Genomic DNA, 225,320 nt, shown 5'->3' with positions numbered 1-225,320 from the left:
AAGAACTCGGCGGTGTTGGGCAGCTGGACGACGACGCGGTCGCCCTTGCCGATGCCGCGGGCGAGGAAGCCGGCGGCCATCCGGTCGGCGCGCACGTCGAGCTCCCCGTACGTCCAGCGCCTCCCCTCCCCCGCGGGGTCCACGATCGCGACGCGGTCCGGGTGCGCCCGGGCGCGCTCGCGCAGCATCCGGCCGAACGTTTCTCCGCGCCAGTGGCCCGCCGCGCGGTAGCGCTCGGCGAACTCGGCGGGGTAGCCCGGGGCGTCGGGCGTCTCGTCCGGGGGCACGGTCGCGGCCGCGGTCCCGGTCACTGGTCGGCCCCCGCGGCCTGCAGGAACGTGCGGAACTTGGCGCCGGTCTCGGCCGTCTCGGCCTCCGGCGAGGACTGCGCGACGACGCCCGCCCCGGCGTAGAGCCGCAGGGTGCGCTCGTTCGCCTCGGCGCAGCGGATGGTGACGACCCATTCGCCGTCGCCGCTCGCGTCGCCCCAGCCGACCATGCCGGTGAAGAAGCCCCGGTCGAAGGGTTCCAGCTCGCCGATGACGCCGCGCGCGGTGGCGGACGGGGTGCCGCAGACGGCGGGCGTGGGGTGCAGCGCGGAGGCGAGCTCCAGTGCGGAGACGGCGGGGTCGGCCGGTTCGCCGGTCACGGTGGTCGACAGGTGCCACATGGCGGCGGTCCGGACGAGCGTGGGCCGCTCGGGCACGTGCAGGCTGCGGCAGTACGGGGCGAGTGCCTCGCGGACGGCGTCCACGACGACGGCGTGCTCGTGGAGGTCCTTCTCCGACTGCAGGAGGGCGGCGGCGCGCCGGACGTCCTCGGCGAGGTCGGAGCTGCGCGGCGTGGAGCCGGCCAGCGGGTTGGCGACGAGCGTGCCGCCGCGCCGGGAGACCAGCAGCTCGGGGCTCGCGCCGAGCAGGGTGCGGCCGTGGCCGGCGGGCAGGGCGAAGGTGTAGCCGGCGGGGTCGCGGCGGGCCAGGCGCTGCAGCAGGGCGGGCAGGTCCAGGTCGCGGTCGCAGGTGAGCTCCAGGGTGCGGGCGAGGACGACCTTGCCGAAGTCCCCGCGGCGCATGCGGCGGACGGCCTCGGCGACCGCGGCGCCGTAGCCTGCGGGCGCGGGCACGGGGCGGACCTCCCAGCGGGCGGCGCCCGGGGCGGCGGCGGGCAGGGCCACCAGTGGGTCCTGGGCGAGCGGCGGCGCCCAGCGGACGGCCTCGGGCACGGCCAGCGCGGCGGGCGCGGCGGAGTCGAAGGGGATCGCACCGACGACGACCGGTGCCGCGTCACCGGCCCGCAGACGGGCCCGGAGGGTCTCGGCGACGCGCTGCGCCACGGGGGCGGTGCCGTGCGGCACTTCGGCGCGGGTGCCGTGGGCGAGGAGGGTGCGGGTGGGCGAGGCGAAGAAGCGGGTGCGGCCCGGTTCGTAGGCGTCGAGGAGCGCGGTGGCGGCACCGACGGTGCCGGCGGGGGCGGTGCCGCACCCGGGGACGTCCGGTCTGCTCGTCCGGTCGGCGACTTGGTGAGCCGTGGTCACCTGCTGCTCCTTTTCGTTCCGGTGGGTCGCACCGGCTGGGTTTTGCGTGCTCGTGGTGTCCTCGGGCGCCCGGACGGGCTCAAAATCTTTTGAGCCCGTCCGGCGATTGAGGACCGGGGTCCGGGGCGGAGCCCCCGGGGGGGGAGAGACGGTGCGCTCAGGCGCGCAGGGTGGCCCCGCCGTCGACGTACAGGTCGTGCATCGTGATGTGCCGGGCCCTGTCCGAGACGAGGAAGGCGACGGCATCGGCGATGTCCGAGGGCTCGGCGATGCGGCCGAGGGGGATGCCGACGCGGTACGACTCCGGGTCGCCCTCGACGACGCGCCGCGGGGTCTGTTCGTCGGCCCACAGCCCGCGCTGCATGGCGGTGTCGGTGGAGCCGGGCGACACGACGTTGCAGCGGATGCCGCTGCGGGCCAGCTCCAGGCCGAGGCACTTGGTGAACATGGTGGCGGCGGCCTTGGAGGCGGCGTAGGCGGCCATGCTGGTGCGCGGCACGCCCGCGGCGTTGGAGCCGACGGTGACGATGCAGCCGGAGCGGCGCCCGGTCATCCGGCGGGCGACGGCGCGCGAGGTGTTGAAGACGCCGGTGGAGTTCACGGCGAAGGTGCGGTGCCAGACGTCGTCGGTGATGTCGACGACGGGCGAAGTGCGCAGCACACCGGCGACATTGACGAGGATGCCGATGGGGCCGAGGGTGTTTTCGACCTCCTCGACGACGGCCTCGACGGCGGTGCTGTCGGCGACGTCGGCGGTGTGGGCGGTGACCGGCCGGTCGCCGTCCCCGGCGAACTCGGCCTCCAGGGCCTTGATGCCGTCCGGGGTCCAGTCGAGGGCCGCGACGCGCGCTCCACGGGCGACGAGGGCGCGGGTCACGGCCTCGCCTATGCCCTGACCGGCGCCGGTGACCAGCGCGATACGGCCGGAGAGTTCTGACTGCTGCTCTGACTGCTGCACGGCATTTCCCCCGATTCCGACTCGAAGTAAGGTAAGGCTTACCTTACACAACTTGATCGACCGGAACGCCCGGCCGCCAAGGGACGCACGGCAGGACTTAGGTTAGGCTAACCTCAGCATCTTGCCCATAGGGCGGACGGCCCCGGCCGCCCGCCCCACGGCAGAACCCGAGTGCGCGTCAGGTCGCGAGCTCCAGGACCGGCACGCCCGGCACGGTGACCCCGAAGGCCCGGGCGTACAGCGCCAGTTCGGCCTCCAGGGCCCGGACCTTGGTGGCGGCACGGCGGAAGCCGTGGCCCTCGCCCTCGAAGGCGAGGTACGTGTGCGGCACCCCGCGGCCGGCCATCGCCGCCAGCAGCCGCTCGCTCTGCGCGGGCGGGCAGACGGGGTCGGCCGTCCCCTGCAGCAGCAGGAAGGGCGCGGAGATCCGGTCCGCCCGGTGCAGCGGCGAGCGCTCGGTGTACAGCTCCGGCACCTCGTCCCGCGGGCCGATCAGCCAGTCCAGGTAGCGCGACTCGAAGTCGTGCGTGCCGCCCTCCGCCGTCCAGCCCTCCAGGTCCAGCACCGGGTAGAGGACCGTGCCGCACGCGTACAGCGACGTGGCCGCCAGGGAGGCCACGGCCGTCCAGCCGCCCGCGCTGCCGCCGCGGATCGCGATCCGGGCCGGGTCGGCGAGGCCCTCGGCGGCGAGCGCCGTGGCCACCGCCGCGCAGTCCTCCACGTCCACCAGGCCCCACTGCCCCCGCAGCCGCTCGCGGTAGGCGCGCCCGTACCCCGTCGAACCGCCGTAGTTCACCTCGGCGACGCCGATGCCCCGCGAGGTGAAGAAGACCGTCACCAGGTCGAGCACGAGCGGCGAACGGGCGGTCGGGCCACCGTGCGCCCACACCACGTACGGCGGCAGCTCGCCGTCCGGTGCGGTGTGGCCGGGGTTGCGCGGCGGGTAGAGGTGGGCGTGCACCTCGCGCCCGTCCGGCCCGGCGAACGTGCGCACCACCGGCTCGGGGTAGTAGGCCGGGTCCACGCGGTCGGCGTGCCGGGCGCCGACGGACCGGGCCCGGCCGGTGCAGACGTCGAGCTCCACGACCTCGTACGCGCTGTACGGGCTCGCGGCGATCCCCACCGCGCGGGTGCCGCTCACCGCCAGGGTCGGCGCCCACTCGGTCCACGGCCCGGCGACGTCGGCGATCTCCCCGCTCGCCGGGTCGAGGATGCCGAGGACCGCGGCGCCCCGGCCGTGCACGGTGGCGATCAGCCCGCCGGGCAGGGGCGCGAACCAGCGCTGCCCCACGCGCCACAGCGGGCCCGCGAACTCCTCCTCGCGGCGGCACAGCGCCGTGCACTCCCCCGTCCCGGGATCCACGCGGTACAGGTTCCACCAGCCGGTGCGGTCGCTCGCCGCCACCAGCGAGCCGTCCCCGGCCCACTCGGCCTGGGCGACGGACTCCGCCGGCCCGCCCAGCACGGTCCGGGCGTCCGTGAGCCGCCCCTCCGCGGAGACCCGGGCCACCTTCAGCTCCGTGCCCTCCCAGGGCATCCGGGGATGGTCCCAGGCGATCCAGGCCGCCAGCCGGCCGCCGGGCGAGAGCCGCGGCCCGGTGACGAAGCGGTTCCGGCCGTCCGTCAGCTCCCGGACCGCGCCCCGGTCCCGCGCCGCGGAGCCGTCCAGCGGCACGGCCGCCAGGAGCCGGCGCACGTCGCAGGGGCCCTCGCCCGTGAACTCCTCCAGGACGCACCACACTTCGCCGCGATCCGGCAGCAGCACGGGATCGGCCCAGCGCAGCCCCCCGCCCACGGACGACACGGGCGTCAGCGGCCGCGGCACGCTCCCCTGGGCGCCCGCGGGGGCATCGGGCTCGAACGCGTACAGCCGCTGGTCGGCGAAGTGCGTGAAGACCACGAGCGGGCCCCCGGAGGGCCGGGCCACCGCCGCCCACGGCAGGCCGCCGTACTCCACGACCCGGTTGCGCACGTTCCACGGAGCGGGCAGCACCGTCTCCTCCACGCCGCCGGGCCGCCGCCGCACCAGGGTGAAGCGGCCCTCCTCCTCCGGGCGCGGGGCGACCCACCACAGCTCCTCACCGACCGTGCCCACGAAGTCGGGGCCACCTCCGCGCGACGCGACGAGCTCCGCGCCGACCGGGGACTGCCAGGCTCCGTAGGGCACCGTGGACACCATGATCTGCTACGCCTCCTCGAAACGATCCTCACGAACCGTCAAACGGTGTACCGCAAACCTGCGTTCAGCAAGCCCTGCCCGCCGGGCCGCGTCATCAAGAATCCGCGCTCATCAAGAAGCCGCGCCCGTCAAAAAGCCGCGCCCATCAGGAAGTGGTCGAGCACCCGGACCCCGAAGTGCAGCGCCTCGACGGGGACCCGTTCGTCGACGCCGTGGAACAGCGCCTGGTAGTCGAAGCCCTCGGGCAGCTTCAGGGGGGCGAATCCGTAGCAGTCGATGCCCAGGCGCGAGAACTGGTTGGCGTCGGTGCCGCCGGACATGCAGAACGGCACCACGTGCCCCCCGGGGTCGAAGCGCTCCAGCGCCTCCCGCATCCGGGCGAACACCTCGGTGCCCAGCGGCGCCTGCAGCGCGGTTCCCCGCTGGTAGTACTCCCACTCGACGTGCGGCCCCGTGAGCCGGTCCATGGTCTCGCGGAACTCCTCCTCGCCGCCCGGCACGACGCGCCCGTCCACGTGCCCCACGGCGGTCCCGGGGATCACGTTGACCTTGTAACCGGCGTCCAGCATCGTCGGGTTGGAGCTGTTGCGGATCGTCGAGGCGAGCAGCCGGGACGCGGAGCCCAGCTCCGCCAGCAGCGCGTCGGCGTCGAAGCCCGGCGCGCCGGGGTCGGCCTCGATGCCGTGGAGGGCGGCGATCTCCACGAGGGCGGCGCGCACGGTCGGTGACATCCGCACCGGCCAGCGGTGCTTGCCGATCCGGGCGAGGGCCTCGGCCAGCCGGGTGACGGCGTTGGCCTGATTGGGCTTGGAGCCGTGGCCCGCCCGGCCGCGCGCGGTGAGCCGCAGCCAGGCCGTGCCCCGCTCACCCGCCGCCACGGGGTAGAGCCGCAGCCCGCCGTCGGCGTGGAAGGTGTACGCGCCGGACTCGCCGATGGCGTACCGGCAGCCCTCGAACAGCTCCGCGTGCTCCCCGGCGAGGAAGCCGGCGCCCACCTGGGCGCGGTCCTCCTCGTCGGCGGTGAAGGCCAGCACGACGTCCCGCGGGGGCCGGGCGCCCGTGCGTGCCCAGGCCCGGACGACCGCCAGGACCATCGCGTCGGTGTTCTTCATGTCGACCGCGCCGCGGCCCCACACCACCCCGTCGCGCACCTCGCCCGACAGCGGGTGGACGCTCCACTCCGCGGGGTCGGCGGGGACCACGTCGAGGTGGCCGTGGACCAGCAGCGCGGGGGCGCCCGGATCGGTGCCGGGGATGCGGGCGACCACGTTCGTCCGGCCGCGCTCCTTCTCCAGCACCACCGGCTCGATGCCGGCCTCGCTCAGGGCCTCGGCGACGTACTCGGCGGCGGGCCGCTCCCGGCAGTCGCCCCCGCCCCGGTTGGCCGTGTCGAACCGGATCAGGTCCGAGGTGAAGCGCACCGCCTCGTCGAGCGCGCGCTCGTCCACCCGGACGCCGGCACCCTCCGTCTCCTCCGTCATGGTTTCAGCCATATTGCTCCTCCACAGCAGCCGACACGACGGTCGTGACCGCCTTGAAGCAGCGGATGCCGTCGTACATGGTGGCCGTGGTGTACGAGACGCGGCGCTCGCCGCTCGGCACCACGCCCGGGACCACCGTCGCCGCCCCGGCGAGGTGGTCGGCGTCGAACTCGATGTCGACGGTGAAGGGGCCCGCGCCCGTGGCGGGCTCGTGGCGCACGGCGAGGGCCGCCGCCTCGCAGGCGGCGGCGCGGATGTCCGCCGCCGTGCGCGCGGGCGTGCGGCAGACGGCCGCGTACCGCGAGACGCAGTCCTTGACGGCCACCGAACGGGCCGACGGGGCATAGCCCTTGGCGTCCTCACAGGTCATGTCGTCGCCCGTCACCAGCACCACCGGGACCCCGTATTCGGCGACGACGAGGGAGTTGAGCAGGCCCTCGCTGGCCCGCGCGCCGCGCACCCACACGCCCGTGATGGTGTTGGCGAGGTAGGTGTGGGCAAGGACGCCCCGGGTGCCCGCCCCCGTGTGATAGCCCACGAAGGCGACGCCGTCGACATCGCCGTGCTGCACCCCTTCGACCATGCTCAGGCTCTTGTGTTTGCCCGTGAGCATCTGCGCTCGTTCGTCCAGCTTCTCCAGCAGCAGATTGCGCATGCTCCAGTGCGCCTCATTGACGAGGACCTCGTCGGCGCCCCCGTCGAAGAACCCGGCGATCGCCGCGTTCACGTCGGAGGTGAACAGGTGGCGGCATCTCTCCCACTGCGAGGCGCCGGGCAGCACATCGGCCGGGCAGGTGACGCCGGTGACGCCCTCCATGTCCGCGGAGATCAGGATCTTCACCATGCATCAGTCCTACCGCAGGTGAGGGGCGACCGCACGGGTCCCCGCAGCAGTCGCCCCAACGGGTCCGCGGCCGGCCGGGGCGGGGAGCGGCCGTTCGGCGTACGGGGGAGACCGCCGGTCAGGCGTTCGGCGTACACGGCGGAAACGGCGGGAGCATTCCCGGGGACCCCTGCGGATGCCGCCCGGCGGTGCCGGAAGGCACCGGAGCGATAGGGGAGCGATATGGAGGTAAACCGCCATCGCCGGCTGGGGGAATTACATATTCCAAACGTTGCCGCATTTTACCACGGCCACCGGATGGTTGAGTCAACTATGTCAAATAAAAAGGCAGTTGACGCCGCCATTGACGTCGGCAATTATCGGTTTCCGGCGCCGGACGGCACACGCCGCCACCGGATTTTCCGTCAACCGGCCTTCACACCAAGGACTCCGCATGCCCACCATCGCGCTATCCCGAGGGCCTGTCGAATACACCGTCCTCGAAGGCGGCCCCGGGGCCGCCGCACTCGCCCCGCTCGTCCTCCTCCACGAAGGCCTCGGCTGCATCGCGATGTGGCGGCGCTTCCCGGCCCGCCTGGCGGCCGCCACCGGACGCCGCACCCTGGTCTTCTCCCGGCACGGCTACGGGAGTTCGGGCCCGGCGCCCGTGGAGCGCACCCCGCGCGCCCTGCACGAGGAGGCCCACGAGGTCCTCCCCGAGCTGCTCGGCCGGCTCGGCGTCCACCGCCCGGTGCTCGTCGGCCACAGCGAAGGCGCCTCGATCGCCCTGCTGCACGCGGCGGCCCACCCCGTCGACGCCGTCGTCGCCATGGCCCCGCACCTCTTCGCCGAGGACCGGACCCTGCAGGGCGTGGCCGCCGCCCGCGCCGCGTACGCGACCGGGCCGCTCGCCAAGGAGCTGGCCTTCTACCACCAGGATCCGGAGGCCGTGTTCCGGCGCTGGAGCGGCTTATGGCTCTCGGAGGCGTTCCGCGGCTGGGACATCGAGGGCGACCTGGCCGGCGCCACGGCCCCCGTGCTCCTCGTCCAGGGCGACAGCGACCCGTACGGCACGACGGCCCACCTCGACGCCGCCGAGCGCGGCCTCGGCGGGCCCGTGCAGCGCCTGGAGCTGGCCGGCTGCGGCCACACCCCGCACCTCGAACGGCCCGACGACGTCATCGACGCCGTCCGCACCTTCCTCCTCTCCGTCACCACCGGCACATCCCGCACCTCCGGCCCCGTAGCGCAGACGCACCGCCTGGAGAGCCACTCATGAGCGACATCGACGACGTCCGCCTGGACGGCCTGCTCGCCGCCTCCGCCCGCCGGCACCCCGGCCGGCCCGCCCTCACCGCCCAGGGCCGCACCTGGACCTACGCCGAACTCGACCGCGCCGTCGACGGGCTCGCCGAGCAGCTCTGCGCGGCCGGCCTGGAGCCCGGCGACCGGGTCGGCGTCCACGCGCCCAAGGGCCCCGAAGCGGTCCTCGGCATCTACGCCGCCCTGCGCGCCGGGGCGGTCGTGGCCCCGCTCGACGTGGCGGACCCGCCCGTCCGCACGGCCCACATGGTGCGCGGGGCGGGCATCTCCCTGCTGCTGGCCTCCGACCGCTCGCTCGCCGGCTGCCGGCGGGCCGCCGAGGAGGCGGGCGCGGGCCCCGCCCCGGCCGAGGACGTCCTGGAGCACGGCCTGAACTGGGTCCGCACGCTCCCCGCCGCGGACAAGCCCGCCCCGCTGCCCGCGCCCACCGACCGCGGCGGCTACGTCCTCTTCACCTCCGGCTCCACCGGCCGCCCCAAGGGGGTCCTCCTCTCCCACGCCAACGTCGCCCACTTCGCCCTGTGGGCCGCCGCCGAGCTGGGCCTCACCGAGGCGGACCGCGTGGGCTCGCAGGCCGCCCTCACCTTCGACCTGACGACGTTCGACCTGTTCAGCACGGCCGCGGCGGGCGCCTGCGCCGTCCTCATGCCCGACGTCCTGCGGTCCTTCCCCCGGGACGTCGTCGGCTGGCTCCACGAGCAGCGGATCACCGCCTTCTACGCGGTGCCCTCCCTCTACCAGGGCATGCTCGAACGGGGCGGCATCGCGGAGCACTTCCCGGCCTCCCTGCGGGTGGCGGCGTTCGCGGGCGAGCCCTTCGCCCCGCGCCCCCTGGAGCGCTACCTGCAGCTCCTGGGCGACGTGCCCTTCTACAACCTCTACGGGCCGACGGAGACGAACGTCTGCACGTACAGCCGGGTGCCCGCCGGCTGGACCGCCGACCAGGAGACGACGATCGGCAAGGCCGTCGAGGGCGACGTCGTCGACGTCCTGGACGAGGACGGGACGCCCACCGACGGCACCGGCGAGATCCACGTCGCGGGCGCCACCGTCTTCCAGGGCTACCTGCAGGACGGGGCCCTGACCGACCCCACCCGCACGGTGCGCTTCCGCGACGGCGTCAGCCGCCGCGCCTACGCCACCGGCGACATCGGCCGCATCGCCGCCGACGGCCGCGTCTTCCTGCGCGGCCGCGGCGACACCCAGGTCAAGCGGCGCGGCCACCGCATCGACCTGCTCGACGTCGAGAGCGCCGTGCTGTCGCTGCCGCACGTCACGGCCGCCGCGGTCGTCGCCAAGGACGGCGCGCACCACGGCGAGATCTGGGCGTACGTCCAGAGCGGCGGCGGCGAGGGCGACGCGGCCGGGGGCGGCTCCGAGGAGACCCTCGCCGGCCTGCGCGGGCTGCTGCCCCTGCGCATGCTGCCCGACCGGGTGGTGCCCACCGCCGCCCTGCCCGTCAACGCCCGCGGCAAGGTCGACCGCCGCGCGCTCGCCGCCCGCCCCGACTGACCGCCCACCGCACGACCCGTCCCGCGACCCGGCGTACGCCCCGGTCGCACCACCCGGTGCACCACCCCGTGATGCACCACCCAACGGAGGGAACCGCCGTGAACACCGTAGAGGAACTCTGCACCCTGATCAGCAGCAAGATCACCTGGGGCCGCGGCGAGGAGCCGCAGCAGCTGAGCCCCACCACCCCGCTGCTCGAACAGGGCCTCCTGGACTCGCTGGCCATCATGCAGATCGTCGCCGCGCTCGACGCCGAGGCCGGCATCGTGCTGCCGGACACCGAGATCGTCGCGGCCAACTTCCGCAGCCCGCAGGCCCTGTGGGACGTGCTGGAGAACATCCGGGCGGGGGCGGCGCTGTGAGCCCTGCCGATCACCTCTTGCGGTCCGGCCCGGCCGGGACGGAGGCCGTGGTGAGCGAGTACCGCGACCGGGCCCTGCCCGTGGTGGAGCAGCTGGCGGGCAAGGGCTTCCGCGACCAGTGGGAGGCCCTGGCCGGGCTCGGGGTGCTCCGCCTGGACCCCCCGGAGCCGGGGACGGAGCCGGAGCCCGGTGCGTCCGCCGCGGCCGGCGGCGCCCCGGGGCCCGTCACCCGTTCGCTGGCCATGATCGAGGGCATCGGCCTGGCCGGCGCCGACCCGGGTGTCGTCTACGCCGTGGCCTCCCAGGTGTTCGGCATGGAGTACCCGCTGCGCGCGGCGCTCCCCGCCGCGGCGTGGCGGTCCGTCGCCCGCATCCAGGAGGGGCGGGAGCTGCTGTGTCACGCGCTCACCGAGCGCAAGGGCGGCAGCGATCCGCTGTCGATGGACACCCGGGCCCGGCGCGACGGGGACGGCTATGTGCTGGAGGGCGCCAAGACCTTCATCACCGCCGCGCCGGTGGCCGATCTCGCGCTGGTCTTCGCGCGGACCGACGAGGGCCGTTCACCGTTCGCGCTGTCCGCCTTCCTGTTCCCCGTCGCCACCCCGGGCGTGACGCGCGCCGACGCCTTCGCCAAGACCGCGCTGCCCGGCGTGCCGATGGGCGAGCTGGCCTTCGACGGCGTGCGGCTGCCGGCCGGCAGCCTCGTCGGCGGCGAGGGGTCCGGGCTGGCGATCCTGTCCTCCACCACCACGTGGGAACGGGCCCTGCTGCTGGGCTACGCCCTCGGCCCGATGCGCCGCACGCTGCGGCGCCTGACGGACTGGGCCTCCGAGCGCGGCCACTTCGGCCGCCGCATGGGGTCCAGCCATCAGGTGGCCGCGCGCATCAGCGACATGGCGCTCGTCCTGCACCGCTCCCGCACGCTGCTGTACGGCATGGCGGCGCGGCTGGACGCGGGAACGCCCACCCGCCGGCTGTCGGCGGAGGCCGCCCTCACCAAGATCTCGGTCTCCGAGGACTACGTACGGCTGACGGAGCACGCCACCGCGCTGTCCGGCGTACGGGCCTTCATCGCCGATTCCGAACTCCCCGCCGATCTGCACAGCCCGATGGCGGCCCTCACTTATGCGGGCCCCAACGATCTGCTGCGCATCGGCGTCGCCCGTGAATTCGGGCTCCCCGTCGAAAACTGATTCCGGCGCCCGGAGCCCGTTCCGGGCACCGGGAACCCGATTTCCGAAAGGCCTCTCCCATGGCCCTGTCCTCGCCCACCACCGGGCTGCTGCCCGCCGAATTCGACGAAATCCTCGCGCTGGCCGAGGACACGGGGGCGGCCCTGGCCCCGTGCGCGGCCGATGTCGACGCGGGCCGCTCCACCGGTCACGAGACGTACGGCGTCCTGCGCGACGCGGGCCTGCTCGGCCTGCTCGTGCCGCGCGAGGCGGGCGGCGCGGGGCTCGGCTTCGCCGCCTACTCCCGCGTGCTGGCCGTGCTGGGTGCCCACAACGGCGCCGCCGCCCTCGGCTTCAACATGCACAACGTCGCGATCGGCTCGCTGTGCGAGTCCGCCGGCACGCCGCTGCCGCCCGCGGCGGAGGCCTTCCGGTCCTGGCTCTTCGACGAGGTCGTGCACGGGCGGAAGCTGTTCGCCTCCGCGACCTCCGAGGCGGGCAGCGGCGCCAAGCTCCGCGGCGTGCGCACCTCCTACCGCCGCTCCGCCGGCGGCGACTACGTGATCAGCGGCGAGAAGTCGTTCGTCTCGCTGGCGGGGGTGGCCGACTACTACGTGGTCGCGGCGCGCGCCGAGGGCACCGAGGGCAGCGGCGAGGTCTCGCACTTCGTGGTCGCCGCGGACGATCCCGGCGTGAGCTTCGGGGAGGTGCACAGCCTCTCCGCGATGTACGGCACGAGCACGGCGGGCATGGTCCTGGACGCGGTGACGGTGCCGCGCTCCCGGCTCTTCCTCGGCGTCGAGGGCATGTCGCTGTACAAGCTGGTGCGCGAGCCGCACTGGATGATCGCCGGGTACACGGGCGCGTACCTGGGCATCGCCGAGGCGATCCTCCGCTTCACGACCGAGCACGTGGCCGCCTCGCCCCGGCGGGCCGGCTCGCCGGTGCTGCAGCGCGAGCTCGGCCGGATGTCGGCCCGGCTGGCCGCGGCCCGGGCCCTCGTCGCCGAGGCCGGGGCGCGCGTCGACGCGGCCCGCGGAAGCACCGAGGCCAACGCCGCGGTCCACGCCGCGAAGTACGTCGTCGGCGAGACCGGGCCCGCGCTCGCCCAGGACGCCGTCCGGATCTGCGGCTCGGCGGCCGTGAGCCGGACCCTGCCGCTGGAGCGGCTGCTGCGCGAGGCGTCGTTCGCCTCGGTGATGCCCGCCAAGCCGGAGGAGTGCCTGGAGTACCTCGGCAAGGCCGCGCTCGGTGTCAACCTGTACGACGCGACCGCCTTCGACTGGTGAGGGCCCACACGCAGCGGCGCACCGGACAGCGCCGCCCCGGGACGGCGGGGGCCCCGGTCCCCGCCGTGCCGGGCATCCCGCGCGCCGCCGTCCCCGCCGTGACCTACGTGCTGTTCGCGGTGATGACCGGCGGCACCGTCCCCACGCCCGTCTACGCCCTGTACGCCCAGCGGCTGCACCTGTCCCCGCCGGTCGTCGCCCTGGTCTTCGCCGCCTACGCGGTGGGCATCCTGGCCGCCCTGCTGCTGTTCGGCGGCCTGTCGGACAAGACCGGGCGGCGGGCGACGCTCGTCCCGGCGCTGGTCGTGGGCGCGGCGAGCAGCGTCGTCTTCATCGCCTTCCCGACGCTGCCGGGGCTGTTCGCCGGGCGGCTGCTCTCCGGGATCTCGGTGGGGCTGACGACCGGCGCGGCCACCGCCTACCTGAGAGAGCTCCATCCCTCGCCGCCGCGCGCCGCCCTGATCGCCTCGGTGACCAACATGGCGGGGCTCGGCAGCGGGGCGCTGCTCTCGGGCGTGCTCGTGGAGTACGCGCCCTCGCCGACCGTCCTGCCGTACGCCGTCCTCATCGTGCTGCTGCTGCCGGGCCTCGCCGTGTGGGCGCTGCCCGAGCGGGCCGTCGCGCGCGGGGGCGGGATCCGTCCGCAGCGGATCGGCGTGCCGCCGGACGTGCGGCGCCCGTTCGCCGCCGCGGCGGTCGCGGTCTTCGCGTCGTTCGCCCTGCTGGGGCTGCTGGCCGCGCTGGCCGGCAACTTCCTCGTGCAGGGGCTGCACAACCACAGTCACCTGGCCGTGGGGCTGGTGGCGTTCAGCGCCTTCGGCTCGGCGGGCGCGGCCCAGCTGCTCGCGGTACGGCTCGCTCCGCGCACCGGTCTGGTGGTCGGCATGACGGCCGTCCCGCTCGGGCTCGCCCTCATCGTCACGGGCCTGTCCGCCGCCTCCCTGCCCGTCTTCCTGTGCGGTTCGCTGCTGGGCGGGGCGGGCGCGGGCACGTCCTTCAAGTCCGGCCTGGCGCTGGTGACGGCCCAGGCGTCGCCCGACCGCGTCTCGGAGCTGGTCTCCGGCTTCTTCGTGGCCGCCTATCTGGGCCTGACCGTGCCGGTCGTCGGCGTGGCCGTGCTGCTGGCGCAGGGCACGCTGATGACGGCGGCCGGCGTCTTCGCCGGGGTGATCACGGTGCTGTGCCTGGCCAGCATCGGCGTCACCACGGCCCTCGGCAACCGCACCCCGAACTGATGAGGACCCGCACCATGACCACCGCGCTCTCCCCCGTCGGCCCCGACAGCTACCGTGCCCTGATGGCCTCCCAGCCCGGCGGGGTGGCCGTGGTGACGACGGACGACGGCCTCGGCACCCCCTACGGCTTCGCGTGCACCGCGTGGTGCGGCGTGTCCCTCGATCCACCGCTGCTGCTGGTGTGCGCCTCGAACACGGGCAGCACCCTGCCGGTACTGGCGGAGCGCGGCTGGTTCGCCGTCAACCTCCTGCACGGGGCGGGGCGCCGCGCCGCCGAGGCCTTCGCCCACCGCGACGCGGGCCGCTTCTCGGCCGTGCCGTGGCGGCCGGCGCCGGACACGGGGCTGCCGCTGCTGCCGGAGGACGCGCACGCGGTGGCGGAGTGCCGGGTGGTGCGGCTGGAGCCGGCGGGTGATCACACGATCGTCCTGGGCGAGATCACCCGGACCGAAACCACCCCGTCCCCCCACCCGGCCCCCCTCCTCTACGGCCTCCGCACGTACGCCACCTGGCCGACCCCCTGACCCGGTCGCGGGGCCGCGCGGACCGCCCCCCGCCCGGTTCCGCCGGCCCCTCCCACCGTGGCGAGCCACGCCCCGGCGGGGGGTAGGTCGTGGGCGAGGGCCCGGTGGCACCACCAGGCTCCGACGCCATCACCACCCCGGCCCAGCCGGACGAGGGCCTCCGGCACGAGCCACAAACCACCCCCGCCGCCACGGCGAACCACCCCCGCCCCGCGGGCCCGGCGGCATCACCAAGCACCGGCACCACCACCGCCCCCGACCCAGCCGGACGGCTAATCACGGCCCGCGCCAACGAGCCGGGCGACGGCCCTTGGCACAAGCCGCACACCACCCCCGCGGCGCGGGCCCGGCGGCATCGCCAGGGACCCGCGCCACCGCCGCCTCCGACCCAGCCGGACGGCTAATCCGCATGGCCGAGCTGCAGGTCCCGTTCCGTCCGGCCTCCCCCCGCCACCTGGAGCACCGTGGCCACCGGCGGGTAGCCCGCGGCGATGACCGTGTACTCGCCTGCCGACAGGTCGACGAAGCGGAACGCCCCGTCGGGGCCGGTCGTCGCCGTGTCGACGACGTTGCCCGCGGCGTCCAGCAGGGTGACGCGGGCGTCCTCGACCAGCCGCCCGCCGCTCCCGCGGACCACGCCGCGCAGGACCGCGCCGCCGGCCAGTTCGATGTCCTGGCGGGTCTCGCGGCAGGACTGGACGGTCACCGGCAGCGCGGCGGGCCGGAAGACGGGGGCGCTGCCGGCGAGCGTGTACTCGCCGGCGACGAGTTCGGTGATGTCGTAGCTGCCGTCGCGCCCCGTACGGGTGGAGGCGACGACCTCGCCGTGCACGTTGGTGAGGGTGACGAGGGCGTCGCGCACGGGCGAGCCGTCGGCGGTGAGCACGGTGCCGGCGAGGCGGCCCGCGCCGCCGAGGACCACGTCGAGCTCGACGGGCCGTTCGCCGACCGTGACCGTGACGGCCTGGGGCTGGTGCCCGCCCGCCGCCGCGATGAGGACGTACGAGCCGGTGCCGGGCGTGCTGAGCGCGTACCGCCCGTCCTCACCGGTCGCACCGCGCCCGACCTGCCGGCCGCCGCTGTCGATCAGGGTGAGGGCGGCCCGGGGGACGGTGGTGCCGTCGTGGTGCTGGACGACCCCGGTGACGGGGATGCCGGCGACGTAGGGGGGTTCCTCCTCCGGCGGAGCGGTCCGCGCCGAGGGGATGACGGGGGCTTCTGCGAGGTTTTGGGACACCAGCGGTTTCTCCTTCAGCAGGAAGGCGAGTAAAAGGCCCAGGACGAGGACGGGTACGAGATACGGGAAGACCGGCGGCAGGGCGTGCGCGTACGCCCGCGCGTAGCCGCTGTGGAGTTCGGCGGGCAGGCTGCGGAGCAGCCGCGGGGTGAGGGGGTGGACGACCCCGCCGTCGGCGAGGCGGCGGGCGAACAGGCTGCCGAGGGCGCCCGCGCCGAGCGCGCCGCCGAGCTGCCGGAAGTATGCGGCGGCCCCGGTGGCGGCGGCGCGGTCCGCGGCGGGGACGGAGCGCTGCAGGGCGCGGGCGGCGGCCGGCAGGGCGAGCCCGGCGCCGGTGCCGAGGAGCGCCGTCCAGAGGGCGTAGGCGGGCCACGTGGTGCCCGTGCCGAGGCGGGAGAGCAGCCAGGCGCCGGCGGCGGCCGCGGCGCACCCGGTGGCGGCGAGGGCCCGGGCACGGCCGGGGCGGCGGGCGAGCCGCCCGCCGGCCAGGGAGCCGAGGGCGGCGCCGGCCGTCAGGGGCAGCACCAGCAGCCCCGAACGGACGGCGCCCGCGCCGTCGGCCATCTGCAGGAAGGTGGGCAGACAGCCGGCGGCGCCGAACAGGGCCGCGCCCGTGGCCGCGCCGAGGAGGGCGCAGGCGGCGAAGACCGGGTCGCGGAGCAGGCGGGGCGGGACGAGCGGTTCGGCCGCGAGGTTCTCCGCGACGACGAAGAGCAGCGCGGTGCCGAGCGCGGCCGCGGCGAGCCCGGCGGTGACGCGGGAGTTCAGGGGGTGGGCGGCTCCGGCGCGGGCGGCCAGCAGCACCAGGCTGGCCGAGAACGCCACGAGCAGCAGCGCGCCGGGGGCGTCGAAGCGCGCCCGGCGGGCGGGCTTCGGCAGCCGCAGCCCGAAGGCGACGGCGAGGAGGGCGAGCACGCCGAGGGGGACGTTGAGGTCGAAGCACCAGCGCCAGGAGGCGTGGTCGGTGAGGAGGCCGCCGAGCGGCGGGCCGGCGACGGAGGCGAGCCCGAACACGACGACGGCCGCGCCGAGACGGCCGGCCCGTTCGCGGGCGGGGACCAGGCCGGCGATGATCGCGTGGACGCCGGCCAGCACCCCGCCGCCGCCGATCCCCTGCAGCACGCGGAAGCCGACGAGCTGGTCCATGGTGTGCGCGCGGGCCGCGAGGGCGGAGGCGGCGACGAGGAGGGCGAGGGCGAAGGCGAACACGCCCTTGCGGCCCGCCGTCTCGCCCAGCCTGCCGTGCACGGGCAGGGCGACGGCGGAGCCGAGCAGATAGGCCGTGATCACCCAGGGCGTCCGGCCGAGGCCGTGCAGGTCGCCGGCGATGGCCGGCAGGGCGGTGACGACGACGGTCTGGTCGAGCGCGGCGAGGAGCAGCGCGAGCAGCAGACCGGCGAGGGCGACGCGCAACCTCCCCCGGTCGGCGGGTGGTTCGGGCGGCGCCCCGGGGACGTGGCCGGCGCCGGGCGCGTGCTCGGGTGCGGGCAGGACGGGCGCCGGCCCGTCGCTCTGTACCAAGGTGGTCCCGCCCACGTACCGCTCCCCTCGTAGCGCCTGCTATCGCTGCCCTTTTTTCGCATTTCGCGATAACGAGGGGCAACCGAGGGGAATGACCCGAGAGACCGTCCGTGGGGCTTTTGCGCCGGTCGGAGGCATACGGCGGCCCGGCGCGGCAACGGGGAAACCACTCGAAACGGTGAAGCCCGGACCGTGGCCGGTCCGGGCTTCACCACGCCTGCGCCGCCGCTGCGCGCGCGGGCCGCTCAGCGGCCTACTTCTCGACCTCCGCGGCCAGCTTGGCGAGCACCGCGTCGTAGATCCGGCCGAGGCCCTTGGGGGCGAAGGCCCGCTCGAAGAAGCCGCCGATGCCGCCGGCGCCGTTCCACACGGTGCTGACGACGGCCTTGGCCCTGCCCTCGCCGGCCGGGGTGACGGTCCAGGTGGTCACCATGGAGGAGTTGCGGTCCTTCTCGACCAGCTGCCCGGTGGTCGGCTCGGTGACCTCCAGCAGGCAGTCGCGGACGCGCTTGCTCGTGGCCTGGAGCTTCCAGTGCACCAGGGTGCCCTCGCCGTCGCCGCCCTCGCGCACCTCGTACTCGCTGAAGTGCTCGGGCAGCAGCTTGGCCCGCGTGCCGGCGTAGTCCGCCAGCGCGTCGAACACCTCCTCGGGGTCCGCCGCGATGATCCGCTCCGTGGTGGCCTCGACCTGGCCCATGGCTTGTCCTCCGGACGTCGTACCGAACTGCTACGTGCTTCGGCGCACAGCCAACCACCAACGCCACACCCGCCCAAATCCGGATCCCCCCACCCGGCACGCACACGCGTTCCCACCTCGAAAGGGAGGGGTGGTCGAACGCGGGAACGGTGCGAAAGAGGCGAGAAGGAGAGCGCCACGCGCCGGCCGGCCGCCGTCACGCGAGGCGCGCCAGCGCCTCGTGCGCCGCGGCCCGCAGCCGGTCGTGCTCGCGGGCCGCGACCAGGGCGTCCTCGGCGCGGCGGTCGCCCAGGGCGCCCAGGCCCTCCACGCAGGCGCGGGCGATCGGCCAGCAGTGGTCGCGGGCGGCCAGCAGCCGTTCGAGGGTGGCCAGCAGGGCGGGGACGGACTCGGGGGCGCGCAGCTCGGTCAGCAGGCGGACGGGGTGGAGGGCGTAGGCGGTGCGCAGCGGGTTGGTGGCGAGGGCCGCGGCCGCGCGGGCGGTGCGGGGGTCGCCGAGGCGGGCGAGGACGAAGGCGGCGGTGGCGCAGCGGACCGGTTCGCGGTAGTTGAGCAGGAGTATGAGCGTCTCGAAGGCCCGGCGGTCGCCCTCGGCCCCCAGGACGAAGGCGGCGATCTCCCGGGCCCACAGCGGCTGTTCGGGGGCGACCAGGATCTCGGCGAGCTCGTCCCGGCGGGCGCGCCGGGCGGGCGGGCCGCCGTCGCGGGACCGGACGAGCGCGAGCAGCCGCTCGAAGCCGGCGAACTCGGCCGGCGTGACCAGTTCGGCCCGCACCCGCTTCACCAGCGCACGGAATTCCTCTTCTGCCCTCTCGGCTCCTGTCACTGCCCGCTTCTCCTCCCCGAGTGGCCTGGGCCACATGGTAAGTCGCCCGCCCGACCCCTGGCGCTCTTGGTTACCCGTGAGTTAATCTCCCGGCAAGAGCGGCACCCCCGCTCGGGCGGCCTGGTGACGCAGCCGCCCGCTGCTTCTGCTTCGACGCCGGTTCGTCGGTTCGGCCCGTCGAGTACGGCACGGCCCCGGGACAGGGCCTGCCGGTCGCACAACTCCCTTTCCGCGGTCGCTCCTTACCCGTACCCGGAAATCCCGCACCCGGAAAATCCCCGCAGCCGCCGCGGCCCGTCCGGGCCGCCCGCCTGCACCCCGGCAACCGACCGACGCATCCCCGCCCGCACGGGGAACACCTTCTGGAGTCTCGCGATGGACCGTACGTCCAGCCCTGAGCCGTCCCTCCTCCCCGCCCCCTCCCCCTTGCGGACCGTCGCCGTCGTGGGCCTCGGCACCATGGGCGCCGGCATCGCCGAAGTCCTGGTCCGGGCCGGCCGCGAGGTCGTCGGCATCGACGTCTCGGAGGCCGCGGCCGAGCACGCGGTGCGTGCGCTGGAGGCCGCCACCGCCCGCGCGGTGCGCCGCGAGCGCATCACCGAGGACGAGCGGCGGGCCGCGCTGGCCCGCTTCCGCACCGCCACGGACCTGCGGGCGGCGGCCGACGCCGACCTGGTGATCGAAGTCGTCCCGGAGGACTACGCCGTCAAGCACGAGGTGTTCACCGCGCTGGACGCGGTCGTGCGCCCCGGGACGATCCTCGCGACGGGCACCAACGCGCTGTCCGTGACCCGGCTCGCCGCCGACTCGGCCCGCCCCGAGCGCGTCCTGGGGCTGCACTTCTTCAACCCGGCGCCGGCGATGAAGCTGGTCGAGGTCGTCTCGTCGGTGCTCACCGCGCCCGCCGCCGTCGCGGCCGTCACCGCGCTCGCCCGCGAGCTGGGCAAGGAGCCGGTCGCCGTCGGGGACAGGCCCGGGTTCGTCGCCGACGGGCTGCTGTTCGGCTATCTCAACCAGGCGGCCGCCATGTACGAGTCGCGCTACGCGACCCGTGAGGACATCGACGCGGCGATGCGGCTGGGCTGCGGCCTGCCGATGGGCCCGCTCGCCCTGCTGGACCTGATCGGCATCGACACCGCGCGCACGGTCCTTGAGGCCATGTACGCGGCCTCTCACGACCGGCTGCACGCGCCCGCGCCCGTCCTCGGCCAGCTCGCGGAGGCGGGCCTGACCGGCCGCAAGGCGGGCCGCGGCTTCTACACCTACGAGGCGCCGGACTCCGCCGTGGTCGTGGCGGACGCGGAAACCCCCGGCGCCGGCGGGACCGCGGGCCGGGCCCCGGTGCGCGAGGTGCGCGCGGTCGGCGTGGCCGGGTCGGGGACGATGGCGAGCGGCATCGCCGAGGTCTTCGCCAAGGCCGGCTACCGCGTGGTGCTCGCGGCGCGCTCGCAGGAGAAGGCCGAGGCCGCCAAGGCGCGGGTGGCGAAGTCCCTCGCGCGCTCGGTGGACAAGGGCCGCCTCACCGCGCAGGAGCGGGAGGCCGCGCTCGCGGCCATCTCCCCGGAGGGGTCGCTGGACGCCTTCGCGGACGTGGACCTGGCCGTGGAGGCCGTGGCCGAGGACCTGGCGGTCAAGCAGCAGCTGTTCGGCACGCTCGACAAGATCTGCAAGCCGGGCGCGGTGCTGGCCACGACCACGTCCTCGCTGCCCGTCGTCGCCTGCGCCCGCGCCACTTCGCGCCCGCAGGACGTCATCGGGATGCACTTCTTCAACCCGGCGCCGGCGATGAAGCTGGTGGAGGTGGTCCGTACGGTCCTCACCGCGGACGACGTGCACGCCACCGTCCGCGCGGTCTGCGCGAAGGTGCGCAAGCACGCCGTGGACTGCGGCGACCGGGCCGGGTTCATCGTCAACGCCCTGCTGTTCCCGTACCTGAACAACGCGGTGAAGATGGTGCAGGAGCACTACGCGAGCCCGGACGACATCGACGCGGCGATGAAGCTCGGCGGCGGCTACCCGATGGGCCCGTTCGAACTGCTCGACGTCGTGGGGCTCGACGTGTCCCTGGCCATCGAGAAGGTCCTGCACCGCGAGTTCCGCGACCCGGGCCTCGCCCCGGCGCCCCTCCTGGAACACCTCGTGGCGGCGGGCTGCCTGGGCCGCAAGACGGGCCGCGGCTTCCGCGAGTATGCGAAGGCCTGACGGGGCGGCGCGCGAGCGCGACGCGGGCTGGGGCGGACTGCTCGAACCGGGGGACGGTCCGTCCCGGCGCGCCCGTACGGACGCGTGTTACGTTCCCCACATGCCCCAGCCCGCCAAGGCCGTCCGCGCTCCGCGCTCGGCCGACGAAACACCCCGTGATACCCGAGACCCGCAATCCGGCCCCGAGAGCGCCGGCAGCCGCCGGGCCGCCGCCCAGCGGCTGACCATGCGCCGCAAACTCGCCGCGGCCGCGATGGAGTTGTTCGCGACCAAGGGCTACGAGGCGACGACCGTCGACGAGATCGCGGCCGCGGCCGGCGTCGCCCGCCGCACCTTCTTCCGCCACTTCCGCTCCAAGGAAGAGGCCATCTTCCCCGACCACGACGACACCCTCGTCCGGGCCGCGGGAGTGCTCGACGCGGCCCCGCCGCACGAGAACCCCCTCGACACCGTCTGCCGGGGCATCAAGGAGGTCATGCGGATGTACGCGGCCTCCCCGGCCGTGTCCGTCGAGCGCTACCGCCTGACCCGCGAGGTGCCGGCCCTGCGCGAGCGCGAGATCGCCTCCGTGGCCCGCTACGAGCGGCTGTTCACCCGCTACCTCCTCGGCCACTTCGACGAGGGCGCGCACCACGTCGGCGACGACGACCCGCTGCTCGCCGAGGTGGCCGCCTCGGCCGTCGTCACCGCGCACAACCACGTGCTGCGGCGCTGGCTGCGCGGCGGCGGCCAGGGCGACGTGGAGGCCCAGCTCGACCACGCGTTCGCGATCGTGCGGGAGACCTTCGGCACGGGCATCGGGGCCGGCCGGGACCGGCAGGAGGAGGCCCCGGGCGCGACGGCGCGGGCCGAGGGCGAGGTGCTGGTCACGGTGGCCCGGACGGACGCGCCGCTGGACGAGGTCATGCGAGCGATCGAGAAGGCGCTCAAGAAGAAGTAGGACATCACCCGATATTTGCTGACGAAGGCCGCCCCTGAGGGGCGGCCTTTGTTGCTCATGCGTGCCCTCCGGATGACATCTGAGAGAAATTGTTGGCACCGAGTGTCTTGTCGTGTGGCACGCCGTGCCATTACGTTGTGCTTGTCCGGGCGGCCGGCGCGCAGACACAACCGTCGTGCGCCGGCTGTCCCCACAAGCACCTTGTGCGCCCGGACGCCTGCGTCACAGGCACTCCCACCGCGCCCACCGGCGCCGGGTCGAAGCTGCACCGAGCACCGCCCCGCACCACCCCGCCGAACCGACGGCACCGCCTCTGCTCCACCCTCTGCACCACCCCCGACGTTCCCTCAAGCCGTTCCCCAACGTGCTTCGCCGGAGGCAATACCGTGAACCAGATACTCGACGCCATCCTCGCGCCGGACGCCACGCCCGAGGACTTCGCGGCCCTGACCGTCCCCGACTCCTACCGCGCGGTCACCGTGCACAAGGACGAGGCCGGCATGTTCGAGGGCCTCCCCACCCGGGAGAAGGACCCGCGCAAGTCGCTGCACGTCGAGGAGGTGCCGGTGCCCGAACTCGGGCCCGGCGAGGCGCTCGTGGCCGTCATGGCCAGTTCGGTGAACTACAACTCCGTCTGGACCTCGATCTTCGAGCCGCTGTCCACCTTCGGCTTCCTGGAGCGCTACGGCAAGACCTCCCCGCTGGCCAAGCGGCACGACCTGCCGTACCACGTCATCGGCTCCGACCTGGCGGGCGTCGTCCTGCGCACCGGCCCCGGCGTCAACGCCTGGAAGCCCGGCGACGAGGTCGTCGCCCACTGCCTGTCCGTCGAGCTGGAGTCCGCCGACGGCCACAACGACACGATGCTCGACCCCGAGCAGCGCATCTGGGGCTTCGAGACCAACTTCGGCGGCCTCGCCGAGCTCGCGCTGGTGAAGTCCAACCAGCTCATGCCCAAGCCCCGCCACCTCAGCTGGGAGGAGGCGGCCGCGCCCGGCCTGGTCAACTCCACCGCCTACCGCCAGCTCGTCTCCCGCAACGGCGCCGGCATGAAGCAGGGCGACAACGTCCTCATCTGGGGCGCGAGCGGCGGACTCGGCTCGTACGCCACCCAGTTCGCCCTCGCCGGCGGCGCCAACCCGATCTGCGTGGTGTCCAGCGACAAGAAGGCGGAGATCTGCCGGCGGATGGGCGCCGAGGCGATCATCGACCGCTCCGCCGAGGACTACAGGTTCTGGAAGGACGAGCACGAGCAGGACCCGCGCGAGTGGAAGCGCTTCGGCAAGCGCATCCGCGAACTGACCGGCGGCGAGGACATCGACATCGTCTTCGAGCACCCCGGCCGCGAGACCTTCGGCGCGAGCGTCTACGTCACCCGCAAGGGCGGCACGATCACCACCTGCGCCTCGACGTCGGGCTACATGCACCAGTACGACAACCGCTACCTGTGGATGTCGCTGAAGCGGATCATCGGCTCGCACTTCGCCAACTACCGCGAGGCGTGGGAGGCCAACCGCCTGATCGCCAAGGGCAAGATCCACCCCACCCTGTCCAAGACGTACCGCCTGGAGGACACCGGCCAGGCCGCGTACGACGTGCACCGCAACCTCCACCAGGGCAAGGTCGGCGTGCTCGCGCTGGCCCCCGAGGAGGGCATGGGGGTCCGCGACGAGGAGATGCGGGCACGGCACATCGACGCCATCAACCGCTTCCGGAACGAGTGAGCGAGTCAGCTGCGATGACGGAACGTCAAAAAGACCGGCCCTGGCTCATGCGGACCTACGCCGGGCACTCCACCGCCGAGGCGTCCAACGAGCTCTACCGGCGCAACCTCGCCAAGGGCCAGACCGGTCTCTCGGTCGCCTTCGACCTGCCGACGCAGACCGGCTACGACTCCGACCACATCCTCGCCCGCGGCGAGGTCGGCCGGGTCGGCGTGCCGGTCGCGCACCTCGGCGACATGCGGCGGCTGTTCCAGGACATCCCCCTGGAGCAGATGAACACCTCCATGACCATCAACGCCACCGCCATGTGGCTGCTGGCCATGTACCAGGTGGTCGCGGAGGAGCAGGGCGCCGACGTCACCAAGCTGCAGGGGACGACGCAGAACGACATCGTCAAGGAGTACCTCTCGCGCGGGACGCACGTCTTCCCGCCGGGCCCGTCGCTGCGGCTGACCACCGACATGATCACGTACACGGTCAACCACATCCCGAAGTGGAACCCGATCAACATCTGCAGCTACCACCTGCAGGAGGCGGGGGCCACTCCGGTCCAGGAGATCTCGTACGCGCTGTCCACCGCGATCGCCGTGCTCGACGCGGTGTTCGCCTCCGGGCAGGTCCCCGAGGACCGCAAGGGCGATGTCGTCGCCCGCATCTCGTTCTTCGTGAACGCGGGCGTCCGGTTCATCGAGGAGATGTGCAAGATGCGGGCCTTCGCCCGCCTCTGGGACCGGATCACCCGGGAGCGCTACGGCATCGAGAACCCCAAGCAGCGCCGCTTCCGCTACGGCGTCCAGGTCAACTCCCTCGGCCTGACCGAGGCCCAGCCGGAGAACAACGTCCAGCGCATCGTCCTGGAGATGCTGGCCGTGACCCTCTCCAAGGACGCCCGGGCCCGCGCCGTGCAGCTCCCCGCCTGGAACGAGGCGCTGGGCCTGCCCCGGCCCTGGGACCAGCAGTGGAGCCTGCGGATCCAGCAGGTCCTCGCGCACGAGAGCGACCTGCTGGAGTACGACGACATCTTCGCCGGCTCGCACGTCGTCGAGGCGAAGGTCGCCGCGCTGGCCGAGGAGTGCCTGGAGGAGATGGACCGGATCCAGGAGATGGGCGGCGCGATGGCGGCCGTCGAGTCCGGCTACCTGAAGTCCCGGCTGGTCTCCTCGCACGCCGAGCGCCGGGCCCGGATCGAGGCCGGCGAGGAGAAGATCGTCGGCGTCAACTGCTACGAGTCGACCGAGCCCAACCCGCTCACCGCCGACCTCGACACCGCGATCATGACCGTGGACCCGGCCAACGAGGCCCGCGTCGTCGCCTCCCTGCACGCCTGGCGCGACAACCGCGACGAGGCCCGCGCCCAGGAGTCGCTCTCCGCCCTGAAGAAGGCGGCCGCTGGCCCGGACAACCTCATGGCGGCCACCCTGGAGTGCGTCCGCGCCGGGGTCACGACCGGCGAGTGGTCCTGGGCCCTGCGCGACGTCTTCGGGGAGTTCCGGGCACCCACGGGCGTCAGCAGCGCCCCCGTCGCGGTCACCGCGGAGGCCGGCACCCCGCTGGCAGCCGTGCGCACCAAGGCCGCCCGTACGGCCGAGGAGCTGGGCAGCGGCAAGCTGCGCCTGCTCGTCGGCAAGCCCGGCCTGGACGGCCACTCCAACGGCGCCGAGCAGATCGCCGTCCGGGCCCGCGACGCGGGCTTCGAGGTGGTCTACCAGGGCATCCGGCTCACCCCGGAGCAGATCGTCTCGGCGGCCGTCGCCGAGGACGTGCACTGCGTCGGCCTGTCGATCCTCTCCGGGTCGCACGCCGAGCTCGTCCCCGACGTGCTGGAGCGGATGCGCGCCGCGGGGGCCGGCGAGGTCCCCGTCATCGTCGGAGGCATCATCCCGTCCGCGGACGCCACCGCCCTGCGGGCGGCCGGCGTCGCCGCGGTGTTCACCCCCAAGGATTTCGGCATCACGGAGATCATCGGACGTATCGTCGACGAGATCCGGAAAGCGAACCACCTCGACCCGCTGGAGGTCCCCGCATGACCGCCCACCCGTCTCCCGCCACCACCCCGGGTGGAAGCCGCTCCGCGGCTGCCTCTTCTCATGCGAAGCCGCTGCGCCCGCGCCGTTCGTGCCTCGCGGTGCCCGGCAGCAATCCGCGCTTCCTGGAGAAGGCGCAGGGCCTCCCCGCCGACCAGGTCTTCCTCGACCTCGAGGACGCCTGCGCCCCGCTGGCCAAGGAGGGCGCCCGCCACTCGATCGTCGACGCGCTCAACAACGGCGACTGGACGGGCAAGACCCGGGTCGTCCGCGTCAACGACTGGACGACGCACTGGACGTACCGCGACGTGATCACCGTCGTGGAGGGCGCCGGCCCCAACCTCGACTGCATCATGCTGCCGAAGGTGCAGGACGCCCAGCAGGTCGTCGCCCTGGACCTGCTGCTGACGCAGATCGAGAAGACCATGGGCTTCGAAGCCGGCCGCATCGGCATCGAGGCGCAGATCGAGAACGCCAGGGGTCTCGTGAACGTGGACGAGATCGCCGCGGCGTCGCCGCGCCTGGAGACGATCATCTTCGGCCCGGCGGACTTCATGGCCTCCATCAACATGAAGTCCCTCGTGGTCGGCGAGCAGCCGCCGGGCTACCCGGCGGACGCCTACCACTACATCCTGATGCGCATCCTGATGGCGGCCCGCGCGAACGACCTGCAGGCCATCGACGGCCCGTACCTGCAGATCAAGAACGTGGACGGCTACAAGGAGGTCGCGGGGCGCGCGGCGGCGCTGGGCTTCGACGGCAAGTGGGTGCTGCACCCCGGCCAGGTGGACGCGGCCAACGAGGTGTTCTCCCCCTCGCAGGAGGACTACGACCACGCCGAGCTGATCCTGGACGCGTACGACTGGTGCACGTCGGAGGCGGGCGGCAAGAAGGGCTCGGCGATGCTCGGCGACGAGATGATCGACGAGGCCAGCCGGAAGATGGCCCTGGTCATCGCCGGCAAGGGCCGGGCGGCGGGGATGACCCGTACGTCGAAGTTCGAGATCCCGGAGGCCTGAGCACCATGCAGTTCGGCCGGACCTACGAAGAGTTCACCGTCGGCGACGTCTACAAGCACTGGCCCGGGAAGACCGTCACCGAGTACGACGACCATTTGTTCTGTCTGCTGACCATGAACCACCATCCGCTGCACATGGACAGCAACTATGCGGAGAAGACGACCGATTTCGGCAAGAACGTCGTGGTCGGGAACTACGTCTACTCCCTCCTCCTGGGCATGTCCGTCCCGGACGTCTCCGGCAAGGCCATCGCCAACCTGGAGGTCGAGTCGCTGAAGCACGTCGCGCCGACCTTCCACGGCGACACGATCTACGGCGAGACGCGGGTGCTGGACAAGACGCCGTCGAAGTCGAAGAGCGACCGCGGGATCGTGCACGTGGAGACCATCGGCTACAAGCAGGACGGCACCGTGGTCTGCACCTTCCGGCGCAAGGTGATGGTGCCCACCGCCACGTACATCAAGGAGCGCGGCGGGGAGCAGCCCGGCCGTCCCGAGCCGATCATCCGGGAGAAGTGAGATGGGCCGCCTGGCGCAGACCGACGGGCTGACGGACGTCCAGCAGGAGATCCTGTCGACCGTCCGCGACTTCGTCGACAAGGAGATCATTCCGGTCGCCACCGAGCTGGAGCACCGGGACGAGTACCCCACGCGGATAGTGGAGGGCCTCAAGGAGCTCGGGGTCTTCGGGCTGATGATCCCGGAGGAGTACGGCGGGCTCGGTGAGTCCCTTCTCACATACGCCCTGTGCGTGGAGGAGATCGCCCGGGGCTGGATGAGCGTGTCGGGGATCATCAACACGCACTTCATCGTGGCCTACATGCTCAAGCAGCACGGCACTCAGGAACAGAAGGACTATTTCCTGCCAAAGATGGCGGCGGGGGAGATCCGGGGCGCGTTCTCGATGTCGGAGCCGGGCCTGGGCTCGGATGTGTCGGCCATCACGTCGAAGGGCGTGCGCGACGGCGACGCGTACGTGCTGAACGGTCAGAAGATGTGGCTGACGAACGGCGGCACGTCCACGCTGGTGGCGGTGTTGTGCCGGACGGACGAGGGCCACCCCGAGGGGACCGCCCCGCACAAGTCGATGACCACCTTCCTGATCGAGAAGGAGCCGGGGTTCGGCGAGGTCAAGCCGGGGCTGACCATCCCCGGAAAGATCGACAAAATGGGATACAAGGGGGTCGACACCACCGAGCTGATCATGGACGGCCTGCGGGTTCCGGCCGACCGGGTGCTCGGCGGGGTCACGGGCCGGGGCTTCTACCAGATGATGGACGGGGTCGAGGTCGGCCGGGTCAACGTCGCGGCGCGTGGCTGCGGCGTCGCACAGCGTGCGTTCGAACTGGGTGTCTCCTACGCGCAGCAGCGGCAGACCTTCGGAAAACCGATTGCCCAGCACCAGGCGATCCAGTTCAAACTTGCCGAAATGGGGACAAAGGTCGAAGCCGCCCATGCGATGATGGTGAATGCGGCCCGGAAGAAGGACTCGGGCCGCCGCAACGATCTCGAGGCCGGCATGGCCAAGTACCTGGCCTCCGAGTACTGCAAGGAGGTGGTCGAGGACGCGTTCCGCATCCATGGCGGATACGGGTTCTCCAAGGAGTACGAGATCGAGCGCCTCTACCGAGAGGCTCCTATGCTGCTCATCGGTGAGGGAACGGCAGAGATCCAGAAAATGATCATCGGCCGCCGGCTACTCGAGGAGTACCGGATCCAGGGATAATTATTCCGATTAGGGTGGTTTGACCGAGAAGAAGATCACACCCAGTCATCGGAGTTCGGCCATCGACTGGCCCTGGCGCTTAGCCAGTTGCCGGTCGCAACCGATAGCATCCCCGGAAAGCCGCCGTCCCCCAATCGTTTCGCGGCACCCTCCGCTACGAAGGTCACCCATGCCCCACAGCTCTTCCTCTGCACACCGCGACAGCCTCGCCGGCGTACGCCTCGCGCGCGGAGCATCGCCGTGGCTCCTCCCGACCGTCGCCACGGCGGCGGTCAGCCTCTCCCGCGCCCGGCGCTCCGGGCGCTGGGCCGCGCTGGCCGTGCCCACCACCGCGCTCGCGGCGGGCATGCTGTGGTTCTTCCGCGATCCCGAGCGCGAGATCGCCAAGGGCCGGGTCATCTCCCCGGCCGACGGCGTGGTGCAGAGCATCATGCCGTGGAAGGACGGCCGCACCCGTGTCGCGATCTTCATGAGCCCGCTGAACGTCCACGTCAACCGGGCGCCGCTGGCCGGCACCGTGACGTCCGTCGAGCACATCCCCGGCGGCTTCGTTCCGGCGTTCAACAAGGAGAGCGAGAACAACGAGCGCGTCGTCTGGCACTTCGACACCGAGCTCGGTGACATCGAGATGGTGCAGATCGCCGGCGCCGTCGCCCGTCGCATCGTGCCGTACCTCACCGCGGACACCAAGGTGGAGCAGGGTGAGCGGATCGGTCTGATCCGTTTCGGTTCGCGCGTCGACGTCTACCTCCCGGAGGGCGTCGAGGTCGCGGTCGAGGTCGGTCAGAAGACCACCGCGGGGGTGACACGCCTTGACCGTGATTGATCAGGACGCACAGGCTTCCTGGGTGCCCGAGGCGGAAGAGGACGCGGAGGACATCCCGCTGTCCACCCGGCTCTCAATAGCGGACACGCTCACGCTCGGTAACGCGATCTGCGGGTTCATGGCGGTGTACTTCACCACCACCGGCGTCCTCATCCCCCACCTCACGGGGAACGAGGACGGCGGCATGGCCCGCCACAGCGCGGCCACCGCGGTGATACTGATGCTGCTCGCGTCGGTCTTCGACCTCTTCGACGGGCTCGTGGCGCGCAAGCTGCGCAGCTCGGCGATGGGTGCGGAGCTGGACAACCTCTCCGACCTGATCAGCTTCGGGCTCGCCCCGGCGTACTTCGTGGTCGTGTGGGGCATGGTCGCGGACGACGCGCACCAGCGGGTGTCGGCCGTGGCCGCGGTCGTGGTGCTGCTGGCGGTCGTGCTGAGGCTGGCGCGCTTCTCGTGCGTCCAGCTGCGGGACGGCATCTTCCAGGGCATGCCGAGTCCCTTCGGGGCGCTCACGGTCGTCTCGATCGTGCTGCTGGAGCTCCCCTTCGTCCCGACGCTGCTGGCGATCGTGGGCGTGGCGTGGCTGATGGTGAGCCGGGTCGAGTACCCCAAGCCGCGGGGTCGCCTCGCGGTGGCGATGCTCAGCTGGATCGTGCTCAGCATGGGCCTGCTGGCGGCCTGGGCGTTCGACGCGCCGGGCGGCGAGCTGCTGCTGCAGACGGGCTGTGCGCTCCAGGTGGTCCTGGGCGCGGTGATCCCGCTGTTCGCGACGGCGCGCCGGGTGAACACGTTCCGCGACAACCGCCGCGAGGCGAGGGCGACGCAGCTTCCGTAGCGACTGCCGTCGCGGGTGACCACGCGTGGGGCGCCCCGGACCTTCGGGTCCGGGGCGCCCCACGCGGCGTTTACGGGCGTACGCCCCGGGGGCGCCGAACCGCCGTGAGGGACCAGGCCTCACCCCCGCCGCAACGCCGCGCACCCTCACTGGAGGTGCCGGGCTACGGGAGGCAGTCCGCGGCGATGCGTTCTCCGAGCCGTTCCAGCAGGGGCCCGGCGAGGGCCATGCAGCGGTCCGGATCCGGCTCCAGGTCCGTCAGGGCGTACGCGCGGTCGATGCCGGCGCCCCGGAGGGCGGAGCTCTCCAGGGCCAGGCGGCCGCAGACCGCCACCACCCGGACGCCCCGCGCCCTGGCCGCCGCGGCCACCCCCGCCGGCGCCTTGCCCCGCAGGGTCTGCGCGTCGAGGGAGCCCTCGCCCGTGATCACGAGGTCGGCGCCGGCCAGGGCCTCGTCGAAGCCGAGGACGTCGAGCATGACCTCGATGCCGGGCCGGAAGGCGGCGCCGAGGCCGGCCAGCGCCCCGTAGCCGAGCCCGCCCGCGGCGCCCGCCCCGGGCGCGTCCGCGAGGGCGCCGCCGTCGAGCACGGCGGCGTAGTGCGCGAGGGCGGCGTCCAGCAGGGCCACGTCATCCGGGCGGGCGCCCTTCTGCGGGCCGTAGACGGCCGCGGCCCCGGCCGGCCCGGTCAGCGGGTTGTCGACGTCGCTCGCGAGGACGAGGTCAGCGGTCCGCAGCCGGGCATCGAGCCCGGACAGGTCGGCCGTGGCGAGCCCGGCCAGGGCCGCGCCCCCGGGCCCGAGCGGCGCACCGGACGCGTCGAGGAACCGCGCGCCGAGCGCACTCAGCATCCCGGCCCCGCCGTCCGTCGTCGCGCTGCCGCCGATGCCGAGGACCAGCGAGCGCGCCCCCGCGTCGAGCGCGGCCCGCACGAGCTCACCGGTCCCGTAGGTCGTGGCGGTGAGCGGCGCGGGCGTTCCGCCGGGCAGCCGCCGCAGGCCGGACGCCTCGGCCATCTCCACGACCGCGGTCGCGCCGCGCAGCGCGTAGGCGGCGGTGACCGGCGTGCCCACCGGCCCGGTCACCCGGACGTCGCGGCGCTCGAAGCCGGCGGCGACCGCCGCGGCGACCGTGCCGTCCCCGCCGTCCGCGACGGGCAGCGCCTCGGCGCCGAGCCGGACGCCGGCGGCGTCCGCGCCCCGCCGCAGCCCGGCGGCGACGTGCCGGGCGACCTCGGCGGCCGTCAGGGAGCCCTTGAACTTGTCCGCGGCGATCAGCACCCGTACCGCGTCCGTCATTGCGCGCCACCCCTCGCGTCGAGTCGCATCGAGCCCGGCCGTGCCGCCTGGACCCTACCCGGGCGGATCCGCCGTTGCCCATGCCCCTGCGCGGCGTGCCAGTCCGCCCAATTCACCACTCTTCCGGCCATAGTGGGGCGTCATGAGCACCGACGCACACGAGCCGGCCGACCCGCACTCCCCCGCCGCGATGGCCGGCCGGGAGGAGCCCCCGGACGCGGCGCTGGTCGCGATCGGCGGCGCGGCCGTGCTCGCGGTGGTCGCGTGGGCGGCGCTGGGCAAGCATTCGTTCGACCGGCTGACGAAGTCGGCGCTGAACTGGGTGCTGTCCAACTTCGCCTGGCTGTTCGTGATCGCCGCCGACGTCTTCCTCGTCCTGTGCGTCGTCATCGCCTTCAGCCGCTTCGGCCGGATCCGGCTCGGCCGGGACGACGACCAGCCGGAGTTCAGCAACCTCGCGTGGATCGCGATGATGTTCAGCGCGGGCATGGGCATCGGCTTGATGTTCTACGGCGTCGGCGAACCGCTCCTGCACTTCGTCTCGCCGCCGCCCGGCAGCGGCGTCACCGCGGACACTCCGGGGGCGGCCCGCACCGCGCTGGAGTACTCGTTCTTCCACTGGACCCTGCACCCGTGGGCGATCTACGGCATGGCGGGGCTCGCCCTCGCCTACGCGGGTTTCCGCAAGGGCCGGGGCAACCGGCTGAGCTCGGCCTTCGTCCCGCTGATCGGCGAGGAGCGGGCGGCCGGCTGGCCGGGCCGGGGCATCGACCTGCTCGCGGTCTTCGCCACCGTCTTCGGCACGGCGACGAGCCTCGGCCTGGGCGCCCTGCAGGTGTCGAAGGGGCTCAACATCACGACCGGAGTCAAGGACACCACGACGCTGGAGCTGATCATCATCGCCGCGCTGTCGGCGGCGTTCGTGCTGTCGGCGTTCTCGGGCCTGCACAAGGGCGTGAAGTGGCTCAGCACGCTCAACATCGTGCTCGCCGCCTGCCTCATGCTCTTCGTCTTCCTCCTCGGCCCCACGGTCTTCGTCCTCAACACCATCCCCGCGGCCGCCGGCGGCTATCTGCACGACCTGGTGACCCTCGCGACCCGCACGGGCGCGTTCACCGACTCCAAGTGGCTCGGCGCGTGGACGATCTTCTACTGGGCGTGGTGGCTGTCCTGGGCCCCCTTCGTCGGCACGTTCATCGCCCGCATCTCGCGCGGCAGGACGATCCGCGAGTTCCTCATCGGCGTCCTGCTGGTGCCCAGCGGTGCGACGGTGGTGTGGTTCTGCGTGATGGGCGGCAGCGCCCTGCGGCTGGACATGACGGGCGCGGCCGACATGGCCGGGACCGTCAAGGACGGCGCGGAGGCCTCCCTGTTCGCGCTCCTGGACACGCTGCCCCTGGAGACGCTCACGTCGTGGATCGCGATGGCGCTGGTCATGACGTACTTCATCACCAGCGCGGACTCCGCGTCCCTGGTGATGGGCTCGCTCTCCAGCCGCGGCGCACTGCACCCGCGCACGTGGCTGGTGGTGACGTGGGGCGTGCTGATGGCGGCGGTGGCCGCGGTCCTGCTGGTGGCCGGCGGGCTGCAGTCGCTGCAGTCGGCGACGATCCTGGTCGCCCTGCCGTTCGTCCTGGTGATGCTGGCGCTGTGCTGGTCACTGGTGTCCGAGCTGCGCGAGGACCCGGGGGCGGGCCCGGCCCGGCACCACGCGATGCACGGCCTGCGGGACGCGCTGCGGACCATGGTCGGCGACGCGCTCGAGGAGCGGGCCCCGGTGCGCCACCCGCGGCTGCGCCGGGTCGCGGAAAGCGCCCGCGACCGCGACGACGGGCCGCGGGACTGAGCGCCGGGCCGCTACGGGCCTGCGGGCGGCGCCCACCACCGGTCCCGGACGGTCTTCGCCGGGCCCGGATGGTCTTCGCCGGTCTCAGACGGTTTTTACGGTGCCGCCGTCGATGACGTGGTCCGCGCCGGTGATGTTGGCCGCCACGCCGGAGAGCAGGAAGGTGATGAGGGCCGCGACCTCGCCGGGCTCGGTGATGCGCGGGCTGGCCATGCCGAAGCGCTCGGGGAGCCGCGCCAGGAGCTCGTCGTGGCCGACGCCGGCCGCGGCGGCCACCTTGCCGCCGAAGCCCTCGGGGTCCTCCCAGATCGCCGTGCGGACCACGCCCGGCGAAACGGTGTTGACGCGCACGCCCCGCGGCCCGAACTCCTCGGACAGCGACTTGCCGAAGGCCGTGAGCGCCGCCTTGGCCACGCTGTAGGCGACGGGGCCGGCCGCGGGGAGCCGGGCGTTGATGGAGGAGACGTTGACGACGGACCCGCGCCGCTCGATCAGGGACGGCAGGGCGGCGCGGCTGACGCGGACGGCGGCGAGGAAGTTGAGGTCCAGGTTCGCCCGGAACTGGGCGTCGTCCGCGTCGAGGAACCCGCCGAGCACGATGTCGTCGCCGCCGCCGGCGTTGTTGACCAGCAGGTCGAGCCCGTCACCGAGCCCGGCGAGGGTCTGCTCGACGAGCGTGCGCGCGCCGTCCGGGTCGGTCAGGTCCACGGAGACGGTGACTGCGGCGGCCTCCTTCAGCTCGGGCGTGATCGTACGGGCGGCGCCGACGACCCGTACGCCCTCGGCGGCGAGGGAGCGGACGGTCGCGAGGCCGATGCCGCGACTGGCGCCGGTGACGAGGGCGGTCTTCCCGGTGAGACGAAGGTCCATGACACGCTTCTTTCTTTACCTGTAGGTACAAAATATGGATACGGCTGAATGGGACACCACTGAGCAGTGCAGACACGGTCCGGCCGATGACCTGGCGGCCGTGGCACCTCCGGTGACTCAGAGGACGGCGAGCGCCGCGTCCGCGATGCGGCCGAGCCGTTCCCTGCCGCCCTGGGCGCGGGCGATGACGCGCATGCCGACGAGCGTGGCGAGCAGCAGGCTCGCGACCTCGGCAGGGTCCCGGTCCGGGGCGAACTCGCCCGTGCGCTGCCCGCGCTCGACGACCGCCTCGAAGGCGCCCTCCGTGCGCTCGAACATGCGGCGTACGAGTGCGGTGGGGGCGTCGTCCCGGCCGCCCAGTTCGGTGGCGGTGTTCACGGCGAAGCACCCGCGGCGGCCGGCCTCACCGAGGTCGGTCTCGATCAGCAGCTCCAGCGCGGAGCGCAGGAGCGGCCGGACGGGGCCCGGCTGGTCGAGCAGCTCCACCAGCGCCGCCGACTGGGTGTCGCGGTAACGCTCCAGGGCGCGCTCGAACAGGGCGTGCTTGCTGCCGAAGGCGTGATAGAGACTGCCCTTGCCGATGCCGAGCTCGTCGACGAGGTCCTGGGGCGTCGTGGCTGCGTAGCCCTTGCGCCAGAAGACGTCCATGGCCTTGTCGACGGCTGCGTCCGGATCGAACTGCTTCGGCCTTCCCATGGGAGAGACCGTACGACTTCTTGACCTGTAGGTCAATTACCTGGAGGCAGGGTGCGCGGATGGCCCGCCGCGGGGTGGGGGCGGGCCACCGGCACTCCGCCGGCACCCTCAGGCCGGCGTCGGTTTCCCCACGGGCGCGGGCTTGGCGGGCGGCGTGACGGGGGCGGGCAGGATGACGGGCGCGCTCGGCTCGGGCTTGGCGGGCGGAGTCGGCTTGGCCACGGGCGGCTTGGCTGCGGGCGGTTTCATGACGGGCGCCGGCTTCGTCACCGGCGGCTTCGCCACGGGCGGCTTGGCGCCGGGCGTCGGCTTGGCGCCGGGGGCCGGCTTCGCGCCGGCCCCGGGCTGACAGATGGCGAAGACGCGCAGGTCGATGGCGGTGGGACTCGTGTTGTTCACACCCACCACGTAGACGTTCTCGGTGACGCTGGGATAGGCGTCGAGCTTCTCCAGGCCGCCGATCCGGCTGCCCGGCTGGAAGTAGCCGCCTCCGATGATCCTGGTGCCGGGGGGACACGCGGGGCTGCGCAGGTGCTGGTCGAGGGACAGGGGCGGGACGGAGTGGTCCTGCACGACGGTCACCGGCGAGCCCGCCGCGGGGACGCCTTGCGGAGCGGAGGGGCGTGGCCCGCCCTTCGAACCCTTCGAGCCCTTCGCACCTCCCGGGCGCCCGTGACCGCTGCCCTGCTGCCCCCCGGGCCCGCTGATCCGGCACGGCGGCACTTGTCCGTTCGGGCGCACGTAGTGGGCGCTCATCCAGCCGCGCCCGTCGGCCAGCCGGTACCAGAGGGCGTCCCCCGCCACCCGTTCCCCGGCGGCCTTGCAGGCGATGAGCACCTGCTGCCCCGGCCCGTATCCGCCGACGACCGGCGCGGACGTCGCGGGCGCCTTTCGTACCTTCTGGCCGAGCTGCGAGATCACCTCGCCCGGCACTCCCCCGGGCACGGGCCCGGGGGCGGGCACGGGCCCCGACGAGGAGGCGACCGGGGATGCCCCGGCCCCTCCCGCCGATGCGCAGAACACGACCAGCACACCCAGTGCGACGGCACCTCGCCCGGCCACCAAGGCCCCGGCCCGTCTCCCAATTAGCGACATATCGCTCCCTTCACTCCAGAACACCCGGAGTGGCACAGGAACACACCCGCAGACACGCGCTCGCGAGACGAGCCCGGTCTTTGGCCCGGATGCCGCTGCCGCATTCACCCCCACGAACGAATGCCTTTCACATAAAACGACTCCATCGGAATGAAGTCCCGAAAAGTCGATAAAGCATCACTGCACCCACCCCTCCCACAGGCCCCGGAAAGCACTCGAAATATCGACAGGTCTATACGGCAGGAGATCCGCGGGATACGGCGGGAGACGGGGAGAAAAACCCCGTCGCCGACCTCCCGCCCGCTCCGTACGCTCGCGCCATGAACAACGGCAGCACGAAGCATCCTCTGGTGGCGATCCTCAGCGGCGCCGGCATCTCCACGGATTCGGGGATCCCCGATTACCGCGGCCCGAACGGCCTGTGGCGCCGTGACCCCGAGGCCGAGAAGCTCGTCACGTACGCGTACTACATGGCGGACCCGGAGATCCGGCGCCGCTCGTGGCTGATGCGGCGTGACGGCCCGGCCCTGCGCGCCCGGCCGAACGCCGCGCACCGGGCCGTGGTGCAGCTGGAGAAGGCGGGCGTCCCGGTGCGTGTGATCACGCAGAACGTGGACGGGCTGCACCAGATGGCGGGGATGCCGGAGCGGAAGGTCCTCGAACTGCACGGCACGGCGCGGGCGGTGCAGTGCACCCGCTGCAAGGTGCGCTCCGGCATGGAGGCGGCGCTGGAGCGCGTGGCGGCGGGCGACCCGGACCCGGCCTGCGAGGCGTGCGGCGGGATCCTCAAGTCGGCGACGGTGATGTTCGGCGAGGGCCTGGACCCGGTGGTGCTCGGCGAGGCCGTGGCCGTGACCAAGGCGTGCGACATCTTCATCGCGGTGGGCACGAGCCTCCAGGTGCATCCCGCCGCGTCGCTCGCGGGACTGGCGGCCGACCACGGCGCGCGGCTCGTCATCGTCAACGCGGAACCGACGCCGTACGACGACCGGGCCGACGAGCTGGTGCGCGAGCCGATCGGGACGGCGCTGCCGGCGCTGCTGGAACGGATCACGTCAAGGGAAAGTTGACAACGGCCACGGCGTCAAGGGAATCTTGACACCATGATCACACCGAAGCGGCCGCCGGCCGCCCCTGAGCCCGCTCCAGCCGGGTCCGCCCGAGCTCGGTCCGCCCATGCCCGGCCCTCCCAAGCCCAGTCCACCCAGGCCGGAATCCTGCTGGCGTTCGTGAGCTGCGCCATCGCCCTGATCACGCTCGGACTGTCGCTCGCCGAGGATCTCGGCCCCGCACCGTTCGCCGCCCTGATCGCCGCCGAAGTCGTCCTCATCGCGGGCATGGGCGCGCTCTTCGGCATGATGCACGCGGCCGGGACAGCCCCGGCAGCGGCCGGGGACGCGGCACGGCTCCGCCGCGACGAGGAGACCCTGGACGCACTGGAGCCGCTGCGCCCCGAAGAGCACGGCAGCGGGCAGCGATGAGCGGCGAGGCGGCACCGCTCACCCCGGAAGAAGAGGCCCGCATCCGCGAGGGCATCGCGAGCGCCGTCCTCGGCGCCCCCGAAGGGCTCGCCGAATCCCTGGACCACGACCCGGAGGGCTACCTGCGCCTCGTGGCCGCCACCAGGACCGGCGCCGAGGAGACGAGCCGGCTGCTGCGCGAGGCCGTGCAGGGTGCCCGGGCCGCGGGGCACAGCTGGGACACCATCGGCCGCCTGCTGGGCGTGAGCCGGCAGGCCGCGCAGCAGCGCTTCTCGGCCAAGGGCGCCGCCGTCCCCGAAGGCTCCCCCGAGCGCCGGATCCTGACCCCGCTGACCGCGTTCAACGAGATGCCCGCCCTCGCCGAGGCCGGCCTGGACGGCTGGGAGCTGGTCGAGTTCGGCCCGCTGTACCACGCGGTGGAGGCGTCCGACCGGCGGTGGGAGTACCGCCGCGTCCCGCTCGCGGTCGCCGGGCGCCGCCGGCACATGGAGGAGGACGGCTGGACCCAGGTCGGCACGGGCTCCTTCCCCTGGAGCTACTACAAGCGCCCGCTGAAGGAGGACCCGCCCGTCAACAAGGGTTGACACCTCCCGGCTGTCATCCTACGTTGACAGCATGGCCGGAACGGATGCGAAGGACGCGGTCGGCACCACCGAGGCCGCCATGGACAGCGATCCCCGCGTGGGACTGCACGCCGTCGCCGCACTGCGGCGGCTCGTCGAGCGCCTGGAGGCGCTCCAGGTCGACAGCGCACGCCGGCAGGGCTGGTCCTGGGAGGAGATCGGGGCCGCGCTCGGGGTCAGCAGGCAGGCAGTCCACAAGAAGCACGCCAGGAGGTAGGCATGTTCGAACGGTTCACCCAGGACGCACGCATCGCCGTCGTACTGGCGCAGGAAGAGGCCCGCGAGCTGGGCCACACGTGGATCGGCAGCGAGCACCTGCTGCTCGGCGTGCTCGGCCGGCCCGGCGCCCCCGTGGTCGCGACGCTGGCCGGGTTCGGGATCACGCCGGAGGCGTGCCGGAGCGCCCTGGCACCGACCGGCCCGCTCGGTGCGAGCGACGCGGAGGCGCTGCGCGCGTTCGGCATCGATCTGGAGGCCGTACGGGCCCGGGCGGAGGACACGTTCGGCCCGGGAGCCCTCGACCGGCCCGGTCCCCCTGAGGAGCGGCGGCGGATCCTGCCCTTCGGCCGCCGCCGGGACGAACCCGCCCGGAAGGGCCACATCCCCTTCGCGCGCCGCGCGAAGAAGGCCCTGGAGCGCTCGCTGCGCGAGGCCCTCGCCCGCAAGGACCGCCACATCGGTCCGGAACACGTCGTCCTGGGCATCCTCGACCCGGACGACAAGGTGACCGACGGCCTGCTGCGGAAGCTGGGCACGGACACCGCCACCGTACGGAACGGAATCCTCCGGCAGCTGCCCCGCGCGGCGTGAACCGCCCGGTCCGCCGGCTCCTGCGCTCCTGCTTCTTCCTTCTACCGCTGCGTTCCGCTGCTTCTCCCGCTACTTCTTCCGCAGCCTCCGCCACACCGCCTTCGCCGCGTGGTGCCCGCACATGCCGTGCACGCCGGGCCCGGGCGGGGTGGCCGAGGAGCAGAGGAAGACCGCGGGGTGCGAGGTCGCGTACGGGACGCGGGCGAGCTTGGGGCGGATGATCAGGCGCAGGCCCGCCACCGACCCGATGGCGAAGTCGCCGCCCACGTAGTTGGCGTTGCGGGCGGCCAGCTGTGGGGGGCCTGCCGTGGCGCGGGCCAGGACCAGGTCGCGGAAGCCGGGCGCGAACCGCTCGATCTGCCGCTCGATCACCTCGGTGGCGTCACCCTCCCAGCCACTGGGCACGTGTCCGTACACCCAGAAGGTGTGCTTGCCCTCGGGCGCGCGCGTGGGGTCGACGAGGCTGGGCTGGGCGGTGATGAGGAAGGGCACCGAGGGGTCCCGGCCGTGGAGCGCGGCGTCGAGGGCCGCGTCGATCTCTCCGTACGTCGGCCCGACGTGGACCGTGCCAGCCCGGCGGGCGGCCTCCGACCGCCACGGCACGGGCCCCGACAGCGCATAGTCGATCTTGAAGACGCTGGGGCCGTACGGGTAGCCGCGGTAGGCGTTGCCGAGGCCCGCGATCCGGGCGAGGGCGGTGGGCGAGGTGTCGAACACATAGGCCCGGGCGGGCGGCAGGTCGTCCAGCCGCTTGACCTCGTAGCCGGTGTGCACGGCGCCGCCGCACGCGCGCAGGTAGGAGGCGAGGGCGTCGGCGATGGCCTGCGAGCCGCCGCGCGGCACCGGCCAGCCGCCCGCGTGCGCGGCCAGTGCGAAGACCAGGGCCATGCCGCCCGTGCCGATGCCGGTGAGGGGAGAGATGCCGTGCGCGGCCAGGCCGGCGAAGAGGGCCTGCGCCTTCTCTTCCCGGAACCGGCGGGTCAGCAGGGCCGCGGGCTGGGCGCCCACGAGGCCGAAACGCGCGTAGAGCAGCGGGTCGCTCGGCAGCCCGTCCCACTGGGTGCGCAGGAAGTCGGCGGCGACCGTGCTCCACTTGCCGCGGAACGGCGCGACGAGCCGGCGGTAGGCCCCGGCGTCGCGCGGGCCGAGCGAGTGCGCCGTCTCCCCCACGCTGTGGGAGAGGACCGCGGCCGTGCCGTCCGGGAAGGGGTGGGCCATGGGCAGCTCGGGGTGGACCCACTCCAGGCCGTGCCGGTCGAGCGGCATCGCGGCGAAGGCCGGGGAGCCCGCGCCGAGCGGGTGCACGGCGGAGCACGGGTCGTGCCGGAAGCCGGGGAGCGTGAGCTCCTCGGTCCGCGCGCCGCCGCCGATGGCACCGGCGGCCTCGAAGACCTCCACCGACAGGCCGCGGCGGGCCAGCTCCACGGCGGCGGTCAGCCCGTTGGGCCCGGCACCTACGACGACAGCGTCGAGCATGGTCGGCACCGGACGCCACTCCCCTCGTGTTCGGAACGTCCCGGATCCGGATGCCCCGGGAGCCGTCCCGGGCTTCCAGGCTTCCGGAATCCGTCCCGGTGGTCAGCCGGCGGACACCAGCAGGTCCAGGATATGACGGAGCGTCGGCTCGTCCCGCGCGGCGGCGAAGGGGAGCGCGTTGCCGCCGGCTATGCGGAACGACTCGCCCGCGAGCGTCCCGCTCGCGCCGCCCGCCTCCGCGACGAGGAGCAGGCCGGCGGCGTGGTCCCAGGGGTTCTCCCAGGAGAAGGCGAGGCCGTCGATGCTGCCCCGGGCCACATTCAGGTATTCGAGGCCGGCCGAGCCGCAGGGGCGGGGCGCGAGCCCCTCGGTGCTGAGCGCCGCGAGGACGCGCTTCTGCTCGTCGTCGGTGAAGTCGTAGTGCGAGATGGCCACTTCCAGGACCTTGCCGGGGGCCGGCGAGCCGGCGTGCAGCGGCTCGCCGTTGAGCGTGGCGCCGCCGCCGCGGCGGGCGACGGCCATCAGGTCGAGCGCGGGCGCGTACGTCCAGGAGGCGAGGAGCTCGCCGCGGTGGGCGAGGCAGACCAGCGTCGCGAAGCCGGGCTCGCCGTGCACGAACTGGCGGGTGCCGTCGACGGGGTCGACGATCCACACGGGCGCGTCGCCGCCGAGGGCGCCGAGGAGGCCCGGGTCCGCGTGCACGGCCTCCTCGCCGACGACGACCGAACCGGGCAGCAGGGCGGTGAGCGAGGCCGTGAGGTGCTCCTCCGCGCGCCGGTCGGCGACGGTGACGAGGTCGTGCGGGCCGTTCTTCTCGACGATCTCGTCCGCGGCGAGCTGCCGGAAGCGGGGCGTGATCTCGGCGGCGGCCGCCTTGCGGACCGCCTCCTCGACGTCGGTCAGGTCACCTGCGAGAAAGTCTTCGAGCATGCGTCCATCGAACCACGCCCCACCGACAACCGGTGGCGGCCGGGTCTCCCCCGGATGTCCCACCGGTGAACGCGTGCCCCGCGCCGCGTCAGCGGCCCACCGCGTACCCCTGCATGCCGCGCGGGTTGGCGGCCGCCGACAGCACGCCCGTCCGCGGGTCACGGGCCACCGCGCACAGCCGCCCCTCCGACCACGGCTCCCCCACCGTCACCCGGTGGCCCCGCCGCCGCAGCTCCCCGATCGCCCGCTCGCCGAGGCGCCGTTCCACGACGACCGCGCCGGGCGCCATGGTGCGCGGGTGGAAGGAGCCGGGGAAGGACTCGTGGTGCCAGTTGGGCGCGTCGATCGCGCCCTGCAGGTCGAGGCCGCCGCGCACGGGCGGGCGCAGGGCGGCGGCGAGGAAGAAGTGCAGCTGCCACTGGTCCTGCTGGTCGCCGCCGGGCGTGCCGAAGGCGAGGACGGGCTCGCCGTCGCGCAGGGCCAGCGACGGGGTCAGGGTGGTGCGGGGCCGCCGCCCGGGGGTGAGGGAGTTGGGGAGCCCGGGTTCCAGCCAGGCCATCTGCAGCCGGGTGCCGAGGGGGAAGCCGAGCTCCGGCACGACGGGGTTGGACTGCAGCCAGCCGCCGCTGGGCGTCGCGGAGATCATGTTGCCCCAGCGGTCGGCGACGTCGAGGTGGCAGGTGTCGCCGCGGGTCGCGCCGCTGACCGCCACGGTCGGCTCGCCCGCGCCCGGCACCGCCGGAGCAGTGCGTTCCGCAGCGGCGACGGCGTGGCGGGCCAGCCGCGGGCTGCGGCCCCCGGGGCTGCCGGGGCGCAGTTCGTACGAGGCGAGGTCGCCGACGAGCGCGCGGCGGGCGGTGTTGTAGCCGTCGGAGAGCAGGTCCTCCAGCGGGACGTCGGCGGCGTCCCCGTACCAGGCCTCGCGGTCGGCCAGGGCGAGCTTGCTGCCCTCGATGAGGGTGTGGACGTACTCGGGGGTCCCGTACTCCGGCGGCGCGCCGAGCAGGGCGAGCTGCTGGAGCAGGACCGGGCCCTGCGACCAGGGGCCCGGCTTGCAGACGGTCCAGCCGTTCCAGTCGTAGCGCGCCGGTTCCTCGTAGCCGGCCCGGAAGGCGGCGAGGTCGTCGCCGGTGAGGGGCGCGGTGTGGCGTTCGCCGGAGGTGTCGAGGGTGGGCCGGCCCGCGGCCGCGACGAGGGCCTCGGCGACGAAGCCCTCGCGCCACACGCGGCGGGCCGCGTCGATGCGCTGCTCGCGGCTGCCCCCGGCGGCTTCGGCCTCGGCGATCAGACGGCGCCAGGTGGCGGCGAGCGCGGGGTTGCGCAGGAGCGCGCCGGGCGCCGGCGGGCGGCCGCCGGGCAGGTAGACCTCGGCCGAGGACGTCCACTCCGTCTCGAACACCCTCCGGACGGTGGCCACGGTCCGACCGATGGCCTCGACGGGGGCGTGGCCGTGCTCTGCATAGCCGATGGCGTACGCCAGCACGTCGGCGAGCGGCTTGGTGCCGTGGTCGCGCAGGAGCAGCATCCAGGCGTCGAACGCCCCCGGGACGGCGGCCGCGAGGGGGCCGGTGCCGGGGACCAGGTCGAGGCCGAGCGAGGTGTAGTGCTCGATGGTGGCGCCCCGGGGCGCCGGTCCCTGGCCGCAGAGCACCTGCACCCGGCCGCCCGCCGGGGCGAGGACGGCGGGCACCTCGCCGGCCGGGCCGTTCATGTGCGGCTCGACGACGTGCAGGACGAACCCGCCCGCGACGGCGGCGTCGAAGGCGTTCCCGCCGCTCTCCAGCACGGCCATCGCGGACTGCGACGCCAGCCAGTGGGTGGACGACACCATGCCGAAGGTGCCCTGCAGGGTGGGCCGGGTGGTGAACATGACGTCCAGCAAGGCAGATCTTCCCCCCGGCGCGCAATACCACCGCGGACCACCTGCGGGGTGCCCTCCTGCCCCGGGCCGCCGGGCGCACGGTACGGCCCGTCGCGGCGTTACGGTTGTTTCCGTTGCCGGTCGCTGGGCCGGCCGGGGAAACCAAGCTGGAGGATGCGCCGTGCACGGTGAATTCAAGGTGCCGGGCGGCAAGCTCGTCGTCGTGGACCTGGACGTGGTGGACGGAGCGCTCCGTGACGTCCGGGTGGCGGGGGACTTCTTCCTCGAACCCGACGAGGCGCTGTTCGACATCAACCGGGCTCTGGAGGGCGCGCCCGCCGAGCTGACCGCTCCGGAGCTCGCCGCCCGCATCGATGCCGCGCTGCCCGAGGGCACGGTGATGTTCGGCCTCACTTCCGAGGCCGTGGGCATCGCCGTCCGCCGCGCCCTGGCCAACGCCACCGACTGGCACCACTACGACTGGCAGCTCGTCCACGACGGCCCCCAGTCCCCCGCCCTGCACATGGCGCTGGACGAGGTGCTGGCCGCCGAGGTGGCGGCCGGGCGGCGGCCGCCGACGCTGCGCGTGTGGGAGTGGGCCTCCCCGGCGGTCGTCATCGGCAGCTTCCAGTCCCTGCGCAACGAGGTGGACCCGGAGGGCGCCGAGCGCCACGGGATGACGGTGGTGCGCCGGATCAGCGGCGGCGGGGCCATGTTCATCGAGCCCGGCAACACCATCACCTACTCGCTGTGCGTCCCGGACGCCCTCGTCCAGGGTCTGTCCTTCGCCGACAGCTACGCCTATCTGGACGACTGGGTGCTGGGCGCGCTGGAGGGCATGGGCGTCAAGGCCTGGTACCAGCCGCTCAACGACATCGCCACCGACTCCGGGAAGATCGCGGGCGCGGCGCAGAAGCGGCTGGTGGGCGCCGAGGGCGCGGTGCTGCACCACGTGACGATGGCCTACGACATCGACGCCGGCAAGATGCTGGACGTGCTGCGCATCGGCCGGGAGAAGCTGTCGGACAAGGGCACGAAGAGCGCGAAGAAGCGGGTCGATCCCCTGCGCCGCCAGACCGGCCTGTCGCGCGCCGCCGTCATCGAGAAGATGATCGACTCCTTCCGCGGCCGGTACGGCCTCACGGAGGGATCGGTCACCCCCGAGGAGATGGCGCGGGCGGAGGAGCTGGCGGCGGCGAAGTTCTCCTCTCCGGAGTGGACGGCCCGCGTTCCGTAGGCCCGCGCGGTGGCGCCGTGGAGCCGTACGGCTCGTCTCAGGCGAATGCCGGAATGATGTCCTGCCCGTACGCGTCGATCGTGGCCTCCTTCGCGTCGTGCATGGCGTAGACCGCGAACTGGTCCACGCCCAGGCTCCGCAGGTGTTCCAGTCGCTCGCGGTGGGACTCGGCGGGGCCCAGGAGGCAGAAGCGGTCCACGATCTCGTCGGGGACGAAGTCCGTGGACGGGTTCCCGGCCCGGCCGTGGTGGCTGTAGTCGTAGCCGTGGCGCTGCTTGATGTAGGCGGTGAGGGCGTCGGGGACGAGGCCGGAGTGCTCGCCGTAGCGTTCGACCAGGTCGGCCACGTGATTGCCGACCATGCCGCCGAACCAGCGGCACTGCTCGCGGGCGTGGGCGAGGTCGTCGCCGACGTAGGCGGGGGCGGCCACGCAGATGGTGACCGAGGACGGGTCGCGGCCGGCCCCGGCTGCCGCGTCCCGTACGTGCTTGATCATCCATTCGGTGAGGAACGGGTCGGCGAGCTGGAGGATGAACCCGTCGGCCTCCTGGCCCGCCAGGGCGAGCGCCTTGGGCCCGTAGGCGGCCATCCACACGGGCAGCTTGCCGTCCCGGACCCAGGGGATCTTCAGGGGGGTGCCGCCGACGTCGGTCTCGCGGCCCTCGGCGAGGTCGCGGATGACGCGGATGGACTCCCGGAGGGAGGCCAGGGTGTTGGGCTTGCGGCCGGCCACGCGCATCGCGGAGTCGCCGCGGCCGATGCCGCACACGGTGCGGTTGCCGTACATGTCGTTGAGGGTGGCGAAGGTGGAGGCCGTGACCTCGGGGGTGCGGGTGGAGGGGTTGGTGACCATCGGCCCCACGACGAGCCGCTCGGTGTGCTCCAGGATGCGGCTGTAGATGACGAACGGCTCCTGCCACAGGACGGCGGAGTCGAAGGTCCAGCCGTAGCGGAAGCCGGAGCGCTCGGCACGGCGCATCAGGTCCACGACGGCGGTGGCGGGCGGGTCGGTCTGCAGGACGAGGCCGAAGTCCACGACGGTGCTCCTTATGTCAGGTACTGGCAGGTGGTGCGGGGGACGTAGCGGCCGTGGCCGGCGCGCCCGGTGAACTTCCGCCGGTCGATGACGGTTTCGCCGCGGGAGAGGACGGTCTCGACCTGCCCGGTGACGCGCTTTCCCTCGTAGGCGGAGTAGTCGACGTTCATGTGGTGGGTGGCGGCCGAGAGGGTCTGCTCGGCGTGCGGGTCGTAGATGACGATGTCGGCGTCGCCGCCGGGGACGATGGTGCCCTTGTGCGGGGCGAGGCCGAACATCCGGGCGGGGGCGGCGCAGGCGAGCTCGATCCAGCGGCGGCGGGTGAGGTGACCGTCGACCACGGCCTGGTGGAGGAGGTCCATCCGGTTCTCCACGCCGGGCAGGCCGTTGGGGATCTTCGAGAAGTCGCCGCGGCCGAGCTCCTTCTGTCCGGAGAAGCAGAAGGGGCAGTGGTCGGTGGAGACGACCTGGAGGTCGTCGGTGCGCAGGCCGCGCCAGAGGGCGGCCTGGTGCTCGCGGGGCCGCAGCGGGGTGGAGCAGACGTACTTCGCGCCCTCGAAGTCCGGCTCGGCGAGGTTGTCGGTGGACAGGAAGAGGTACTGCGGGCAGGTCTCGCCGAAGACGGGGAGGCCCTTGTCGCGGGCGTGCGCGAGCTCGGCCACGGCCTCCTCGGCGGAGACGTGCACCACGTAGAGCGGGCTGCCGGCGACGCGGGCGAGCTGGATCGCGCGGTGGGTGGCCTCGGCCTCCAGCAGGACCTTGCGGACCTCGCCGTGATGGCGGGGGTCGGTGCGGCCCGCGGCGAGGGCCTGTTCGACGAGGACGTCGATGGCGATGCCGTTCTCGGCGTGCATCATGATCAGCCCGCCGTTGCCCGCGGCGCGCTGCATGGCGCGCAGGATCTGCCCGTCGTCGCTGTAGAAGACGCCGGGGTAGGCCATGAAGAGCTTGAAGGAGGTGACGCCTTCGGAGACGAGGAGGTCCATCTCCTTCAGCGATCCCTCGTTCACGTCGGAGAGGATCATGTGGAAGGCGTAGTCGACGGCGCAGCGGCCGGCGGCCTTGGCGTGCCAGCGGTCGAGCCCTTCGCGCAGGGCCTGCCCGCGGGTCTGGACGGCGAAGTCGACGACGGTGGTGGTGCCGCCCCAGGCGGCGGCCCGGGTGCCGGTCTCGAAGTCGTCGGAGGAGGCGGTGCCGCCGAAGGGGAGGTCGAAGTGGGTGTGGGCGTCGACGCCGCCGGGGATGACGTACTTCCCCGTGGCGTCCAGGGTGCGGTCGGCCCGCCAGCCCTGGGCGAAGGCGCTGCCGGGTGCGGCGAGGGCCGCGACCTTGCCGTCCTCGACGAGGACGTCGGCGAGGGTCTCCTCGGCGGCGGTGATGACGAGGCCGCCGCGGATGGCCGTGGTGGTCATGGCCGCTCCTTTCCGGCGATGGTGAACTGCACCTGACGCAGGACCGATTCGAGGGCACCGGCGCCCTCCTCGGCCTCGGCGACGGTGAGGGAGAGCGGCGGGGCGATGCGCAGGACGTTGGCGTCGCGACCGCCCTTGCCGATCAGCAGGCCTTCTTCCCGGGCCAGTTCGAGGGCGAGGGAGGCTCCTTCCGGGGAGGGGGATCCGTCGTGCTCGACCAGCTCGATGCCGATCATCAGGCCGCGGCCGCGCACCTCGCGGACGGCGGGGAAGCCGGCGGTGATGGCGCGGAGCCGCTCGATGAGCAGGCCGCCGACCCGGCGGGCGTTGCCCTGGAGGTCGTGTTCGAGGAGGTGGGTGAGGTTGGCGAGGCCGGCGGCCATGGTGACGGGGCTGCCGCCGAAGGTGGAGATGGAGTTGGCGTCGAGGCAGTTCATGACCTCGGCCCGGCCGACGACGCCGCCGATCGACATGCCGTTGCCGATGCCTTTGGCGAAGGTGAGGAGGTCGGGCGGGCCGTTTTCGGCGTGGGCCTGCCAGCCCCAGAAGTGGTCGCCGGTGCGGCCCCAGCCGGTCTGCACCTCGTCGGTGATCCAGAGGATGCCGCGCTCGGCGAGGACCTCGCGGAAGGCGGCGTAGAGCCCGTCGGGCGGGGCGGTGAACCCGCCGACGCCCTGGATCGGTTCGGCGATGAGGGCCGCCACCCGGCCGTGGGCCTGGCCGAGCATGTCCTCGAGGTCGGCGACGCACGCGGAGATGAAGCGGGAGTCGGTCAGGTGGGCGTAGGGGCCGGAGCTGCGGACGCCGCCGTGGACGTAGAGCGTCTGGAGCGGGGAGAGGCTGGTGGGCGACCAGGAGGAGTTGCCGGTGATGCCGACGGCGGAGAAGGAGCGGCCGTGGTAGCTGTTGCGCATGGCCAGGATCTGGTTGGAGCCGCGGTACGAGGTGGCCAGCAGGAGGGCCGCGTCATTGGCCTCGGTGCCGGAGGTGGTGAAGAAGACGCGGGCGTCGGGGATGCCGGAGAGGGCGGCGATGCGCTCGGCGAGCTCGACCATGTGCCGGTCGAGGTAGAGGGTGGAGGTGTGCAGGATGCGGCCGGCCTGCTCGGCGACGGCCTTGGTGACCTCGGGCAGGGCGTGGGCGGTCATGGTGGTGAGGATGCCGCCGAAGAAGTCGAGGTAGCGCCGGCCCTGGGCGTCCCAGACGTGGCGGCCCTCGCCGTGGGTGAGCTCCAGGGGCCTGCGGTAGTAGAGGCTGAGCCAGTCGGGCATCACGGCGCGGTGCCGGGCGTGCAGATGGGCGGCCGGAGAGCTCCCGGGCCCGGTCGGGGAGGTCATGGCCGGACCAGCCCGTCGTAGGCGTCGGGCCTGCGGTCGCGGTAGAAGGCCCACTGCTGTCGCACTTCGTCGATGAGGCCGAAGTCCAGGTCGCGCACGAGCAGTTCCTCCTTGGAGTCGCTCGCCACGTCACCGACGAACTGGCCGCGGGGGTCGACGAAGTAGGAGGTGCCGTAGAAGTCGTTGTCGCCGTACTCCTCCTGGCCGACGCGGTTGATGGCCGCGACGAAGTACGCGTTGGCGACGGCGGCGGCCGGCTGCTCCAGCTTCCACAGGTGGGCCGAGAGGCCGCGGGAGGTGGCCGAGGGGTTGTAGACGAGGTGGGCGCCGTTGAGGCCGAGCTGGCGCCAGCCCTCCGGGAAGTGGCGGTCGTAGCAGATGTAGACGCCGACCTTGCCGACGGCCGTGTCGAAGACGGGCCAGCCGAGGTTGCCCGGCGCGAAGTAGTACTTCTCCCAGAAGCCCTTGACCTGGGGGATGTGGTGCTTGCGGTACTTGCCCAGATAGCTGCCGTCGGCGTCGATGACGGCCGCGGTGTTGTAGTAGAAACCGGGGCCCTCGGTCTCGAAGACCGGCACCACGATCACCATGCCCGTCTCGCGGGCCAGCTCCTGCATCCGGCGGACCGTGGGCCCGCCGGGAACGGGCTCGGCCCAGCGGTAGTGCTCGCTCTCCTGGACCTGGCAGAAGTAGGGGGCGTTGAACACCTCCTGGAAACCGATCACCTGCGCGCCCCGGGCAGCGGCTGCGCGGGCGTGCTCCTCGTGCTTGACGAGCATGGATTCCGTATCACCGGTCCAGGTGGCCTGGACCAGAGCGGCGCGGACGACATTGGCCATGAGCTGCTCCTTCACGGGGGCGTCAGTCAGGCCGACCGGCCAGGCTGACACGCGTAGATCCACGTGTGGTTGCGACCGTAGGACGCGCCACGCCGCGCGGCAAGACCATCGATCGCCCTGTGGATAACCCGACAGGCAAACTTGCAAGTTTGCCTGTTGGTATTTACGGTGGGGCCATGCCCGACAAGGATCCCGACATGGATCAGGAACGCGCCGCGGCCGATCTGGCCGCGACGGTCTCCCAGCTCATGCGCCGCCTGCGCGAGGCCTCGCCGCAGGGCGCCCTCACCCCCTCCCAGCGCACCGTCCTCGGCCGCCTGGCCAACGGCGGCCCGGCCACCACCGCCGACCTGGCCCGCGCCGAGCTCGTCCGCCCGCAGTCGATGCGCGCCATCGTCGGCAGGCTGGAGGAGCTGGGCCTGGTCGCCCGCTCCCCGCACCCGACGGACGGCAGACAGGTCCTGTTCTCCCTCACCGGCCTGGGCACCGAGGCCGTCTCCTCCGTACGGCACTCCAAGCACGCCTGGCTCGCCGACGCCATCGCGCACCGGCTCACCGGGGAAGAGCGGCAGACCCTCGCCGACGCCACCCGCCTGCTCAAGCGCCTGGCGGACGGGTGAAAGCCTTAAGGGCGCCGGACCCCGCCCCGCACACCGCTCCGCACGCCGCCGGCCCCGGCGGAGGATTCGGCGCCCGCCTGATGACGCCGCTGCTCCTCGGGGCCGTCCTCAACCCCCTCAACACCACGATGATCGCCACCGGCCTGGTGGCGATCGGCCACGACTTCGGCGCCGGGCCCTCCGGCACCGCCTGGCTGCTGTCGTCCCTCTACCTCGCCAGCGCCGCCGGCCAGCCCGTCATGGGCCGCCTCGCCGACTCCTTCGGCCCCCGCCGCGTCTTCCTCGCGGGCCTGGTCCTCGTCTGCGCCGCCGGCCTGCTCGGCGCGCTCGCGCCCGGCTTCGGGTGGCTGATCGCCGCCCGGGTCCTGCTGGGCGTCGGCACCTCGGCCGCGTACCCGGCCGCGATGGCGATGCTGCGCGCGGAGTCCCTGCGGACCGGCCGCCCCGCGCCCCGCCCCGTCATGGGCCGCCTCTCGCTCGCCGCCCTCGGCAGCGCGGCCCTCGGCCCCACCCTCGGCGGGCTCCTCACCACGACCACCGGCTGGCGGGGCATCTTCGCGGTCAACGTCCCCCTCTCCCTCCTCGCGCTCGCAGCCGCCCTGCCGTGGCTGCCGCACGACCACCCGCGCGCGGTACGAGGCGGCAGGAGCGGCCCCGTACCGCAGGCCCAGGGCCCTGCCCCGTCCCGGCCCGCCCTCCTGCGCACCTACCTCCGCCACGGGCTCGCCTACCTCACGATCTATTCCGCCCTCTACGGCTACTCCCAATGGCTGGAGGAGGCCCACGGCTACACCTCCTTCCAGACCGGCCTGGTCATGCTGCCGATGTCCCTCGCGGCCGCCGTCTGCTCCCTCCTCGGCGCCCGGACGAAAGGTCTCCGCGCCCCGCTCACCACGGCCGCCGCGCTGCTCGCCGCGGGCAGCGGCCTCCTCGTCGCCGCCACCGGCGGCACCCCGCTCGCCGCGCTGCTCATCGCCTCCGCGCTCTTCGGCGTCCCGCAGGGCCTGTCCTCGACCGGCAACCAGGCCGCCGTCTACGCCCAGGCGCGGCCCGACCGCGTCGGGTCCGCGGCCGGGCTGCAGCGCACCGCCCAGTACGCGAGCGCGATAGCCGCCACCGGCCTCCTCGCCGTCTGCTTCGGCCGGCAGGCGGGCGACGCCGGACTCCACCGGCTCGCGGCCGTCACCGGCGCGCTGAGCCTGCTCCTGCTCGTCCTGACCGCCACCGACCGCGCCCTGCGCGCGAAAGCCCTCGACCACCCCGGCCCCGGCGACCCCGGCCTCGGCCACTCCGGCCCCGGCCACTCCGCGGAACAAGCAAGGCAAGTACCAGCGGACCAACAAGTACCAGCGGACCAAGCAGAAAAGGTGCACTCCTCCATGCCCGTCACCACGCTCGACAAGACCAGCGCCCTCGTCCTCATCGACCTCCAGAAGGGCATCACCGCCCTCCCCACCGCCCACCCCTCCGAAGAGATCGTCGAACGCGGCGCCCGCCTGGCCGCCGCCTTCCGCGACCACGGCCTGCCCGTCGTCCTCGTCCGCGTCGTCGGCACCGCGCCCGGCCGCTCCGAAGCGCCCCTGCGCAGCGGGGAGTTCCCGGCCGGCTTCGCCGACCTGAGGCCCGAACTGGACCGCAAGGACAGCGACATCGTGGTCACCAAGCACACCTGGGGCGCCTTCCACGCCACCGACCTCGACCTCCAGCTGCGCCGCCGCGGCGTCACCCAGATCGTCCTCGCGGGCATCGCGACGGGCGCGGGAGTCGAGTCCACGGCCCGCGCCGCCCACGAGCACGGCTACCACGTCACGGTCGTGACCGACGCCGTCACCGACACCGACCCGGAGGTGCACCGCATCGCCGTCGAGAAGATCTTCCCGCGCCTCGCGGAGACCGGCACCACCGACGACGTCATCAAGCTGCTGGGCTGACGGCATCAAGCCGCTGGGCTGTGGCCCACGGTCAGCCCACACAGGCGGCGTACGCGACCATCGCCCCGGCGACGGCCGCGTACGCCGCCAGGGCGATCACCGCACCTCGGTGGTGCATCCGCTCCACGCGCTCCGGGTCGCCGCCCCGGACGGTCCAGCGCCAGGACAGCACGGTGGCGACCACGGCGAGCAGCACGTAGACGAGAGTGAGCAAATGCAGCCCGTCGATGAGCGTCAGCCCCACGCTGCTGGTGATCACCGTGTTCACCTGCTGCATGTTGAGCATGACGACGAACAGGCCGCCGCCCAGCAGGGACAGCCGGCTCTGCATCGAGTCGAGCTTCTCCGCCATGCCCAGCTCGTCACTGTGCGACGGCAGCAGGAAGGCGGCTGTGCCGATGAGCAGCATGAGGTAGAGCGGGCCCGTCAGCTTCCAGAAGATGACGGGGTCGCTGCGTGACAGGGAGATCTGGATGAGCAGCCGGCTGCGCGTGCTGCCCTTCCCCTTCGGGAGGCTCGGGTCACCGAAGTTGGTGGGGAAATGCCGGTCGACCGCGGCGAGGTGGTAGCCGGTGATCCGCCAGCCGGGCGGCGCGATGAGGTCGTTCGTCGCGGCGTCGTCGTTGTCGGGGACGAACCGGACCTCGTCGGCCTCCTTGCGGGAAGTGACCTTGACCTCGATGCGGTGGCGGTCGAAGGGGAAGGCCCGGACGTCCCACTCCTGCCGGAAGGTCCCCTGGACCCGGACCACGTCGCGGAACATGCCCCTCTCCGAGGTCAGGGACGGCTCGCTCTTCTCCAGGTTGTCGTTGTAATTGCTGAACGCCGCGTCGGGCAGCGGATCCAGCTCGCGCCGCGGGCAGACGGTCCACACCGTCACCCGTGCCCCGAAGGTGTGCGCGGCGGGGTCCAGGTTGTAGAGGTCGCTGAGGTAGGCGCCGGCCCGGCAGGTGTTCGCTCCGGCCGCGCCGGTCGCCGCGTCAGCGGTGTGGCTGCCGGGCAGCCACACCGCTAACGCCCCCAGCAGGAGGGCGAGAAGGACCGGGGCGGCGGCGAAGGCCCGTATCCGGCCGGCGGATTCCCCGCGCTCTCCGGCTTCTCCGGCTTCTTCAGGTTCTCCACGGTGCGCAGCCATATGCCGGTGATCCTCACCAGCGCACCGCCCGGCGATTCGCCTCCGCGCCGCACCCGCCCGGGCGCGTTTCAGCGCACCGGCGGACTCCCGCTCGGCCGCACCACCATCGCCGAGCCCCCGCCGCGCCGGGTCCGTTCGGCGGCGGCCACCCACCGGCCGTCCGGCAGCCGCTGCACGCCGGTCGCCGCGCCGATCTCGGGGTTCTGCTTGAAGACGTGCCCGAGGCGCTCCAGCCGGCCGCGCAGCGGGCTGTTCCACAGGCCGGGTTCCAGCTCCGTGGCCGCGGCGTTGCGCTGGCTCGCGCGCGGTGCGGCGATCGCGTCGACGAGGGGCATCCCGCGGTCGACGTGGTTGAGGAGGGTCTGCAGCGCCGTGGTGATGATCGTCGCGCCGCCGGGCGAGCCGAGGGCGAAGGCGGGACGCCCGTGGTCGAGGACGATCGTCGGCGACATCGACGAGCGCGGGCGCTTGCCCGGGCCCGGCAGGTTGGGGTCGTGCACGCCCGGGGTGACGGGGGTGAAGGAGAAGTCGGTCAGCTCGTTGTTGAGCAGGAAGCCACGGCCGGGGACGGTGATGCCGCTGCCGCCGGTCTGCTCGATGGTGAGCGTGTAGGCGACGACGTTGCCCCACTTGTCCGCGACCGTCAGGTGGCTGGTGTGCTGTCCCTCGTACGGGGTGGGCGCGGCCTTGCCGTGCGCTCCGCAGGGCACCGGGCGGCGCGGGTCGCCGGGCGCGAGGGGGCTGGTCAGCACGGCGTCGTCCTTGACGAGGCAGGCGCGCGCGTCGGCGAAGCGCTGGGAGGTGAGGGGCTTGGTGGGCACGTCCTCGAAGGCCGGATCGCCCACCCAGCGGTTGCGGTCGGCGAAGGCGATCCGGCTGGCCTCGATGTACCGGTGCAGGTAGGTCTTCTCGTCGGCCTTCGAAAGGTCGCCGTTCTCCAGGATGTTGAGGGCCTCGGCGACCGTGGTGCCGCCGGAGGAGGAGGGGCCGATTCCGTAGACGTCGAGGCCGCGGTACGAGGTGTGCGTCGGTGCCTGGCGCTTCGTCCCGTACGCACGCAGGTCCCGCTCGGTCAGGCCACCGGGGCGGGCGACGCGCCCGGAGGCGGGGTCGACGGGCGGCTTGCGCACGGTCTTGACGATGTCGCGGCCGAGCTCGCCGTGGTAGAGCGCGCCCACACCGCGCTCGCCGAGCAGGGCGTACGTGCGGGCCAGGTCGGGGTTCTTGAAGGTGCTGCCGGTGGCTGGGGGCGCGCCGCCGGGCAGGAAGAGCTTCGCGGTGGCCGGGAAGTCCTTGAAGCGGGACTGGTTGTCGGCGGTCTGCTTGCGGAAGGTGTCGTCGACGGTGAAGCCGGAGCGGGCGATGCGCTCGGCGGGCTCGAGCACCTGGGCGAGCGAGCGGCTGCCCCACGTGCGGAGGGCGGTGTCCCAGGTGGCGGGTGTCCCCGGGGTGCCGACACTGAGGCCGCTGGTGACGGCGTCGGCGAAGGGGATGGGCTTGCCGTGCTCCAGGAAGAGGTCCTTGTCCGCGGTCAGGGGGGCGCGTTCGCGGCCGTCTATGGTGGAGATCTGGTGCCGCTCGGCGTCGTAGTAGACGAGGTAGCCGCCCCCGCCGATGCCGGCGGAGTACGGCTCGGTGACGCCGAGGGCGGCGGCGGTGGCCACGGCGGCGTCGACGGCGTTGCCGCCCTTGCGGAGCACTTCGATGCCGGCGGCCGAGGCGTCGGCGTCGACGCTGGCCACGGCGCCGCCGTAGCCGACGGCGACGGGGGTCTTGGCGGGGGTGCGGGTGGCCTCGGCGGCCGGGCTTGCGGGCTGGGCGGCGGCCGGGAGGGCGCCGAGCCCTACGACCAGGGAGGCCGCCGCGGCGAGCACGGGCAGTCGTCGGTGCGGGGGTTGCTTCCGCAGGGTTCTGGGACGGGCCATTCCTGCCTCCAAGCGGGCGAGGGGGCGAGCGGGCCCCGGAGCCTACCCGCGCCGAGCCGGCGCGCAACCCCACGGACCGCAACCGGAGGCACGCCGGTCCTCGCGGACAGCGCCCGTCGGCTGGCCTCGTACGGCACCGCCGGGCGCCACCGTCGTGGCGCGCCACCGTCGCGGCGGGGAATCCGGGCTTGGCCCGGCCCATACGGAAACCGCGCACCGAAACCCACTCAGCCCGTACGGCACCGCCGGACACCACCGTCGTGGCGCGCCACCGTCGCGGCGGAGAAACCGGGCCTGGCCCGCACCCATACGGAAACCGCACGCCGAAACCCACCCCCGCCGCCACAGCGCGCAACCCCCCACCGGACGCAACCGGCGGTGCCGAACCAGCCTCAGCCCGTACGGCACCGCCGGGCGCCACCGTCGTGGCGCGCCACCGTCCCGGCGGAAGGCAGGGGCGGGCCGCACGCCGGACCACGCCGTACGGCACCGCCGGACATCGCCGTCAGAAGGCAAGGCCCTCCGCAGCGTCCCCGCAGGGGCAGCGCGTGTTAGCGGCCCCTGGCTGCCGAGATCACGGCGCCTGCCATGGCCGCCTCGCCCTTGGCGTTCGGGTGGAACGGGGCGGCCGGGTTCTCCGGCTGGGCGCCTTCGATCCAGCGGTCCGTGGCCGGCTTGCAGACGTCGTGGCCGAGGGTCGGCCGGTAGGTGTCCGCGAAGCGGATGCCGGCCTTGCGGGCCTCGTCCTTCAGCATCGTGTTGAGCTTCTTCTCGGTGTCCCGCAGGTAGGGGACGTCGCCCGCGGCGATCGGCACGGCCGGGAAGCAGCCCGTGCCGTCCTCCGGCATGATCGCCGGGTAACCGGCGAGGACGACGCGCGCGTGCGGAGCACGCTTGTGGATGTCCTTCAGCACCTTGGCGACCTTGGGCGCGGCGCCGGCGATGCGGGCGGTGAGCTGGTCGGTCCCGCCGTCGGTGTACTTCGTGCGGCAGGGGGCGCCGGCCGGGTCGCCGGAGGACAGCTGGGCGCAGGTGCCGATGATGTCGCCGAAGCCGATGTCGTTGCCGCCGATGCCGACCGTGACCAGGCGGGTGTTCGTGCCGAGCGCGTTGAGCTGCGGCGGGTTGTCGCCCTGGGCGCGCCACATGTCGTCGGTCTTGGCGCCGCTGCAGCTGACGTCCTTGAAGGAGGTCTGGTGCAGGGCCTTCGCGGTGAGCGCCGGGTAGTTGACGCTGGAGCGGGCGCAGTCGCCGCCGGTCTGCTCGGGGATGCCCGGGCCGGAGGTGTAGGAGTCGCCGAGGGCGACGTAGCGCGCGCCGGCGGGGACCGCGGCGGCTCCCTCCGCTCCCTCCGCCGTCGCGGTGCCGGCCGCCCCCGCCGCCAGGGCCGCCGCGGCGCCGAGCGCCGCCAGTCCCTTGCCGTACCGCCCACCACGTCCGTGCGCGTGTGCCACTACTGCCTCCGTGCTGTGTCTGTGTTCCGGGTGCGCCGGACGGCCGGCAGCAGGACCGCCGGTCCACCGAGCCACCGAGCCGCAGAGCCGCCGGGCTGCCGAGCCGCCGACGCGGACGTCAGACTCGCCGGGTGGTGACGTTCTGTCAACTGATCACCAAATACCCCCCAAGGGGTTAATTGGATTACAAGAATCCAATTAGGTACAGTGCAGATGTGCGATTGACCAAGAGCACCGACATCGCGTTGCGCATCGCCATGCGCCTGGCCGTGACCGGCGACGACACCCCCACCACCCGCGAGGTGGCCGAGGCCGTCGGAGTGCCGTACACCCACGCCGCCAAGGTGGTCAGCAGACTGCAGCACATGGGCGTGGTCGAGGCCCGCAGGGGCCGCGGCGGCGGGCTCACCCTCACCGCCGCCGGACGGACGGGCTCCGTCGGCCGGCTCGTGCGCGAGCTGGAGGGCGTGGGCGACGTCGTCGGCTGCGAGGACGACCCACCCTGCCCCCTGCGCGCGGCCTGCCGGCTGCGCGGTGCGCTGCGGAACGCCCAGGAGGCGTTCTTCGCCGCACTGGACCCGATCACCGTCGAGGACCTGACCGGCCCGCCGACGGGCCCGGTGCTGCTGAGCCTGGGCACCCGTACGCAGGGCTGAAGCCCTGGCACTCCCCACGGCCCTTCGCACGACCAAAAATACGCATCTGAAATACCAATTCAAGGATCCAGGAGCGCCGATGCTGTCCCCCGAGTCGACCGAGATCGTCCGCGCCACCCTCCCCGCCGTGGGCGGGGCCATCGGTGAGATCACCCCGCTCTTCTACGACAAGCTCTTCGCCGCCCACCCCGAGCTGCTGCGCGACCTCTTCAACCGCGGCAACCAGGCGAACGGCAGCCAGCGCCAGGCCCTCGCCGGCGCGATAGCCGCCTTCGCGACCGCCCTGGTCGAGCACCCGGAGACGCGCCCCGACGCGATGCTCTCGCGCATCGCCCACAAGCACGCGTCGCTGGGCATCGGCGCGGACCAGTACCGGATCGTCCACCAGCACCTCTTCGCGGCCATCGTGGAGGTGCTGGGCGACGCGGTCACCGAGGAGGTCGCCGCGGCCTGGGACGAGGTCTACTGGCTGATGGCCAACGCCCTCATCGCCCTGGAGGCCCGCCTGTACGAGCAGGCCGGCACCGCCGCCGGGGACGTCTTCCGGCCGTACGCCGTCGCCGGCCGCCTGGCGGAGACCGCCGAGGTGACCACCTTCCTCGTCCGTCCGCTGGACGGCCGCCCGCTGCCCGCCGCCCGCCCGGGCCAGTACGTCTCGGTGCGGACGGAGCTCCCGGACGGCGCGCGGCAGATCCGCCAGTACAGCCTCTCCGGCCACCCGGACGACGCCCTGCAGTTCTCCGTCAAGCGCGTGACCGGCGACCCGGACGGCGAGGTCTCCCGCCACCTGCACGACAGCGTGGCCGTCGGCGACACGCTGATGATCAGCGCGCCGTGCGGCGACGTCACCCTCGACGACGGCGACGGCCCCGTCCTGCTGGCCTCCGCGGGCATCGGCTGCACCCCCATGACCGGGATGCTCTCCCACCTGGCCGCGACCGGCTCGCAGCGCCGCGTCATCACCGTCCACGCCGACCGCAGTGAGGCCACCCACGCCTTCCGCACCGACCTGCTCCGGCTCACCGAGAAGCTGCCCGACGCGGTCGCGCACATCTGGTACGAGGAGCCCGAGGGCGACTGGCCCGCCGACCGTACGGGTTACGCCGACCTCTCCCGCATCGACGTCCCCGCGGGCACCACGGCCTACCTCTGCGGCCCGCTGCCCTTCCTCCGCTCGGCCCGTACGCAGCTGCTGGCGGCGGGGGTGCCCGCCGCCGACATCCACTACGAGGTCTTCGGCCCGGACCTGTGGCTGGGCACGGACGCGTAACCACCCCGGGACCACCCCGGGACCGCCCGCGGACCACCCCGGGCTCCGCACGCGGCCGTCACGGATGGATCTGCCCGGCACCCGGCAGCAGGGTGCCGGGCTCCGCCGGGCCGACCTCCACCGCCTCCGTCTTGAGGCTGCGCCGCTGCCGCTTGGCGACCCACGTGGCGAGCCACGACAGGAGCATGCACATGCCGATGTAGATCGGCGAGATGATCATCACGACCGGGATGAACGGCAGCCCGTAGTCCAGGTTGCTGGCGATGAGCTTGCCGGCGTGCAGGAACTCCTCGTAGGTGATCAGGAAGCCGAGCGAGGTGTCCTTCAGCGCCACCACCAGCTGGCTGATGATCGTCGGCAGCATGGCGCGGACCGCCTGCGGCACGAGCACGTGGGTCATCACCTGCGTCTTGCGCATCCCGAGCGCGTACGCCGCCTCCCGCTGGCCGCGGTCGACGGAGTTCACCCCGCTGCGGAAGACCTCAGCGAGCACCGAGCCGTTGTAGAGGGTGAGCCCGGCGACGAGGGCCGGCAGCGGCTGCACCTTGAGGGCGACGAAGACGAAGAAGATCATGACCAGGACCGGCATCGCCCGGAAGAACTCCACGAAGAGCGTGGCGATCCAGCGCAGGATCCGGTGGTCGGAGAGCCGGCCCGCGGCCAGCAGCCCGCCGAGGGCGAGGGAGAGCACGGCCGCGTAGGCGAAGGCCTTGAGCGTGTTGCCGAGGCCGCGCAGCAGCATCTCCTGGATGCCCTCGTACACGAACGGCCGCCACTTCTCGGCGGTGAACTGGTGGGTGTCGAAGAGCAGGTAGAGCACCCAGGCGACGATCCCCAGGATCACGACGGTGGCGGCGAGGCCGTAGACCAGGTGGCGCCGCCGGGCCCGGGGCCCCGGGATGTCGTACAGCGCGGTGTCGGTCATCGGGGCACTCCCCAGCGCTTCTCCAGCACGTTGAAGATCGCGCTGATGGACAGGGTCACGATCAGATAGCCGACGGCGATCCAGACGAAGGTCCAGACGATGCTGTAGCCGAGCTCGTTGAGGGGCTTGTACGTGCCGAGGAGCTCGGTCACGCTGAAGGACCCGGCGATCGCGGAGTTCTTGGCGAGCGCGATCAGGGTGGAGCCGATCGGCGGGATGACGGAGCGGAAGGCCTGCGGCAGCACGACGAGGCTCAGGGTCTGCCCGAAGGTCATGCCCAGGCTGCGGGCCGCCTCGCCCTGCCCCGCCGGCACGGTGTTGATGCCCGAGCGCACGGCCTCGCAGATGAAGGCCGAGGTGTAGCAGCCCAGGGCGAGGACGGCGAACAGCTGGAAGGGCAGCACGACGCCGAACCGCGGCAGGCCGAGCAGCACCGCGAAGAACAGCAGCGTGAGCGGGGTGTTCCGCAGCACCGTCACCCACACCGTGCCGAAGACCCGCAGGGAGCCCACGGGGGCGACGCGGAAGGAGGCCATCAGGAAGCCCAGGGCGAGGGCGAGCAGCGAGGAGTAGACGGTGAGCTCGACCGTGCCGAGCAGCCCCTTGGCGTAGAGGGAGAAGTTGTCGGTGAGCACGTTCACAGCGGGCGCCTCCTCAGCCGGCCGGGTAGCGGTCGACGGCGGGCGGCGGCGGGGCCGGCACCCCGGAGAGGCCGAGCGTCGCGTCGTACGCCTTCTTCCAGTCGCCGTTCTTCTCGTGGGCCTCCACGGCGTCGTCCAGGGCGAAGCGCAGGGCGTTGTCGCCGCGGGGCACGCCGATGCCGTAGGGCTCCTTCGAGAAGGGCTTGCCGGCGATCTTGAGCTCGTCCGGGGCCTTGGCCGCGAAGCCCATGAGGATGGTGTCGTCGGTGGTGACCGCGTCGACCTGGAGGCTGAGCAGGTTGTCCACGCACACCGAGTACGTGTCGTAGGCGACGGCGACGGCCTTGGGGTAATCGCGCTCGATGCGCTGCAGCGGGGTCGAACCGGCGGCCGAGCAGACCCGTTTGCCGGCCAGGTCCTGCGGCCCGTCGATGCCCTTCTCGTCGGTGCGGACGAGCAGCGACTGCCCGGCGATGTAGTAGGGGCCGGCGAAGCCGACCTGCTTCTTGCGCAGGGCGTTGATCGTGTACGTGCCGACGTAGTAGTCGATCTGGCCGTTCTGGAGGGCGGTTTCGCGGTTCGCGGAGGCGATCGTGCGGAACCGGATGGTCTTGGGGTCGAAGCCGAGGGAGGCGGACATCATGCGGGCGATCTCGATGTCGTAGCCGGAGTAGACGCCGGTGGCGGGGTCCTTCTCGCCCATGTAGGGCTGGTCCTCCTTGGCGCCGACGACGAGGTGGCCGCGGGCCTTCGCGGCCCGCCAGGTGGGCGAGTCGGCCAGCCGGAAGCCCTCGTCGACCCGGTAGACGGGCAGCGCCTCGGGCTTGGGCCCCTTGACGGGCGGGCTGCCGGACTTTCCGCAGGCGGTGGCGGGCAGCACGAGGGCGGCCAGGACCAGGGCGGCGGCCGTACGGCGCAGGGCGCGCGGGCGGCGGACGCGGCGCGTCAGTGTCTGCAGAGTCACCGGTCCCCCCTCAATGCTTGAGGATCTTGGAGAGGAAGTCCTTGGCGCGCTCGCTCTGCGGCGCGGTGAAGAACTCCTCGGGGGCGCGGTCCTCCACGATGCGGCCGTCGGCCATGAAGACGACGCGGTTGGCGGCGGAGCGGGCGAAGCCCATCTCGTGGGTGACGACGACCATCGTCATGCCGTCCCGGGCGAGCTGCTGCATGACCTCCAGCACCTCGTTGATCATCTCCGGGTCGAGCGCGGAGGTCGGCTCGTCGAAGAGCAGGGCCTTGGGCTCCATCGCGAGGGCGCGGGCGATGGCCACGCGCTGCTGCTGGCCGCCGGAGAGCTGGGCCGGGTACTTGTCCGCGTGGGCGAGCAGGCCGACGCGCTCCAGCAGCTCCCGCGAGCGCCGGTCGGCGTCCTCCTTGGCCCGCTTGCGGACCTTGAGCGGCGCCAGGGAGACGTTGGCGAGCACCGTCTTGTGGGCGAAGAGGTTGAAGGACTGGAAGACCATCCCGACCTCGGCCCGCAGCTTGGCCAGCTCGCGCCCCTCCTCGGGCAGCGGGTGCCCGTCGAGGAGGATCGTGCCGGACTCGACGGGCTCAAGGCGGTTGATGGCGCGGCACAGGGTGGACTTCCCGGAGCCGGAGGGGCCGATGACGACGACCACCTCGCCGCGGCCGACGGTGAGGTTGATGTCCTTCAGGACGTGCAGCTCGCCGTAGTGCTTGTTGACATCACGCAGTTCGATCAGGGGATCGACGGCCATACCCAGTCCCGTCCACTCTCCGCGCTCTTCCGGTCCACGCTCGCCATCCGCGCAAACTATTCCCCTCTATAGGGGACTTCAGCCATGACACGCGTTCATATGGGCATTCGTTGCACATTGCCCGCCATTTGCCCTAGGTACACAGACCTGGCCTGGGTACCTAGCCTGAGGGGGACGGACTGGGGGAACTCGGGGGAAAGGAGCCGGTGGTGGGCGACAGCAGGCCCGTCTACCAGCGCATCGCGGACGATCTGCGCCGGCGGATCGACGAGGGCGGGCTCGCCGTGGGCGAGCGCATCCCCTCCCGCTCCGAGCTGAAGCGCACCTACGCGGCCAGCGACCAGACCGTGGACCGGGCGGTGCGCGTGCTGAAGGCCGCCGGTTATGCGGAAGGCCAGTTCGGCCGCGGCGTCTTCGTCACCGACCGGGCGCCGCTCGGCAGCCTGCTGCGGTCCACCGGGGCCGTCGACACCCCCTTCGCCGCCCAGATCCGGGGGTACGGGCCGCCCCGCCCGCGCCGGGGCGAGGAGGAGCCCGAGCGGCCCGGCCGGCCCGGCAGCCGCACCGGCGAGCCCGGCCGGCAGCCCCCGCCCGACGGCGGGACGGCCCGGAACGCCACTCTTACGTGGGAAGCCTCGTCCACCGAGACCGCCGCCCCGGAGCGCATCGCCCAGCGGCTGCACATCGGCGTGGGCACGCGCGTTCTCTGCACCCAGTACGAATATCTGGCCAACCGCCATCCCGTGCAGCTCGCCACGAGCTGGGAGCCGCTCGCCATCACCGAGGGCACGGACGTCGTCCTCCCCGAGCGCGGGCCCTACGCCCGGCGGGGGGTGCGGGGGCGGCTCGCGGCCATCGGGATCCGGGTCGTGCGGGCGCAGGAGCTGGTCGGCTCCCGGCCCGCGAGCACGCCGGAGGCCGAGGCGCTCGGCTGCGCCGCGGGCAGCTGCGTCACGGTCATCGAGCGCACGCACTTCGACGGAGAGGGCCGCGCCGTCGAGACGTCCGACATCGTCGTGCGCGCGGACCGCTGGCGGGTGGAGTACGACATCGCGTTCACCAGCTGAGGCCGGGCGTCCCGGGCTCCGGCCTCCCGCGCCCCTCCCCCGAGCCCGGGCGTCAGCTCTCGGCGAGCTCCGCGTACAGCTGCGAGAGCTCCGGCGCGCCGTCGGCCGCCCAGGCCCGGCCCGCCTCGACCACGTCGACCTCGCGGCCGTTGGCGAGCCGCACCACCGGCTGGCCGTCGGACCGGATCCACCACCCCGCCTCCCGGACCGAACGGATGACGACCGTGCCCAGATAGAGGCCCGCGTCGTTGCCCAGCCAGGGCTCCAGCTCCGGGTCGTCGCGCCAGAGCGGCTGCAGCTGGTCCAGGGCTTCCAGGGAGGCGGGCGAGTCGTCGAGGACCACTCCTGCGGACTGCGCGTGCGTGCGCAGCAGTTCGCACTCGGACAGCAGCTCGGCGAGCCCTTCCGGGTCCCGGTCGACCGCGCTCGCCGGCGCCGGACCGCGCCCCGGGCCGTGTCGCTTTCGCCAACTGTCCAGGAAGGGAATGTTCATACCGGACAGGATCGCACTCGCACGGATGGCCCCACCACAGGCGCGCGGCGCCCGGCGTGACCGGATGGCCTCCTTGACGTTGCCCATGCGTCTTCTTAGCTTCATGCAGCCACTTACCGAGCGGGGAACCAGGGAGGCATGAGACGCATGCTCCGAACAGTGAAGCCGGGCGGGAGACGGCACAGACGGTGGACGGCGGCGCGGGCGGCGGCCCGGGCCGCCGCGGTGGGGATCGTGAGCGCCGTGTGCGCCGTCGCCGCCGCAAACGCCCCGGCACTCGCCGCCGGGACGGCATCCGCATCCGGTGCACAACCCGGTGCGCAAAACGAGGCGCAATCCGATGTGCAATCAGATGCGCAATACGATGCACGACCCGGTGCCCAAGCCGGCAGAGAGCCGCTCCCCCTGGAGCGGCTCTTCGACTCCAGGGCGGTCAGCGACGACGCCCGCCCCGGCGCAGCCGATTTCGACGGCGCGGGCAACTCGCTCTCCGCCCAGGACCTCGCCGCCGCCGGCTGGACGCCCGGCCGCGAACTCGCCTTCGACGGCGCCCGGCTGCACTGGCCCCGCCCGGCTCCCGGCAAGCCCGACAACGTCCGCGCGGCGGGCCAGGCCGTCCGGCTCGGCGGCCGCGGCGAGGCCCTCACGTTCCTCGTCGCCGGGACGACGAAGGGCGCGGGCGGCGGTGACGCCGGCGGTACGGGCACGGTGCGCTACCGCGACGGCTCACGCAGCACGTACCGGCTGACCGCGCCGGACTGGCGCCGCGGCCCCCTGACGACGAAGGCCGTCGGCCTGCCCCACCTCAACACGGGCAGCGGGCGGCGGTCCGAGACCACGCGGCTGTACGCGGTGTCCGTGCCGGTCGCGCCCGGCCGCGAGCTCGACTCCGTGGTGCTGCCGCAGGACCCCGGGCCGGACCGCGACCTGCACGTGTTCTCCCTCGCCCTGCGCGGCGGCTCCCGCGGCTGGACGGGCACCTGGGCCGCCTCCACCTCCGGCTACGCGGCCGTCGGGCCGTGGAAGGACCGCACGCTGCGGCTGGTCGTGCACAGCAGCGCGGGCGGCCCGGCGACGCGGATCCGGCTGGAGAACACCTTCGCTCCCCGCCCGGTGCGGATCGGGCACGCCACCGTCGCGCTGCAGGGCCGGGGCGCGGCCGCGGCCGGCAAGCCACGGGCCCTGTCCTTCGGCGGGCAGCCGGGCACGGTGATCCCGGCCGGCGCGCAGGCGTTCAGCGACTCGCTGGGCTTCCGGGTGCCCGAGGGCACCAACCTGCTGGTGAGCATCCACCTGCCGGGCACGGTGACGGCCGTTCCCCTGCACAGCTACACCAGCCAGGTCTCCTACCTGACCGGCGACGGCAGCGGCGACCGGACGGACGAGCGCGGCGCGGGCGCGTACACCGGCAAGCTGGAGACCTGGCCGCTGCTGACGGGCGTGGACGTGGCGGACGGGCCCGGCTCCGTGGTGACGCTGGGCGACTCCATCACCGACGGCGAGCGGTCGACGCCCGGCGCCAACGGCCGCTGGCCCGACCTGCTGGCGCGGCGGCTGCAGGCACAGCACTCCCTGCCGCGGTTCGGGATCCTCAACCACGGCATCTCCGGCAACCGCGTGGTGACCGACCGCTATCCGGGCGACGGGACCAGCACCATCATGAGCGGCGTCAGCGCACAGCACCGGCTGGAACGGGACGTGCTGGCGCAGACCTCGGCCCGTACGGTCATCGTCTTCGAGGGCGTCAACGACATCCGCTCCGGGACCTCGGCTGCGCAGGTCATCACGGGGCTCAAGGCCATCGCGGCGCGCGCCCACGAACGCGGGCTGCGGGTCATCGCCGCGACGATCGCGCCCTGTGGCGGCTTCTACGACTGCACGGCGGACGCCGAGGCCCAGCGCACCGCCATCAACCGGCATATCCGCGCCGACGACGGCACGTACGACGCCGTGTTCGACTTCGACGAGGCCGTCCGGGACCCGCGGCAGCCGGACCGGATGCTGCCGGCCTACGACGGCGGCGACCACCTCCACCCCAATGACGCCGGGATGAAGGCCTTCAGCGACGCGATCGACCTGCGCGAACTGGTCTGACCGCGCCGCGCGCCACCGCAGGTGCGGAAACGGGCACGGGGTACGGGTCCGTTTCCGGATCCGGGTACGAGAGGGCGGGGCGCCCCCGGCTCACACCTCCAGGTCGACGACGACCGGGGCGTGGTCCGAGGCGCCCTTGCCCTTGCGCTCCTCGCGGTCGACGTACGCGTCCTGCTTCGCCTTCACGAACGGGGCGTTGCCGTAGACGAGGTCGATGCGCATGCCCCGGTTCTTCGGGAAGCACAGCTGGCGGTAGTCCCAGTACGTGTACGGGTGGTCGTACTTCAGGGGGCGCGGCACGACGTCGGACAGGCCGAGGTCGCGCAGAGCGCCGAGCGCCGCCCGCTCGGCCGGGGTGACGTGCGTCGCGCCCTCGAAGACGGCCGGGTCGTAGACGTCGTCGTCGGTCGGCGCGATGTTGTAGTCCCCGAGGACCGCGAAGGGGCGCTCGCCCTCGGCGTCGGCCGCGACGGCGTCCCGCAGGGCCTCCAGCCAGCGGAGCTTGTACGCGTAGTGGTCGTGGCCGACCTCGCGGCCGTTGGGCACGTAGACCGACCAGACGCGGACGCCCCCGCACGTCGCCGAGATCGCGCGGGGCTCCTGCCCGCCGTCGTAGTCCGGCCCGCCCGGCAGGCCGCTGACCACCTCCGCGAGGCCCACCCGGGAGATCACCGCCACGCCGTTCCACCGGCCGGTGGCGTTCACCGCGGCCTCGTAGCCCAGCTCGCGCAGCTCCGCGAACGGGAAGGCGTCCTCGGCGCACTTCGTCTCCTGTATGCAGAGCACGTCCGTGCCGCTGCTCTCCAGCCAGGCCAGCAGCCGCGGGAGACGGGCGGTGATCGAGTTCACGTTCCAGGTGGCGATGCGCATGCGGCAACCCTAACGGCCGGGTCTGACATCCGGAGCTCTCGCCGGAGACCCGGACCGGCGAGCGGCCCGGGGCGCGGCTCAGAGCGTGACCGCCTCCCCCGGCGCCAGCCGGGCGTGCTCCGCACCCACGCGGGCGGGGGTGAGCATCCGGTCGTAGACGGGCCGCGCGAGGTCGGCGAGCAGCGCGTCGTGGATGTCGATCGCGAGGCGCGGCGCGAGCTCCCGCACGTAGTCGATGACCTCCGAGACCTTGCTCCAGGGCGCCATGACCGGAAGCATCAGCGTGTCGACCGGCACGCCGGGCAGGGTCAGCGCGTCGCCCGGGTGGAAGACCGAACCGTCCACGAGATAGCCGACGTTCGTGATCCGCGGGATGTCCGGGTGGATCACCGCGTGCAGTTGTCCGTGCACCTGCACGTCGAAGCCCGCCGCCGTGAACGCGTCCCCCTCCCCCACGGTGTGCACCCGGCCCGGGAAGGCCGGGGCGATCTGCTCGGCGACGCTGCGCAGCGTCCACAGCTCGGCGGCGGGGTTGGCGTCGAGGGCCGCCCGCAGGCGGTCCTCGGCGAAGTGGTCCGGGTGCTCGTGCGTCACGAGGATCGCGTCGGCGCCGACGGCCGCGTCCGCCTCGCTAAAGGCGCCCGGGTCGATGGCGAGCGTGCGGCCGTCCTTCTCCAGGAGGACGCACGCGTGGCTCTTCTTGGTCAGCTTCAGCTTCTGCTCCATGGCCCCATACTGCTACGCCCCCGGTGCGGACTCCTCCGCGATGACACGCTGCGCGACGGCGAACGCGGCGCCCGCGGCGGGCAGGCCGCAGTAGACGGCCGCGTGCAGCAGCGTCTCCTTGATCTCGTCCGGGCTGGCGCCGCTGCGGAGCGCCGCGCGGGTGTACGGGGCGATGTCGTCGTAATGGCCGCGGGCCGTCAGGGCGGTGAGGGTGAGCAGGGCGCGGGTGCGGTGGTCGAGGCCGGGACGGGCCCAGGTGCCGCCCCAGGCGGAGCGGGTCACGAGGTCGTGGAAGTCGCTCGTGAACGCGTCCCGGCCCGCTTCGGCCCGCGCCGCGTGCTCGTCGCCGAGGATGTCGCGCCGCGTGCGCTCGCCGAGCTCCAGGGCGCCGGGGCCGGTGTCACCGGCCGCCGTATCCGCGGGAGGCGGCCCGAAGCCGCCGAACGGTGCGGCTGCGCCGGGCTCCGCGGCGGCCGGCGCCGCCTCGGGCAGACCTGCGGCTCCGAATCCGGAAGTTGCGGGGCCGGATGCTGCGGCGCCGGACGCTGCGGAGCCGGGCGGCGGGCCGGGGGTGATCCGTACCGTGTCCGGCGCCCCGGGGCCGGACGGGAACCGCGCGGCGTCCGGGATGCCCGCGCCGGGAGAGATCCGCACCGTGTCCGAGCCCCCTGCGCCGGGGCCGGCGCCGAAGGCGGCACCACCGGCACTGCCCGGCCCGGGTATGCCGGAACCGGGGGCGGCGGGGCCCGGGGGCTCCGCGGCCGGACTCGCGGGGCCGGGCGCACCGGGCGCACCGGGACCGTAGCCCGGGCCGCCGAAGGACTGCGGCGCCGCGCCGGGAGCGGACGGCCCCGCGGAACCGGGCACACCAGGCACACCCGTTGCGCTGGTCCCACCGGTTGCACCGGTCGCGCCGGGGCCCGGGGTGAAGGCACCGAAGCCGTCGCCGGGACGGGCGGCGCCCGGGCCGGTCACCGGGGCGGCGCCGCCAGGCATGGCAGAGCCCGATCCCGGAGCCCCGAAGCCGCCGGAGGAAGCCGCTCCGGGCGCGGCAGCACCCGGGGCCGGCGCCGGCACGCCGGTGCCGCCCGGCGGGGTGCCGACGGCCGGTCCCGGCATGCCGGAGCCCGGGACTCCGAAGCCCGCGCCGGGCGCGCCGAAGCCGCCCCCGGCCGGATCGGCCTGCCCCGGTCGCGCGGTGTCGCCGGCCCCGGCAGCGGCCCCGGAGGACGCCGCTCCGGAGTCGGGCGCACCGGAACCGCCGGCCGCGGAGGCCTGGGGCAGCACCGACAGCCCCTGCTGCGTGGACAGCTGCCAGGCCGTCGTGAAGTGGCGGACCAGCAGGTCGGTGACGGCCGCCGGCTGTTCGACGGGCGTCAGGTGCGAAGCCCCCGGCACGACGGCGAGCTTCGCGTCGTGGATGCCGGCGACGAGGACCCGCGCGTCCGCGGGCGGCGTCGCCGTGTCCTCGGCGCCGACGATGACCAGCGTGGGGACGCTGATCCGGGTCAGCTCGGCGCGTACGTCGAAGGCGGCGAGGGCGTCGCACGCGGCGATGAACGAGTACGTGTCGGTCGTGCCGACCATCTGGACGGCCCAGTCCACGATGGCCGGCTGGGCACCGGAGAAGTTCGCGGTGAACCAGCGCTCGGGCGCGGAGCGGGCGACCGGGTCGAGCCCCTCCCGGCGCACGGACTCGCCGCGCTGCCGCCAGGACTCGGGCGTGCCGTAGCGCGGGGACGCGGCGACGAGGGCGAGGGAGGCGAGCCGGTGCGGGTGGCGGAGGGCGAGGTCGATGCCGATGGCGGCGCTGAGGGAGCAGCCGGCGTAGCCGAAGCGCTCGACGCCGAGCGAGTCGAGGGTGGCGACGAGCCGGTCACCGAGGTCGTCGACGGAGGCTGCGGGCGCGGCGGGAGCACCACCGTGCCCGGGCAGGTCGAAGCGGAGCACCCGCCAGTGCCGGGTCAGCTCGGGCACCTGGCGGTCCCACATGTGCCAGGTGGTACCGAGGGCCGGGCCCACGACCAGGACCGGGGCGTCTTCCGGCCCGTCGGAGCGGTATTGAAGGGTGTTCGGCGTACTCTCACTCACCCGCTCACGCTCCCACATCTCACGGCCGCCCCTATGACCGGGGCCCTGACGTGGGCATGGAGAGGCGGACTTGACCGGGTTGAGGGTCTCTTGGGCGGCGGGAGGTGCGCGGCGGCCACGGAGCGAGGGTCTCGTGCGGTTTCCGGAGGAGCGGGACCGGGCCTGGTGGGAGGGCCCGGTGGTCGCTTCGTGCGGACCGGCCGGGTCGGCCGGCGGGCTCAGGCAGAGCCGGAGTCGGCACCGGATCCGGAACCGGGACCGGGGTCTTCCGATGCCTGCTTCGCCTTGCGGCGGTACTCGGCGTTGATGCGCTGTGCTTCCTCGAGCTGGTCCTCGAGGATGACGATGCGGCAGGCGGCCTCGACCGGTGTTCCCCGGTCGACCAGCTCGCGGGCGCGAGCGGCGATCCGGAGCTGGTAGCGGGAGTAGCGCCGGTGTCCGCCCTCGGAGCGGAGCGGAGTGATCAGCCGGGCCTCGCCGATGGCCCGGAGGAAACCCGGGGTGGTGCCGAGCATCTCGGCGGCCCTGCCCATCGTGTAGGCGGGGTAGTCATCGTCGTCCAGACGATCACTCAGTGGACTGTCTGCTGTCATGTCACCTCGTTCTGCAACGCGTCGAGGGGCCCTGGCGCCGTACGGCACCAGGGCCCCGAAGGAATTGAACACCATCTGCCGGCGCTACTGCTGCGCCGACCTCCTGTTTCCGCCGCCGGGCCCGCGAAAGGGCAGGGCGTGCGGGGATCGCGGTTGCGTGACCGAGGACCACCTTCCGTTCCGGGGCCTTGCGGTACCCGGACCGAACGCTCTCGGGCCGGGCGATCCTGATGGCGTCTGCTCCCTCCGTTCTTCCTCCGGTGAATCCGTGCGTCAGAACCGGCACTGCGGTACTGCTTGCGCCACCCCGGCAGTTCGTGTCTGCCGGGCATCTCCGACTGTGTCTACGGGAGAAACCCTAACCGCGGACCGGGCCAATGTCTACTCTGACAAACATAGATTTTGAGCGCAGCTCGGCCCAGGTATCCTCACGTCACCAGTGCGGGTGGGGGCGGGGACGGCCGCCGGATAGAATCGGCTGCCATGTCTAACCCTGACGACCTGCTCGTCGGCATCTCCACCATGGTGGAGTCCGGGCAGAGCAATCAGATGTCGCTGACCGTGGTGGTCGGTGGTGCCGTCATCACCGGCCGACTGGCTCCCGAAGCCGTGTGGAGGGAGCGGGTCTCGGAGGTGCTCAAGGACTCGGACCATCTCGGTTCGTTCTCGGGCGTCTTCGTCGCGGACCGGCCGCAGGAGCGCCCCGGCCGTGACGAGGCGCCCACGCATCTGCACTTCCATCTCGCCCGGATCCTCCAGGGCAACATCGGGATCCCCGAGACCGGTGGCATGTACCGCGTCGCGATCAAGGACGTCAGCGCCTGGACCGTGGGCGACTTCAGCTACTCCGACCACTGAGACCCCGTACTGCGACCGAAGGGCCCTGCCGACGCGCGTCGGCAGGGCCCTTCATCGCTTTGCGTTCATCGCTTTGCGTTCATCGCTTTCCGTGCCGGACGCCGTCCGGCCGGTCAGCTTCCGGCGGCCGTCGTCACAGCCCCACGGGGCTGGGGCCGCCCAGCAGCGCCGACGCGGTCTCGAGCGGCGTGGAGGCGTGCGAGACCTGCGGGACGGGCGCGGCTTCGTAGGCGCTCCGGCAGGTGAAGCCGAGCCGCGTCATGGCCCGGATGACCTCTCCGCCGGAGAAGTCGCGGCGGTCCTGCCGGGTGATGACTTCGCCCACCTGCTTGACGGGGTAGTGGCGGCGCCCGATGATCACGGACTCTCCCGTGACGGCCTCGGGCTTCACGCCCTTCATCGAGGCCAGCACCCCACTCTTGGTGAGGTCGAAGGGGAACCGGGCGATGATGCAGCGCATGATGCCTCACAAAGGTAGGAGGGAGAGGGCCAGGCCGAGCGGGGGGCGGGACGAGGGCGGGTCGATCAGCGGGACAGGGTGAGAGTGCCCGGGGCGGCGCCGTGCTCGCAGAGGACGTCCCGCAGCCGGAGCCGGTCCGTGTAGGCGGTGCTGTCGCGGACGGCGACGAGCCGGGCCCGGGTGACCGAGCCCGTGACCTGCTCGTCCCGGTCGCACAGGAACAGGAAGCCGACACGAGCAGCAGCCATGACGGACAGCGCCACCTCCACGGTCATGTCGTCACAGACCCGCGGTCCGGACAGGTCCATGGCCTCGGACCCGGCCGGGGCCCAGCGGAGGAGGTGCGCAGGGCCTGCGGGGTGTGCGGAGTGTGCGGGGCGTTGCCGAGCCTGGGCCGGTGTCAAGATGCCTCCTGGGGGTACGGGCGGGTTTTCCGGTCGCGACGGGCCGGGTACGACGGTGCCGGACGCGACGGTTCTAGGCGGCCGCGCCGACGGCGGACGAGCGGTGCGCCGCGCGGCGCGCCGCGTCACCGGCGGACCGGCCCCGGCCGGGACGGCCCCGCCGGCCGCGGGAGGAGGAAGAGGCGGCGCGCCGGGGGCGTTCCGTGGCCGGCACGGTGATGGTGACCGGGACGCCCGAGGGGGCTTGGGCACCGGTGATGCGGCTCAGTTCGGCTTCGCCCGAGCGCACCTGGGTGGTCTGCGGGGTGATGCCGGCGGCGGCCATCAGCCGGGTCATGTCGCGGCGCTGATTGGGGGTCACCAGCGTGACGACGCTGCCGGACTCACCGGCGCGGGCCGTGCGCCCGCCTCGGTGCAGGTAGTCCTTGTGGTCGGTGGGCGGGTCGACGTTCACGACCAGGTCGAGGTTGTCGACGTGGATGCCGCGCGCCGCGACGTTGGTCGCGACCAGCACCGTCACATGTCCGGACTTGAAGTGGGACAGCGTCCGCGTGCGCTGCGGCTGGGACTTGCCGCCGTGCAGGGAGGCGGCGCGGACGCCGCTGTTCAGCAGGTGCTCGGTCAGCCGGTCCACCGCGTGCTTGGTGTCCAGGAACATGATCACCCGGCCGTCCCGGGCCGCGATCTCGGTGGTCGTCCGGTGCTTGTCCGCGCCGTGCACGTGGAGCACGTGGTGCTCCATGGTCGTCACCGCGCCGGCGGACGGGTCGACGGAGTGGACCACCGGGTCGGTCAGGTAGCGGCGGACCAGCAGGTCGACGTTGCGGTCCAGGGTGGCCGAGAACAGCATCCGCTGACCCCCGGGGCGCACCTGGTCGAGCAGCCATGTGACCTGGGGCATGAAGCCCATGTCGGTCATCTGGTCGGCCTCGTCGAGCACGGTGACGGCGACCTGGTCCAGGTGGCAGTCGCCGCGGTCGATGAGGTCCTTGAGCCGGCCCGGCGTGGCGACGACGACCTCCGCCCCGGCCCGCAGCGCACCGGCCTGCCGGCCGATCGGCATGCCGCCGACCACGGTGGCCAGTCGCAGCCGCACGGAGCGGGCGTACGGCGTGAGGGCGTCGGTGACCTGCTGGGCCAGCTCGCGGGTCGGTACGAGGACGAGGGCCAGCGGCTGCCGCGGCTCGGCGCGCCGGCCTGCCGTACGGGCCAGCAGGGCGAGGCCGAAGGCGAGGGTCTTGCCCGAACCGGTGCGGCCGCGGCCGAGCACGTCACGGCCCGCGAGGGAGTTGGGCAGGGTCGCCGCCTGGATCGGGAACGGTACGGTCACGCCCTCATGGCCGAGCGCGGCCAGCAACGGCGCCGGCATGTCGAGATCGGCGAACGCCTCGACGGCGGGCAGTGCCGCGGTGACCGTCTTCGGCAGTGCGAACTCACCCTGGGGCGACGTCCGCCGGCGTCCGTAGCCTTCGGCGCGGCGCGGGGAGCCGGAGCGGTTTCCGTCCCGCGCTGAGCCCTGATTTCCGGAGCGAGTGCGGGCGGACCGGTCGTTTATGCGCGTGCGGTTCACGTGGAACCTTCCTTGACGTGGCACATATCAAGGAATTCCCGCAGAAACGAGCAGCGCAGAGAACCGCAAGAACGAGCCGAGAAAATGGGAGCCGAAGCGGATGAGCCGGGGTGAGCTACCGGATCGGCGGAGAGCTGCTCGCGGCGGCTTCGCCGGAGCGCATGCTGCGATTCCCTGAAATGCATCGAGCCGGGGCCCGCACCCCAAGGTGCGGGCCCCGGCTGCGAGGTGCGTACCGGCGTCAGGCGAGAACGATGTTCTCGGCCGTCGGGCCCTTCTGGCCCTGCGCGATGTCGAACGTGACCTTCTGGCCCTCCGACAGCTCACGGAAGCCCTGCGCGGAGATGTTCGAGTAGTGGGCGAAGACGTCGGCGCCGCCGCCGTCCTGCTCGATGAAGCCGAAGCCCTTTTCTGCGTTAAACCACTTCACGGTTCCGGAAGCCATGTTATTTCTCCTTCGGGGCGGTGCCCGGAGCGCACACCGTGCGCACTCCGCGTCGCCGTGATGATCACCCTGCCGGAAATAACCGGAGCCAGAAAGGGTCTCCGCCGGAGCGAACCGGCGGGGACACCTGAAAGATTTCGGGAACCACAACTGCAACTGAGATCGAGACTAGCACGGCGCGATCGGCCGCGTACGGCGAATTACTCCGCCGCGCCCGCCGGGTAAGTAATATTCATCAGGCTCCGGGCTTAATTCTCACTTCGCGAGCACAGATATTGGCGCAGCGTGGCGGTGGCGATGTCCAGGAAGTCCGCCACGAGGGCCGTGCAGTCGCCCTCCGGAACCGCCAGGCAGGTCCCGACGGGCGGGGCGTCGGTGACCGTCAGGTAGACGAGGTCGGGGCGGGAGTAGGAGTCCGCGATGCTGACGGGGACGAGGGCGATGCCCTGGCCGGAGGCGATGAGCTCGAACTTCTCCTCCAGCGAGGACGTCCGCCGCGCCCTGCCGTCGAGAATCGGTTCGCCGTCGAGATCGGCCGTCGTGAGGGCGGGGCGGCCGGCCAGCGGATGCGTCACCGGGAGGCACGCGACCTTGGTCTCGTGACCGATGGGGACGGTGCGCAGCCCCGAGTCGTCGAAGGGGCGCCGGAGGTACCCCACGTGCGCGCGGCCGTCGCGGAGCGGCGCGTCCCGTTCCCACCAGCGCAGCGGAAAGACATCGATCCCGGCCTTCGGATGGCGCGCCGCGAACGCCCGTATCGCGCCCGACACGTGCAGGCCCGGCGAGAAGGCGACGACGAGCCGCTGCGCGCCCCGCCGGGCCTCGTACATGCGCCGCAGCGCCCCGTCCACCGCCGCCTTGATTCGTGACGCCTCGTCATACAGCTGTTGTCCCGCGGGAGTCAGCTCGACGCTGCGCGTGGTCCGCGTGAACAGCGGGCATCCCAGCTCCTGTTCGAACGCGCGGATCTGCCGGCTGAGGACCGGCTGTGCGATGAACAACGCCTGTGCCGCCCGGCCGAAGTGCCGGTGCTCGGCCACCGCCACGAAGTAGCGGAGCTTACGCAGATCCAGATCCAGATCCATGCCGTCACGGTATCAATGCGGTCCGAAGGGTATTGGACGCCCGGCCGGACCGCTCGGAGACTTGCAGCGTGATCGCCAACATGAACGGCCCCCGCAAGACCGCCCTCGTCATCGGGGCCTCGCGCACCCTGGGCCTCGGGCTCGCCGCCGAGTACCTCCGTCGCGGCTGGAACGTCATCGGCACGGTCCGCGGCAGCCGGCGCACCGGCCTCCACGACCTGGCCGAAGCGTCGGGAGGACGGCTGACCGTCGAGTCGCTGGAGATGACCGATCCGGAGCAGATCTCGGCACTGCGCGACCGGCTGGCACGGCGCACTCTCGACCTGCTCTTCGTCAACGCCGCCATCACCCGCGGCGACATCCCCATCGGCGAGGTCCCGGCGGACATGTTCACCGAAGTCATGGTCACCAACGCGCTCGGCCCGATGCGCGTCGTGGAGTCCCTCCGCCCGCTGGTCGCGCCGGCCGGGACCATCGGCGTCATGTCCTCCGACCAGGGCAGCATCACCCTGAACACCGAAGGCGGGCAGGACCTGTACCGGGCCAGCAAGTCCGCCCTGAACCAGCTGATGCGCTGCCACGCCGCCCGTCACGCCGAGGACACGCGGACGCTGCTGCTCATGGACCCGGGCTGGGTTCGCACCGAACTCGGCGGACCCGACGCCGATCTCAGCGTGGAGGAGAGCGTTCCGGGGGTGGTCGAGACGATCGAGCGCCACCGGGGGGAGCGCGGCCTCCACTTCCTCGACTACGAGGGACAGGTCGTGCCCTGGTAGCGGTCATGCCCTGGTAGCCCCGGGGCCCGCTGCGGCGGCCCGGCTCCTCCGACCGGGACCGGCACGTACGACGCCGGGCGTCGTCCGCGTCCGGCTCAGCAGTCGAGGGCGTGGCCCGTCGTCGCGTCGACGTGGGCGGGGATCTCGTCGTGGCGGTCGCCGACCGTCGGGGTCCCGGTGGGTTCGAAGAGGAGGATCGCGGCGCCGGTGGCGGAGGACGGCTTGTGTTCCGTACCCCGCGGGACGGTGAAGACGGAGCCGCGCGGCAGCCGGACCGTGCGTTCCCCGGCCGGTTCCCGCAGGGAGATGCTCAGCTCTCCGTCCAGGACGAGGAAGAACTCGTCGGTCGCGTCGTGGACGTGCCAGAGGTGCTCACCCCGGACCTTCGTGACACGGACGTCGTAGTCGTTGACGTGGGTGACGATGCGGGGGCTCCAGAGGGCGTCGAAGGAGGCGAGGGCCTTGCCCAGGTCGACGGGTTCAACGGGCTTGCTGGGATTGCTCGGCTTGCCGGGCTTGCTGGTGTCGTCGTTGCTCATGCAGGCATCGTCGCCGGTTGAGCCCGCGCCGGGTGAGTGCTAGGAATCGCACATGCCGCAAGATTCCTCGCACGCACGCCGCGATCCGGCGGCGGCCTCCCCGCACCGGGTCGTCGTGATCGTGGACGAGAACTCGAACCCCTTCGAGCTCGGCTGCACCACCGAGGTCTTCGGCCTGCGCAGGCCCGAGACCGGCCGCACGCTCTACGACTTCGGGCTCTGCTCGCCCGAGCCGAGCACCGTGATGAGGGACGGGTTCTTCACGCTCACGGGAGTCACCGGCCTGGAGGCGGCCGACGCGGCGGACACCGTGATCGTCCCCAACCGGCCCGACGTCGACGTGCCCCGCCGGCCGGCCGTGCTCGACGCCGTCCGGCGGGCGCACGCGCGCGGGGCGCGGCTGGTCGGCCTGTGCAGCGGCGCCTTCACCCTCGCCGAGGCCGGGGTCCTCGACGGGCGCAGGGCCACGGCGCACTGGCAGTGGGCCGGCTCGTTCCGGGCCCGTTTCCCCCGCGTCCACCTGGAGGAGAACGTGCTGTTCGTCGACGACGGAGACATCCTCACCGCCGCGGGCAGCGCGGCCGCGCTCGACCTCGGGCTGCACATCGTCCGCCGCGACCACGGCGCCGACGTCGCCAATGCGGTCAGCCGGCGGCTGGTCTTCGCCGCGCACCGGGACGGCGGGCAGCAGCAGTTCATCGAACGGCCGGTGCCCGAGCTCCCCGACGAGTCCCTCGGGCCCGTCCTGGCCTGGGCCCAGGAACGCGTGGAGATGCCCTTGACGGTGGCCGACCTGGCGGCACGTGCCGCCGTCAGCCCGGCCACGCTGCACCGCCGCTTCCGGGCCCAGCTGGGCACCACTCCCCTGGCCTGGCTCACCCGTGAGCGCCTCGCCCTGGCGTGCCGCCTCATCGAACGGGGCGCCCTGTCCATGGAGACCGTCGCGCGGCGCAGCGGGCTGGGCACCGCCGCCAACCTGCGGGCGCTGATGCGGCGCGAGAGGGGGCTCACGCCCTCGGCGTACCGGCAGCGGTTCGGCTCCGGAACGGCGTGATCAGGGCGTGGTCGTGGACACCACGAAGACCCGGGGGTACTCCGGGTCGTCGAGGTTGGCGGTGATCTCCAGGGAGGGCTTGGGCTTGTCCTGGTCGACGGTGGTGCCCGCCCAGTGGTGGCCCGCGCCGAGGTTCCAGCCGACCTGGGCGGCCTCGTCCTCGTAGATGGTGACCTGGCCGTCCTCCAGGGCGCCGGCGCCCGCGCCGACGTCGGAGAGCCACTTGTCGAACTTCTCGCGCGTGGTCGTGAACTGCAGGAAGAGCGAGCTCGCCTTCCACGCGTTGGTCTCGTAGCTGGCGACGTCCTCCGCGTAGGGCGGGACGGTCACCTCGTAGAGGCGGCGCTGGAGGCGGGTCGGCCAGCCCTCCTCCAGGCCGGACGCCGCCGCCTCCTCCTTCTTGGACTCGCTGCCGCCGCGGCTCTGCATCGCGGAGATGTAGAGGTAGCCGGCGGGGATCGCGACGAGCAGGAAGACGATGACGGCCTTGAGGGCGCGGCGGGCGGAGCCGCCGCCCGTCCGCGGGGGGCCGGGCGGCAGTGCCGTGCGCTCGGCGGAGTGCTCCGTGGTGGTCATCAAGCGCGGCCCGCCCTCGCGTAGCGCTCGTAGCGCTCGACGCGGCGCCGGTTGGCGCGGCGGAAGCGGCGGGCGACGAGCCGGGCCAGGTCCGCGGCGCCGACCATGCCGGCCTCGGGGCCGAGCTGGGCCTTGACGATGCGGGCCTCGGGGCGGTAGCCGCGGCCGGTGAGGTGGCGGCGGAAGGCGTCCCGGGCGGGGGCGATCAGCAGGTCGTCGGCGGCGCTGACGCCGCCGCCGATGACGAAGCAGGAGGGGTCGAGGGCGGCGGCGAGGTTGGCGATGCCGACGCCGAGCCACTGGCCGATGTCCTGCAGCAGCTCGACGCACATGGCGTCCCCGGAGCGGGCCAGCTCGGTGATGAGGGGGCCGGTGATCTCGGAGATGTTGCCGCCGACGCGGTCGGTGATCCCGTACGCGACGGGGGACTCGGCGGCGGCCAGCTCGCGGGCCTCGCGCACGAGGGCGTTGCCGGAGCTGTACTGCTCCCAGCAGCCGCGGTTGCCGCACGGGCAGCGGTGCCCGCCGGGCACGACCTGCATGTGGCCGAACTCGCCGGCGACGCCGAACTTGCCGCGCTTGACCTGGCCGTCCTCCAGGATCGCGCCGCCGATGCCCGTACCGAGGGTGATCATCACGAGGTGGTCCTCGCCGCGGCCGGCGCCGAACCGCCACTCCGCCCAGGCGGCGGTGTTGGCGTCGTTGTCGACCATGACGGGGACGGCGAGGCGGCCCGCGAGGCGGTCGCGCAGCGGCTCGTTGCGCCAGGACAGGTGCGGGGCGAACAGGACGCGGTTGCGGTCGGCGTCGACCCAGCCGGCCGCGCCGATGCCCACGGCGTGCACGTCGTGCCGGTCGGAGAGGTCGAGGACCAGCTCGACGATGGTGTCCTCGACGACCTTGGGGCTCTTGGACTTGTCCGGCGTCTCGGTGCGCAGCTTCTCGAGGATGTTGCCGTCGGCGTCGACGACGCCGGCCATGACCTTGGTGCCGCCGATGTCGATGCCGACCGTGGGGACGCGCGGGGCGGTCAGGTGCGAGCGACGCTCGCGCGTGCCGACGGTGCGGAGCACGGTGGCGCGGGCGGCGCCCCGGTGGAGGTCGCGGTACATGCTCATGAGGCCACCGCCACGGCGTGGAGCTGGGCGGTTCTACGGTCGCTCCGGCTGCGTGCTCGCAAGAGTCGTCGTCCCTGCGGTGGTCTCGGGAGGCGCCTGCCTCGTGGATACGGTCGTGGCCGATTGTGCCTCAAGGAAGCCTTCGGTACCGCATCGCCGGCGGCGGGCCCGCCACCCGCGGGCCCGCCCGGTGAGAGCCTCGTCACTCCTCGCCGGAGGTCACGGGCCTGCCGCCGATCACGTCCGGCGCGGGGGCCCGTTCCAGCTCGTGGCTGAGCTGGTCGAGCTCGCTGCCGCCCGCCATCTGGCGGGTGAGCTCGTCCAGGGCGATCTCCGCCTTGGCGTGGCTGCCGGCCATCGCACCGCGCTTCAGCAGCACGAAGCGGTCACCGACCAGATACGCGTGGTGCGGATTGTGGGTGATCAAGACCACGCCCAGGCCGGCGTCGCGCGCCGCGGCCACGTACTTCAGCACGACGCCCGACTGCTTGACGCCGAGCGCCGCGGTCGGCTCGTCCAGGACGAGGACCTTGGCGCCGAAGTAGACGGCCCGTGCGATGGCCACGCACTGCCGCTCGCCGCCGGAGAGGGTGCCGATGGGCTGGTCGACGTCGCGCAGGTCGATGCCCATGCGGAGCAGCTCCGCGCGGGTGGTCTCGCGCATCCTCTGCACGTCGAGGCGCTTGAAGGGGCCCTTGCCCTTCGTCGGCTCCGAGCCCAGGAAGAAGTTCCGCCAGACCGGCATCAGGGGGACGACCGCGAGGTCCTGGTAGACCGTGGCGATGCCGCGGTCGAGGGCCTCGCGGGGGGAGGAGAGCTTCGTCTCCTCGCCCTCGATCTCGAAGGTGCCGGCGTCGTGCTGGTGCAGCCCCGCGATGATCTTGATGAGGGTCGACTTGCCGGCGCCGTTGTCGCCGAGGACGCAGGTGATCTCGCCCGCGTGCACCTCCAGGGAGACGCCCTCCAGCGCGCGGATGCTGCCGTAGAACTTGCTCACGTCCGTGAGCTTGGCCAGGGGGCTCACTTGGCTGCCTCCGCACGCTTACGGACCCAGGCGTTCAGCAGCGTCGCCAGCAGCAGCATCGCGCCCAGGAAGAACTTGAACCAGTCCGGGTTCCACTGCGCGTAGACGATGCCCTTGCTGGTCATGCCGAAGATGAACGCGCCGACCGCGGAGCCGATGGCCGACCCGTAGCCGCCGGTCATCAGGCAGCCGCCGATGACGGCCGCGATGATGTAGAGGAACTCGTTGCCGACGCCCTCGCCGGACTGCACCACGTCGTAGGACATCAGCAGGTGCTGGCCGGAGATCCAGGCGCAGAAGGCGACCGCCATGTACAGGCCGATCTTGGTCTTGGTGACCGGGACGCCGACCGCGCGGGCCGCGTCCGCGCCGCCGCCGACCGCGAAGATCCAGTTGCCGGCGCGGGTGCGCAGCAGGATCCAGGTGGCCAGGGCCACGAGGCCGAACCACCACAGGATGGTGACCTGGAGGTCGACGCCGCCGATCGTCAGGTGGGAGGCGAAGAGCGCGCGGGCGGACTCGAAGCCCTCCATGTCCCCGATGGTCTTGGTGGAGACGGTGCCGCTGATGAGCTTGGTGAAGCCGAGGTTCAGGCCCGTGAGCATCAGGAACGTGCCCAGCGTGATGATGAAGCTGGGCAGCTTGGTGCGGGTGAGCATGAAGCCGTTGAAGAAGCCGATCGCGAGGGTGACGAGGAGCGAGACGCCCACGCCGGCCCAGACGTTCGCCGTCATCTGGTAGCTGAACATCGACGAGACGAGGGCGGAGGTGGTCACCATCACGCCGGTCGACAGGTCGAACTCGCCGCCGATCATCAGCAGCGCCACCGGCACCGCCATGATGCCGATCGTCGAGGACGCGTAGAGCACCGTGGACAGGCTGGAGGCCTGCAGGAAGCTGTCGGCGACCATCGAGAAGAAGACGAAGACGGCGGCGGCGCCGACGACCGCGCCGAGCTCGGGGCGGCCCATGAGCTTGCGCAGGTACGAGCGGTGCACCAGGCGTTCGTCGGGGGCGTCCTGGGCGGGGGCCGTCGCGGGGGCGCTCATCGCGTGCCCCGCTTGGTGTACTCGGCGAGTGTCTTGGCGTCGTCCTTGGTGACGATCTGCGGGCCGGTCAGGACGGGGCGGCCGCCGCCGAGCATGTCGCGGTTGTAGCGGTAGAGCCACAGCAGGTCGACGGCCTCGTAGCCCTGGAGGTACGGGTCCTGGTCGACGGCGAAGCCGAGCTTCCCGGTCTGCAGGGCGTCGGCGACCTTGGCGTTGAGGTCGAAGGTGTCGACCTCGGCCTTGCTGCCGGCCTGCTCGGCGGCCTTGACGGCGGTGGGGGCGAAGGGGGCGCCGAGCGTGACGACGGCGTCGATGTCCTTGTCGGACTGCAGCTTCGCCTCGATCGAGGACTGCACGTTGGGCATGTTGGTGCCCTCGACGTAGAGGTTCTGCAGCTCGCCCTTGAAGGACTTCTTCACGCCCTCGCAGCGCTGCTCGTGGCCGACGTTGCCCTGCTCGTGCAGGACGCAGACGGCCTTCTTCTTGCCGCGCTCGTTGAGCTGCTCGCCGACGGCCTCGCCGGCGATGACCTCGTCCTGGCCGATGTGGGTGAGCGCGCCGAACTCCTTGGACTTGTCGGAGCCCGAGTTCACGGTGATCACCGGGATGCCGGCCTTGCGGGCCTTCTCGACCACGTCCTTCATGGCGTCGGGCTTGGCGAGCGTGACGATCAGGCCGTCGACCTTCTGGTCGATCATGGCCTGGACGCTCTGCGCCTGCTTGTTGCCCTCGACGTCATGGGCGTAGAGGAATTTGATGTTGTCCTTCGCGGCCGCCTGCTTGGCGCCGTTCTGGACGATGTCCCAGAAGGTGTCGCCATCGCCCGAGTGGGTGACCATCGCGAAGGTCCAGCGCGGCGTGTCGACCGCGGCGCGGCCCTGGGCGGCCTTGGCCGCCCGCTCCTCCGCGCGCTTGCCGCCCGTAGCGCTGCACCCCGCCAGGGTGGCGCCGAGCACCGCTGCCAGCACGGCGCTCACCGCACGTACGCCTGTCCGAACCCTTGCCACGAGGAGTTGCCCTTCTCACTGTCTGTCACGGTGCGGCCGGGCCCCGATCCGGCGGGCCCAGCCGCCCAAGTATCCGTCACCATCCGTCACCGCCGACCGCGGGGGCTTCAGGGGTCCTGCCGAGGGCTGCTGCATGTGGGTGGAGTTCTAGTGGCGGCCACCCCATGGCGTCAAGGCTTTGTCCGAACATTCTGACGGCCTGACGCATGCGGTCAGGGCTCGCGGGACGGCGCCGCACCGCCCCTACGGGCGGACCAGCAGCTGGAACTCGAAGGAGTAGCGTGACGCCCGGTAGACGTGCGAACCGAACTCGACGGCACGCCCCGTGTCGTCGTACGTCGTCCGCTCCATCGTCAGCAGCGGCGCACCCTCGGGCTCGCCCAGCCGCGCCCCCTCCTCGGCGGTCGCGGCGCGGGCGCCGACCGTCTGGCGGGCGCTGTGCAGCGTGATGCCGGCCGCGCGGATGAGCCGGTAGAGGCCGGTCTCCTCCAGCCTGTCCGGGCCGGCGTCGAGGAGACCCGCGGGGAGGTGGTTGCACAAGTGGGCCATGGGCTCGCCGTGCGCGAGGCGCAGCCGCTCGACGAACAGCACGTCGGTGCCCTCGGGCACGCCGAGGGCGGCGGCGACCCGCGCCGTCGCGGGCCGGGTCTCGTGGCGCAGCACACGGGTGGCGGGCTGCTGGCCGGCCGCCTCCAGGTCGTCGTAGAGGCTGCTGAGCTCCAGGGGGCGCTTGACCTGGCTGTGGAGCACCTGGGTACCGACGCCGCGGCGGCGGATGAGCAGGCCCTTGTCCACCAGCGACTGGATGGCCTGCCGGACGGTGGGCCGGGACAGGCCGAGCCGCGCGGCGAGGTCGATCTCGTTGCCGAGCAGGCTGCCGGGGGCGAGCCTGCCCTGTTCGATCGCCGCTTCGAGCTGCTGGGACAGCTGGTAGTAGAGGGGGACGGGGCTGCTGCGGTCCAGGCTGAACTGGAGGGGTGGATGGTTCGCCACGAAGGGAGCCTAGCCCCGGGACCGGATGACGGGAAGTTCGTAGGTCAGGTTGTCCGGACATGCAACGGTGCGTATCCGGCGTTACCGATACGAGTGACCGGGCCGTCAACCCCGTGCCCCTCGCATGCGTCTTGTGCAATACAGATGTCAGGACTTATGTCACTGAATATCCACTGATGTCATGCCTTCTGACGCCGTGCGGGTGCGTGCGCCGGGGCGAGGGGAGATGGGCAACGCCGTGGAAGAGCTGGCTCTGGGGGTGGCGCTCGGCTTCAGCGCGGGGATCAGCCCGGGCCCGCTGCTCGCATTGGTGCTGTCCGGGACGCTGCGCGGCGGGCTCGGCGTCGGGCTGCGGGTGGCGGCCGTCCCGCTGCTCACCGACCTGCCCGTGATCCTGCTGTCCGTGACCGTGCTCGCCGTGCTGCCCGAGCGCGCCATCGCGGCGGGTGGCGTGGTCGGCGGGCTCTTCCTCGCCGGGCTGGCCGTCACGACGCTGCGCGAGGCCCGGACGGCCGAGGTGCCCGAGGCCCACGACACGGAGGAGGCCCGGCTCCGGGGGCGCCGGACGCTGTGGCAGGGCGCACTGGCCAACCTGCTCAGCCCGCACCCCTGGATGTTCTGGCTGACGACGGGGGCACCCCTGCTCGTGGCCGCCTGGCGCAACGGCCCGCCCGGCGCGGGCGGCTTCCTCTTCGGCTTCTACGGGCTGCTGGTCGGCAGCAAGGCCGCGCTCGCCCTCGTGGTCTCGCGGGCCCGGCACCGCATCGGCACCCGCGGCTACCGGATGCTGCTCGGCGGCTCCGGCGTACTGCTGCTGGCGGCCTCGGCCTTACTGCTGGTGGAGTTCGGCACCGCGCTGGCGGCGTAGCCGGCCTGGTCCCCGCAGCCGTCCGGTAGCAGCACGTTGAGGCTATTTTGCCCGGATCGCTCAACCCCACTCCCGGCTCGGCGGGTTCTTCCGGTTGCCGGACACGTGACTGCCAGACACGTGTCTGCCGGACACCGTCACTGGGGGACCACTCATGAGCCAAGGAAGCGCACCGGCGGAGCTCGCCCGCATCCGGCTGTACGACCAGCAGGAGGCAGCCGCCCACGACCTGCTCCGGCCCGTGGCCGGCTGGATCGGCGGGCACGTCGCCCGGCCCCACCCCGACCTCGGCCGGCGCGGGGCGGTCTGCCCGTTCGTGCCGCTCGCGCAGCGGCTCGGACTGATCCGCTTCGCCCTCGCCGACCCGCCCGTGCGGGAGGAGGACGGGCTCGTGGCCGCTGCCGCCGCGCTCAAGGCGCACTGGCTGGCGATGGAGCCGCGCAGCGGCCAGCACACCATCGACAAGACCATCGTCCTCGTGCTGCCCGGGGTGGCGGCGGCGACCGTCGTCCTCGTCCACGACCGCCTCAAGCCGGAGTTCGTGGCCGACGGGCTGATGCTCGGGGAGTTCTTCCCCGGGCACCCCGGCCCGGGGCTGCACAACCCCGCCTTCCGCCCGCTGCACAGCGCCACCCCGCTGCTCGTCGCCCGCAGCATGGTCGCCAACGACCTGCCGTTCCTCACCGAGCGGCGCTACCCGCCCGCCCGGCGCGCCGGCTTCGTCGAAGCCTTCCTGCGGCACCAGACGAGCGCGAGCGCCGGCACCCGGGAGCGGGCCCGGAGCGAACTGGAACACGCCCGTGACGAGCTGGGGCACGCGCCGCGGGGGTGAACGGACGGACAGGCCGACGCGGCCGTCAGAAGCGGACCGGCAGCCGGTGCGGGCCGCGGATGAGGAGGCCCTCGCGCCAGGTGAGGGCGTCCGGGTGCACGTCCAGGGCGAGCTCCGGGCAGCGCTCCAGCAGCGACCGGATCGCGATCTTCGCCTCCAGCCGGGCCAGCGGCGCCCCGAGGCAGTAGTGGATGCCGTGCCCGAAGGCCACGTGACCGCGGGCGTCGCGCCGGATGTCGAACCGCCCGGCGTCCGGGAAGCGGCCGGGGTCGCGGTGGGCGTCGGTCAGCCCGAGCAGCACGAGCTCGCCCCCGCCGGGTATGAGCGCGCCGCCGATCTCCAGGGGCTCGGTGGTGAAGCGGTACGTGGCCGTCTCCAGCGGACCGTCGTAGCGCAGCATCTCCTCGACGGCGTTGTCGAGGAGGCCGAAGTCGGCACGCAGGCCGGCCAGCTGGTCCGGGTGCTGCAGGAGGGCGAGGACGCCGTTCGTGATCAGGTTGACCGTCGTCTCGTGACCGGCGACGAGGAGCAGCCAGGCCATGCCGATGAGCTCTTCGGGCGAGAGCCGGTCGCCGTCCTCGTCGGTCGTGCGGATCAGCGCGCTCAGCAGATCGCCGCCGGGCTCCTTGCGCTTCGCCTCGACGAGGCCGGCCAGATAGGCGGCGCCCTCGCGGGCCGCGGCGCCCTTCTCGGCCGGCGGGGCCGATCCGACGGCCGTGTTCGACCACGCGCGGAAGGCCTCCCGGTCGAGGGCGGGGACGCCGAGCAGCTCGCAGATGACGCCCATGGGCAGCGGGAAGGACAGGGCGTCCACGAGCTCGGCGCGGCGGCCGGGGGACGCCAGCATGGCGTCGAGCAGCTCGTCCGTCATCCGCTGGACCTGCGGCGCCATCTCCTCGACCCGCCGCGGAGTGAACTCCTTGGCGACGATCCTGCGCAGCCGGGTGTGGTCCGGCGCGTCCATGGTCAGCATGTGCGGGCCGGCGGCGCCCGGGACCAGCCCGACGGCGGGGGCGGCCCGCTGCCAGTCCTTCGTCAGGCGGGGGTCGTTGAACGCGGCGCGCACCTCGTCGTAACCGACGACGAGCCAGGCCTCCGCGCCCTCGGGCATGCGCACCCGGTGCACCGGGCCCCTCGCGCGCAGCTCGGCGTAGACGCGGTGCGGATGCCGGGTGAACTCCTCCCCCATTGCCGCGAGATCGACGACTGCCCCTGCTTCGGCCGTTGCCATGTGATGCCCCCTGCCCTCAGGAACGATCATCATGGTTGACGGAGAGTGATCGACTCAAGGGCGATTTACGGACAGCAGTTCGGATTTCGCGCCACGGCCGTTCGCGCCCGGCCAGGGGCCACGAGCGGACCGTGGCGACCTTCGTCCACGCGTCGGCCGGACCCCCCGCGCCGTTGACGACGTGACGGTAGGCGCAGTCGCCGCCGAGCGAGACGGCGACCAGGCTGTGGAACCGCACGCCGGGCCGCCGCGGCGCCTCGAAGGCGTGGTCGGCCGCGAGGCCGGGCGCGGACGTGAAGTGGCAGTAGCTGCCCAGGCCCCAGGCCTCGTGCCGCGTCACGGACGGGGCGACCCGGTAGGCGGGGTAGCCCGCGCTGCTGCCGTCGTTCCAGGCGGCGCGGCCGGGCGGGTCGTAGGGCAGCTCGTTCTGGAAGAAGTACGTGCGGCCGCCCTCGCCGTTCCACAGCGTCTGGTGCCGCTGGTAGTGCTCGACGAACAGCCCGTACATGGTGACGTCCCGGCCGTCGACGACCAGTCCCTCGGCCGCGGGGTTGACCGTCCATCCGACGCCCCTGCCGTGGTCGGCGCGCCACAGCCACAGGTCGTCGCCGATGACGTCCGAGCTGTGCACCACCAGGCTGCGGGTGGCCCGTGCGGGGCCGGCGCCGCCCACGCGGAAGAAGACGTCGTGCAGCGAGACCGGGTCGGCGGTGTGGCGCCGCCGGGCGCCGGGCGGGCCGATCTCCATCAGTGCGGGCGAGTCCGCCCGGCCCGCGTCGACCAGCAGGCCGGCGATGCGGACGCCGTCGACGTCGGCGACGGTCAGGGCGGCGGTGCCCCGGTCGGGCACGAGCGTCGCGAGCCCCAGGCCGAGGACGACGGTGCCGGGCCGGGTGACGCGCAGGGGCCGGTCCAGGTGGTGCACGCCCGGCGCGATCAGCAGGTCCTTCCCGGCCGCGAGCGCCCGGTTGATGCGGGCGGCCCCGGTGCCCGGCCGGACGACGAAGAAGCGGCTGATCGGACGGGAGCTGCCGGGCGGCACCGCCCCGCCGGACCAGGTGGTGCCCTGTGCGGCCCTGCGCAGGGCGGGGACGAAGACGTGGTAGCCGCCGGACGGATCGACGTGGAGGAAGGGCTTCTCGCGGACGGCGGGGGTCCGGTCGACGCTGGTGCGGGGCGGGTCGGGGAAGGTCGTCGGCGGGGCGTTGCGGACCCCGGCGAACACCATGTTCCAGGTGCCGCCCGACCAGCCGCCGCTGAGCTCGCTGTTGCGCGTGAGCCACTGCTGCTGGCCCCCCGCGAGCACCTTCCCGTCGATCAGCGCGTCGGCGATGAAGCCGCCGCTGGACCAGCCTTCGTCGTCGAGGCGGAGGTCGCCGCGCAGGTGCACGCGGCGGTACGGGGCGGCCTGGGAGACGGCCCAGCGGTCGGCGCCCGAGGCGGGGGAGACGGAGAGGTTCTCGGCCGCGCGCCAGAAGTTCTGCGTCGCGTTGCCCTGCAGCCAGTCGGCTTCGGCGTGCACCGCGCCCCTGATGGTGACGTCGTCGGGGCGCAGGCCCAGGCCCGCGACCTGGGTGTAGAAGCCGACGTTGACGTCCACGTCGTAGGTGCCCGGCTTGAAGAGCAGCACTTCGCGGCCGGGGCCGAACTGGGCCGCCTCCTGCCGCCGGAAGACCTCGTCCAGGGTGCGCTGGATCCGCTCCCGGGGCATCGACGGGTCGAAGACGTGGACCCCCGGCCCGAGGAAGGGGGCGGCAGGGGCGGAGGGGGCGGCAGGCGTGGAGGGGCCGGCGGGCGTACCGGGTGGCCCGGGCAGGCCGCGGGCGGGCGGCGGCGCGGGCGGCCGGTCCGGACCGAGGACGAGGGCCAGGCAGGCGGTGGCCACGGCGGCGAGGACGGGGGCGCCGAGGCGGGCTCGGCGCCCGGGCCGGGTTCTGGACAAGGGCCGCTGTCTCCTCACGCGTCGGTCGGTGACCGGATCATGTCGGCGATCGGATCAACGCGTTTTGTGAGCGTGAGGGGACGGTTTGTGAGCGGATTCCGCTCGTATGGCGCTTAAATGACGACCGATCAGCTGGTCAGCAACTGATCGGCCGGGTGGCGGGCGATCAGCCTGCTGACGGGCAACGAGTCGGCCGACGGCCGGTCAGCAGCCGAAGTCGATCTTGTTGAACGTCGCGTAGTGGTCCTGGGTGTAGTAGTCCTCGTGGTCGCCCTCGCCGGAGATGACGCGGCGCGCGCCGCGGTCGGGCGAGCCGGGGGTCTTGACCGTGTACTCGTGGTAGTAGCCGGAGTCCTGCTCGGGGAGCACGCCCTCGCGGTTGGAGAAGACCGTGCCGTCCTTCGGGTACGGGAACGGGCCATTCGAGTCGATGAGGCGCAGGGTGTCCTGGGCCTGGGAGGGCAGGCCGGACTGACAGACGCTGCCGACGCTCTTCACGGTGTACGAGGCGTGGGCGGTGGCGGCGACGGGGGCCGTGTGGCCGGCGAGGGGCGCGGCGACGGCCGGCCCGCCGATGAAGAGGGCCGAGGTCAGCGCGGCGAGGGCGGCCGTGCGGACGAGACGCGAAGAACGCAGCATGTGATGGGGGGTTGCCTTCATGACGCCCAGCATGACGCGCGTAGCGCATGTCATGTCAACGACAATCCTGACTGTTTTCCAGGAGTTAACCGGGGGCGCGATCCGGCCAGACGGAACCTTTGCTTCCAGGGCCACACATCCCGCGCTTTTGCCTCCTGGGCAAAAGTTTTGCCTGCAAGGCAGGGGCGGCCTTATACCGGAAGCATGACACCACTGCCGGACGAGCCCGCGGCCGACCTGCCCACCGTGGCCCCGCGCCTGCGTGACCTGCGCACACGCAGCGGGCTGACCCTGGAGGCCGCCGCCGCGCGGGCCGGCCTCTCCCCCGCCCACCTGTCCCGGCTGGAGACCGGCCGGCGGACCCCGTCGCTGCCGATGCTGCTCGCCCTGGCGCGGACGTACGGCACGACGGTGTCCGATCTGCTGGGCGAGGCCGCGCCGGAGCGTGATCCCGTCGTGCGCGCGAGCCACATGGCGCCGCAGCAGGCCGGGGGCTGGACGTACTGGCGGACCGGCGGCTCGGGCCGCGCCATGCAGGCGCTGCGGCTGCACGTGCCGCCGGAGGCGGGCGGCCAGGCCGAGCTGGTCCGCGTCCATCCGGGCGAGGAGTGGCTGTACGTCACCGGCGGGCGGCTGCGCCTCACGCTCGGCGGGACCACCCATCTGCTGGATCCCGGCGACGCCGCCCATTTCGACTCGCTCACCCCGCACCGCATCGCCGCCGCGTCGCGCGGAGGGGCCGATCTGCTGTTCCTGCACACGCTGATGCAGAGCGGCGCGACCGAGCTGTGCCTCGGGGGCGTCGCACCCACCAGGAGGGGAATGCCGTGAACAATACGAAGGCAGACACAGGGAAGCGCATGGACGAGGAGGATCGGGCACCCATGGGGATGACCGTCCGGGTCATCATCTACCTCGTGGCCGTCCACTTCTTCGCGGCCTTCCTGTTCCTCCTCTTCTACCTCGCCGGAGGCTGAGGCCATGACCCGTACGGCCCGGGAAGTACTGGCGGACGCGGTGCGCGGGCTCGCGCCCTCCGAAGGCGCCAACGAGCTCGTCCGGCGGATCGCCGCCGGGGAGGCCCCGCGGGAGGTGTTCGCCGCGTTCGCCCTGGAGCAGTACCAGGTCATCGCGAGCGACCGCCGCAGCTTCGTCCACCTCGCCGGGCGCGCGGCCGCGGAGCCTGCCGTGGCGGGCTTCTTCGAGTCCCTCACCCAGGGCGAGGACCTGGCCCTGAGCCTGCTCGGGCCGCTGGCGGCCGCGTGCGGGCTGGACGAGGAGACGGTCCGCGCCCACGAGCCCCGCCCCGGCTGCCAGGCCTACCCGTCGTACGCGGCCTGGCTCGCCCTCGGCGCGGAACCCGTGGACGTCGTCGTCGCGCTGACCGCCAACTTCGCCGCGTGGGGCGGCTACTGCGCCGCCGTCGGCTCGGCCCTGCGCGAGCACTACGGCTTCGACAACCCCGCGTGCGGCTTCTTCGACTTCTTCGCCGGGCCCGCACCCGAGCTGGAGGAGCGGGCCGTGGAGGCCGTGGCGGCCGGCCTGGAGAACGGTCGGCTGTCGGAGCCGCTCGCCCACCGCTACGGACGGCTGCTGCAGGCCTACGAGTTGATGTTCTGGGACGCGCTCGCTGTACGGTGAACGCATGTCCGGAGACACACCGTCCGACCCGTCCGGCACCGTCGAGTACGGCCCCGCCCTCCCCGGTGAGCGCGCCGCCGCCGAGGAGATCGACAACTCCTTCACGACGGCCACCGTTCTCGAAGTGACCGCCTCGGAGGACGGCTTCCGGCTGCGGGAGGCGCCTGCCGACCCGCCCCTGCGCAAGGTGTACCCGGCCGAGGAGGACGAGGAAGAAGGCGCGGACGGCGCGCCGGAGGGCGACGAGGACAAGCACGTCATCGTCGCCCGCGCCGGGGACGTGCTGTGCGGTGCCATCAGCCTCGCCCGCTCGGCCTGGAACGACCGGCTGGTGATCACCGACCTGCGGGTGGCGCCCGCGCACCGCGGCCGGGGCATCGGCCCCGCCCTGATGGAGCGCGCCCTGGCCCACGGCCGGGAGCTCGGCGTCCGTACCGCCTGGCTGGAGGTCACGAACGTCAACGCGCCGGCCGTACGGGTCTACCGCCGCATGGGGTTCACGCTGTGCGGCCTGGACACCTCCCTCTACCGGGGGACGGCGTCGGAGGGCGAGACGGCCCTGTTCATGAGCCGTCCGCTGTGAGGCTGCGCGCCCCGGCCTCCGTCAGCGAGCCGTGGACGCGCAGCCGGGCCACGCCCCCGTCCGGGTGGATGACGACGCGCACGTGCGTCGCCACCGGGGCGCCCTCCAGGGGGAAGCGGTGCACGGCGTCGGGCTGGAGGCGGGTGCGGGGCAGGAGCACCGTCCAGCCGGAGGCGTCGCCGGCGGGGTCGGCGCCGGTGGTGGCGTCCAGGACGGACACCTCGGCCCAGCCCGCGGCGTTGCCCTTGTAGCAGCCGGTGTCGATCTCCAGGGCGCGCAGGACGGCCTGCCCGGTGAGGCGGTAGCGAACCCAGTCGTGTCCGTCGTCGCGGCGGCGGCGCGTCTCCCAGCCGTCGTCCATCTTCTGCGACCGGCCGGGCAGGACAGTGTTGAGCGGGGGCGAGTAGAAGCGGTCCGAGGCGTCCTCGGGGCGGCCGCCGTTCTCCAGCGCGGCGAGGTCGAAGGTGCCGAGGGCGGCGAGCCAGGCCGGGTCGGGGCGCACCTCGCCGTGCACCCTCAGCCGGGCGATGCCCCCGTCGGGGTACTGGCACAGCCTCAGATGGGTGAAGCGTTCCCCGGCGTGCACGGCGAAGCCGTTGGCCGCGTGGCCGCCGACGGGCGTGCGCGGCACGAGGACCGTCCACTTCACGTCGTCCGAGAGCAGTTCGCCGGGCGAGGGCGTCCCGGGCAGGCACGTGGCCTCGACGGACACGGACTGCGGGTGGTTGCCCCGGAAGTGGGCGGTGTCGACGACGAGGCCGCGGATCACGCCGGGGGCCCCGAGACGGATCAGCGCCCAGTCGTGGTCGCCGTCGGCGGGGTGCGGACTGGAGGCGTCGGCGCCGCGCCGGCGGCGCGTCTCCCAGCCGTCCATGACCTTGCCCTTGTGACCGAAGAGGCGGGGGTCGAAGTGCGCGGGGGCGGGAGTGAGGAGATTCTCGCGTTCGGCGAAGAACTCGTCGTTGGCGGCGATGACGCTGCCGCCGAGGCGGCGGTCGGCGAGGTCGGGCAGGCCGGTGAAGGGGAGGTTTGCGGAGCGGTAGTCGGCATACGGATCCCCGCCCGCGTACGGTGCGGCGCCGCCCGTGAACGACGGTATGGGGGGTATGCCGCCGGGGCTGCCGTCCGGTGTGCTCGTCATGCGCTGCGCTGCCTTTCGAGGAGGAGGCCGGCGGGCTCGGCAAGGGCGCCGTCGTGGGCGATCCTGCGGCCGCGCAGCCAGGTGGACCGCACGACGCCGTGGAGGGTGCGGCCGGCGTAGGCGGTGACGTGGTTGCGGTGGTGGAGTGCGGCCGGGTCGACGGTGAAGGCCGCCTCGGGGTCGAGGACGGTGAAGTCGGCGTCGCGGCCGGGCTCGACGGCGCCCTTGCGGTGCAGGCCCGCGAGGGCGGCGGGCCCGGTGGCCATCCAGCGGGCGACGTCGGCGAGGGTGTGCCCGCGGCGGCGGGCGGCGGTCCAGACGGCGGGGAGGCCGAGCTGGAGGGACGAGATGCCGCCCCAGGCGGCGCCGAAGTCGGGGACCTTGAGGTCGGTGGTGCACGGCGAGTGGTCGGAGACGACGCAGTCGAGGGTCCCGTCGGCCAGGGCCGCCCACAGGGCGCCCTGGTTGGCGGCCTCCCGGATGGGCGGGCAGCACTTGAACTCGGTGGCGCCGTCGGGGACTTCCTCGGCGGTCAGCGTCAGGAAGTGCGGGCAGGTCTCCGCGGTGACGGGCAGGCCCTCCGCCTTCGCGGCGGCGATCGCGGGGAGGGCACCGGAGGAGGACAGGTGCAGGACGTGCACGCGCGTGCCCAGGCGCCGGGAGACGGAGACGAGGCGGGTGACGGCCTCGTTCTCGGCGGTGCGGGGGCGGGAGGCGAGGAAGTCCGTGTAGCGGGGGCCGCCGGGCCGGGGGGCGCGCTCCAGGTGGGCGGGGTCCTCGGCGTGCACGATCAACAGGCCGTCCAGCTCCGCCACGCGGGCCGCGGCGGCCTCCAGGTCGGCCGGGCCGAGGGCGGGGAACTCGTCGACGCCCGACGGCGACAGGAACGCCTTGAAGCCGAAGACGCCCGCGTCGTGCAGGGGGCGCAGGTCCGCGGTGTTCGCCGGCACGGCGCCGCCCCAGAAGCCGACGTCGACGTGGGCCTTGGGGCGGGCCACGTCCTGCTTCACCCGCAGATGGGCGACGGTGGTGGTGGGCGGGATGCTGTTGAGCGGCATGTCGAGGAGCGTGGTGACGCCGCCGGCCGCCGCGGCGCGCGTGGCCGTCCAGAAGCCCTCCCAGGCGGTGCGGCCGGGGTCGTTCACGTGCACGTGGGTGTCGACGAGGCCGGGGAGCAGGGCGTCGTCGCCCAGGTCCGTGAGGGCCGCGCCCGGGGGCGGTCCGGCCTCGTACGGGAGGACGGCGGTGATCCTTCCGGCGGCGACGGTGACCGTGGCCGGGCGGATGCCGTCCGGGGTGACGACGCGCGTCGAGCGCAGTGCGAGCTCCGCCGGCGCGGACTCCTCCGTGGACAGGCCGGGCACGTCCCCTCCCCAGAATTCAACGTTCTGTTGAACAGCGGTGGGGGCAGTCTTCTGTCCGCCCCTGCGGCCGTCAAGACCTCCGCGGGTCACCCGTGCGCACTCGCGGGGCGCGAGGGGGCCGCCGGGAGCCCGGTAGGCTGCTCCCACCCCGTACCCGAAAGGACCTGCCGTGCCCCCGTCCGCCGAGCCCCGCACCCCCTCTCCCAGTGGAGGCGTCCAGTCCCTGGAGCGCGCCTTCGACCTGCTGGAGCGGATGGCCGACGCGGGCGGCGAGGTCGGGCTGAGCGAGCTGGCCACGAGCAGCGGCCTGCCGCTGCCGACGATCCACCGGCTGATGCGCACGCTCGTCGCCTGCGGGTACGTCCGCCAGCAGCCGAACCGGCGGTACGCGCTCGGGCCGCGGCTGATCCGGCTCGGCGAGAGCGCCTCCCGGCTGCTGGGCACGTGGGCCCGGCCGCACCTGGCGCGCCTGGTCGAGGAGACCGGCGAGACGGCGAACATGGCGCTGCTCGACGGCGACGAGGTCGTCTACGTGGCCCAGGTGCCCTCGCGGCACTCGGTGCGGATGTTCACCGAGGTGGGGCGGCGGGTGCTGCCGCACACCACGGGCGTGGGCAAGGCGCTGCTGGCGCAGAGCCCCGACGACGAGGTGCGCTCGATCCTCGCCCGTACGGGGATGCCGGCCGCCACCGAGAAGACCATCACCACGCCCGAGGGCTTCCTGGAGGCGCTGGGGCGCGTGCGCGAGCACGGCTACGCGGTGGACGACAACGAGCAGGAGATCGGGGTGCGGTGCCTGGCGGTGCCGGTGCCGGACTCTCCGACGGCGGCGGCCATCTCCATCTCCGGCCCGGCGGGCCGCGTCACGGACGCGGCCACGGAGCGGATCGTCCCCCTCCTGAAGGAGGTCGCCGAGGCCCTCTCGGCAGACCTCGCCGGCGCGGCCGCGGCCTCCGCCTGAGACTTCCCCGGTACGTCGTGCCGGGCCCCGGCGGAGGGGCCGGGCCGGCACCGCACGGTCGCGCGGCGACGCGCCCGCTACGTGCCCTCTCTCTGGGGCGGAACGTGGTCGTCCGGCGGGGGCGCGAAGCTGTCGACCGCCCGGTGGACGGCCGTCAGGGCCGGGGACAGCGCGCTCACCGACCCCACCGCCCCTGCGACCAGCAGCAGCGCGCGCCGCAGGCGCGAGAGCTCGGGGTCGCCCGCACGGGCCATCGCGTCGAGCGCCGCCAGCTCCTCCTCCGCCGCATCGCGGTCGGGTAAGGGCGCGGGGTGGGCCGCGAGCGCCCGGCGGAGGCGGGAGACCGCGTCCCTGAGCTCGCTCACCCTCGGATCCCCGGCCACGCGGCCCGCCCGCTGCTCGTCCACCACTACGGCGCCTTCCGCCATGACACTCCCCCTCCCACGCGCTCGCGCGGATCAGTTAACGCCACGGTCCGTACGGAGCGCCATACGCACAGCGAAATGAAGTCCGGGCGTCGCACGCACGGGTGATGGGCCGTCGCCCGCCCCACGGCCGTCAACGATGCGATATGCAGGGGCCATGACACTTACCACGAACGGCGCCCCCGGCACGCCGGATCCGCGCGGATCCGTCGCCGGCCTGCTGCTCGCCGCGGGCGGCGGACGGCGCCTGGGCGGGCACCCCAAGGCCCTGCTGGGCTTCCGCGGGCGCCCGCTCGTGGAGCACGCGGCGCGGGCCCTGCACGAGGGCGGCTGCGCACCGGTGTGCGTGGTGCTGGGCGCGGCGGCCGCCGAGGTGCGCGTACACGCCGCCCTCACCCAGTGCACCTTGGTGGACAACCCCGGCTGGCCGGAAGGCATGGGCTCGTCCCTGCGCGCGGGCCTCGCGGCGCTCGCCGCGACGGACGCCGGGGCCGTCGTCGTCACGCTCGTCGACCAGCCGCGCGTCGGCTCCGCCGCGGTGTCCCGCCTGCTGGCCGCCCACCGTGCGGGCGCCGCACTCGCCGCGGCCTCGTACGGCGGCGAGCGCGGCCACCCCGTGCTGTTCGCGCGCGAGCACTGGGCGGGCGTCGCCGCCGCGGCCACCGGCGACCGCGGCGCCCGCGGCTACCTCCGCGAGCACGCGGCCGCTCTCGCGCTCGTGGAGTGCGGGGACGTCGCGGACCCGCAGGACATCGACACGCCGGCCGATCTGACGCTGCTTCACCGCGCCGCAGGAGGCACGGAGGGCCGCACACCCTCCCATTGAACTTCCGCCATAAGGAAATTACCCTCCATAAGAAGAGATCCGCACGGCACGCCGTGCCGTCGTCCCCGAGGAGTGACCGCCCATGCCCGCACCCGCTCCGTCCTCGCCGGCCACCGTCACCGCCCGGCCCCTGGAGCGGCAGGAGGAGGTCCTCACGCAGCCCGCGCTCGCGTTCGTCGCCGAGCTGCACCGCCGGTTCACCCCCCGCCGCGACGAGCTCCTCGCCCGCCGGACCGAACGCCGCGCCGAGATCGCCCGTACGGGCACGCTGGACTTCCTGCCCGGCACGGCCGCCGTCCGCGAGGACCCGTCCTGGCGCGTCGCCCCGGCCCCGCCCGCGCTGGAGGACCGCCGGGTGGAGATCACCGGGCCGACGGACCGCAAGATGACCGTCAACGCCCTCAACTCCGGCGCCCGCGTCTGGCTCGCCGACTTCGAGGACGCCTCCGCGCCCACCTGGGAGAACGTCGTCCTGGGCCAGCTCAGCCTGATCGACGCCTTCGAGCGGCGCATCGACTTCACCGACGCCCGGGGCAAGCGCTACGCCCTGCGGCCGGCCGAGGAGCTCGCGACCGTCGTCGTGCGCCCCCGCGGCTGGCACCTGGACGAGCGGCACGTGACCGTCGGCGGCCGCGCCGTGCCCGGGGCGCTGGTCGACTTCGGCCTGTACTTCTTCCACAACGCCCACCGGCTGATCGCCCTCGGCAAGGGCCCGTACTTCTACCTCCCCAAGACCGAGTCGCACCTGGAGGCGCGCCTCTGGAACGACGTCTTCGTCTTCGCGCAGGAGTACGCGGGCCTGCCCCGGGGCACCGTCCGCGCCACCGTGCTGATCGAGACGATCACCGCCGCGTACGAGATGGAGGAGATCCTCTACGAGCTCCGCGAGCACGCCTCGGGCCTCAACGCCGGCCGCTGGGACTACCTCTTCTCCCTCATCAAGAACTTCCGCGACGGCGGCCCCCGCTTCGTCCTGCCCGACCGCAACGCCGTGACGATGACCGCCCCGTTCATGCGCGCCTACACCGAACTGCTGGTGCGCACCTGCCACAAGCGCGGCGCGCACGCGATCGGCGGGATGGCCGCCTTCATCCCCTCCCGCACCGACGCCGCGGTCAACGAGGCCGCGTTCGAGAAGGTCAAGGCGGACAAGGACCGGGAGGCGCGGGACGGCTTCGACGGCTCCTGGGTCGCCCACCCCGGCCTCGTGCCCGTCGCCCGCGCCTCCTTCGACGCGGTCCTCGGCGACCGCCCGCACCAGAAGGACCGGCTGCGCGAGGACGTCCGCGTGACGGCGGACCAGCTCATCGCCGTGGACTCGCTGGACGCCCGCCCGACCTTCGCGGGGCTGCGCAACGCCGTGGCCGTCGCCACCCGCTACATCGAGGCGTGGCTGCGCGGCCTGGGCGCGGTCGCCATCTTCAACCTGATGGAGGACGCGGCCACCGCCGAGATCTCCCGCTCGCAGATCTGGCAGTGGACCGCCGCCGGGGTCGTCCTCGACAACGGCGAGAAGGTCACGGCGGAGCTCGTGCGCGCCGTCGCCGCCGAGGAGCTCGCCGCGATCCGCTCCGGGCTGGGCGAGGAGGCGTACGCGGCGGGCCGCTGGCAGGAGGCCCACGACCTGCTGCTGAAGGTCGCCCTGGACGAGGACTATGCGGAGTTCCTCACACTGCCCGCGTACGAGCTCCTCGGCGACTGAGGGCTCGCCGGGGCCGGGGCGTACGGGGATCCCGCCGGGCGGGCCCTAGCTTCCGGCCGCCGCGCCCAGCGCCACGAAGCCGCAGATCAGCACCGACAGGAGCACCAGCAGCGGCCAGACGAAGCGCAAGTACTTGTCGTAGCCGACCTTCGCCAGCGCCACCCCGCCCATGATGACGGCGGTGGTCGGCACCCACAGGTTCATCACCCCGCTCGCGGACTGCCAGGCCGTCACCACCACGGCGCGCGAGACGCCCGCGAAGTCCGCGAGCGGGGCGAGGACGGGCATCGCGAGGGTGGCGTGGCCGGAGGTCGAGGGGATCAGGAAGGCGAGCGGCAGGTTGACGACGTAGACGAGGATCGCGAAGGCCACGGGCGGCGTGCCGGACACCGCGCTCTCCACGGCGTGCAGCACCGTGTCGATGATCTTCGCGTTGGTCATGATGACGGTGACCCCGCGGGCGAGGACGATCACCAGCGCGGGGGCGATGAAGTCCGCCGCGCCCTGGACGAGAGTGGCGCTCAGCCGCGGCTCCCCCAGCCGCGCCAGCAGCCCGGTCAGCACGGCGGCGACGATGAACAGCGCCGCGAGGTGGGCGAAGGACCAGTCCAGCTCCCAGCCGTACGGCGTGGCGTCGGCCTTGCCGGTGAGCGCGCTCGCCCACGGGATGACCGAGAAGATCATGAAGGCGAAGACCAGCGTGACCGCCACCAGCACCAGCTTCTGCAGGCCGGTCAGCACCGGGGGCTCCGCGGCCGCCTCCGCCGCCATCTCCCGGTCGCCCGGCAGGAAGCCCGTCAGGGAGCGGCCGGGATCGGCGCGCACCCGGTGCGCGTACCGCAGCACGTAGCCGACCGTGACGGCCGTGAGGACGATCCACATGGCGAAGCGCAGCGCGATGCCGTCGCCGAGCGAGATGCCCGCGGCGGCGGAGGCCACGCCCGTGGCGAACGGGTTGACGGTCGAGGCGAGCACGCCGACGCCCGCGCCGAGGATGATCGCGCCGGTGGCGACCATGCGGTCGTAGCCGAGGGCGAGCATCAGGGGCACGATCAGCCCGTAGAAGCCGAGGGTCTCCTCGGCGAACCCCTCGACCGTGCCGAGCAGCGAGAAGACGGTCATGACGCCCGCGATCAGCAGGGCGCCGCGGGCGCGCAGCCGGTGAGCGAGGCGCTCGATGCCGCGGTCCAGGGCCCCGGTGGCGAAGACGACGGTGATGAACGCGCCGATCGCGAGGACGAAGAGGAAGACGGCGGCGGCGCCGTAGAGCGTGCCGGTCGCGTCGGGCGCCACCGTGCCCGTGGCGGAGTCGCGCACGCCGTAGAGGCCGTTGACGGGGGCGAGGAAGAGGTCGCCGAGCCGGTGCACGAAGCCGCCGGGCGCCGGCTCCCGGTGGTAGGTGCCCTGCAGGGGGCGGCCGTCGGCGCTGCGCCGGTACGCGCCGGAGGGGATGACGAAGGTGAGGATCCAGACGGCGATCGTGACGGCCGCGAGGACGGTCAGCGCGCTGGGGAAGACGAAGCGGTGGCGTCTGCCGGGCGCGCGGGGGCCGGCGGGGCCGCCGGGACTGCTGGGGCCGCCGGGACTGCCGGGACTGCCGGGCTTGTCCGGTGTGCCGGCTGATGCGTCGTCGGCTGCCGCGTCCGCGTCCACGACGAACCCCTCTCCGTACGAGGGTGGGTTGTTTGACCCTATTGTCGTGAATTGCAGCTTCTGCCCCTAGTCGCCACGCACGGGAGAGGGACCGGCGTCACGCCGCCGCCTCCCCAGGTGGTTGAACGCGAGGTTGAGCAGCACCGCCGTCAGGCACCCCGCGCTCACCCCGGAGTCCAGGAGCGTCCGCAGCGTCCCGGGGACGGCCCCGCCGTCGTAGAACGTCCGCGAGACCACCGGTATCGTGCCGACGCCCAGCGAGACCGCCGCTACGAGCAGGTTGTCGCCCTTGTCGAGGCCGGCCCCCAGCAGGACCTGGATGCCGCTGGCCGCCACCGTCCCGAACAGCACGATCCCCGCCCCGCCGAGCACCGGCCGCGGCACGACGGCGATGAGCGAGGCGAAGGCGGGGCTCAGGCCGAGCAGCACGAACATCGCCCCGCACGCGGCCACGACGTAGCGGCTGCGCACCCGGGTGATCGCCACCAGGCCTATGTTCTGCGCGAAGGCGCTGTTGGCGAAGCCGTTGAAGACCGGGCTCACGACGGTGCCGAGGGTGTCGGCGCGCAGGCCCGCCGCGATGGTCCGCTCGTCCGCGGGGCGGCCGACGACCTGCCCGAGCGCCAGCATGTCGGCGGTGCTCTCCGTCATGCAGACCAGCATCAGCACGCACATCGAGACGGTCGCGGAGACCGTGAAGTGCGGGGCGCCGAAGTGGAAGGGCGACGGGAAGCCGGCGAGGGGGGCGTGCTCGACGGGCCCGAAGTCGACGGCCCCGGCCGGTACGGCGATCAGGGTGCCCGCCGCGAGGCCCAGCAGGATCGCGATCTGCCGCAGGAAGCCGCGCAGCAGGCGGCGGAGGACGAGCACGGTCGCGAGCGTGGCCGCGGCCAGGCCCAGCCCGGTCGGCGAGGCCGGGCCGGCCGGGGCGCCGTCCTGTATCCAGCCGAACGCCACGGGCAGGAGCGTGAGCCCGATCAGGGTGATGACGGTGCCGCTCACCAGCGGCGGGAAGAAGCGGACGAGTCTGCAGAACCAGGGGGCGAGGACGAAGCCGAGGGCTCCCGCCACCATGACGGCCCCGAAGATGACGGGGAGGGCGGCCCTCTTGTCGGCCTGGCCGGCGACGACGGCGGTCATCGGCGCGACGCCCGCGAACGACACGCCGTTGACGAACGGCATCCTCGCCCCCACCTTCCAGAACCCGATCGTCTGGAGGAGGGTGGCGATGCCCGCCGTGAAGAGGGCGGCGCCGACGAGGAAGGTGGTCTCGGCGGGCGAGAGGCCGATGACCGCGGCGAGGACCAGCGGCGGGGCGACGACGCCGGCGTAACTGGCGGCCACGTGCTGCAGGCCGCCGGCCAGGAGCCGGCCCGGCGGGAGCAGTTCGTCGACGGGATGCGCGTCGGCCTTGCCGGCCCCACCACTGCGACCGGTCCCGGCCTCGGCTTCGTCTACGGCCACGGCGTACCTCCTTCGCCCGCCGCTTGCGGCGGGGGTGGATGGACCCGGGGCGGGCTCCGAGGCCCCGGCGCCACCGCGCGCCCCGGTGCGATCGGCACCGCCGATCAGGTGGTCACTCGGTCGAGCGCCGCTGCGGCGGGAAGGAGCCACCCGGGGGCGGAAACCGGGGCCCGCCTCTCGGGCCGAGGGGCCAGGCCCCTCGAATCCGCCGCCGCGGCGCGCAACCCCGACGGCGGAGCCTGGCAGTGCCGTACGCCCTCCCGGGCGGGCCCGACAGGGTTGCGGCCCCCGGCCCGAGAGGCCAGGCCCCCGGCTCCGCCGCCGCGGCGCGTAACCCCGACGACGGATCCCGGCGGTGCCATGCGCCCTCCCGGGCGGGTCCGGCACCGCCGATCAGGTCGTGACCGGTCCAGCGCCGTTGCGGCGGGAGGGGGTCCCCGAGGGGCCACGGCCCCCGGGTCCGCCGTCGGGGCGGGCAGGCCCGGCCGAGGGCCGTCCCCCTCGGCCGGGTCGCGCCGGGGGAGGTCAGCCTCCCCCGGCGATCCGGGCCAGGCGCCGGGCCTCCTCCCGTGCGCCGCGGGCGATGTCGTCCTCGTCGGCGGTCACGAGCCGGCCGTGCTCGACCACCGGACGGCCGTTGACCAGGGAGAGGGTGACGGGCGCGGGGGCGCCCAGGACGAGCGCGGCGACCGGGTCCCCGATCGTGGAGTGGCCGAGCCCGTCGAGCTTCCACAGCACGAGGTCGGCGAGTTTGCCGGGCTCCAGCGAGCCGATGCCGTCCGTACGGCCGAGCACCTGCGCCCCGCCGTACGTGCCGAGCCGCAGGGCCTGACGGGCGTTCAGAGCCTTCTCGCCGCCGGCCAGCCGGTGGACGAGGAGGGCGTTGCGCAACTCGGTGTGCAGCTCGCCGGACTCGTTGGAGGCGGTCCCGTCGACGCCGAGCCCCACCGGGACGCCGGCCCGGAGCAGGTCGGGCACGCGGGCGGTGCCGGCCGCGATCCGGGCGTTGGAGGAGGGGCAGTGCGCGACGCCCGTGCCGGTCCGGGCGAAGGCGGCGATGTCGGCGTCGTTCATGTGGATGCAGTGGGCCATCCACACGTCGTCGCCGAGCCAGCCCGTGGACTCGAAGTAGTCCGTCGGGCCCATGCCGAAGCGTTCCTTGCAGAACTGCTCCTCCTCGACGGTCTCGGAGCCGTGCGTGTGCAGGCGCACGCCCTTGCGCCGGGCCAGCGCGGCGGACTCGCGCAGCAGCCGGGTGGTGACGGAGAAGGGGGAGCAGGGGGCGACGCCGACGCGCAGCATGGAGTCGAACGCCGGGTCGTGGTGGGTGTCGACGGCCTCCTCGGTGGCGGCGAGCGCGTCCTCGGTGCTCTCGACCGCGAAGTCCGGCGGCAGGCCGCCGTCGGACTTCCCGAGGTCCATCGAGCCGCGCGTCGGGTGGAAGCGGACGCCCATCTCGCGGGCGGCGCGGATCTCGGCGCCGAGGAGGTCGCCCGAGCCCCGCGGGAAGACGTAGTGGTGGTCCATGGCGGTGGTGACGCCGCCGCGGACCATCATCGCGAGGGAGCCGCGCGCCGCCGCGTACACCATGGGCTCGTCGATGCGGGCCCAGGTGGGGTAGAGGGCGACGAGCCAGTCGAAGAGGTTGCAGTCCTGGGCGAGGCCGCGGGTGAGCCACTGGTAGAAGTGGTGGTGGGTGTTGACCAGGCCGGGGGTGGCCAGGTGGCCCGTGCCGTCGACGCGCCGGACGACTCCGGCGAGCCCCGCGGGCGCGGGCCCGGGTCCCACGGACTCGATGCGGTTGCCGGCGACGACGACGTGGCCCGACGCGTACTCGGTGTCGTCGGCGTCGACGGTGGCGACGGCGCAGTTCTCTATGACGATGCGTTCGGCGGAGCCGGTGGGGGGAGCGGCCACGGTGATTCCTCGCTGTCCTCGCTGTCGGGTCACGGAAGGTTCGTCAGGTCCGGCGGGACGGCCGCCGTGGCGCCCTCGCGCAGGACGGTGGCCTCTATGAGGCCGTACGGGCGGTCGGCCGCGAAGTACACCTCGTTGTCGTTCTCAAGGCCGAACGGCCGGAGGTCGGCCAGGAAGTGGTGCTTGTTGGGCAGCGAGAGGCGGATCTCGTCGATGCGGGGGTCCTCTTCGATGACGCGGGAGCCCATGGCGTAGAGGGTCTGCTGGAGGGAGAGGGAGTACGTCCCGGCGAAGGCGTCCAGCAGGTGGCCGCGCGTCGCTTCGTAACTGCCGTCCCAGTCGCGCTTGCCCTCCTCGCCGCTGCCGGTCCCACTGCTCTCCCCGGTCCCGGCACTACCGCCGGTCCCGGCGCTCCCGCCGTCCCCCGCATGCCGCCACCACGCGTTGACCTCGGTGGCGAGGATGCGGTCGCGGGTCTCGGGGAGGGTGGTGTAGCGGTCCTTGACGTAGCCGTGGAACTCGGAGTCGGTGGTGTTCATGACGACGAGGCCCTTGAGGCCGGAGAGGATCTGCCATCCCCCGTCCGGGCCGCCGTAGGTGACCTGCGCGGTGCGCGTCTCGCGGCCGCGGCGGACGAAGGAGTGGGCGCCGCCGCCGGGGGCCGGGATCCGTTCCCACGCGTACTCCTCGACGCGGATCCGGGCGGTGCCGATGGCCTCCTGCCCGGAGACGAAGTGGAACGCCAGCCGCGCGGCGAACTCCTCGGGCGACGCAATGCCGTGCTCTTTGGCGAAGGCGAACACGGTGTTCTTCGTGGTGTCCGTCGGCAGGACGCTGGCGTTGGAGCCGGAGAGGTGGACGTCCTCCATGGCGCCGGACAGGGCCACGGAGACGTTGAGGTCCCGGATGTGGTGGACGGGGCCTTCACGGGTGACCCGGACGACGCGGGTTTCGGCTTTGCCGTACTGGTTCTGGCCGAGAACGGTGGGCATGGTGTGCTAGCTCCCTCGGTACACGGAATAGCCGAACGGACTGAGCAGCAGCGGTACGTGGTGGTGCTCGCGCGGCGTGACCGCGAAGACCACGGCCACCTCCGGGAAGAACGGGGCCCCGTCGCCGTTCCCCCGGGCGGCGTACGACCCCACGCCGAACCGGAGCCGGACGTGGGTCGTCCCCTCCGGCGCCGGGGGGAGCCCCGTGCAGCGCCCGTCCGCGTCCGTCACCGAGCTACCGCACGCCGACCAGGGCCCGTCCTCCCCGCTCCGCGCGGACATCTCGACGGCGACGCCCTCGGCGGGGCGGCCCGTGGCGGTGTCCAGGACGTGCGTGGACACCGAGGCGGTGGCGGGCGGCGAGGCGGTGGCGGGGTCCGCGGTGGGCTTCACGGGCGGGTGCCTTCCTGTGCGAGGGCGTACGGGCCGGCCGGATCCTCCACCAGCCGGCCCAGCCGGATGCGGTTGATCTTGCCCAGTTCCCCGCGCACGATCTCGCGTTCGCGTTCCGGCGTGTTGCCGGTCCTGTGCCGGATGGCGTCGAGCAGCTGCGCGGCGCCGAGGCCGGTCGCGCAGATCAGGAAGACGTGCCCGAACTTCCGCTGGTAGGCGAGGTTGAGGGCGAGCATCTCGGCCCGGAGCTCCGGCGGCGCCTGCGCCATGCCGCGCTGCTCGCGGGCGGAGGCCGGGTCGCCGGGGGCCGGGCGCCCGATGGGCGGGTGGGCCGCCATGGCCTCGGCCAGGCCGGCCGCGGAGAGCGCCGCGGTGGCGGCGTCGCTCGCGGCGAGGAGGGCTTCGGCGCCGGGGTACGGGCGCCGGGCGAGGAGCGCGTCCGCCCACGCCCCACTGGCACAGATGGCGTGCAGTGCGGCGCGGGCAACGCTGTCCTCGGCCGTGTTGAACCGGGTGAGCCCCGGCGTCGGGCACGAAGTCACGGGCGCCTCCGGGGCGGTGACGGGCTGCGCGGACGACTGCGGCTGTGCGGACGGCTGCGCATAGCTAACGCCCCGGAGAACGCCGCGTCAACAGTTTGTTGAAGAAGTCGCCCGTGGCGGTACCCCGTCAGCCCTTCCCGGACAGCCCGCCTTCCCTGTTGAGGTAGTTGTAGACCGTGAAGCGGCTGACGCCGAGCGCCGCGGCCACCGTTTCCACGCCGTGCCGCAGGGAGAACGCGCCGCGCTCCTCCAGCGCGCGCACCACCGACTGCTTGGTCTTCCGGTCGAGTTGGGCCAGGGGCCGGCCGTGCCGGCGCTCCAGGTCGGCCAGTATGTGATCGAGCGAGGCCGACAGCCGGGGCAGCCGTACGGCGACGACTTCGCGACCTTCCCAGGACAGCATCACGTCGCCGGACGCGGCGTGCTCCGGGTCGACCATCTCTCCGCCCATGGCGTCGACCAGGGGCGCGACCGCCGCGCGGAACGGGTGGACGGCCGCCACCTCCTCCGTCACTGCGCGCTCTCCTCGTCGACCACGTTGACCTGCAGCGACACCCGTGTGGCGCCGGCCCCGAGGGACGTGCGCAGAACCTGCTCGACGGCTGCGAGCACGGAGTCGGCGCGACCCTCCGCGGTGTTCCCGAACGGGCCGACGTCCACGGCGTCGAGGCCGGAGCCCTGCAGGGCGTCGCGGGCGGCCTCGGCATGGGCGGGCATCCGGTCGAGGTCGAACGGTTCCGTCGTGAACTCCACTCTCAATCGCACGACGGCCAACCTACTCGCCTTGACAGGGAGCGGGAACGACGAGCACGCTTCCGTACAGCAGAATCTGGATTCCATCATACGGAAGTAGGTGAGCGAGGTGACCTTCCCCCGGCACCGCTTCGCCGTCAACCTGTCGATGCTCTTCACCGAACTGCCGCTCCTGGAGCGCCCCGCGGCGGCCGCGGCGGCGGGCTTCGGCGCCGTCGAGCTGTGGTGGCCCTGGCCCGCGTCCCCGGTCCCGGAGGCCCGCGAACTCGACGCCCTGCGCGGGGCGCTGGAGGACGCGGGCACGCGCCTGGTGGGCCTGAACTTCTACGCCGGGCAACTGCCCGGGCCGGACCGCGGGGCCCTCTCCCTCCCCGGGGCCGAATCCGACCGCTTCCGCGCCAACCTCGACGTCGCGGCCGGCTTCGCGGCCTCCGTGGGGTGCACGGCGCTCAACGCCCTCTACGGCAACCGCATCGCGGGCACCGATCCGCGGGTGCAGGACGCGCTCGCGCTGGAGAACCTCGTCCGGGCCGCGCGGGCGGCCGACCGGGTGGGCGCGCAGGTGCTCGTCGAAGCGCTCAACCCCGCCGAGTCCCCCGCGTACCCCGTGACCGGGTCGGCGCGCGCCGTCGGGCTCGTGGAGCGGGTCAACGAGGCCAGCGGGCTCGGCAACGCCCGGTTCCTGATGGACCTTTACCACCTGGCGATGGCGGGCGAGGACCTGGCCGCGGCCGTCTCCGCGTACGGGCCCGCCCACACGGGCCACGTGCAACTGGCCGACGCCCCGGGGCGGGGCGAGCCCGGGACGGGCGCCCTGGACGTGCCGGACCTGCTGACCCGGCTCGACAAGGCGGGCTACACGGGGTGGGTGGGGCTGGAGTACCGGCCCTCCGGGCCGAGCGAGAACGCCTTCGGATGGCTGGGACGGCACTGACAGGACGCCCGCCGGTCTCCTCCGAGCCTCCCCTGCAACCTCCTCCGAATCTCCCCTGAAACGGCTGTCTCTCCCCTGGAAGGAACCCCATGCCCTCTCCCCTCCCCCGCGTCGCCTGGATCGGGCTCGGGATCATGGGCCTGCCCATGGCCTCGAACCTCCTCAAGGCCGGGTACGAGGTCACCGGCCACACCCTCGAACAGGCCGGGCTCGACCGGCTGGCGGCCGCGGGCGGCACCCCGGCCCGCTCCGTCGCCGAGGCCGTCCGCGGGGCGGGCGTCGTCGTCACGATGGTCCCCGCCTCGCCCGACGTGGAAGCCGTCGCTCACGGCGAGGACGGCGTCCTCGCCCACGCCGCTCCCGGCACCCTCTTCATCGACATGTCGTCCGTCACCCCGCGCACCTCCGCCGAACTCGCGGCGGCCGCCGCCGCCAAGGGCGTGCGCGTCCTGGACGCTCCCGTCTCCGGCGGTGAGGCCGGTGCCGTCGAAGGCGTCCTGTCCATCATGGTGGGCGGCGAGCGGGCCGACTTCGAGCGGGCCCGGCCGCTCTTCGGCGCGCTCGGCACGACCATCGTGCACTGCGGCCCGCACGGGGCCGGCCAGACCGTGAAGGCCGCCAACCAGCTGATCGTGGCCGCGAACATCCAGGCGTGCGCCGAGGCCGTGGTCTTCCTGGAGAAGTCCGGCGTGGACCTGGAGGCGGCCCTGGACGTGCTCGGCGGCGGCCTCGCCGGCTCCGCCGTGCTCAGCCGCAAGCGGCACAACTTCCTCTCCCGGCACTATCCCCCGGGCTTCCGCATCGACCTGCACCACAAGGACATGGGCATCGTCACGGACGCGGCCCGGGCCGTCGGTGCCGTCCTGCCGCTGGGCGGCCTGGTGGCGACCCTGGTGGCGGCCGCCCGCGCGCAGGGCGACGGCGGACTCGACCACTCGGCCCTGCTGCGCGGCGTCGAGCGGCTCTCGGGAGCGGCGTCGTGAGCGGCACCCGTACCGTGAGCGGCACCGGCACGATGCCCGCCATGCACGCCGCCGTCCACATCATGAAGGACGAGGGCGTCGACGTCGCCTTCGGCTGCCCCGGCGCCGCCGTCCTGCCCCTCTACCAGGCGCTGCAAGCGATCGGCGGCATCGAGCATCTGATTGTCCGTCACGAGGCGGGAGCCACGCACATGGCCGACGGCTGGGCCCGTACGAACGGCAGGCCCGGCGTCGCCATCGCCACGTCCGGCCCGGGCGGCACCAACTTCGTCACCGGCCTCTACACGGCCTTCGCCGATTCCGTCCCGATGCTGTGCATCACCGGGCAGGCGGTCTCCACCAAGCTGCACCAGGAGGCGTTCCAGGCCGTCGACATCGTGGAGATCGTCCGGCCGGTGACCAAGTGGGCGGTGCAGATCAAGGAGGCGGCGCAGGTCCCGTGGGCGTTCCGGGAGGCGTTCCGCATCGCGCGGTCGGGGCGCCCGGGGCCCGTGCTGATCGACATCCCCGTTGACGTCGCGCGCCGCGAGATCCGTTACGACGCCGCGCTGGACGCTCCGCTGCCCGTCCCCGTCGTCGCGCCGCACCCGCCGCGCGTCGAGGCCGCGCTGGACCTGCTGCTGGCGGCCGAGCGGCCGCTGGTGCTGGCCGGCGGCGGGGTGATCCTCTCCGGTGCCGCGGCGGAGCTGCGGGAGCTGGTGGAGCGCCTCCGGGTGCCGTTCCAGGTGACGCTCATGGGCAAGGGGGCCGTCGAGGACGACCACGAGCTCCACATGGGCACCACCGGCATCCAGACCTCGCAGCGGTACGCCAACGCCTCCTTCCTGGAGGCGGACTTCGTCCTCGCCGTCGGCGCCCGCTTCGGCGACCGGCACACGGGCGCGGACCTGTCCGTCTACCGGGGGCGGCGGACCTTCGTGCACGTGGACGTCGACCCGGGCCAGCTCGGCCGGGTCTTCGAGCCGGACCTGGGCGTCGTCTCCGACGCGAAGCTGTTCCTGGCCGCCCTGCTGGCGGCGGCGAAGGCGCGCGCCGCCCGCCCCCGCCACGACGCGTGGGCCGCGCGCTGCCGCGACCTCAAGCGCACCCTGACCCGCCGGGACGACTACGACTCCGTCCCCGTCAAGGCGCCGCGCGTCTACCGGGAGATCAACGAGGTCTTCGGTGCGGACACGTGGTTCGTCACGGCGATCGGCCTGTACCAGATCTGGGGCGGCCAGCACCAGAAGGCCCACAAGCCGCGCCACTACCAGGTCTGCGGGCAGGCCGGCCCGCTCGGCTGGGAGGTGCCGGCCGCGATCGGCGTGAAGAAGGCGCTGCAGGGCATGGGGCGGGGCGCGGAGGAGGTCGTCGGCGTGGTCGGCGACTACGGCTTCCAGTTCACGGCCGAGGAGCTCGCCGTCGCCGCGCAGTACGACGTCCCCTTCGTGCTGATCATGCTCAACAACGAGTACCTGGGCCTCATCCGCCAGGCCTCGGCCGGCTACGGCATGAACTACCAGGTCGACGTCCACTACGACGAGACGGGCACGGACAACGTCCGCCTCATGGAGGCCTACGGCTGCTCGGGCCGCCGCGTCGTGACGCCCGCGGAGATCCGCCCCGCGATCGAATGGGCCCGCAAGGAGGCGGCGGCGACCTCGCGGCCGGTGCTGGTGGAGATCCTGATCGAGCGCGAGGCGGACACGCCGCACGGCCCCGACATCGACGCGGTGCGCGAAAGCGAGCCCGTCCCGGACCGGTAGGACCTTCCGCCGGGTCTTCGCCAGACCATCGCCGGGCCTTCGCCGGCTGCGGCTCGGCGCGGCACTGGGGCGCGCGCCCGCCCCCGCCCGGCCGCGCCCCGGGGCGCACGGAGGGCGCGGCGCCCACTTCCCCATTTGCTCCCCCGGTGCGCCCGCATCGTGGACGATGGGCCCGTACGCATACCTCACGGACCCGTTGCTGGAGCCGAAATGGCCAAGAGCGTGCCGGTTCACTGCCCGACGTGCCGTCGCGAGCACTCGTTCACCCCGCCCACCTTCCCCTGCGCGTGCGGTGCGCCGCTCACGCTGCCGGTCCTGGCGGACGCCTCCCCCGAAACCGTCGCGCACCGCACCTGGCGCGACGCGTGGGTGGCCGTGCGCTGCCCCGCCTGCGACCGGCAGGACCAGTGGCCGCGGCCGGAATTCGGCTGCTCGTGCGGCACGGTGGTGCGGCTGCCCGTCCGGCCGCCCGAGCCCGGGGGCGGCGGGCCCGGGGCCGGCGACCGCCCCGCGCGGGCCCCGCGCCCCGCCTTCCGGCCGGTCGCCATCCGCACCGCGGGCGATGCGGTGGCGGCCGCCGGACGCTATCTGTCCTGGCTGGGGTACGAGGACGTCACCCGGGCCGGCGATCCGGACGAGGAGGGCGTCGACCTGCGCGCGGCCGGGCTGGTCGCCCGCGTCGACCCGTCCACCGTGCCGTCCTCACTGCGGGCCGTGGAGTGCCTGTGGCTGCACGGCCTGGCGGACGGCGTCCCGGGGGCGTTCTTCTCCCTCGCCGGGTACGGGCGCGAGGCGCGTTCCCGCGCGGACGACCTGCACCTTCCGCTGTTCGTGATGGACCTCACCGGCGCTCCGCAGCCGCTGAACGCCCCGGCCGACGAGCTCGTCGAGCGCGGGCCCGCGTGAGCCGCCCGTACCGCCAAGCTCAATTTTTCCTCTGAACCACGGCCGGAGGATGGCGGGCCGGGGCCCCGGGGCGGAGACTTCGTACCGGGCCCGCGAAACGTACGGGGGATCGCGGGCCCCTCCATCTTCCGGGCGGGGCCCGCGGTTTTCCTGCGGATCAGGCTGCACCCCGGTCCCGGTGACTGCGCCTTCCGCCGGCTCCTCGCCGTGATCGTTCCCCGCCGCCGCGGCGGCTTTCTATTCCGGGCCGCTCGCCACCGTCGCCGCCAGTTCGCGCAGTTCCACCTTGCGGACCTTGCCGCTGACCGTCATGGGGAAGGCGTCCAGGATCCGCAGGTAGCGCGGGATCTTGTAGTGGGCGAGCCGCCCCCGGCAGAAGCGGGCGAGCTCGTCGCGGCTGAGGGGCCGGTCCGGGTCGCGGAGTATCACGCAGGCCATGATCTCCTCGCCGTACTTCTCGTCGGGCACCCCGACGACCTGCACGTCGGAGATCTTGGGGTGGGTGTAGAGGAACTCCTCGATCTCCCGCGGGTAGACGTTCTCCCCACCCCTGATGATCATGTCCTTGATGCGGCCGACGATGCGGACGTAGCCGTCCTCGCCCATCACCGCGAGGTCGCCGGTGTGCATCCAGCGCTCGCCGTCGACGGCCTCGGCGGTGCGCTCCGGCTCTTCCCAGTAGCCGAGCATCACCGAATAGCCGCGCGTGCACAGCTCGCCGGGCTCGCCGCGGGGGACGGTCTCCCCCGTCTCCGGGTCGACGACCTTCACCTCGATGTGCGGCAGGACGCGGCCCACCGTGCCGGTGCGCCGGTCGATGTCGTCGTCGCGCCGCGTCTGGGTGGAGACCGGTGAGGTCTCGGTCATCCCGTAGCAGATGGAGACCTCGGACATGTGCATCTCGCCCATGACCCGCTTCATCACCTCGGCCGGGCACGGCGAGCCCGCCATGATGCCGGTCCGCAGCGAGGACAGGTCGTACGTGGCGAAGTCCGGCAGCTCCAGCTCGGCGATGAACATCGTGGGCACGCCGTAGAGGGAGGTGCAGCGCTCGCGCTCGACGGCGTGCAGCGTGGCGGTGGGGTCGAAGGACGGGGCCGGGATGACGGCGCAGGCGCCGTGGCTGGTGACGGCGAGGTTGCCCATGACCATGCCGAAGCAGTGGTAGAAGGGCACGGGCAGGCAGACCCGGTCGGCCTCGGTGTAGCCGAGCAACTCGCCCACGAAATAGCCGTTGTTGAGGATGTTGTGGTGGGAGAGGGTGGCGCCCTTGGCGAAGCCCGTGGTGCCGGAGGTGTACTGGATGTTGACCGGGTCGTGGCAGCTCAGCTGCGCCTCGCGCTCGGCGAGCCGCTCGCGGGGCACCCCCTCCCCGGACCTGACGAGGCCGGTCCAGGTCGGGTCGTCGATGTAGACGACGTCGCGCAGCGCCGGGCAGTCGGCGCGCACCTGCTCGACCATGCGCCGGTAGTCGCTGGTCCTGTGCTCGACGGAGGCGACTAGGACGCTGACGCCGGCCTGGCGCAGCACGTAGCCGAGTTCGTGGACGCGGTAGGCCGGATTGATGTTGACCATGATGGCGCCGACGCGTGCCGCCGCGTACTGGACCATGACCCACTCGGGGCAGTTGACGGCCCAGATGCCCACCCTGTCACCCTTGGCCACCCCCTTGGCCAGCAGGCCGAGCGCCACCCCCTCGACGGCCCGGCCGAACTCGGCGTAGGTCCAGCGGCGGCCGCTGGGGACGTCGACGAGGGCGTCGCGGTCGCCGAACCGCTCGACGGTGAACGCGAGGTCCGCGCCGATGGTGTCGTCGATCAGCGGGATGGTGGTGCTCCCGGCCGCGTACGAGGGTGTGGTCACCGGTGGTCTTCCTCTCGGTACTCGGCACCGCCGCCGCGCGCGGTGCGCTCACGCAGCTCGATGCGGCGGATCTTGCCGGACACGGTCTTGGGCAGCTCGGCGAACTCCAGGCGGCGGATGCGCTGGTAGGGGGCGAGCCTGGCCCGGGAGTGGGCGAAGAGGGCCGCGGCGGTGCCGGGGCCGGGCTCCCAGCCCTCGGCGAGCACGACGTAGGCCTTGGGCACGGCGAGCCGCAGCGGGTCGGCCGCGGGGACGACGGCGGCCTCGGCGACGGCCTCGTGTTCGAGGAGGACGCTCTCCAGCTCGAAGGGGGAGACCTTGTAGTCGCTCGATTTGAAGACGTCGTCGCTCCGGCCCACGTAGGTGAGGTAACCGTCGGCGTCGCGGGCGGCGATGTCGCCGGTGCGGTAGTAGCCGCCGGCCATGACCTCCGCGGTGCGTGCGGCGTCGCCCGCGTAGCCCGTCATGAGGCCGACCGGGCGGTCGGAGAGGTCGAGGGCGATTTCGCCCTCGTCGGCAGGCTCGCCCGTGACGGGGTCGAGGAGGACGACGGTGAAGCCGGGGCTCGGGCGGCCCATGGATCCGGTCTTCACGCACTGGCCCGGCGGGTTGGCGATCTGCACGGTGGTCTCGGTCTGGCCGAAGCCGTCGCGGATCGTCACGCCCCAGGCCCGCCGCACGGTCTCGATGACCTCGGGGTTGAGGGGTTCGCCCGCGGCGACGGCCTCGCGGGGCGGGGTGCGCAGCAGGCCCAGGTCGGCCTGGATGAGCATCCGCCAGACGGTGGGCGGCGCACAGAAGCTCGTCACGCCCGCCCGGTCCATCCCGGCCATGAGGCGGGCGGCGTCGAAGCGGGTGTAGTTGTGCACGAAGACGGTGGCTTCGGCGTTCCAGGGGGCGAAGAGGCTGGACCAGGCGTGCTTGGCCCAGCCGGGCGAGGAGATGTTGAGGTGGACGTCGCCCGGCCGCAGCCCGATCCAGTACATGGTCGTCAGGTGGCCGACGGGGTACGAGATGTGGGTGTGCTCGACGAGCTTGGGCCGGGCAGTGGTGCCGGAGGTGAAGTAGAGCAGCAGGGGATCGTCGGCGCGGGTGGGCCCGTCGGGGGTGAAGGTGTCGGCGGCGTGCGCCGCGCCGGCGTAGGAGAGCCAGCCGGCGGTCCGCTCCCCCACCGCGATCCGGGTGTAGTCGCCCGGCACGGCGGCGAACTTGCCGGTGTCCGCAGCCCGTACGAGCACGTGGGCGGCGCGGCCGCGCTCCACGCGGTCGGCCAGGCCGTCGGCGCCGAGGAGCGGGGTGGCCGGGATGACCACGGCGCGCAGCTTCATCGCGGCGAGGGCGGTCTCCCACAGCTCGGTCTGGTTGCCGAGCATGACGACGATGCGGTCCCCGGCCCGTACGCCCTGCTCGTGCAGCCAGTTGGCCACCTGGTTGGAGCGGCGGCGCAGGGTGTCGAAGGAGAGCCTGGCCTCGGAGCCGTCCTCCTCGGTGATCCACAGGGCGGTCCGGTCGTTGCCCTCGGCGATGGTGTCGAACCAGTCCAGGGCCCAGTTGAACTCCGCCGGGCGGGGCCAGACGAAGCCCTCGCGGGCCGCCTGCCAGTCCTCGCGGTGCGCGAGGAGGAAGTCCCGGGCGGCGCGGAACGCGGCCGCGGGGGCGGGAGTTCCGGCTGTGTCTCCGGGGTCTCCGGCGGCTCTCGGCTTCGATGACGTCACATGTCCTCCAGATTGCGGGTCGCGTCGCCGGCCCGCATGGTTAGCATCGTGCGACGGTGATCTGAGTCTCACCACCCCCGAACGGGGGTGGCCGCATTTCAGGGATACGGAGATTCCACCTCCGGATCCGGGACGGGGAGGCAGCGATGGGAGACCCGGACGGAACGGCCGAGGTACGGGCGGCACTCATGCGGATGCGCAGGGGTGCCGGACTGCCGGTCGCCTTCGGCGGACTGCTCACAGGAGCCCGGCAGTTCCGAATATCGGACATGACCGGAACGACGACGCCGGTGCTGCGCGGACTGGCGATCCGCACGGGCAGCGGGCTGGGCGGCAAGGCGGCCGCCCTGACCCGGCCGCTGTCCGTGACCGACTACCAGGCCTCGCACGTCATCACCCACGAGTACGACGCGGCGGTGGCGGCCGAGGGCCTGCGCTCCGTGCTCGCGGTGCCCGTCGTCGTGCGGGGCCGGGTGCGGGGCGTCCTCTACGGCGCCCTGCGCCGCCCGCTCACCCTCGGGGACCGCTCCCTGACGGCCGCCGTCGACGCGGCGCGCGAGCTGGAACAGGCCCTCGCCGTGCAGGACGAGGTCCAGCGGCTGCTGTCGGTGGCCCATCAGCCGACCACCGCCGACCCGGCGATGTGGGAGGAGGTCCGCGAGGCGCACTTCGAGTTACGCGCCCTGGCACAGCGTGTCACGGACCCCCGGCTCCGGCAGGAGCTGCTGGCGGCGTGCGGGCGCCTCGCGGCGGCCTCCTCCTCGGACCCGGCGGCCCGGCGGGCGGGGCCGGCCGTCGACCTGTCGCCGCGCGAGGTGGACGTCCTCGCGTGCGTGGCGTCGGGCGCGACGAACGCCACCGCGGCGGACAGGCTGGGCCTGCGCCCGGAAACGGTCAAGAGCTACCTCCGGTCGAGCATGCGGAAGCTGGGGGTGCACACGCGCCTGGAGGCGGTGGTCGCGGCGCGGCGGGCGGGGTTGCTGCCGTGAGTGGAGGGGCGGAGGGGCGGTGTGAAGTACGGCTGGAAGTACGGCCGGGACTATGGCTGGAGGTGGGGCCGAGAGTACGGCTGTGGGCGCCGCTCGTGGCACCTCCGGAAGCGCTGCCGGAACCGTGACCTCCGGGGCCTCCACGGGCCCGTCAACGAAGCGTCAAAGGAGTGGCACCGAGGGTCAACAGGCTGTCAAGGAGGAGCTCGGCGGGGTTCGGTACGGGCATAGCGTGAACGGCGGCGCCGCGGCGCCGTCAGCGACGCTCCCATCCGACACCTCCCGAGTTCCCGAGGACCGTCATGCACCTGAGCCGTACCCCCGCCGAAGCCGCCGCAGTCGCAGCCGTGGCAGCCGTCGACAGCCCGCAGAGCTGCGAGGCGGATTCTGCCGAGCCATCCCATCCCGCCGGGCGTACCGACGCCCGGCCGCTGTACGTCCCCGTGCGGCGCTGCGCGTGCGGTTTCGCCCTGCGGGTCTTCCGCTCGCCCCTCGGCGAGCGGACCGCCGTCGCCTTCACCACGGAGCGACGGCTTTCGGACGTTCTGGGCCCGGACCAGGCCGCCGTCCGGCTGGCCCTCCCCGCGGTCCGGGCCCTGGCGTCCCCCCTCGGCGTCGACCAAGTCTCCGTAGACCCCCAGCTGACGGCTTCCCCGGTCCGTACGGACTGACCTGGGGCACCGCCGACCGCCCCTCGGCATCGCCGGAAGCCTCTTCCGCTGCCCCCTTGCCGCAGGCAAGGAAACCCGCCGCGACGGCGCGCAACCACCACGGCGCAACCCGGCGATGCCGAACCAGCCCAAGGCCGCTCGCCCCCGCAATCCCTCCGAAGGAGCCCCCGTGGCCGTGCCGACCGCCCCCGTGTCCCCGCCCCGCCCCTCCGGCGCCCCGGTGGCGCCGGTGTGGCCCGCGTCCGCCCGGGAGGTGCCGGCCGGCGGGCTCGCCGTCGGCGGGGTGCCGCTGGGCGAGATCGCCGACCGGTTCGGCACGCCCGTCTACGTCCTGGACGAGGACGAGGTGCGGACCCGCGCCCGCGCCTGGCGCACCGCCCTCCCGGGCGCCGACATCGCCTACGCCGGCAAGGCGTTCCTCTCCCGCGCCATGGTCCGCTGGATCGAGGAGGAGGGCCTGTGCCTGGACGTCTGCTCCGCGGGCGAGCTGGAGCTGGCCGCGCACAGCGGTTTCCCCGCCGAGCGGATCCTGCTGCACGGCAACGCCAAGAGCCCCGACGACGTCCGGGCCGCGCTGCGCCTGGGCGTGGGCCGGATCGTCATCGACGGCACGGGCGAGATCGCGCGGCTCGCCTCCCTCGTGCCGCCGGGCTCCCGCCAGCGCGTGCTGCTGCGGGTCGTACCGGGAGTGACGGCCGGGGCGCACGCGGCGGTGCGCACCGGGATGGACGGCCAGAAGTTCGGCCTGTCGGTCACGGGCGGCGAGGCGGAGGAGGCGGTGGCCCGGCTCCTGGGGCAGCCCCGGCTGGAGCTCGCGGGCCTGCACTGCCACCTCGGTTCGCAGATCGCGGGGCTCGGCCCGTACGTGACGGCCGTGCGCCGGCTCGTCCCGCTGCTGGCCCGGATCCGCGACCGGCACGGGGTGACGCTCCCGGAGCTGAACCTGGGCGGCGGCTTCGCCATCGCCTACCGCGAGGGCGACCCGGCCGTGGACCCGCGCACGTACGCCGACCGGATCGGGGGCGAACTGGCACTGGAGTGCACCCGCTTCGGCCTCCCCGTGCCCCGGCTGACCGTCGAGCCGGGCCGGTGGATAGCCGGGCCGGCGGGCGTCGCGCTGTACCGGGTGCTGTCGGTGAAGTCCACGGGCGGCCGGACGTTCGTGGCCGTCGACGGCGGCATGAGCGACAACCCGCGCCCGGCGCTGTACGGGGCGCGCTACACGGTCCGCCTCGCGGGCCGCTCCTCCGCCGCGCCCGCCCGTGCCGTGACGGTGGCGGGGCGGCACTGCGAGGCGGGCGACGTGCTCGCCGACGAGGTGGCGCTGCCGGGTGACCTGCGGCCGGGCGACGTGCTGGCGGTGCCGGCGTCGGGGGCATACCACCTGTCGATGGCGTCGTCCTACAACCTGGTGGGGCGGCCGCCGGTGGTCGCGGTGTCCGGGGGCCGCGCGCGGCTGCTCGTACGCCGTGAGACGGCGGCGGACCTGCGCAGCCGGGACGTCGGCGAGTGAGGCGGGGCGTGAGGCGGGGCGTCAGGCTGGGCGTCAGCCGGTCCCGGTGATGCGGAGGTCGTGCTTGCTGCCGGGGGCCGCCATGGCCAGCACGCGGGCGGCCTCCTCCTCCAGCGGGGCACGCTCCGCCCGGCGGATTGTCTCGAAGGGCTCGACCACGAGCGTCGTGGTGTCCGGGCCCCGGTCGAGGCGCCAGACGGCGCGGAGGAAGCCGTCCAGGAGGACGGTGGGGGCGGCGCGGTTGACGCGCCAGATGCGCCGGAAGTGGTCGGAGGCGACGATGCGGGCGCGGTCGGCGTGCGAGAGGAAGATGTTGTCGAACTCCGGCAGGAACCGCACCGGGGCGTCGGTGCCGGGGTCGGGCAGCGGGGCGCCGGGGAGGTCGAGGAGTTCGGTGCCGGTCTCGTCGCGGAAGGTGCGCAGTCCGGGGCGGAGGCCGTCGGCGACCGCGCGCAGCCCGGTGAGGCCGGACCACTTCTGCATGTCCTTGACGGAGGCGGGGCCGAAGGCGGCGAGGTAGCGCAGGAGGACGGCGCCCGGCTCGGTCGCGTGCCCCGGCCCCTCGGGGGCGGTCGCCCCCTCGGGGGCGGTACCCGGCCCGGGGTCGCCCAGCCAGTGCCCGGCGGTCGTGTGTGCGGCGGGCCCGCTGCGGCCCCACAGCCCGCGCGGGGGCACCTGGACGAGCGGCAGCAGGGCCCGCGCGGCCATCGCGAGATCCTGTGGGGCGTATTCCGGCCACTCCTCGGCGAGGGCCCGGCCGAGGTCGTGGAAGGTGTGCGGGCGCTCGGCGACGAGGCGGGCTGCGAGCTCGGCCACGCGCGGCAGGTCGGCGCCCGGCAGGCGCTTGCCGTGGTTGCCGCGGAACGAGCGCTCGATCACGGGCCGGCAGAGGTCGCGCAGGCCGCGGCAGTCGCGGGCGCTGACCAGGTGGATCGTCGAGCGCATCACCGGGATGCGGACGACGTCGCGCGAGGCGAGGAGGCCGGAGAGCTCCTCGGGGTCGAAGCCGTCGAGCCGGGCCGCGAGCCCGTAGTAGGGGTCCATCGGCGACTGCGCCTGGAGGCCGACCAGGTGCTCCACCGCATCGACGACCGGCAGGGCCGCCCGGCGCAGCAGCAGCTGACGTTCGAGGAGGGCGCGGTTGAGTGCGCGGACGGTCAGAATGGGCGACCCGCTGGATGTCATGCGATCACGCTAGGCGGCACTGCGGACAAGATCAGCCCTCGACCGCACCGTGCGGCCGAATTCGTCATGTATATCCTGTTCGACGGTCCTGTGAAGAGCGAGAGGGAGTCACCCGTGTCCGAAAACCCTCCACGCCGCCAGCGCCCCACGCCCAGGAACACTCCGGGGAACGCACCCAGGAAGCACTCCTGGCTCCGCCCCGCGAACGGCCGCACGGACGGCGACGCCGCCGCCCCGCCCGCACCGCCGGCGACCGGTCCCGCGAGCGGCGCGGGCAGCATCGTGCACGCCGCGGTCTACCGCGACGGCCGGCGCGTGGCGACGCCGGACTCCCTGGCGGACACGTACCGCCGGCTCCGCGAGCAGCCCGAGGCCATGGCATGGATCGGCCTCTCCCGCCCGACCGAGAGCGAACTCCTCTCCCTGGCCGAGGAGTTCGGCCTGCACCAGCTCGCGGTCGAGGACGCCCTGGAGGCCCACCAGCGCCCGAAGCTGGAGCGCTACGGCGACACCCTGTTCGTCGTCCTGCGCGCCGCCCGCTACCTGGACGCCCAGGAAGAGGTCGATTTCGGCGAGCTGCACGTGTTCGTGGGCCCCGACTTCGTCATCACCGTCCGGCACGGCGCGGCCCCGGACCTGTCGGCCGTGCGCCACCGCATGGAGGCCACCCCGGAGCTGCTGGCCCTGGGCCCCGAAGCAGTGCTGTACGCCATCCTCGACGCCGTGGTCGACGGCTACGCCCCCGTCGTCGCGGGCGTGCAGAACGACATCGACGAGATCGAGACCGAGGTCTTCGGCGGCGACCCCGCGGTCTCCCGCCGCATCTACGAACTCGCCCGCGAAATGGTCGAGTTCCAGCGCGCCACCCGCCCCCTGGTCGGCATGCTGCACGGCCTGATGGCCGGCTTCACGAAGTACGGCACCGACGACGAACTCCAGCGCTACCTGCGCGACGTCGCCGACCACGTCACCCACACCAGCGAGCGCGTCGACGGCTTCCGCTCGGCCCTCACCGACATCCTCCAGGTCAACGCCACCCTCGTCACCCAGCAACAGAACGCAGAAATGCGAGCCCTGGCCGAAGCGGGCTTCGAACAGAACGAGGAGATCAAGAAGATCTCGTCCTGGGCAGCGATCCTGTTCGCCCCCACACTGGTGGGAACGATCTACGGCATGAACTTCGACAGCATGCCCGAGCTGCACTGGACGTTCGGCTACCCCTTCGCGATTCTGCTGATGGCCGTGGTGTGCACAAGCCTCTACTTCATCTTCAAGCGACGGGACTGGCTGTAGTAGCGAAGACGGAGCCCTTGATCGGCTTTGCGTAAGCGAATAACGCCGGGGGGACTCCCGGCCCCCTGGGGGGAATCTGGGGAGAATGCGCGCCATTGGGGAGCAGAGCGTCACCTATGTCACCAGCCGTCTCAAGCATCGCTCCCATCCCGAACTCACCGATTCCCCACGCAGAGCATCACTAAGAGTGTTGACTGGGCAGTCACGAGGAGACTCACACCGGGAGGGCTGGTTGGAACCGAGGAGTGCCGCGGCAACGGGGAAGGACTTCCCCTACACCGCACGTACGACCTGCTACATCGAAGTGCACGACGACGGCACGGTGACGCACGGGAACGACCGCGCCGCTTACGAACGGGCCGTAGCTGGCAAGTCCCGTCTCTTCGCGGTCTGGCCCGGAGAGTGGTCGAGCCACTTATTCGCGATCGACGACCTGGACGAGTACGCGAAGGCACACGGGATCAAGCACGACGAGGAACGCACCGGCCTCAAGGAACACGTCCACGACGTGCAGTGGGAGCCGAACCCCTACGCCAAGGACAATCCCCGGAGTCCCTACATCGGCGTCAGCGTCACGCTGAACTGCGGCTGCTCGATCCAGGACTTGCGCACATTCGCCACCCACATGCAGGAACAGCGCGGGTGGACCGTAGCGACGAGCGGCGGCTGGGGCAGCAGCAGCGGCCCGGAAGGAACACGGTACTCATTGCGCGTACGCCGCAAAAGCCTCGCCGACTGACTCGTGCGGCCACGAAGCCGCACGGCACGCACGGGTGGCCCAGCATGTGCTGTGCCACCCGCTGCTCAGGCAGCGGCCAGGCCCTCGGGCACGCGCTCGGGGGCCAGGCCAAGCAGTGCATCGACTGCGGCGCACCCCATGCCGCCGGCCTCCGGCATGAAGTGGGCGCAGTGGTGGAGGATGATGGTCGGGCTGGAGTGGCCCAGCCATCGAGCCAGGGTCACGACGGACTCGCCCGCTTCGAGGATGATCGAGGCAAAGGTGTGCCGGAGGACGTGGAAGCCGTCCTTGCGGGATGCCTTCCAGCGCTTCCCCTTCTCCCGTAGAGGCATGACCCCTGCTGCGACGAGGGCAGGCTTCCAGACCTCGTCGTTGAAGATATTGGCGCGGATCGCGTTTCCGCGGTCGTGGTCAGAACGAGCGGGAAGGTCCGCCTCTCACGCTCGGGCTCCGGACCTCCGCAGGGCAGCTCTACCTCAACGGTTGCGTGCTGCAGGAAGTAGCCAGCCAGATCGGCGGCGACCGACGACGGCATGCCGACGATGCGTCTTCCGCCTTTGGGCAACGCGAAGTACAAGCGGCCGTTCATCAGGTGAACCTGGCGCCGTACGCGGACGATGCCGCGCTCGAAGTCAACGTCCTGCGGCGAGAGGCCGAAGGCCTCTCCCTGACGCTGGCCACAGCCAAGGGCGACGACGACCGGCCAAACTCCACGCGGACAAGGCCTATGACTACCTTCACCTACGGCGATGGCTCCGCTCACGGCACATCACACCCCGGGATCGCCGGCCGCGGCATCGAGTCGTCCGAGCGTCCCGGCCGGCACCGCTGGACCGTCGAGTGCAGCGTCTCCTGGCTCAACGGCTGCCGCAGACTCCACCGCCGCTCCGAACGCAAACCCGAGCACTTCCTCGCCTTCGCAGGCATCGCCGCAACCCTGACCTGCTACCGCCGACTCACCAAATGAAACGGCTTGTAAATGGCATGCGAGTCGACGAACGAGGGCACAATGCACTCGTGATCAGCGAGGTCATCACGGCCCTGGCAAGCGTGACTTTCCTACCGCTCGCCCGGAGGGTACGGAAGCTCTGGCAGCGTCGCTCGCCGCTTGCGGTCGTGGCAGCCCCGCACATTCTTAAGGCATGGAAGCTGGCGCTACCCGACACGGAGCCCCTCCATGTCTCCGTCCCGCTGGCGCACAGCGGGCGCCGTTACCGGCAGATGTACGAATGGCTACGCACCAAGGGCGCCTACGACTATGGGCTGACCGTGCTCGACCTGCACGCGGAGAACCGAAGCAATGAACCACTCACGATCACCGACATCGGCATCCGCAAGACAGACGTCGGCGTGCCTCTGCGCGCTGCCCTGGTGGCCTACCCACCAGCCGGCGCCGTGCAGAAAGAACTCATCTACTTCGATCTCGACGAGACCGATCCCACGGCTCGACCTGCACGATTCGACATGGGCCGTCTCGAACCCACGGGGGGACAATCCTACTTCCTCGACCGAGAGGTAAGGCTGGAGGCCGGATAATCCCAGACATTTCACGTCGCCGGATCCGCACTCCACTCACGCGTCTCGTGGGAACTCTCCATCACAATTCTGCAGGCCGGCAAAGCACGGACGATCACCGCCGTACCTGAGAGCGGGCCTCTGACGACGTCCGGCACGCCCACGGAGGGCTTCGATGGGGAGTGGATCTGGAACTGGTTCGCCGGTGAGGCAGCATCATTCATCCCAGCCCCGCATCCCATCGCGTAACCGCGCACGAGCGACAACCTCCGCAGTCGCCCGCCAGGGCGGATGTCCCCTGTCGAGGCTGCCCTCGCCCCTCGAGGTCGTCGAGCTCGTCGAGATCCTCCTCCGTGAAGAGGAAGATCCCGCCGATGACCAGGACTGCCTCGATGGACTGCCAGAGGGCCACCCTCTCGCCGGGGAAAGATGATCGCGGCGGCCGCGCCGATGACCGGGACGATGCCAAGGCCTACAAGTACCAGTACGTCTTCTGCCGTTACGGCAGCAGGATCGGCTCGGTACCGGTCGGACTGGATGCCTCACACGTGCGCTGGTAGGCCTTCGTCCCGACCGCAAAGCGGTCACAGCTGCCGCCTCGGTCGGACGCCCTGGAGCCCGGCGGAGCACGGCCTCGGCGGACCCTGAGACCAGTCGACATCGACTACGTCGTCCACTGCCGTGGCAAGGCAGACGCCTTGCGCGACCGCAAGTGGATGACCCAACGGTCCTGCATGCCATCAAGGGCACAGCCAGCTCAACAAGCACACGCGTTCGCAGACGCGCACTGGCGCCTGACCGTCTCAGCGCCGAAGCTGCCCACACCGCCCAAGCCCAGGGCCGCCGACCTCAGGCCCTCGCTCGGCGGCTGGAGTCCGTACGGACCGCACGCCTAACGGGCTACCCCATGGTCTCCGATGGCTAGCCCCTATCGAGCGGGCCTGCTGATGGCAGTGGTGTGCACGAGCCTGTACTTCATCTTCAAGCGATGGGACTGGCTGTAGCGGCGAGGGCAACCCCCCTTGATCGTCAGGCCCGGGCTCCGGTCCTTCGAAGAGGTTCAGGAAGAACAGATCGACACCGTCGACTTGGCCGCCGCAGGCAGAGATCACCTCAACGTTCGGCGAACGTCCAGGTGTAGCAATCTGGTTAGAGACGCGCTCGACACTGGAGGTTGAAGAGCGGATCAGTCGGCCCACAGCCGCACCAGACAGCGGCCCGCGAGCGGTGGGGGTGGGTCGGTGAATGACGTCCGGCCGTGCAGGATGGCCATGTTGTCCACCAGCAGCAGGTCACCGCGGCGGAGCCGCACGCGCAGGGCCATGCGCGGGTCCGCCAGGATCTCGTCGAAGGCGTCCAGGGCGGCAACCTGAGCGGTGGACAGCGGGGCTCCGTGCTCTTGCTGGCCGCGGGTGATCCAGTATCGGTTGTACTGCACGTGCAGGCGGCCGGCGCTGCGCCGGAAGACGGGGTAGATGTGTTCGAAGTCCGGTCCGTGGCCGAAGTGGAAGTCCTGGTAGAGGTCGGGCAGGACGTCCGGTCGGGTCCTGAGCAGTACGTTGTGTACGGCGTGGCCGCTCACCAGCACCGATTCGCCGCCGTGGCGCGCCGGGCGGACGCACAGCATGCCCAGCAGCCGTGGAGGTCCGGGGAATTTTGCCCGGTCGGTGTGCAGGGCGAGGTCTCTGTCGGAGCGGTGCGGGCGTCCCGGGAGTGCGGTGGTGGGGGCCGCAGCCGTCACCAGGTTGTCGCCCGGGTGGTCCGGGTTCACAGGACGTACGTCGCCCAGCGGTGCCATGAACCGCCGGCACGCCTCGACGCACTCTTCATCGGTCAACGTGTCAACGCCGAGGCCGCGCACCACGGCCAGCCCGGGGCCGTGGTTCAGGCACTGCGCGGCCCGGGCCACGGGATCGGCACTGTCCCGGCCCGAGGGCGCGTCGCCGGTGGCACTCCCAGGCGCCCCGGCGGGCAGCGGAGGGTCTAACGGGACCAGCCAGTCCCGTTCTTCCAGCGCCGTACCCTGCCATGCGGAGGGCCCCGTGACCGCAACCGGTGTGTCCATCAGCGGGCTCCTTCCAGCCTTGCGGTCCCTTGTCATCGCCGGGTCGATCGGACCAGCCGTACGTCACAGGCTGCATGGCGAGGAGGGCGGCCACGGCACGTTCGATGCGCTGCTCGTCGGTCCTGGCGGTCGGGGCGGCACTGAGGTGGTCGCAGTCGGAGCGGTAGAGAGGATACTCCGCGCCGGCCTGGCAATGTCCGGTGATCACCAAACGGTGCCGTCCCAACCGTTCGCCGCAGTCAACTAGGCAGGCGTCTCAGGGGCGGACCAGCAGGCCCATCGTGCCGAACGCGTGCGACGCCCCGTACTGCTCGTCGCCACGGAAGGTGGCGACGTAGCCGTTGGTCAGGGTGCCGGCGCTCGCCGTACCCAGGCGCAGGGGTCCGATGCACGCGGCTTCACCATCGGCGCCGGTGACGGCGCGGCAGATCTCGCTGCCGTCGGGGGTCGTGAACTCCACGCGCTTGCCCCGGAGCGGCTTGCCGGTCTCGGCGTCGTGCAGAAAGGCCCTCGCGCCGATGGAGGGCGGGAAGAGGTTGGCGTTCGCGTTTTCGGTGACGAGGCGCGTCGCATGCGGTTCCTGGGAGCCGTGCTCCCCGTGCGCCGAGGCTACTTGCGCGCAGGACAGGACCGTCGCGGCGGCGAGGACAGCGGTGCCGAACCAGGACCGTACGGACATGGGGTCTCCTTGAAAGACGGGTTCCGGAGCTGAATGATCCGCTCCTCATACCGTCCGCCTAACGGTGGGATGCGGCGGAGGTTACGGGGTGAACGGACCGGCCGGCGCCACGTAAGACAAGCCAACTGCCATGCCTCGCGGACGGGTTGACACGAACGGTGCCGGTCCTAGAGTTCCCTCGTGCTGTATTTGCTGGCGCTGCCCCCGACCGACTCCGTCACCGAGGGCTATCTCCCGGCCGCCGCCCGGCTGGGGCTTGACGTCACACTGCTCACCGACGCACCCGAAGCGCACCGACAGGCCTACGAGGGGCACGGCGGGGACGCGTGGCCCCGGATCGACATCGTCCCCTGCGAGGTACGCGACTTCCGCGAGGTGATCGCCCGCATCGCGGCGCTCGACCGCCGACCGGAGGCCGTGTTCACCAACAGTGACCACCTCCAGGTGCAAGCGGCACTCGCTGCCGAATGGTTCGGCGTGCCGGGCAAGAGCTGGCGGGCCGCGCTGCTCACCAAGAACAAGGCGCAGATGCGGCGGGCCCTGGCCGAGGCGGGGCTGGAGACCGTATGGAGCGCGGAGTTGACCAGGCCCGGGGACGCGGAGGATGTCCGGCCGCCCTTCCCTTGTGTGGTCAAACCTCGCGAAGGGGTGGCCAGCGAGGACGTCGAGCTGGTCGAGGACCGGGCGGAACTGCTCCGGCACTGCCAGGACGTGTGGTCCCGGCGTCCCGGCCTGCCCTTGGTCGTCGAGGATTACCTGGCGGGGCCGCTGCGCACCCTGGAGACCCTGGGGGACGGGCACGTCCTGCACGTCCTCGGCTCCTTCCATGAAGTGGACGTCGTACCACCGCACTTCGTCCTGCGGCGCGCCGATCTGCTGCCTGCTCCGCCCCCGACGCACGTGGAGCAGGTCGTCGCACGGCTCGAGGCCCTCGGTGCCGGGTTCGGCGCCTGCCACACCGAGTTCGTGGTCCAGGGCGATCGGGTCCGCGTGATCGAAGTCAACTACCGCTCCGCCGGCGACCAGGCCGACCTCGGTCTCGCCGAGGCGCTCGGCATCCCCTTGTTCGAGCACATCCTCGGCACCCACCTCGGCCACCCGCTCCCGGCCGGCCTCGGCGCACGGAGACCGGGACGGCTGCTCCGCATCGAGACCGTGCATGCCGAGCACGCCGGAGCCCTCACGTCCGCACCGGGACCCGTGGAGTGGGACCGGGACGGGGTGCGGCTGGTCTACCGGCCGCAGCGCAAGATCGGCGAGGAGCACCCCCTTCGCCACTCCGACCGCGACCACCTCGGCGTCTTGCGGGCCACCGGACCCGACCAGGACCGGATCGGACATGTCGTGGCAGCGTTCCTCGCCGCCCATCGCTGGGAGATCGCGTGACGGCGGAGGAGGACGACATCCTCGCCCGGGCCCTCGGCGCCCTGTTGCGGGAAGACCCGTATGACCTGCGCCCCGGGGCGGTCGTCGAGCGACGGCCCGACGGCGACTGGCTCGTCCTTCCCGGGGTGGACATTCCCATACGTCCCGACGGCTTCCAGTGCGAGATCCGGGTTCGCCCGGTCCCCGGCCTCGGTGCCGTACTGGACCGGCTGCGCGAGGGCGTGGCCGAGCGGGACCTACCGGGTTTCGACGCCTTCCATACCGAATGCGACCAGGCTGTGGCCATGGTCCGGCTGCAGTGGCGGGAGCGGTCGCGCGTGGTCGGGAGACTGGCCGAGGAGCACGGGGCCGTGGAGGAGTGGACGGGGGTACGGGGTTCCCTCGCGTTCGAGGCGCTGGCCGCCTTCCGGGACCACCCGGTCTACCCCACCGGCCAGGTGCGCACCGGTCTCGATGAGCACCAGCTCCTCGCGTACGCACCGGAATTCCGGCCCGCATTCGGCCTGCGCTGGCTCGTTCTGCCGCGTGACGCGCTGACCCTCGGACGGCGGGCCCGGCTGCCGCGCTGGTGGCCGACCCCCGCCTCCCTCGGCCTGGCCCGGTCCCGGTCCAACGACGGGTATCTGGCGCTGCCCGTTCACCCGCTCACCGCCGAGGGCCCCCTCGCCGAGGCCGTCACCGCCGCCGGCCTCGGCGGCAGCGCGCAGCTGGCCGAGACGACGTGGCCGGCCGTGGTCCCCACGCTGTCCATGCGAACCGTCGCCGTCGCCGACGACCCCGGCGTCCACATCAAACTTCCCCTGGCCACGTCCACCTTGGGACTGCTCAACCGGCGCACCATCAAACCGGGTGTCCTGCCCAACGGCGAGTGCGGGCAGCGACTGGTGGCGGAGATCGCCGCTCGCGAGCCCCGCTTCGCCGACGCCGTGCTGCTCACCGACGAACGCACCCACCTCGGCGCGGGCCACGAACTGCTCGCCGCGCTGGTCCGCCGCTACCCGTCCGGCCTCGACGACGCCCATGTGGTGCCGGTCGCCGCCCTGCTGGCCACCTGCCCCGACGGCCGTCCCGTCGTGGACGTGCTCGCCGAATGCCATTACGGGGGCTCGGTGGTCGCGCTGCTCGACGCCTACCTCCGGCTGCTGCTGGACTGGCACACCACCCTCTTCTCCTACGGCATCGCGCTGGAATCGCACCAGCAGAACACCTCGATCGTCCTCGACGGCCACGGCGGCCTTCCCCGGATGCGGCTGCTGATCAAAGACAACGACGGGCCGCGCGTGCATCCTGCGCGCCTTGCGGCACGGATCGGCGGGGCGGCAGCCGCCGGTCTGCTGGGCTTCACCGACCCCCGGGTCCTCGTCACCGACGACGGCCCGCTGACCGACCTGTTCACGACCGTGACCGTTCACCTGTGTGCGGCTGCCCTCGCCTTCGAACTGGCCGAACGCGGCCGGGCCCCGTTGGACACCTGGCTGGGGCTCCTCCGGAACCGGCTCACCGAAGCCGTCGACCGGCTCCCCGCGGGACCGGCCGCGGTGCTGCGCGCCCGGGTGCTCGAGGCGCCCCGGTTGCCGATCAAGGCGATGGTCACCGCCGGAACGCTGTTCAGCAAGGACCGCTCGGGCGCCGTGGACATCAACAAACACTACGCCGACGGGCCCAACTACCTCCTCCCCACCGACTCGGGGCGGCCGGCGTGATCACCCGCCTCCCCAACCCGCGCAGGACTGCCTGAGCCCCAGCCGAGCCGGCCCCGGCGCTCGCCGGAAGCCCGGCCGACGCCGGGGCGGCGAAAATCCTGGCGCGCGGGGCCGACGAAACCGGGTAACGTCTTTGTCATGTTCTTCCAGACACCGATTTACGAGTGAGAGCGTGACGGGCCCCTGCTGACGTCCTTCGACGTCGCCGCGCCCGTCCCCCACCGTGAATCCGTAGATCACTTCACATCATCACCGGGAGAACCCGTGACCGACAGCAAGAACATCAACAACCCCGTGGGCCAGGGCGGCGGCCAGCGCAAGAAGCAGTCCCGCGCCGAACGGCAGAACAACGGTCCGTACCGCAACCGCGACCGCCAGAGTGCCGCGGACCAGAAGGCCGAGCTGGTGCGCAAGATGCGCGAGAAGGCCCGCGCAGCCGAGGCCGCCGGGCAGGCGGGCGACGACACCGCACAGAGCTGACGCACCTCCGCACAGGGCGGCGACCGCACGGGGTAGGGCCCGGACCGCAACACATGGTCCGGGCCCTACTGCCGTCTGCGGCGCCGCCCACAGCCGGCACCGGTCGGCGGGGCTACTTAGCGGGCTACCTGGCCGCCTCGGCCCGCCAGGGCTCCCGTGATGCCCATCGGGAGTGCCAGGATCAGCAGGGCTGTCAGGCCTGTGGTCCAGTTGCCCGTTAGGTCGCGGGCCGCGCCGAAGGCGGTGGGGCCCAGGGCGGCTACCAGGTAGCCGACGCACTGGGACATCGCCGACAGCAGGCCCGCGTCGTGGGTGGTGCGGGCGCACATGGACATGTAGGCGATGCCCAGGGAGAGGACGGCGCCCAGGCCCAGGCCCAGTACGGCGGCCCACAGCACCGCCGCGCCGGTCGGCGCCGCGATCAGGCCCGCGAAAGCCACGACGCACAGCGCCGTGCCCGCCACCGCCAGGTAGCTCTGCCGGCGGGAGCGCTGGGCCCACACCGGTACGAGGAGCGAGGTGACCATGGCCGAGCCCATGCAGACCGCCAGCAGCACTCCGGCGCCGCCCTCGCTCCAGCCGTGGTCGATGTAGAACGACGGCAGCCAGGTGGTCGCGGTGTAGTAGAGCAGCGACTGGAAGGCGTAGAACAGGGCCACCGCCCACGCCAGGCGGCTCCGCCAGATCGAGCCGCCCGCCTGCGCCGCCACCGGCGGCTGCGCACGGTCCCGGCGCAGCTTCGGTGCCCAGACCAGCAGCGCCGCCAGGGCCAGGACGCCCCATACGGCCAGGCCGCCCGCCCACGTCAGTGACAGCGCGTCGCGCAGCGGGACGGTCGCGGCGGCCGTGACCGCGCCGCCGCCGACCAGCATGGTGGTGTGCAGGCCGGACATCAGCCCGACCTGCTGCGGGAAGTCCCGCTTGATCAGCGCGGTGATGACCACGTTGGCGACGGCCACCGCGGTGCCGACCAGGAACGTCCCCGCGAAGAGGGGGAACAGCTCCGGGACGAGGCGCACCGCGCTGCCGCACAGCAGCACCGCCAGCACCACGACCAGGGTGCGCTCCATGCCCCAGCGGCGGGCCAGCCGGGGGGCGAGCGGGGCGAAGATGCCGAAGCAGATCAGCGGCAGCGTCGACAGCGCCCCGGCGCCGCCGTTGGACAGGCCGGTGACGTGCCGGATCTCGTCCAGCAGCGGGGAGACCGCCACGATGGCGGGCCGCATGTTGATGCCGACCAGCAGCACCGCCAGGGCGTACCAGAGCAGGTGGCGGCTCCGGTGGGCGCCCCGGGCGGGACCGGGCCCCGGGCCGGTCCCGCCTGCCGTCCCGCGGGGCGGAACCCTGGTTTCCGATTCAGGGGGTGGGGTCACGGACCATCCTTCCGGCTCTGGTCAGGCGGCGGCAGCGGCGAACGGCACGGCTTCCCCGTCGCCGGGGGCGATGCCGTGGATGCCCCTGGCCCGGGCCGCCCGCAGGAAGCGCCCGCGCACGTCGTGCTGCTCGGTGTAGTACGGCGGGTTGTTGAACAGGTCGTAGTGGATCGCGCAGGCCGTCGACGCCTCCAGCACGACCGCCGCTTCGACGGCCTGCTCCGGGGTGAGCGTGGCGGGCTGGTTGGTGGGCGTGATGCCCTCGCGGCGGGCCATCACCCCGGCGATGGGCAGGAACGCGACGTCGAAGGGTCCGTAGTCCCGGGCGATCTCCCACCACTTGCCGTGCCAGATGGTGTCGCCGAAGTGGATGATGCGCAGCCCCGGGCCCTCCACGATCCACGCGACCTGGTCGTCGCCGCGCCAGTCGTGGGACGGCACGGGGATGGTGGTGAACGGCCCGATCTGCCGCCGCTCGCCCATCTCCTGCGGTACGGCCTCCACCCCCATCTCCGCCAGCACGCCCGCGATCGGCGTGTGGCAGCCCACGGTGCAGCCCTCGCCGGCGGCGATGCCGGCGAGCAGCCTGCGGTCGCAGTGATCGGGGTGGAGGTGCGTGACGAAGGCGTGGGTCCGCACCCCCGGGGCGGCCTCGATGCTGGGCAGGGGGCGCCGCGGCATGCCCTGGAACCCCGCGAGGTCCGCCGGGTTCTTCAGGGCGTCGATGACCACCCGTACGTCCCCGGCCGCCACCTCGACGCCGGCCCAGGCGAGACGCCGCAGGGTGACGGCCCCGGCGGCGGGCCCCGCCGAACCGGCCGAACCGGCCGAACGCACCGTACGCGTCGAACGCGCCGAACTCATGGTCTGCTCCTCACGATGCCGTGCGTGCGTGCGTGCTCACTTCCCGTTGACACCCAGACCCCTGGCCACCTGCTCGCCCAGGTCCTTGTGGACGCTGCGCCAGTAGTCGGCGATGCGGCCCTTCGTCTCCGTCCGCACCTCGGGGGCCGAGGCGTGCGCGACGATGTTGGCCACCAGGTGCTCGCGGTCCGCGGCGGTCATGACCTTCTCCCACAGGGCGCGCGCCTGGACGAAGTCGTCGTCCTCGGCGTGCAGCCGGTGGGCGCTGCGCACGATCTCCCCGGTGACCTCGTAGTGCTCGCCCGCGAGCAGGTTCGGGTCGGCGACCGGGCCGGCGAAGCTGTTGGGCGCGTACACCGGGTCGCCCGGGTTGTCGTAGCGCATGGCCCCGTCGCGGTTGTAGGAGTGCACCGCGTTCTTCGGCCGGTTGACCGGCAGCTGGAGGTAGTTGGGGCCGATCCGGTAGCGGTGGGTGTCGGGGTAGCTGAACAGCCGGCCCTGCAGCATCTTGTCCGGGGAGGCCGCCACGCCCGGGACCAGGTTCGACGGCTCGAACGCGGCCTGCTCGACCTCGGCGAAGTAGTTCGCCGGGTTGCGGTTGAGGGTCAGCTTGCCGATGTCGATGGGCGGGTAGTCCTCGTGCGGCCAGACCTTGGTGAGGTCGAACGGGTTGAACCGGTAGTCCGCGGCGTCCTCGAAGGGCATGACCTGGACCTGGAGGGTCCACGACGGGTGGTCGCCCTTCCGCACCGCGTCGTGGAGGTCCCGGATGTGCAGGTCCGGGTCCGCGGCACCCGCGGCGGCGGCCTCCTCGTGGGTGAAGTTCCTGATCCCCTGGTCCGTCTTGAAGTGGTACTTCACCCAGAACTTCCGGTAGGCCGCGTTGTACCAGAGGAAGGTGTGGCTGCCGTAGCCGTTCATGTGCCGCCACGAGGCGGGCGTGCCGCGGTCGGACATCAGGATCGTCACCTGGTGCGCCGACTCCGGCGACAGCGTCCAGAAGTCCCACTGCATGTTGTGGTCGTGCAGGTGGTTGTCGGCGCGCCGCTTCTGCGAGTGGATGAAGTCCGGGAACTTCTGCGGGTCGCGGATGAAGAAGATGGGGGTGTTGTTCCCGACGATGTCGTAGTTGCCCTCTTCGGTGTAGAGCTTCACCGCGAAGCCCCGCGGGTCACGGGCGGTGTCCGCGAAGCCGAGCTCGCCGGCGACCGTGGAGAAGCGCAGGAACAGCTCGGTGCGCTTGCCGCGCCGGAAGACGTCCGCCTTGGTGTACTGGCTGACGTCCTCGGTGATCTCCAGGACCCCGTACGCCCCGCCGCCCTTGGCGTGCACGACCCGCTCGGGCACGCGCTCGCGGTCGAAGTGGGCGAGCTTCTGGATCAGGTAGTGGTCCTGCAGCAGCAGCGGGCCGTCGGCGCCCACGGACTGCGAGAACTCGTCGCTCGGTACCGGGATACCGCTGTCCGTGGTCGTCACCGGACGACTCTCGGTCATGGCACGTTCCCTTCGTGAGACGGATGGCCGCCGTAGCGAAACGGCAGGGAAGGAAGCACAACGAAACGGCGGGGAAACGGCGCGGAGCGGCACGGCCCGGGGCCGTGCCGCTGCACTCGCCGGGGCTACGCGAGTTCCGCGCGGAGCAGCCAGTTGCGCGGCGCTCCCTTGACCTCGCGGGGCTGGACGGCGTACGGCCAGCGGCCCTCGCCCGCGCCGGGCTCGCCCGGCTCCTTGAGCTCCCGTACGGTCCACCCGGTGCCGGCCATGAACTCCTCGGGCTCGTCGGTGCCGAAGAGCCAGGGGATGCCGTCCTCGTTGAGGGCGGACAGGAAGATCTGGGTGGCGGGGCTGCGCAGCAGCGCCTTGCTGAGGATGTCCACGGCGACCCAGCTGCCGGGTGCGGAGTTGGCCGCGAAGGTGCGCATCAGGGTGGCGGACTGCTCCTCGGTCAGGAAGAACAGCAGGGCCTCGGGGATCCACAGCGTGGGCAGGGCGGGGTCGAAGCCGGCGGCGCGCAGCGACGCGGACCAGTCCCCCGCGAGGTCCGCCCCGACCCGCTGCAGCCGCACGGTCGGCGACGGCGAGCCGAGCTGCGCGAGGCGCTTCTCCTTCTCGTCGATCAGGGCCTGGTGGTCGACCTCGAAGACGGTGACGTCGTCCGGGAGGGCCAGCCGGTAGGCGCGGGTGTCCATGCCTGCCGCGATCAGCACGACCTGCCGGATCCCGCGGCCCGTGAGGTCGCGGATCGCGTCGTCGAGGTAGCGGGTGCGGACGGCCACGAACTCGACGAGTCCGCCGCCGCCGTAGTGGTCGAGCAGCTCGAACCCGCGGGGCTCGGCCAGCGCCCGGGCCAGCGGGTCGTTGAACAGGGCGTCGCTCCGCTCGCTCTCCAGCGCACGGGCCGCCGCAGTCCACTGCGACGTGTAGGACACGGTCTCCATGACGGGCTCCGTTCTCGGGATGGTCGGGTCAGGACTGCTTGGGCCGGCACCGGAAGCGGGCGTTGAGGATCAGCGTCAGGACCTCGTCGCCGGCCGCGTTCACCAGGCGCCCGCGGTTGCGGACGATGCGGAAGTCGGGCGCGGACAGCGAGGGGAGGGACGCGACGATCTCGCACGTGCCGCTCAGCACGTCGCCCGGCCGGACCGGCTGCAGGAAGCGCAGCTCGTCCACTCCGGGCGAGCCCTCGACCGTGCCCTCGGCGGCGGCGTCCGGCAGCAGCGTCGTCACGTACAGGCGCATCCAGATCGCCGCGGTGTTCCAGCCGCTGGCGATCAGGCCGCCGAAGGCGGAGGCGCGCCCCGCCTCCTCGTCGAGGTGGTACGGCTGCGGGTCGTAGGTGCGGCCGAAGGCGGTGATCTCCTCGGCCGTCACCTTGTGGGACCCGAGGTCGTAGCGCTTGCCGATCTCGTAGTCCTCGGCGTGGACCAGTCGGCCCATCAGAAGTACTTCCGCTCGATGGCCTCCAGCGTGCGGAAGTCCTCGAGGTCGATGGCCTCGTGGTCGATCTCCACGCCGCTGGCCTCCTCGACCGTCAGCACGAACTCGACGAAGGAGAGGGAGTCGACGAGGCGGGCCTTGATGAGGTCCTCGTCCGGGGCGATGGAGGTGCGCTCGGGGTGCTTGGCCAGCAGCCAGTTCCGGACGGCGTCAACGTTGGACGAGGTCTTGCTCGGCATGGGGTTCCTCCTTGGACGTGGACGTGGACGTGGACTTGGACATGGACTCGGGCGTGGACTCGGGCATGGACCTGTGCACGGAGTGGTGCGAGGCGTCCTGCACGGAGTGGTCCGGGACGTCGTGCGCGGGGCGTCCCGCCGCGGCGGCCGCGACGGCGACGGCGAAGAGCTCCTCGTGGGAGATGCTGACGTCGACGGCCTCGATGCCGGCGTCGGCGGCCCAGGTGCGGGCCGGCCCGGTGAGCCGGACGCGGGGCCATTCACCGGAGCTCTTGAGGATCTCGATGGACTGCCAGGGAAGCGGCCGGCCGGGAACGTGGAGCAGCTTGAACACGGCTTCCTTGGCCGCGAGCCGGCCGGCCACGCCGTGGGCGTCCCAGCCGGTGGCGAACCGGCTCGCCTCGGCCTCCGCCGGGGTGAGCATCCGGTGCAGCTGGCTGTCGTCGCCCGACTCGGTCATGGCCCGTACACGGGCCACGGGGACGAGGTCGACCCCGACCCGGACGGCGGGCCCGCTCACGTGGCGGCGGCGTCGGCGGCCGCGTTGACGGCGGCGCGGGCGCGCTGCAGGTCGCCGCCGTAGAGGTCGCTGAGGACCGCGAGCCACCGTTCGAGGCCGAAGGCGACGCACCCCGTGAAGGCGTGGTCGCCCGTGCCCTCGACGGTGATGTCGCACCGCTCGCCGAAGAAGTTGCGATGGGTGTTGACCGAGGCGATGGCCAGGCCGTCGACCTGGAACTCGTGCTTGACGGGGCTGAGCCGCTGCAGCAGGGCACGGCCGCCGTCGCGCTCGAAGAAGGGGTCGGTGGCCGCCTTCTTGTCCAGGACGAGGCCGAGGTCCTTCGCGAACCGTTCGATCCGGTCGGTGAAGCGGGCGTTGACGTCCTGGGTGTGCTCGAACGTCCCGACGGCCACGATCTCCCTCATCTGGAAGCTGAGCAGCCGCCTCAGCCCCTCGTACTTCGCCTCGTTGCGGAAGCACCGGTTGATGAGGGTGATGGTGGTGTCGGGCGCCACCGCCTGCTTCTCGAAGAAGAGGTAGGCGCCGTAGCAGCTGGAGTGCGGCAGTCCCAGGAACGGCGGGTCGACGTCGCGGCTGGCGAAGGCGCCTTCCACCGGCGCGGGCGGGGCGCCGGTGACGTCGAGAGGGCCGCCGACGAACTGCAGGTGCGGGAAGTTCTCGTAGACGTCGAACTTCTCCAGGTCGCTGAGCGGGTAGACGGGCGGCGCCATGATCTCCCGCGCGCCGGCGCCGGCGGCCCAGCCGGTGATGGCCCGGTCCAGGTCGCGCAGCAGGTCGGTCTGGTCGGGGCCGAGGATGGTGAGCGCCCCGCCCCGGGCCGTCGAGATCGTCGCGGTCATACCCGCACCCCTTCCGCGGACGGCCGGACGGAAGTCAGGTCGCGGTCCGTCAGGATGCCGGTCCTGACCAGGTAGTTCAGCGGCTTGCGGAACACCTGCTGCTGGAACTCCGCGCTGCGCGGGGAGGCCAGCAGCCGCCGCCGGACGGCGAACGGTTCGGGAATTTCAGCGTCCCGGTAGACGTGCGGGTTGAACAGCGAGGCGAAGCTGTAGTTCAGATAGCGCTTGACGTAGTCCCGGACCCGGCCGAGCTGTTCCTCCGAGGCCTTCGCCTGCAGTTCCTTGAAGAGCAGGGAGACCAGTTCGCGGCCGAAGGCGATGTGCCGGGACTCGTCCTGGTGGTGGATCCGGTTGACCGCGCGGATCGTGTCGTGCAGCCGCTCGTCCGCCGCCATGGTGCTGTTGAAATGGTCGACCAGTTCCTCGAAGAGGAGAATGCGGGCGAACACCAGGAAGCTGGCGGCCTCATCGGGCCACGATTCCCCTTCCCCGGCCGGCTCCAGCTTACGGTAGATCTTCTTGCCGTAGCGCAGGCAGAACTCGGCGAAGAACCACATGTGCTCGTTCTCTTCGCCGATGAAGTGGTGGAAGAACTCCGACGGAATCTCGAAGCCCCGGGTGTGGATGCGCCGGGTGACTTCGACGATGAGATCGCGAATGCCGTCGACGTTCAGGCTGTAGAAGTTGATGCTCTCCCACCGGGAAAGGCGGTGGAGCTGCTCCTGGTCGAGTTCGGCGGCGACATCGGTCCCGTGGGTGGTCATGAGCTCGGGGCTCATCCACCACCGGTCTTCCGGCAGGGAATCCGGCCAGTCGAACATCCGGTAGGGGTTGTAGTAGTCCTCGACCGATTTGCGGTTGAGGCGTTCCAGGATCTCCTGGAACCGGTCGTCCTTGCTGATCAGCTCGCTGATCATCCTACCTCCAGCATCCGAGGGGGGTCACTCCGGTGGCGACTGGACGGACAGGGCGGCACAGAGTCCGGACACAAAAGGAAGCACTGCTCGAATTCGACCGGCATTCGGCCGGCATTCGGTGCGGGCTTACGGCCATTCGACGCGGGTTTGCGGCAGTGACGTTTCCACGCGCCGCCCGGACCGTCCAATAAAATGGATCTATGGATCCATAGACGATCCCTAAGAGAGCTGGTCGGAAGCCTCCCGCAACACACCGAGTGGCGTGGATCACAGTGGCGCCCCGGGGTCGTGCGGCCGGGCGTCAATAAGCGGATGACGAGCCGGTTTTCCGGGCTCCCGGGCGCTGCCGGGGCATTGACCTGACTTCCCCTCACGTTGCTACACTCACGAGGCACCCGGAAGGAAAACTTTCGTAATGGGAATATCCTGAAGCGGGAGGTCGTACTTGTGCCGGGAGACCAGGAGCCGTTACTCAGCCTCTCCGGTCTGTTGCGCCGCCTGGAGTACTTCGTCGTCGTGGCCGACGAGCTCCATCTGGGACGGGCCGCCCAGCGCTGCGGGGTGAGCCAGCCCACCCTCTCCCATCAGATGAAGGTGCTGGAGAAGGAGCTCGGGGCCGAACTGCTGAGCCGGGGCAACCGCCGGATGGCGCTCACCCCGCCGGGCAGGGCCCTGCAGGAGGAAGCACCGCAGCTCCTGCAGCGCACCTACGCGATCAAGGCCCGGATCAAGGACGCGGCCGCGGGGCACCGGCGCCCGGTGCGGGTCGCCTTCAGCCGCTCGGGCCATGCCCTGCGGCAGCGGGAGATGGTCGCGGAGTTCCGGGAGCACGACGACGTCCCGGTCTCCGTCGAGTCCGGCTGGTCGGAACGGAACATCGAGCTGGTGCGCGCCGGCCGGGCCGACTTCGCGTTCGTCAGGCCGCCCGTCGACGCGGACGGCCTGCGGTTGTCCGTGGTGGGAAGCGTGGAGCTGGTCCGGCTCCTGCCGGGGAGCGGCGCCACCGGCCGCGCGGCGGAGGAACGGCAGGCCCGGGAGCTCCCGCTCGTCATGTGGCCCCGGGCGCTGGCCCCCGGCCTCTACGACCGGATCCTCGACGTCGTCCGGCAGGAGCGCTCCCCGCAGGTCGCCTGGGAGGAGCCCGACTACATCAACGTCGCCGCGGCCGTGGCCTCCGGCGCCGGCATGTCGTACATGGACCGCGACATCGCCGAATGGATGAGCCTGAGCGTCGACCTGCGCGTGCGCCCGCTGGGCCCGCACGGGCCGCGGACGGACATCGCCGTGGTCTGGCGCCACGACCAGGACCAGGACCTGGCGTCCCGGTTCGTCTCCGCGTGCTGCCGGATCGGCTACGTCCGCCACGCGGACCGCAGGTGCCTGGTGCGGTAGCCGGCAACGCCCATTACCCGAAGGGGAACTTGGATGAACTGCTACGACTGCTACGCCGCCGAGGAGGCCGCCACCCCCGCGGTCGCCGTGTGCCACGGCTGCCACTCCGGCCTGTGCCCCGACCACCTCCGTGTCATCCGCCCGGAGCTCCACCGGGTGAACGGCCTGGGCGTCTCCCACAGCCCGGCCCCGGCCCGGCAGTTGCTGTGCGCCACCTGCCACGCGGCCCTGACGACGGGCCGGCCCGTCCGTCCGGCGGCCCAGACGCCCCGGACGGCCCCGGTCACCTGAACCGCCCCGTACGCCCCCGTCACCTGAGCTGGCGGCGGACCAGGTCGTGGAAGAGGCCGCCCGTGTCGGCGAGCAGGTCCGCGGGCCGGCCCTGCTGGACGATCCGGCCCTCCGCCATGACGATCACCCGGTCGGCGTCCATGACCGTGGACAGGCGGTGGGCGATCACGATGCGGGTGGCGCGCAGGGCACGGGTGGACTCGATGACCACGCGCTGGGCCTCGTTGTCCAGCGCGCTGGTGGCCTCGTCCAGGAAGAGGACGCGGGGCTTGCGGACGAGGGCCTGGGCGATCATCAGCCGCTGGCGCTGACCGCCCGAAACAGTACCTCCGCCGTCGGAGAGCATGGTGTGCATGCCCATGGGCATGGCCTTGATGTCCTCGGCCAGGCCCGCCAGCGCGGCGGCCTCCCACGCCTCCTCCAGGGAGAAGGTCCCGGCGCCGCAGATGCAGTCGAGGATCGAGCCGGAGAAGGGCTGGGCGTTCTGCAGGACGACGCCGCACTGGCGGCGGACGGCCGCCTGGTCGAGGGCCGCCAGGTCCTGGCCGTCGTAGAGGACGCTGCCGGAGGCCGGCTTGTCGAAGCCGATGAGCAGGCGCAGCAGGGTCGACTTGCCGCAGCCGCTGGCCCCGACGACCGCGACGAACTCCCCCGGCCGTACGGCGAACGACACGTCGTCGAGGACGAGCGGCCCGTCGTCGGTGTAGCGGTAGGACAGGCCTTCGGCCGCGACGGCGCCGCTGAGTTCGCCCGGCTGCACGCTGGAGCCGCGGACCTCCGGGGCGGCCTGGAGGACCGGCTTGATCTGTTCGAACATCGGCTGCACGGCGGCGGCCGAGAGGAGCGCGCCGGTCAGCTGGTTGACCGAGGACAGCAGCATCGTCACGGCGGTGCTGAAGGTGAGGAAGTCGCCGGCGGACATGGCGCCCCGGGCGGGCCCGGCCAGCAGCGCGAACATCACGAGCGTGCACAGCGGCAGGGAGACGGCGTTGAGGACCGTGACGGCGTTCTTGATGCGGCCGATGCGCTGCTGCAGCTCCCGGGTGCGGGCGAACTCGCGGGCCCAGGCGGCGTAGGCGAAGCTCTCGGCCGCGGCGACGCGCAGCTTGGGCAGGCCGCGCAGGGTCTGGAACGCCTGGTTGTCGAGCTTGTTGCCGAGCCTGACCAGCTGCCGCTGGTAGCGCAGCTGCCACAGCCCCAGGCCGAGGAAGAGCGCGGCGACGACGAGCAGCACGGCGACCGCCGCCAGGGCCAGCGGCACGCTGTAGACGAGCAGCAGGACGAGGTTCACCGTGCCGACGGTGCCCGCCTGCAGCACCACGGGGCCGGTGCCGGACAGGACGCGGCGGATCGCGCTGATTCCCATGGCCGCGCCGGCCAGTTCGCCCGTGGAGCGGCCGGTGAAGAACTTCGCGGGCAGGCGCAGCAGCCGGTCCCACACGGCGGGCTGCAGGGTGGCCTCGATGCGGCCCTCCATGCGCAGGATCGCGGTGTTCTGCAGCAGCATGAAGACGGCCGAAACGATGCTGGTGGCTATGAGCGCCAGCGTGGTCTGCACGATGAGGCCGCTCTCGGCCTCGGGCACGTACCGGCCGAGCACCTTGCCGGTGGCGACGGGCACGAGCGCGCCCAGGCCGACCGCGACCAGCCCGCCCAGGACGAGGCTGCGCACCTCCTGTCCGGTGCCGCGCAGGGTGAAGCGCAGCAGCGGCAGCAGGCGGGGCCGTCCGGCGGGCAGCGGGCGGTAGAACATGACGGCGCGCGGTTCGTAGGCGGCAGCCTCGTCCTTGCCGATGCGCTCCCGCGTGCCGGTAGCGGGGTCGGCGGCCTCGTAGCGTCCGCGCCGCCACAGCAGCGCGACGGGCGCCCCGTCCTCCTCCCGGCGGCCGACCAGCGGGCCGCTGTTCTCGCGCCACCAGCGGCCGCCGAGCCTGACGGTGCGGGTACGGATCCGGGAGGCGAGCGCGATGCGTTCGACGGGGTCCGTCCACCCTGCGCCGGCGGCGGCCGCGCCCGGATCGGTCAGGGCGATGCGGGCCTCGGCGGCGACGAGGCGGCAGGCGGCGAACGTCGCGTCGTCGTCGCCCGCGCTGCGGCGCGGTGTCCTGCGGGAGCGGCCGATGGAGGCCAGGAGCGCCTGGTCCGCTCCGGTGCGGGCGGCCTCGCCGGCCTCGATGCCGGCGGCCGCCCGGTCCTCGTGGGCGCGCTCGGCCTGCTCGATCCAGCGGTCGAGGGCGTACAGCAGCCGGTACTGCTGGTCGACCATGCCCTGCCACATCGCCGGGTCCATCAGGAGGCTTCCGTCGGCGCAGCCCTCGTACGGGGCGCCGTACTGCACGCTGCCCGGGGCGATCTGCATCCACAGGACGTCGTCGTCGGCGCCGGTGCTCGTGCCCGCGGCCGCGCGGTTCTCCAGCGGCGCCTGGTAGAGGACGCGCAGGCCGCGGCCGATGCCGAGGGCGAAGGCCTGCTCCAGGGGGCCGAGTGCGCCGTCGGGGGTGCCGTACTGCGAGGCGCCGCCGTGCTGCCAGGAGCCGCCCTGCCAGGGATCGTCGTACTGCCAGGAGTCGCCGTACCACTGGCCCGCCGGCCCGGCCGTCCCGTAGGGGGCACGCTGCAGTTCGCGGAGCTCGATGCGGCGCAGCAGGCAGCCCTGCAGGGGCCGTCCGATGAGGGTGTGTCCGGGGCCTTCGGCCGGGCCGAGGAGCAGCGTGCCCGCCTGCAGCCGGCCGAGGAAGTGCCAGGGACCGGCCTGTGCGGCGTCGACGGCGAACAGGTCCAGCTCGCCGGCCACGACGAGCCACAGCACGAGCGGGCCTTCCAGGCTGAGGCTGCGCAGGCCGGTGCAGTCGACGGGCGAGCCGAGGCCGCCGAGGGCGGCGACGACGGGGTCGGTGACGGGGGCGGAGGCAGGGCCGGTGACGGGACCGGTGGCGGGGGCCGTGACGGGGGCGTAGTACGGGGTCGTCACCTCAGTGCTCCTTGACCAGCCGGGCGTAGGGGCCCTGCGCGGCGACCAGGTATTCGTGGCGCCCGCGTTCCACGACCGTGCCGCGGTCGAGGACGAGGATCTCGTCGCTGTCGCGCACGGTGCTCAGCCGGTGGGCGATGACGACGCAGGCGCAGCCGCGGCGGCGCAGGGCGTCCATGACGGCCTGTTCGGTGACGGCGTCGAGGGCGCTGGTCACTTCGTCCAGGACGAGGACACTGGGGCGGCGCACCAGGGCGCGGGCGATCTCCAGGCGCTGACGCTGGCCGCCGGAGAAGTTGCGGCCGTCCTGCTCGACGCGGCTGTGGATGCCGCCGGGGCGGCGGGCGACCACGTCGTACACGGCGGCGTCCCGCAGGGCGGCGGCCACGGCCTCGTCGGGGACGGAGGGGTCCCACAGGGCGACGTTGTCGCGGACGGTGCCCTCGAAGAGGAAGACGTCCTGGTCGACGAAGGAGACGGAGGCGGCGAGGGCGCCGCGCGGGATGTCCTCCAGCCGCATCCCGTCGATGCGGATGGTGCCCTCCCAGGGGGCGTAGAGGCCGGATATCAGCCGGGAGACGGTGGACTTGCCGCTGCCGGAGCCGCCGACGAGGGCGATCTGCTGCCCGGGGCCGACGGTGAGCGAGAAGTCCTTCAGGAGCGGGGCGTCCAGGGGGCTGTAGCCGAAGGTGATGCCGTCCAGCTCCACGTGGCCCTTGAGGCGGCGGGTGGCGGCGGGCGGCTCGCGCCGGGCGTGGACCGGGTCGACGGGGAAGTTCTCGACGTCCTTGAGGCGGGCGACGTCGGCCGCGAAGTCCTGGATGCGGCCGGCCACGCCGTTGAGGCGGGTGATCGGTGCGGTGAAGCTGGTCACCAGGGCCTGGAAGGCGACGAGGAGGCCGACGGAGAGGTGTCCCTCGACCGCCCGCAGGCCGCCGATCATGAGGATCAGCGCGCTGTTGAGCGCGGCGAGGGTGGGGGCGGCGACCGCCAGCCAGGCGCTGGGCACGCCGAGCCGCTGCTGGACGTCGAGGGTGACGGCGTGCTGCCCGGCCCAGCGGCGGAAGAACCCGTTCTCGCCGCCGGTGGCCTTCATCGTCTCGATGAGCTGCAGGCCGCTGTAGGAGGTGTTGGTGAGGCGGGCGCTCTCGGCGCGCAGCTTCTGGGTGCCGGTGGCCCGTACGCGGATCACGATGCGCATGGCCGCCACGTTGAGCAGGGCGATGCCGATGCCGACGACGGTCAGCTGCGGGTCGTAGGTCCACAGCAGCACGGCGTAGAGGACGACGACCACCGCGTCCACGGCGGCCGCGGCGAGGTCCCTGGCCAGGGTTTCGGCGACCGCGTCGTTGGACTGCAGGCGCTGGACCAGGTCGGCGGGGTTGCGCTGGGCGTAGAAGGTGACCGGGAGCCTGAGCAGGTGGCGCAGGAAGCGGGCGCTGCCGAGGGTGGAGGAGATGATGCGGCCGCGCAGCAGGTTGGCCTGTTGCAGGGCGGTGAGCGTCGCGGTGAGGACGAGGGCGGTCGCCATGCAGGCGAACAGCACGCCCAGCAGGGACGTCTGCCCGCCGATCAGGAACGTGTCGATGTACGTGCGGCTGAGCGCGGGGACCGCCGCGCCGACGGCCACGAGCAGGAGGCTGGAGAGCACGGCGGCGAGCAGCGTGCCGGACGTGCCGCGCAGCCGGGCGGGCACGGCGCCCAGGACGCCGGGCTTGCGGCCGGTGCGGCGGAAGTCCGGGCCGGGCTCGAAGGTGAGCACGACGCCGGTGAAGCTGGTGTCGAACTCCTCCATGGGGACGAAGCGGCGGCCCTTGGCCGGGTCGTTGATGCAGACGCCCTTGCGGCCGAAGCGGCGGCCGGTGCCGTCGTAGACGACGTAGTGGTTGAACTCCCAGAAGAGGACGGCCGGGGGGCGCACGCCGGAGAGCGCGGCCAGGTCCATCTGCATGCCCTTGGCCGTCAGCCCGTAACTGCGGGCGGCCTTGAGGAGGTTGCTGGCGCGGGAGCCGTCGCGGGAGACGCCGCAGGCGATGCGGAGCTCTTCGAGGGGGACGAAGCGGCCGTAGTGGCCGAGCACCATGGCGAGCGCGGCGGCGCCGCACTCGACGGCCTCCATCTGCAGGACGGTGGGGGTGCGGACGGTCTTCTGCCGGGCGGCGGAGGGTGCGGGCGCGGTCCGGCGGCGGCGCGCGGCGGTCACGGCAGCAGCCAGTCGACGGGCCGCTGGTCGGCGAGGCGGACGGCGGCGGTGACGGGGGTGGTGGAGTCGACGGCGTACGGGGGGCCGTCCGCGGACGACCAGCGGTAGCCGGACCGGGTGGCGGGCGAGCGCTCCAGCCGGACGAGCACGGCGACGGGGTTCCCCTCGCGGGTGAACTGGGCGGCGAGCCGGCCGTCGCCGAGGAAGCCGCCGATCTGCGCGGCGGTCTGGGGTGCGTGGCCGACGGCCTGGACGCGGCCGCGCAGCACGCCGTACTTCTCCCGGGGGACGGACTGCACGCTCAGGTCGACCTGGGCGCCGACGGGGATCGCGCCGCCGTTGCCGCCGGGCACGTACAGCATGGCCACCAGCGGGTCGTCCGGGTTCGTCACGCGTTCCACGGTCGCGACGTCCGCGCCGGTCGTGACGACCGCGCCCGTCTTGGCCACCAGGGCCGTCACGCGTCCCCCGGCCACGACGTGCACGGTCCGGTCGCCGCGCTCGGTGCCGAGGCGGAGCAGGGGGGCGCCGGGGGCCAGCAGCTGGCCCTCCTTGGCGAGGACTTCGGTGACCTGTCCCGCGTACGGGCTCTGCAGCAGGTAGCTGCCCTCGGCGCGGGTGAGGATGCCGGGGGCGCTCAGCTTGGACGACACGGTCCCGGTGAACGCCCAGAAGGCCGCGACGGCCATGACGGCGACCGTGACGGCCAGGACGAGCCGGCCCTGCGGGCGCGCGAACCGTACGGGCAGATCGAGTTCTTCGGGCGATTGCAGCTTGGATAGCGCCTGCTGGCGGAACTGCACGGACTATTCCTTCGACTGCATTCGTGAAACGAGTGCCGCTTCACGCTTTTACGCGGCGGAATACGGGCAGCCATGAACCCCGGAACAAGGGGGGAGTTCCGGGATTCCGGGGTTCACGGGTGGCGTATTTCTCAGAGACCGGCGATACCGGCGTGCACGCCGACGATGCCCTCGACCTGACCGACCGTGCCGGGCACGGCCTGGACGGTGTTCAGCGAGGTGACGGTGCCCAGGACGTTGTGAACGTCGCCGGTCACGGCGCCGAGCAGGCCGCCGGAGATGCTGACGCCGCCGGAGACAGCGTCCAGCTCGGTGTCGGCGATCTCACGGGTCTCGAGGTTGTCACGCATGTTGTGCGCACCCTTCGTTGGTCCGGATGTTTCTCAATTGACCGCGACTGCCCGGCCGTAATCGGCCACCGTTCAAAGAGCTGTCGCGGTGCCGCAGATATAAGCACGCGAACGGGTGGGACGGCCAACCGCGTTGACGTCGGGACGGCCTTTCCGAAGTCGGGCTTTCAGATTCCTCCGCCGGATCATCACACTTCCTTCACAAGATCGAGTAACAGATATCGGCACCCCGCAATCCCCGCGGAACATAAACGGACACAGGATCACCAAGCACACGGGGGCACATCCGGCAAAACGGTGAGCGGCGGGAGGGGGCACCTCCCGCCGCTCCCGCCTTGTGAAGATTCGCTGAAGTGACCACGGGTAACAGGCCTGCCACGGCGGGTGCGTGCGCTCGCGACGGCGAGGCGATCCAGCGGTCGGCGGCGCCCGCGGGAGCGGGGGCGGGTCGGACTCGTCCCCGTGAGCGGCCGGCCCCGGCTCACCGGCCCGTGAAGAAGTCCCGGACGCGGCGGCGGGCCCGGCGTTCCGCCGGGTAGTCGTCGTCGGAATCGTCGTCCGGGCCCTGGAGGACGGTCCAGCTGACCGCCGAGACGGCCGGTTCGAGGGAGAGACGGCTGACGGCCTCCTCCAGGAGGCTGTCGTCGCGGCGTTCCGTCGTGAGGTCGGCCGAGACGGTGACCTTGCCGGCGGCCTCGGCGTCCGCGCTGTAGACCGAGCGCAGGCGGAAGCCGGGGCGGGCGACGGCCTGGACGACGAGGGTGCGGACGTGGGCCTCCTCGGGCGCGGTGCACACGACCTCGAAGTGGTAGTCGGTGGCCACTTCCGCGCCGCCGTGCGGGCCCCGGTCCAGGCCGCGGGCCAGCGGCCGCAGCAGGGTGTTGGCGCCGACGACGCCGACGGTGCCGAGCGCGGCCACCACGTACAGCCCGGTCCCGGCGAGGGCGCCGACCGCGGCCGAACACCACAGGGTGGCCGCGGTGTTGAGGCCGCGCACGCTCAGCCCGTCCCGCATGATGACGCCCGCGCCGAGGAAGCCGATGCCGGAGACGATCTGCGCGGCGACGCGGGAGCCGTCGTAGCCCGTGGTGCTCGTAGCGGCGGCGAAACCGTACTGCGAGAGCAGGACGAAGAGGGCGGATCCGGCCGCGACCAGCGCGTTGGTGCGCAGGCCCGCCATCCGGGCCCGCCACTGGCGCTCCAGTCCGATGATCGCACCGAAGCCCAGGCCGGCCGCGATGTTGCCCGCCATGTGCCACTCGTTGACCACAACCATGATCCACCTTCCTCGTCGGTATCCCTATCGGCCGGTCACAGCCAGGTGTTGAATCGCCGGATGCACCAGGACTTCACCACCTGCGTCCGGCCGCAGCATCCGGCGGCATGCCGGAGCAGCCGGGCCGTGGGCGCGGAAAGGCCGGTGGTGTTATGGAGTCGCTACGGCTGTCGCGGGGCAGGAGGAAGCCACTTGGGCACGCCCGGAAACGACGGTGCGGACAGCCCGGACAGCGACCGGGAAAAGGCCCTCACAGAGGCCTGCAAGGGAAATACACGCCACAGCACCAGGGCACACGGCCCCACGGGTCAGCTCGGCGGACCGTTCAGCGGTTCAGAGCGCTGCGCGAGCAGAAACCGCACTGAAGCGAGGACTTCCCTCGGGACTCCGACTGGTCATCCCGGCCACCTCCTCGCTCGTACGTACACGACGCGGCACCGCGCGAAAAGCGCGCCAAATGCGGCTGGAGCGGCACCTTCAGCGTCTAGCTTGCCATATGACGTCAAGCCGTCCGCAATCAGAAGGTAATACCAAGGTTAAAACCGTGAAGGGGACCGCCCCCGCACCCCCCGGCCCGGAAGGGCCGCCGCCCCGCGTCCGCCGGAAGGCCGCCCGCTGGGCCGCGGGCCTGCTCCTGGTGCTGGTCAGCGCGCCGCTGCTGTGCCGGGCCTGCGACGTGGACGGCGTGACGCCGATGCCCCAACTGCTGGCGTTCCTGCCCTGGTTGATCGCTCCCGCGGGGGCCGCGCTGGTGCTCGCGGCGGGCACCCGGTGGGTGGCGGGCTGCGCGTGGGGGCTGGCGGCGGTCCTCGGGGTGCTGTTCTTCCTGTCCCCGTACGAGGCCGGAGGCGCGACGTCCGCCGGCCCGGAAGTGGCCCGGCTGCGCATCCTGACCGCCAACCTGGAGTTCGGCGGGGCCACGCCGGGCCTGCTGAAGGTCCTGCGGCGCGAGCGGCCGGACCTGGTCTCGGTGCAGGAGTGCTCCCCCGAGGAGTGCGCACCGGCCCTGGACGACCCGCAGGTGCGGGCGGCGTACCCGTACCGGGTGGTCGTGGGCGGCGGCAAGGCGCAGGGCTCGGCGCTGCTCAGCAGGTTCCCGCTGGAGCCGGACGGATCGGTGCGCGGGACGCTGGCGATGCCCCGGGCGCTGGTGCGGGTGGCGGGGACGCGGCTGCTGTTCCAGGTGGTGCACCCGATGCCGCCGGTGGCGGGCGGCGTGGAGCTGTGGCGCACCGAACTGGGCCGCATCCGCGCCATGTCCGCGGCGCGCGGCGAGGCCCCCACGGTCATCGCCGGCGACTTCAACGCCTCGCAGGACCACGCGGCCTTCCGCGCCCTCCTGGACACGGGCGTCCACGACAGCGCCGCCGCCCTCGGCCACTCCCGCACCCCCACCTGGCCCTCCCTGACCGCACCCCCGCTCGGCGCCCAGATCGACCACGTCCTCCTCACCCCGTCCCTCGAACCCCGCCACGCCCGCTTCCTGGACCTGGCGGGCACGGATCACCGGGGGCTGGTGGTGGATGCGGTGCTGCACGGGTGAGCGGCTCAGGACGCCCCGGAGCAGTGCCCGAGCAGGGCCCTGCACACCCGCGCGAGCGCGCACGCGTGCTCCGCGGCGGACAGCAGCCCGTCGCCGGGGCCCTCCGCGAGCGTCCGCTCCGCGCGGGTGAGCAGGGACCGGCGGACGGCGTGCCCGGTCCACTCGGGATCCATGGCGGCGGCCTGCGCTTCCACGACGGGGGTCAGCTCCCGGATGTGGCGGCGCAGGCGCCCTTCCAGGGCGATGAGCTCCTGGTACGTGGGGAGCACGGCGTGGCAGGCGAAGGCCTGTTCGGTGTCCTCCCGGATGCGGGAGGAGTCGATCGTGCCGCTCCGCGGGAGGGCCTCGTCACGGGTGGTCATGCCGGGCTCCGTTCGTATGCCGGTGGTGCCCAGACAACCGTTGCCCGGGGCCCCGGAGCGGACCCCCGGGCGGACGTTACGGCGGACTTTCCCGGACGAGCGGACTTTCGCCGCGGCCGAAGTCTGTAACGTCGTCTTCAGCAAGTGCTGCTGGGGGTGCGAATGTCCTGTGGTGGAACACCGTTCGTGCAAGCGTGTGCTGCTCGGAGGTGGAGCGACACCACGGTCTTCCTGAGGGCGTTCGAGCGCACAGCCGAACTGATCGGCGAGGAAGCGGCTCTCACCGACAGACAACTACGGCGGTGGAAGCAGCCCTGCCCGCCTCGCCCCCGAGCTCGTGCCTGGCGGGTGCTCCACGCCATGTTCGGGACGAGCCCGCTGGACTTGGGCTTCCCCGGCCCTCCACCGAATGGGACGGTGGATGTATCGCCCGTCCGAAGGCAGGAGGAGGTGAGTGTGGACCGCCGCTCATTCGTCGCCGACTCAGTGGGCGCTACCGCCGGACTCGCACTCGGTTCTTCCCATACGGTCGGCAGCGCGCACGTCGCCGAACTACGGGAAGGGCTTCGCTCGCTCTACACCCTTGATGACGCCTATGGCGGCGATGCCGTCCGATCGCTGGCCGTCCGGCACCTGTGTCGTATCCGGCGTGTGATCAACACGGCTTCCTACCCGGAGACGATCAGCCGGCAACTCCTCCTGCTCGCCGGGGAGACGGCCGAGCAGTGCGCGTGGCTCCACTACGACGCAGGAGAGCAATCCATCGCCCGCCAGTACTGGGGGGAGGCGCTGACGACCGCCACGATGCTCCGCGACGACAGTCTGGAGATCCTCGTGCTGACAGGCCTCAGCATGCAGGCGATCCACGAGGACCGGCCCCGGGAGGGCTACGACCTGGCCCGGGCGGCCCGGGCCCGGGCGGTCCCGTTCGGATCGCCGGCCCTGCTCTCCCTCATTGCATCGCGTGAGGCACGCGCTCTTGCACACATGGGCGATCACGGCGGCGCCCGAAGCAGGCTGGCCGACTCCTTCCGCATGGCGGACCGGGCCGACCGGGGCCGCCCGGCGCCGGAGTGGGCCGCCTTCCACAGCCACGCGGAGGTGGACTTCGTACAGGGCCTGCTTTATGACGAAGCCGGGCGCCACAAGGCCGCCGTCCCGTTCCTGCGCGCTGCACTGGCCCGCCAGGACCGGGCGTACGGCCGCAACAGGGCGCTGTACCGTCTGACCCTGGCCAGGAGCCTGGCGCAGGCCGGTGAGGCGGAGGAAGCCGCCGCTGAAGCTCTCGGAAGCCTTGAGCACCTCGCCGAGGTCGAGTCGGGGCGCGTGGTCCGCCGGCTGGGCGAAGTCCGGGACTTGCTGGCGGCGGGCGGTGCCGCCGCCCGGGCCTCGGCCGAAGCGCTGACCGACCACCTGCCGTAAAGGGAGGACCCGTGCCGACCGACGTGTCGTTCTCGTCGTACGAAGGGCCCGGAGCCGGCCTGCAGCTCGACGGCTTCCTCGCGCTGTACGAGGAGATCTACGCCGAGCCGCCGTACTGCGAAGGCCCCAGGGACGTCGCCGAGTTCATCGAGCGCTTCGGGCGCCAGTCCCGGCGCCCCGGGTTCCGGCTGGTCCTCGCCCACAAGGGGGACGGCCTCGTGGGCTTCTCCTTCGGCTACCTGCTGCCTGCCGACACCCGCTGGTGGAACGGCCTGCTGGAACCCGGCCCGGCCGCGTTCACCAAGGAGACCGGGGAACGGACCTTCGCCGTCATCGAGCTGGCCGTCCGCGCGGCGTGCCGTCGGCGAGGGATCGCCGCCGGCTTGCACGCCCGGCTGCTGGACGGCCTGCAAGCCGAGCGCGTGGCGCTCACCGTGCGGCCGGAGCCGGAGGCGGCTCCGGCCCGGTGTGCCTATGCGGCATGGGGATACCGGAGGATCGGCCGGTCGCGGCCGTGGGACGGGGCGCCGCTGTACGACGCGATGGTGCTCGGCCTGCGATGACCCGGCGGCCCCTCAGCCGTTGTTCACCAGTGGTGTCCACGTGCCCGGTGCGCCCCCGGTCACCCCGTCGTAGAGGGACGTCTCGCCGTCCGACCAGCGGATCACGAGGGCGTTCGGGCGGCCCGTGCCGGTGAGGTCGCCCGCGGTCATGGCGGTGTCCGTCCAGGACGGGTTGGGGGGCTGGAGGCGGGTGCCCTTGCCGAGGTCCGTGCCGGTGGGGGCGTACGAGCCGAGGGAGCCGTCGGACCAGCGGACGAGGAGCGTGCTGCGGTCCTGGCCCGCCGGGCGGGGGCTGCTGAGGGCGGTGGCGTACTTCCAGTACGAGCCGGCGTCCATCAGGCGGCGTTCCGTGCCCGGCCCGGACGGCCCGGCGCCCGCGTACACGCTGAGGCTGCCGTCGACCCAGCGCACGACCAGATCGGCGGACCGGGCCGTGGAGTCGTAGCGGCCGGCGGTGATCTGTGAGGCGTACTTCCAGTACGAGCCGCCCGCGCCGAGGGTGCGCTCGGGGCCCGAGCCGGAGGCCTGGAAGTCCTCGTAGTAGCTGAGCTTGCCGGTGTCCCAGCGGACCATGAGGTCGGGCTTGCCGGAGCCGCTGAAGTCGCCCGCGGTGACCGCCACGGCGCGCTTCCAGAAGCTGTCGCTCCGGGCGAGCTGCTGCTCGGCGCCGAAGCCGCCGCGGCCGTCGCCCGGGTAGAGGCTGACCTCGCCGTCGCTCCAGATGGTCATCAGGTCGTCGCGCCCGTCGCCGGTGAGGTCGGCGGAGACCAGGTGCTTGGCGTGGGACCAGGTGGAGGCGGCGCCGGGGAGGCGGGCGCTGTCGGCGGGGCGCTGGTAGGCCGTCCGGACGGGCGTCCGGTCGGCGACGGCGTCCTGGTAGAGGGCCTGGACCTCGCTGCCGAACACGGGCGCGTAGCTGATCCAGTCCTCGCCGGTGAGGGTTCCGCCGCCGTTCCAGCCGCCGAGGCTGCCGATGATGTCGCCGGTACGGGCCGAGGCGTCGTAGCCGGTGATCCAGGGGCTGCCGGACGTGCCGCCGTAGAAGCCGCCGCACTTCATCTGGAGCTGGTGCTGGCCGGACAGCCGGGAGGTCGGCACGGTGCAGCTGAGGGCCCGCTGATCGGTGTTGTGCGAGCCGGGGTAGCCGACGACGGTGACGGTGCTGGTCCAGCGGGGCGTGGGGGTGAGCCGGAGCGCGCCGGTGCGGGTCTCGGCCTGCTCGCCGCGGGAGTTGGGGCCGAGACGGGCGAAGCCGACGTCCAGGTCGGACTCGGGGCCGGTGCTGTTGCGGGTGTAGCGCGGGTCGCTGAAGACCCGCTGCACCGGGAAGACGCCGTACGGCTGGTGGGCCGCGTCCAGCCCCTTGCGGTACTGCGGCACGAAGATCTGCTGCGCGCTCCCGGAAAGGCCCTGCGCGCAGTGCCCGGCGGTGAGGACCAGGTTGCGGCCCGGGCTCTGCACGACGCTCGCGGTGCAGTACGTGGGCCCGCTGGGGTCACTGCTGAAGAACGTGCCGACCATGGGTATGCCGTCGCCGTACGTGCCCTGGGGCGTGCCGGCCGGTGCGGACGCGACGGTTGTGACGGTCGCGACAGATGCGAAGGACGCGAAGGACAAGAGGGGCGAGAAGGCCGCGACCGAGGTGCGCGGGGCGGCGAGGGCGCTCCCTCCGGACGGCTTCCGCTTCGCGGTCGCGGGCTTGCCCGCCCCGAGCGGCTTCGCGGCGGCCATGCGCTCGGCCGTCCAGTACGTCTCGGCCGTGCGGGCGGCAGCGGCTGCGGACGGGGCGGGGGACGGGGCCGCCGGAGAGGTGGCCGCCGGAGAGGGTGCGGCGGACGCCGTGGCGGCCGTTCCGCAGGTGGCCAGGCTCAGGGCGATGGCGAGGGTCCAGGTCCGTCTGGAGGGCGACAAGGGGCCTCATTGTGCTGGTGGGACAGGAACGTGAAGTCAACAGCTCAGAAAATGCGACTCACGTTCTATCAGGGCCTCTCCGCGGGCCGGTCCGCAGGCCCCGCTCAGGCCACCGAGCCCAGCCCCCGCACCGGCTCGTGGTGGATGGGGGTGTGCGCGCCCGTCAGGGGGGTGCCCGTGCCTCCGTGGCGGACGGCCACGATCTCCGCCGCGATGGACAGGGCCGTCTCCTCCGGCGTGCGGGCGCCCAGATCGAGGCCGATCGGCGAGCGCAGCCGGTCCAGCTCCCGCTCGCCGACGCCCGCCTCGCGCAGCCGCCGCAGCCGGTCCTCGTGCGTGCGCCGCGAGCCCATCGCACCGACGTAGGCGACGGGCAGCCGCAGCGCCCGTTCCAGCAGCGGCACGTCGAACTTCGCGTCGTGGGTCAGCACGCACAGGACCGTCCGGGCGTCGAGCGCCCCCGCCGCCTCCTGGGCGTCGAGGTAGCGGTGCGGCCAGTCGACGGCGACCTCGTCCGCCTCCGGGAAGCGGCCGGGCGTCGCGAAGACGGGCCGCGCGTCGCACACCGTGACGTGGTGGCCGAGGAACTTGCCGGCCCGTACGAGCGCCGCGGCGAAGTCCACCGCCCCGAAGACGATCATGCGCGGCGGCGGCAGGCACGACTCCACCAGAACCGTCACCGGATCGCCGCAGCGGTCACCGGCCGCACCGTCCGCACCCGTCGTGAACGTGCACGTACGGCCTGCGGCCAGCAGTGCGGCAGCCTCCGCGGCGACCGTACGGTCCAGCGCGCCGGAAGCGGCTTCCGCAACGGAAGCAGAAACCGCACCGGGGGCAAAAGACGCGCCCGGCGCCGACAGCGTCCCCTCATGCGTCCCGTCCGCCCGTACCAGCAGCGCCCCGCCCAGCAGCTCCGCCGGGCCGGCGGCCACCCGGGCGAGCGCCACCGGCTCGCCCGCCGTCGCCGCCGCCAGCGCCTCGGCCAGCACGGCGCGCTCCGGGCCGTCCGGGCGGACCGGGACGACCAGGACGTCGAGGACGCCGCCGCAGGTCAGGCCCACGGCGAAGGCGTCCTCGTCCGAGTAGCCGAACCGTTCCCGCACGCTCTCGCCGCTCTCCAGCGCGGCGCGGCACAGCTCGTACACCGCGCCCTCCACGCACCCGCCCGAGACCGATCCGACCGCCGTGCCCCCGGCGTCGACGGCGAGGGCCGCACCCGGCTGCCGCGGCGCGCTGCCCTCGACCGCGACGACGGTGGCGACGGCGAACGCCCGCCCTTCCCCGCACCAGCGGTGCAGCTCCTCGGCGATGTCCAGCATGGCAGTCGTACTCCTTATCTGACGCCCAGCCAGTGTTCGATGGGATGCAGTGCGAAATACCCCGTGAACACCGCCGTCAGCACCCACATGAAGACGCCCGGCTCGCGCCACTTGCCCTGGGCCGCCTTGATCGCGGTGAAGGCGATGACGCCCGCGCCCACGCCCGCCGTGATGGAGTACGTGAACGGCATCAGCACCACGGTCAGGAACGCCGGGACGGCGACGGCCCGGTCGGCCCAGTCGACGTGCCGGGCGTTGCTCATCATCATCGCGCCGATGACGACGAGCGCGGCGGCGGCGACCTCGCCGGGCACGATGCGGGTCAGCGGGGTGAAGAACAGGCAGGCGGTGAAGAGCAGGCCGGTCACGACGGACGACAGTCCCGTCCGGGCGCCCTCGCCGACCCCGGTCGCCGACTCGATGAAGACGGTCTGGCCCGACGCGCCGGCGACCCCGCCGATCGCACCGCCCGCGCCGTCGATGAACAGCGCCTTGCTGAGGCCGGGCAGCCGGCCGCGGTCGTCCGTCAGCCGGGCCTCCGTGGCGACGCCGATGATCGTGGCCATGGCGTCGAAGAAGCCGGCCAGGACGAGCGTGAAGACGATCATTCCGACGCTCATGACGCCCAGCGAGCCCCAGCCGCCGAACTCCACGTGCCCGAAGAGGGAGAAGTCCGGCATGGAGACCGCGCTGCCCTTGAGCTCGGGCGCGCCGTTCTGCCAGGCGCCGGGCCCCGGGCCCGCGGCGGCGTTGACGACGACGGCCAGCACCGTACCGACGACGATGCCGATGAGGATCGCGCCGGGGACGTCGCGCGCCTGCAGCATGAAGACGGCCAGCAGGGTGACGCAGAAGATCAGCACGGGCCAGCCGGCCAGCTCGCCGGCCGGGCCGAGCGTCACCGGCCCGCCGCCCTTGGAGGCGTGTACGAAACCGGCCTTGACCAGGCCTATCAGGGCGATGAACATGCCGATGCCCATGGTGATGGCGTGCTTGAGGGCCGGCGGCAGCGCGTTCATGATCAGCTCGCGCAGTCCGGTCACGGCCAGCAGCACGATCACCGCGCCGTACAGCACGCACATCCCCATCGCCTGGGGCCAGGTCATGTGGGGCGCCACCTGGGTGGACAGCACGCCGGAGACGCCCAGCCCGGCGGCCAGGGCGAGCGGGACCCGCCCCACGACTCCCATGAGGAGGGTGCAGACCGCCGCGGCCAGCGCCGTCGCGGTGATCAGCCCGGCGTGGCCGAGCCGCTGCCCGGAGACGTCCGGGCCGGACAGGATCAGGGGGTTGAGCAGGAGGATGTAGCACATCGCCATGAAGGTGGTGATGCCGCCGCGCACCTCCCGGCCGGCGGTGGATCCGCGTGCGCTGATGTGGAAGTAGCGGTCGAGCCGGGAGGCGGTGGCGGAGCGGCGGGGGCCCGCGCCCGCGTCCTCCGCCGTGGCCCTCGGCTCCACGGATGGCTGGGTCATGAAATGCCTGCTCCCATGGTCCGGGTGAGTGGTTCGGCTGCACGACCCGGGGGACGGCCCGAGGCGACGGGACGGCACGTCACCGGCCGCTGGGGGGCGCGCGGCCGGTGGTGCCCTGCGGGGGACCCTCAGGTCCCGGTGAGGTGTTCGGGCCGCACCGGCACCCTGCCGAGCGGCAGCCCCGTGGCGGCCCGGATCGCCGCCACGACGGCCGGGGTGGCGGACAGCGTGGGGGCCTCGCCCGCGCCGCGCAGCCCGTACGGGGCGTGCTCGTCGGCGAGTTCGAGGATGTCCACGGGGATGGCGGGGGTGTCGAGGATGGTGGGGATCAGGTAGTCGGTGAAGGAGGGGTTGCGGACGCGGCCGTCCGCGGAGACGACGATCTCCTCCATGACCGCGAGGCCCAGGCCCTGGACCGTGCCGCCCTGTATCTGGCCGGTGACGGCGAGCGGGTTCATGGCCTTGCCGACGTCCTGCGCGCAGGCCAGTTCGACGACCTTGACGAGCCCGAGCTCGGTGTCGACGTCGACGACGGCGCGGTGGGCCGCGAAGGAGTACTGGACGTGGCCGTTGCCCCGGCCGGTGCGCAGGTCGAAGGGTTCGGTGGGCCGGTGCCGCCACTCGCGCTCGACGTCGACCGCCTCGTCCTCCAGGACGTCCGCGAGGGAGGCGAGGACCTCGCCCGCCTCGGTGGTCACCTTGCCGCCCTCCAGGAGCAGCCCGTCGTGCGCCCAGGCGGGGTGGGAGGCGCCGAACCTGGCGCGCCCGAGGGCGAGGACCTGCTCGCGCACGGCTCGGCAGGCGTGGCGGACGGCGCCGCCCGTGACGTAAGTCTGCCGGGAGGCGGACGTGGATCCGGCGGAGCCCACGCGGGTGTCGGCGGGCTGCAGGACGACCTGCGTGACGCCCAGTTCGGTGCGGGCGATCTGGGCGTGGACGGTCACCCCGCCCTGGCCCACCTCGGCCATCGCGGTGTGCACGGTGGCCACCGGCTGCCCGGCGGTCACTTCGAGCCGCACGCGCGCCGTCGAGTAGTCGTCGAAGCCCTCCGAGAAGCCGACGTTCTTTATCCCGACCGCGTAGCCGACGCCGCGGACCACGCCCTCGCCGTGAGTGGTGTTGGACAGGCCGCCCGGCAGGGCGCGCACGTCGGCCCCGCCTCCGGCGGTCTCCCAGGGCCGCTCGGGCGGCAGCGGCCGGGCCTTGACCCGGCGCAGCAGCTCGGCGACGGGCGCGGGGGCGTCGACGACCTGGCCGGTCGGCATGACGGCGCCCTGCGCCATGGCGTTGCGCTGCCGGAACTCCACCGGGTCCATCCCCAGCCGCTCGGCCAGCCGGTCCATCTGGGCCTCGTAGGCGAAGCAGGCCTGGACGGCGCCGAAGCCGCGCATCGCCCCGCACGGCGGGTTGTTGGTGTAGAGCGCGAGCGCCTCGGCGTCGACGTTGCCGACCACGTACGGGCCGACGGACAGGGAGGCCGCGTTGCCGACGACGGCCGGGGAGGAGGAGGCGTAGGCGCCGCCGTCGAGGACGATGCGCGCCTTCACGTAGAGGAGCCGGCCGTCGCTGCTCGCCCCGTGCTCGTAGTGGAGCCGGGCGGGGTGGCGGTGGACGTGGCCGAAGAACGACTCGAAGCGGTTGTAGACCATCTTCACGGGCCTGCCGGTGCGCAGCGCCAGCAGGCAGGCGTGGGCCTGCATGGACAGGTCCTCGCGCCCGCCGAAGGCGCCGCCCACGCCGGAGAGCGTCATGCGGACCTTGTCCTCGGGGAGGCCGAGGACGGGGGCGATCTGCCGCAGGTCGGCGTGGAGCCACTGGGTGGCGGTGTAGAGGTCGACGCCGCCGTCCTCGGCGGGCACGGCCAGCCCGGACTCCGGGCCGAGGAACGCCTGGTCCTGCATGCCCACTTCGTAGTCGCCGGTGACGACGACGTCGGCGCGGGCCGCGGCGGCGGCGACGTCGCCGCGGACGACGGGCTGCCGGTGGACGATGTTGGGGTGCGGGACGTGGGCGGCGTGGGCGTCGTCGCGGCCGGGGTGCAGGAGGGGCGCGCCGGGGGCGGTGGCGCTCTCCTCGTCGCTGACGACGGGGAGTTCCTCGTAGGCGACGCGGATCCGGGCGGCGGCGCGGCGGGCCGTCTCGGGGTGGTCGGCGGCGACGAGGGCGACGGGCTCGCCGTGGTAGCGGACGACGCCGTCGGCGAGGACGGGGGTGTCCTTGATCTCCAGTCCGTAGCGGGTCTCGGCGGGCAGGTCGTGGTACGTGAGCACGGCGTGGACGCCGGGGGTGGCGAGGGCCTCGGAGATGTCGGCGGACAGGATCCGGGCGTGGGCGTGCGGGCTGCGGAGGGTGAAGCCCCACAGCATGTCCTCGTGCCAGAGGTCGGAGGCGTAGGCGAACTCGCCGGTGACCTTGAGCGTGCCGTCGGGGCGGGGGACGGATTCACCGATGCCGCCGTGGGTGCCGGCGGCGAGGCCCGCGGGGGTGCGTGCGGTGGTCATCGGCCGCCCGCCTCTCCGGCGCGGCCGCCCGTCTCTCCGGCACGGGCGGCGGCTTCCCCGGTGCGGGCGGCCGCGAGGCGGACCGCGTCGAGGATGGCCTCGTAGCCGGTGCACCGGCACAGGTTGCCCGAGAGGGCCTCGCGGATGTCCGCGTCGGACGGGCCGGGGTTCCGCCGGATCAGCTCGTCGGCGGCGACGATCAGGCCGGGGGTGCAGAAGCCGCACTGGACGGCGCCCGCGTCGGCGAAGGCCTGCTGGACGGGCGAGAGTTCGCCGTCCGGGGCGAGCCCCTCGACGGTGTCGACCTCCCGCCCCTCGGCCTGTCCCGCGGCCACCAGGCAGGCGCACACCGGCAGCCCGTCGAGCCGGACCGTGCACGAGCCGCACTCGCCCTGTTCGCAGGCGTTCTTCGAGCCCGGCAGCCCGAGCCGCTCCCGCAGGACGTAGAGCAGGCTCTCGCCCTCCCACACGTCGTCGGCCTGCTGCGGGCGGCCGTTGACCGTGAAGTTCACGCGCACCGGACGTCCTCCTCCCTGCCTCGGTAGGCGTCCCACGTCCAGCCGAGCGTGCGGCGGGCCATGACGGCGACGGCGTGCCGGCGGTAGCGGGCGCTGCCGCGGACGTCGTCGATCGGATTGCAGGCCCCGGCGGCGAGCTCGGCGAACTGCCGGGCGGCGGAGGGCTGCAGGGGCCGGCCGGACTCCCAGAAGCCGCCCTCGTCCAGGACCGCGGCAAGGAAGTCCTCCGCGGCCCGGGCCCGGACCGGGGTGGGCGCGGCGGAGCCGATGCCGGTGCGCACCGTGCGGCTGCGCGGGTGCAGCGCGAGCGAGAACGCGCAGACGGCGATGACCATGGCGTTGCGCGTGCCGACCTTGGAGAACTGCTGGGGCCCGTCGGCCCGCGCGATCCGTACGGCCCGGATCAGCTCGTCGGGCGCGAGGGCGTTGCGCTTGACGCCGGTGTAGAACTCCTCGGCGGGGATCAGCCGGGTGCCGCGCACGGACTCGGCCTCCACCTGCGCGCCCGCCGCGAGCAGCGGCGGGTGGGAGTCCCCGGCGGGCGAGGCGGCGCCGAGGTTGCCGCCGACGCTGCCGCGGTTGCGGATCTGCGGCGAGCCGACGGTGTGCGCCGCGAGCGCGAGGCCGGGCAGCTCCGCCCGCAGCTCGTCCATGATCCGTGCGTACGGGACGGAGGCGCCCAGCCGGACCTCCTCCTCACCGGTCTCCCATTCGTACAAATCGCCGATGCGGTTCAGGTCCAGCAGGTACTCCGGACGGCGCTGATCGAAATTGATCTCGACCATCACGTCCGTGCCGCCCGCGATAGGGACAGCGGCCGGGTGCTCGGCCTTGGCGGCCAGAGCCTCCTCCCAGCTGCCGGGGCGCAGGAACTCCATGGGGTTCTCTTCTCGATCGGTCTCGCAGGCTCGTCCGAGGGGGGTGTCCGCGTGGCGGTTCCGGTGCGTTCCGCGGCCGTGCCGCACGCTGTGGGCCCAGTAGACCGAGCACCCGGCGGGGCGGTGCAGTCACCGAAACCATGAAGCGGTTGGCTGGCCGGAGCGCGCATCTTGTAGATTCGAACGAAAGACGGGGTGGGGAAACCTCACTGCATTCCACTGGTAACAACAAGACAGATCGGCGGCGACCACGATGCGGCTGCGCGCACTGCTGGAGACCGAAGCGCTGGGCCTCCGCCTGCTCGGCGGCGAGGACGAGCTGGACCGCTCGGTGCGCGGCGTGATGACGACCGACCTGCGCGACCCGAGCCGCTACCTCTCCGGCGGCGAACTGGTCCTGACGGGCCTCGCCTGGCGGCGGGAGCCGGAGGACTCCGAGCGCTTCGTCCGGATCCTCACCGGGGCGGGCGTGGCGGGGCTCGCGGCGGGCGAGGCCGAGATGGCCTCCATCCCGGACGACCTGATCCGCGCGTGCGCCCGGCACCGCCTGCCGCTGTTCTCGGTGAACGAGAACGTCTCGTTCGCCTCCATCACCGAGCACGTCGTCCGGCAGGTGTCGAGCGAGCGCGCCGGGGACCTGGCGGCCGTCGTGGACCGGCACCGCCGGCTGATGACGTCCGGCCCGGCCGGCGGCGGCCCCGAGGTCGTCCTCGACCTGCTCGGCTCCGACCTGGACCTGCGGGCCTGGGTGCTGTCCCCGACCGGCCGCCCCATCGCGGGCTCCTCGCTCGCGGGCGCCGGGCCCGAGCTGCCCTCCACGGTCAGCGCGGCCCTGGCCGGCGAGCACCTGGCCGCCGCGCGCACGGGCCGCCGCGGCCCGCACCGGGTGACGGTCGGCGGCGGTACGTACTCGCTGTTCCCCATCAGCCACAGCGGCCGCGCCCTGGCGGCCCGCGACGTGCGCGAGACGGTCCTGTCGGACTGGCTGCTCGCCGTCGAGGCCGACGCCGGGGACTGGTCGCCGGAGCGGCTCGACCTGCTCGACGGCGTCACCCAGCTCATCGCGGTGGAGCGGGACCGGCGCGATGCCGCCCGTACGGTCCGCCGCAGGCTCGCCCAGGAGGTCCTGGAGCTGGTCCAGGCCGGCGCGGCGCCCGCCGAGATCGCGGCCCGCCTGCGCGTCGCGGCCCCCGTCCTGCTGCCGGGCCTCGGCACGGCACCGCACTGGCAGGTCGTCGTGGCCCGCGTCGAGTGGGAGGACGGCGACATCCCCGGCGGGCCGGTCGCCCAGGCCCTGCTGGAGGAGATGCTGGTCGCCCCCGACGCCTCCGGGCCCGAGTCGTCCGACCGGATCGCCGTCGCCCACATGGGCGATGAGGCGGTGGCGCTGGTGCCGCTGCCCGCCGTGTCCGCGGGCGCGGAGGGCGGCGAGGAGGGCCGGGCCCCCGGCCTGCACGCGGACCGCATCCTCGCGGCCGTCCGCGAGCCGCTCTCCCGCGGCCTCGACGACGACGGCCGCCTCACCCTCGGCGTCAGCGCCGCCGTGCACTCGGCGGAGGGCCTGCGCGGGGCGCTGGAGGAGGCCCGGCACGCCCGCCGGGTCGCCGCCGCCCGCCCGGGCCGGGTGTGCGCGGCGGGCCACCAGGAGCTGGCCTCGCACGTCCTGCTCCTGCCGTTCGTCCCCGACGACGTCCGCCGCGCCTTCACGGCCCGCCTCCTGGACCCGCTGCGCGACTACGACCGCCGCCACCGCGCCGAGCTCATCCCGACGCTGGAGGCGTTCCTGGACTGCGACGGCTCCTGGACCCGGTGCGCGACGCGGCTGCATCTGCATGTGAACACCCTGCGCTACCGCGTGGGCAGGATCGAGCAACTGACGGGCCGGGACCTGTCGCGCCTGGAGGACAAGCTGGACTTCTTCCTGGCGCTGCGCATGAGCTGACGCGGAGGGCGGGAGCCGTACGCGGAAGGCGGGGGACGTACGCAGAAAGGAGGAGTCTCACCCAAGTGGGGTACGGCTCCTGCGGCAGGCGCGCATCATCACGGATATGAGTGAACCTGACGAGGTGTGCCCCGGCCCGCACGCCTTCTGCAAGGGATGCAGGGGGAGCGGCGACTACCACGCGGCCGTGCTCTACCTCGACCAGTCCCATCAGGGCGGCAACATGACGGGCGCTCACCTCTGCCAGTACTGCACGGGCCGCGGCTTCTTCTGCAAGCACCACCCGCCGTGCAGAGTGCTGCACGAGGACGACACTCCCGTCATCGGGCCGGACGTGCTGCCGCCGGTGTGACGGGCCGCCCCGCCGTCAGGTGCCGCGAGTACGCCGCGCGGTTGAGCGGGTTGCCGTCCGTGCGCGGGCGTTCCGGGGGAAGGCCCTGGTGGGGGCGGTCTTCGGCGGGGAAGGTCCACCAGAGGGCTTCGCCGCGGGTGAGGGCGGGGAGGCGGCGTTCGGCGGCGGGGGTGGCACGGGCCGGAAGCACGCCCTTGAGGAGGCACGTCTCCGGGTCCGCCTCCGTGTCGTGGATCTCGGCGCCGAGCCCCGCCAGCATCCCCGCAACGGCGCTCAGGGTGTCGGCGGGGGCCTCCAGTTCGTAGGCGTGGCAGGGTTCGTACACCGCCGTGCCCGCCTCGGCCAGGGCCGCCATCAGGACCAGTGGGGTGAGGCGGCGGAAGTCGGCGGCGGTGCTCACCGGTGCGGCGAAGCCGGAGCGGGTCAGGGTGACGGTGCAGTCGGTGACGGGCCAGCCGTGCAGGCCTTGGGCGAGGGTGCGGTGGACGGTCTCCTCGACGGCCCGGTCGAAGGCGAGGGGCAGGGCGCCCAGTTCGGTCTCGCGGCGGAAGACCGTGCCGGAGCCGGGGGCGCCCGGGCCGACGCGCAGGCCGACGGTGGCCCAGAAGGCGTGGCCGCCGTGCCGGCCGATCTCCTCGTACGCCTCGCCCGTGCCGGTGGGCCGCTCGCGGTAGACGGTGCTGCTGGGTTCGAAGACCGCGTCGACGCCGAACTCCCCGGCCAGCGTCGCCGCGATGATTTCCTTCTGCACCTCGCCGTAGAGCAGGACGGACGTGCCGCCGCCCGCCGGGAGGGCGCGGGTGCCGATGAGCGGGTCCTGGTCGGCGAGCGCGGCGAGGGCGCCGTGCAGCCGGGCCGCGTCCTCGGGGCATACGGGCCGGACCACGGTCTCCAGGCTCGGCGGGGCGAAGTGGGGGTGGTGCTCGCCGTCGCGCGCGGGGCCGAGGCGGTCGCCCACCCTGACTTCCGGCAGACCGCGGATCCGGGCGATGTCACCGGCCGTGGCGCGGCGCCGCACCGACCCCGGCGGGCCGGTCTCGACCGCCGCGAGGGACGTGACGCGGCCGGTGTGCTCCTTGTGGCTGCCGTCGGGCTCCCGCCGGTGGAGCGTGATGCGGTCGCGCTCCGACACCGCGCCGGAGAAGAGGCGCAGATAGGCGGTCTTCTCCCCGGACGGCCCGCGGTCGACGGCGAAGACCGTGCCGGTGGTCTCCGGGCCGGCGCAGCGCGCGGGCGGAAGGTAGCGCACCATGCCGCCGGCGAGGTCCGCCACGCCCTGGCCGGAGAGGGCGGAGCCGAAGTAGACGGGGTGCACGTGCCCGTGCGCGGTCTGCCGGGCGAGCGTCTCCCGCAGTTCCGGAGCCGTGACGGGCCGGTCGTCGACGAGTTTCGCGAGCAGCGCGTCGTCGTGCTCGGCCAGCGTCTCGGCCATCGCCCGGCAGAAGGCGGCGTCCTCGTAGGAGCCGGGGACGGTGCGGGCGCCGGGGGTGCCGATGCCGCGGACGGTGGCCATGGGCACCACGTACGGCGTCAGGCGCCGGCGGACGGCGGCGAGCGTCTCCGCCTCCCGCGCCCCCGGACGGTCGGTCTTGTTGACGAAGAGGAGGGTGGGCAGGCGCAGCCGCCGCAGCGTCTTCATCAGCACGCGCGTTTGCGCCTGCACACCTTCCACGGCGGACAGGACGAGCACCGCGCCGTCGAGGACACCCAGGGCGCGTTCGACCTCGGCGATGAAGTCGCTGTGGCCGGGGGTGTCGACGAGGTTGACGCGCAGGCCGCCGACGCGGAAGGGCGCGACGGCGGTGCGGATGGTGATGCCGCGGCGGCGTTCGAGCTCACCGCTGTCGGTACGGGTGTCGCCCGCGTCGACGCTGCCGAGCCGGCCGATGGCACCGGCGTCGAAGAGCAGGCGCTCGGTGAGGCTCGTCTTACCCGCGTCGACGTGCGCGAGGATGCCGACGTTCAGGACGGGCTGCGCGGGCAGGGTGAACCCGGAGAGCAGAGTGTGCGGAAGCAATGAAGTCCTCGGGAACGGTAGTCCGGTCAGGGCACAGGAGGTTTCCGAGGCTCTGGCGCATGGTCCGTCTCTCCCGACGCGTGGACTTCCGTGGCGAGCAGGGCCCGCAGTGCGTGCCGGATCGCCGTGCGGCGATCCTCCCAGCCGTCCGCCGGCCGGGGCGAACGATTTTCTGCAATGATCGCCGGAAGAGCATTTGTGAATTGATTCACACCTGACCCTTGGCCGGGCCCGTCTCTTCGTGCTGAGATGCGGTCACGGCTGCTTCCAGCTCAACGGCGCGCTTGGGGAGGGCACTGTGGCGGACACCGCCATGCGTAATGCGGGGTTGCCGGAGCCGAGGGGACCGCAGGGGCCGGACCCGCACGGTGCGGACCCACGGGGGGACGACCCGCTGGAACGGGCCGTGTGGCGGCTGCGGTCACGCGCCTGCTGGGACGACGCCGCGGCCTTACTCGCGCCGCGCGCCGCCGCCGAGCCGGGGCCCGCGCTGCAGCGGACGGCGGTCCTGACCGAGCGGTGCATGTTCACCGGGGAGGGCTGGGGAGACGCCGAGGACGCGCTGCGGGCGGCGGAGGCCCTGGCCACGGACGACGAGGAACGGGGGGCGGCGGCCTGCGAGCGCGGCCATCTCGCCTACGCGTCCACGCTCCTGGGCGTCCGCGACCGGGCCGACGAGGCCCGCTCCGCCCTGGGCAGGGCCGCGGCCCTGCTCGCCCCGGGGTCGCCCACGCGCCCCCTGCTCCACTTCCGCCGCGGCCTGATCGCCCAGCACCTGTCGGACAACCCGTCCGACGCGACGGCCGCCTTCCAGCGGGCCCACGCCGGGGCGACGGCACAGGGGCAGCGCCTGCTGCTCTCCTTCACCTGGCGGCACGTGGCGGCCATGGCCGAGCACGAGGGCAAGCTCTCCGAGGCGCGGTACGGCTTCGCGGAGTCGCTCCGCATCCGGGAGGAGCTGGGCTATCTCGTCGGCATCGCGCCGGCGCTGGCCTCGCTCGCCGCCGTCCTGGACGACCCCGGCGAGGCGGCCCGGCTCCGGGAGGAGGCCGGCCGGCTGGTCCGGCTGCTCGGCGGCGTCCCGGGCTGGCTGGCGGAACAGCTGGCCCCGGCGGCCACGACTCCGGAGTGAGCTGACGCGGGGCGGCCTGACGCGGGGCGAGCCCGCCTGACCCGGTGCGTTCCGCCCCGAGCCCTCTTCGGGGCTGCCCCTGGGCCGCCCCGAAAGGACCTACCCGCGGTCCGGGCCGCCCCGGCCACCCGCCCCGCACGAGCTCCGCCCCGCCACCCTCACTCCGCTCCCGCGAAGTGCTCGAAGTGCGCCCTCACCAGGGCCTCGGCCCGTTCCGCGTCCTGCGCGCACAGCGCCTCCAGCAGCGCCAGGTGTTCGGCGGCGTCGGCGACGAGGTCGGCCGCGCGGGGCGGGCGCCCGGGCACCGGCGCCCACTGCGCGCGCCGGTGGAGCTCGTCGGCGACGGCGACCAGCTGGCGGTTGCCCGCGAGGGCGAGGAGCGCGCGGTGGAAGGCGCGGTCGGCGTCGGCGTAGAGGGCGAAGTCCCCGGTGGCCGCGGCGGAGCAGGCGGCCTCGGCGAGCGGGCGGAGCCCGGCCCAGCCGGCGGCCGGGACCGTACGGACGAGCCGCAGCAGCGCCGGGACCTCCAGCATGGCGCGCACCTCGGCGAGCTCGGCCAGATCGCGCGCCGTGCGCGTGGCGACACGGAAGCCGCGGTTGGGGACGACCTCGACGGCGCCCTCCAGGGCGAGCTGCTGCATGGCCTCCCGGACGGGCGTGGCGGAGACGCCGAAGCGCTCGCCGAGGGCGGGGCCCGAGTAGACCTCGCCCGGTATCAGCTCGCCGCTGACGAGGGCCTTGCGGAGGGCGGTGAGCACCTGGCCGCGCACGGAATGGCGCTGCGGCATCCTGCGTGCGGGAGCGTGCGCGGGGGCGGCCACGGGGGCCGCGCACTCCGGATATCCCTGCTCTGCGTGGACGTGCTCGCCGCGGGCCTCTTCGCCGTGCACGCCGACCCGGCTGCCGCGGCCGCTGCCGGCGGGAGCACCGCCCCGGACAGCCGCTCCGCGGCCGGCGGCCTGCGCCGGCACCTCGGCGAAGAGCCTCGCGTCCGGCGGCGCAGCGTGGGATCTTCCCTGCTCCATTGGGGTCCTCCTGATGTCCTTTCTGAACCATAGGCGGCCCCACGGACAGTTCAAACCCCGATCAACCGGGGTAAGGTAAGCCTAACCTGCAGAACGATCGCGATTCGGTGGTCCCGCATGACGTCCGGCCCGACCGCATCACAGCCGCTCACGGACGCCTACACCCGCCTCGCCGAGGTCTGTACGGACCTGACCCTGACGGCCGGGCCGCCCCGCACCGGCGAGGGCTGGCTGACCGCCGCGGGGCTCGCGGAGGGCGGCGCCGGGCTGGACGCCTTCCTCGCCTGGGACGACGAGCAGATCCTGCGCACGTACGGGGAACGGGCCCGCCCCGACGTGGTCGCGAGCTTCGGCCTGCACCGCTACGCGTGGGCGTCCTGCCTGCTCCTCACCGTCCCGTGGTTCCTGCGGCGCAGAGTGCCGCGACTGCCTCCCGAGGCCGTTTCCTTCCATCGCGCCCGGGGCCTGCTGACGGCCTCCGCAAAGGAATTCACCTGCCTGCCCGGCGATCCGGCGGCGGAACTGCCGGGCGCCCGGACAGCTCCTTGCGAAGAGGCGCTGCGCGCGGAACTGCGCGCCGCAGTGGCCGCGCATTTCGCGCCCGTTCTGGACGGCTTCAGGCCGCGGATGCGGCGCGGGCCGCGGGCCCTGTGGGGCATGGTGACGGACGAACTGGCCGAATCCTTGTGGTATGCGGGACAACTGCTCGGTGAGGACGAACGCGTGCGCCGCGAACTGGAGCTGCTGCTCCCGGGGGTGACGCCGCCGTACGTCGGTGGCGCGGCCTTCCGGATGCTTACCGGCCGCCTGGGAGAGCCGATCCCGACCCGTGACCGGGCGAGTTGCTGCCTCTTCTACACCTTGCGTCCACAGGACACCTGTACGACCTGCCCGCGCACGTGCGACACGGAACGGGTACAGCGGCTATCCGTAAGCTGACCGACCTCACACCACTCGATCGAGTGATGCAAAGGGAACGCAATTCCCTCTTCGCTGAACGGCGTTCGAATTTCTTCGCACCTATCCGTATGCCGTTGCCCTCCATTGGCAGGCAGTTGGCGTGAAACCCCTTGGCGAACGGACCGATTCCGACAGGATGGCGCGCGAAAGGCCGTACAGCTATGCAAGGGACGCAAGATGAGAGTGACCGATATACCGCTGAATTGGATGCTCCCCTGTGTCGTGGCGCTCGCCGGGGTCGTGGTGGCGGTGACGGTGCTCGCACGCGGCCGGCACGGCACGGACGACGCGGGGGGCGGCTCGGACTCCTGGGAGCGCAACGAGGAGCGCAGACGCCGCAAGGAGGCCATCTACGGAAGCGCCTCGTACGTCCTCCTGTTCTGTTGTGCCGCGGTGGCCGCCGCGCTCTCCTTCCACGGCCTCGTGGGCTTCGGGCGGCAGAACCTGGGGCTCACGGGCGGCTGGGAGTACCTGGTGCCCTTCGGTCTCGACGGGGCCGCCATGTTCTGCTCGGTGCTGGCGGTGCGCGAGGCGAGCCACGGCGACGCCGCGCTCGGCTCCCGGATGCTCGTGTGGACCTTCGCCAGCGCGGCCGCCTGGTTCAACTGGGTGCACGCGCCGCGGGGCCTGGACCACGCGGGCGCGCCGCAGTTCTTCGCCGGGATGTCGCTGTCGGCGGCGGTCCTCTTCGACCGCGCGCTCAAGCAGACGCGCCGGGCCGCCCTGCGCGAACAGGGCCTGGTGCCCAGGCCGTTGCCGCAGATCCGCATAGTCCGCTGGCTACGGGCGCCGCGCGAGACCTTCGGCGCCTGGTCGCTGATGCTCCTGGAGGGCGTCCGCTCGCTGGACGAGGCCGTGGAGGAGGTCCGCGAGGACAAGCGGCAGCGGGCGCAGGCCAGGGCCCGCAGGAGGGAGGCCGGCAAGCTGGAGCGCGCGCGGCTCAAGGCGTACAACCGCCAGAACCGCGTGTGGGGGCGGGTCCGGGGCGGCCGGCAGGTCGAGGTGGGCGGGCCCGCCGTGCCGGGCCCCGCGCAGCCGGCGCAGATCGGTTCGGACCCTTCCATAGTCGACCAGGGACAGCTTCCCGTCCGCGCCCGGCCGCTGCAGGCGGTCGGCGGCCCTGATCCGATCGACCTCACCGCCGAGGACGACACCCAGGCGATCCCCCGCCTGGACTCGCTCGAGGCGAAGCTCGCCCAGATCGAGCGGCAGTTCGGCTGACGCCCCCGGGCCCTGGGTCGTCGCACGGCGGCGGTTCAGGGCTCCTGGGCGGCCAGCTCGAACCAGACCGACTTCCCCACGCCGTGGGCGCGGACGCCCCAGCCGTCCGAGAGGGCGTGGACGAGCAGCAGCCCCCGCCCCGAAGTGGCGGCCTTTTCGGCGTCGTTCAATTCCGGAACGGCATCCTTCTCCTTCTCCCTGCTCGTGTTCTCCCTGCTCGTGACCGCATTGCCCATGACCGGCCCGATGTCCGTTCCCGGGCCGCGCAGCGCGGGATGGCCGGGCATGAAATCCCGCACCTCCACCCGCAGCCGCCCCCTCGCCGGCGCGAGCACGCCGCTGAGCACCGCCTTCACCACGACGCCCCCGTCGGTGTGCACCAGCGCATTGGTGACGAGCTCGCTCGTGAGCAGCTCGGCGGTCTCCGCACGGCCCGGCGCTCCCCAGTGAGCCAGGAGACGGCGCAACTCGGTCCGGACTTCCCGGACACCGGTGAGATCCCGGCGTCGTATCCTTCTTTCGAAACGCGGCCCGGAATGCGCCGCACTGCCGGCGTCTCCGCCCCTGTGGTCCGTACGGCCCTCCCGGTCTCCCGCGCACCTCTCCGTGCCCGTCCGGTCTGCTGCCTGCCGTTTCATCCTCCCTGCCCCGACCCCTCCCCGGCGTCCCGGCCTCGAACACGCTCGCGCTCACTCACCGCAATGCATGCCCCGCACCGCCCGGGGCGACTCCTGTTGAGCCATCAACATGGCAATGCGACCGAAATCCCGGAGCCTCTTGCGCGGCTCGCGAATATGCCATGGGCGTGCGGCCGTTCAGAGGTTTGCGGGGAGTTGCAAGGAATGGGAAAGGGCCGGGCGGGGCGGTGACATCGTCACCGCCCCGCCCCGGAAATCGCCCGGCTACGCCTCCCAGAGCGCGCACGCCGTACGGTCGTCGGCGTATCCCTTCACCCGCAGCTGGGTGTCCGCGAGGAACGCCGCGAGCCCCGGCGGCCGCCCGCCCGCCCAGCGCTCGGCCAGGCGGCCGCCCAGCTCCGGCTCGCCGCGCATCGGATCGGCCAGGCCCGCCGTGCACACCATCAGGGTGTCCCCCGGCCGCGCGACGGACGCCCGGAAGCGGAAGGGCTCGCCCGGCACGGCCACCTCCTCGGGCTCGACGGGCGGGGTGAGGCCCGGCGTGGGGATGCCGAGGTCCACCGTCATCGTGTCGGCGGGCGCCGCGCCGTAGCCGATGACCGGCTCTCCCGTGCGCTCCGGCGGCGCGTCCGGCTCCAGGTCCTGCCACACGCCGTCGCGGAGGCGGAACAGACCGCCCGCACCGACGCCGAAGAACACCCGCGTGCGGCACTGCGGGTCGGCGGTCAGCAGCAGGCAGCGGACCGTCGCGGCGTACTCTCCGGGCCGCAGCCCCAGCTCGGCGGCGCGGGCGCGCAGCCGGCCGTAGGAGCGGTCGGTGAGCCGGTGCAGGCCCGACTTGAGCTCGCCGCGCCGGCCGCCCCGGATGTCGTCGGCCAGCCGGGCGTGGCTGCGGCCGACGGCCCCGGCCAGCCACCTGCAGGCGTCCCGCGCCGCACGGGGCGCCACGTCCGTGCCGCGCAGGCCGCTGGCCATCGCGACGAACAGCAGTGCGCTGTCCCCTTCCCCGAAGCGCGCCGTCAGCAGGGAGTCCCGCCGGGGCTCGCCGCGGTAGCGCGCGGAGTCGCCGCGCAGCGACAGGGCGCGCAGGGTGACGGCGCCGTACTGCGCGCCGTCCAGGACCGTGTCGGGCACGAGGCCGTCCAGGTCCTGGGGATCGGCGGGGGGCCAGGCGGTCGGCTCGGCGTCGTAGGTGGGCGGCCGCTCGCCCACGTACTCCGCCGCCCGGGGCGCCCGGGGGGCCGGCTGCGGGGGCGCCGCGAGGGGGTGCCGCCGGGGCGGCGTCGACTCGCGGGAGACGACGGGCGGGCGGGACGCCGGTTCGAGGGACGCCGCCTGCGCGGCGGGCTCGCCGGTGTCGTCGGGCTCCAGGGACTCGAGGAACTCGGCGTCGTCGTCGCCGGGCGGGGCGATGCGGGCCGGCTGGGTGCTCCGCGGCACGACCTCTGCCGTCCGGGCGGGGCTCGTCGCGGGAGCCGGCTTCGCCGGCACGACCGGTGGGAGGAACTGCCCGGCGAGCTCCGGGCGCTGCTGGGCCGGGATCCCGGAGAACCGGGGGCGCTCGTAGGGCTCGGGCGGGGCGGGGGGCGTGGGTGGCGTGGGTGGCTCCAGTTGCTGCGGGGGCTCCGGCTTGGGGGGCCTCGGCGGGCGTACGGGGCGCTCGGTCCGCACCGGCCTGGTCGGCCTTTCGAGCCGTCCGGTGCGCCTCAGCCGCTCGGGCCTGTCCGGTGACTCCGGGCGGCCGGAGCGCTCCGGCGGCTCCGGCTCGTGCTCGTCCATCCGCTCGTAACCGTCCTGCAGCTCGCGCCGGCCGGACCGCGCGGGCGGGGCGGGCCGGGCCGGGGCTTCCGGCGGGGTGAGACGGTCGGGGAGGCGGGTGCGGTCCGGGCTGCCGGGAGAGGCCTCATTGCCTGCACTGCCGGGGCGGTCGGCGCCCTCCCCCGTGCCGCCGGGGCGTTCGTCAGTGCGTTCGCCGGTGGCGGCCTCCGCGTCGGCAGAACGGTCCGAGGGGTCAAGGCTGTCCGGGAGCTCAAGGCTGTCCAGGAGGGCGGTTTCCTCAAGGCCGGTTTCCGCTTCCGTACGGTCAGGAGGTTCCGTTTCCGTACGGTCAAAGGCTTCCGGACCGCCGGAGCCGTCCGTTCCCTTGCCGCCGCCCGCCAGTCCGGCACGCTCCGAACGGCCGGGGCGGTCCGCAGTGCCCGGGCGGTCCGCAGTGCCGGGGCGGTCCGCGTCCTCGGAACGGTCCCGGTCCTCGGCGCGGCCCGGACGGGCGGGGCGGGCCGGGCGGGTCGTACGGCCGCCGCCGAAGAAGAGGTCAGCGCCCTCGCAGCGGTCCGTCCGTTCGGAGCGGCTCGGGCGCTCGGAGCGCGCCGGGGCCGCCGGCTCCTCCCGCCCGACGGGCCCGCGCGGGGCGGCCGGCCGCTCCGGCCTCGCCCGCCGGACGGGCGCGGGCGGCCCGGACGCTCCCATGGATCCCGGCGGCTGAGCCGCTCCGGCCTCGCGGCCGGGCCGCTCCCGGGGATCCTTCCGCTCCGGGGCCTCGGGCCGCCGGGACCGCCCCTGCGGTTCCGGCGCTTCCGCCCGCTCCGGCCGCTCCGTGCGCTCCGGCTGCCGCGGCACTTCGGACGTTCCCTGCGGGCCGGATTTCCCGGGCTTCGGTTTCCGCCACTTCTGCGGTTTCTCCAGGAGATCCGGCAGGAGCCCCGCACTGTGCAGGTCCGGCGGTTTCGGGATCCTCGGCAGGGGGACCCGGGCCGCCCGGCCGGACACGGGCCCGTCGGCCAGGCGCTCGGCTCCCGACGGCGGAGGCGGCGGCGTGAATTCGGAACGCCCCGGCACCGCTCGCGCCCGCGGCGCCCCGTATCCCTGCGGCAGCGAAGGAAGCCCGCTCGGAGGGACGGCGACCGGATCCGGGGGCCGCGGCGGATCAGGAGGCTCGGCTCTGGGTGCCCTCACCGTCCTCTGCGCCCGTTTCGGCCGTTCACCGCAGGGCTCCGCCCTCACCACCGCCGAGGCCGAGGTGAATCGCTCGTCGAGACTGCTGTCGTCTCCGGCGGCGGTTCCGATGTCCGGTGCATTCTTGTCGTACAACTCGCCCCACCAGGCGTCCTCTTGGCCGGTGTGCGGGTCCCCCTGCTGGCTCATGCCCTTATTGTCCATACTCTTGGGCATACGGGAAGAGTGCACGGCGGACCTCACCCGGGGATGATGACCGAGTCGAAAAGCGGTCGCGGGGAGGGATGTCGTGTGCTTGGCGTCATAAGACCGGAAGGGCCTTCCGCAGTCCGGGAGATGAACCGCTGCGGGGGGACGGGAAAGGAACCGCAGCAGTCCGCTGGACACCATGGTGTGGAACTGGTGACGGGAGCACGCGCTGTTGACGAACGACTCCTGCACATACACCGCGGGGCGGCCGTGGAAATATGCGCGCTGCTGGCGGGAAGACCATCCGCTTCGTCTGACACAGGCTCCGGCATACCCCGCCGCACCGTCGTCGAACGTGACGGGCTCGGCGCGCTGCCGGAATGCGGGGATCCGGCCCTGATACGGGTCGCCGACCGCATTCCGGCCGAACTGGTGATTGCCGACCGAGCAGTTGCCCTGCTCCCACTCACCCCCCGCACCACGGGACTCACCGCGCTCGGCGAGCTGCCCGAGCCGGCTGCGCTGCTCGTTCACCGGGGCCCGCTGCTCGCCTCGCTGGTGAATCTGTTCGAGGACATCTGGAACGAGGCCCTCCCCGTACGGGTCTGTGCGGACGCCGCCCGGCGGAGAGCGGTGGACGGCCCTCCCGCCGGGCCCGACGCGCTCGATCTGGAGGTGCTCTCGCTGCTGATGGGCGGGCTGACCGACGCGAGCGTCGCCAAGCAGCTCGGGCTGGGCCTGCGGACCGTGCAGCGCCGGGTGAAGCGGCTGATGGAGCTGGCCGGGGTGACGACCCGGCTGCAGCTGGGCTGGCACGCGGCCGCGTACGGCTGGACGACGGCTGCCCGCTGACCCCGGCCGCCCGTCCGGGAGCGCCGCCGCCCGCCTTCCGGCAACCTGGGTCCATGGGGACGTGGCAGCTGCTCCTGGTCGGCCTCGTGATGCTCCTCGGCCTGCTCGGCGTCGTCACTCCGGGGGTGCCGGGTCCGCTGATCGTCTGGGCCGGCGTGCTGTGGTGGGCGATGACCGACCGGACCGGTGCGGCCTGGGCGGTGCTCGCGGGGGCGACGGGGGTGCTGCTGCTGGAGCAGGCCGTCAGCTGGCTGCTGCTGCCGCCCCGCCGCCTCAAGGGCGCGGGCATCACGCGCCGCGCCTTCCTCGTGGCGGGGATCGCCGGGATCGCCGGTTTCTTCGTGATCCCGGTGCTCGGTGCGGTCCCCGGCTTCGTCGCCGGGATCTACGGGGTGGAGCGGCAGCGGCTGGGCGGGCACGGCGCGGCCCGGGCCTCGACGCGGAACGTGATGCGGGCGCTGGGCACGAGTGTCCTGGTGGAGCTGTTCGCGTGCCTGCTGGTGGCGGGCGCGTGGATCATCGTGGTGGCACGGGGCTGAGCCGGGGCGGGCGGCCTGCGCTCACCCTGCGGGCGCCGGGTCGGTGACGCCTTCCAGAGCCAGCAGCACGCGCTTGCGGTCCAGGCCGCCCGCGTAGCCGGTCAGGGAGCCGTCCGCGCCGATCACCCGGTGGCAGGGCCGCAGCACGAGCAGGGGGTTGGCGCCGATGGCCCCGCCCACCGCGCGGACCGCGGCCCGGGAGGCGCCGATCCGGGCGGCGATCTCGCCGTAGGTGGTGGTGGCACCGTAGGGGACGGTGTCGAGGGCGTCCCAGACGCGGCGGCGGAATTCCGTGCCCTCCACGGCGAATTCGAGGCCGAAGCGCTCGGCTTCCCCGGCGAAGTAGGCGGTGAGCTGCCGCTCGGCCTCGGCGAAGGCAGCGTGGTCGCGCTGCCAGTGCGGCGCCGGGACGGGGGCGTTCTTCTGGCCCGGTACGGAGAGGGAGGCGACGGCGGTGCCGCCGGGGGCGGTGGCGGAGGGGCGTCCGGTGACGAGGAGCGGGCCCAGGGGGCTGGCGATCTCGGTGTAGAGCGTGGTCAGGGGCGCGGTCACGGTCACTGCGGGCGTGGTCAGGGGCTCGGTCGTGCTCAGGGGCGCAGGCGTGGTCATGGTCAGGAGTCCTTGCGGGTGCGGGTGGCGGCGGGGCCGGCATGGGTGGGTCCGGCAGGACGGGCAGAGCCGGCGTCTTCGGGACCGGGGTCCGTATCGCGGGCGTCGGTTCCGGCGTCGGCGTCGGCGGCCGCCTGCCGGAGGTGGTGGAGGGCGTACGAGCGCCAGGGGCGCCAGGCTTCGGCGGCGCCGGGCTCCGCGCCGAGGACGGCGAGGCCGCGGCGAGCGCCGCCGTCGGTGGGCAGGAAGACGTCGGGGTCGCCGAGGACCCGCATGCGGAGGTAGCCGGCCGTCCACGGGCCGACGCCGGGGAGTGCGAGGAGGGCCTGGGCGGCCCGGTCGCGGTCGGCGCCGGGGTCCAGGCGGACGGTGCCGTCGGCGAGGGCGGTGGCCGTGGCGCGCAGGGCGTGCTTGCGGGCGTCGGGCAGGCCGAGGTCGTCGAGGGCGGCGTCGGCGAGGGTGCCGGGGTCGGGGAAGAGGTGCGTGAGGCCGCCGTCGGGCGTGGGCAGGGGCTTGCCGTAGGCGGCGACGAGGTCCGCGCCGAGGCGGACCGCGGCGGCGGTGGTGACCTGCCGGCCGAGCACGGCCCGTACGGCCAGCTCCTCGCCGTCCGCGGCGCCGGGCGAGCGCAGCCCGGGGCGGGCGGCGACGAGCGGGCGCAGCAGCGGGTCGGCGCCGAGCCGTTCGGCGACGGCGTAGGGGTCGGCGTCGAGGTCGAAGAGGCGGCGTACGCGCTGGACGGCGGTGGCGAGGTCGCGGGGGTCGGTGAGGTGGAGCCGGCAGTCGAGCCACGCGCCGTGCCGGCCGCCCGCGGGGCGGGGTTCGCGGACCTCGGCGACGCCGGTGCCGTAGGGCAGCCGCAGGGTGCGGCGGTAGAGCCGGGAGCCGGGGGTGCCGAGGACCTCCTCGACGCCGGGGACGGCGCGCCGCTGCAGGAAGCCGAAGATCTCGCGGGCGGCGTACGGGCCGCGGTGGGCCAGGCGCAGCGGGATGCCGGCGCCGCTCTGCCGGGGGGCCTTGCGGGCGCGCAGGCCGCTGGGAGTGTCGGCGTAGATCTCGCGGATGGTGTCGTTGAACTGCCGCACGCTCGCGAAGCCCGCGGCGAAGGCGATGCCGGTGACCGGCATGTCCGTGGTCTGCAGGAGGACGCGGGCGGTGTGGGCGCGCTGGGCCCGGGCGAGGGCGATGGGGCCGGCGCCGAGCTCCTGGGTGAGCTGGCGGTGCACCTGGCGGGCGCTGTAGCCGAGGCGGGCGGCGAGGCCCGCGACGCCTTCGCGGTCGACGACGCCGTCGCCGATGAGCCGCACGGCGCGGCCGACGAGGTCGGCGCGGACGTTCCACTCGGCGGAGCCGGGGGCGGCGTCGGGCCGGCAGCGGCGGCAGGCGCGGTAGCCGGCGCCCTGGGCGGCGGCGGCCGAGGGGTAGAAGCGGACGTTCCGGCGCTTGGGGGTCACGGCGGGGCAGCTGGGACGGCAGTAGATGCCCGTGGTCTTCACGGCGAGGAAGAACTGGCCGTCGAAGCGGGCGTCTCTGCTGTGGACCGCCTGGTAGCGGGACTCGTCGTCCATGGGTCCAGTCTGCGGGATCGCTGCGCTTGCCACTGGCGGGAATCGGACGGGGGCTTCGCCCCCCTGTCCTTGCCCTCAAGCGCCGGACGGGCTTGATTTTTCCGAGCCGTCCGGCGCTTGAGCGCTTGAGTACCGGGGTCCGGGGCGGGGCCCCGAAGCGTCAGCGGACCGGGCCCCGCTTCCGTGCGGCGCTCTCGCGGCCCTCCGCGGACCTCCGCTTCCAGTCGCGCCGCATCTCCGCCCGCAGCCGCGCGTCGGTGCGGGAGGCGATCCACGCGTTCTCGCGCAGCAGCTTGCGGTAGCTGTCGAGGCGGCGCTGGGCGAGAGCGCCGCCGGCGACCGCCGCCAGCACGGCGCAGCCCGGCTCGCCGGCGTGCCCGCAGTCGTGGAACCGGCAGCGCGCGGCGAGCTCCTCGATCTCGGCGAAGGCCTGTGCGACGCCGCCCTCCGCGTCCCACAGGCCGACGCCGCGCAGGCCCGGCGTGTCGATCAGGACGCCGCCGGAGGGCAGCCGGAGCAGGTTGCGGGTGGTGGTGGTGTGGCGCCCCTTGCCGTCCCGGTCGCGGGCGGCGTTGACGTCCTGGACGTCCTCGCCGACGAGGGCGTTGGCCAGGGTGGACTTGCCGGCGCCGGACTGGCCGAGCAGCACGGAGGTGCCGCTGGCCAGGGAGGCGGCGAGGACGTCGAGGCCCTCGCCGGTCTCCGAGCTGACGGCGAGCACCTGCGCGCCCGGCGCCGCGGCCTCGGTGTCGGCGAGGAGGTGCCCCAGCGTGGCGGGGTCGGGCACGAGGTCGGCCTTGGTGAGGACGACCAGCGGCTCGGCACCGCTCTCCCACGCGAGGGCGAGGAACCGCTCGACGCGGCCCAGGTCCAGCTCGACGGCGAGCGAGACCGCGATCACGGCGTGGTCGACGTTGGCGGCGAGGATCTGGCCCTCGGAGCGCCCGGACGACGTGGACCGTACGAAGGCGGTGCGGCGGGGCAGCAGGGCGAGGACGTAGCCGCGGGCGGAGTCGACGGCGGCCCAGTCGCCGGTGCACATGACGGCCAGCGGGTCGCCCGTGGTGACGAGGGCGGCGTCGGCCTGCACGGTGCGGGTGCCGGAGCCGTCCGGTGCGGGGACGACGACGTCGCAGCGGCCCCGGTCGACGCGGACGATGCGGCCGGGGGCGACGCCCTCGGCGGCGTGCGGGGCGTAGCTGTCAGCGAACCCTTCGTCCCAGCCGTAGGGGGCGAGAGGGTGGGAGAGCGAACTCAAGACGGTGTTCCTTCACGGAGGAGGAGATGGAGGTGATCGACGTCTGGGTGCGGGCCGTGACAGTCATCGGTCCTCGCCTCCTCTCCGTACGTCCTTGCGGACACGCGTCTTTCGCGTGGGGTGAGCTTAGGTGGGGCGGGCGGGCGTGCGCGAAGGGTTTTTCGCGCTCGTCGTCGCGCGCTGCTCAGTCGCGCCGTTTGGCGTGCTTCGGGTGGTGGGTCTCCTTCTGGAGCCGGGAGCGGACGTCCTCCGGGGGCAGGAACTGGGCCCAGCGCTCCGGGAACTCCGAGGGCGGCTCGCGGTCCTGGCCGATGACGCCCTCGTCCGGGGCGTCCTCGTCGAGGTCGTCGGCCAGGCTCGCCTCCAGGGCGCGGGCCGCGCGCTCGGCCGCCTCCTGCGCCGCCGCGGCGGCCCGCAGCCGGTCGACGTCGGCGCGTGCGGCGGCGGTGGCGACCGACGGCCACACCCGGTCGAGCGCGGCGTTGACGGCCGCGCCGACGAGCACCGCGAAGGCCGAGACGCCGATCCACAGGAGGACGGCGACGGGCGCGGCGAGGGACCCGTAGATGGTCGGGCCCTCCACGGTGTGGGAGAGGTAGATGCGCAGCAGGAAGCTGCCGAACACCCACATCGTCAGTGCGACGAGCGCCCCGGGAATGTCCTCCTGCCAGGGCGAACGGACGGGCACGGAGACGTGGTAGAGGGTGGTGAGGAAGACGATGGACAGCAGGATGACGACGGGCCAGTAGAGGAACCGCACCACGTCGGCGCTCCACGGCACGACGTCCACGACGGCCTCGGGCCCGGCGACCATCAGGGGCAGGGCCACCGCTCCGATCAGGAGGGCGACGACGTAGAGGAGGAAGGCGAGCAGGCGGGTCCGGACGATGCCGCGCTTGCCCTCCAGCCCGTACATGATCGTGATGGTGTCGACGAAGACGTTGACGGCGCGGGAGCCGGACCACAGGGCGATGGCGAAGCCGACGGAGATGACGTCGGGGCGGCCCTTGGTGACGTCCCGCAGCAGGGGCCGGGCGATCTCGTTGACGCCCTTGTCGCTGAGGACGGTCGCGGACGCCTTGAGGATGTTCTCCTGGATGGAACCGATGGTGTTGGTGCCGGTCCACGCGTCCAGGTAGCCGAGCAGGCCGAGGAGGGCGAGCAGCAGCGGCGGCAGGGAGAGCAGGGTGAAGAACGCGGCCTCCGCCGCGAGCCCGGTCACGCGGTATTCGATGCAGGAGTTGACGGTGTCCTTCAGAAGGAGCCACGCCATCCTGCGTTTCGAGACATTTCGGTACAGGACGCGAGCCCTGTGCAGCCGACCGGCCCGACGCCCCGGTGTTTCTTTTGCTGCCTGCACGCTCTAACCGTATCCGCCCTGGACATGCCTGGTCGCACTGCTGCCGAACGGGCGGGCGACGGGGGCGGGAAAAGCGTCCGGTGGAGGGTGATGCTGCGCCGACTCGGCACCACCCTCCGGCCGCTCCCCTTCACCATCCGCCCGCCGCGCGGGCGCGCGCAACGGTTGCATGGAGTTGCAATCCTGCGGATGCCCCCGCGGGCGGGGCCGCGGGACGGCACCATGGCAGCGTGAACCGCGGAACCACCGACGAGGCCCTGCTGCCGGCCGTCCGGGAGGCCTGCCTGGACGGCACGCGTCCTCCGGCGCCGCCGCGCCCGGTGATCGGGCAGTCCTGGCGCCGGGTCCGGCTGCGCGGGGTCGACCCCGAGGCGGGCGGTTCGTCCCCGCCGCTGGCGGCCGAGGAGGTCGAGCAGCGGCGACGGCGCTCGCCCCTCGGCGGGCTGCTCCTGCAGCTGCACGAGGGTCTCGGGTCGGTGGTGGACGTCGAGCGGCACCTGATGGCCGTCACGGACGCCGAGGGCCGGGTGCTGTGGCGGCAGGGGAACCGGGGCGTGCTGCGCAGCGCCGACCGGCTCGGCTTCGACGTGGGGGCGTCCTGGGCGGAGGAGCTGGTGGGCACGAACGGCATCGGCACGTCCCTGGTGGAGCGGCGGCCGGTGCAGGTGCGGTCGGCCGAGCACTTCGTCCGCACGCACCACGCGTGGTCGTGCGCGGCGGCCCCGCTGCACGATCCGCGCGACGGGCGGCTGCTGGGCGTGCTGAACGTGAGCGGCCCGGCGTCGGTCTTCAACCCGGCCACGCTGCCGCTGGTCACGGCGGTCGCCAAGGTGGGCGAGGGCGAGCTGCGGGCCCGGCACTGGGAGTCGGTGGAGCGGCTGCGCGCGGTGGCGGCGCCGATGCTGGCCCGGGTGGCCGGCCGGGCGCTGGTGGTCGACCGCGACGGCTGGGCGGCGGCGGTGACGGGCATGGGGCCGGTCGGCCGGGTGGCGCTGCCCAAGTCCGTCCAGGCGGGGCGGGTGTGGCTGCCGTCGCTCGGGCTGTGCTCGCTCGCGCCGCTGCCGGACGGCTGGCTGGTGCGGGTGGAGGAGGCGGCCCGCGCGGAGCTCGTGCCGAGCCGCGTGGTGCTGGACCTGCGGGGGCCGCGGCGCTGGACGGTCACGGTCTCGGGCCCGGCGGGCGAGTGGTCGCAGGAGCTCAGCCCGCGCCATGCGGAGCTGCTGTACGTGCTGGCCCGGCATCCCGGGGGACGGTCCGCGGCGGAGCTCGCGGCGGACCTGTTCGGGGACGCGTCCCGGACGGTGACGGTACGGGCGGAGATGTCGCGGATGCGGCGGACGCTGGCGGGGGTGCTGGGGCATCGTCCGTACCGCTTCGCGGAAGGCGTCGACGTCCGGCTGCTGGCCCCGCCCCACGCGGCGGACCTCCTCCCGGCGTCAACGGCCCCGGCGATCCTGGCCACCCGAACGACCCGCCCTCCGGGCTAGGGGCCGGCGGGATTGCTTTGCGCCGGCCCCCGTCGCAAGGCACCCGGTTTTTCCCGCCGCAACGGCGAGAAGCCACTGCGGTGGGGCCCGGCGGTGCCGTGCGGCGCGCGCTGCCCGGCCGGGGTGCTCGGTCGGCCGCGGGTCACGTGTGGCTGGTCGCGCAGTTCCCCGCGCCCCTTACGGGGCGGGACCACCCGGTCACGGTGACCAGTCGCCGAGCACCGCTGCGACGGCACCGGCGACCGGGGACCACACGAGCCCCCGGGTGCGCGCAGGCCCCGACCGCCCCCGGCGGTCGTCATGGTTGGCTGGGGGCATGAGCAATCGCACGGTTTCGGTGACCACCTGGTCCATGGAGCAGACCTCCTCCGCCGACCTCATCCCCGTCCAGGAACCGGACGCCGCGTCCGGCATCCGGATCGTCCGGTCCGAGGTGCCCTCGCCCGAGTTCAGCCGTTTCCTCTACACGGCCGTCGGCGGCGACGTGACCTGGCTGGACCGGCTGCCGTGGAGCCACGAGCGGTGGCGCGCGCACCTGGAGCGGCCCGGGGTCGAGACCTGGGTGGCGTACGACCATGGGACACCGGCCGGCTACATAGAACTGGAGGCCCAGCCCGAAGGGACGGTGGAGATCGTCTATTTCGGGCTGATCCCGGCGTTCCGCGGCCGCCGCATCGGCGGCCACCTGCTGTCGTACGGCACTGCGCGGGCCTGGGACCTGGCGGAGCGGTGGGAGGGCCTGCCGCCGACGAAGCGGGTGTGGCTGCACACCTGCAGCCTGGACGGCGAGCACGCGGTCGCCAACTACGAGCGCCGCGGCTTCCGCGTGTTCGCGACGAAGACCGAGGAGCAGCCGGAGGCCGCCCCGCCCGGCCCGTGGCCGGGCGCCCACGCCTGAGAACAGCGGGCAAAAGCGAGCGGCGGCACGCCGCAACCGACGAACCCGTCCCACTCTCCGGGACGGGTTCGTCCACATTACGGACAATGGTGGACTGGCCCGATCAGGCCGTGCCACGCTGCCGTCATGTCCGGAGCTGGAATCGTCTTGGTGAGTCGGCGTCACGTCGACCTCGTCCGCGTGTCCAGCGCCATCTGTCCGGCGGGCTGACGTCTCAGCACCAGCACTGCCGTTTCCTGACTTTCGCCCGCTCTCCCGCCGTCCCCGATGCCGCGGACGAGCGTCCCCCTTGCGCACCCTCGCAGCCCCGTACGCACCCGCACCCGCCGGTCACCCGCCGGTGCCGGGCGCCTCCGTGGGCGTACCCGCAGGCCACCGAAGGACACACCGCCATGGCTGCCACCCCGCACACTCCCCCGGCCGCCCCGACCCGCCGCAAGGCCGGCCGCCACCGCGGCGAGGGCCAGTGGGCCGTGGGCCACTTCACCCCGCTGAACGGCAACGAGCAGTTCAAGAAGGACGACGACGGTCTCAACGTGCGGACACGCATCGAGACGATCTACTCCAAGGCCGGGTTCGACTCCATCGACCCCAGCGACCTGCGCGGCCGGATGCGCTGGTGGGGCCTGTACACCCAGCGCAAGCCGGGGATCGACGGCGGCAAGACCGCGATCCTGGAGCCGGAGGAGCTGGACGACAAGTACTTCATGATGCGGGTGCGCATCGACGGCGGGCGGCTCACCGTCGCCCAGCTGCGCGCGATCGGCGAGGTCTCGCGGACCTACGCCCGCGGCACGGCCGACATCACCGACCGGCAGAACATCCAGCTGCACTGGGTCCGCATCGAGGACGTGCCCGCCATCTGGGAGGCACTGGAGGCCGTCGGGCTGTCCACGACGGAGGCGTGCGGCGACTGCCCGCGCGTCGTCATCGGCTCGCCGGTGGCGGGGATCGCGGCGGACGAGATCGTCGACGGCACGCCGGCGATCGAGGAGATCGAGCGCCGCTACATCGGCAGCAAGGAATTCTCCAACCTGCCGCGGAAGTTCAAGTCCGCGATCTCCGGCTCGCCGGTGCAGGACGTCGTCCACGAGATCAACGACATCGCGTTCGTCGGCGTCGTCCACCCCGAGCACGGGCCCGGCTTCGACGTCTGGGCCGGTGGCGGGCTGTCCACCAGCCCCCGGCTCGGCGAGCGGCTGGGCGCCTGGGTGCCGCTGGAGGACGTCCCGGAGGTGTGGGCCGGGGTCGTCGGCATCTTCCGCGACTACGGCTACCGGCGGCTCCGCAACCGCGCCCGGCTGAAGTTCCTGATGGCCGACTGGGGCCCGGAGCGGTTCCGCGACGTGCTGGAGAACGAGTACCTGAAGCGGAAGCTCGCCGACGGGCCCGCCCCGGCCGAGCCCTCGAACCGCTGGCGCGACCACATGGGCGTGCACGAGCAGAAGGACGGCCGCTTCTACGTGGGCTTCGCCCCGCGCGTCGGCCGGGCCGACGGCGACACCCTCGTCAAGCTCGCCGAGCTGGCGGCGGCCCACGGCTCGGACCGGCTCAACACCACGGTCGAGCAGAAGATGATCGTCCTGGACGTGGCGGGCGAGAAGGTGGACTCCCTCGTCGCCGGGCTGGAGGAGCTCGGCTTCCAGGTGACACCCTCCCCGTTCCGGCGCGGCACGATGGCCTGCACGGGCATCGAGTACTGCAAGCTCGCGATCGTGGAGACCAAGGCGCGCGGCGCCTCCCTGATCGAGGAACTCGAGCGCCGGATGCCGGACTTCGCGGAGCCGGTCACCATCAACCTCAACGGCTGCCCCAACGCCTGCGCCCGGATCCAGACCGCCGACATCGGTCTCAAGGGCCAGCTCGTCCTGGACGCCGGCGGCCGGCAGGTCGAGGGCTTCCAGGTGCACCTGGGCGGCGCGCTGGGCCTGGAGGCCGGCTTCGGCCGCAAGGTCCGCGGCCTGAAGGTCACCTCGGACGAACTCCCGGACTACATCGAGCGCGTGCTCACCCGCTTCCGCGAACAGCGCGTAGAAGGCGAGCGGTTCGCGGCCTGGGCCGCGCGCGCCGCGGAGGCGGACCTGTCATGAGCGAACGAGCCGCCCCCTTCTACTGCCCCTACTGCGGCGACGAGGACCTGCGCCCCTCCGAGGAGGGGCACGGGGCCTGGGAATGCGCCTCCTGCAGCCGCGCGTTCCGCCTGTCGTTCCTCGGGCTGCTGGCCCCGCGCCACCACGGACCCGCACCCGTGCCCGCATCCGCATCCGTAAGCACACCCGTACGCGCACCCGGGCCCGTGCCCGGCGCAAGCGAAGGGGACCCCACCCCATGACCGCCACCGATCTGCAGGAGCTCGCCGAACGGGCGGGCCGCGAGCTGGAGGACGCCCCGGCGCCCGGCATCCTGCGCTGGGCCGCCGAGACCTTCGGGAAGCGGTTCTGCGTCACCTCCTCCATGGAGGACGCGGTCGTCGCCCACCTCGCCTCCCAGGCCCTGCCCGGCGTCGACGTCGTCTTCCTCGACACGGGCTACCACTTCCCGGAGACGATCGGCACCCGCGACGCGGTCGCGGCCGTGCTGGACGTCAACGTCATCACGCTGACCCCGCGCGCGACCGTCGCCGAGCAGGACGCCGCCCACGGCCCCCGGCTGCACGACCGCGACCCCGACCTGTGCTGCGCCCTGCGCAAGGTCGAGCCGCTGGAGCGCGGGCTCGCAGCGTACGACGCGTGGGCGACCGGGCTGCGCCGCGACGAGTCGCCGACCCGCGCGGGCACGCCCGTCGTCGGCTGGGACGCGCGGCGGCGGAAGGTGAAGGTGTCCCCCATCGCCCGCTGGACGCAGGAGGACGTCGAAACGTACATAGCCGAACACGGCGTGCTCACCAACCCGTTGCTCATGGACGGCTACGCCTCCGTCGGCTGCGCGCCGTGCACGCGCCGGGTCGCGGCGGGCGAGGACGCGCGCGCGGGCCGCTGGGCGGGGCTCGCCAAGACCGAGTGCGGGCTGCACGGATGACACAGGAGCGGGAGCAGAGGATGAGCGGAGCCACGATCTGGCTCACCGGCCTGCCGAGCGCGGGCAAGACGACCATCGCCCGGGCGCTGGCCGCACGGCTGAGCGACGAGGGACACCGGGTGGAGGTGCTGGACGGCGACGAGGTCAGGGAGTTCCTCTCGGCCGGTCTGGGCTTCTCGCGCGAGGACCGGGACACCAACGTGCGGCGCATCGGCTTCGTCGCGCAGCTCCTCGCCGCGCACGGCGTCAAGGTGCTCGTCCCCGTCATCGCCCCGTACGCGGACTCCCGCGAGGCGGTGCGCAAGCACCACCAGCAGCGGGGCACCGGCTATCTGGAGGTGCACGTGGCCACGCCCGTCGAGGTGTGCTCGGCCCGGGACGTCAAGGGCCTGTACGCGAAGCAGGCCGCGGGCGAGATCTCCGGGCTGACGGGCGTCGACGACCCGTACGAGGCACCGGCCGACCCGGACCTGCGGATCGAGGCGCACGCGCAGAGCGTCGCCGAGTCGGCCGGGGCACTGCACGCCCTGCTGGTGGGAAGGGGTCTGGCATGAGTGCTCCCGACAGTCCCTACGCGCTGTCCCATCTGGATGTGCTGGAGTCGGAGGCGGTGCACGTCTTCCGTGAGGTGGCCGGGGAGTTCGAGCGGCCGGTGCTGCTCTTCTCCGGCGGCAAGGACTCCATCCTCATGCTGCACCTGGCCCTGAAGGCCTTCGCCCCCGCGCCGCTGCCGTTCGCCCTCCTGCACGTCGACACCGGCCACAACTTCCCCGAAGTGATCGCCTACCGCGACCGGGTGGTCGCCGAGCACGGGCTGCGGCTGCACGTCGCGTCCGTGCAGGAGGCCATCGACGCCGGGCGCGTCCGCGAACGGCCGGACGGCACCCGTAACCCGCTGCAGACCGTGCCGCTGCTGGAGGCCATCGCGCGGCACCGCTTCGACGCCGTCTTCGGCGGCGGCCGGCGGGACGAGGAGAAGGCGCGGGCCAAGGAGCGGGTGTTCTCGCTGCGGGACGAGTTCGGCGGCTGGGACCCGCGCCGTCAGCGCCCGGAGCTGTGGCAGCTCTACAACGGCCGCCACGCCCCCGGCGAGCACGTCCGCGTCTTCCCGCTGTCCAACTTCACCGAGCTGGACGTGTGGCAGTACATCGCCCGGGAGAAGATCGAGCTGCCGTCGATCTACTTCGCGCACGAGCGCGAGGTCTTCTCCCGCGGCGGCATGTGGCTCGCCCCCGGAGACTGGGGCGGCCCGCGCGACGGCGAGCCCACGCTGCGCCGCCTGGTGCGCTACCGCACGGTCGGGGACATGTCCTGCACCGGCGCCGTCGACTCCGGCGCGGTGACCGTCGAGGAGGTCATCGCCGAGATCGCCGCCTCCCGGCTCACCGAGCGCGGCGCCACCAGAGCCGACGACAAGCTGTCCGAAGCCGCCATGGAGGACCGCAAGCGCGAGGGGTACTTCTAGCCATGAGCACACTCACCGACACGAGCACGGCCGCGACCTCGCTGCTGCGCTTCGCCACCGCCGGATCCGTCGACGACGGCAAGTCGACCCTCGTCGGCCGGCTCCTGCACGACTCCAAGTCCGTGCTGGCCGACCAGCTGGAGGCCGTCGAGCACGCCTCGCGCCGCCGCGGGGCGGCCGCGCCGGACCTGGCGCTGCTGACGGACGGCCTGCGCGCCGAGCGTGAGCAGGGCATCACCATCGACGTCGCCTACCGCTACTTCGCCACCCCCCGGCGCCGCTTCGTCCTCGCGGACACCCCGGGCCACGTGCAGTACACGCGCAACATGGTCACCGGAGCGTCCACGGCGCAGGCCGCGGTCGTCCTGGTGGACGCCCGCAACGGCGTGGTCGAGCAGACCCGCCGGCACGCGGCCGTGTCCGCGCTGCTGCGCGTCCCGCACGTCGTCCTGGCCGTCAACAAGATGGACCTCGTCGGCTACGCGGAGTCCGTCTTCGCGCCGATCGCCGAGGAGTTCGCCGCGTACGCGGGCTCGCTGGGGGTGCCGGAGGTCACCGCGATCCCGGTCTCGGCGCTCGCCGGGGACAACGTGGTGACCCCGTCCGCGCACATGGACTGGTACGGCGGCCCGACCGTCCTGGAGCACCTGGAGACGGTGCCCGTCGTCACCGATCCGGCGAGCGAGCCGGCCCGCTTCCCCGTCCAGTACGTCATCCGCCCGCAGACGGCCGCGCACCCCGACTACCGCGGCTACGCGGGCCAGCTGGCCGCCGGCGTGCTGCGCGTCGGCGAGCGGGTGACGGTGCTGCCGTCGGGGCGGACGAGCACGGTGGCCGGCATCGACGCGCTGGGCACGCCGGTGGACGTGGCGTGGGCGCCGCAGTCGGTGACGGTGCGGCTCGCCGACGACCTGGACGTCTCGCGCGGCGACCTCATCGCCCCGTCCGCGAGCGCGCCCGGCACGACCCGGGACGTCGAGGCGACCGTCTGCCACGTGGCGGACCGGCCGCTGCGCGTGGGCGACCGGGTGCTGCTCAAGCACACGACCCGTACGGTCAAGGCCCTGGTGAAGGCGGTGCCGTCCCGGCTGGCGCTGGACGACCTCTCCCAGCACCCGGACCCCGGCGAGCTGGCCGCCAACGACATCGGGCGGGTGGTGCTGCGCACGGCGGAGCCGCTGGCGCTCGACCTGTACGCCGACTCCCGGCGCACCGGCTCGTTCCTGCTGATCGACCCGGCCGACGGGACGACCCTGACGGCGGGCATGGCGGGTGCGGCCTTCACGGCGGCGGGTGCGGCGGAGCCGGCGGCCGGCGACGAGGACTGGGACTTCTGACGTGACGGCCGACCGCGCCCCGGCCCGTTCGAGAGGACTGCTTGTGTCAAGTGCCGCCCGCCCGGCCCGCCGCCGTGCCCTCACCGCCCTCGCGGCCCTCCCCCTGCTGGCCCTCGCCCTGGGCGCGTGCGGCTACGGCTCCCAGAAGGACGCCGTCGCCGGGCCCGCGGGCGGGTCCGGGAACGCGAAGAAGCTCTCGGCCGGCACGGTCCGGATCGGCTACTTCCCCAACATCACCCACGCCACCCCGCTCGTCGGGGAGCAGGAGGGGCTGCTGCAGAAGGAGCTGGGCGGCACGGCGCTCCGCTCGACGACGTTCAACGCCGGGCCGTCCGAGATCGAAGCGCTCAACGCCGGTTCGATCGACATCGGGTGGATCGGCCCGTCGCCCGCGATCAACGGCTACGTGAAGTCCAAGGGGAAGAGCCTGCGCATCATCTCGGGCTCGGCCTCGGGCGGCGTGAAGCTGGTGGTCGACCCGAAGAAGATCGCCTCGCCGGACGACGTCAAGGGCAAGCGGATCGCCACCCCGCAGAAGGGCAACACGCAGGACGTGGCGTTCCTCGACTGGATCGCGAGCAAGGGCTGGAAGACCGACCCGCAGAGCGGCAAGGGCGACGTCTCGGTGGTCCGCACGGACAACAAGGTGACCCCGGACGCCTTCAAGTCCGGCTCCGTGGACGGCGCGTGGGTGCCCGAGCCGACCGCGTCCAAGCTGGTCTCCGAGGGCGGCAAGGTGCTCCTGGACGAGTCCGCGCTGTGGCCGGGCGGGAAGTTCGTCATCACCAATGTGATCGTGTCGCAGAAGTTCCTGGACGCGCACCCCGACGTGGTCGAGGCCGTGCTGCGGGGCTCGGTGCGGACCAACGCCTGGATCAGGGCGAACCCGGAGAAGGCCGGGGCGTCGGCGAACGCCGCCCTGAAGAAGCTGTCGGGCAAGGAGCTGCCCGCGGACGTCCTCCGCCCGGCCTGGCGGAGCATCGAGGTCCTCGACGACCCGCTGGCCGCGACGCTGGACGCCGAGGCGCAGCACGCCGTCCGGGCCGGGCTGCTGGAGAAGCCGGACCTCTCCGGAATCTACGACCTGACCCTGCTCAACAAGGTTCTCCGGGCCGAGGGCAGGCCCGCGGTGGATGCCGCGAAGCTCGGCAAGCAGTAGCCGCCCGCCCGTCGTATCCGCCCCATCCCCAGGAGGTGACCGGATGGCCCCGGCACTGACGACCGGCAAGGCCGGCCCGGCCGCGCTCGCGGACCGCGAGCACGTGGCGGTCCGGATCGCGAACGTCCACAAGTCCTTCGGCCGGGCGGGCGCCGCCCAGCCCGTCCTGGACGACATCTCGCTGGAGGTGCGCCCCGGCGAGTTCGTGTGCCTCCTGGGGGCCTCGGGCTGCGGCAAGTCGACGCTGCTCAACCTGGTGGCGGGCCTGGACCGGCCGACCGCGGGCAGCATCGACGTGCCCGGCGGGCGCCCGGCCCTGATGTTCCAGGAGCACGCGCTGTTCCCGTGGCTCACGGCGGGCCGCAACATCGAGCTGGCGCTGCGGCTGCGCGGCGTGCCGCGGGCGGAGCGGCGGCCGGAGGCGGAACGGCTCCTGGAGCTCGTACGGCTCTCGGGGGCGTACGGCAAGCGGGTGCACGAGCTGTCGGGCGGCATGCGGCAGCGCGTGGCGCTCGCCCGCGCCCTGGCGCAGGACAGCCAGGTCCTGCTGATGGACGAGCCGTTCGCGGCGCTGGACGCCATCACCCGGGACGTGCTGCACCACGAGCTGACCCGCATCTGGTCCGAGACGTCGCTGTCGGTGCTGTTCGTCACCCACAACGTCCGCGAGGCGGTGCGGCTCGCGCAGCGGGTGGTGCTGCTGTCCTCCCGGCCGGGGCGGGTGGCCCGCCAGTGGGCGGTGGACATCCCCCAGCCCCGCCGCATCGAGGACGCGGCGGTGGCGGACCTGTCCGTCGAGATCACCGAAGAACTGCGTGGGGAGATCCGCCGCCATGGCCAGCACTGAGACCGGCCCCCGGAGCGTCGCCTCCGGCGGCCCGCACGACCTAGCCGGCCTGGAGGCCGGGCTCGACGCCCTGGACGCGGTGCGGATCGAGCGCACGCCCTTGGCGCGGGCGCTGGTCCGCAAGGTCCTGCCGCCGGTCACGGCCGTCGTCCTGGTCCTCGTGGTGTGGAAGCTGCTGGTCGTCGCGGAGGTCACCGACGACTACAAGCTGCCCGATCCGTCGGCGGTCTGGCACAGCCTCAGGGAGCTGTGGCTCCGGGGCACGCTCCTGGACATCGTCTGGACGTCCGTCTCGCGCGGCCTGCTGGGCTTCGCCGCCGCCCTCGCGCTCGGCACGCCGCTCGGCCTGCTCGTCGCGCGCGTGCGGTTCGTGCGGGCGGCGCTCGGGCCCCTCCTGTCCGGGCTGCAGTCGCTGCCGTCGGTGGCCTGGGTGCCCGCGGCGGTGATCTGGCTGGGCATCACCGACGGCGCGATGTACGCGGTGATCCTGCTCGGCGCGGTGCCCTCCATCGCCAACGGCCTGGTGTCGGGCATCGACCAGGTGCCGCCGCTGTACCTGCGGGCGGGCCGCACCATGGGCGCCACGGGGCTGAGCGGTGCCCGGCACGTCCTGCTGCCCGCCGCGCTCCCGGGCTACATCGCCGGGCTGAAGCAGGGCTGGGCGTTCTCCTGGCGGTCGCTGATGGCCGCCGAGCTGATCGCCTCCTCCCCGGACCTCGGCCTGGGGCTCGGCCAGTACCTGGAGAACGCGCGCACCGACTCCGACATGCCGGGCGTCCTCCTCGGGATCATGCTCATCCTGTTCGTGGGCATCGCCATCGACCTGGCCGTCTTCAGCCCGCTGGAGCGCCGGGTGCTGCGGACGCGCGGGCTGGCCGCGGCGGCCCGGTGACGCCCCTGCTCCTCGTGGCCCACGGCAGCCGCGACCCGCGCCACGCGGCCACCGTCCTCGCCCTGCGGGAGCGGGCGGCGGCGGCGCTGCCCGGCGTACGGGTCGAGGTGGGCTTCCTCGACTTCTGCGTGCCGGGCGTGCCCCAGGTGCTGGAGCGGCTGGCGGCGGAGGGCGTACGGGACGTGGTGGCGCTGCCGCTGCTGCTGACCCGCGCGTTCCACGCCAAGGCCGACATCCCGGCCGTGCTGCGGGAGGCCACGGCGTGCCTGCCGCGGCTGCGGGTGCGGCAGGCGGGGGTGCTGGGGCCGTCGCCCCTGCTGACCGCCGCCCTGGAGCGGCGGCTGTACGAAGCCGGGGTGGCGCCCGGCGACCGGCGCCCGACCGGGGTCGTCCTGGCCTCGGCGGGCTCCTCCGACCCGGAGGCGAGCGCGGTGATCGCAGCAATCGCGCGGGAGTGGCGGCGTACCGGTTGGTGCGCCGTGCGGCCCGCGTTCGCCTCCGCTTCCCTGCCGCGCGTCGCGGACGCCGTGCGGGCGCTGCGCGCCGAGGGGGCCCGCCGGGTGGCGGTCGCCCCGTACGTCCTCGCGCCCGGCCGGCTGCCGGACCGGATCGCCCGGGGGGCCGAGGAGGGCGGCGCGGACTTCCTGGCGGGGGTGCTGGGGGCGGCGCCGGAGGTGGTGTCGCTGGTGGTGCGGCGCTACGCGCAAGGGGTGGCCGGGCCGGGGCACGCCGGGTGCCCGGACCTGGCGGTGGCGGCCCGCAGGCGTTCGGCCTGAGCGCGCCCGACCTCCGAGGCCTTGCACAGGTAGTCGCCGATGAGGGCGAGTTCCTCGTCCGCGTAGCCGTCGAGGACGGCGCGGTAGGCGCCGCCGGGGATCTCCCAGGCCTCGCTGATGCGGGCCGTGGCCTCGGGGGCGAGGGCCACCAGCGCGCGGCGCCGGTCGGCGGGGTCGGCGCGGCGTTCCACGAAGCCGGCCTTCTCCAGCCGGTCCACGAGGCGGGTGGCCGAGCCGGGGGTGAGCCCGGCGAGCCGGGCGATCTCTCCCGTGCTCAGCGGCTCGCGCTCCATGGCGAGCAGGCTGACGCACTGCAGGTCGGTGGGGTGCAGGCCGAGGTGGTCGGCCATGGCCTGGTTGAAGAGCGTCCAGGCCGCGTAGTGCCGCCGGCTCTCTTCCTTGATCCGATCCACCAGTTCCGCGCGCTTCGGCACCGGCCCGCTCCGCTTCTTCCGTTCCTGCAGTGCACCGCATTCTTCCGTCCTCCGCGGCGCACCGCACATAAATTGCTTGCGCGACGCAATATCCGATGGTGACAATGATTGCGCGACGCAATGTGCGTCCGCCCTGCGGTCCATGCCCGCAGCCCGTGCAGGCCCCTCGCCGTGCACGCCTCGCACTTCCCGAAGGACACCCACGCCATGACCGTTCTCGTCACCGGAAGCCGCGGCCGTGTCGGCCGCGCCCTCATCGACCTCCTGCACGCCCGCGGCGACGCCGTCCGGGCCGCGTCGCGCAACCCCGCCGACCTCGCACTGCCGGACGGCGTCCCGTCGCTGAGCCTGGCGCTCGACGAGCCGGACACCTTCGCCCCGGCGCTCGACGGCGTGACCTCCGTCTTCCTCTACGCGGACGGGGCGCACACCGAAGCCTTCGCCCGGGAGGCCGCCGCGGCCGGGGTCCGGCACATCGTGCTGCTCTCGTCCGGCTCCGTGAACGAGCCCGGCGCCGAGCGCCACCCCATCGGCCGCTCGCACTGGCAGGCCGAGCAGGCCCTGGCCGCCGGCCCGGTGACCTCGACGTTCCTGCGGCCCGGCCCCTTCGCCGCCAACGCGCTCGGCTGGGCACACTCCATCAAGGCCGGCGGCACCGTGGACCTGCCCTACCCCGGTGCCTACACCGATCCCATCCACGAGCTGGATCTCGCGGAGGCCGCCCTCGCCGTCCTCACCGACCCCGCGCGGCAGGGCGGCGCGTACACCCTCGGCGGCCCGGAGGCCCTCTCCTTCCGCGACCAGGCCGAGCAGATCGCCCGCGGCACGGGCCGGCCCGTGACCGTCAACCCGGTGTCGCCCGAGGCGTGGAAGGAGTCCGTGGCCGCCTACGTGCCCGGGCACTTCGCCGACGCGCTCCTCGACTACTGGCGGTCGTCCGACGGCGAGCCCCTCGCCCTCGCGGGCGGCGTGGAGGAGCTGACCGGCCGTCCGGCCCGGACGTTCGCGACGTGGGTCGCCGACCACGCGGCGGACTTCACCGCGTAGCCGCCGGCCCGGGGAACGACCACGGCCGCCGCGCCCCGGGGGGGTGGGGCGCGGCGGCCGGCCGATGGGCTGGAAAGCCCTCTGTCCGTTCTCTTCGGTGAGCTCGGGGCCTACTCGGTGACCTTCAGCAGCTTGTTGGGCGTGCCCGTGCTCGGGTTGGAGACCTTGTCCGAGGTGGCGCCCTTGACGAGCGCGGCCGCGACCTGGTCCGGGGTGGCGTCCTTGTGGGCGCCGAGGTAGACCGCGGCGGCACCCACCACGTGCGGGGTGGCCATCGACGTGCCGGAGATGGTCTTGGTGCCGGAGTCGCTGTCGTTCCAGTCGGACGTGATGTCCGAGCCGGGGGCGTACAGGTCGACCACGCTGCCGAAGTTGGAGAAGTCGGACTGCTGGTCGTCCTTGGTGCTGGAGGCGACCGTGATGGCCTCCTTCACGCGGGCCGGGGAGCTGCTGCCCGCGTCGGCCGACTCGTTGCCCGCCGCGACGGCGAAGGTGACGCCGGAGGCGATCGCCTTCTGCACGGCCGCGTCGAGCGCCTCGTCGGCGCCGCCGCCGAGGCTCATGTTGGCGACCGAGGGGCCCTTGTGGTTCTTGGTGACCCAGTCGATGCCGGCGACGACCTGCTCGGTGGAGCCGGAACCCTGGCCGTCGAGCACCTTGACGGCCACGACCTTGGCCTTCTTGGCGACACCGTGCGCCGTACCGGCGATGGTGCCCGCGACGTGGGTGCCGTGGCCGTTGTCGTCCTCGGCCTTGTCGCTCTTGTCCACGGCGTTGAAGCCGAAGGAGGCGCGGCCCCCGAAGTCCTTGTGGCTGATGTGGACCCCGGTGTCGATGACGTACGCGGTGACGCCCTCGCCCGCGCTGTCGGGGTAGGCGTACTTGCCGTCGCCCTTGGTCTCGGTCTGGTCGATGCGGTCCAGACCCCAGGAGGGTGGGGCCTCCTGGGTGGCGGTGGCCTTGAAGCGGTGGTTCTGCACGACCTTCGCGACGGCCGGGTCGGCCGCGAGCCGCTTGGCCTCGGTCTTGTCGAGGCCGCTGGCGGAGAAGCCGTGGACGGCCGAGTCGTAGGTGCGGCCGAGCTTGCCGCCGTACCGCTGGGCGAGGTCGCCGCCCTTCGCGGAGACGGACTGCGCTCCCACGCCCGCCTTGCCGTCCTTCAGGAGGACGATGTAGCTGCCGTCGATGGCGTCCTTGGACTCGGTGCCGTAGACGGTGCCTTCGGGAGCGGGGGCGGCGCCGGCCGGGAGAGCCATGAGCGTGGCTCCGGCGGTGACGGCGGTCGCGGCGGATATCGCAAGGATCAGCCGTCGCCGGCCGGCGCGCTTGTGTGCTGCCATGACGAGGTTTCCTCCTCGTGCTGTTGTGGGGGGAATGGAGCATGAGTCACTGCACACCCGGAGTGACGGAAGGGGCCGCTCCAGGTGCTTCGAAACCCTGTCGGATTTGACGCGGGCAGTTCAACCCCCACGAGGTTTTGTGACATAGGCAACGTCGTTGCGTAATGCCAAACCCCTTTGAAGGAAGGCAATTTGGGCACTGACGGAGCATCAATTGAGCACAGTGAGAGCCCTGATGAGAAAACCTGCGGACGGCCCGGTTTTCCGGGCCGCCGAGCCGCCCGCGCGGCCCGCCGACTGCTTTCGGCCAGGTCCGGTCCAGCCCGGTAACGTGGCAGCTCAGTGAGGTGCAGGAGGCACACGAGGCGGCCGGGGCAGGTGATGCCCCGGGCCGGTGGAGGGACGAGCACAGTGGTGGACGCGGCAGACGGCGCGGAGGGTACGGAGAGCGCGGAGAACACGGCGTTCACGGAGAGCACGGCGTTCACGGAACGGCGGGCGCGGGCGCTGCTCGCGGAGGCGGTCCCGGAGCTGCCGGCGGACGCGGAGCTGCTCGCGCTCGGCGAGAACGCGGTCTTCGCCGCCGGCGACCTCGTCGCCAAAGTCGGCCGCGACGCCGCGCTGCTGGACCGGGCGCGGCACGAGCTGCGCGTCGCCCGCTGGCTGGCCGGGCACGGCGTCCCGGCGGTGCGGGCGGCCGAGGACGCGCCGCGCGTGGCCGGCGGCCGTCCGGTGACGCTCTGGCACCGCCTGCCCGAGGCCGTGCGCCCGGCCGGGCCCGCCGACCTCGCCGTGCTGCTGCGCGTCATCCACGCCCTGCCCGAGCCGGACTTCGCCCTGCCGCCGCGCGACCTGCTCGGCGGCGTGGAGCGCTGGCTCCGGCTGGCGGGGGACGCGATCGACCCGGCCGACGCCGCCTTCCTGCGGCAGCGGCGGGACGCCTTCGCGGCGGAGGCCGCCGCGCTGACCCCGCACCTGCCGCGGGGCCCCATCCACGGGGACGCCCTCCCGCGCAACGTGCACATGGGCCCCGGCGGGCCGGTCCTCGTGGACCTGGAGACCTTCTCGGGCGACCTGCGCGAGCACGACCTCGTCGTCCTCGCCCTCAGCAAGGACCGCTACGGGCTTCCCGCCGAGGCGTACGACGCGTTCGTGCGGGCGTACGGGTGGGACGTCCGGGAGTGGGACGGCTGCCCGGTCCTGCGCGGGGCGCGCGAAACGGCGAGCTGCGCGTGGGTGGCCCAGCATGCGGCGGGCAACCCTGCGGCCCGTGCGGAGTTCGCCCGCCGCGTGGCGTCCCTGCGGGACGGGGATGCGGGGGTGCGGTGGTATCCGTTCTGAGGGATCCCTTCTGACGGCTCGGCCGTCCGGGGTTCCCCGCGGGAGGGCCCCGGTCAGCCGGCTGCGGGCCGTACGGGGCTGAGCGCGCAGTTCCCCGCGCCCCTTCGGGGCCGCGGGCCCCGGAACGAGTGCAGGGCCGCCCTGTGCACGGCGGTAGCGGCCGCGTGGTCAGCGCACCGGCCAGCGGGCGTCCACGGCCGCCGTCGCGTCCCCCTTGCGGCGCAGCCAGTCCTCGTAGCCCCGGGCCCATTCCGCGTACCAGCGCACCTGGTCGCGGTGGAGGTCCCACGGGGAGGCCGCGGCCACGTCCGGATAGCGCTCGGCGAGGGCGCAGGCGACGCGGACCGCCGCGAGGGCGTCCGCGCCCGCCTCGTGGGCGTCGTCCAGGGTGACGCCGTAGACGCGGCAGACCGTCTCCAGATTGCGCTTGCCCCGGCGGTAGCGGTCGAGGGCGCGGTCCATGGTGAGCGGGTCCACGACCGGGCCCGTCCCCGCGGCGGCCGCGTCCCCGCCGCCGGGACCTTCCGCACCGGGGCCGTCCGCACCGAGGCCCTCGCCGGCGAGCCGCTCCCCCAGGGACGGCAGCCCGTGCCGCTGGAGCTCCGCGGCCAGGACGGTCAGGTCGTAGGCGGCGTTGTAGGCGACGACGGACGCCCCCGCCGACCAGTGGGCGACGAGGATGCCGGCTATCTCGTCGGCCACCTCGCGGGCCGGCCTGCCGAGCGCCGCCCGCTCGCTGGTGATGCCGTGGATGGCCGCGGCCTCCTCCGGGATGGGGACGCCGGGGTCGGCCAGCCACTCCCGGCGCCCGACCGGCTCACCGCCCTTGGTCTCGACGACGGCCGCCGTGACGATCCTCGCCTCGGTCGCGTCCGTGCCCGTGGTCTCCAGGTCGAAGCCGATCAGCAGCTCCTGATGCCACCCCATCGCGGTCCCCCTTCGTGGTGCTTCCCCCGACTGGTCCCCAGCGTCGCACGCCCCACTGACATCCCCCGGGGACGGGGGCGTCACGACACCGGCCGGGAGTCCGCCCAGACGCTCTCGAACTCCTCGCGGTAGGTCTCGAAGAGGCCGTGCTCGGGCTCGCGCCCGTCGCGGACCACGGAGCCGCCGCCGCGCAGCACCAGCACGGGGGCCTCCATGCCGCGGGCCTTGCGCAGGTAGGACTGGACGACGGCGAGGCCGTCGGAGCCGTCGCCGTTGACGAGGTAGGCGGTGAAGCGGGGCGTCTCGTCGAAGACGCGGATCTCGAAGGCGGCGGTGTCGCGCAGCCGGTCCCGGACCCGCCGCATGTGCATGATGTTCATCTCGACGGACCGGCTCATCTCGCCCTTCTTGATGCCCAGCTCCCGCTCCCGGCGCCGCACGGCGCTGCTGGCGGGGTTGAGGAAGAGCAGGCGGGCCCGGCAGCCCGCCTCGGCGAGCCGGACGAGCCGGCGCCCCGAGTAGTTCTGGACGAGCAGGTTCAGGCCTATGCCTACGGCGTCGAGGCGCCGGGCGCTGCCGAAGAGGTCCTCGACGGGCAGCTGGCGCTGCAGCCGGACCCGGTCGGGGTGGACGCCGACGACGTCGGCGTAGCGGTCGCCCACGATGTCCTCGACGGCGTCGACGGGCAGCCGGTCGGCGGACCCGGCGGCGGAGCCGCTGCCTCCGCCGAGGATGGTGAGGAGGCGGCCGGCGGCCCGCTCGGCCTGGGCGAGGACGGTCTCGGACAGGGCGCGGTTGCGGGAGACGACGTTGCGCGTGACCTCCAGCTCGTCCAGCGCCAGCTCCAGCTCGCGCCGGTCGTCGAGGTAGGGCTCGAAGCAGGGCCAGTGCTGGACGAGGAGCTCGCGCAGCTGGGGCAGGGTGAGGAAGCTGAGGACGTTGTCGTCGGCCGGGTCCAGCAGATAGCCCTTGCGGCGGCTGACCTCGCGCACCGCCACGGCCCGCTGGACCCACTCCTGCCCGGCCGGCCCGGCCGCGGCGACGACCCACTCGTCCTCGCCGTGCACGGGCTCGTAGACGGGCCGCAGCACGGCGGCCACGACGGCGCGGAGCCGCTGCTCCACCAGGTTCAGCCAGATGTAGGCCCGCCCGGCGCGCCGCGCGCGCGTGCGCACCTCGCTCCACGCGTCGGCGTCCCAGTCCAGCGCGGCGCCGATCTCCACGGGGCGTGCCAAGGACACGGCACCGGGAGGTGTGTCGGCCGAGCCGTCACCCCCGGGACATCCGTCTCCAGGGGGCAGCTCCAGCCCGCCCGAGGTCACAGTGCACCGCCCTTCCGCCCCCGTCCAACGATCAAGGCAGACTACTGTGCGGGCGGGAGGCCCTGCACCCGGACGCGTACGGTCCCCCGTCAACTCTGCGGATCCGGGTGGCGGTTGTCCGCGGGCCCGGAGCGGGGAGTGAGCCGTTTCATAGCGGCGGGGGCGCAAAAGGCGCGGTGAGGGCCGTGCGGGCGCGCGTACGGGCGCGGCCGGGCACGGTGTCCCGCGGCCGTGCGGCGGGAAGGACACACCCCGTCAGGTCACCCGGTCGGACTAGCCGATGAGAGCGGTGAGGGCGCTCCTTTTGGGGAAGATCTGGCGAAGGGGCGGTCCTTCGGCTCCGATTGGACGAGGATGCCGCTCCGGCCCGCAGGCGCGTGACGACCGGACAGGAGGCCGGCTCCCGGACCGGGACAGGGGTGCGGGAGGCAAGACCGGGACAGAAGACCGGGGACAACGGAAGAACGGAAGAGTCGATGCAGGTCTGGCCGGGACAGGCGTACCCCCTCGGCGCGACGTACGACGGCGCCGGCACCAACTTCGCGGTCTTCTCGGAGGTCGCCGAGCGGGTCGAGCTGTGCCTGCTGCACGACGACGGCTCGGAGACGGCGATCGACCTCCGGGAGAGCGACGCCTTCGTGCGGCACGCCTACCTTCCGGGCGTGATGCCCGGTCAGCGGTACGGCTTCCGGGTGCACGGCCCCTACGAGCCGGAGCGGGGCCACCGCTGCAACTCCGCCAAGCTGCTGCTGGACCCCTACGCCCGGGCGGTGAGCGGGTCGGTCGACTGGAGCGAGGCCGTCTACGGCTACCACTTCGGCCGCCCGGAGAAGCGCAACGACATGGACTCGGCGCCGCACATGATGACGTCGGTCGTCGTCAATCCGTACTTCGACTGGGGGGACGACCGCCCGCCGCGCACCGACTATCACCGCACGGTCATCTATGAGGCCCATGTGAAGGGCCTGACGATGCGCCACCCGGCGCTGCCGGAGGAGATCCGGGGCACGTACGCGGCGCTCGCCCATCCGGCGGTGCTGGAGCACCTGACGGAGCTGGGGGTGACGGCCATCGAGCTGATGCCGGTCCATCAGTTCGTCAACGACCACCGGCTGGTGGACGCTGGCCTCGCCAACTACTGGGGCTACAACACCATCGGCTTCTTCGCCCCGCACAACGCCTACGCCTCCTGGGGCGACCGGGGCCAGCAGGTGCTGGAGTTCAAGTCGGCGGTGCGGGCGCTGCACGCGGCGGGCATCGAGGTCATCCTCGACGTGGTCTACAACCACACGGCCGAGGGCAATCACCTGGGGCCGACGCTGTCGTTCCGCGGGCTGGACAACACCTCGTACTACCGGCTCACGGACGACCCGCAGTACTACATGGACACCACCGGCACCGGAAACTCGCTGCTGATGCGCAGTCCGCACGTCCTGCAGCTCATCATGGACTCGCTGCGCTACTGGGTGACCGAGATGCGGGTGGACGGCTTCCGCTTCGATCTGGCGGCGACGCTCGCCCGCCAGTTCCACGAGGTGGACCGGCTCTCGTCCTTCTTCGACCTGGTGCAGCAGGATCCGGTGGTCAGCCAGGTGAAGCTGATCGCCGAGCCGTGGGACGTCGGCGAGGGCGGCTACCAGGTGGGGAACTTCCCGCCGCTGTGGGCGGAGTGGAACGGAAAGTTCCGGGACACCGCGCGGGATCTGTGGCGCGGCGAGCCGGCCACCCTGGCGGAGTTCGGCTCGCGCCTGACCGGCTCCTCCGACCTCTACCAGGGCGACGGCCGCCGCCCGCTGGCCTCCATCAACTTCGTCACCTGCCACGACGGCTTCACGCTGCACGACCTCGTCTCGTACAACGAGAAGCACAACGAGGCCAACGGCGAGGACAACCGCGACGGCGAGAACCACAACCGGTCCTGGAACTGCGGGGCCGAGGGCGGGACCGACGACCCTCAGGTGCTCTCCCTGCGCGAGCGCCAGATGCGGAACTTCATCGCCACGCTGCTGGTCTCCCAGGGCGTGCCGATGCTCAGCCACGGCGACGAGTTCGCGCGCACTCAGCACGGCAACAACAACGCCTACTGCCAGGACAACGACATCTCCTGGGTGCACTGGCCGCACCGGGGCGACGCGTCCTCCGCGCGGGCCCGCCGCATGCTCGCCTTCACCCGCGCGATGGTGTGGCTCCGCCGCGACCACCCGGTCTTCCGGCGCCGCCGCTTCTTCCACGGGCGGCCGGTGCAGGGCACGCACGACGAGCTCTCCGACATCGCCTGGTTCACCCACGAGGGTGAGGAGATGCGGGACAGCGACTGGCAGGCCGCCCAGGCCAAGTCGCTCACCGTCTTCCTCAACGGCGGGGCGATCTCCGAGCCCGGGCCGCGGGGGGAGCCGGTCGTCGACGACTCCTTCCTGCTGATGTTCAACGCGCACGACAAGCCGCTCGACTTCGTCATCCCCGCCGACCACGGGCGGCTGTGGCAGCTCGTGGTCGACACGGCGAGCCCGGAGGGGGTCGCGACCGACGGGCCGAAGGTCCGGGCGGGCGACCGCCTGACGCTGTCGGACCGGAGCCTGGCGGTGCTGCAGCGGCCCGTGTAGGCCCCGTACGCGGCGAATTCGCCGTCCGCCGGACAGACGCACCCGCAGCATGGGCGCCGCAACTGGGTACGTACGTTCCCATGAGGCCCCACCACACCGCGCCGACCGCCACCTACCGGCTCCAGCTCCAGCCCTCCTTCCCCTTCCGGGCGGCCGAGGAGGCCGTGCCCTACCTGGCTTCGCTCGGGGTGTCGCACCTCCACCTGTCGCCCGTACTGGAGGCCGTCCCCGGCTCCACCCACGGCTACGACGTGACCGACCACTCGGCCGTACGGGCGGAGCTCGGCGGCGAGGAGGGCCTGCGGTCGCTCTCGCGCACCGCCCGGGAGCACGGGCTCGGCCTGGTCCTCGACATCGTCCCCAACCACATGGCCCTGCCCGCGCCCGCGACGCTCAACGGCCCGCTGTGGGAGGTGCTGCGGGACGGCCCGGCCTCGCGCTACGCCCGCTGGTTCGACATCGACTGGGCCGAGCACGGCGGCAAGGTGCTGCTGCCCGTCCTGGCCGGGCCGGTCGGCGCGGAGCTGCGGCACTTCGCGGTCGCGGACCGCGCGGACGGCCCCGAGCGCGTCCTGCGCTACTACGACCACGCCTTCCCGCTGCGGCCCGGAACGGAGCGGCTGCCGCTGCCCGAGCTGCTCGACGCCCAGTGGTACCGGCCCGCCTGGTGGCGCCTGGCCCGCACGGAGCTGAACTACCGGCGCTTCTTCACCATCTCCGACCTGATCGCCGTCCGCGTCGAGGACCCCGAAGTCTTCGCCGCCACGCACGGCAAGGTCGTCCAGCTCGTGCGCGAGGGCGTCGTCGACGGCCTGCGCGTCGACCACCCGGACGGCCTCGCCGACCCCGCCGCCTACCTCCACCGCCTCGCCGGGGCCACGGACGGCCGGTGGACGGTCGTCGAGAAGATCCTCAGCGGCGACGAACGGCTGCCCGCGGACTGGCCCGTCGCCGGCACCACCGGCTACGACGCCCTGCGCCACCTGGACGGCCTCTTCACCGACCCCGAGGGCGCCACCGCCCTGGGCGCCCGCTACCGGGCCTTCACGGGTCTGCCGCCCGACCGCGGCGGCGACTGGTCCGCGACGGTGCGCCGCGCCGCGTACAAGGTGATCACCCACGAGCTGGCCGCGGAGTCCGAGCGGCTCGTCCGGACCGCCGGCCGGATCTGCGAGGGCTCCCACCGGCTGCGCGACACCGCGCCCTGGGCCCTGCGCACGGCCCTGCACGAGATCCTCGTCCGGCTGCCCGTCTACCGCCCCTACGCCGTGCCCGGCCGGCCGCCGGCCCCCGTCGACGCCGCCCTGCTCGACCAGGCGGCCCAGGGCGCGCGCGGCGCCTTCACCGTGCCCGAGGAGGCCGCCGCGGCCGAGGTGATCCGGGACGCGGCGCTCGGCCGCCTGGGGCACGGGCCGGACCAGCGGGACTTCTGCGCGCGGTTCGCGCAGACCGCGTCCGCGCTGCGCGCCAAGTCCGTCGAGGACACCGCCTACTACCGGCACGCGCCCCTGCTGTCGGCCACGGAGGTCGGCGGCGACCCCGGGCGGCCCGCGGTCTCCCCCGGGGACTTCCACGCCTACTGCGCGCGGCTGCAGCGCGACTGGCCCGCGACGGGGACGGTGCTCTCCACGCACGACACCAAGCGCAGCGCCGACGTGCGGGCCCGCATCACGGCACTCAGCGAACGCCCGGCGGAGTGGGGCGACCTGATGGACCGGCTGACGGCCGGGGAGCCCTCCGCGCCCGATCCGCACGTGGCGTGGCTGGCCTGGCAGACCGCCTTCGGGCTCGGCCCGGCGGAGGCGTCCCGGCTCGTCCCCGCCGTGCTGAAGAGCGTGCGCGAGGCGGGGCTGCGCACGACGTGGACCGAGCCGGACGCGCCGTACGAGGCGGCGGTGGAGGCGTTCGTCGCGGGGGGACCCTGCGGTCCGGCCCGCACCGACCTCGCGCCCCTGGAGGACGCGCTGGCGCCGTCGGTACGGGCGAACACGCTCGGCGCGGCCCTGCTGCACCTGACCATGCCGGGCGTGCCCGACCTCTACATGGGCACCGAACGCGCGTACGCCGCCCTGGTGGATCCGGACAACCGGCGCCCGCCGGCCTTCGCGGACGCCGGCCCCGGGGACGGCCTGTCCGGCGAGAAGCTGCACCTGACCCGTACGGTGCTGCGGTTGCGCCGGGACCACCCCGAGTGGTTCGGCCCGGGCGCCTCGTACGAGCCGCTGGCCGCGGACGGCCCGGCCGCCGGGCACTGCGTGGCCTTCGCGCGCTCCGGCGCGGCGGTCACCGTCGTCACGCGCCTGCACCACCGGCTCGCCCGGAGCGGCGGCCTGCGCGAGACGGCACTGGCGCTGCCGGGCGGGGGGCGGTGGCGGGAGGCACTGACGGGGGCGTCCTTCGGGGCGCGCGTGGTCCTGGCCGAGCTGCTGGAGCGCTGTCCGGTGGCGCTGCTCGTACGGGCCTGAGCGCTCGGGGCTCCGCCGGACCGGTGGTTTTCCGGCGGCCGGTCGCGCAGTCCCCCTCACGGGGCGCGATTACCGCGGGTCCGGCCCCGGGAACGCCAGCTCCCGGCAGAGGTCCGCGAACGCCGCCGTGATGCCCGTCAGGCCGACGCGCGCGAAGGCGGTCTGCTCGCGGCGCCACGGCCGGTCGACGGGGACGGCCACGGCGCCCGGCACGTCACGGGCCATGTGGACGGGCGCGGCGACGAGGCCCAGTCCGGCCACCGCCATCCGTACGGCGGTCGAGGAGTGCTCCGTCCAGACGGCCGTACGGGGGGTGAAGCCGCTCCGTTCGCAGACCCAGTCCAGCCAGCGCTTGCCCTCCACGAGCGGTTCGAGGCCGCACCGCACCCAGTCGCGCTCCGCCAGGCCGGTCAGGGCGACGGGGCCCCGGTGGGCGGCGAGCGGGTCGCCGGCCGACGTGATCACCATGATCTCCTCGTGGCCGAGGGGGACGACGGGGCCGTGCCAGTCCTCGGGGCAGGGGCCGACGGCGATGTCGGCGACCCCGCGCTCCATGTGGTCGCGCAGTTCGTCCGTGGTCGCGTACTCGTGGAGGTGTAGGCGGACGGCGGGGAACGTGCGGCGCCAGCGGGCGAAGACGGGCGGCAGCACGCCGACCGCGAGGGCGTGCAGGGAGGCGACGTGGAGCTCGCCGCCGGCCGCGCCGGCCGCGGCCTTGGCCGCCCGGCGGGCCTGTACGGCGCTGCGGACGGCGAGTTCGGCGTGGGGGAGGTAGGCGCGGCCCATCGGCGTCAGGCCGATGCCGCGCGGGCGGCGCTCCAGCAGGGGGCCGCCGACGTCCCGTTCCAGGGCCTTGATCTGGTGGGAGAGGGCCGACTGGGTCACGTTGAGCAGCTCCGCGGCGCGCGTGAAGGACTCCTCCTCGACCACCGCGACGAGGTACTCCATCTGCCGCAGGCTCATGCCCGGCCCCCTCCTGCACCTGAGCACATGAACAGTCGTCATGGCTGTGATCGAAACATTGCGTTGGACTCATAATCCCTGACGGCGCAGGGTGAAGCCATGCACGAAACAGGCATGCAGGAAACAGATGTGATCGTGATCGGCGGCGGCACCGGCGGTTACAGCACCGCTTTGCGGGCCGCCGCCCTGGGCCTCCGCGTCGTCCTCGCGGAGCGCGATCGCGTGGGCGGAACCTGTCTGCACCGCGGCTGCATACCCAGCAAGGCGATGCTGCACGCGGCGGAGCTCGTGGACGGGATCGCCGAGGCACGCGAGCGGTGGGGGGTGAAGGCGACCCTGGAATCGGTCGACTGGTCCGCGCTGACGGCGACCCGTGACGACATCGTCTCCCGCAACCACCGCGGCGTGGAGGCGCATCTGGCGCAGGCCGGCGTACGCGTGGTGCGGGGTTCCGCAACGCTGACGAGCGCACGTTCGATACGCATCGGTTCGGGTGCCGAGGCGGGCGCGGAGTGGACGGCGCGCCGGGGCGTCGTCCTGGCCACCGGCTCGCGGCCGCGCACGCTGCCCGGTCTGGAGCCCGACGGCGCGCGCGTGGTGACCAGCGATGACGCGCTGTTCGCGCCGGGGCTGCCGGGCTCCGTGCTGGTACTGGGCGGGGGTGCCATCGGCGTCGAGTACGCGTCCCTGCACCGTTCCATGGGCGCCGAGGTGACGCTCGTGGAAGCGGCGGACCGGCTGCTGCCGCTGGAGGACGCGGACGTGAGCCGGTATCTGACGCGGGGTCTGAAGAAGCGGGGCATCGGCGTCCGGGCGGGGGCGCGGCTGGAGGACGCCGTCGTCCACGAGGGCGGGGTGCGGGCCACGCTCCGTGCGGCAGGGGGCGAAGTGCGCACCGTGGAGGCGGAGCGGCTGCTGGTGGCCGTCGGCCGGGTCCCGGTCACGGAGGGCCTGGGGCTCGCGGCGGCCGGGCTCGCCACCGACGCCCGCGGCTTCGTCCCGCCGGCCGACTGGTCACGTCTGGAGACGGCCGTGCCGGGCGTCCACGTCGTCGGTGACCTGCTGCCCCCGCCGTCGCTCGGCCTGGCCCACGCCTCCTTCGCGGAGGGGCTGCTGGTCGCCGAGACGCTGGCGGGGCGTGCCCCGCGGCCGGTCGACTACGCCGCCGTGCCGCGCGTGACGTACTCCAGCCCGCAGACGGCCTCGGTCGGCCTGGCGGAAGGCGAGGCGCGCGAGCGCGGGTTCGATGCCGAGACCGCCTCGATGCCGCTGACGGCCGTGGCCAAGGGCATGGTGCACGGGCAGGGCGGCATGGTGAAGGTCGTCGCGGAGAAGGGCGGCGGCCGGGTGCTCGGCGTCCACCTGGTGGGCCCGCACGTCTCGGAGATGATCGCCGAGAGCCAGCTGGCCGTCGGCTGGGACGCCGAGGCCTCGGACATCGCCCAGCACGTCCACCCGCACCCGACGCTGTCGGAGGCGGTGGGCGAGGTGATGCTGTCCCTGGCGGGGCGGGGGCTCCACCGGGCGTGACGGACGGGCGGTGAAACAAACCGGTGGACGGACGGGGCTCGTTCGCGCACGCTCGGCGCAACGGCTCCCGTCCCGGAAGGACCCCATGACCCAGCTGGTCATCCGCGCCCTCAGCGAACACGACACCGGTCTGTTCACCACTCTCGACGCCCCGTCCGCCGCCCTCGTCGGCAGGGGTGCCTTCGGCCACGCCTACGCGCCCGTCCACGAGGGCGGCGAGTACCGCCCCGACTGGACCTGGGTGGCGCTGCGGGACGGCAAGGTCGTGGCGCGCGCCGCCTGGTGGGGCGGCCCGGGCGACGAGACGCCCAAGGCCCTCGACTGGTTCGACTTCGCCGACGGCGAGGAGGAGGCGGCCGCCCGGCTGCTGCGCACCGCACCCCTGGCGTCCGAGTACTGCCTCATCGCCCCGCCCGGCTGGCGCGGCCTGCCCGGCGTGCGCGCCGCCGTCGAGGCGCGCCTGGCGGCGGCCGAGGCCGCGGGGATGCGGGTCCTCGTCGAGCGCTTCCGCTACGAGTGGACGACCGCGTGCCCGCTGCCGGAGCGCACCGGGCGGCTGGTGTACCGGCCCGAGCCCGACGACGCCGTCGTCCGTGACGTGCTCGGCCGCACGATGCACGGCACGCTCGACGCCCACGACCTCAGGAACGTTACTGAGCACGGCCTGGAAGCGGCCGTCGACGACTCGATGGAGTTCCTCCACTGGCTGCCGTCGCCCCGCGCGTGGTGGAAGCTCGCCCACACGCCGGAGGGCGAGCTCGTCGGCATCCACGTCCCCGCGCACAACCCGGCCGGGCCGTGCATCGGCTACCTCGGAGTCGTCCCCGAGCAGCGGGGCCACGGCTACTCGTACGACCTGCTCGTGGAGTGCACGCACGACCTGGTGGCCGAGGGCGCGACCCGCATCGCGGCCGCCACCGACCAGGGCAACTTCCCGATGGCGGCGAACTTCGCGAAGGCCGGCTACCCCGTCCACCAGGAACGCATCGACCTGCTTCCGGCCCGGGAGGCCTGACTTCGGGGCACCATGGACAGCATTGCGGGGCCACCACTGCCGGAAGGAGCCGCCAGTGCTGTTCGAGGTGTGGGCGCCACGGGCCGGGCAGGTGACCCTGCACGCCGGCGGCCGGGCGTACGCGATGGAGCGGGATCCGGCGCGCGACGGCTGGTGGCGGCGGGAGGCGCCCGGCGAGGACGGCACCCGTTACGGCTTCGCCCTCGACGGCGGCCCCGTACGGCCCGATCCGCGCTCGCGCCGCCAGCCCGACGGGCCCGACGGGCTGAGCGCCGTCGCCGCCCCCGGGGGCTTCGCGTGGCAGCACGCGTGGCCGGGCCGCGGGCTGCCCGGGGCCGTCCTCTACGAGCTGCACGTGGGCACCTTCACCCGCGAGGGCACCTTCGACGCCGCGGCCGCCCGTCTGCCGCACCTGGCGGAACTGGGCGTCACCCACGTGGAGCTGATGCCCGTGTGCCCGTTCCCGGGCACGCACGGCTGGGGGTACGAGGGGGTGTCGCTGTGGGCCGTGCACGAGCCCTACGGCGGGCCCGAGGGGCTGTGCCGCTTCGTGGACGCGGCCCACGCGCTCGGGCTCGGCGTCGTCCTGGACGTGGTGCACAACCACCTCGGCCCCTCCGGCAACCATCTGCCCGCCTTCGGCCCGTACTTCACCGACACCCACCACACGCCGTGGGGCGCGGCCGTCAACCTCGACGCCCCCGGCTCCGACGAGGTGCGGGCGTATCTGACGGGCAGTGCGCTCGCCTGGCTGCGCGACTACCGGCTGGACGGGCTGCGGCTGGACGCGGTCCACGCCCTCGCGGACACCCGGCCCAAGCACTTCCTCGCCGAGCTGTCCGGCGCCGTCGACGCGCTGGCCGCGCGGCTGGGCAGGCCGCTGTTCCTGGTCGCCGAGTCCGACAGGAACGACCCGGCCACCGTGACCCCGCGCCGGGCCGGCGGCCTGGGCCTGCACGGCCAGTGGTGCGACGACTTCCACCACGCGCTGCACACCGTCCTGACCGGCGAGTCCCAGGGCTACTACGCCGACTTCGCCGCCGACCCGGCCGCGGCGCTCGCCAAGACGCTGCGGGGCGGGTTCTTCCACGACGGCACGCACTCCTCCTTCCGCGGCCGCCCGTGGGGCCGCCCCCTCGACCCCGCGGCCACCCCCGCGCACCGCCTCGTCGGCTACGCCCAGAACCACGACCAGATCGGCAACCGCGCCCTGGGCGACCGCCTCTCCGCAAGCCTCTCCCCCGGGCTGCTCGCCTGCGCCGCCGCCCTCGTCCTCGGCGGGCCCTTCACCCCGATGCTGTTCATGGGCGAGGAGTGGGGCGCCCGCACCCCCTGGCAGTTCTTCACCGACCACACGGACCCGCAGCTGGCCGAGGCCGTCCGCACCGGCCGGCGGCGCGAGTTCGCCGCGCACGGCTGGTCCGCCGAGGACATCCCCGACCCCCAGGACCCGGCCACCCGCGCCCGCTCCTGCCTGGACTGGGCCGAACCGCACCGCGACCCGCACCGCGCCCTGCTGACCTGGCACCGCCGCCTGATCGCCCTCCGCCGCGCCGAGCCGGACCCGGGCCCGCTCTCCGCGACGTCCGCCCGCGTGAGCCCGGACGGCACGGCCGTCCTGCGCCGCGGCACCCTGTGCACGGCCGTCAACCCGACACCGGAGCCGGCCGCCCTCCCCCTGGGCGGCCCCCCGGCGACCGAGGTCCTGGCCGCCTGGCACCCGGTGTCCCTCCCCGGCCCGGACGGCCTCCTCCACCTGCCCCCCGGGTCGGCGGCGGTCCTGCGTTGCGGCGGGCCGGGCCCGGAGGGACGCTGAGAGCGGGCGCATCCGTGCCTCAGTGAGCGCGGAGCCGGAGCGCCGGGTGCGGTGCGTCGCGCCGAGGGGAACGATGAGCCATGCGCATGATGCTCAGGGCCCGCCTGGACACCCACGTGTCGAACGAGGCCTACCGGAACGGCACCCTCTTCGACTTCCTCCAGTCCCTCATGGACCTGACCAAGCCCGAAGCCGCCTACTTCGGCCCGATGGACACCGGCCGCTCCGTCCTGCTCGTCTTCGACCTGGCGGACCCGTCGCGGATACCCGCCACGCTGGGCCCGCTCCTGTCGGAGATGGAAGCCGAGGTCGAGCTGCACCCGGTGATGAACTACGACGACGTGAAGAAGGGCCTGTCCGCCCCCCGTCAGGGCTGAGCAGGGCGGCCCGGCCGCTCAGTCCTCCGCGGGTTCCAGGCGGAGGGCGATCGAGTTGATGCAGTACCGCTGGTCCGTGGGGGTGGGGTAGCCCTCGCCCTCGAAGACGTGGCCCAGGTGGGAGCCGCAGCGGGCGCAGCGGACCTCGGTGCGGACCATGCCGTGGGTGCGGTCCTCGATGAGCTCAACGGCGGTGGAGTCCTTCGGGTCGTAGAAGCTCGGCCAGCCGCAGTGGCTCTCGAACTTCTCCGTGGAGCGGAAGAGCTCCGCGCCGCAGGCGCGGCAGGAGTAGACGCCCGCGGTCTTCGTGTCGGTGTACTCGCCGCGGAAGGCGGGTTCGGTGCCGGCCCGGCGGAGCACCTGGTACTCCTCCGGGGAGAGCTCGGCACGCCACTGCTCGTCCGTCTTCTCGACCTCGTACGCCATGTCGCTCGCCTCTCGGTGTCAGTTCTCCAGGCGGGCCAGGATCTTCGGACCGAGGTCCGTGACGTCACCCGCGCCCATGGTCAGAACGAGATCGCCGGGGCGGGCCATTCCCGCGATCACGTCCGGGACGGCGGCCATGGCGTGCTCGGCGCGCACATCGGCGCCGGCGGCCGTCGCGGCGTCGATGATGAGGGCGCTGGTGACGCCGGGGACCGGGTCCTCACGGGCCGGGTAGATGTCCAGGACCACGGAGGAGTCGGCGAGGGCGAGGGCCTGGCCCATCTCCGTGCCGAGCTCCTGGGTGCGGGAGAACAGGTGCGGCTGGAAGACGACCAGGAGCCGTGCACCGGCGGCGGCGCCGCGGATGGCCTCCAGGTCGGCCGTCATCTCGGTGGGGTGGTGGGCGTAGGAGTCGATGACCTGCACGCCGCGCGCCTCGCCCTTGAGCTGCAGACGGCGCTTGACGCCGGTGTACTTGCCGATCGCGGAGGCCAGGTTGTGCGCGGGGATGCCGAGGGCGATGCCGGCGGCGAGGGCGGCGACGGCGTTGTGCGCGTAGTGGCGGCCGGGGACGGAGACCGTGAAGGTCAGCATCTTGCCCTTGAGGAGGACGGTGACCTCGCTGGTCAGGCCGCGCGGGGTGACCTTCAGGACGCGGACGTCGGCGTCCTCGGCCTCGCCGTAGGTGACGACCTCGATGTCGTGACGGCCCGAGATGCGCTCGGTCAGCTCGCGGGCGCCCGACTGGTCCGCGGCGACGACCAGCGTGCCGCCCGGCCGGATCCGGCCGACGAACGTCTCGAACGACTCGTAGATCTCGTCCATCGACGCGTAGTTCGCGTGGTGGTCCAGCTCCACGTTGAGGATGATCGCGACCTCGGGCGCGTACTTGTGGAAGCTGCGGTCGCTCTCGTCCGCCTCCGCCACGAAGATCTCGCCGGCGCCGTGGCGGGCGTTGGAGCCCGGGGCGTCCAGGTCGCCGCCGATCGCGTACGACGGGTCCAGGCCCAGGGCGTCCAGGGCGACCGCCAGCATCGACGTCGTGGTCGTCTTGCCGTGGGTGCCGGCGACGGCGATCGGGCGCAGGCCGTCCATCAGACGGGCCAGAGCGTCCGAACGGTGCACGACGGGGATGCCGCGCTCGGCGGCCGCGGCCAGCTCGGGGTTGTCCGCGCGGATGGCGCTGGAGACGACCACGCAGCTCGCGTCCTCGGCGAGGTGCCCGGCGGCGTGCCCGATGTGGACCGTCGCGCCCAGGGCGCGCAGCGCCTCGGCGGTCGCGGACCCCTTCGCGTCGCTGCCCGCGACCTGTGCGCCGCGCTGCGCGAGGATCTTCGCGATGCCCGACATGCCGGCGCCGCCGATGCCGATGAAGTGCGGTCGGTCCATCGTCGTGGGGACGGCCGGTGCCATGTGCGGTGCTCCCTGTCGCAGCTTGCTGGATGTCAGGGACCGATTCTTGCACCCCGGGGTGACAGCCCCGTCCTCCCCCGTCGCACCGCCCGGATCAGACCGGGCGGATCAGCCCCGCCGCCAGGCCCGCCGCGATGGCCGCCGTACGGCTGTCGACGCCCAGCTTTCCGTAGATGTGCACGAGGTGGGTCTTGACCGTCGCCTCGCTGATGAAGAGACGGCGGGAGATCTGCTTGTTGGCCAGGCCCTCCGCCAGCAGGCCGAGGATCTCGGTCTCGCGCTGGGTGAGCGCCGGCCTGCCCCCGGCCCGCACGCGGCCGAGCAGCCGGGCGGCGACGGGCGGGGCGAGGACGGTCTCGCCGCGCGCCGCGGCCCGGACGGCGGCGGCGACCTCCTCGGGCGGGGCGTCCTTGAGGAGGTAACCGGTGGCCCCGGCCTCGACGGCGGCGAGGATGTCGGCGTCGGTGCTGTAGGTGGTGAGGATGAGAACGGCGGGCGGAGAGGGCAGCGCCGTGATGCGGCGGGTGGCCTCGACGCCGTGCATGCCGTCGCCCATCTGGAGGTCCATGAGGACGACGTCCGGGCGCGGCCCGCCGTCGAGCAGCCGCAGCGCCTCGGCACCGTCGCCGGCCTCGCCGACGGACTCCACGCCGGGCAGCTCGTCGACCATGGCGCGCAGGCCGCGGCGGACGACGGGGTGGTCGTCGACGATGAGGACCCGGATGCGGTCCGCGGGGGGCGTGTCGCTTGCCGGGTTCGCGGCGGTGGCCGGGCTCGCGTCGGCGGCCCCGCCTGTGCCGGTCGTCCCGCTCGCGTCGGCGGCCCCGTTCATGCCGCTCGTCGCGCTCATGCGGCGGCCCGGTTCGGGGTGGCGGCCTGCTTCGGGGTCGCGGCCCGGTCGGGAGCCGCGGTCGGCTCGGCACCGCCGGATGCGGCCGGTTCGGCATCGCCGGATGCCGCCGTCGCGGCCGGTCGCCGTCGCGGCGGGGAGGACGAGCCGGGTCCTGCCTCCGGCGGAACGCCTTCGCTTGCCGCTTCCCGGGGCCGGACCCCGCCGCTCACCGGGACCGCCGCCGCGATGGCTGTGCCCTCGCCCGGGGCCGACTCGACGGTGAGGGTGCCGCCGAGGGCGGCGATGCGTTCCCGCATACCGTGCAGGCCGAAGGTCCGGCGGCCGTCGGCGGGGCCGTCGCCGGGGGTGAAGCCGATGCCGTCGTCGTAGATGTCGAGGGTGACCTGCCCGTCGAGGAAGGCGAGGGTGACGGCGGCGTGGTCGGCGTGCGCGTGGCGGGCGACGTTGGCGAGCGCCTCCTGGGTGAGGCGCAGCAGGGCGACCTCGGTCTCCATGGGGAGGGCGCAGGGGTCGCCGTCGAGGCGGAAGGCGGCCCCGGGGACGGTGCGCGCGGTGACCCGGCGCAGGGCCTCGGGCAGGGGCGCGTCCTCCAGGGCGGGCGGGGTGAGGGCCTGGACGAAGCGGCGGGCCTCGGCGAGGTTGTCGGAGGCGGTCAGCCCGATCTCGCGGACGCGCTCGCGGGCGGCGTCCGGGGCCGCGGTCTCGGCGGCGCGGGCGAGCAGGACGATGCTGGACAGGCCCTGGGCGAGGGTGTCGTGGATCTCGCGGGCGAGCCGCTGGCGCTCGGCGAGCCGGCCGGCCTCGCGCTGGGCGGCGGCGAGCTCGTCGCGGGTCCGCAGCAGGTCGTCGATGAGCTGCTGGCGCTTGCGGCTCTCGCGGTAGAGCGCGGCGTAGCCGTAGCCGGTCAGGATGGCGACGGCGGCGCCGGCGACGGGGCCGATCACCTTGGCGGCGGTGAGCCCGCCGGGCGCGGCGGCCTGGGCGGCCACGACGGCTGCGGTGGCCGCGGCGATGGCGGGGTGCGCCCAGCGGACCGGGAGGGCGCTCAGGAAGAGGAAGAACAGCGGGAAGGCGACGTAGCTGAAGCCGCGGTCCATGGCGAGCAGCAGCAGCCACAGGGCGGTGATGGCGGCGAGCCAGAGGCCGGGGCGGGCGGTGCGGCGGATGACGCCGAGCCCGTAGGCGGCGGCGAGCGCGGCGGCGGGCAGCAGGACCGCCAGGGGCGCGGTACCGGCGGCGGCCGGGGCGGTGGCGACGGCGAGGAGCGCGTAGAAGGCGCCGTGGAGCGCGATGCGGACCAGCCGCAGGGAGGGCATGTCGGAGCCGGGCGGGGGCACGGCGACGCCGTCGCGGGCCACGGGCCTCTCACCCGGGGGGCGCGAGTCGTCCGGGGTGCGCGAGGGCCTCCCGCGCAGGGCGCGCCACGCAGCGGCGGGGGCGGAAGGGCTCGTTCGGCTCACCCCATCGAGCGTACGGGCCCGCACCCGGCGCCCCACCCGCCCCGACCCTCAACCGTTCGATTGATTTTCGGATGCACCGTACGGACGGCCCGCGGACCAGTCCTTGCCCTGATGGCGGCGGAGCCTTCGCGCGGGACGGTGGTGGGGTCCTGTTCGGAGCCCGGGAGGGTGCTTTCCAGACCCGGGAGGGTCCTTGTTCGTCGCACTGCGTGACATCCGCTTCGCCCGGGGGCGGTTCGCCCTGATGGGCGCGGTCGTCACCCTCATCACGACCCTCGTGGTCTTCCTCTACGGCCTGACCGACGGCCTGGCGCGCGAGGCGTCGTCCGCCGTGGCGGGCCTGCCGGCCGGCCGCATCGTCTTCGGGGCGCCCGCCGGCGCCGTGCCGGAGGTGTCGTTCTCGAACAGCTCGGTGGACGCCGGGCAGCGGCGGGCCTGGCAGGAGGCTGACGGCGTGGAGTCGGCCGAGCCGTTCGGCGTGGCGATGACGCGTCTGACGGCGGGCGGCAGGGCCTCGTCGGTGAGCGTGTTCGGCACGCCGGCCCGGCTGCGGCCCGCCCTCCTCTCCGGCTCCGCGCCGGACGGCGGCGGCGAGGTGGCGGTGAGCGAGCGCGTGGCGCGCGACGCCGGGCTGCGCACCGGTGACCGGATCACCCTGGGCACCGAGCAGCTGACCGTCTCGGGCATCACCGCGGACCGCAGCCACGGCCACGCACCGAGCGTGTGGACGACCGTCGCGGACTGGCGGCGGGTGAGCCACCAGGGTGCGCCGACCGCACTCGCCGTGGACGGCGGCGGGCACCCGGCCGGGGCCGCCGCGCGGACCACGAAGGCCGTCTCCGTCGGCGAGGCGCTGGACGGGATCGACGGCTACGCGGCGGAACACGGCACCCTGCGCATGATCCAGGGCTTCCTGTTCGTGGTGAGCGCCCTGGTCGTGGGGGCCTTCTTCACGGTGTGGACGGTGCAGCGCAGGACCGACGTCGCGGTGCTCAAGGCGGTCGGCGCGAGCAGCGCCTACCTGGTGCGGGACGCGCTCGGGCAAGCGGCAGTGGTGCTGGCCGCCGGGGCCGCGCTCGGCGCCGCGGCGGGCGCGGCCGGCGGGGCGCTGGCATCGGCGTCGGTGCCGTTCGAGCTGGGTGCGGCGACCGTGGCCGTACCCGTGGCCGCCATGGTGCTGCTGGGGCTGGCCGGCTCCGCCCTCGCCGTGCGCCGCATCACGTCCGTCGACCCGCTGACCGCCCTGGGAGCCTCCCGGTGAACACCACCCCTGCTACCGCCCCTGCTCTGTCGCTGAAATCCGTCACTCTCACCTATCCGGACGGCGACCGCCGGCTGACCGCCCTCGACGCGGTGTCCCTGGACGTGGCTCCCGGCGAGCTCGTCGCCGTCGCGGGGCCCTCCGGCTCGGGGAAGTCCAGCCTGCTGGCGGTGGCGGCCACGCTGCAGCGCCCCGACGCAGGGCGCGTGACGGTGGCCGGGCAGGACACCGCGCCGATGAGCGCCCGGGCCCGGACGGCGCTGCGCCGGGAGCGGATCGGCATCGTCTTCCAGCAGGCGAACCTGCTGCCGTCACTGACCGCCGAGGAGCAGCTGCTGGCGGTGGAGCACGTACGGGGCGGGAACGTGCGGGCCGCCCGGGCGCGGGCGGCGGAGCTGCTGGAGTCGGTGGGCCTGGACGCGGCGAAGCGGCGCCGCCGCCCGCACCAGCTGTCCGGTGGCGAGCGGCAGCGGGTGAACATCGCCCGCGCGCTGTCCGGCGGCCCCTCCGTCCTGCTGGTGGACGAGCCGACGTCGGCACTGGATCACGAGCGCGGCGAGCAGGTCGTGGAGCTGCTCGCCGAGGTGACCCGGGCGCACGGGACGGGCACGGTGCTGGTCACGCACGACCGGGCGCTGCTCGGCCGCGCGGACCGGGTGCTCACGATGGCCGACGGCCGCCTGTCCTGACCACGGCCTCACCCGCGTCCGGATCCGCGCCGGCGGCCGCACCCGCACCCGCCGCATCCCGCCCCGTCACGCCCGCGGCCGGACCCTTCGGGTCACTTCGGGGTCACTCCTGTTCTGCGTCTCCTACGTTCCCCAGGGCGTAGTCCTCTTCGTCGTTGTGGGCGTAGAGCTTGAGCACGGGAACGCCGACCTTGTGCCGGGCCCGGGAGGCCCAGTCGCGGTGGAAGAACTCCTCCACCAGGTGCGGCGCGGTCAGCACGATCACCTCGTCGGCGTGGGTCTGCTCCACCACGGACCGCAGCAGGTCCAGCGGGTGACCCTCGACGAGCTGGCCCACGGCCTCGCACCCCGCGTCCCTGAGGAGGCGGAGCGAGTGCTCCAGGGCGAGCGCCGCCGGGCGGAGGGCCTGCTCGCCCTCCGGCTCGTCGGCCTCGTGCACGGCCCGCTCCAGCTCGCCGAGCGCGACGTCGTCAATGGCGCGCAGCAGCCGGTCCTCGGCGCCTCTGGGCTGCATCAGCACCACGAAGGACATCTGGTCGTCGTGGAGGGTCGTGACGAAGTCGACGTCGGTGGCGGACAGCGGCTGCTCGATCATCAATACGCTCGTGAACACGGTGGGAGCCCTTCTCCTTCGTGGGCCACCGGCCCAACAGAAACCATCCTGCGCGTGCCCCCCTGGGCCCGCCTGTTCTGATCACGTGCCCCATCGGGCGCGTCCGACTCAATTCTGCCCACCGACGGCTAACCGGAACGGGGTATTCCGCCGATTGTCAGATCCTGTGGTACCTGCTGAACAGAAATCCTCCCTCTTCGAGGAGCGAGGCGAGGGCGAATCGTTCCGGCAGGGGCATGTCGGGGCCGTTCACGATCCGGGCCGCCGTGCCGCCCGCGACCAGCGGCGCGAGCGTCAGGCACAGCTCGTCGAGCACGCCCGCCGCCGCGAACTGCCCCAGCAGCCGGGGGCCGCCCTCGGTGAGCAGCCTGGTCAGACCGCGTCCGGCCAGCACCTCCGGCACCCGGGCGGGATCCACCCGGCGCCCCTCGCCGGCCGCGATCACCTCGGCCCCGGCCGCGCGGGCCTCGGCGAGCCGCTCCTCGGGAGCGTCCGCGCCCGTCAGCACGATGGTGGGCACCAGCGGCTCGGTGAACAAGGGCAGGGTGAAGTCCAGGTCGAGCGCCGCGCTCACGACGGCGATCACCGGCGCGGGACCCTGGCCGAGCGCCGCCCTGCGTGCTGCGAACGCCTCCCGGGCGCGCGCGGGCCGGTAGCCCTCCTGGCGTACGGTCTCCGCGCCCACGACGACGGCGTCCGCGAGGCCGCGCAGCGTGCCGAAGATGCGCATGTCGGTCTCGGAGGACAGCGGCTGCGAGCGCCCGTCGTGGTGGGCCGCGCCGTCGAGCGACGAGACCATGTTGGCGCGCAGCCACGGGCGGCCGCCGGCCGTGCCCTCCTCCGGGTAGGCGTAGGCCTCGGCGAGCTCCTCCAGGTCCCAGGTGCGGTCCTCCGGGGCGGGGGAAGTACCGGAAGGGGAAGAAGAGGACGAGGGGGAGAGGGGCGCGGGAACGGGGAACAGGCGTCGCATAGGCCGCAGTGTGACATGCCTCGCTCTTCCGGCGGCCGGCAGCGGCCGTCCAGCGGCTAGGCTGGAGTGCTGTGTCACCCACCACCGCCTCCGCTTCCGGCGCCGCAGCCGCTCAGGCCCCGTCGGCCCCGTCCGACGCCTCGGGCCCGATATCCGGCGCCGGTACCGGCTCCCCGATCGCGCTGACCTCCCGCGCCCCGCACGTACCGGCCGAGCGCCTGGTCGCCGAGATGGTGCCGCCGCCCCGCTTCGGCACGGCCCGCTTCGACAACTACATACCGGCGGCCGACCAGCCCAGCCAGGCCGAGGCCGTCCGGGTCCTCAGCGGCTTCGCGGCGGGCCTCGGCGGTGCGGACGCCACGGGCGGGGGCCGCAAGCGCTGGTTCCGGCGCGAGGCGAAGCCGGCCGCGGCGGCCGGCCCGCGCGGCGTCTACCTCGACGGCGGCTACGGCGTCGGCAAGACCCACCTGCTGGCCTCCCTGTGGCACGCCACCCCGGCCGCCCCGGAGCTGAAGGCGTTCGGCACCTTCGTGGAGCTGACCAACCTCGTCGGCGCCCTGGGCTTCCAGCAGACCGTCAAGACGCTGAGCGGCCACCGCCTGCTCTGCATCGACGAGTTCGAGCTCGACGACCCGGGCGACACCGTCCTCGTCTCCAGCCTGCTGGGCAAGCTGGTGGAGGCGGGCGTCGCCCTCGCCGCGACGTCCAACACGCTGCCGGGCAAGCTCGGCGAGGGCCGGTTCGCCGCGGCGGACTTCCTGCGCGAGATACAGGGGCTGTCGGCCCACTTCCGCCCCCTGCGCATCGACGGCGAGGACTACCGCCACCGCGGCCTGCCGGAGGCGCCCGCCCCGTTCGACGACGCCACCGTCACCCGTACGGCTGAAACCACCGAGGGCGCCTCGCTCGACGCCTTCCCCGCACTGCTGGAGCACCTCTCCAAGGTCCACCCCAGCCGCTACGGCGCGATGTGCGACTCCGTGCGCGCCGTGTGCCTGACGGGCGTGGAGCCGGTGCCGGACCAGTCCACGGCGCTGCGGCTGGTCGTCCTGGCCGACCGGCTGTACGACCGCGAGATACCGGTGCTGGCCTCCGGGCGGCCCTTCGACGAGCTGTTCAGCGCGGAGATGCTGGCCGGCGGCTACCGCAAGAAGTACTTCCGGGCGATCTCGCGGCTGACCGCGCTCGCGCGCGACGCCAAGCGGCTGATCGAGCCGTAACCCACGGTGTGCTGACGGTCCGGCACTGCCGGACCGCCCGTGACGGTTCCGCGGCCGTCGCGCCGGAGCAGGCTCCGGCGGAACGGGCAACCACCAGAAGCGGCACGGCCGGTCCGCCGTTCGCGCGCCGCGAGGCTACCGCCCTCCCCCCAACGCGCCCACGAGCCGCCGCGACGGGGGTGCCGCGGCACGGCCCGCGGAGGGAGGGTGTGTGCGGGCCCCGCGCCGGCAGGCACCGGCAGGCGCCGCCCGGGCCCTCCGCGACCGCCACCGTCAGGAGCAGACCATGGCCATCGTCGTCACCTTCGACGTCCCCGACGGGGGACGCGATCTCTACGAGACCGTCATCGAACGCGTCACGGGCGGGAAGGGCTTCACCCGCCTCTCCGACATCCCCTCCGCCGGCCTCATCGCCCACGTCGCCGGTCCCATGGAGGGCGGGGGGTGGCGGGTGACGGACGTCTGGGAATCGCCGGAGGCGCTGGAGGCCTGGGCCAAGACCCTCGGCCCCGTCCTCGCCGACCTCGGCTTCGCCGACATGCAGCCCTCCATCACCCCGGCGCACAACGTCGTCGTCGCCTGACGGCGGCGGGCGCGAGGGTGGGCGCGGAGCCTGCGGCATGGGGCGGGACGCCTGCGGCACGAGACCCCGAACCGGGGGGTGTGGGGTCTCGAACCGGGAGCACGGGGGGCCGGAGCCCGGGGCACTGGTGTGCGAAGCCCGAGGCATACAGTGCCGTGGTGATACCCGACTCCCGCCGCCGACCGGCCCGTCACGCCCTCGCGCCCGTGCTCGCCGCACTGCTCTGCCTGCCCCTCGCCGCGTGCGGCGGCGGCAGCTCCGGCGCGGCCGAGCGGCCCGGGTCCCCTCCGCCCGGGGCGGCTTCACCGGCCGGCGGCCGCTCCGGGACTCCGGATCCCTCCGTACGGCCGCTCTCCGCCCCCACGCTGCCGCCGGGCCCCGGCGGGACCACGCCCGTCTTCGCACACGGCAGGCGCGACGGCGCCAAGCGCGTCGCGCTCACCTTCGACGCCGACATGACGGCGGATCAGGACAAGCGCGCCGAGCGCGGGGAGCGCTTCGACAATCCGCAGCTGATCGCCACGCTGCGGCGGCTGAAGGCGCCCGCCACCGTCTTCATGACCGGCAAGTGGGCCGAGCAGTACCCGGACCAGGCCAGGTCCATCGGCGGCGACCCGCTCTTCGAGGTCGCCAACCACTCCTACACCCACCACGCCTTCGCCACGCCCTGCTACGGCCTCCCGGCCGTGGCGCACGGCTCCGCGCGCCAGGACGTCGAGCGGGCCTCCGCGGCGTTCAAGAAGGCCGGCGTGGAACGCACGGTGCCGTACTTCCGCTTCCCCGGCGGGTGTTACGACGACGCCGTCCTGCGCGACATCGCTCCCACCGGGGTGACGGCCGTGCAGTGGGACGTGATCAGCGGCGACGCCTTCGCCAAGAAGTCCGGGCCGGTCGCCGACCAGGTGCTCGCGCAGGTCAAGCCCGGCTCGGTGGTGGTCATGCACTGCACGCGCAGCGCGGCGCCGGCCACCGAGGAGGCGGTCCGGCGCATCGTGCCGGAGCTGCGGGCCCGGGGCTACGAACTCGTCCGGGTGTCGGACCTGATCGCCGCGCGCTGAACGGCGGGGGCCGGGCTCGCTCCGGTGGTCAGCCGGAGCAGGCGGTGCGCTGGGCCTCCTGCCACTCGCAGACGGGGCACAGCGTGATGCCGGGGTGGCCGGCGGGGTACTCGGTGGGCTTCGCGCACTGCACGCAGTCCGCGAACGCCCCGTCGTCACGGTTGTTCATGCGCCCATCCTCGCCTACGGCCGCCGGGCGGCGAGCCGGCAGGCCACCGCGACCGCCCCGGCCGCGAGGACGGCCGCCGCGGCGAACGGCAGCAGCGGGACACGGACGACGCCGGTGCGGGACCCGGTGACCAGCCCGGTCACGGCGGCGTTCGCGGGCGACGCCCCGGCGAACAGCACGACGAGCGCGCCGAGCACCGTCGACGGCACGGACCACGCGGTGCTGCGCAGCAGCGGCCGGTTGCACAGCGCCCCGACCGCCGTCCCCAGCAGCGCGCAGACCGCCGCGCACACCAGCCCCGCGGCGGTGGCGGCCCCCACGGGGACGACGGCGTGCCGGTCGGAGGTGTGCGGGTCGCCGACCGCCGCGACGGACGCGCTCCCGGCCAGGGCCAGCAGCAGCGACGCGCCCAGGGCGACGCCGACCGCGGCGAGGTGGACCCGCCGGGGCCCGGCGGCGGCAGCGGTGCAGTCCCGGGCGGCGGGCGGCTCGTTGGTCACGCAGATCCGGACCAGCCACGCGGCGACGGGCAGCAGCGTGGCCGCCGCCCACCCGGCGCAGTCCAGGACCGGCTGGCCGCTCTGCACCCCGACGGCCATGGAGCCGGCGTAGAGCAGCAGCGGGGGCAGCCAGCGGTGCGAGCGCAGGAGCAGGGCGGCCTGGTAGCGGAGCAGGGCGGTCACTGGGGCGGGGCCTCCGTTACGGAGCGGATGTGCCAGGAGGGCCGGGCGGTGAGGAGCGTGCGGAGGACGTCGTCCGCTTGCGGCCCGGCAACGGTCAGCCGGATCACGCCGTCACCGAGTGGCTCTGCCGTGCCGGGCAGGCCCGCGGGGAGCACGGCTCCCGGCGGTGGTTCGGCGTCGATGCGCATCGCGGGCGGCCGCGCCGGACGCGCGGTGTCCCCAAGCGCCGGACGGGCCGGGTGGTCGCGGCCGCCGAGTCTCAGCACCGCGTACGGCTCTCCCGCCAGCCGCCCCGGATCGTGGTCGACGAAGACCACCCGCACGCCGGCCGCCACCCGCTCCCGTACCGCCTCGTCCAGCAGCGCCCGCGACGCGCGGTCCAGGCCCGTCCACGCCTCGTCCAGGACGAGGAGCCCGGGCGAGCCCATGAGGCCCTGCGCGACGGCGACCTTCTGGCTGGTGCCCTTGGACAGCTCGGACAGCGGCGCGCCGGCGTAGGCGCCGGCGCCGAACCGCTCCAGCCAGTCCACCGCCCCGCGGGACGCCTCCGCGCGGCTCAGGCCGTGGATGCGGCCGAGCCGGGTGAGGTACGCGCCGGCCGTCATGGGCAGGGCGGCGGGGAAGCGTTCGGGCACGTAGGCCGTGCGCGGGCGCCCGGTGATCCGGCCGGCGCTGGGCGCGTCGATGCCGGCGAGCAGCCGCAGCAGCGTGGACTTGCCGCTGCCGTTGGTGCCTTCGACCCGCAGCAGCCGGCCCTCGGGAAGGTCGAGGTCGAGGTCGCGCAGTATCCACGGCCCGCCGATCCCGTAGCGGCGGCCCACCCCCGTGAGTCTCATCCGTTTACATTAAGGGGCTCCGCCGGGCGGCTGGCAGACTGGGGACCGTGACCAGCCCTGACATGATCAGCCCCGAGCCTCCCCAGTTCGTCCTCCCCCTCGTCGTACGGATCGAGAAGGACGCCCCGCCCGCGCGGACCGACGCCCTGGAGACCGCGGCGCGCGCCGTGCTGACGCTCCTGTCGGACGAGCGGTCCGGCACGCGGGACGACGGCGAGGACGGCGAGTGGGCGAAGGCCGTGCGGGGCTGGGAGGACGCCCGGATCCGCAAGGTGGTGCGCAGGGCGCGCGGCGCGGAGTGGCGCAAGGCGTCGGCGCTGCCGGGCATCACGGTGACCGGCGCGCGGGCGGAGGTGCGGGTCTTCCCGCCGGTGCCGCTGGACGGCTGGCCCAAGGAGCTGGTGAAGCTGCAGGTGTCGGGGACGGACCTGGACGACCCGGAGCCCCCGGCCGAGCCGGACCCCGCGCTGCCGGTGCTGTGGATGAGCCCGGAGCTGCAGATGTCGGCGGGCAAGGCGATGGCGCAGGCCGGGCACGGCGCCCAGCTGGCGTGGTGGGGGCTGGACGCGGCGGCGCGCGAGGCGTGGCGGGCGTCCGGTTTCGCGCTGTCGGTGCGGACGGCGGACCCGGCGCACTGGCCGGAACTGGCGGCGAGCGGGCTGCCGGTGGTGCGGGACGCGGGCTTCACGGAGATCGCGCCGGGCTCGTGCACGGTGGTCGCGGACCATCCCTTCCTGCGGTGCGGGAGCGTCCAGAGGGGCTGACGGGACTCACAGGGAGACCTGTGATACTGGCCGCAGAACATCTGTTTTGGCGCCAGGGGGTAAGAAGTTGTCGAAAAGGACCGCGCGCGGCGCGACGGCTCTCGTCACCGCGGGCGCCGTCGCCGCGCTCGCGATGGGCCTGACCGCCTGCGATTCCGACGAGAAGAAGGACGGCGGGAAGAGCTCCGCCGCGGCCTCCTCCCGGGGCACTGATCAGAGCCCGTCGGAGGACGAGGCGAAGGACGAGGGGAAGGACGGCGGCAAGAAGCCCGAGGAGAAGTGGGACGGCAAGGTCAGGGTCCTCGGGGACGGCTCGACGTCCTACACGGGCCCGCAGCCGAACCAGCCGAAGCCGGAGAAGCTGAAGCCGGGCGAGAAGCCGCCGCAGTTCGTGGTCTTCTCCTGGGACGGTGCCCTGGAGGGCGACGACCACATGTTCTCCCACTTCCGCGAGGTGGCCAAGGAGAACAACGCGAAGATGACGTTCTTCCTGACCAGCATGTACCTGCTGCCGAAGTCGAAGGCGTCCCTGTACAAGCCGCCGCAGCACAAGCCGGGCGACGCGGCGATATCCTTCGCGACCGATCCGCACATCAAGGACACCCTGGAGCAGCTGCGCGGCGCGTGGCTGGACGGCAACGAGATCGGCACGCACTTCAACGGCCACTTCTGCGGCCCGAAGGGCGGCGGCGACTGGAGCGTCGCCGAGTGGAAGAGCGAGATCGACCAGTCGTACTCGTTCGTCGAGAACTGGAAGACGAACACCGGCCTGAAGAACCTGCCGCCGCTGCCCTTCGACTTCAAGAAGGAGCTGGCGGGCGGCCGCGCCCCGTGCCTGGAGGGGCAGAAGAACATGCTGGCGGCGGCGCAGTCGTTCGGCTGGCGGTACGACGCGAGCTCGCCGGGTGACTTCCAGATCTGGCCGTCGAAGATCAACAACATGTGGAACTTCCCGCTCCAGCTGCTGCCGTACCCCAAGAGCGAGAAGCAGGTCCTCTCGATGGACTTCAACTTCCTCTACAACCAGTCCGGCGACAACACCAAGGGCGACCCGGCCAAGTACGAGGAGTGGCGGAAGCTGACCCGGGACGGCTACCTCAACGGGTTCGAGCGCGTGTACAACGGGAGCCGGGCGCCGATGTTCGTGGGCAACCACTTCGAGGACTGGAACGGCGGCATTTACATGAAGGCCGTGGAGGACGTCGTGAAGTCGGTGTGCAAGCGGGACGGCGTGCGCTGCGTGTCGTTCAAGCAGCTCAGCGACTGGCTGGACGCCCAGGACCCGAAGGTCCTGGCGAAGCTCCGCGGCCTGGACCCGGCGCAGTCCCCGGACTGGGCGACGATCGTCAAGTAGGCCGCGGGCCGGGGGCGCGCCCCCGGCCCCCCGTCACTTCTGCTTCACGGCCGCCATGTACTTCGTCCAGATGTCGATCGGGTACGTGCTGCCGGCCGCGTCCTTCGGGGCGCCGCCCAGGCCGTCCAGCGGGAGCAGCTCCTGCGTCTTGGGGTCGATGCGGGAGAGCGAGACGGCGGTCGAGACGGTGCCGCGGTAGCCGGCGAACCACGCCGACTTGTTGCCCTGCCCCGTGCCCGTCTTGCCGGCCACGTCGCCGCCTGCCGCCCTGGCCGTGGTCGCCGTCCCGCGCCGGACCGCGTCGCGCAGGGCGTCGTCCACGGCGGTCGCGACGGACTGCGGCAGGGTCCGCTCGGTCTTCGGCTTCTCCACGGGCACCTCGTTGCCGTTGCGGCTCAGCCGGTCGACGGAGTAGGGCTCGCTGTGCAGGCCCTTGGCGGCGAAGGTGCCGTAGGCGCCGGCCATGCGGATGGCGCTGGGGGTCGCGGTGCCCAGGGAGAAGGCGGGCAGCTTCGTGCCCAGGCTGCTCTCCAGCAGGCCCGTGTCGACGGCGGCCTTGCCCACCCGGTCCAGGCCCACGTCCATGCCCAGCTGCATCATCGGGGTGTTCACGGACTGCGCGACGGCCTCCTTCAGGGTCACCTTCCCCCAGGACTTGCCGCCGTCGTTCACCGCCTTGACGATCTTCCCGGAGCGGTCCCAGTACGGGCCCTCCGGGGTGCGCAGGCTCACCTTGTTGTCACCGTTGTAGACGGTGGCCGGGGAGACGGGCGTACGGGGCTTGCCGCGCTCCAGCTGCACGCCGTCGCGCAGGGCCGCCGCGTAGACGAACGGGGTGAAGGCGGTGCCCGCGGGGACGACGGAGGAGTTCGCGTCGTTGAAGCCCTGCTGGAGGTAGCCGGGGCCGCCGTAGAGGGCGACGATGCGGCCGTCGGTGGTGACCGACGCCGCGCCGATGCGCACGTCCTTGTCGGCGTCCCGCTTCTCGGGGTCGAGCCGGCCCTTCACCTCCTCCGCGGCCTTCGTCAGGGCCGCCATCGACGGCTTCTCGAAGGTCGTGCGGATCTGGTAGCCGCCCAGGTCGAAGTCCTTCTCGGTGACGGGGGTGTGGGCGCTCACGTACTGCCGCGCCGTCTCCACGAGGTAGCCCGTCTGCCCGGTCAGCCCGGCCGGCTTCGGCGGGGCCTTCGGCTCCGGGAAGGTGGTGTAGCGGGCCCGCTCCTCCTTGGACAGCTTGCCGATGGCGACCATCCGGTCGAGGATCCAGTTCCAGCGCTCGACCGCCCGCTCGTGGTTCTTCGGGCCCAGCGACGGGTCGTAGAGGCCCGCGCCCTTGAGCAGCGAGGCGAGGAAGGCGCCCTCGCTCGCGTTGAGCTGCGAGACGTCCTTGCCGTAGTAGGCGTGGGAGGCGCGCTGGATGCCGTAGGTGCCGCGCCCGAACCAGCTGGTGTTGAGGTAGCCCTCCAGGATCTCGTCCTTGCTCATCCTGTTGTCCAGCTTGATCGCGATGAACATCTCGGTGAGCTTGCGGGTGAAGGTCTGCTCCTGGTTGAGGTAGGCGTTCTTCACGTACTGCTGGGTGATCGTGGAGCCGCCCTGGGTGCTGCCGCCGGTGATCATCTTGGAGACGGCGCGGACCATGCCGCTCGGGGAGACGCCGCTGTCGGAGTAGAACGTCTCGTTCTCGGCGGCGAGGGCGGCCCAGCGGACCTGCTCGGGGACCTTGTCCAGGTCGGTGTCCTGGCGGTTCACCTCGCCGGTGCGGGCCATCTCCGTGCCGTCGGCCCAGTAGTAGACGTTGTCCTGCTGGGTGGCGAAGGCGTTCAGGTCGGCGGGTATGTCCGTACGCGCGTACATGATCGCCACGAGCGCGGCGACGGCGCCCACGACGGTGGTGCAGAGGCCGAGCACCTGGCGCCACGACGGTATCCAGCGCCGCCAGCCCTGGCGGCCGCGGCGGGGGTACACGGGGCGCAGCCGGCTCGGCCAGGTCAGCCGGTTCAGCCAGGCCGGCAGGCCCGGGCCGACGAGCCTGCGCTTCCGCGGGGCGGCGCGTCTACGGCGGGCAGGGCCGGAGGGCCGGCGGCCGGCCGGAGCGGAAGGTTTCCGGGCATGCGAGGCATGCGTCCCTTTTCGTCGTTCGAACACCGCTCGACCCTATGGGGTACGCCCCCATAGCGTAATGTTTTACTTCCTTGTAAAAGCATTAAAACTTGGGTCATACCCCGCGAAACAAGCAGAGGAACGCCGGAACGCCATGGAAACAGCCACACCGCCCGTCGTGGTGCTCCATCCCCGACGCCGCGCGAACGGGGCGCTGGAGGGCGAGGTCCTCGCCGCCCTGCAGCGGGCGGAGGGGCCGCTGACCCCGCGTGAGGTGCAGGCCCGGCTGTCCGGCGAGCTCACGTACAGCACGGTGGTGACGATCCTCTCCCGCCTGCTCGGCAAGGAGATCCTCACCCGGACCCCGCGCGGGCGCGCGTACGCGTACGCGCCGGTGACGGACGAGGCGGGCCTGGCCGCGCGCCGCATGTGCCGCATCCTCGACGGCGTCCCGGACCGCGAGGTGGTCCTGGCCCGCTTCGTGGCGGAGCTCCCGGTAACGGACGCAGTGCTCCTGAAAGCCCTCCTGACAGACGCCATCCCGGCGCCTCGGTAGCCCGGGGGCAGCTGCTCGCGGGGGCGGGAACCCGATGCGGCTGATGCCGGCGGCACCAAGACGGCCTCGGGCCGGCCCCGGCCCCTTGCCGCAGGCAAGGAAAATCCGCCGCAACGGCGAGAACTCACGATGGTGCATCCCGGCGGTGCCGAATCCGCCTCAGGCCGGCACGGCACCACCGGACACCGCCACGGTGGCTGATCACCGCAGCGGCGGACAGCTGACGCGGGCCGGCGAAAACAGGAGCCGGCCCGGCAGCAGGAGCCGGCCCCGGCTTCTCGCCGCAGACGGCACCCGCCCGGCAGGCCGACGCCGTCACTCGTCTCCGCGGCGGAAGGCGCGCCGCGCGCGGCGGTGGAGCAGTAGTGCCGTCGCTCCGGACAGGGCCGCCCCGCCCGCCGCCAAGGCGACGGGTTCCGGACCGGCCGGCAGTTCCTCCGGCGCGTCGCCGTCGATGATCTCCGTCGTCTCCGGCTCGACCGTCGGGATGTCCCCGACCGACCGCACGGAGCCGTCGTCGTTCAGCAGCACCCGCTTCCCGTTCGGGTGGGCGAAGTCGAACATGCCCAGCAGGGAGCCCGCGCGGGTGTCGAAGGACGAGCCGCCGACCGGGTCGGTGCCCCAGTTCCACTCGATGAACTTCAGGACGGACGTCTGCTCGGTCGGCGTGTGGTCGACCGCGTTGACCTTGCTGTAGGGGGAGATCACCAGCAGCGGCTGGCGCGGCCCGGGCCCGCAGCGCCCCTCGTACCCGCCCGCCGCGGCGGGCGCCGCCCGGCAGGCCGGCCCGTCCAGGGGCTTGCCGTGCGGGCCCTTGCCCGCCAGCCGGGAGCCGTTGCGCGGCGCGGCATAGGCGTGGTCGTACCAGCCGTCGGAGTCGTCGTAGGCGATGACGACGGCCGTGTCCTTCCACTGCGGCGCGTTCTGGATCTTGTTGATCCACTCCACGAGGAAGCGCTGCTCGTCGGCGGGCCCGGAGTAGCCGGCGTGGCCGTCCTGCGCGGCGGGGGCCTTGAGGAAGCTCACGGCGGGCAGCCGCCCCGCGCGCAGGGCGGCGTCGAAGTCGGTCAGGTCGTACTGGTGGTTCGCCCGCCCGGCGTGGCCGATCTCGGCGACGGAGCGCGGCGCGAGGTGGTGCGGGTTGGCCGTGGACCGGTAGTACTGGAACGGCTCGTGGTGCGGGCTGTAGTCGATGACCCGCGTGCCGCCGGCGTTGGCGTGCGTCCGGCCGGAGCAGCGCGCGTAGTGGCCGGGCTGCCCGTCCCAGGGGGTGCTGGGGCGGAAGCCGCCCTGGAACCAGCCCCAGGAGACGCCTTCCTCGGTGAGCACGTCCCCGATGGTGCGGCCGGTCATCTCGGCGAGCGGGCTGCGGCCCGTGCGGTCCTTGCCCGAGCAGTCGTCGTAGGCCGGCTCGGGGTCGGCGAGGAGCGTGCCGACGCCGGCGGCGTCCGGCGCGGCCACGACCCGCGGGTCCGGCTTCGCGGTCCGCTCCGGGTGCTCCGTGCCGGAGGCGGGGTCGGTCGAGACCACGCCGTGGGTCTGGCCGGAGACGAGGTTGATCGCGCCGGGGGTGGACGGGCCGTACGTGGTGCTGAACGAGTGGTCGTTCAGGGCGTAGTGCTGGGCGTAGTTCCAGAGGGCGGTGACGGTGTTCCCGTCGTAGTAGTCCATGACCAGGCCGGGCTCGCCGAACAGCTTGCCCGAGCACTTCCCGGAGTCGGTGTTCTGCACGTACTGGTCGGCTTTCCCGCCGTTGGCCGCGTACTGCTCCGGCCCGTAGGAATGGTTCTGGTCGCAGGTCATGACCTGCCGGGCGGACAGCCGGCGCGGCGGGTACTGGTTGGGGTTGCGGCGCAGCAGGCCGGCCGTGCGCAGGTTGTCGATCGTGGCGGGCGTGGAGCGGTCGGGCGTGAAGGGGGTGCCGTCGGTGTTCGCGGCGTGCGGGTAGGTGGCGAAGTAGTGGTCGAAGGAGACGTTCTCGTCGAAGACGACGACGAGGTGCTCGACCGGGGATTCGGTGTCGGTCCAGTCGCCGGTGAGTGGGACGGCGGCCGCGGGGGTGGTGAGCACGGTGACGGCGAAGGCGGCGGCGAGGACGGCGCTCCTGCGGATGCGGGCACGCGTACGTGCACGAGTACGGGGGCGGGTGCCGGGGCGGCTGCGGGGCGTGTGCTTCATGCGCTTCATGTGCTCCCTCCGGTTCGGGCCGGGTCGCCCAGCAGGGCGCGGCCGTACCAGTCGGTGCGGTCCCGTACGCCGGGCAGGGCGAAGAACCAGCCGCCGCCGAACGGGGTGACGTAGTCGGTCAGCGGCTCTCCGGCGAGCCGCTGCTGCACGGCCGTGAACTGGCGCACCGGGTCGCGCTGGTAGCAGCAGAAGAGCAGGCCCTGGTCGAGGGTGCCGTTGCTGTCGACGCCGCGGTCGTAGTTGGAGGAGCGGCGCAGCAGCCGGCTGTCCTCGCTGCCGGGGGTGCGCGGGTGGGCCAGGCGGATGTGGCTGTCCAGGGGGGTGACCTCGCCCTGGGGGTCGTGGGCGTAGCGGGGCGGGTCGCTCTCGCGGCCGCCGTCGAGGGGGGCGCCGGTGTCGCGGCTGCGGCCGATGACGCGCTCCTGCTCGGTGAGCGGGATGCGGTCCCAGAACTCGGTGAGCATGCGGATCAGCCGGACGACCTGGTAGCTGCCGCCCACGGCCCAGGGCGGTTCGCCGGAGTCCGCGCCGGTCCACACGAGGCGGTCCATGAGGCGGGCGTCGCGGGGGTCGGGGCCGGAGGTGCCGTCCTTGAAGCCGAAGAGGTTGCGGGGCGTGCCGGTGGGGCGGGGCGGAGGGGTGTGGCCGTTGATTCGCCAGCGGATCTGCAGGGCGCCGCGGGTGTGGCGGGTGAGGTCGCGCAGGGCGTGCAGCACGGTGTCGGGGCTGTCGGCGCACAGCTGGAGCGCGAGGTCGCCGTGGCACCAGGCCGGGTCGGGGTCGTCGTCGGGGAAGACGGGCATGGGGCGCAGCAGGCGCGGGGCGTGCCGGGTGAGCCCGTAGCGGTCGTCGAAGAGCGAGGCGCCGGCGGAGAGGATGACGCGGAGTCCGCCGCCGGCGGGGACCTCCGGGCCGAGGAGGCCGGAGTCGGGGGGCGGGGCGGTGATGCCGGTGGGGGGGGGGGTGCCGCCGGTGGTCAGGAAGCGGGCGCGGTCGGTGAGGGTGCGGAAGAGGTCGCGGAGTTCGCCGGGGCCGGAGGCGGTGACGTCGAAGGAGGTGAAGGCCGTGGCGCGGGCGGGCGGGGTGAGGATGGCTGCCTGGTGGGGGCCGTGGAAGGGGGGTGCGGATCCCCGGGGGCGGGGGCCGGGTCCGGGGCCGGGGGTGGTGGCCGGTGCGGCGGAGGGGGCGAGCGCGCCCGCCGCGCCCGCCGCCAGTGCGCCGCGGAGGAGGCCGCGGCGGGGGACGCGCCTCACGGCGTCCTCCGTACGTCGCAGAGCGCGGCGACGGAGGCGAGGCGCTCGGTGAGGTCGCCGACGGCGGCGTCGATGCGGGCCCGCTGCGGACGGCCGATGCGGGCCGGCGGCGTCCATCTGCCGTGGTGGGCGTGGGCGTCGAGGAGGCGGGCCGTGCGGTCGAGGCGGCGGTCGAGGGCCGGGAGGCCCGGGTAGCGGGTGCGCAGGAGGGGGCGGAGGCGGTCCAGGACGGCGCGGGTGGCGTCGAGGTGGGCGCGGGCGGTGGCCAGGCCGGAGCCGCTGCCGTAGTCGGTGCGGCCGGTCAGCTCGGCGCGCAGGGTGTCCTCCAGGATCTCGTGCGCGCGGCGGCCGAGGCCGGCCGGGTCCATGCGGGTGCCGGCCCAGGCGGCGCGCAGGGCGCGGACGTCCCGGGCGAGGCGGTCGGCGGCCGGGAGGAGGGTGGCGGGGCGCTCGTCGTGCCAGAGGCCGTGCTCGACGCGGTGGAAGCCGGTGAAGCGCGGGTCGTCCACGCCCCGGGGCAGGCCCGCGGTCGTCCGGTCGACGGCTTCGCCCTCGTCGCCGAAGGCGTCGTAGGCGGCGCCGAGGCGGGCGTAGGCGAGGTGGGCGGTGAGCCAGCGGGTGCGGGCGGCGGGGACGTCGCCCGCGCGGACGGCCGCGCGCAGGGCGTCCGTCGCCGGTACGAGCCGCGCGATGCGGGCGGCGACCCACCGCTGGTAGTCCAGCGCGGCCGGGATGAGGTCGTGCGCGGACAGGGGGACGGCGGCGGGGCCGGGGGCCGCGCGGCCGGGGATGCGGACGGCCGGTCCGGTGACGGGGTCGGCGTCGTCGCCGAAGCACACGAACGCGTACGTGCCGGAGCCGATGCGGGCGCTCATGGTCCGTACGGTGCCGGGGGCGATTCCTTCGGCCTCGCCGAACACGGCGCCGGTGCGGGGGTCGGTGAGCTGGACCTCGGACGCGGTGCCGGAGGTGTTGTGCAGGGTGAAGGTGTGCGTGCCGGGGCGGGGGTGGCGCCAGCCGTGGCCGCAGCGGCTGGGGGACGCGTCGACGCGGTCGCCGCCGGCGGGCGGCCGGGGGGCGGCCGCCCCGCATCCGGCGAGGGTGAACACGGCACCGCCGATCACTGCGGCGGTCACTGCGCGCCGCCGGCTCCGGCTCCGGCTCCGGCCACGACTCATCGACCGCCTCCTCCTTGACGCCTTGTCCGTGCCCCCGTGCTGGTTACGCGCGGCCTGCCACCCCGCCACCGCCCCGGCGGTGCCGGACCCACCGGCCCCGTACGGCACCGCCGGTCACCAGCGCTGTGGTAACGCGCCGTCGCGGCGGAGGGTGGTTGCCGCGGCGCGCAACGCACCACGACCGCCCCGGCGGCGCCAGACCCACCGAGCCGGTACGGCAACCACCGGACACCACCACCGTAGTGACGCCCCGTCGCGGCGGAGGGGTGGTCGCCGCGGCACGCAACCCACCACCACCGCCCCGGCAGTGCCGGACCCACCAGGCCCGTAC

General features: G+C 73.4%; 206 protein-coding genes and 4 pseudogenes (1 of these 210 only partly in view). 98 read left to right on the top strand and 112 right to left on the bottom strand.

Translation table 11 applies throughout. The features are described from left to right. From ACFZCD_RS23545 to ACFZCD_RS23520, 6 genes are all read right to left on the bottom strand, one after another. Positions 1–311 carry the 5' portion of a (2,3-dihydroxybenzoyl)adenylate synthase gene (locus ACFZCD_RS23545; protein WP_391833882.1) on the bottom strand. Its footprint begins 1,417 nt before the window's first position, so only the first 311 of its 1,728 coding nucleotides appear in the window; it begins with the start codon at positions 309–311; its stop codon lies beyond the left edge, outside the window. Beyond that, positions 308–1,534, bottom strand: coding sequence for an isochorismate synthase DhbC (gene dhbC, locus ACFZCD_RS23540; RefSeq protein WP_391833880.1), 1,227 nt, complete (start codon positions 1,532–1,534; stop codon positions 308–310). Before dhbC ends, ACFZCD_RS23545 begins: the two co-directional genes overlap by 4 nt. Before the next feature lie 157 nt (positions 1,535–1,691). After that, positions 1,692–2,492, bottom strand: coding sequence for a 2,3-dihydro-2,3-dihydroxybenzoate dehydrogenase (locus ACFZCD_RS23535; RefSeq protein ID WP_391833878.1), 801 nt, complete (start codon positions 2,490–2,492; stop codon positions 1,692–1,694). Positions 2,493–2,670: 178 nt separating this feature from the next. Next, entirely contained in the window at positions 2,671–4,671 is a 2,001-nt protein-coding gene (locus ACFZCD_RS23530; protein ID WP_391833876.1) for a prolyl oligopeptidase family serine peptidase, read from the bottom strand. Positions 4,672–4,799: 128 nt separating this feature from the next. Continuing rightward, positions 4,800–6,164 (bottom strand): M20/M25/M40 family metallo-hydrolase, encoded by a 1,365-nt coding sequence (locus ACFZCD_RS23525; protein WP_391833874.1) that lies wholly within the window; start codon positions 6,162–6,164, stop codon positions 4,800–4,802. Next, positions 6,157–6,993 (bottom strand): M55 family metallopeptidase, encoded by an 837-nt coding sequence (locus ACFZCD_RS23520; RefSeq protein WP_391834030.1) that lies wholly within the window; start codon positions 6,991–6,993, stop codon positions 6,157–6,159. Before ACFZCD_RS23520 ends, ACFZCD_RS23525 begins: the two co-directional genes overlap by 8 nt. 436 nt (positions 6,994–7,429) lie before the next feature. Between ACFZCD_RS23520 and ACFZCD_RS23515 the strand changes: the two genes are divergently transcribed. From ACFZCD_RS23515 to ACFZCD_RS23485, 7 genes are all read left to right on the top strand, one after another. Beyond that, a complete protein-coding gene (locus ACFZCD_RS23515) occupies positions 7,430–8,254 on the top strand; it encodes an alpha/beta fold hydrolase (RefSeq protein ID WP_391833872.1) in 825 nt (274 codons plus the stop codon). Next, positions 8,251–9,810: an amino acid adenylation domain-containing protein gene (locus ACFZCD_RS23510; RefSeq protein WP_391833870.1), complete on the top strand. Its 1,560-nt coding sequence runs from the start codon at positions 8,251–8,253 to the stop codon at positions 9,808–9,810. Before ACFZCD_RS23515 ends, ACFZCD_RS23510 begins: the two co-directional genes overlap by 4 nt. Before the next feature lie 98 nt (positions 9,811–9,908). After that, on the top strand, positions 9,909–10,172 hold the full coding sequence (locus ACFZCD_RS23505) for an acyl carrier protein (RefSeq protein WP_391833868.1): 264 nt from the start codon (positions 9,909–9,911) through the stop codon (positions 10,170–10,172). 50 nt (positions 10,173–10,222) lie between these two features. Continuing rightward, positions 10,223–11,365, top strand: a complete 1,143-nt coding sequence (locus ACFZCD_RS23500) for an acyl-CoA dehydrogenase family protein (protein ID WP_391833866.1) — start codon at positions 10,223–10,225, stop codon at positions 11,363–11,365. 59 nt (positions 11,366–11,424) lie between these two features. Then, a complete protein-coding gene (locus ACFZCD_RS23495; protein WP_391833864.1) occupies positions 11,425–12,633 on the top strand; it encodes an acyl-CoA dehydrogenase family protein in 1,209 nt (402 codons plus the stop codon). Beyond that, positions 12,630–13,868: an MFS transporter gene (locus ACFZCD_RS23490; RefSeq protein ID WP_391833862.1), complete on the top strand. Its 1,239-nt coding sequence runs from the start codon at positions 12,630–12,632 to the stop codon at positions 13,866–13,868. The genes ACFZCD_RS23495 and ACFZCD_RS23490 overlap by 4 nt, the downstream gene beginning before the upstream one ends. A 14-nt stretch (positions 13,869–13,882) precedes the next feature. Next, on the top strand, positions 13,883–14,392 hold the full coding sequence (locus tag ACFZCD_RS23485; RefSeq protein WP_391833860.1) for a flavin reductase family protein: 510 nt from the start codon (positions 13,883–13,885) through the stop codon (positions 14,390–14,392). Between the two features lie 400 nt (positions 14,393–14,792). Here ACFZCD_RS23485 and ACFZCD_RS23480 read toward each other — a convergent pair whose 3' ends face one another. The 3 genes from ACFZCD_RS23480 to ACFZCD_RS23470 all read right to left on the bottom strand — a co-directional run bounded on the left by ACFZCD_RS23480 (position 14,793) and on the right by ACFZCD_RS23470 (position 18,673). Continuing rightward, positions 14,793–17,165, bottom strand: a complete 2,373-nt coding sequence (locus ACFZCD_RS23480; protein ID WP_391833858.1) for an MFS transporter — start codon at positions 17,163–17,165, stop codon at positions 14,793–14,795. A 238-nt stretch (positions 17,166–17,403) separates the two neighbouring features. After that, a complete protein-coding gene (locus ACFZCD_RS23475) occupies positions 17,404–17,847 on the bottom strand; it encodes an SRPBCC family protein (RefSeq protein WP_391833856.1) in 444 nt (147 codons plus the stop codon). A 196-nt stretch (positions 17,848–18,043) separates the two neighbouring features. Beyond that, positions 18,044–18,673, bottom strand: coding sequence for a HEAT repeat domain-containing protein (locus ACFZCD_RS23470; protein WP_391833854.1), 630 nt, complete (start codon positions 18,671–18,673; stop codon positions 18,044–18,046). 375 nt (positions 18,674–19,048) lie between these two features. Here ACFZCD_RS23470 and ACFZCD_RS23465 point away from each other — a divergent pair, with 375 nt between their 5' ends. From ACFZCD_RS23465 to pssA, 9 genes are all read left to right on the top strand, one after another. Next, on the top strand, positions 19,049–20,875 hold the full coding sequence (locus ACFZCD_RS23465) for a 3-hydroxyacyl-CoA dehydrogenase family protein (protein ID WP_391833852.1): 1,827 nt from the start codon (positions 19,049–19,051) through the stop codon (positions 20,873–20,875). Positions 20,876–20,975: 100 nt separating this feature from the next. Beyond that, complete coding sequence (locus ACFZCD_RS23460) at positions 20,976–21,815, top strand: TetR family transcriptional regulator (protein WP_391833850.1); 840 nt, start codon at positions 20,976–20,978, stop codon at positions 21,813–21,815. A 386-nt stretch (positions 21,816–22,201) separates the two neighbouring features. Beyond that, positions 22,202–23,539 carry a crotonyl-CoA carboxylase/reductase gene (ccrA, locus tag ACFZCD_RS23455; RefSeq protein WP_391833848.1) on the top strand — a complete coding sequence of 446 codons (1,338 nt, stop codon included), beginning with the start codon at positions 22,202–22,204 and terminating at the stop codon, positions 23,537–23,539. 14 nt (positions 23,540–23,553) lie between these two features. Continuing rightward, on the top strand, positions 23,554–25,566 hold the full coding sequence (locus ACFZCD_RS23450; protein WP_391833846.1) for a protein meaA: 2,013 nt from the start codon (positions 23,554–23,556) through the stop codon (positions 25,564–25,566). After that, positions 25,563–26,582, top strand: a complete 1,020-nt coding sequence (locus ACFZCD_RS23445; RefSeq protein ID WP_391833844.1) for an HpcH/HpaI aldolase/citrate lyase family protein — start codon at positions 25,563–25,565, stop codon at positions 26,580–26,582. The genes ACFZCD_RS23450 and ACFZCD_RS23445 overlap by 4 nt, the downstream gene beginning before the upstream one ends. A gap of 5 nt (positions 26,583–26,587) precedes the next feature. Further along, positions 26,588–27,100: a MaoC family dehydratase gene (locus tag ACFZCD_RS23440; RefSeq protein WP_030367822.1), complete on the top strand. Its 513-nt coding sequence runs from the start codon at positions 26,588–26,590 to the stop codon at positions 27,098–27,100. A gap of 1 nt (position 27,101) precedes the next feature. After that, positions 27,102–28,307 carry an acyl-CoA dehydrogenase family protein gene (locus ACFZCD_RS23435; protein WP_391833842.1) on the top strand — a complete coding sequence of 402 codons (1,206 nt, stop codon included), beginning with the start codon at positions 27,102–27,104 and terminating at the stop codon, positions 28,305–28,307. Positions 28,308–28,476: 169 nt separating this feature from the next. After that, positions 28,477–29,133 (top strand): phosphatidylserine decarboxylase, encoded by a 657-nt coding sequence (locus tag ACFZCD_RS23430; RefSeq protein WP_391833840.1) that lies wholly within the window; start codon positions 28,477–28,479, stop codon positions 29,131–29,133. Further along, complete coding sequence (gene pssA, locus ACFZCD_RS23425) at positions 29,120–29,968, top strand: CDP-diacylglycerol--serine O-phosphatidyltransferase (RefSeq protein WP_391833838.1); 849 nt, start codon at positions 29,120–29,122, stop codon at positions 29,966–29,968. The genes ACFZCD_RS23430 and pssA overlap by 14 nt, the downstream gene beginning before the upstream one ends. 163 nt (positions 29,969–30,131) lie before the next feature. Here pssA and ACFZCD_RS23420 read toward each other — a convergent pair whose 3' ends face one another. Next, complete coding sequence (locus ACFZCD_RS23420) at positions 30,132–31,265, bottom strand: glycerate kinase (RefSeq protein WP_391833836.1); 1,134 nt, start codon at positions 31,263–31,265, stop codon at positions 30,132–30,134. A gap of 142 nt (positions 31,266–31,407) precedes the next feature. Between ACFZCD_RS23420 and ACFZCD_RS23415 the strand changes: the two genes are divergently transcribed. Then, the gene (locus tag ACFZCD_RS23415) at positions 31,408–33,111 is read left to right on the top strand and encodes a BCCT family transporter (RefSeq protein ID WP_391833834.1); all 1,704 of its coding nucleotides are present in this window, start codon (positions 31,408–31,410) and stop codon (positions 33,109–33,111) included. 84 nt (positions 33,112–33,195) lie between these two features. Here ACFZCD_RS23415 and ACFZCD_RS23410 read toward each other — a convergent pair whose 3' ends face one another. The 3 genes from ACFZCD_RS23410 to ACFZCD_RS23400 form a co-directional block, all read right to left on the bottom strand. Continuing rightward, entirely contained in the window at positions 33,196–33,981 is a 786-nt protein-coding gene (locus ACFZCD_RS23410) for an SDR family oxidoreductase (RefSeq protein ID WP_391833832.1), read from the bottom strand. Positions 33,982–34,098: 117 nt separating this feature from the next. Continuing rightward, positions 34,099–34,677 carry a TetR/AcrR family transcriptional regulator gene (locus ACFZCD_RS23405; protein WP_391833830.1) on the bottom strand — a complete coding sequence of 193 codons (579 nt, stop codon included), beginning with the start codon at positions 34,675–34,677 and terminating at the stop codon, positions 34,099–34,101. 108 nt (positions 34,678–34,785) lie between these two features. Beyond that, the gene (locus ACFZCD_RS23400) at positions 34,786–35,598 is read right to left on the bottom strand and encodes a hypothetical protein (RefSeq protein WP_391833828.1); all 813 of its coding nucleotides are present in this window, start codon (positions 35,596–35,598) and stop codon (positions 34,786–34,788) included. Positions 35,599–36,092: 494 nt separating this feature from the next. Here ACFZCD_RS23400 and ACFZCD_RS23395 point away from each other — a divergent pair, with 494 nt between their 5' ends. The 5 genes from ACFZCD_RS23395 to ACFZCD_RS23375 all read left to right on the top strand — a co-directional run bounded on the left by ACFZCD_RS23395 (position 36,093) and on the right by ACFZCD_RS23375 (position 38,686). Beyond that, on the top strand, positions 36,093–36,842 hold the full coding sequence (locus ACFZCD_RS23395; RefSeq protein ID WP_391833826.1) for an NAD-dependent deacetylase: 750 nt from the start codon (positions 36,093–36,095) through the stop codon (positions 36,840–36,842). A gap of 159 nt (positions 36,843–37,001) precedes the next feature. Then, on the top strand, positions 37,002–37,253 hold the full coding sequence (locus ACFZCD_RS23390; protein WP_391833824.1) for a hypothetical protein: 252 nt from the start codon (positions 37,002–37,004) through the stop codon (positions 37,251–37,253). Then, positions 37,250–37,837, top strand: a complete 588-nt coding sequence (locus tag ACFZCD_RS23385) for a hypothetical protein (protein WP_391833822.1) — start codon at positions 37,250–37,252, stop codon at positions 37,835–37,837. Before ACFZCD_RS23390 ends, ACFZCD_RS23385 begins: the two co-directional genes overlap by 4 nt. Before the next feature lie 31 nt (positions 37,838–37,868). Next, the gene (locus tag ACFZCD_RS23380) at positions 37,869–38,093 is read left to right on the top strand and encodes a hypothetical protein (protein ID WP_391833820.1); all 225 of its coding nucleotides are present in this window, start codon (positions 37,869–37,871) and stop codon (positions 38,091–38,093) included. Between the two features lie 2 nt (positions 38,094–38,095). Continuing rightward, positions 38,096–38,686 carry a Clp protease N-terminal domain-containing protein gene (locus ACFZCD_RS23375; protein ID WP_391833818.1) on the top strand — a complete coding sequence of 197 codons (591 nt, stop codon included), beginning with the start codon at positions 38,096–38,098 and terminating at the stop codon, positions 38,684–38,686. A gap of 69 nt (positions 38,687–38,755) precedes the next feature. Here the strand turns inward: ACFZCD_RS23375 and ACFZCD_RS23370 are convergent, their stop codons facing one another. From ACFZCD_RS23370 to ACFZCD_RS23360, 3 genes are all read right to left on the bottom strand, one after another. Continuing rightward, complete coding sequence (locus tag ACFZCD_RS23370; RefSeq protein ID WP_391833816.1) at positions 38,756–40,171, bottom strand: phytoene desaturase family protein; 1,416 nt, start codon at positions 40,169–40,171, stop codon at positions 38,756–38,758. 93 nt (positions 40,172–40,264) lie between these two features. Next, a complete protein-coding gene (locus tag ACFZCD_RS23365; RefSeq protein WP_391833815.1) occupies positions 40,265–41,092 on the bottom strand; it encodes an inositol monophosphatase family protein in 828 nt (275 codons plus the stop codon). A gap of 88 nt (positions 41,093–41,180) precedes the next feature. Then, positions 41,181–42,962, bottom strand: a complete 1,782-nt coding sequence (locus ACFZCD_RS23360) for a gamma-glutamyltransferase family protein (protein ID WP_391834029.1) — start codon at positions 42,960–42,962, stop codon at positions 41,181–41,183. A gap of 172 nt (positions 42,963–43,134) precedes the next feature. On the opposite strand from ACFZCD_RS23360, the gene ACFZCD_RS23355 reads away from it, so the two are divergent. Continuing rightward, entirely contained in the window at positions 43,135–44,190 is a 1,056-nt protein-coding gene (locus ACFZCD_RS23355) for a biotin/lipoate A/B protein ligase family protein (RefSeq protein WP_391833813.1), read from the top strand. A gap of 37 nt (positions 44,191–44,227) precedes the next feature. Here ACFZCD_RS23355 and ACFZCD_RS23350 read toward each other — a convergent pair whose 3' ends face one another. The 4 genes from ACFZCD_RS23350 to ACFZCD_RS23335 are packed head-to-tail and all read right to left on the bottom strand — an operon-like array spanning position 44,228 to position 48,814. After that, positions 44,228–45,226: a TIGR03842 family LLM class F420-dependent oxidoreductase gene (locus ACFZCD_RS23350; RefSeq protein WP_391833811.1), complete on the bottom strand. Its 999-nt coding sequence runs from the start codon at positions 45,224–45,226 to the stop codon at positions 44,228–44,230. Between the two features lie 11 nt (positions 45,227–45,237). Further along, entirely contained in the window at positions 45,238–46,638 is a 1,401-nt protein-coding gene (gene hydA / locus ACFZCD_RS23345; protein ID WP_391833809.1) for a dihydropyrimidinase, read from the bottom strand. Continuing rightward, complete coding sequence (locus ACFZCD_RS23340) at positions 46,635–47,975, bottom strand: aspartate aminotransferase family protein (RefSeq protein ID WP_391833807.1); 1,341 nt, start codon at positions 47,973–47,975, stop codon at positions 46,635–46,637. Before ACFZCD_RS23340 ends, hydA begins: the two co-directional genes overlap by 4 nt. Next, entirely contained in the window at positions 47,972–48,814 is an 843-nt protein-coding gene (locus ACFZCD_RS23335; protein WP_391833805.1) for a nitrilase-related carbon-nitrogen hydrolase, read from the bottom strand. The genes ACFZCD_RS23340 and ACFZCD_RS23335 overlap by 4 nt, the downstream gene beginning before the upstream one ends. A 176-nt stretch (positions 48,815–48,990) precedes the next feature. Between ACFZCD_RS23335 and ACFZCD_RS23330 the strand changes: the two genes are divergently transcribed. From ACFZCD_RS23330 to ACFZCD_RS23320, 3 genes and pseudogenes are all read left to right on the top strand, one after another. Further along, positions 48,991–49,434 carry a MarR family winged helix-turn-helix transcriptional regulator gene (locus ACFZCD_RS23330; protein WP_391833803.1) on the top strand — a complete coding sequence of 148 codons (444 nt, stop codon included), beginning with the start codon at positions 48,991–48,993 and terminating at the stop codon, positions 49,432–49,434. A gap of 80 nt (positions 49,435–49,514) precedes the next feature. Next, positions 49,515–50,537 (top strand): annotated as a pseudogene (locus tag ACFZCD_RS23325) (MFS transporter); the annotation flags it as partial. Positions 50,538–50,813: 276 nt separating this feature from the next. Beyond that, complete coding sequence (locus ACFZCD_RS23320) at positions 50,814–51,365, top strand: isochorismatase family protein (RefSeq protein ID WP_391834027.1); 552 nt, start codon at positions 50,814–50,816, stop codon at positions 51,363–51,365. A 31-nt stretch (positions 51,366–51,396) separates the two neighbouring features. Here ACFZCD_RS23320 and ACFZCD_RS23315 read toward each other — a convergent pair whose 3' ends face one another. From ACFZCD_RS23315 to ACFZCD_RS23305, 3 genes are all read right to left on the bottom strand, one after another. Then, positions 51,397–52,500 carry a hypothetical protein gene (locus ACFZCD_RS23315; RefSeq protein WP_391833801.1) on the bottom strand — a complete coding sequence of 368 codons (1,104 nt, stop codon included), beginning with the start codon at positions 52,498–52,500 and terminating at the stop codon, positions 51,397–51,399. Between the two features lie 68 nt (positions 52,501–52,568). After that, the gene (ggt, locus tag ACFZCD_RS23310) at positions 52,569–54,425 is read right to left on the bottom strand and encodes a gamma-glutamyltransferase (protein WP_391833799.1); all 1,857 of its coding nucleotides are present in this window, start codon (positions 54,423–54,425) and stop codon (positions 52,569–52,571) included. Positions 54,426–54,976: 551 nt separating this feature from the next. Continuing rightward, positions 54,977–55,879: an SGNH/GDSL hydrolase family protein gene (locus tag ACFZCD_RS23305; RefSeq protein ID WP_391833797.1), complete on the bottom strand. Its 903-nt coding sequence runs from the start codon at positions 55,877–55,879 to the stop codon at positions 54,977–54,979. 215 nt (positions 55,880–56,094) lie between these two features. Between ACFZCD_RS23305 and ACFZCD_RS23300 the strand changes: the two genes are divergently transcribed. Next, positions 56,095–56,535 carry an RrF2 family transcriptional regulator gene (locus ACFZCD_RS23300; protein WP_391833795.1) on the top strand — a complete coding sequence of 147 codons (441 nt, stop codon included), beginning with the start codon at positions 56,095–56,097 and terminating at the stop codon, positions 56,533–56,535. Between the two features lie 79 nt (positions 56,536–56,614). Beyond that, positions 56,615–57,805 carry a globin domain-containing protein gene (locus tag ACFZCD_RS23295; protein ID WP_391833793.1) on the top strand — a complete coding sequence of 397 codons (1,191 nt, stop codon included), beginning with the start codon at positions 56,615–56,617 and terminating at the stop codon, positions 57,803–57,805. 58 nt (positions 57,806–57,863) lie between these two features. Here the strand turns inward: ACFZCD_RS23295 and ACFZCD_RS23290 are convergent, their stop codons facing one another. The 4 genes from ACFZCD_RS23290 to ACFZCD_RS23275 are packed head-to-tail and all read right to left on the bottom strand — an operon-like array spanning position 57,864 to position 61,089. Continuing rightward, a complete protein-coding gene (locus tag ACFZCD_RS23290) occupies positions 57,864–58,730 on the bottom strand; it encodes an amino acid ABC transporter permease (RefSeq protein WP_391833791.1) in 867 nt (288 codons plus the stop codon). Further along, positions 58,727–59,371, bottom strand: a complete 645-nt coding sequence (locus ACFZCD_RS23285; protein ID WP_391833789.1) for an amino acid ABC transporter permease — start codon at positions 59,369–59,371, stop codon at positions 58,727–58,729. Before ACFZCD_RS23285 ends, ACFZCD_RS23290 begins: the two co-directional genes overlap by 4 nt. A gap of 13 nt (positions 59,372–59,384) precedes the next feature. Further along, complete coding sequence (locus ACFZCD_RS23280; RefSeq protein WP_391834025.1) at positions 59,385–60,290, bottom strand: glutamate ABC transporter substrate-binding protein; 906 nt, start codon at positions 60,288–60,290, stop codon at positions 59,385–59,387. Between the two features lie 55 nt (positions 60,291–60,345). After that, a complete protein-coding gene (locus tag ACFZCD_RS23275; protein WP_391833787.1) occupies positions 60,346–61,089 on the bottom strand; it encodes an amino acid ABC transporter ATP-binding protein in 744 nt (247 codons plus the stop codon). 209 nt (positions 61,090–61,298) lie between these two features. On the opposite strand from ACFZCD_RS23275, the gene ACFZCD_RS23270 reads away from it, so the two are divergent. Next, on the top strand, positions 61,299–62,156 hold the full coding sequence (locus ACFZCD_RS23270; RefSeq protein WP_391833785.1) for a GntR family transcriptional regulator: 858 nt from the start codon (positions 61,299–61,301) through the stop codon (positions 62,154–62,156). A gap of 52 nt (positions 62,157–62,208) precedes the next feature. Here the strand turns inward: ACFZCD_RS23270 and ACFZCD_RS23265 are convergent, their stop codons facing one another. Beyond that, entirely contained in the window at positions 62,209–62,649 is a 441-nt protein-coding gene (locus tag ACFZCD_RS23265; protein WP_391833783.1) for a DUF6278 family protein, read from the bottom strand. 138 nt (positions 62,650–62,787) lie between these two features. On the opposite strand from ACFZCD_RS23265, the gene ACFZCD_RS23260 reads away from it, so the two are divergent. Further along, positions 62,788–64,743 (top strand): SGNH/GDSL hydrolase family protein, encoded by a 1,956-nt coding sequence (locus ACFZCD_RS23260; RefSeq protein ID WP_391833781.1) that lies wholly within the window; start codon positions 62,788–62,790, stop codon positions 64,741–64,743. A gap of 90 nt (positions 64,744–64,833) precedes the next feature. Here the strand turns inward: ACFZCD_RS23260 and ACFZCD_RS23255 are convergent, their stop codons facing one another. From ACFZCD_RS23255 to ACFZCD_RS23235, 5 genes and pseudogenes are all read right to left on the bottom strand, one after another. Continuing rightward, entirely contained in the window at positions 64,834–65,613 is a 780-nt protein-coding gene (locus ACFZCD_RS23255) for an exodeoxyribonuclease III (protein ID WP_391833779.1), read from the bottom strand. A gap of 78 nt (positions 65,614–65,691) precedes the next feature. Beyond that, complete coding sequence (locus ACFZCD_RS23250; protein ID WP_391834023.1) at positions 65,692–66,327, bottom strand: MBL fold metallo-hydrolase; 636 nt, start codon at positions 66,325–66,327, stop codon at positions 65,692–65,694. 24 nt (positions 66,328–66,351) lie between these two features. Further along, a pseudogene (locus ACFZCD_RS23245) lies at positions 66,352–66,624 on the bottom strand (carboxymuconolactone decarboxylase family protein); the annotation flags it as partial. 1,016 nt (positions 66,625–67,640) lie between these two features. Continuing rightward, a pseudogene (locus ACFZCD_RS23240) lies at positions 67,641–68,448 on the bottom strand (alpha/beta fold hydrolase); the annotation flags it as partial. Between the two features lie 200 nt (positions 68,449–68,648). Further along, complete coding sequence (locus tag ACFZCD_RS23235; protein ID WP_391833777.1) at positions 68,649–69,023, bottom strand: MerR family transcriptional regulator; 375 nt, start codon at positions 69,021–69,023, stop codon at positions 68,649–68,651. Between the two features lie 483 nt (positions 69,024–69,506). Between ACFZCD_RS23235 and ACFZCD_RS23230 the strand changes: the two genes are divergently transcribed. Then, positions 69,507–69,881 carry a hypothetical protein gene (locus ACFZCD_RS23230; RefSeq protein WP_391833776.1) on the top strand — a complete coding sequence of 125 codons (375 nt, stop codon included), beginning with the start codon at positions 69,507–69,509 and terminating at the stop codon, positions 69,879–69,881. 133 nt (positions 69,882–70,014) lie between these two features. On the opposite strand, the gene ACFZCD_RS23225 is transcribed toward ACFZCD_RS23230, so the two are convergent. The 5 genes from ACFZCD_RS23225 to ACFZCD_RS23205 all read right to left on the bottom strand — a co-directional run bounded on the left by ACFZCD_RS23225 (position 70,015) and on the right by ACFZCD_RS23205 (position 73,839). Continuing rightward, the gene (locus ACFZCD_RS23225; RefSeq protein ID WP_391833774.1) at positions 70,015–70,341 is read right to left on the bottom strand and encodes an SCO5918 family protein; all 327 of its coding nucleotides are present in this window, start codon (positions 70,339–70,341) and stop codon (positions 70,015–70,017) included. Positions 70,342–70,406: 65 nt separating this feature from the next. After that, positions 70,407–70,616 carry a hypothetical protein gene (locus ACFZCD_RS23220; RefSeq protein WP_391833772.1) on the bottom strand — a complete coding sequence of 70 codons (210 nt, stop codon included), beginning with the start codon at positions 70,614–70,616 and terminating at the stop codon, positions 70,407–70,409. Positions 70,617–70,818: 202 nt separating this feature from the next. Next, positions 70,819–72,315, bottom strand: a complete 1,497-nt coding sequence (locus tag ACFZCD_RS23215) for a DEAD/DEAH box helicase (protein WP_391833770.1) — start codon at positions 72,313–72,315, stop codon at positions 70,819–70,821. Between the two features lie 241 nt (positions 72,316–72,556). Beyond that, positions 72,557–72,760 (bottom strand): cold-shock protein, encoded by a 204-nt coding sequence (locus ACFZCD_RS23210; RefSeq protein ID WP_391833768.1) that lies wholly within the window; start codon positions 72,758–72,760, stop codon positions 72,557–72,559. A gap of 248 nt (positions 72,761–73,008) precedes the next feature. After that, the gene (locus ACFZCD_RS23205; RefSeq protein WP_391834021.1) at positions 73,009–73,839 is read right to left on the bottom strand and encodes a LysR family transcriptional regulator; all 831 of its coding nucleotides are present in this window, start codon (positions 73,837–73,839) and stop codon (positions 73,009–73,011) included. A gap of 86 nt (positions 73,840–73,925) precedes the next feature. Here ACFZCD_RS23205 and ACFZCD_RS23200 point away from each other — a divergent pair, with 86 nt between their 5' ends. Then, entirely contained in the window at positions 73,926–74,621 is a 696-nt protein-coding gene (locus tag ACFZCD_RS23200) for an SDR family NAD(P)-dependent oxidoreductase (RefSeq protein WP_391834019.1), read from the top strand. 95 nt (positions 74,622–74,716) lie between these two features. On the opposite strand, the gene ACFZCD_RS23195 is transcribed toward ACFZCD_RS23200, so the two are convergent. Beyond that, the gene (locus ACFZCD_RS23195; RefSeq protein ID WP_391833766.1) at positions 74,717–75,160 is read right to left on the bottom strand and encodes a cupin domain-containing protein; all 444 of its coding nucleotides are present in this window, start codon (positions 75,158–75,160) and stop codon (positions 74,717–74,719) included. A gap of 52 nt (positions 75,161–75,212) precedes the next feature. On the opposite strand from ACFZCD_RS23195, the gene ACFZCD_RS23190 reads away from it, so the two are divergent. Next, positions 75,213–76,214, top strand: coding sequence for a GlxA family transcriptional regulator (locus ACFZCD_RS23190; protein WP_391833764.1), 1,002 nt, complete (start codon positions 75,213–75,215; stop codon positions 76,212–76,214). Here ACFZCD_RS23190 and ACFZCD_RS23185 read toward each other — a convergent pair whose 3' ends face one another. The 6 genes from ACFZCD_RS23185 to ACFZCD_RS23160 form a co-directional block, all read right to left on the bottom strand. Continuing rightward, the gene (locus ACFZCD_RS23185) at positions 76,215–76,790 is read right to left on the bottom strand and encodes a hypothetical protein (protein WP_391833762.1); all 576 of its coding nucleotides are present in this window, start codon (positions 76,788–76,790) and stop codon (positions 76,215–76,217) included. After that, positions 76,790–77,908 (bottom strand): ROK family glucokinase, encoded by a 1,119-nt coding sequence (locus ACFZCD_RS23180; RefSeq protein WP_391833760.1) that lies wholly within the window; start codon positions 77,906–77,908, stop codon positions 76,790–76,792. Before ACFZCD_RS23180 ends, ACFZCD_RS23185 begins: the two co-directional genes overlap by 1 nt. A gap of 202 nt (positions 77,909–78,110) precedes the next feature. Beyond that, positions 78,111–78,932, bottom strand: a complete 822-nt coding sequence (locus ACFZCD_RS23175) for an ATP-binding cassette domain-containing protein (protein WP_391833758.1) — start codon at positions 78,930–78,932, stop codon at positions 78,111–78,113. Further along, positions 78,929–79,981 carry an ABC transporter permease gene (locus tag ACFZCD_RS23170; RefSeq protein WP_391833756.1) on the bottom strand — a complete coding sequence of 351 codons (1,053 nt, stop codon included), beginning with the start codon at positions 79,979–79,981 and terminating at the stop codon, positions 78,929–78,931. Before ACFZCD_RS23170 ends, ACFZCD_RS23175 begins: the two co-directional genes overlap by 4 nt. Beyond that, positions 79,978–80,958: a sugar ABC transporter substrate-binding protein gene (locus ACFZCD_RS23165; protein ID WP_391833754.1), complete on the bottom strand. Its 981-nt coding sequence runs from the start codon at positions 80,956–80,958 to the stop codon at positions 79,978–79,980. Before ACFZCD_RS23165 ends, ACFZCD_RS23170 begins: the two co-directional genes overlap by 4 nt. Before the next feature lie 273 nt (positions 80,959–81,231). After that, entirely contained in the window at positions 81,232–81,951 is a 720-nt protein-coding gene (locus ACFZCD_RS23160; RefSeq protein ID WP_391834017.1) for a GntR family transcriptional regulator, read from the bottom strand. Positions 81,952–82,162: 211 nt separating this feature from the next. Here ACFZCD_RS23160 and ACFZCD_RS23155 point away from each other — a divergent pair, with 211 nt between their 5' ends. After that, positions 82,163–82,849, top strand: coding sequence for a LysE family translocator (locus ACFZCD_RS23155; RefSeq protein ID WP_391833752.1), 687 nt, complete (start codon positions 82,163–82,165; stop codon positions 82,847–82,849). Positions 82,850–83,003: 154 nt separating this feature from the next. Continuing rightward, on the top strand, positions 83,004–83,681 hold the full coding sequence (locus ACFZCD_RS23150) for a DUF6875 domain-containing protein (RefSeq protein WP_391833750.1): 678 nt from the start codon (positions 83,004–83,006) through the stop codon (positions 83,679–83,681). Between the two features lie 25 nt (positions 83,682–83,706). On the opposite strand, the gene ACFZCD_RS23145 is transcribed toward ACFZCD_RS23150, so the two are convergent. From ACFZCD_RS23145 to ACFZCD_RS23135, 3 genes are all read right to left on the bottom strand, one after another. Further along, complete coding sequence (locus ACFZCD_RS23145; RefSeq protein WP_391833748.1) at positions 83,707–84,912, bottom strand: cytochrome P450; 1,206 nt, start codon at positions 84,910–84,912, stop codon at positions 83,707–83,709. Positions 84,913–84,928: 16 nt separating this feature from the next. Continuing rightward, on the bottom strand, positions 84,929–86,854 hold the full coding sequence (locus tag ACFZCD_RS23140) for a coagulation factor 5/8 type domain-containing protein (RefSeq protein WP_391833746.1): 1,926 nt from the start codon (positions 86,852–86,854) through the stop codon (positions 84,929–84,931). Positions 86,855–87,058: 204 nt separating this feature from the next. After that, positions 87,059–87,514, bottom strand: a complete 456-nt coding sequence (locus ACFZCD_RS23135; protein WP_391833744.1) for a ribonuclease domain-containing protein — start codon at positions 87,512–87,514, stop codon at positions 87,059–87,061. Positions 87,515–87,697: 183 nt separating this feature from the next. On the opposite strand from ACFZCD_RS23135, the gene ACFZCD_RS23130 reads away from it, so the two are divergent. The 4 genes from ACFZCD_RS23130 to ACFZCD_RS23115 are packed head-to-tail and all read left to right on the top strand — an operon-like array spanning position 87,698 to position 89,717. Then, complete coding sequence (locus tag ACFZCD_RS23130) at positions 87,698–88,324, top strand: helix-turn-helix domain-containing protein (protein ID WP_391833742.1); 627 nt, start codon at positions 87,698–87,700, stop codon at positions 88,322–88,324. 53 nt (positions 88,325–88,377) lie between these two features. Beyond that, positions 88,378–88,470: a DUF6126 family protein gene (locus ACFZCD_RS23125; RefSeq protein ID WP_391833740.1), complete on the top strand. Its 93-nt coding sequence runs from the start codon at positions 88,378–88,380 to the stop codon at positions 88,468–88,470. 4 nt (positions 88,471–88,474) lie between these two features. Further along, positions 88,475–89,134, top strand: coding sequence for a transcriptional regulator (locus tag ACFZCD_RS23120; RefSeq protein WP_391833738.1), 660 nt, complete (start codon positions 88,475–88,477; stop codon positions 89,132–89,134). A gap of 4 nt (positions 89,135–89,138) precedes the next feature. After that, positions 89,139–89,717 carry a GNAT family N-acetyltransferase gene (locus ACFZCD_RS23115; RefSeq protein WP_391833736.1) on the top strand — a complete coding sequence of 193 codons (579 nt, stop codon included), beginning with the start codon at positions 89,139–89,141 and terminating at the stop codon, positions 89,715–89,717. Here the strand turns inward: ACFZCD_RS23115 and alc are convergent. Continuing rightward, positions 89,698–90,858, bottom strand: a complete 1,161-nt coding sequence (gene alc / locus ACFZCD_RS23110) for an allantoicase (RefSeq protein ID WP_391833734.1) — start codon at positions 90,856–90,858, stop codon at positions 89,698–89,700. The genes ACFZCD_RS23115 and alc overlap by 20 nt on opposite strands. Beyond that, positions 90,855–92,213 carry an allantoinase AllB gene (gene allB / locus ACFZCD_RS23105; protein ID WP_391834015.1) on the bottom strand — a complete coding sequence of 453 codons (1,359 nt, stop codon included), beginning with the start codon at positions 92,211–92,213 and terminating at the stop codon, positions 90,855–90,857. The genes alc and allB overlap by 4 nt, the downstream gene beginning before the upstream one ends. 178 nt (positions 92,214–92,391) lie before the next feature. Here allB and ACFZCD_RS23100 point away from each other — a divergent pair, with 178 nt between their 5' ends. Further along, the gene (locus tag ACFZCD_RS23100) at positions 92,392–93,183 is read left to right on the top strand and encodes an IclR family transcriptional regulator (protein ID WP_391833732.1); all 792 of its coding nucleotides are present in this window, start codon (positions 92,392–92,394) and stop codon (positions 93,181–93,183) included. A 77-nt stretch (positions 93,184–93,260) separates the two neighbouring features. Here ACFZCD_RS23100 and ACFZCD_RS23095 read toward each other — a convergent pair whose 3' ends face one another. Beyond that, on the bottom strand, positions 93,261–93,611 hold the full coding sequence (locus tag ACFZCD_RS23095) for a DUF5955 family protein (RefSeq protein ID WP_391833730.1): 351 nt from the start codon (positions 93,609–93,611) through the stop codon (positions 93,261–93,263). A 154-nt stretch (positions 93,612–93,765) separates the two neighbouring features. Between ACFZCD_RS23095 and ACFZCD_RS23090 the strand changes: the two genes are divergently transcribed. Further along, on the top strand, positions 93,766–94,434 hold the full coding sequence (locus ACFZCD_RS23090) for an NTP transferase domain-containing protein (protein WP_391833728.1): 669 nt from the start codon (positions 93,766–93,768) through the stop codon (positions 94,432–94,434). Positions 94,435–94,516: 82 nt separating this feature from the next. Beyond that, positions 94,517–96,136, top strand: a complete 1,620-nt coding sequence (aceB, locus tag ACFZCD_RS23085; protein WP_391833726.1) for a malate synthase A — start codon at positions 94,517–94,519, stop codon at positions 96,134–96,136. 45 nt (positions 96,137–96,181) lie between these two features. Here aceB and ACFZCD_RS23080 read toward each other — a convergent pair whose 3' ends face one another. The 8 genes from ACFZCD_RS23080 to ACFZCD_RS23045 form a co-directional block, all read right to left on the bottom strand. Then, positions 96,182–97,639 (bottom strand): YfcC family protein, encoded by a 1,458-nt coding sequence (locus ACFZCD_RS23080; RefSeq protein ID WP_391834013.1) that lies wholly within the window; start codon positions 97,637–97,639, stop codon positions 96,182–96,184. Positions 97,640–97,855: 216 nt separating this feature from the next. Further along, positions 97,856–99,175 carry a nucleobase:cation symporter-2 family protein gene (locus tag ACFZCD_RS23075; RefSeq protein ID WP_391834011.1) on the bottom strand — a complete coding sequence of 440 codons (1,320 nt, stop codon included), beginning with the start codon at positions 99,173–99,175 and terminating at the stop codon, positions 97,856–97,858. Between the two features lie 603 nt (positions 99,176–99,778). Further along, positions 99,779–101,170, bottom strand: a complete 1,392-nt coding sequence (locus tag ACFZCD_RS23070) for an 8-oxoguanine deaminase (RefSeq protein ID WP_391833724.1) — start codon at positions 101,168–101,170, stop codon at positions 99,779–99,781. Between the two features lie 29 nt (positions 101,171–101,199). Further along, positions 101,200–102,162, bottom strand: a complete 963-nt coding sequence (pucL, locus tag ACFZCD_RS23065) for a factor-independent urate hydroxylase (protein ID WP_391833722.1) — start codon at positions 102,160–102,162, stop codon at positions 101,200–101,202. A 6-nt stretch (positions 102,163–102,168) separates the two neighbouring features. Beyond that, the gene (uraH, locus tag ACFZCD_RS23060) at positions 102,169–102,555 is read right to left on the bottom strand and encodes a hydroxyisourate hydrolase (RefSeq protein ID WP_391833720.1); all 387 of its coding nucleotides are present in this window, start codon (positions 102,553–102,555) and stop codon (positions 102,169–102,171) included. Next, positions 102,552–103,097 (bottom strand): 2-oxo-4-hydroxy-4-carboxy-5-ureidoimidazoline decarboxylase, encoded by a 546-nt coding sequence (gene uraD, locus ACFZCD_RS23055; protein WP_391833718.1) that lies wholly within the window; start codon positions 103,095–103,097, stop codon positions 102,552–102,554. Before uraD ends, uraH begins: the two co-directional genes overlap by 4 nt. A 127-nt stretch (positions 103,098–103,224) precedes the next feature. Further along, positions 103,225–103,548, bottom strand: a complete 324-nt coding sequence (locus ACFZCD_RS23050) for a helix-turn-helix domain-containing protein (protein WP_391834009.1) — start codon at positions 103,546–103,548, stop codon at positions 103,225–103,227. A 59-nt stretch (positions 103,549–103,607) separates the two neighbouring features. Then, on the bottom strand, positions 103,608–103,862 hold the full coding sequence (locus ACFZCD_RS23045; protein WP_391833716.1) for a thiamine-binding protein: 255 nt from the start codon (positions 103,860–103,862) through the stop codon (positions 103,608–103,610). Positions 103,863–103,998: 136 nt separating this feature from the next. On the opposite strand from ACFZCD_RS23045, the gene ACFZCD_RS23040 reads away from it, so the two are divergent. From ACFZCD_RS23040 to ACFZCD_RS23025, 4 genes are all read left to right on the top strand, one after another. After that, positions 103,999–104,784 (top strand): TIM barrel protein, encoded by a 786-nt coding sequence (locus ACFZCD_RS23040; protein WP_391834007.1) that lies wholly within the window; start codon positions 103,999–104,001, stop codon positions 104,782–104,784. 89 nt (positions 104,785–104,873) lie between these two features. Further along, positions 104,874–105,767, top strand: coding sequence for a 2-hydroxy-3-oxopropionate reductase (locus ACFZCD_RS23035; protein WP_391833714.1), 894 nt, complete (start codon positions 104,874–104,876; stop codon positions 105,765–105,767). Between the two features lie 32 nt (positions 105,768–105,799). Next, positions 105,800–107,512, top strand: a complete 1,713-nt coding sequence (gene gcl / locus ACFZCD_RS23030) for a glyoxylate carboligase (protein WP_391834005.1) — start codon at positions 105,800–105,802, stop codon at positions 107,510–107,512. 210 nt (positions 107,513–107,722) lie between these two features. Next, complete coding sequence (locus tag ACFZCD_RS23025; RefSeq protein ID WP_391833712.1) at positions 107,723–108,418, top strand: hypothetical protein; 696 nt, start codon at positions 107,723–107,725, stop codon at positions 108,416–108,418. Positions 108,419–108,655: 237 nt separating this feature from the next. Here the strand turns inward: ACFZCD_RS23025 and ACFZCD_RS23020 are convergent, their stop codons facing one another. Further along, positions 108,656–110,281, bottom strand: a complete 1,626-nt coding sequence (locus ACFZCD_RS23020; RefSeq protein WP_391833710.1) for an AMP-binding protein — start codon at positions 110,279–110,281, stop codon at positions 108,656–108,658. After that, positions 110,278–111,996 (bottom strand): AMP-binding protein, encoded by a 1,719-nt coding sequence (locus tag ACFZCD_RS23015; protein WP_391833708.1) that lies wholly within the window; start codon positions 111,994–111,996, stop codon positions 110,278–110,280. Before ACFZCD_RS23015 ends, ACFZCD_RS23020 begins: the two co-directional genes overlap by 4 nt. 146 nt (positions 111,997–112,142) lie before the next feature. On the opposite strand from ACFZCD_RS23015, the gene ACFZCD_RS23010 reads away from it, so the two are divergent. The 3 genes from ACFZCD_RS23010 to lysA all read left to right on the top strand — a co-directional run bounded on the left by ACFZCD_RS23010 (position 112,143) and on the right by lysA (position 115,169). Beyond that, on the top strand, positions 112,143–112,985 hold the full coding sequence (locus ACFZCD_RS23010) for a response regulator transcription factor (protein ID WP_391833706.1): 843 nt from the start codon (positions 112,143–112,145) through the stop codon (positions 112,983–112,985). Positions 112,986–113,287: 302 nt separating this feature from the next. After that, positions 113,288–113,656 (top strand): SAV_915 family protein, encoded by a 369-nt coding sequence (locus ACFZCD_RS23005; RefSeq protein WP_391833704.1) that lies wholly within the window; start codon positions 113,288–113,290, stop codon positions 113,654–113,656. Positions 113,657–113,771: 115 nt separating this feature from the next. Next, positions 113,772–115,169, top strand: a complete 1,398-nt coding sequence (gene lysA / locus ACFZCD_RS23000; protein ID WP_391833702.1) for a diaminopimelate decarboxylase — start codon at positions 113,772–113,774, stop codon at positions 115,167–115,169. Positions 115,170–115,202: 33 nt separating this feature from the next. Here lysA and ACFZCD_RS22995 read toward each other — a convergent pair whose 3' ends face one another. After that, positions 115,203–116,354 carry a winged helix DNA-binding domain-containing protein gene (locus ACFZCD_RS22995; RefSeq protein WP_391833700.1) on the bottom strand — a complete coding sequence of 384 codons (1,152 nt, stop codon included), beginning with the start codon at positions 116,352–116,354 and terminating at the stop codon, positions 115,203–115,205. Positions 116,355–116,468: 114 nt separating this feature from the next. On the opposite strand from ACFZCD_RS22995, the gene ACFZCD_RS22990 reads away from it, so the two are divergent. Beyond that, entirely contained in the window at positions 116,469–117,647 is a 1,179-nt protein-coding gene (locus ACFZCD_RS22990) for a magnesium and cobalt transport protein CorA (RefSeq protein WP_391833698.1), read from the top strand. Positions 117,648–117,879: 232 nt separating this feature from the next. After that, positions 117,880–118,386 carry a hypothetical protein gene (locus ACFZCD_RS22985; RefSeq protein ID WP_391833696.1) on the top strand — a complete coding sequence of 169 codons (507 nt, stop codon included), beginning with the start codon at positions 117,880–117,882 and terminating at the stop codon, positions 118,384–118,386. A gap of 65 nt (positions 118,387–118,451) precedes the next feature. Here the strand turns inward: ACFZCD_RS22985 and ACFZCD_RS22980 are convergent, their stop codons facing one another. Continuing rightward, positions 118,452–118,718, bottom strand: coding sequence for a hypothetical protein (locus ACFZCD_RS22980; protein WP_391833694.1), 267 nt, complete (start codon positions 118,716–118,718; stop codon positions 118,452–118,454). A 358-nt stretch (positions 118,719–119,076) separates the two neighbouring features. On the opposite strand from ACFZCD_RS22980, the pseudogene ACFZCD_RS22975 reads away from it, so the two are divergent. The 3 genes and pseudogenes from ACFZCD_RS22975 to ACFZCD_RS22965 all read left to right on the top strand — a co-directional run. Beyond that, positions 119,077–119,353, top strand: a pseudogene (locus ACFZCD_RS22975) (transposase); the annotation flags it as partial. Between the two features lie 50 nt (positions 119,354–119,403). Beyond that, positions 119,404–119,922, top strand: coding sequence for a hypothetical protein (locus tag ACFZCD_RS22970; RefSeq protein ID WP_391833693.1), 519 nt, complete (start codon positions 119,404–119,406; stop codon positions 119,920–119,922). A gap of 353 nt (positions 119,923–120,275) precedes the next feature. Next, the gene (locus ACFZCD_RS22965) at positions 120,276–120,461 is read left to right on the top strand and encodes a hypothetical protein (protein WP_391834036.1); all 186 of its coding nucleotides are present in this window, start codon (positions 120,276–120,278) and stop codon (positions 120,459–120,461) included. Between the two features lie 626 nt (positions 120,462–121,087). Here ACFZCD_RS22965 and ACFZCD_RS22960 read toward each other — a convergent pair. Both ACFZCD_RS22960 and ACFZCD_RS22955 read right to left on the bottom strand, forming a co-directional pair. Beyond that, positions 121,088–121,966, bottom strand: a complete 879-nt coding sequence (locus tag ACFZCD_RS22960; RefSeq protein WP_391833692.1) for a TauD/TfdA family dioxygenase — start codon at positions 121,964–121,966, stop codon at positions 121,088–121,090. Between the two features lie 256 nt (positions 121,967–122,222). After that, positions 122,223–122,645 (bottom strand): hypothetical protein, encoded by a 423-nt coding sequence (locus tag ACFZCD_RS22955; protein WP_391833690.1) that lies wholly within the window; start codon positions 122,643–122,645, stop codon positions 122,223–122,225. A 180-nt stretch (positions 122,646–122,825) separates the two neighbouring features. Between ACFZCD_RS22955 and ACFZCD_RS22950 the strand changes: the two genes are divergently transcribed. The 3 genes from ACFZCD_RS22950 to ACFZCD_RS22940 all read left to right on the top strand — a co-directional run bounded on the left by ACFZCD_RS22950 (position 122,826) and on the right by ACFZCD_RS22940 (position 126,214). Continuing rightward, complete coding sequence (locus ACFZCD_RS22950) at positions 122,826–124,031, top strand: acetyl-CoA carboxylase biotin carboxylase subunit family protein (RefSeq protein ID WP_391833688.1); 1,206 nt, start codon at positions 122,826–122,828, stop codon at positions 124,029–124,031. Beyond that, entirely contained in the window at positions 124,028–125,734 is a 1,707-nt protein-coding gene (locus tag ACFZCD_RS22945) for an IucA/IucC family protein (RefSeq protein WP_391833686.1), read from the top strand. The genes ACFZCD_RS22950 and ACFZCD_RS22945 overlap by 4 nt, the downstream gene beginning before the upstream one ends. A 264-nt stretch (positions 125,735–125,998) precedes the next feature. Continuing rightward, the gene (locus ACFZCD_RS22940; RefSeq protein ID WP_391833684.1) at positions 125,999–126,214 is read left to right on the top strand and encodes a DUF6243 family protein; all 216 of its coding nucleotides are present in this window, start codon (positions 125,999–126,001) and stop codon (positions 126,212–126,214) included. A gap of 116 nt (positions 126,215–126,330) precedes the next feature. Here ACFZCD_RS22940 and ACFZCD_RS22935 read toward each other — a convergent pair whose 3' ends face one another. The 9 genes from ACFZCD_RS22935 to ACFZCD_RS22895 all read right to left on the bottom strand — a co-directional run bounded on the left by ACFZCD_RS22935 (position 126,331) and on the right by ACFZCD_RS22895 (position 133,906). Then, positions 126,331–127,587 carry a CynX/NimT family MFS transporter gene (locus ACFZCD_RS22935; protein WP_391833682.1) on the bottom strand — a complete coding sequence of 419 codons (1,257 nt, stop codon included), beginning with the start codon at positions 127,585–127,587 and terminating at the stop codon, positions 126,331–126,333. A 21-nt stretch (positions 127,588–127,608) separates the two neighbouring features. Beyond that, positions 127,609–128,451 carry an MBL fold metallo-hydrolase gene (locus tag ACFZCD_RS22930; RefSeq protein ID WP_391833680.1) on the bottom strand — a complete coding sequence of 281 codons (843 nt, stop codon included), beginning with the start codon at positions 128,449–128,451 and terminating at the stop codon, positions 127,609–127,611. Between the two features lie 36 nt (positions 128,452–128,487). Then, on the bottom strand, positions 128,488–129,945 hold the full coding sequence (locus ACFZCD_RS22925) for a catalase (protein WP_391833678.1): 1,458 nt from the start codon (positions 129,943–129,945) through the stop codon (positions 128,488–128,490). Positions 129,946–130,070: 125 nt separating this feature from the next. Then, positions 130,071–130,889 (bottom strand): SAM-dependent methyltransferase, encoded by an 819-nt coding sequence (locus ACFZCD_RS22920; protein ID WP_391833676.1) that lies wholly within the window; start codon positions 130,887–130,889, stop codon positions 130,071–130,073. A gap of 28 nt (positions 130,890–130,917) precedes the next feature. Next, a complete protein-coding gene (locus ACFZCD_RS22915; protein WP_391833674.1) occupies positions 130,918–131,388 on the bottom strand; it encodes a MaoC family dehydratase in 471 nt (156 codons plus the stop codon). After that, positions 131,388–131,627, bottom strand: a complete 240-nt coding sequence (locus ACFZCD_RS22910) for a phosphopantetheine-binding protein (protein WP_391833673.1) — start codon at positions 131,625–131,627, stop codon at positions 131,388–131,390. Before ACFZCD_RS22910 ends, ACFZCD_RS22915 begins: the two co-directional genes overlap by 1 nt. Continuing rightward, positions 131,599–132,147: a holo-ACP synthase gene (locus ACFZCD_RS22905; protein ID WP_391833671.1), complete on the bottom strand. Its 549-nt coding sequence runs from the start codon at positions 132,145–132,147 to the stop codon at positions 131,599–131,601. Before ACFZCD_RS22905 ends, ACFZCD_RS22910 begins: the two co-directional genes overlap by 29 nt. After that, a complete protein-coding gene (locus ACFZCD_RS22900; RefSeq protein WP_391833669.1) occupies positions 132,144–132,989 on the bottom strand; it encodes a hypothetical protein in 846 nt (281 codons plus the stop codon). The genes ACFZCD_RS22905 and ACFZCD_RS22900 overlap by 4 nt, the downstream gene beginning before the upstream one ends. Beyond that, the gene (locus tag ACFZCD_RS22895) at positions 132,986–133,906 is read right to left on the bottom strand and encodes a diiron oxygenase (protein ID WP_391833667.1); all 921 of its coding nucleotides are present in this window, start codon (positions 133,904–133,906) and stop codon (positions 132,986–132,988) included. Before ACFZCD_RS22895 ends, ACFZCD_RS22900 begins: the two co-directional genes overlap by 4 nt. A gap of 447 nt (positions 133,907–134,353) precedes the next feature. On the opposite strand from ACFZCD_RS22895, the gene ACFZCD_RS22890 reads away from it, so the two are divergent. Both ACFZCD_RS22890 and ACFZCD_RS22885 read left to right on the top strand, forming a co-directional pair. After that, positions 134,354–135,298, top strand: coding sequence for a LysR family transcriptional regulator (locus ACFZCD_RS22890; RefSeq protein WP_391833665.1), 945 nt, complete (start codon positions 134,354–134,356; stop codon positions 135,296–135,298). A 33-nt stretch (positions 135,299–135,331) separates the two neighbouring features. Next, entirely contained in the window at positions 135,332–135,589 is a 258-nt protein-coding gene (locus ACFZCD_RS22885; RefSeq protein WP_391833663.1) for a DUF2180 family protein, read from the top strand. A 19-nt stretch (positions 135,590–135,608) separates the two neighbouring features. Here the strand turns inward: ACFZCD_RS22885 and ACFZCD_RS22880 are convergent, their stop codons facing one another. From ACFZCD_RS22880 to ACFZCD_RS22860, 5 genes are all read right to left on the bottom strand, one after another. Then, positions 135,609–138,560: an NHLP bacteriocin export ABC transporter permease/ATPase subunit gene (locus ACFZCD_RS22880; RefSeq protein ID WP_391833661.1), complete on the bottom strand. Its 2,952-nt coding sequence runs from the start codon at positions 138,558–138,560 to the stop codon at positions 135,609–135,611. Between the two features lies 1 nt (position 138,561). Continuing rightward, positions 138,562–140,679: an NHLP family bacteriocin export ABC transporter peptidase/permease/ATPase subunit gene (locus ACFZCD_RS22875; RefSeq protein ID WP_391834003.1), complete on the bottom strand. Its 2,118-nt coding sequence runs from the start codon at positions 140,677–140,679 to the stop codon at positions 138,562–138,564. Positions 140,680–140,759: 80 nt separating this feature from the next. After that, positions 140,760–141,566, bottom strand: coding sequence for an HlyD family efflux transporter periplasmic adaptor subunit (locus ACFZCD_RS22870; protein ID WP_391833659.1), 807 nt, complete (start codon positions 141,564–141,566; stop codon positions 140,760–140,762). Positions 141,567–141,697: 131 nt separating this feature from the next. Continuing rightward, positions 141,698–141,916 (bottom strand): hypothetical protein, encoded by a 219-nt coding sequence (locus ACFZCD_RS22865; protein ID WP_391833657.1) that lies wholly within the window; start codon positions 141,914–141,916, stop codon positions 141,698–141,700. A gap of 481 nt (positions 141,917–142,397) precedes the next feature. After that, positions 142,398–143,192, bottom strand: coding sequence for an MgtC/SapB family protein (locus tag ACFZCD_RS22860; protein ID WP_391833655.1), 795 nt, complete (start codon positions 143,190–143,192; stop codon positions 142,398–142,400). A 544-nt stretch (positions 143,193–143,736) separates the two neighbouring features. On the opposite strand from ACFZCD_RS22860, the gene ACFZCD_RS22855 reads away from it, so the two are divergent. Beyond that, positions 143,737–144,735, top strand: coding sequence for an endonuclease/exonuclease/phosphatase family protein (locus tag ACFZCD_RS22855; RefSeq protein ID WP_391833653.1), 999 nt, complete (start codon positions 143,737–143,739; stop codon positions 144,733–144,735). A gap of 5 nt (positions 144,736–144,740) precedes the next feature. On the opposite strand, the gene ACFZCD_RS22850 is transcribed toward ACFZCD_RS22855, so the two are convergent. Beyond that, positions 144,741–145,097 (bottom strand): DUF6415 family natural product biosynthesis protein, encoded by a 357-nt coding sequence (locus tag ACFZCD_RS22850; protein ID WP_391833651.1) that lies wholly within the window; start codon positions 145,095–145,097, stop codon positions 144,741–144,743. Positions 145,098–145,553: 456 nt separating this feature from the next. Between ACFZCD_RS22850 and ACFZCD_RS22845 the strand changes: the two genes are divergently transcribed. Further along, entirely contained in the window at positions 145,554–146,519 is a 966-nt protein-coding gene (locus tag ACFZCD_RS22845) for a hypothetical protein (RefSeq protein WP_391833649.1), read from the top strand. An 11-nt stretch (positions 146,520–146,530) separates the two neighbouring features. After that, the gene (locus ACFZCD_RS22840) at positions 146,531–147,082 is read left to right on the top strand and encodes a GNAT family N-acetyltransferase (RefSeq protein ID WP_391833647.1); all 552 of its coding nucleotides are present in this window, start codon (positions 146,531–146,533) and stop codon (positions 147,080–147,082) included. A gap of 12 nt (positions 147,083–147,094) precedes the next feature. On the opposite strand, the gene ACFZCD_RS22835 is transcribed toward ACFZCD_RS22840, so the two are convergent. The 6 genes from ACFZCD_RS22835 to ACFZCD_RS22810 all read right to left on the bottom strand — a co-directional run bounded on the left by ACFZCD_RS22835 (position 147,095) and on the right by ACFZCD_RS22810 (position 155,684). Then, positions 147,095–148,993 carry an FG-GAP-like repeat-containing protein gene (locus ACFZCD_RS22835; protein WP_391833645.1) on the bottom strand — a complete coding sequence of 633 codons (1,899 nt, stop codon included), beginning with the start codon at positions 148,991–148,993 and terminating at the stop codon, positions 147,095–147,097. A gap of 104 nt (positions 148,994–149,097) precedes the next feature. After that, entirely contained in the window at positions 149,098–150,312 is a 1,215-nt protein-coding gene (locus tag ACFZCD_RS22830) for an XdhC family protein (protein ID WP_391833643.1), read from the bottom strand. A 14-nt stretch (positions 150,313–150,326) separates the two neighbouring features. Further along, on the bottom strand, positions 150,327–151,787 hold the full coding sequence (locus ACFZCD_RS22825; RefSeq protein ID WP_391833641.1) for an NCS2 family permease: 1,461 nt from the start codon (positions 151,785–151,787) through the stop codon (positions 150,327–150,329). A 128-nt stretch (positions 151,788–151,915) separates the two neighbouring features. After that, a complete protein-coding gene (gene pucD, locus ACFZCD_RS22820; protein ID WP_391833639.1) occupies positions 151,916–154,288 on the bottom strand; it encodes a xanthine dehydrogenase subunit D in 2,373 nt (790 codons plus the stop codon). Then, positions 154,285–154,806 (bottom strand): (2Fe-2S)-binding protein, encoded by a 522-nt coding sequence (locus ACFZCD_RS22815; RefSeq protein WP_391833637.1) that lies wholly within the window; start codon positions 154,804–154,806, stop codon positions 154,285–154,287. The genes pucD and ACFZCD_RS22815 overlap by 4 nt, the downstream gene beginning before the upstream one ends. Continuing rightward, a complete protein-coding gene (locus tag ACFZCD_RS22810) occupies positions 154,797–155,684 on the bottom strand; it encodes an FAD binding domain-containing protein (RefSeq protein ID WP_391833635.1) in 888 nt (295 codons plus the stop codon). The genes ACFZCD_RS22815 and ACFZCD_RS22810 overlap by 10 nt, the downstream gene beginning before the upstream one ends. 253 nt (positions 155,685–155,937) lie before the next feature. Between ACFZCD_RS22810 and ACFZCD_RS22805 the strand changes: the two genes are divergently transcribed. After that, positions 155,938–157,626, top strand: a complete 1,689-nt coding sequence (locus ACFZCD_RS22805; protein WP_391833633.1) for a PucR family transcriptional regulator — start codon at positions 155,938–155,940, stop codon at positions 157,624–157,626. Positions 157,627–157,732: 106 nt separating this feature from the next. Further along, the gene (locus ACFZCD_RS22800; protein WP_391833631.1) at positions 157,733–157,978 is read left to right on the top strand and encodes a hypothetical protein; all 246 of its coding nucleotides are present in this window, start codon (positions 157,733–157,735) and stop codon (positions 157,976–157,978) included. On the opposite strand, the gene otr(A) is transcribed toward ACFZCD_RS22800, so the two are convergent. Further along, positions 157,947–159,995: a tetracycline resistance ribosomal protection protein Otr(A) gene (gene otr(A), locus ACFZCD_RS22795; RefSeq protein WP_391833629.1), complete on the bottom strand. Its 2,049-nt coding sequence runs from the start codon at positions 159,993–159,995 to the stop codon at positions 157,947–157,949. The two genes, ACFZCD_RS22800 and otr(A), sit on opposite strands and share 32 nt — an antisense overlap. 313 nt (positions 159,996–160,308) lie before the next feature. Here otr(A) and ACFZCD_RS22790 point away from each other — a divergent pair, with 313 nt between their 5' ends. Next, positions 160,309–161,127: a hypothetical protein gene (locus tag ACFZCD_RS22790; RefSeq protein ID WP_391834001.1), complete on the top strand. Its 819-nt coding sequence runs from the start codon at positions 160,309–160,311 to the stop codon at positions 161,125–161,127. A 158-nt stretch (positions 161,128–161,285) separates the two neighbouring features. Here the strand turns inward: ACFZCD_RS22790 and ACFZCD_RS22785 are convergent, their stop codons facing one another. After that, positions 161,286–162,152 carry a GntR family transcriptional regulator gene (locus tag ACFZCD_RS22785; RefSeq protein WP_391833627.1) on the bottom strand — a complete coding sequence of 289 codons (867 nt, stop codon included), beginning with the start codon at positions 162,150–162,152 and terminating at the stop codon, positions 161,286–161,288. Positions 162,153–162,269: 117 nt separating this feature from the next. Between ACFZCD_RS22785 and ACFZCD_RS22780 the strand changes: the two genes are divergently transcribed. Together ACFZCD_RS22780 and ACFZCD_RS22775 are read left to right on the top strand one after the other, a co-directional pair. Beyond that, positions 162,270–163,091 (top strand): (2Fe-2S)-binding protein, encoded by an 822-nt coding sequence (locus ACFZCD_RS22780; RefSeq protein WP_391833625.1) that lies wholly within the window; start codon positions 162,270–162,272, stop codon positions 163,089–163,091. A gap of 198 nt (positions 163,092–163,289) precedes the next feature. Further along, the gene (locus ACFZCD_RS22775; protein WP_391833623.1) at positions 163,290–164,333 is read left to right on the top strand and encodes a DUF2637 domain-containing protein; all 1,044 of its coding nucleotides are present in this window, start codon (positions 163,290–163,292) and stop codon (positions 164,331–164,333) included. A gap of 35 nt (positions 164,334–164,368) precedes the next feature. Here the strand turns inward: ACFZCD_RS22775 and ACFZCD_RS22770 are convergent, their stop codons facing one another. Both ACFZCD_RS22770 and ACFZCD_RS22765 read right to left on the bottom strand, forming a co-directional pair. After that, positions 164,369–164,800: an ATP-binding protein gene (locus ACFZCD_RS22770; protein WP_391833621.1), complete on the bottom strand. Its 432-nt coding sequence runs from the start codon at positions 164,798–164,800 to the stop codon at positions 164,369–164,371. A gap of 435 nt (positions 164,801–165,235) precedes the next feature. Continuing rightward, positions 165,236–167,590 carry a protein phosphatase 2C domain-containing protein gene (locus tag ACFZCD_RS22765; RefSeq protein WP_391833619.1) on the bottom strand — a complete coding sequence of 785 codons (2,355 nt, stop codon included), beginning with the start codon at positions 167,588–167,590 and terminating at the stop codon, positions 165,236–165,238. 957 nt (positions 167,591–168,547) lie between these two features. Between ACFZCD_RS22765 and ACFZCD_RS22760 the strand changes: the two genes are divergently transcribed. Then, entirely contained in the window at positions 168,548–168,967 is a 420-nt protein-coding gene (locus ACFZCD_RS22760) for a winged helix-turn-helix transcriptional regulator (protein WP_391833617.1), read from the top strand. Between the two features lie 53 nt (positions 168,968–169,020). Next, positions 169,021–169,506 (top strand): DUF456 domain-containing protein, encoded by a 486-nt coding sequence (locus ACFZCD_RS22755; RefSeq protein ID WP_391833615.1) that lies wholly within the window; start codon positions 169,021–169,023, stop codon positions 169,504–169,506. Between the two features lie 21 nt (positions 169,507–169,527). On the opposite strand, the gene ACFZCD_RS22750 is transcribed toward ACFZCD_RS22755, so the two are convergent. The 4 genes from ACFZCD_RS22750 to ACFZCD_RS22735 form a co-directional block, all read right to left on the bottom strand. Then, complete coding sequence (locus ACFZCD_RS22750; protein WP_391833613.1) at positions 169,528–170,115, bottom strand: methylated-DNA--[protein]-cysteine S-methyltransferase; 588 nt, start codon at positions 170,113–170,115, stop codon at positions 169,528–169,530. 2 nt (positions 170,116–170,117) lie between these two features. After that, positions 170,118–171,683, bottom strand: coding sequence for an AlkA N-terminal domain-containing protein (locus ACFZCD_RS22745; protein ID WP_391833611.1), 1,566 nt, complete (start codon positions 171,681–171,683; stop codon positions 170,118–170,120). 160 nt (positions 171,684–171,843) lie between these two features. After that, the gene (gene rsgA, locus ACFZCD_RS22740; RefSeq protein WP_391833609.1) at positions 171,844–172,941 is read right to left on the bottom strand and encodes a ribosome small subunit-dependent GTPase A; all 1,098 of its coding nucleotides are present in this window, start codon (positions 172,939–172,941) and stop codon (positions 171,844–171,846) included. Positions 172,942–173,125: 184 nt separating this feature from the next. After that, on the bottom strand, positions 173,126–174,301 hold the full coding sequence (locus tag ACFZCD_RS22735; RefSeq protein ID WP_391833607.1) for a YihY/virulence factor BrkB family protein: 1,176 nt from the start codon (positions 174,299–174,301) through the stop codon (positions 173,126–173,128). A gap of 230 nt (positions 174,302–174,531) precedes the next feature. Here ACFZCD_RS22735 and ACFZCD_RS22730 point away from each other — a divergent pair, with 230 nt between their 5' ends. From ACFZCD_RS22730 to ACFZCD_RS22670, 13 genes are all read left to right on the top strand, one after another. Beyond that, on the top strand, positions 174,532–175,788 hold the full coding sequence (locus ACFZCD_RS22730) for a GAF domain-containing protein (protein ID WP_391833605.1): 1,257 nt from the start codon (positions 174,532–174,534) through the stop codon (positions 175,786–175,788). A gap of 316 nt (positions 175,789–176,104) precedes the next feature. Next, a complete protein-coding gene (locus ACFZCD_RS22725) occupies positions 176,105–176,686 on the top strand; it encodes a GNAT family N-acetyltransferase (protein WP_391833603.1) in 582 nt (193 codons plus the stop codon). A gap of 126 nt (positions 176,687–176,812) precedes the next feature. Beyond that, positions 176,813–176,896: a putative leader peptide gene (locus ACFZCD_RS22720; protein ID WP_353620284.1), complete on the top strand. Its 84-nt coding sequence runs from the start codon at positions 176,813–176,815 to the stop codon at positions 176,894–176,896. 182 nt (positions 176,897–177,078) lie between these two features. Then, positions 177,079–178,776 carry a nitrite/sulfite reductase gene (locus tag ACFZCD_RS22715; RefSeq protein ID WP_391833601.1) on the top strand — a complete coding sequence of 566 codons (1,698 nt, stop codon included), beginning with the start codon at positions 177,079–177,081 and terminating at the stop codon, positions 178,774–178,776. Continuing rightward, on the top strand, positions 178,773–179,018 hold the full coding sequence (locus tag ACFZCD_RS22710; RefSeq protein WP_391833599.1) for a hypothetical protein: 246 nt from the start codon (positions 178,773–178,775) through the stop codon (positions 179,016–179,018). Before ACFZCD_RS22715 ends, ACFZCD_RS22710 begins: the two co-directional genes overlap by 4 nt. Next, positions 179,015–179,704 (top strand): phosphoadenylyl-sulfate reductase, encoded by a 690-nt coding sequence (locus tag ACFZCD_RS22705; protein ID WP_391833597.1) that lies wholly within the window; start codon positions 179,015–179,017, stop codon positions 179,702–179,704. Before ACFZCD_RS22710 ends, ACFZCD_RS22705 begins: the two co-directional genes overlap by 4 nt. 20 nt (positions 179,705–179,724) lie before the next feature. Then, positions 179,725–180,258: an adenylyl-sulfate kinase gene (gene cysC / locus ACFZCD_RS22700; RefSeq protein ID WP_391833595.1), complete on the top strand. Its 534-nt coding sequence runs from the start codon at positions 179,725–179,727 to the stop codon at positions 180,256–180,258. Beyond that, a complete protein-coding gene (gene cysD / locus ACFZCD_RS22695; RefSeq protein ID WP_391833593.1) occupies positions 180,255–181,169 on the top strand; it encodes a sulfate adenylyltransferase subunit CysD in 915 nt (304 codons plus the stop codon). The genes cysC and cysD overlap by 4 nt, the downstream gene beginning before the upstream one ends. A gap of 2 nt (positions 181,170–181,171) precedes the next feature. Then, positions 181,172–182,506, top strand: coding sequence for a sulfate adenylyltransferase subunit 1 (locus ACFZCD_RS22690; RefSeq protein ID WP_391833591.1), 1,335 nt, complete (start codon positions 181,172–181,174; stop codon positions 182,504–182,506). Positions 182,507–182,549: 43 nt separating this feature from the next. Further along, on the top strand, positions 182,550–183,665 hold the full coding sequence (locus tag ACFZCD_RS22685) for an aliphatic sulfonate ABC transporter substrate-binding protein (RefSeq protein WP_391833589.1): 1,116 nt from the start codon (positions 182,550–182,552) through the stop codon (positions 183,663–183,665). Positions 183,666–183,708: 43 nt separating this feature from the next. After that, positions 183,709–184,512: an ABC transporter ATP-binding protein gene (locus ACFZCD_RS22680; RefSeq protein ID WP_391833587.1), complete on the top strand. Its 804-nt coding sequence runs from the start codon at positions 183,709–183,711 to the stop codon at positions 184,510–184,512. Then, positions 184,499–185,404 (top strand): ABC transporter permease, encoded by a 906-nt coding sequence (locus ACFZCD_RS22675; RefSeq protein ID WP_391833585.1) that lies wholly within the window; start codon positions 184,499–184,501, stop codon positions 185,402–185,404. Before ACFZCD_RS22680 ends, ACFZCD_RS22675 begins: the two co-directional genes overlap by 14 nt. Then, positions 185,401–186,180, top strand: coding sequence for a sirohydrochlorin chelatase (locus ACFZCD_RS22670; protein WP_391833583.1), 780 nt, complete (start codon positions 185,401–185,403; stop codon positions 186,178–186,180). The genes ACFZCD_RS22675 and ACFZCD_RS22670 overlap by 4 nt, the downstream gene beginning before the upstream one ends. Here ACFZCD_RS22670 and ACFZCD_RS22665 read toward each other — a convergent pair. Further along, positions 186,102–186,614 carry a MarR family winged helix-turn-helix transcriptional regulator gene (locus tag ACFZCD_RS22665; RefSeq protein ID WP_391833581.1) on the bottom strand — a complete coding sequence of 171 codons (513 nt, stop codon included), beginning with the start codon at positions 186,612–186,614 and terminating at the stop codon, positions 186,102–186,104. The genes ACFZCD_RS22670 and ACFZCD_RS22665 overlap by 79 nt on opposite strands. 207 nt (positions 186,615–186,821) lie before the next feature. On the opposite strand from ACFZCD_RS22665, the gene ACFZCD_RS22660 reads away from it, so the two are divergent. Beyond that, positions 186,822–187,661, top strand: coding sequence for an NAD(P)H-binding protein (locus tag ACFZCD_RS22660; RefSeq protein WP_391833579.1), 840 nt, complete (start codon positions 186,822–186,824; stop codon positions 187,659–187,661). Positions 187,662–187,771: 110 nt separating this feature from the next. Here ACFZCD_RS22660 and ACFZCD_RS22655 read toward each other — a convergent pair whose 3' ends face one another. Beyond that, on the bottom strand, positions 187,772–189,001 hold the full coding sequence (locus ACFZCD_RS22655) for a S8 family peptidase (RefSeq protein WP_391833577.1): 1,230 nt from the start codon (positions 188,999–189,001) through the stop codon (positions 187,772–187,774). 507 nt (positions 189,002–189,508) lie between these two features. Between ACFZCD_RS22655 and ACFZCD_RS22650 the strand changes: the two genes are divergently transcribed. Further along, positions 189,509–190,342 (top strand): phosphotransferase enzyme family protein, encoded by an 834-nt coding sequence (locus ACFZCD_RS22650; protein ID WP_391833999.1) that lies wholly within the window; start codon positions 189,509–189,511, stop codon positions 190,340–190,342. A 168-nt stretch (positions 190,343–190,510) separates the two neighbouring features. Here ACFZCD_RS22650 and ACFZCD_RS22645 read toward each other — a convergent pair whose 3' ends face one another. Then, complete coding sequence (locus ACFZCD_RS22645) at positions 190,511–191,269, bottom strand: 3'-5' exonuclease (protein ID WP_391833575.1); 759 nt, start codon at positions 191,267–191,269, stop codon at positions 190,511–190,513. A gap of 80 nt (positions 191,270–191,349) precedes the next feature. Next, entirely contained in the window at positions 191,350–192,591 is a 1,242-nt protein-coding gene (locus tag ACFZCD_RS22640) for an SAV2148 family HEPN domain-containing protein (protein WP_391833574.1), read from the bottom strand. Positions 192,592–193,067: 476 nt separating this feature from the next. Here ACFZCD_RS22640 and glgX point away from each other — a divergent pair, with 476 nt between their 5' ends. After that, positions 193,068–195,194: a glycogen debranching protein GlgX gene (gene glgX, locus ACFZCD_RS22635; RefSeq protein WP_391833572.1), complete on the top strand. Its 2,127-nt coding sequence runs from the start codon at positions 193,068–193,070 to the stop codon at positions 195,192–195,194. 80 nt (positions 195,195–195,274) lie between these two features. After that, positions 195,275–197,659, top strand: coding sequence for a malto-oligosyltrehalose synthase (gene treY / locus ACFZCD_RS22630; RefSeq protein ID WP_391833570.1), 2,385 nt, complete (start codon positions 195,275–195,277; stop codon positions 197,657–197,659). A 69-nt stretch (positions 197,660–197,728) separates the two neighbouring features. Here treY and ACFZCD_RS22625 read toward each other — a convergent pair whose 3' ends face one another. Then, positions 197,729–198,622, bottom strand: a complete 894-nt coding sequence (locus tag ACFZCD_RS22625; RefSeq protein WP_391833568.1) for a LysR family transcriptional regulator — start codon at positions 198,620–198,622, stop codon at positions 197,729–197,731. Positions 198,623–198,736: 114 nt separating this feature from the next. Here ACFZCD_RS22625 and lpdA point away from each other — a divergent pair, with 114 nt between their 5' ends. The 4 genes from lpdA (at position 198,737) to ACFZCD_RS22605 (ending at position 203,360) form a co-directional block, all read left to right on the top strand. Next, positions 198,737–200,152, top strand: coding sequence for a dihydrolipoyl dehydrogenase (gene lpdA / locus ACFZCD_RS22620; protein ID WP_391833566.1), 1,416 nt, complete (start codon positions 198,737–198,739; stop codon positions 200,150–200,152). Between the two features lie 85 nt (positions 200,153–200,237). After that, positions 200,238–201,167 carry a GNAT family N-acetyltransferase gene (locus ACFZCD_RS22615; protein ID WP_391833564.1) on the top strand — a complete coding sequence of 310 codons (930 nt, stop codon included), beginning with the start codon at positions 200,238–200,240 and terminating at the stop codon, positions 201,165–201,167. Between the two features lie 55 nt (positions 201,168–201,222). Continuing rightward, positions 201,223–202,983: a malto-oligosyltrehalose trehalohydrolase gene (treZ, locus tag ACFZCD_RS22610; protein ID WP_391833562.1), complete on the top strand. Its 1,761-nt coding sequence runs from the start codon at positions 201,223–201,225 to the stop codon at positions 202,981–202,983. Positions 202,984–203,063: 80 nt separating this feature from the next. Further along, on the top strand, positions 203,064–203,360 hold the full coding sequence (locus ACFZCD_RS22605) for a hypothetical protein (RefSeq protein ID WP_391833560.1): 297 nt from the start codon (positions 203,064–203,066) through the stop codon (positions 203,358–203,360). A gap of 18 nt (positions 203,361–203,378) precedes the next feature. On the opposite strand, the gene msrB is transcribed toward ACFZCD_RS22605, so the two are convergent. The 4 genes from msrB to ACFZCD_RS22585 all read right to left on the bottom strand — a co-directional run bounded on the left by msrB (position 203,379) and on the right by ACFZCD_RS22585 (position 207,512). Continuing rightward, complete coding sequence (msrB, locus tag ACFZCD_RS22600; protein ID WP_391833558.1) at positions 203,379–203,786, bottom strand: peptide-methionine (R)-S-oxide reductase MsrB; 408 nt, start codon at positions 203,784–203,786, stop codon at positions 203,379–203,381. An 18-nt stretch (positions 203,787–203,804) separates the two neighbouring features. Next, positions 203,805–205,199, bottom strand: coding sequence for a UDP-N-acetylmuramate--L-alanine ligase (gene murC, locus ACFZCD_RS22595; protein WP_391833557.1), 1,395 nt, complete (start codon positions 205,197–205,199; stop codon positions 203,805–203,807). Positions 205,200–205,293: 94 nt separating this feature from the next. Then, the gene (locus ACFZCD_RS22590; protein ID WP_391833555.1) at positions 205,294–206,049 is read right to left on the bottom strand and encodes a response regulator; all 756 of its coding nucleotides are present in this window, start codon (positions 206,047–206,049) and stop codon (positions 205,294–205,296) included. Continuing rightward, entirely contained in the window at positions 206,046–207,512 is a 1,467-nt protein-coding gene (locus ACFZCD_RS22585; protein WP_391833554.1) for a histidine kinase, read from the bottom strand. The genes ACFZCD_RS22590 and ACFZCD_RS22585 overlap by 4 nt, the downstream gene beginning before the upstream one ends. Before the next feature lie 193 nt (positions 207,513–207,705). Between ACFZCD_RS22585 and ACFZCD_RS22580 the strand changes: the two genes are divergently transcribed. Continuing rightward, a complete protein-coding gene (locus tag ACFZCD_RS22580) occupies positions 207,706–208,773 on the top strand; it encodes an FtsX-like permease family protein (protein WP_391833552.1) in 1,068 nt (355 codons plus the stop codon). Continuing rightward, positions 208,770–209,462, top strand: coding sequence for an ABC transporter ATP-binding protein (locus tag ACFZCD_RS22575; protein WP_391833550.1), 693 nt, complete (start codon positions 208,770–208,772; stop codon positions 209,460–209,462). The genes ACFZCD_RS22580 and ACFZCD_RS22575 overlap by 4 nt, the downstream gene beginning before the upstream one ends. A gap of 103 nt (positions 209,463–209,565) precedes the next feature. Here the strand turns inward: ACFZCD_RS22575 and ACFZCD_RS22570 are convergent, their stop codons facing one another. Together ACFZCD_RS22570 and ACFZCD_RS22565 are read right to left on the bottom strand one after the other, a co-directional pair. Next, complete coding sequence (locus ACFZCD_RS22570) at positions 209,566–210,075, bottom strand: indole-3-glycerol phosphate synthase (protein ID WP_391833548.1); 510 nt, start codon at positions 210,073–210,075, stop codon at positions 209,566–209,568. Between the two features lie 157 nt (positions 210,076–210,232). Continuing rightward, positions 210,233–211,045 carry a pyrimidine reductase family protein gene (locus ACFZCD_RS22565; protein WP_391833546.1) on the bottom strand — a complete coding sequence of 271 codons (813 nt, stop codon included), beginning with the start codon at positions 211,043–211,045 and terminating at the stop codon, positions 210,233–210,235. Between the two features lie 149 nt (positions 211,046–211,194). Here ACFZCD_RS22565 and zapE point away from each other — a divergent pair, with 149 nt between their 5' ends. The 3 genes from zapE (at position 211,195) to ACFZCD_RS22550 (ending at position 213,906) form a co-directional block, all read left to right on the top strand. Next, complete coding sequence (gene zapE / locus ACFZCD_RS22560; RefSeq protein ID WP_391833997.1) at positions 211,195–212,265, top strand: cell division protein ZapE; 1,071 nt, start codon at positions 211,195–211,197, stop codon at positions 212,263–212,265. Positions 212,266–212,551: 286 nt separating this feature from the next. Continuing rightward, positions 212,552–212,848, top strand: coding sequence for a hypothetical protein (locus tag ACFZCD_RS22555; RefSeq protein WP_391833544.1), 297 nt, complete (start codon positions 212,552–212,554; stop codon positions 212,846–212,848). A gap of 158 nt (positions 212,849–213,006) precedes the next feature. Next, positions 213,007–213,906, top strand: coding sequence for a polysaccharide deacetylase family protein (locus tag ACFZCD_RS22550; RefSeq protein WP_391833542.1), 900 nt, complete (start codon positions 213,007–213,009; stop codon positions 213,904–213,906). A gap of 28 nt (positions 213,907–213,934) precedes the next feature. On the opposite strand, the gene ACFZCD_RS22545 is transcribed toward ACFZCD_RS22550, so the two are convergent. The 3 genes from ACFZCD_RS22545 to ACFZCD_RS22535 are packed head-to-tail and all read right to left on the bottom strand — an operon-like array spanning position 213,935 to position 215,594. Further along, positions 213,935–214,075 (bottom strand): hypothetical protein, encoded by a 141-nt coding sequence (locus tag ACFZCD_RS22545; RefSeq protein ID WP_391833540.1) that lies wholly within the window; start codon positions 214,073–214,075, stop codon positions 213,935–213,937. A gap of 14 nt (positions 214,076–214,089) precedes the next feature. Then, entirely contained in the window at positions 214,090–214,758 is a 669-nt protein-coding gene (locus ACFZCD_RS22540; RefSeq protein WP_391833538.1) for an ABC transporter, read from the bottom strand. Beyond that, the gene (locus ACFZCD_RS22535) at positions 214,755–215,594 is read right to left on the bottom strand and encodes an ATP-binding cassette domain-containing protein (RefSeq protein WP_391833536.1); all 840 of its coding nucleotides are present in this window, start codon (positions 215,592–215,594) and stop codon (positions 214,755–214,757) included. The genes ACFZCD_RS22540 and ACFZCD_RS22535 overlap by 4 nt, the downstream gene beginning before the upstream one ends. 62 nt (positions 215,595–215,656) lie before the next feature. On the opposite strand from ACFZCD_RS22535, the gene ACFZCD_RS22530 reads away from it, so the two are divergent. Next, a complete protein-coding gene (locus ACFZCD_RS22530; protein ID WP_391833995.1) occupies positions 215,657–216,358 on the top strand; it encodes a peptidyl-tRNA hydrolase in 702 nt (233 codons plus the stop codon). Between the two features lie 67 nt (positions 216,359–216,425). Next, positions 216,426–217,712 (top strand): hypothetical protein, encoded by a 1,287-nt coding sequence (locus ACFZCD_RS22525; protein WP_391833534.1) that lies wholly within the window; start codon positions 216,426–216,428, stop codon positions 217,710–217,712. A 33-nt stretch (positions 217,713–217,745) separates the two neighbouring features. On the opposite strand, the gene ACFZCD_RS22520 is transcribed toward ACFZCD_RS22525, so the two are convergent. Continuing rightward, positions 217,746–219,689 carry a transglycosylase domain-containing protein gene (locus ACFZCD_RS22520; RefSeq protein ID WP_391833993.1) on the bottom strand — a complete coding sequence of 648 codons (1,944 nt, stop codon included), beginning with the start codon at positions 219,687–219,689 and terminating at the stop codon, positions 217,746–217,748. Between the two features lie 280 nt (positions 219,690–219,969). Here ACFZCD_RS22520 and ACFZCD_RS22515 point away from each other — a divergent pair, with 280 nt between their 5' ends. Next, entirely contained in the window at positions 219,970–220,371 is a 402-nt protein-coding gene (locus tag ACFZCD_RS22515) for a BlaI/MecI/CopY family transcriptional regulator (RefSeq protein ID WP_391833532.1), read from the top strand. 315 nt (positions 220,372–220,686) lie between these two features. Here ACFZCD_RS22515 and ACFZCD_RS22510 read toward each other — a convergent pair whose 3' ends face one another. The 3 genes from ACFZCD_RS22510 to ACFZCD_RS22500 are packed head-to-tail and all read right to left on the bottom strand — an operon-like array spanning position 220,687 to position 224,947. After that, complete coding sequence (locus ACFZCD_RS22510; protein ID WP_391833530.1) at positions 220,687–222,549, bottom strand: phospholipase C; 1,863 nt, start codon at positions 222,547–222,549, stop codon at positions 220,687–220,689. Positions 222,550–222,554: 5 nt separating this feature from the next. After that, on the bottom strand, positions 222,555–223,811 hold the full coding sequence (locus ACFZCD_RS22505) for a Dyp-type peroxidase (RefSeq protein WP_391833528.1): 1,257 nt from the start codon (positions 223,809–223,811) through the stop codon (positions 222,555–222,557). Beyond that, complete coding sequence (locus ACFZCD_RS22500) at positions 223,808–224,947, bottom strand: imelysin family protein (protein ID WP_391833526.1); 1,140 nt, start codon at positions 224,945–224,947, stop codon at positions 223,808–223,810. Before ACFZCD_RS22500 ends, ACFZCD_RS22505 begins: the two co-directional genes overlap by 4 nt. Positions 224,948–225,320: the final 373 nt, after the last annotated feature.

The organism is Streptomyces sp. NPDC008001, assembly GCF_042958085.1.
Classification (GTDB): Bacteria; Actinomycetota; Actinomycetes; order Streptomycetales; family Streptomycetaceae; genus Streptomyces.
Note: the sequence above shows the minus strand (reverse complement) of the source record. Positions and strands in the feature narration are given on the sequence as shown.

What these genes read in the sequence shown, in the direction of transcription:
- ACFZCD_RS23315 (WP_391833801.1), bottom strand. Translation starts at nt 52,500, where the DNA reads ATGGCTGCGCACCGTGGAGAACCTGAAGAAGCCGGAGAAGCCGGAGAG.
- ACFZCD_RS22755 (WP_391833615.1), top strand. Translation starts at nt 169,021, where the DNA reads ATGGGGACGTGGCAGCTGCTCCTGGTCGGCCTCGTGATGCTCCTCGGC.
- ACFZCD_RS23340 (WP_391833807.1), bottom strand. Translation starts at nt 47,975, where the DNA reads ATGACCTCCCCGACCGGGCCCGGGAGCTCTCCGGCCGCCCATCTGCAC.
- ACFZCD_RS23255 (WP_391833779.1), bottom strand. Translation starts at nt 65,613, where the DNA reads ATGCGCATCGCCACCTGGAACGTGAACTCGATCACCGCCCGTCTCCCG.
- ACFZCD_RS22605 (WP_391833560.1), top strand. Translation starts at nt 203,064, where the DNA reads ATGCGCATGATGCTCAGGGCCCGCCTGGACACCCACGTGTCGAACGAG.
- glgX (WP_391833572.1), top strand. Translation starts at nt 193,068, where the DNA reads ATGCAGGTCTGGCCGGGACAGGCGTACCCCCTCGGCGCGACGTACGAC.
- ACFZCD_RS22705 (WP_391833597.1), top strand. Translation starts at nt 179,015, where the DNA reads ATGACCGCCACCGATCTGCAGGAGCTCGCCGAACGGGCGGGCCGCGAG.
- ACFZCD_RS23235 (WP_391833777.1), bottom strand. Translation starts at nt 69,023, where the DNA reads ATGACAGCAGACAGTCCACTGAGTGATCGTCTGGACGACGATGACTAC.
- ACFZCD_RS22900 (WP_391833669.1), bottom strand. Translation starts at nt 132,989, where the DNA reads ATGACCGCGACGATCTCGACGGCCCGGGGCGGGGCGCTCACCATCCTC.
- ACFZCD_RS22965 (WP_391834036.1), top strand. Translation starts at nt 120,276, where the DNA reads ATGACCAGGACTGCCTCGATGGACTGCCAGAGGGCCACCCTCTCGCCG.
- ACFZCD_RS22810 (WP_391833635.1), bottom strand. Translation starts at nt 155,684, where the DNA reads ATGGAGTTCCTGCGCCCCGGCAGCTGGGAGGAGGCTCTGGCCGCCAAG.
- ACFZCD_RS23190 (WP_391833764.1), top strand. Translation starts at nt 75,213, where the DNA reads ATGCCGCAAGATTCCTCGCACGCACGCCGCGATCCGGCGGCGGCCTCC.
- ACFZCD_RS22655 (WP_391833577.1), bottom strand. Translation starts at nt 189,001, where the DNA reads ATGGCAGCACACAAGCGCGCCGGCCGGCGACGGCTGATCCTTGCGATA.
- hydA (WP_391833809.1), bottom strand. Translation starts at nt 46,638, where the DNA reads ATGACCACCACGGCCATCCGCGGCGGCCTCGTCATCACCGCCGCCGAG.
- ACFZCD_RS23220 (WP_391833772.1), bottom strand. Translation starts at nt 70,616, where the DNA reads ATGACCGTGGAGGTGGCGCTGTCCGTCATGGCTGCTGCTCGTGTCGGC.
- pucL (WP_391833722.1), bottom strand. Translation starts at nt 102,162, where the DNA reads ATGCCCACCGTTCTCGGCCAGAACCAGTACGGCAAAGCCGAAACCCGC.
- ACFZCD_RS22800 (WP_391833631.1), top strand. Translation starts at nt 157,733, where the DNA reads ATGAGTGAACCTGACGAGGTGTGCCCCGGCCCGCACGCCTTCTGCAAG.
- ACFZCD_RS23450 (WP_391833846.1), top strand. Translation starts at nt 23,554, where the DNA reads ATGACGGAACGTCAAAAAGACCGGCCCTGGCTCATGCGGACCTACGCC.
- ACFZCD_RS23025 (WP_391833712.1), top strand. Translation starts at nt 107,723, where the DNA reads ATGGCCAAGAGCGTGCCGGTTCACTGCCCGACGTGCCGTCGCGAGCAC.
- ACFZCD_RS23410 (WP_391833832.1), bottom strand. Translation starts at nt 33,981, where the DNA reads ATGGACCTTCGTCTCACCGGGAAGACCGCCCTCGTCACCGGCGCCAGT.
- ACFZCD_RS23230 (WP_391833776.1), top strand. Translation starts at nt 69,507, where the DNA reads ATGTCTAACCCTGACGACCTGCTCGTCGGCATCTCCACCATGGTGGAG.
- ACFZCD_RS22805 (WP_391833633.1), top strand. Translation starts at nt 155,938, where the DNA reads ATGCGGCTGCGCGCACTGCTGGAGACCGAAGCGCTGGGCCTCCGCCTG.
- ACFZCD_RS23005 (WP_391833704.1), top strand. Translation starts at nt 113,288, where the DNA reads ATGCACCTGAGCCGTACCCCCGCCGAAGCCGCCGCAGTCGCAGCCGTG.
- ACFZCD_RS22830 (WP_391833643.1), bottom strand. Translation starts at nt 150,312, where the DNA reads ATGCTGGACATCGCCGAGGAGCTGCACCGCTGGTGCGGGGAAGGGCGG.
- ACFZCD_RS22625 (WP_391833568.1), bottom strand. Translation starts at nt 198,622, where the DNA reads ATGAGCCTGCGGCAGATGGAGTACCTCGTCGCGGTGGTCGAGGAGGAG.
- ACFZCD_RS22780 (WP_391833625.1), top strand. Translation starts at nt 162,270, where the DNA reads ATGACGTCCGGCCCGACCGCATCACAGCCGCTCACGGACGCCTACACC.
- ACFZCD_RS22915 (WP_391833674.1), bottom strand. Translation starts at nt 131,388, where the DNA reads ATGGGCCGACTGGTCCACGCCGAGGACTACGAGATCGGCAAGCGCTAC.
- ACFZCD_RS23125 (WP_391833740.1), top strand. Translation starts at nt 88,378, where the DNA reads ATGGGGATGACCGTCCGGGTCATCATCTACCTCGTGGCCGTCCACTTC.
- ACFZCD_RS22515 (WP_391833532.1), top strand. Translation starts at nt 219,970, where the DNA reads ATGGAAACAGCCACACCGCCCGTCGTGGTGCTCCATCCCCGACGCCGC.
- ACFZCD_RS22925 (WP_391833678.1), bottom strand. Translation starts at nt 129,945, where the DNA reads ATGACCGAGAGTCGTCCGGTGACGACCACGGACAGCGGTATCCCGGTA.
- ggt (WP_391833799.1), bottom strand. Translation starts at nt 54,425, where the DNA reads ATGGCCCGTCCCAGAACCCTGCGGAAGCAACCCCCGCACCGACGACTG.
- ACFZCD_RS23145 (WP_391833748.1), bottom strand. Translation starts at nt 84,912, where the DNA reads ATGGCAACGGCCGAAGCAGGGGCAGTCGTCGATCTCGCGGCAATGGGG.
- gcl (WP_391834005.1), top strand. Translation starts at nt 105,800, where the DNA reads ATGCCCGCCATGCACGCCGCCGTCCACATCATGAAGGACGAGGGCGTC.
- ACFZCD_RS23040 (WP_391834007.1), top strand. Translation starts at nt 103,999, where the DNA reads ATGCTCTTCACCGAACTGCCGCTCCTGGAGCGCCCCGCGGCGGCCGCG.
- ACFZCD_RS23435 (WP_391833842.1), top strand. Translation starts at nt 27,102, where the DNA reads ATGGGCCGCCTGGCGCAGACCGACGGGCTGACGGACGTCCAGCAGGAG.
- ACFZCD_RS23445 (WP_391833844.1), top strand. Translation starts at nt 25,563, where the DNA reads ATGACCGCCCACCCGTCTCCCGCCACCACCCCGGGTGGAAGCCGCTCC.
- ACFZCD_RS22785 (WP_391833627.1), bottom strand. Translation starts at nt 162,152, where the DNA reads ATGGAGCAGGGAAGATCCCACGCTGCGCCGCCGGACGCGAGGCTCTTC.
- ACFZCD_RS23320 (WP_391834027.1), top strand. Translation starts at nt 50,814, where the DNA reads ATGCCCGTCACCACGCTCGACAAGACCAGCGCCCTCGTCCTCATCGAC.
- ACFZCD_RS22545 (WP_391833540.1), bottom strand. Translation starts at nt 214,075, where the DNA reads ATGAACAACCGTGACGACGGGGCGTTCGCGGACTGCGTGCAGTGCGCG.
- ACFZCD_RS22565 (WP_391833546.1), bottom strand. Translation starts at nt 211,045, where the DNA reads ATGCGACGCCTGTTCCCCGTTCCCGCGCCCCTCTCCCCCTCGTCCTCT.
- ACFZCD_RS23210 (WP_391833768.1), bottom strand. Translation starts at nt 72,760, where the DNA reads ATGGCTTCCGGAACCGTGAAGTGGTTTAACGCAGAAAAGGGCTTCGGC.
- ACFZCD_RS23395 (WP_391833826.1), top strand. Translation starts at nt 36,093, where the DNA reads ATGAACAACGGCAGCACGAAGCATCCTCTGGTGGCGATCCTCAGCGGC.
- ACFZCD_RS23090 (WP_391833728.1), top strand. Translation starts at nt 93,766, where the DNA reads ATGACACTTACCACGAACGGCGCCCCCGGCACGCCGGATCCGCGCGGA.
- ACFZCD_RS23440 (WP_030367822.1), top strand. Translation starts at nt 26,588, where the DNA reads ATGCAGTTCGGCCGGACCTACGAAGAGTTCACCGTCGGCGACGTCTAC.
- murC (WP_391833557.1), bottom strand. Translation starts at nt 205,199, where the DNA reads ATGGCACCGGCCGTCCCCACGACGATGGACCGACCGCACTTCATCGGC.
- ACFZCD_RS23385 (WP_391833822.1), top strand. Translation starts at nt 37,250, where the DNA reads ATGAGCGGCGAGGCGGCACCGCTCACCCCGGAAGAAGAGGCCCGCATC.
- ACFZCD_RS23185 (WP_391833762.1), bottom strand. Translation starts at nt 76,790, where the DNA reads ATGACCACCACGGAGCACTCCGCCGAGCGCACGGCACTGCCGCCCGGC.
- ACFZCD_RS23170 (WP_391833756.1), bottom strand. Translation starts at nt 79,981, where the DNA reads ATGAGCGCCCCCGCGACGGCCCCCGCCCAGGACGCCCCCGACGAACGC.
- ACFZCD_RS22535 (WP_391833536.1), bottom strand. Translation starts at nt 215,594, where the DNA reads ATGAGACTCACGGGGGTGGGCCGCCGCTACGGGATCGGCGGGCCGTGG.
- ACFZCD_RS23295 (WP_391833793.1), top strand. Translation starts at nt 56,615, where the DNA reads ATGCTGTCCCCCGAGTCGACCGAGATCGTCCGCGCCACCCTCCCCGCC.
- ACFZCD_RS22660 (WP_391833579.1), top strand. Translation starts at nt 186,822, where the DNA reads ATGACCGTTCTCGTCACCGGAAGCCGCGGCCGTGTCGGCCGCGCCCTC.
- msrB (WP_391833558.1), bottom strand. Translation starts at nt 203,786, where the DNA reads ATGGCGTACGAGGTCGAGAAGACGGACGAGCAGTGGCGTGCCGAGCTC.
- ACFZCD_RS23115 (WP_391833736.1), top strand. Translation starts at nt 89,139, where the DNA reads ATGTCCGGAGACACACCGTCCGACCCGTCCGGCACCGTCGAGTACGGC.
- ACFZCD_RS22790 (WP_391834001.1), top strand. Translation starts at nt 160,309, where the DNA reads ATGCGTAATGCGGGGTTGCCGGAGCCGAGGGGACCGCAGGGGCCGGAC.
- ACFZCD_RS23275 (WP_391833787.1), bottom strand. Translation starts at nt 61,089, where the DNA reads ATGGCCGTCGATCCCCTGATCGAACTGCGTGATGTCAACAAGCACTAC.
- ACFZCD_RS22995 (WP_391833700.1), bottom strand. Translation starts at nt 116,354, where the DNA reads ATGACATCCAGCGGGTCGCCCATTCTGACCGTCCGCGCACTCAACCGC.
- ACFZCD_RS23290 (WP_391833791.1), bottom strand. Translation starts at nt 58,730, where the DNA reads ATGACCGACACCGCGCTGTACGACATCCCGGGGCCCCGGGCCCGGCGG.
- ACFZCD_RS22910 (WP_391833673.1), bottom strand. Translation starts at nt 131,627, where the DNA reads ATGCCGAGCAAGACCTCGTCCAACGTTGACGCCGTCCGGAACTGGCTG.
- alc (WP_391833734.1), bottom strand. Translation starts at nt 90,858, where the DNA reads ATGACGAGCACACCGGACGGCAGCCCCGGCGGCATACCCCCCATACCG.
- ACFZCD_RS23375 (WP_391833818.1), top strand. Translation starts at nt 38,096, where the DNA reads ATGTTCGAACGGTTCACCCAGGACGCACGCATCGCCGTCGTACTGGCG.
- ACFZCD_RS23225 (WP_391833774.1), bottom strand. Translation starts at nt 70,341, where the DNA reads ATGCGCTGCATCATCGCCCGGTTCCCCTTCGACCTCACCAAGAGTGGG.
- ACFZCD_RS23495 (WP_391833864.1), top strand. Translation starts at nt 11,425, where the DNA reads ATGGCCCTGTCCTCGCCCACCACCGGGCTGCTGCCCGCCGAATTCGAC.
- ACFZCD_RS23465 (WP_391833852.1), top strand. Translation starts at nt 19,049, where the DNA reads ATGGACCGTACGTCCAGCCCTGAGCCGTCCCTCCTCCCCGCCCCCTCC.
- cysC (WP_391833595.1), top strand. Translation starts at nt 179,725, where the DNA reads ATGAGCGGAGCCACGATCTGGCTCACCGGCCTGCCGAGCGCGGGCAAG.
- ACFZCD_RS23515 (WP_391833872.1), top strand. Translation starts at nt 7,430, where the DNA reads ATGCCCACCATCGCGCTATCCCGAGGGCCTGTCGAATACACCGTCCTC.
- ACFZCD_RS23330 (WP_391833803.1), top strand. Translation starts at nt 48,991, where the DNA reads ATGCCCGACAAGGATCCCGACATGGATCAGGAACGCGCCGCGGCCGAT.
- ACFZCD_RS23460 (WP_391833850.1), top strand. Translation starts at nt 20,976, where the DNA reads ATGCCCCAGCCCGCCAAGGCCGTCCGCGCTCCGCGCTCGGCCGACGAA.
- ACFZCD_RS23335 (WP_391833805.1), bottom strand. Translation starts at nt 48,814, where the DNA reads ATGGCCAATGTCGTCCGCGCCGCTCTGGTCCAGGCCACCTGGACCGGT.
- ACFZCD_RS23405 (WP_391833830.1), bottom strand. Translation starts at nt 34,677, where the DNA reads ATGGGAAGGCCGAAGCAGTTCGATCCGGACGCAGCCGTCGACAAGGCC.
- ACFZCD_RS22865 (WP_391833657.1), bottom strand. Translation starts at nt 141,916, where the DNA reads ATGCGTGACAACCTCGAGACCCGTGAGATCGCCGACACCGAGCTGGAC.
- ACFZCD_RS22590 (WP_391833555.1), bottom strand. Translation starts at nt 206,049, where the DNA reads ATGAGCGCGACGAGCGGCATGAACGGGGCCGCCGACGCGAGCGGGACG.
- ACFZCD_RS22960 (WP_391833692.1), bottom strand. Translation starts at nt 121,966, where the DNA reads ATGGACACACCGGTTGCGGTCACGGGGCCCTCCGCATGGCAGGGTACG.
- ACFZCD_RS23365 (WP_391833815.1), bottom strand. Translation starts at nt 41,092, where the DNA reads ATGCTCGAAGACTTTCTCGCAGGTGACCTGACCGACGTCGAGGAGGCG.
- ACFZCD_RS23050 (WP_391834009.1), bottom strand. Translation starts at nt 103,548, where the DNA reads ATGGGCGGAGAGATGGTCGACCCGGAGCACGCCGCGTCCGGCGACGTG.
- ACFZCD_RS23120 (WP_391833738.1), top strand. Translation starts at nt 88,475, where the DNA reads ATGACCCGTACGGCCCGGGAAGTACTGGCGGACGCGGTGCGCGGGCTC.
- ACFZCD_RS22895 (WP_391833667.1), bottom strand. Translation starts at nt 133,906, where the DNA reads ATGATCAGCGAGCTGATCAGCAAGGACGACCGGTTCCAGGAGATCCTG.
- treY (WP_391833570.1), top strand. Translation starts at nt 195,275, where the DNA reads ATGAGGCCCCACCACACCGCGCCGACCGCCACCTACCGGCTCCAGCTC.
- ACFZCD_RS23130 (WP_391833742.1), top strand. Translation starts at nt 87,698, where the DNA reads ATGACACCACTGCCGGACGAGCCCGCGGCCGACCTGCCCACCGTGGCC.
- ACFZCD_RS22825 (WP_391833641.1), bottom strand. Translation starts at nt 151,787, where the DNA reads ATGACCCAGCCATCCGTGGAGCCGAGGGCCACGGCGGAGGACGCGGGC.
- ACFZCD_RS22955 (WP_391833690.1), bottom strand. Translation starts at nt 122,645, where the DNA reads ATGTCCGTACGGTCCTGGTTCGGCACCGCTGTCCTCGCCGCCGCGACG.
- ACFZCD_RS23530 (WP_391833876.1), bottom strand. Translation starts at nt 4,671, where the DNA reads ATGGTGTCCACGGTGCCCTACGGAGCCTGGCAGTCCCCGGTCGGCGCG.
- ACFZCD_RS22885 (WP_391833663.1), top strand. Translation starts at nt 135,332, where the DNA reads ATGAACTGCTACGACTGCTACGCCGCCGAGGAGGCCGCCACCCCCGCG.
- ACFZCD_RS23195 (WP_391833766.1), bottom strand. Translation starts at nt 75,160, where the DNA reads ATGAGCAACGACGACACCAGCAAGCCCGGCAAGCCGAGCAATCCCAGC.
- ACFZCD_RS23525 (WP_391833874.1), bottom strand. Translation starts at nt 6,164, where the DNA reads ATGGCTGAAACCATGACGGAGGAGACGGAGGGTGCCGGCGTCCGGGTG.
- ACFZCD_RS22980 (WP_391833694.1), bottom strand. Translation starts at nt 118,718, where the DNA reads ATGCCTCTACGGGAGAAGGGGAAGCGCTGGAAGGCATCCCGCAAGGAC.
- ACFZCD_RS22875 (WP_391834003.1), bottom strand. Translation starts at nt 140,679, where the DNA reads ATGGAGGCCGTCGAGTGCGGCGCCGCCGCGCTCGCCATGGTGCTCGGC.
- ACFZCD_RS23135 (WP_391833744.1), bottom strand. Translation starts at nt 87,514, where the DNA reads ATGAAGGCAACCCCCCATCACATGCTGCGTTCTTCGCGTCTCGTCCGC.
- ACFZCD_RS22725 (WP_391833603.1), top strand. Translation starts at nt 176,105, where the DNA reads ATGAGCAATCGCACGGTTTCGGTGACCACCTGGTCCATGGAGCAGACC.
- ACFZCD_RS22745 (WP_391833611.1), bottom strand. Translation starts at nt 171,683, where the DNA reads ATGGACGACGAGTCCCGCTACCAGGCGGTCCACAGCAGAGACGCCCGC.
- ACFZCD_RS23260 (WP_391833781.1), top strand. Translation starts at nt 62,788, where the DNA reads ATGAGACGCATGCTCCGAACAGTGAAGCCGGGCGGGAGACGGCACAGA.
- ACFZCD_RS22510 (WP_391833530.1), bottom strand. Translation starts at nt 222,549, where the DNA reads ATGAAGCACACGCCCCGCAGCCGCCCCGGCACCCGCCCCCGTACTCGT.
- ACFZCD_RS22720 (WP_353620284.1), top strand. Translation starts at nt 176,813, where the DNA reads ATGTCCGGAGCTGGAATCGTCTTGGTGAGTCGGCGTCACGTCGACCTC.
- ACFZCD_RS23380 (WP_391833820.1), top strand. Translation starts at nt 37,869, where the DNA reads ATGGCCGGAACGGATGCGAAGGACGCGGTCGGCACCACCGAGGCCGCC.
- ACFZCD_RS22715 (WP_391833601.1), top strand. Translation starts at nt 177,079, where the DNA reads ATGGCTGCCACCCCGCACACTCCCCCGGCCGCCCCGACCCGCCGCAAG.
- ACFZCD_RS23475 (WP_391833856.1), bottom strand. Translation starts at nt 17,847, where the DNA reads ATGGGCCAGGTCGAGGCCACCACGGAGCGGATCATCGCGGCGGACCCC.
- lpdA (WP_391833566.1), top strand. Translation starts at nt 198,737, where the DNA reads ATGCAGGAAACAGATGTGATCGTGATCGGCGGCGGCACCGGCGGTTAC.
- ACFZCD_RS22920 (WP_391833676.1), bottom strand. Translation starts at nt 130,889, where the DNA reads ATGGAGACCGTGTCCTACACGTCGCAGTGGACTGCGGCGGCCCGTGCG.
- ACFZCD_RS23510 (WP_391833870.1), top strand. Translation starts at nt 8,251, where the DNA reads ATGAGCGACATCGACGACGTCCGCCTGGACGGCCTGCTCGCCGCCTCC.
- ACFZCD_RS22615 (WP_391833564.1), top strand. Translation starts at nt 200,238, where the DNA reads ATGACCCAGCTGGTCATCCGCGCCCTCAGCGAACACGACACCGGTCTG.
- ACFZCD_RS23010 (WP_391833706.1), top strand. Translation starts at nt 112,143, where the DNA reads ATGGGAGACCCGGACGGAACGGCCGAGGTACGGGCGGCACTCATGCGG.
- ACFZCD_RS23360 (WP_391834029.1), bottom strand. Translation starts at nt 42,962, where the DNA reads ATGTTCACCACCCGGCCCACCCTGCAGGGCACCTTCGGCATGGTGTCG.
- ACFZCD_RS22690 (WP_391833591.1), top strand. Translation starts at nt 181,172, where the DNA reads ATGAGCACACTCACCGACACGAGCACGGCCGCGACCTCGCTGCTGCGC.
- ACFZCD_RS22710 (WP_391833599.1), top strand. Translation starts at nt 178,773, where the DNA reads ATGAGCGAACGAGCCGCCCCCTTCTACTGCCCCTACTGCGGCGACGAG.
- ACFZCD_RS22675 (WP_391833585.1), top strand. Translation starts at nt 184,499, where the DNA reads ATGGCCAGCACTGAGACCGGCCCCCGGAGCGTCGCCTCCGGCGGCCCG.
- ACFZCD_RS23150 (WP_391833750.1), top strand. Translation starts at nt 83,004, where the DNA reads ATGAGCCAAGGAAGCGCACCGGCGGAGCTCGCCCGCATCCGGCTGTAC.
- ACFZCD_RS22775 (WP_391833623.1), top strand. Translation starts at nt 163,290, where the DNA reads ATGAGAGTGACCGATATACCGCTGAATTGGATGCTCCCCTGTGTCGTG.
- ACFZCD_RS23155 (WP_391833752.1), top strand. Translation starts at nt 82,163, where the DNA reads ATGCCTTCTGACGCCGTGCGGGTGCGTGCGCCGGGGCGAGGGGAGATG.
- ACFZCD_RS22860 (WP_391833655.1), bottom strand. Translation starts at nt 143,192, where the DNA reads ATGGTTGTGGTCAACGAGTGGCACATGGCGGGCAACATCGCGGCCGGC.
- ACFZCD_RS23200 (WP_391834019.1), top strand. Translation starts at nt 73,926, where the DNA reads ATGAACGGCCCCCGCAAGACCGCCCTCGTCATCGGGGCCTCGCGCACC.
- ACFZCD_RS23415 (WP_391833834.1), top strand. Translation starts at nt 31,408, where the DNA reads ATGAGCACCGACGCACACGAGCCGGCCGACCCGCACTCCCCCGCCGCG.
- ACFZCD_RS22530 (WP_391833995.1), top strand. Translation starts at nt 215,657, where the DNA reads ATGATCAGCCCCGAGCCTCCCCAGTTCGTCCTCCCCCTCGTCGTACGG.
- pucD (WP_391833639.1), bottom strand. Translation starts at nt 154,288, where the DNA reads ATGACCACCGCACGCACCCCCGCGGGCCTCGCCGCCGGCACCCACGGC.
- ACFZCD_RS23180 (WP_391833760.1), bottom strand. Translation starts at nt 77,908, where the DNA reads ATGAGCATGTACCGCGACCTCCACCGGGGCGCCGCCCGCGCCACCGTG.
- aceB (WP_391833726.1), top strand. Translation starts at nt 94,517, where the DNA reads ATGCCCGCACCCGCTCCGTCCTCGCCGGCCACCGTCACCGCCCGGCCC.
- cysD (WP_391833593.1), top strand. Translation starts at nt 180,255, where the DNA reads ATGAGTGCTCCCGACAGTCCCTACGCGCTGTCCCATCTGGATGTGCTG.
- ACFZCD_RS22680 (WP_391833587.1), top strand. Translation starts at nt 183,709, where the DNA reads ATGGCCCCGGCACTGACGACCGGCAAGGCCGGCCCGGCCGCGCTCGCG.
- ACFZCD_RS22930 (WP_391833680.1), bottom strand. Translation starts at nt 128,451, where the DNA reads ATGAGTTCGGCGCGTTCGACGCGTACGGTGCGTTCGGCCGGTTCGGCC.
- ACFZCD_RS22750 (WP_391833613.1), bottom strand. Translation starts at nt 170,115, where the DNA reads ATGACCACGCCTGCGCCCCTGAGCACGACCGAGCCCCTGACCACGCCC.
- ACFZCD_RS23265 (WP_391833783.1), bottom strand. Translation starts at nt 62,649, where the DNA reads ATGAACATTCCCTTCCTGGACAGTTGGCGAAAGCGACACGGCCCGGGG.
- lysA (WP_391833702.1), top strand. Translation starts at nt 113,772, where the DNA reads ATGCCGAACCAGCCCAAGGCCGCTCGCCCCCGCAATCCCTCCGAAGGA.
- ACFZCD_RS23095 (WP_391833730.1), bottom strand. Translation starts at nt 93,611, where the DNA reads ATGGCGGAAGGCGCCGTAGTGGTGGACGAGCAGCGGGCGGGCCGCGTG.
- ACFZCD_RS22645 (WP_391833575.1), bottom strand. Translation starts at nt 191,269, where the DNA reads ATGGGGTGGCATCAGGAGCTGCTGATCGGCTTCGACCTGGAGACCACG.
- ACFZCD_RS23430 (WP_391833840.1), top strand. Translation starts at nt 28,477, where the DNA reads ATGCCCCACAGCTCTTCCTCTGCACACCGCGACAGCCTCGCCGGCGTA.
- ACFZCD_RS23035 (WP_391833714.1), top strand. Translation starts at nt 104,874, where the DNA reads ATGCCCTCTCCCCTCCCCCGCGTCGCCTGGATCGGGCTCGGGATCATG.
- ACFZCD_RS22850 (WP_391833651.1), bottom strand. Translation starts at nt 145,097, where the DNA reads ATGACCACCCGTGACGAGGCCCTCCCGCGGAGCGGCACGATCGACTCC.
- ACFZCD_RS22555 (WP_391833544.1), top strand. Translation starts at nt 212,552, where the DNA reads ATGGCCATCGTCGTCACCTTCGACGTCCCCGACGGGGGACGCGATCTC.
- ACFZCD_RS23485 (WP_391833860.1), top strand. Translation starts at nt 13,883, where the DNA reads ATGACCACCGCGCTCTCCCCCGTCGGCCCCGACAGCTACCGTGCCCTG.
- ACFZCD_RS23420 (WP_391833836.1), bottom strand. Translation starts at nt 31,265, where the DNA reads ATGACGGACGCGGTACGGGTGCTGATCGCCGCGGACAAGTTCAAGGGC.